Here is a 164,216-nt window from a genome sequence, read left to right on the forward strand (position 1 = left end):
ACGACGGCCGGCCTGGCCGCCGAGTACCGGCGGGGCCGCCGCTCTCCCGTAACGCTCCCGGTCAGTCCGCCCCGGCGGCGGCCGGCGCCGGCCGGAGCACCGCGAACCGGGCCCCGTACGGATCGGCCAGCCGGGCCAGACGGCCCGCGCCCCCGACGTCCGTGGCGGGCAGGCGGACCTCGCCGCCCAGCTCCCGGGCCCGGGCGACCGCCTCGTCCGTGTCGGCCACCGCGATGTACGGCAGCCAGTGCGCCTCCGTCTCCACCGGATCGTCGGCCAGCGGGACCACGCCCCCGAACATGCCCTCCTCGCCCTCACCCGGGGGATTGACGCAGGTGTAGGTACCCCCGGGGAAGGTCAGGGCGGAGGTCTCCAGGCCGAGCACCGCGTGGTAGTGCGCCGCGGCCGCCGCGATGTCCGGGGTGTACAGCTCGGCCCAGCACAGCGCGCCCGTGTCGCCCACCAGGTCCAGCCCTTTGCGCCGGCCCGGCTGCCAGACGCCGTACGGCGCCCCCGCCCGGTCGGCGAGGACGGCTGTGACGCCCTCCTCCAGGGCGGGCGTCGGCGGCACCAGCACCCGGCCGCGCGCCCGCTCGGCGGACCGGGCGGCGGCCTCGGCGTCCGGTGTCCGGAAGTACACCGTCCAGGACGGCGGGCCCTGCCGCGGGGAGATTCCCAGGCAGCCGGCCACCGTGGCGCCGTCCCGCTCGAAGCAGCCGTGGTCCCCGGCGGGCGCCGGCCGCAGCCGCCAGCCGAAGAGGCCGCCGTAGAAGGCGGCGGCGCCGGCGACGTCGGGCGTGGCGACGTCGATCCAGTTCGGAGCGCCGGTGACGTAGCGGTCGGTGAGCATCCTCGCCCTCCTCGGAAGGGTCCCGTGGCCTGCTCCGCCGAGTCTCGCACCGCCCACTGACAATTGCCGCCGCCGTCCCGCGCGCCGCCGTGCCTCCCGGCGCCGTACGGGTGATCATCGGAGGGCCGGAGGCCGGCGGCCCGGGCGTTGATCCCGCGTTGATCGAACGTTTTGCGCCGCCCGGCACGCTGCTGCCCATGCTCAACGACACGATCACGGCGCCCGACCTCGCCTGGCAGCAGGAGGCGTTGTGCGCGCAGACCGGGGCGGACTTCTTCTTCCCCGAGCCCGGCAGCTCCGTACGCGAGGCGAAGCGGATCTGCGGCCTGTGCCCGACCCGCTCGGCCTGTCTGGAGTTCGCCCTCAGCAACGACGAGCGCTTCGGCGTCTGGGGCGGCCTCTCGGAGAAGGAACGGCTGGCCCTGCGGCGCGCCGCGCCCTGACGGGAGCGGGCCGTACCTCCTCGGCCGCCTGAACCGGAACGCCCGGCCCGTGCGGCCGGACCGCCTCGCCGGACTGTGCGGCACGCAGGCGCCGGAGAGACCGAAGACACCGCGGGTTCGGAAGACACCGCGGGTGCGGAAGACACCGCAGGTACCGCGGGCGCCCGAACGCCCCGTCCCCGCCGCCCGGGTGGCCGGCGGGGGGGCCGACCGCGGTCAGCCGGCCGCGCGGGCCGCCATCCGTGCCTTGCGCGCCGCCAGCTTCTCGTCGAACTTGGACGCCTCGGAGTCCAGCCCGCCCATGTACAGGCCCAGTTCCTCCTGCGCCTTCATGCCCTCCGGGCCCAGCCCGTCGATCTCCATGATCTTCAGGAAGCGCAGCACGGGCTGGAGCACGTCGTCGTGGTGGATGCGCAGGTTGTAGACCTCGCCGATCGCCATCTGCGCCGCCGCCCGCTCGAACCCCGGCATGCCGTGTCCGGGCATCCGGAAGTTGACCACGACGTCCCGCACCGCCTGCATCGTCAGGTCGGGCGCCAGCTCGAACGCCGCCTTCAGCAGGTTCCGGTAGAAGACCATGTGCAGGTTCTCGTCGGTGGCGATGCGGGCCAGCATCCGGTCGCAGACCGGGTCGCCGGACTGGTGGCCGGTGTTGCGGTGCGAGATGCGGGTGGCCAGTTCCTGGAAGGCGACGTAGGCGACCGAGTGCAGCATCGAGTGCCGGTTGTCCGACTCGAAGCCCTCACTCATGTGGGCCATCCGGAACTGTTCCAGCTTGTCCGGGTCGACCGCGCGGGAGGCGAGCAGGTAGTCCCGCATCACGATGCCGTGCCGGCCCTCCTCCGCCGTCCAGCGGTGCACCCAGGTGCCCCAGGCGCCGTCGCGGCCGAAGAGGGAGGCGATCTCGTGGTGGTAGCTGGGGAGGTTGTCCTCGGTGAGCAGGTTCACCACCAGCGCGATCCGGCCGATCTCGGTGACCTTGGACTGCCCCTTCTCCCAGGCCTCGCCGTCCTCGAACAGGCCGGGGAAGTTACGGCCGTCGCTCCACGGCACGTACTCGTGCGGCATCCAGTCCTTGGCGACCTTCAGATGCCGGTTCAGCTCTGCCTCGACCACTTCTTCCAGCGCGTACAGCAGCCGGGCGTCGGTCCAGGCGGAGGGGCTGCCGAGATGGGGGGAAGTGAGCGTCACGAAAACTCCAGGGGGACGGATGACCGTTCGACAGGTCCGGCGAGCGGTGCCAGAACCTACGGCATCGTAGGCTACGACACCGTAGGTTACGTGACCGTAGGTTAAGTGTGGTGTAAAGGCCCTGCTCAGGTACCTCATACGCAGGAGGAAAACCCGGGACGGGACGGAGCCCGCAGCGCCGCACTCCGTCCCCGGAACCCCGGTCAGGCGGTCTCCGCCACCTCCTCCGCCGTCGTCTCCCTCAGTTCTCCCTCCTCCAGCAGCAGCCAGCGCGTGATGCCGAGCGACTCCAGGAACGGCAGGTCGTGACTGGCCACGATCAGCGCTCCCTCGTACGACTCCAGGGCCGTGGTGAGCTGCCGGACGCTCGCCATGTCCAGGTTGTTGGTCGGCTCGTCCAGCATCAGCAGCTGCGGCGCGGGCTCCGCCAGCATCAGCGCGGCCAGCGCCGCCCGGAACCGCTCACCGCCGGAGAGGGTGCCCGCCCGCTGGTCGGCGCGGGCGCCCCGGAACAGGAAGCGGGCCAGCCGCGCCCGGATCCGGTTGCCGGTGGCGTCCGGCGCGAACCGGGCCACGTTCTCGGCGACGGACAGCGCGTCGTCGAGCACGTCGAGCCGCTGCGGCAGGAACCGCAGCGGCACATGCGCCGTCGCCTCGCCCGCGACCGGGGCCAGCTCCCCGGCGACGGTGCGCAGCAGCGTGGTCTTGCCCGCGCCGTTGCGTCCGACCAGCGCGATCCGCTCGGGCCCGTGCAGGTCGAGACCGCCCGTCACCCGGGCGCCGTAGCGCAGTTCCAGCTCCCGCAGGGTGAGCACCGTACGGCCCGGCGGGACGGCCGTGTACGGCAGGTCGACGCGGATCTCGGCGTCGTCCCGTACGGCCTCCGCCGCGTCGTCGAGCCGTTCCCGGGCCTCGGCGAGCTTCTCCTCGTGCATGATGCGGTGCTTGCCCGCGGACTCCTGCGCCGCGCGCTTGCGCGCCCCCATGACGATCTTGGGTTCGCGTTTCTGCTCGTACATCTTCTGGCCGTACCGCTTGCGGCGGGCCAGTTTGACCTGGGCGTCGGCCAGTTCGCGCTGCTGCTTGCGCAGGTCCGACTCGGCGGCCCGCACCATGCGCTCGGCCGCCTCCTGCTCGACGGCGAGGGCCTCCTCGTAGGCGGAGTAGTTGCCGCCGTACCAGACGATCTCGCCGCCGCCCGGGTCGCCGCGCCCGGCGGCACCGGTCCGGCGCAGGTCGGCGATCTGGTCGACCAGGTCGAGGAGTTCGCGGTCGTGGCTGACCACGACCAGCACCCCGGACCAGGAGGCGACGGCGGCGTACAGCCGTCTGCGGGCGTACAGGTCGAGGTTGTTGGTCGGCTCGTCCAGCAGCAGGACGTCGGGCCGGCGCAGCAGCAGCGCGGCGAGCCGCAGCAGCACCGACTCGCCGCCGGAGACCTCGCCGACGGTGCGGTCCAGGTCCACGTGGCCGAGGCCGAGTTCGCCGAGGGTGGCGCGGGCGCGCTCCTCGACGTCCCAGTCGTCGCCGAGGGCCTCGAAGTGCTCCTCGGCCGCGTCGCCCGCCTCGATGGCGTGCAGCGCGGCCCGCCGCGCGGTGATGCCGAGCACCTCGTCCACGCGCAGCGCGGTGTCGAGAGTGACGTTCTGCGGGAGGTAGCCGACCTCGCCGGCGACCCGGACGGTGCCGCCGGTGGGGGTGAGCCGTCCGGCGACGAGTTTCAGCAGGGTCGACTTGCCCGCCCCGTTGACGCCGACGAGTCCGGTGCGTCCGGGGCCGAAGGCGACGTCGAGGTCCTGGAAGACGGGGGTGCCGTCCGGCCAGGCGAAGGAGAGGGCCGTACAGCTGATGGAAGTGTGCATGAGGCGTGCCTCCGCGGTTGCGTGGTGCGGTCAGGGGCAAACGCGTATCGAGACACCGCGGGACGCGGACCGTCGTCGACCGGCCGGGCCGAGGGGCCGGGCGGGGGAGAGGAGGGCCCTGGAGGTGGGAGAAGCCCTGCTCGTCGGGGACGGCTCGAACGCCGAGGTCGCACGCGGCGCACACACCTGAGCGGTGTGACGCGGTGTCTCAGGACCTCAGACGAGCAACGTCCTACTCCGATCGACGACAACAGGACCCGCAAACCGTAAGAACAGGCCGGGTGGGGTGTCAACCGGATTCCCGCCGAGGTCGCACCGCCCGCCCCGAAGGAGACACCCCGTGCCCCACGGCTCGCTCTCGCTGCCCGCCCGCCTGTGCCTGCTGGCGGGGGCCACCGCGCCACCGCACCGCCTGGTGCGGGCCGGCGCCCTCGCCGAACTCGCCCGGCGCGGCCTGCTCGTCGACGACGACGGCATCGCCACCCCCGTCGACCTTGACTCCCGCACCGGGGACCCCGTCCTGGACGGGCTCCTCGACCTCGTCCGCGAGTCCCTGCCGCACGACTGGCGGACCTGGGTGCGGCTGCGGGCCCGTATTACCTACGACGCCGTACGGGAGCAACTGGTCGCCGAGCGGTGCCTGCGCGCCGAGAAGCGGCGGGTGCTCGGCGTCTTCCCGTCCGTGTCGTACGCCCTGGCCAGTCCCGCCCTCGTGGACGCGCTCCGGGAGCGGACCCGGCACGTCCTGCGCGGCCCGGTGCCGGTCGCCGCGGTCCCGGTCCAGGACGCTGCCGTCGCCGTGCTGGCCGCCGCGGCGCGGGTCCGCGGGGTGGGCCGGCCCGCGGACGGCGCCCGCGGCGCGGCGCTGGCCGCCCGGGGCGCGGGGGCGCCCGGTGTTCCGTGGATCATGCGGGAGCTGTGCGCGGCGGTGGGCGCGGCCCCCGCCGGGGCCCCGGCGGTGACGGCCCCCCGCTGAGGCCGTCCCGCCGCGAGCCCGTCAGCGGGTGCCGCGCATCAGCTCCGCCAGGTCGTGGTCCAGGTCGAGCTGGAGGTGCTCCAGACCGAGGGGCACCAGCTCGCTCGTCGCCGCCAGGAAGCGGCGCAGTTCGCCCGAGCGGACGTGGACCACGGCGGTGCCCTCGGGGGCGTGGAACTCCAGGACGGTGCGGTCGTAGCCGTACGGCCGCACCCGGACGTCGCCGTGGCCCTCGGGCTCCCGCATGCCCGCCAGGAGCAGCTCACGGGAGAAGGTCCAGCAGACGTCCACGCCCTCCAGCGTGGCCGGGGCGGGGAAGGTCATGCGGACGGCGAACGGGTCTCGACGGTCGTAGCGGAGCCTCGCGGGAATGCTCGGCATACGGGGCGCGGCGGCGACGAGGCGCGCCTCGACGGGCTGCTCGATGACGATGGACAACGCCTTGCTCCCTCGGGACGGCTGGACGGACGGGCGGGCGGGCTCGTGGATGGGCGGGCACTGAATGAGACGACGGAACCCGCCGCTCCGTGCACTGGGAGAGAGTGACCTCTGTCACCGCCTTCATTCACAGGAGCGATGACGAGTGACGAGGCTCTCCTCGAGTGACCGAACGGCACCGTCCTCACCCGCCGTTGCCCCCGTCTGCCGTACCGGGCCGGTGGACGCCGCGCGGGGCGCCTGCTTTGTCCGTAACGTGAGTATCCGTTCGCCGAAGTGAAAGGAAGTGACCGGACATGCCACGCGGATCGAGCCCCAAACGGGAGCGGCAGTACGAGCACATCAAGGAGAGCGCCGAGCAGCGCGGCGCGGGCGAGGGCCGGGCCAAGGAGATGGCGTCCCGGACGGTGAACAAGGAACGCGCCCGCTCCGGCGAGTCGAAGACCACGAGCCGTACGCCGGCCAGGAGCGCCTCCTCGGCCAAGGGCACGTCCTCGGGCAAGCGCGGCGGGCAGCGGTCCGGGCAGGGCTCCCAGGAGCCCACCTACGACCAGCTGTACCAGGAGGCCAAGCGCCGCGACGTGCACGGACGTTCGAACATGAACAAGGGCGAACTGCGGCGCGCGCTGGGCAAGTGACCCGGCGGCCCGGTGCGAGGCGGGTGTCCCGCTCCTCGTAGGCTCGTGGCCACCATGACGACCGTACCGATTCCCGAGGGCTGGCCCGCGACCGAGGAACAGGCCCGCGCGGTCCAGGAGCGGCTGCGCGCCCGCCTGGTGCTCGACGAGCCCGGCCCGCCGCCCGGCACGGGCCGGGTCGCCGGGGTCGACGTGGCCTACGACGACGCCCGCGACCTCGTCGCGGCGGCGGCCGTCGTGCTGGACGCGGCGACCCTCACCGTCGTCGCCGAGGCCACGGCCGTCGGGCGGATCTCCTTCCCGTACGTGCCCGGTCTGCTCGCCTTCCGCGAACTCCCCGCCGTCCTCGCCGCGCTCGACGCCCTGCCCGGCCGGCCCGGCCTGGTGGTCTGCGACGGGTACGGCCTCGCCCACCCGCGCCGCTTCGGCCTCGCCTGCCACCTGGGCGTCCTCACCGGCCTGCCCGCGATCGGCGTCGCCAAGAACCCGTTCGCCTTCACCCACGACGATCCCGACGCGCCGCGCGGCAGTACGTCCCCGCTGCTCGCGGACGGCGAAGAGGTCGGCCGCGCCCTGCGCACCCGGGACGGTGTGAAACCGGTGTACGTCTCCGTCGGGCACCGGGTCGGCCTGGACAACGCCTGCGCGCACACGCTGGCGCTCACCCCGGCCTACCGCCTCCCGGAGACCACTCGCAGGGCGGACGCCCTGTGCCGGCGGGCGCTGCGGGAGGCCGGCTGCCCGGTCTGAGCGCGGGGTGCGCAGCTGAGTATCCGTACGGATGCGCCGGCCGGGTGCGCCCCGGCAGGCTGGGGCGCATGACGAACCCGCAGCGAGCCCAGAAGTCCCATGCCCGGCCCGGCCGGTACGTCGAGCGATCCGAGGGCCGACGCGACGGCCGGTTCGACGACCGGATCGACGACCGGTTCGACGACCGAATCGACGGCCGATTCGTCGGCGGGTTCGACGGCCGGCCCGTCGGGCGGCCCGTCGGGCGGTCGGTGAAGGCCGGGATGGCGCTCGCGGTGGTGGCGGGGCTGGCCTGGACGAGCGGGATGGTGTGGACCATCGGCGGGTGGGTCCTGTGACGGGGCTGTGCGTGCGGGGTCTACGGCTCTCCTGACGACGACCTTTCGTAGCGCAGGCTCCCCCGTCACCCGGTCGGCGCCCCGCGGCCGTGCCCCGTCGGTCGCGCAGCGCGCGCCGCTGTCGGTGGCCGGGGCTAGCGTGGGAGGCGTGGACGGGCGAAGCTTGGCCAAGCGCTTGCTCATATCTGGCGCGCAGGGCCCTTGTGCGGGCCGGGGCCCGTTCCTAGCATCGATGGTGTTACACCGTTGCTGTCACAGAGTGGGGACCCGATGACCACGGCGACGACGCCCCCGCACGGTCCGCTCACCGGCGTGCGCGTGGTCGAGCTGGCCGGGATCGGCCCCGGCCCGTTCGCCGGGATGCTCCTGGCCGACCTCGGCGCCGACGTCGTACAGGTCGACCGCCCGGGCGGCCCCGGTCTCGCGATCGACCCGGCGTACGACGTGACCCGGCGCAACAAGCGGTCGGTCGTCGTCGACCTGAAGGACCCCGAGGGCCCCGCCCGTGTCCTCGCCCTCGCCGCCCGCGCCGACATACTGATCGAGGGCTACCGCCCCGGTGTCGCCGAGCGCCTCGGAGTCGGCCCCGAGCCCTGCCACGCCCGCAACCCGCGCCTGGTCTACGGCCGGATGACCGGCTGGGGCCAGGACGGTCCCCTCGCCCGGCGGGCCGGCCACGACATCGGGTACATCGCCCTCACCGGAGCCCTCGGCCTGACCGGCGCGCCGGACGCCCCGCCGGCCGCCCCCGCCAACCTGCTCGGCGACTACGCGGGCGGCGCCCTCTACCTGGTCGTCGGCGTCCTGGCCGCCCTGCACCACGCCCGCGCCACCGGCACCGGCCAGGTGGTGGACGCGGCCATCGTGGACGGTACCGCCCACCTGACCGCGATGATCCACGGCATGCTCGCCGCCGGCACCTGGCAGGACCGGCGCGGCGCCAACCTCCTCGACGGCGGCTGCCCCTTCTACGGCACCTACGAGACGTCCGACGGCCGGTACATGGCGGTCGGTGCCCTGGAACAGCGGTTCTACGACGAGTTCATGACGCTCCTCGGCATCCCCGAGCGAGCACCGGCCCGCGACGACCCCGCCCGCTGGGACGAACTGCGCGCGGCGATCGCCGCCCGCTTCCGCACCCGTACCCAGGGCGAGTGGACGGCCGTCTTCGCGGACTCCGACGCCTGCGTGGCCCCGGTGCTCTCGCTGCGCGAGGCCCCGCACCACCCGCACCTCGCCGCCCGCGCCACCTTCACCGACCACGGCGGCCTCACCCAGCCCGCCCCGGCGCCCCGCTTCTCCGCGACCCCCGCCGCCGTCCGCACCGGCCCCGCCCGGCCGGGCGCCGACACCGAGGCCGTGGCCCGCGACTGGGACCTGCCCGGACCGCGCCCCGAGCCACCTCACCGTCCTCACCGAAAGGCCGACCAGTGACCACCGAAGCGTATGTGTACGACGCGATCCGCACCCCGCGCGGGCGCGGCAAGGCAGGCGGCGCCCTGCACGGCACCAAGCCCGTCGACCTGGTCGTCGGGCTCATCCACGAGATCCGCTCCCGCTTCCCCGGCCTCGACCCGGCCGCCGTCGACGACATCGTGCTCGGCGTGGTCGGCCCGGTCGGTGACCAGGGCTCCGACATCGCGCGGATCGCCGCCGTCGCCGCCGGGCTGCCGGACACGGTGGCCGGCGTGCAGGAGAACCGCTTCTGTGCCTCGGGTCTGGAGGCCGTCAACATGGCCGCCGCCAAGGTGCGCTCGGGCTGGGAGGACCTGGTCCTGGCGGGCGGTGTCGAGTCGATGTCCCGGGTGCCGATGGCCTCGGACGGCGGCGCCTGGTTCAACGACCCGATGACCAACCTCGCCACCGGCTTCGTGCCGCAGGGCATCGGCGCCGACCTGATCGCCACCATCGAGGGCTTCTCCCGGCGGGACGTCGACGAGTACGCGGCGCTCTCCCAGGAGCGCGCGGCCACGGCGTGGAAGGAGGGCCGCTTCGAGCGGTCGGTCGTGCCGGTGCGGGACCGCAGCGGCCTGACCGTCCTCGACCACGACGAGCACCTGCGGCCCGGCACCACCGCCGACTCCCTCGCGAAGCTCAAGCCGTCCTTCGCGGACATCGGCGACCTGGGCGGTTTCGACGCCGTCGCGCTCCAGAAGTACCACTGGGTGGAGAAGATCGACCACGTCCACCACGCGGGCAACTCCTCCGGCATCGTCGACGGCGCCTCGCTGGTCGCCATCGGCTCCCGGGAGGTCGGCGACCGCTACGGGCTCACCCCCCGCGCGCGGATCGTCTCCGCAGCCGTCTCCGGCTCCGAACCCACGATCATGCTCACCGGGCCCGCCCCCGCCACCCGCAAGGCGCTCGCCAAGGCCGGGCTGACCATCGACGACATCGACCTGGTCGAGATCAACGAGGCGTTCGCGGCGGTCGTGCTGCGGTTCGTGAAGGACATGGGCCTGTCCCTGGACAAGGTCAACGTCAACGGCGGCGCGATCGCGCTCGGCCACCCGCTGGGCGCCACCGGCGCGATCATCCTGGGCACCCTCGTCGACGAACTGGAGCGCCAGGACAAGCGGTACGGCCTGGCCACCCTGTGCGTGGGCGGCGGCATGGGCATCGCCACCGTCGTCGAGCGCGTCTGACCCCTTCCCGACGGAGCAACGACGCGTCAACGGCGCAGCCACGACGTATCAACGGCGCAGCCACGACGCGTCAACGGCGCATCAACGACGCACCAACGGCGCATCAACGACGGATCACCAGGAGCACCCCCGCATGAGCACCGAATCCACCATCCGCTGGGAACAGGACCGCACCGGCGTCGTCACCCTCGTCCTGGACGACCCCAACCAGTCCGCGAACACCATGAACCAGGCGTTCCGCGCCTCCCTCGCCACGGTCGCGGACCGCCTGGAGGCCGAGAAGGACACCGTCCGCGGCGTCATCGTCACCTCCGCGAAGAAGACCTTCTTCGCCGGCGGCGACCTGCGCGACCTGATCCGGGTCACCCCGGACAACGCCCAGGAGTCGTTCGAGGCGGGTCTCGCCATCAAGCGGGACCTGCGGCGCATCGAGACCCTCGGCAAGCCCGTCGTCGCCGCCATCAACGGCGCCGCCCTCGGCGGCGGCTACGAGATCGCCCTCGCCTGCCACCACCGCGTCGCCCTGGACGCCCCCGGCTCCAAGATCGGCTTGCCCGAGGTCACCCTCGGACTGCTCCCGGGGGGCGGCGGCGTCGTCCGTACCGTCCGCCTCCTCGGCATCACCGACGCGCTGCTGAAGGTGCTGCTCCAGGGCACCCAGTACGACCCGCGCCGCGCGGCGGACAACGGCCTGGTCCACGAGGTCGCCGACACCCCGGACGACCTGCTCGCCAAGGCCCGCGCCTTCATCGACGCCCACCCCGAGTCCGCCCAGCCCTGGGACAGGCCCGGCTACCGCATCCCGGGCGGCACCCCCAGCAACCCCAAGTTCGCCGCCAACCTGCCCGCCTTCCCGGCCAACCTGCGCAAGCAGACGAACGGCGCCCCCTACCCGGCGCCGCGCAACATCATGGCCGCCGCCGTCGAGGGGGCCCAGGTCGACTTCGAAACCGCCCAGGTCATCGAGGCCCGCTACTTCGTGGAGCTGGCCGCCGGGCAGACCTCGAAGAACATGATCCAGGCGTTCTTCTTCGACCTCCAGGCCGTCAACTCCGGTGCCAACCGCCCGCGCGGCATCGAGCCCCGCCAGGTCCGCAGGGCCGCCGTCCTCGGCGCCGGGATGATGGGCGCGGGCATCGCCTACGCGTGCGCCCGCGCCGGCATCGAGGTCGTCCTGAAGGACGTGTCCCTGGAAGCCGCCCTCAAGGGCAAGGGCTACTCCGAGAAACTGTGCGCCAAGGCGGTCGCCAAGGGCCGCACCAGCCAGGAGAAGGCCGACGCGCTGCTGGCCCGCATCACCCCCACCGCCGAGGCCGCCGACCTCGCCGGCTGCGACGCGGTGATCGAGGCGGTCTTCGAGGACACGTCACTGAAGCACAAGGTCTTCCAGGAGATCGAGAACGTCGTCGCGCCGGACGCCCTGCTCTGCTCCAACACCTCCACGCTCCCCATCACCGCCCTCGCCGAGGGCGTCGAGCGCCAGGCCGACTTCATCGGGCTGCACTTCTTCTCGCCCGTCGACAAGATGCCGCTGGTGGAGATCATCAAGGGCGAGCGGACCGGCGACGAGGCCCTGGCCCGCGCCTTCGACCTGGTCCGGCAGATCAAGAAGACGCCGATCGTCGTCAACGACAGCCGCGGCTTCTTCACCTCCCGCGTCATCGGCCACTTCATCGACGAGGGCGTCGCCATGGTCGGCGAGGGCATCGAGCCCGCCTCCGTCGAGCAGGCCGCCGCCCAGGCCGGCTACCCCGCCAAGGTGCTCTCCCTGATGGACGAGCTGACGCTCACCCTGCCCCGCAGGATCCGCCAGGAGACGAAGCGGGCCGTGGAGGAGGCCGGCGGCACCTGGACGCCGCACCCCGCCGAGGCGGTCGTCGACCGGATGGTGGACGAGTTCGGCCGGACCGGCCGCAGCGGCGGCGCCGGCTTCTACGAGTACGGCGAGGACGGCCGGCGCGGCAGGCTGTGGCCGGGCCTGCGGGAACACTTCACCCAGCCGGGGCATGAGATCCCCTTCCGGGACATGCGGGAACGCATGCTCTTCTCCGAGGCGCTGGACACCGTCCGGCTCCTGGAGGAAGGCGTACTGACCTCCGTCGCCGACGCCAACATCGGCTCGATCTTCGGCATCGGCTTCCCCGGCTGGACCGGCGGCGTCCTCCAGTACATCAACGGCTACGACGGCGGACTGCCCGGCTTCGTGGCCCGCGCCCGTGAGCTGGCCGACCGCTACGGCGACCGCTTCACGCCGCCCGCGCTGCTGCTGGAGAAGGCGGAGAGGGGCGAGGTCTTCACCGACGAGCGCTGACACACGACCACGACCGACGACCACGGTCCGGGCAGCGGGGCGCCCCGCCGCCCGGACCGTGGTCGTCGGTCGTGCGGCGCTCCTCTACCCTTCACCGTCCGGCGAACCCCGGTCGAGCCACACGCCCAGCTCCTCCTTCAGCGACCGCTGGAAGGCCGTCAGCAGCGCCTGTACCACCAGGGGCTGCATGTCCGCGGAGAGCGACCGCACGTCCCGCGCGTCCCGCCGTGCCGTCTCCCCGCGCAGCAGCTCCGACAGCTCACGGGCCGCCTGCCGGGAGTGACCGAGGAGCACCTCGCGCGCGGCGGCGAGGGACTCCCGCGACAGCGGCATGTCCAGCAGGCGCACCCCGAGCCGGAACAGCGCGAGGTCGACGTGATAGCCGTCACCGTCGGCGGGCCGGATCACGCCCATCGCCGCCAGCCGCTCGACGGCGTCGTCCGCCGGCGCCCGCCCGGCCCGCCGCACCAGTTCCTCCCGGCTGACCGTCTCCACCGCGTCCGGCGCCCAGGCGGACACCACCGCCCGGTGGACGGCAAGGTCCCGGGCGCTCACGTCCGGCGGCAGCCGCTCCAGATAGCGCTCGATGGCCGCCAGCGTCATGCCCTGCCGTTGCAGTTCCTCGATCAGCTCCAGCCGTGCCAGGTGCTCCCGGCCGTAGCGTCCCACCCGCCGGGGACCGATCACCGGTGGCGGCAGCAGGCCCCGGGTGCCGTAGAACCGGACCGTGCGCACCGTGACCCCCGCCCGCGCGGCCAGCTCGTCGACCGTGAGGACCGGCTCCCCGTCCGCCTCGTCGCCCGCCGCGCGTCCCCGCGGCTCCCCGGTGTCGGTCGTCATGTGCAGCAGTATCGCTGTCTCACCAGTACTGTGAAACCTCCCGCGCACCCTCCGCCGGGGCCCGTCCGGAGGTGTGGACGCCCGGAGCGGATCATGTGAGAAGTCACGCGCTGTGACAAGAGCCACCGCATGAGACCCCCGTGACGTGGGAAAGTGCTGTTCTGGCCTGTACCCCGACGAGGGCGTGCGGGCCGTGTCACGTACGGACGTCCCGGGCGCACCACACCCGGGCGCACCAGAGAGTGGAACCACCCGTGAGCAAGGACGCCGTGGACACGGCACAGGTCGCTGACGATCCCCAGGTGGCCCAGGCACCCGCGGACGCGGGCGACGCCGGTTACAGCAAGGACCTCAAGGCCCGCCACATCAACATGATCGCCATCGGGGGCGCGATCGGCACCGGTCTCTTCCTCGGCGCCGGCGGGCGCCTGCACGACGCCGGGCCGGCACTCGCCGTGGCCTACCTGGTCTGCGGAGTCTTCGCCTTCTTCGTCGTCCGGGCCCTCGGGGAGCTGGTGCTGCACCGGCCCTCGTCCGGTTCCTTCGTGTCGTACGCGCGCGAGTTCCTCGGCGAGAAGGGCGCCTACGTCGCCGGCTGGATGTACTTCCTGAACTGGTCGACGACCGGGATCGCCGACATCACGGCGATCGCCCTGTACACGCACTACTGGAGCGCCTTCACCAGCATCCCGCAGTGGGTGCTCGCGCTGATCGCCCTCGCGGTGGTGCTCGCCGTGAACCTGATCTCGGTGAAGATCTTCGGCGAGATGGAGTTCTGGTTCGCGATCGTCAAGGTCGCCACCCTCGTCGCCTTCATGCTGATCGGCATCTTCCTGCTGGCCACCCAGCACGAGGTGGGCGGCTACACCCCGGGCACCGGAGTCATCACCGACCACGGCGGTTTCCTCCCGCACGGCGTGATGCCGGTGATCCTGGTCATGCAGGGCGTGATCTTCGCGTACGCCGCCCTGGAACTGGTCGGCGTCGCCGCCGGCGAGACCGCCGAACCGCACAAGGTCGTCCCGCGCGCGGTGAACTCGATCATGTGGCGGGTCGCCCTGTTCTACGTCGGTTCCGTCGTCCTGCTGGCCCTGCTGCTGCCCGGCTCGCTCTACTCCGGCGCCGAGAGCCCCTTCGTGACCGTGCTGTCCAAGGTCGGCGTCCCGGCCGCGGGCGACGTGATGAACCTGGTCGTCCTCACCGCCGCGATGTCGTCGCTGAACTCCGGCCTGTACTCCACCGGCCGCATCCTGCGCTCCATGGCGATGTCCGGCTCCGCCCCGAAGTTCACCGGCGTGATGAGCCGCACCCAGGTGCCCTACGGCGGCATCCTGCTGACCTGCGCGGTCTGCGTGCTCGGCGTCGGCCTGAACTACCTGGTGCCGTCCCAGGCCTTCGAGATCGTGCTGAACGTGGCCTCGCTGGGCATCATCAGCACCTGGGTGATCATCATGCTCTGCCACCTGGTCTTCGTCCGGCGGGCCAAGGAAGGCCGCGTCACCCGGCCGCACTTCCGGCTGCCCGGCAGCCCCGTCACGGAGATCGCCACGATCGTCTTCCTGCTGGCGTGCCTGGGGATGATGTGGAACGACGAGGAGGTCGGCCGCAGGACCCTCCTCCTCGTCCCCGTCATCGCGGTGATGCTGGTGGCCGGCTGGTTCGGCGTCCGCCGCCGGGTCGGCGAGACCGCACAGCAGTCACAGCAGTCATAGCAGTAACAGCAGCAACGCGGTCGTGAGCCGCCGCACGGCTCACGGCTCACGGCTCACGGCTCACGGCTCACGCCGCGCCGACTCCCCGAGGCGACGCGCGAGGTCCTCGACCAGGCCGCGCAGCGCGTCCGGGCGTTCGACGACGAACGGCAGGTCCAGACCGGCCAGCACGCCGGGCAGCCAGTCGAGCCGCTCCACGCGCAGCTCCGCCCGGCACCAGCCCTCGGCCGCCGCATCCGCGCCGTCCCCGAGCGGCAGTTCCGTCACCACCGCCACACCGGGCGGCAGCCGGGTGCGGATCCGCTCCGCCGTGCCCTGGATCCGCAAGGACACCTCGTGCCGGTACGGCGCCGTGGCGAACCCGGTGAGCAGGCGCTGCGCGGGACCGGGCGGCCCGGCGGGCGGCGTGAACGATCCTTGCAGCACCCGCGCACCGCTCATCCGGTCCAGCCGGAACGTCCGCTCCTCGCCGGTCGCGGGCTCCGTGGCCGTCACGTACAGCTTCCCCGAGTGGACGACCAGCCCGTGCGGATGCAGCGTGCGCTCGCTGCTCCGCCCGGCACCGGAGGTGTAGCGGACCGCGACCGGCCGGTGGTGGCCGACCGCGTCGGCGACCGAGAGCAGCACCGTGGCGTCCGGGGCCGCCGCCTCGCCGGCCGGTGCGGTGAAGGCGAGGGAGCCGAGCAGCGAGTCGAGCCGCAGCCGCGTCCGCTCCGGCAGCACGCGCCGGATCTTCGCCGCCGCCGTCTCGCTCGCCGCGGCCGTGGCCGTGGCCAGGCCGGTCCGCCGGCCCGCGACCAGCCCGAGCAGTACGGCGAGCGCCTCCTCCTCGGTCAGCATCAGCGGCGGCATCCGGTACCCGGGGGCGAGCCGGTAGCCGCCGTAGCGGCCCCGCACCGACTCCACCGGCACGTCGAGGTCGAGGAGGTGGCCGACGTAGCGCCGCACGGTGCGCTCGTCGACCTCCAGCCGGCCGGCGAGTTCGCCGACGGTGCGGACACCGCCCGACTGCAACAGTTCCAGGAGGGCGAGCACACGGGCGAGCGGGCGGGGCATACCGGAAAGTCTCCCGCACATACCGGGCGGGTTCCGCCCGGTATCACTCCTAGCGTGGGACGCGGACACACCGCACGGCCAGACATCCAGGAGAGAGACCCCCATGAACTTCGTCTCCGTCCGCGTCATCACGGACGACGTCGCCCGCCTCGTCGCCTTCTACGAGAAGGCCACCGGCACCACCGCCGACTGGGCGAACGACGACTTCGCCGAAGTGCGCACCGCCTCCGGCACCCTCGCGATCGGCAGCACCCGCACGGTCCCGTTGTTCGCCCCCGGTTCCGCCGACCCGGCCGCCAACCGCAGCGTGATCCTCGAATTCCTCGTCGACGACGTGGACGCCGTGTACGAGAACCTCGCCGGCACCGTGGAGGACTTCGTCAACGAGCCGACCACGATGCCCTGGGGCAACCGCGCGCTGCTGTTCCGCGACCCCGACGGCAACCTGGTCAACTTCTTCACCCCCGTCACCCCGGCCGCCAAGGAGCGGTTCGGCCGCTGACACCGGCCCGGCCCGGCACGGCCCGCCGAGCGGATGAGAGCCACGTCGAGTGTGGTGGCCCCGGACTCGGGGAACATCCCTTTCCCCATCCGCTCGGCGAAAGGTGCCGCTTGTGACGCATGACCCACACGGCCACGATCCGCACCAGGACCCGCCCCACGACAGGGACCTGCACCCGAAGGGCTCGCTGCCGGGGTCGGAAGCGGGCCTGCCCGGCCAGGCCAGGCCCCGTACCGACCGGGTCGTGTTCGGCGTCACGGCCGTCCTTACCCTCGCCTTCGTGGTGTGGGGCGCCGTCGCCACCGACTCGCTGGAGGACGCCTCCAGCGCGATGCTCGGCGGGCTGATGCACAACGGCGGCTGGGCGTTCGTGCTGGCGGCCTCGGGCTTCGTCGTCTTCGCCCTCTGGCTCGCCATCAGCCGCTACGGACGCATCCACCTCGGCGTCGAGGGCGAGCGACCCGAGTTCCGCACGGTGTCCTGGGTGGCGATGATGTTCAGCGCCGGCATGGGCATCGGCCTGATGTTCTACGGCGTCAGCGAACCGCTCTCGCACTACACGACGTCCCCGCCGGGCACCGACCCGGCCGACTCCGGCGAACGCATGGAGACGGCCATGGCGACCACCCTCTTCCACTGGACGCTCCACCCGTGGGCGATCTACGCGGTGGTCGGGCTCGGCATCGCGTACAGCACCTTCCGCAGGCGCCGTCGGCAGACCATCAGCGCCGTGTTCACCCCGCTCATCGGCGAGAAGAACGCCAACGGCGGCCTGGGCCGGGTCATCGACGTCCTCGCGATCGTCGCGACCGTCTTCGGCTCCGCGGCCTCGCTGGGGCTCGGCGCGCTGCAGATCGGCTCCGGTGTGCGGGAGCTGGACTGGCTGGACGAGGTGAGCACGGCGCTGCTGGTCACCATCATCGGGGTGCTGACGGTGGCGTTCGTGGCGTCCGCCGTCTCGGGTGTGGAGAAGGGCATCCAGTGGCTGTCCAACATCAACATGGTGCTGGCGCTGGTCCTCGCCCTGTTCGTGTTCGTCGCGGGCCCCACCGTGATAGTGCTGGACCTGCTGCCCACCTCGGTCTTCTCCTACCTCGGCGACCTGCCCGAACTCGCCGCCCGCACCGAGGCCTCCGGCGGCGAGGGCGTCGCCGACTGGCTGGCGAGCTGGACCGTCTTCTACTGGGCGTGGTGGATCTCCTGGACGCCGTTCGTCGGCATGTTCATCGCCCGGATCAGCCGGGGCCGGACGATCCGGCAGTTCGTCGGCGGCGTCATCCTCGTGCCCAGCACGGTCAGCCTGGTCTGGTTCGCGATCTTCGGCGGTTCGTCGATGAAGCTCCGGGAGCAGGGCCGGCTGGGGGAGGAGGCCACGCCCGAGGGCCAGCTCTTCGCCGTGCTCCAGGAGTACCCCGTCGCCACGGTCACCAGCCTGCTGGTGATGGTCCTGGTCGGCATCTTCTTCGTCTCGGGCGCCGACGCGGCGTCGGTCGTGATGGGCACGCTGTCGCAGCGGGGCGCGCTGGAACCGAGCCGCCTGGTGGTCATCTTCTGGGGCGTGGTCACGGGAGCCGTGGCCGCCATCATGCTCCTGGTCGGCAGCGGGCAGGGCGACGCGCTGACCGGCCTGCAGAACCTCACGATCCTCGCGGCGGCCCCGTTCGTCATCGTGATGATCTTCATGTGCGTGGCCCTCATGCGCGACCTGCGCCGGGACCCGCTCATCGTGCGCGGTGAGATGGGCTCGGAGGCCGTGGAGATGGCCGTCGTCGAGGGCCACCGCAGGTACGACGGCGACTTCGAGATCAGGGTGGGCCCGGGCCGCGGCCCGGAGACCGAGGGCGATCCCATCGGCCGGCACCACTGACGCCGGGCGGGCCGGCGGCCCTGCGCACCCGCGCCGACGGCACGCCGGGCCTCGGCCGTACGCCGGTACCGCGCCGCCTGCCGTGCCGGGCCCGGTCTCCGGCGACGACGGGCGGATGGCCGCCGCGGGTAGGGCCGCGCCGGCCCGGCGGCACCACCGCCCGCCCGGTCCCCGGCCCCGCCCGACCCGTGTTCCGACCGTCGCTGTCCGGTGCCGGGGGCCCGCCTGTCCTGTGTTCCGGCTGGCGCCGTCCCGTCCCCCGGCCCCCGTAATCCGGCCTCCGCCGTCCCATCCTCCGCACCCGCCCGTCTCGTAATCCGGCCTCCGCCGTCCCATCCTCCGCACCCACCCGTCCCGTAATCCGGCCTCCGCCGTCCCATCCTCCGCACCCGCCCGCCCCGCAATCCGGCCCCGCCCGTCCCGTCCCCGGCGCCCGGCAGTCAGGCCACCGGCCACCGGCGTCCAAGATCCAGGGCGCGCACTACGTCGGCCGCACGTGCTGACGACCGGCCCGCGGTGCGCGCCTCCGGGCACGGGCGGGCGACTCCGCCCGTGCCCGGTACGCGACGGAACCACGCCACCCCGGCAGGACGACCGGCCCCGCGGACGCGCCACCGGCAACGGCGCCCCCGATCAGCGGCCCGCCAGCCCCGCCGCCTCCCGTGCGCACCCCCAGGCCACGGTGACGCCCGCGCCGCCGTGGCCGTAGTTGTGCACCAGGAGCCGCACGTCCGGCAGGACCTCGCGCTCCAGCCGTACCGCGTCCCGGGCGGGCCGCAGCCCCACCCGGTGTTCCAGGACCCGGGCGCCGGCGATCTCCGGCCGCAGTGCCGCGCACCGCCGGACGATCGCGGCCGCCACCGCCGGGTCCGGCTCCGCCGACCAGACGTCCTCCTCCGCCGTACCGCCCAGCACCAGCCGGCCCGCGTGCGGAAAGAAGTACGCCATCTCCCCGGACTCCGGATCGGTGGACACCGCCCAGGTGCGGATGCCCGGGTTCTCGACGACGACCAACTGCCCGCGCACCGGCCGCACCGACGGGTCCGGCACCAGCGTCCGGGCCCCGAGACCCGTGCAGTTGACCACCACCCGCGCCCCGGTCTCCCGCAGACCGGTCACCGCCCGCGTCTCGACCGAACCGCCCGCCGCCCGCAACCGCTCGCGCAGCCAGGGCAGATGCACCGACATGTCGATGAGCGGCAGCCGGGCCCACAGCCCGGAGCCCCGGTACTCCGCCGCCGTCGCCGCCCGCAGCCCCGGCAGCCGCTCGGCCGCCCACCCGTCGACCTCGTGCCGCTCCGTCTCGCCCAGGACGCCCTCGGCCATACGTACGCCGGTCCGCTCGGGGCGGGCCGCCAACTCCTCGTACACGTCCAGGGAGCGCAGCGCCCACGCGCGCGCCGCCGCGGCCGGCGCGATCCGGTACGGCCACCACAGGGCCCCCGCCACCGCCGAGGTGGTCCGCTCCAGGGGCTCCCGGGTCCACACCCGTACCCGGCTGCCGCGCTCGGCCAGGACGACGGCGGTCGTCAGCCCGATCACGCCGCCGCCCACCACGAGGACTTCGCCCCCCAGTTCGGTTTCCACAGGCGGACGGTAGCGGAACCCGCCCGGCCATGCGCACAACGCCGCGACTGCGGGAATACTCACCGCATGTCTGCCGAGTACACGACCTTCGGCCTGGCCCCCGCCACCCGGACCGGGGGAGTCCTCGCCGGGGGTGCGTACCAGGTCCACCGCGACTTCCTCGACTTCATCGTCGACGGCCGGCCGCTGCTGTTCCGCCTCAGCGACCTCGACGCCGTCTCCCCGCTCGCCTCCGACGTCCCGCCCGCCATCTTCACCGCACAGGTCCGCGGCCTGTTGCTGGAGGCCGAACCGCCGCTGCCCGGCGGCCGGTACATCATCTACGGCTGCCCCGAGTGCGAGGACCTGGCGTGCGGCGCGGTGACCGCCGTGATCCGGCGGGACGGCGACGACTACGTCTGGCAGGACTTCGCCTGGCAGACCGATCCGCACGCCGACCTCCGGCTCAACGGCTATCAGGGCATCGGCCCGTTCCGCTTCTCCGGCGCCGAGTACCGCGCGGCACTCTCCGCCCTGCTCCGGCAAGGCCCCGGCACGCCCCGCCGGCGCGTCCTGCTGATCGGTGCCCGGGTCGCCTTACTGGCCAAGCTCGCCGCCGCCCTGCGCACCATCGACATCGGCGCCGACATCACCCCCGACCTCACCGGCGCCTCCGCCGAGGAACTGCGCGAGTACGGCGCCGTCGCCTTCGGCGCCGCGGTGCCCGAGCAGGACCGCGCCGCCGTCCGCGCGGCGTTCACCGAGGCCGGCGCCGACGTCGTCTACGTCGACGGCCTCGCCCCGATCGTCCCCGTCCTGGTCGCCCAGCTCGAACACGCCCTCGACCGCACCCCTGCCGGACGACGCCGGCTGACCCGCCTGACCGCGACCGGCGAGGCGGCGGACATCGAGGTCACCTCGCCCTGCCGGGTACGGCTCACCGCGTACCGTCTGGACCGGCTGCACCGCACCCACACCCGCGAGGTCTTCGACGGCGTCCTGGAGCCCGGCGCCCACCGCGTCGCCCTGGACGCCGCGGCGGTCAAGGGCCGCTCCTGCCTCGTGGCCCGGGCATCGGAAAGCGTGCTGGTGGCAGCGGTGACGCACGGGAAACCCGGCTGAGTCCGCCCCGTACCGGCCGCTAAAATCGGCGCCCTGATGACTGCCACCCTCGTCGCCAAGAACCTCGCCGCCGGCCACGGCGACCGCTCCCTGTTCACCGGGCTCGACCTCGTCGTCGCCCCCGGCGACGTGATCGGCCTCGTCGGGCCCAACGGCGCCGGCAAGTCCACGCTGCTGCGGATGCTCGCCGGCCTCACCGCCCCCGAACAGGGCGAGCTGCGCCTGTCCCCGCCCAGCGCCACCGTCGGCCACCTCCCGCAGGAACCCGAGCGCAGGCCCGGGGAGACGGTACGCGCCTTCCTGGCCCGGCGCACCGGCGTCACCGAGGCCCAGCGGACCATGGACGAGGCCACCCAGGGCCTGGTCGACGGCGTGCCCGGCGCCGACGACGCCTACGCCACCAGCCTGGAGCGCTGGCTGGCCCTCGGCGGCGCCGACCTCGACGACCGCGCCGAGGAGGTGGCCGCCACCCTGGGCCTGGCCGTGGACCTCGACCAGCCGATGACCTCCCTCTCCGGCGGCCAGGCCGCCCGCGCCGGCCTCGCCTCCCTCCTGCTGTCCCGCTACGACCTCTTCCTCCTCGACGAGCCGACCAACGACCTCGACCTGGACGGCCTGGAACGCCTCGAACGCTTCGTCACCGGCCTGCGCGCCGGCACCGTCGTCGTCAGCCACGACCGCGAGTTCCTCGCCCGCACCGTCACCAAGGTCCTCGAACTCGACCTCGCCCAGCAGCGGATCAACCTCTACGGCGGCGGCTACGACGCCTACCTGGAGGAGCGCGAGGTGGCCCGCCGGCACGCCCGCGACGAGTACGAGGAGTACGCCGACAAGCGGGCCGCCCTCCAGGACCGGGCCCAGACGCAGCGCTCCTGGATGGACAAGGGCGTCAGGAACGCCCGGCGCAAGGCGGGCAGCGACAACGACAAGATCGGCCGCAAGTTCCGCAGCGAGGCCAGCGAGAAGCAGGCCGCCAAGGCCCGCCAGACCCAGCGCATGATCGAACGTTTGGAGGTCGTCGAGGAGCCCCGCAAGGAGTGGGAGCTGCGCATGGAGATCGCGTCAGCCCCGCGCTCCGGCGCTGTCGTCGCCTCTCTGCGCGACGCCGAGGTGCGGCGCGGCCCCTTCACCCTGGGCCCGGTCACCCTCCAGATCGACTGGGCCGACCGGGTCGCGGTGACCGGCGCCAACGGCGCGGGCAAGTCCACGCTGCTCGGCGCCCTGCTGGGCCGGGTCCCGCTGGACGCCGGGCACGCGGCCCTCGGCTCGGGCGTCCTGCTCGGCGAGGTCGACCAGGCCCGCAAGCTCTTCCACGGCACCGAGCCGCTGCTCGACGCCTTCCAGACGGCCGTCCCCGACACGGAACCGGCCGAGGTCCGCACCCTGCTGGCCAAGTTCGGCCTCAAGGCGGACCACGTGCTGCGTCCGGCGGCCACCCTCTCCCCGGGCGAGCGCACCCGGGCCGCCCTCGCCCTGCTCCAGGGCCGGGGCGTCAACCTCCTGGTCCTGGACGAGCCCACGAACCACCTCGACCTGCCGGCCATCGAACAGCTGGAGTCGGCCCTCGACTCCTACGAGGGCACCCTGCTCCTGGTCACCCACGACCGCCGCATGCTGGACGCCCTGCGGGTGACCCGCCGCCTGGAGGTCGCGGACGGCAAGGTGACGGAACGCTAGCCGCGCCCCGTCACCCGCCGCCCCGCCCGCTTACGCCAGCCCCGCCCGCTTCAGGGCGTCGGCCATCGCGCTGTTGGCGGGCGGCGGCGCCGGCCGCCCCTTGCCCTTGCCGCCGGCCTTCCCGCCGGAGGGCTGCTGCCGCTGCTTCGGCGGCCGTCCGCCGCCCCCGCCCCGCTGCTGGCGCGGCTGCTGCTCGCCCTTGGGCGCCGCCTCGTCGTCCAGCCGCAGCGTCAGCGAGATCCGCTTGCGCGGGATGTCGACGTCCAGCACCTTCACCTTGACGATGTCCCCCGGCTTGACCACGTCACGCGGGTCCTTCACGAACGTCTTCGACAGCGCGGAGACGTGCGCCAGCCCGTCCTGGTGCACACCGACGTCGATGAACGCCCCGAAGGCCGCCACATTGGTCACGACACCCTCCAGGACCATCCCGGGGGACAGGTCGGAGATCTTCTCGACGCCCTCCTTGAAGGTGGCCGTCCTGAAGGCGGGACGCGGGTCACGGCCCGGCTTCTCCAGCTCCTTCAGGATGTCCGACACGGTCGGCAGACCGAACGTCTCGTCCACGAAGTCGGCCGCCCGCAGGGACCGCAGCACCGAGGTGTTCCCGATCAGCGAGGCCACCTCCTGCCCGGCGGTCTTCACCATCCGGCGCACCACCGGGTACGCCTCCGGGTGCACGCTGGACGCGTCCAGCGGGTCGTCGCCGCCGCGGATCCGCAGGAAGCCCGCGCACTGCTCGTACGCCTTCGGGCCCAGCCGCGCGACCTTCTTCAGCTCGCCCCGCGCCTTGAACGGCCCGTTGGCGTCACGGTGCGCCACGATGTTCTCCGCGAGGCCCGACGTGATGCCGGAGACGCGGGCGAGCAGCGGCGCGGAGGCGGTGTTGACGTCCACCCCGACACCGTTCACACAGTCCTCGACCACCGCGTCCAGGGAGCGCGACAGCTTCACCTCGGACAGGTCGTGCTGGTACTGGCCGACGCCGATCGACTTCGGGTCGATCTTCACCAGCTCGGCCAGCGGGTCCTGGAGCCGGCGGGCGATGGAGACCGCGCCGCGCAGCGAGACGTCCATGTCCGGCAGCTCCTGCGAGGCGAACGCGGAGGCCGAGTACACCGAGGCGCCCGCCTCGGACACCATCACCTTGGTGAGCTTCAGCTCGGGGTGCTTGGTGATCAGTTCCCCGGCGAGCTTGTCGGTCTCGCGCGACGCCGTGCCGTTGCCGATCGCGATCAGCTCGACCGCGTGCTCCTTCGCCAGCCGCGCCAGCTTCGCGATCGCCTCGTCCCACTTGTTGGCCGGGACGTGCGGGTGGATGACGTCGGTCGCCACGACCTTGCCCGTGGCGTCGACCACGGCGACCTTCACGCCCGTACGGAACCCGGGGTCCAGGCCGAGCGTCGCCCGCGTCCCCGCCGGAGCGGCCAGCAGCAGGTCGCGCAGGTTGGCCGCGAACACGTTCACCGCCTCGTCCTCGGCGGCCGTGCGCAGCCGCAGCCTGAGGTCGATGCCCAGGTGGACGAGGATGCGGGTGCGCCAGGCCCAGCGGACCGTGTCCGTCAGCCACTTGTCTCCGGGGCGCCCCCGGTCGGCGATCCCGAACCGCGACGCGACGATCCCCTCGTACGACGACGGCCCGTCCGTCGGCTCCTCGGGCTCCAGCACCAGGTCGAGGACGTCCTCCTTCTCGCCGCGCAGCATCGCCAGGATCCGGTGCGAGGGCAGCTCGGTGAACGGCTCGGCGAAGTCGAAGTAGTCGGCGAACTTGGCGCCCGCCTCCTCCTTGCCGTCCTTCACCTTGGCGGCCAGCCGTCCGCGCGTCCACATCCGCTCGCGCAGCTCGCCGATCAGGTCGGCGTCCTCGGAGAACTTCTCGGTGAGGATGGCCCGCGCCCCGTCCAGGGCGGCCTGCGGGTCGGCCACGCCCTTGTCCGCGTCGACGAACGCGGCGGCGGCCGCGAGGGGCTCGACACCCGGGTCGGCCAGCAGGCCCTCGGCCAGCGGCTCCAGACCGGCCTCGCGGGCGATCTGCGCCTTGGTGCGCCGCTTGGGCTTGTACGGCAGGTAGACGTCCTCCAGACGCGCCTTGGTCTCGGCACCCCGGATGCGCGCCTCCAGCTCCTCGGTGAGCTTGCCCTGCTCACGCACCGAGTCGAGGATCGCGGCCCGCCGCTCCTCCAGCTCCCGCAGATAGCGCAGCCGCTCCTCGAGCGTGCGCAGCTGCGCGTCGTCGAGCATCTCGGTCGCTTCCTTGCGGTAGCGGGCGATGAAGGGCACGGTCGAACCGCCGTCGAGCAGTTCCACCGCGGCCTTCACCTGCCGCTCCCGTACGCCGAGCTCCTCGGCGATCCTGCCTTCGATGGACCCAACGTCGATCGACTCGGGTGTCGTCACGATCCCGTACCGCCTTCTCACTGAGGTTGCGCGGCAATTGTGGCAGGCCGCGCCGACACTCGGGGATCAGGGCGGGTGTCCGGGCAGGTCGGAGGCGGCGCGCTCAGGCCCGGCGGCTGCGGGTCGAGCTCGACGCCCCGCCGAAGAGCCGGGCCAGGGCCCGGAAGGGCAGCGTGACGACGGTCGCGATGGCGCCGCCGATCTGGCGCAGCACGTCTGCGATGGCACGGAACACAAGAGCCTCCCTCTGTCCACCCGGCCGGTCCGGCCGGGTGAAGAACGGGTACCTCGCAGCGGCCCCGCTATGCCCACCGAGCCGATCAGCCCACCGTGCCGACCTTTCTACCCCCGCCCACCGCCTCCGCCGGCCCCCGCCCACTGCCTCCGCCGGCCCCCGCCCACTGCCTCCGCCGGCCCCCGCCCACTGCCTCCGCCGGCCCCCGCCCACTGCCTCCGCCGACGGCCGCCCACCACCCCCGCCGACGGCCGGCGCGGTGGGCCGGGGCTCGTACAGAGCGGCCCGCACGCCCGCACGCTGCCCCTTTCTGCCGGTCCTCCTGCCGGTCCTCCTGCGGGTCCTCCTCCCGCCGCCCCTCCCGCCGTCTCTCCCGCCGCTCCTCCCGCCGCCCCTCACGCCTTCCCGAGCAGGTCCGCCGGAAAGGCGCCCGCGCCCAGCGCGGTGCGGGCGAAGGCCGCCCCCAGCTCGGTCAGCCGCGCGACGCCCGCCGCGCCGAGGTGCTCGTACGGGCCGGCGTCCAGCCGGTCCGTCTCCCGCTCGATCTCCGCGCGCAGTGCCGCGCCCTCCTCGGTCAGCTCCCCGGCGGCGTCGAGCAGCCCGCGGTCCCGCAGCCGGGCGACGGCCGCGTCCCACTCCTCCTGGGACCAGCCGCGCGTGCCGAACACCCACTTCGGCGCCAGCCCCTTGCCGGTCGCGGTGTGCGTCACCAGCGCCTCCAGGCCGTCCAGACCCGCGGCCATGAGCACGGCCAGGTGCCCGTCGCCGCGGTGCTCGCGCAGCAGGGTCGCGGCGTGCCAGTACGCCAGGTGCGGCGCGTCGGGAACCGGCAGGTCGGCGTGGGCCGAGTACAGCGGCCGGGCGGCGCGCGAACACCCCTCGGCGGCGCGCAGCGCCAGTCCGGCGGCCTCCGTCATCTCGGCCGACACCAGGGCGTCCTCGCCCAGCAGCCGGCGCAGGGTGGCGTCGACGGCACGCGCGCGTGCCGCGAGGGCCTGCTCCGGGGTCACCGTCGTCCAGACGGCCGGGACGTGCCGGGCGACCAGCTCGTGCTTGTAGTTGTAGAAGGCGGCGGTGACCGCGCCCGCGCCGACCGGTCCCAGCGCGGCGGCCCGTACGGCGAAGTTGACGGCCCGGGGGTCGGTGACCCCGAGGGCGCCCAGTTCCCGGCCCAGGTCGGGCGAGAAGTAGTGCGTCGAGTGCAGCGAGTTGAGCACGTTGTGGCAGCGGCGGCCGGGGCGCCGGTCGATGGCGGCAGTCGTCATACCGGGCAGGTTACCAACCGGTCAGTATGCGGGGGAACGGCCGTGCGGCGGGATCAATCCGGCGCGGGTGCGTGCCAGGTGAACCGGGGCGGACGGCGCTCCAGGAACGCGGCGACGCCCTCCGCCGTGTCGCCGCTGCCGTCCGCCTGCGCCGCCCAGTACGCCTCCCGGCCGGCACGCCCGTCCACGAACTCCTTCGCCGCCGCCTGGGTCAGCCCCGACCTGGCCGTCAGGACCCGGGTGAACTCCGCGACCCGCCCGTCCAGCCCGCCGGCCGGCAGCACCTCGTCGACGAGGCCCGTGCGCAGCGCCCGCCCGGTCCCGATCAGCTCGCCCGAGAACAGCAGGTACTTCGCGCCGGCCGGGCCCACCAGCGACACCAGCCGCCGGGTGGCGGAGGCCGGGTAGACCACCCCCAGCCGGGCCGGGGTCACCCCGAACAGCGCCCCCTCCTCGGCGAACCGCAGGTCGCAGGCGGCGGCCAGCTGCACCCCGCCGCCCACGCAGTGCCCGCGGACCGCCGCCAGCGTCGGCTTCGGGAAGGCCGCCAGGGCCTCCTCGGCCTCCCCGGCCGGCCGCTGCGCCGCGCGCGGCCCGTCGGCCAGCGTGGAGATGTCGGCCCCGGCGCAGAAGGTGCCGTCCGCGCCGGTGAGCACCAGCGCCCGCACCGCCCGGTCCGCGGCGAGGGCGTCGAGCAGCGGGGGCAGTGAGCGCCACATCGCGGCCGTCATGGCGTTGCGCTTGGCCGGGTGGTGGATCACGACGGTGGCCACCGCGTCCGTGACGCGATGCAGCAACTGGGGCTCCATGCGCCGGATGTTACCGGCCGGTTCGAACCGTCGGTCCGAGTCTCCCGTTGTCCTGTCCGTCCGACGGTCAAACCAGTACAACCGGAATAGTTCGCCGAGACGGTGCAACCGGGACAGGATCAGTCCCACAACTGACTGTGTCATACGCCAACGGTCAGAACCGTTCGATACGCGCTGACTTCCATTCAGTACCTCGGGGCGGAGCGACTCGTTACCAACACTCAGGGTGTGGTGACAATCGAGCGCAAGGGCGGCGACCCGACGATGGACGACCACGAGCGGGAGGACGGCGCGGTTCCGGTTCCGGGGCCCCAGCCGCATCCGGAGGCGGGAAGACCCGCGGGCCGCGCGGACCCCTTGCCGTACGAAGGCGTCTGGCGGTTCACCGCCCCCTCCGTCGAGGCGTCGGTCCCGCAGGCGCGGCACGCCGTCCGCGACCTCCTGGCCCACCAGGGCGTACCGGTCGCGCGGGACGTGGCGGACGGGCTGCTGCTGATCGTCTCCGAACTGGTCACCAACGCCGTCCGGCACGCGGCGGTGCTCTCGCCGACGCTCTCCGTGGAGGTCGCCGTCGGCTCCGGCTGGCTCCGCCTCTCCGTCGAGGACAACCACCCCTACCGCCCGACCGCCCTGGAGACCGACCACGGCCGGACCGGTGGCCGGGGCCTGCTGCTGGTCCGGGAGATCACCCGGGAGGCCGGCGGGGCGTGCGACGTCGCCCACACGGCGAACGGCGGCAAGGTGGTCTGGGTGGCCCTGCCGCTCGGACCCGCCCTCCCGTAGGGCGTCCGCACGGGGCCCCGGGGGCCGGGCTCACCAGCCGGCGGACGGACCCGTCAGCTCGCGGACGGCCGGACGCGCCGCGTCCAGCACCGTCATGAACCACGCCGAGAAGGTGTCCCGCGCGTGCCGCTCGGCCAGCTCGGCCGGGGAGACGAAGACCGTCTCGGCGACCTCCGCCGGATCGGGCCGCGGCACCGCCTGCACCAGACCCACGAAGAGGTGGTTGTACTCCTGCTCCACCAGGCCCGAGGCCGGGTCCGGGTGGTTGTAGCGCACCGTGCCCGCCTCGGCGAGCAGCGACGGGGAGATCCCCAGCTCCTCGAAGGTCCGCCGGGCCGCCGCCGCGAACGGCGACTCGCCGGGGTAGGGATGGCCGCAGCAGGTGTTGGACCACACCCCGGGGGAGTGGTACTTGCCGAGCGCCCGCTGCTGGAGCAGCAGCCGGCCGCGCTCGTCGAAGAGGAACACCGAGAAGGCGCGGTGCAGCCGCCCGGGCGGCTGGTGCGCGGCGAGCTTCTCCGCGGTGCCGATCGTGACGCCGTCCTCGTCGACGAGTTCCAGCAGAATCGCGTCCGCGGTGCCGCTCGACGAACTGTTCGCCGCGGTGGCAGGAGTGATCGGCATACCCATCCTTCGCATCGGTCCTCGCGCCCCCAGTGTGCCGTACGCGGCCGGCGCTCCCCGCACTTCCCCGCCCGCATGTCCCGCACCGCCGCGCGGGAGGCCGCCAGGTACGGCCGGGCGCCGGGGCGGGCCCGGCAGGTGATCGTGCCCGGTCGCCGGAGGGGGAACCGCCCCGCCGGGCCCGCCAGGGATCAGAACGCGCGCGGACCGGCGGACGGCTGCGTTCCCGGGCGCCTTCCCCCGAAGACGCGCCCCGCTCCGATACCTGTGCGCCCCCGTCGCCTCAGTGGCACAGCCGCGCCTCGTGCGCCGCGTGCCCGCCCGGCTCCAGCTGGAAGGTGCAGTGCTCCACGTCGAAGTGGTCGCCCAGGCAGCCCTGGAGTTCGTGGAGCATCTTCTCGTGGCCGGTCGCGCTCAGCGCCTCCGCACCGACCACCACGTGCGCGGAGAGCACCGGCATGCCGGACGTGATCGTCCACGCGTGCAGGTCGTGGATGTCCTCCACTCCGTCGAGGGCCAGTATGTGGGCCCGTACCTCGGCGATGTCGACGTCCTTGGGTGCCGCCTCCAGCAGGACGTCCAGCGTCTCGCGCAACAGCTTCACCGTCCGCGGCACGATCATCACGCCGATGACGAGCGAGGCGATCGGGTCGGCGGCCTGCCAGCCGGTGGTGACGATCACCAGGGCGGACACGATCACCGCGACCGACCCCAGCGCGTCCGCCGCCACCTCCAGGAACGCGCCGCGCACGTTCAGGCTCTCCGCCTGGCCCCGCATCAGCAGCGCCAGCGACACCGAGTTCGCCACCAGGCCGATCACACCGAAGACGACGGTCAGTCCGCCCGAGGTCCCGGCCGGCGAGACGAACCGCTCGACCGCCTCGTACAGGACGTATCCGCCCACCCCGAGCAGCAGCAGACAGTTGGCCAGCGCGGCCAGGATCTCGGCCCGGGCCAGTCCGAAGGTGCGCCGGTCGCTGGGCGGCCGGCCGGCGAAGTGGACCGCCAGCAGGGCCATGCCCAGCCCCACCGCGTCCGTCGCCATGTGCGCCGCGTCGGCGACCAGCGCGAGCGAGTCGGCCAGCACCCCGCCGACGATCTCCACGACCATGACGGTGAGCGTGATCGCCAGCGCCACCCGCAGCCTGCCCCGGTACGCCGCGGTCGCCGTACCGCCGGCGGGCGCGCCGTGCCCGTGGCCGTGCCCGTGATCGTGCCCAGCCCCCATGGAAGCCGCCTCCCTGTCGTCCGCCGGGAGCACAGTGAACTACGGGCCGGCCCCCTCCGGCAACGCGGCACTGAACACCGTTGTCATCTGCTCTGACCTGCGTAAACGTTCCGCAGGTCAGGGTGCGCGAACGGGCGGTGCGCCGGTCCGGCCCGCCTCCTCGCGTACCCCTCGCCCGCACCCTCCACCCGGTGCGGGCGGGGGCGCGGTTTGTGGGCCGGGCCCCGCATCCCCGATGATGATCGCGGCAAAGGCGTGGGCACGTCGTGTCGACCGTCCGTGAAACGGCCGGTGAACACGGCGTTCCGGTCATCCGATAACCTCTGCCGACATGCCGCCCGGGGGCTGTGGACACAGGCGCCCCCACCATGCACAGGCCCGGCGCACGGCGTCGGCATCCAGGGAGTGAGTTCGGTTGTCGACCGCCATCCTCACCGGTCAGCCGGTTCCCGGTTCGTCGATCGAGGCGGATCTGCGGGAGCTGGGCTTCGAGGTCCGCCTCGCGGCCGACGCCGCCGACGCCGAGACCCAGCTGGCCCGGGTGCCCGGCGCGGAACGGGTCGCCGTGGTGGACGCCCGCTTCGTCGGTCACCTGCACACGCTGCGCCTCGGCCTCACCGACCCGCGCTTCCCGCTCGCCGCCGTTCCGGGCGCCGTGACGGCCCAGCCGGCCGGGCGCCAGGCCCTGACCCGCGCGATGGCCCGCCAGACCTCCACCGCCGGTGGCACCACCCTCGTCGACAGCCTCGCCGACCGCATCGTCACCGCCCTCGACGACGAGGACGGCACCGAGGTGCACCGGCCCGAGCTGGGCAGCCTGGTCGCCGCCGTCCCCGCCGACCCGCAGGCCCGCAACGAGGCCCGGCAGGCGGTCGCCGCCGTCGACGACGAGGCGGTCCGCCTGAAGTCGGCGGTCAAGGCCCGCGACGGCTTCTTCACCACCTTCTGCGTCAGCCCCTACTCCCGCTACCTCGCCCGCTGGTGCGCCCGCCGCGGCCTGACCCCCAACCAGGTCACCACCGCCTCCCTGCTCACCGCACTCATAGCGGCGGCCTGCGCGGCCACCGGCACCCGCGGCGGCTTCGTCGCCGCCGGCCTCCTGCTCCTCTTCTCCTTCGTGCTGGACTGCACCGACGGCCAGCTCGCCCGCTACTCCCTCCAGTACTCCACCCTCGGCGCCTGGCTCGACGCCACCTTCGACCGGGCCAAGGAGTACGCCTACTACGCCGGCCTCGCCCTCGGTGCCGCCCGCGGCGGCGACGACGTATGGGCCTTGGCCCTCGGCGCGATGGTCCTCCAGACCTGCCGGCACGTGGTCGACTTCTCCTTCAACGAGGCACACGTCGTAGGCACTGACGCCACCGGCAACACCAGCCCCACCGCCGCCCTCTCCGGCAAGCTCGACAGCGTCGGCTGGACGGTCTGGGTCCGCCGCATGATCGTGCTGCCGATCGGCGAGCGCTGGGCGATGATCGCCGTCCTCACGGCCGCCACCACCCCCCGGATCACCTTCTGCGTCCTGCTGATCGGCTGCGCCTTCGCCGCGACGTACACCACGGCCGGCCGCGTCCTGCGCTCGCTGACCCGCAAGGCCCGCCGGACCGACCGCGCCGCGACGGCACTGGCCGACCTCGCGGACAGCGGCCCCGTCGCCGAGGCGCTGACCCGGGTGGTGCGCGGGCTGCCCGGCGGCCTCGCCCCGGTCGCCGCCCTGACCGGCGGCGCCGCCGTCGCCGTAACGGCCGGACTGACCGGGTTCGGCACCCCCTGGCCCCTGGTCGCCGCCGTCGTGTACGCCCTGACCTCGGCCCTCGCCGTCGCGCGCCCTCTCAAGGGCGCCCTCGACTGGCTCGTCCCCCCCTTCTTCCGCGCCGCCGAGTACGGCACCGTCCTGCTGCTGGCGGCCCGAGCGGACGTGAACGGGGCCCTACCGGCGGCTTTCGGACTGGTGGCGGCGGTCGCCTACCATCACTACGACACGGTCTACCGCATCCGCGGCGGCGCGGGCGCGCCCCCGAACTGGCTGCGGCGGGCCGTCGGGGGACACGAGGGCCGCACGCTGCTGGTCGCCCTGCTGGCCGCGCTGCTCACCGCCGCACAGTTCACCGTCGCGCTCACGGTCCTCGCCGTGGCCGTGGCCCTGCTGGTGCTCGTCGAGAGCATCCGCTACTGGGTGTCCGCCCACCGGGCCGGCTCACCCGCCGTACACGACGAAGGAGAAACCGCATGATCGGCCTCGTGCTCGCGGCCGGCGCCGGACGGCGTCTGCGCCCCTACACCGACAGCCTGCCGAAGGCGCTGGTGCCGGTGGGGCCCGCGGGCATAGAAGGCGAACCCACGGTTCTCGACCTCACCCTCGGCAACTTCGCCGAGATCGGCCTGACCGAGGTCGCGGTCATCGTCGGCTACCGCAAGGAGGCCGTCTACGAGCGCAAGGCGGCCCTGGAGGCCAAGTACGGCCTCCAGCTGACCCTCATCGACAACGACAAGGCCGAGGAGTGGAACAACGCCTACTCCCTGTGGTGCGGCCGTGACGCCCTCAAGGACGGCGTGATCCTCGCCAACGGGGACACCGTGCACCCGGTCTCCGTGGAGAAGACGCTGCTCGCCGCGCGGGGTGACGGCAAGAAGATCATCCTCGCCCTCGACACGGTGAAGTCGCTGGCCGACGAGGAGATGAAGGTCGTCGTCGACCCCGCCGAGGGGACGATGACGAAGATCACCAAGCTGATGGACCCGGCCGAGGCGACCGGCGAGTACATCGGCGTCACCCTCATCGAGGGCGACGCCGCGCCCGACCTGGCCGACGCGCTGAAGACGGTCTGGGAGACCGACCCCCAGCAGTTCTACGAGCACGGCTACCAGGAGCTGGTCGACCGCGGCTTCCGGATCGACGTGGCTCCCATCGGCGACGTCAGCTGGGTCGAGATCGACAACCACGACGATCTCGCCCGTGGACGGGAGATCGCATGCCAGTACTGACCCGGCTGATCCCCTCGCCGCTGGTCGTCGACATCCGCCCGGGTGCCCTCGACGACCTCGGCTGTGTCCTCGCCGACGAGCGCATCTCGCACTCCGGCCGTCTCGCCGTCGCCGTCAGCGGCGGCTCCGGCGCCCGGCTGCGCGAGCGCGTCGCCCCGTCCCTGCCCGGCGCCACCTGGTACGAGGTCGGCGGCGGCACCCTGGACGACGCGGTCCGGCTGGCCGGCGACATAAAGGCCGGCCACTACGACGCCGTCGTCGGACTGGGCGGCGGCAAGATCATCGACTGCGCCAAGTTCGCCGCCGCCCGCGTCGGCCTGCCGCTGGTCGCCGTACCGACCAACCTCGCGCACGACGGCCTGTGCTCGCCCGTGGCCACCCTCGACAACGACGCGGGCCGCGGCTCCTACGGCGTGCCGAACCCGATCGCCGTCGTCATCGACCTCGACGTCATCCGCGAGGCCCCGGTGCGCTACGTACGGGCCGGCATCGGCGACGCCGTCTCCAACATCTCCGCGATCGCCGACTGGGAGCTGGCCAACCGGATCAAGGGCGAGCGGATCGACGGCCTGGCCGCCGCCATGGCCCGCCAGGCCGGCGAGGCCGTACTGCGCCACCCCGGCGGCATCGGCGACAACGACTTCCTCCAGGTGCTAAGCGAGGCGCTGGTGCTCAGCGGCATCGCCATGTCCGTCTCCGGCGACTCACGGCCGTCCTCCGGGGCCTGCCACGAGATCAACCACGCCTTCGACCTGCTCTTCCCCAAGCGCGCCGCCGCCCACGGCGAGCAGTGCGGCCTGGGCGCGGCCTTCGCGATGTATCTGCGCGGGGCGCACGAGGAGTCGGTGTACATGGCCGAGGTGCTGCGCCGGCACGGACTGCCGGTGCTGCCGGAGGAGATCGGCTTCACCCCCGAGGAGTTCGTCCGCGCCGTGGAGTTCGCTCCCGAGACCCGGCCCGGCCGATTCACGATCCTCGAACACCTCGACCTGAAAACCGACCAGATCAAGGACGTCTACACCGACTATGTCAAGGCCATCGGTAGCTGAACTACGTCCGGTCGTGCACCCCGCGGGGGTCAAGGACCGGCGCAGCGGTGAGCACTGGATGGGACGCCTCTACATGCGCGAGGTGTCCCTGCGGGTCGACCGCTACCTGGTGAACACCAGGGTCACGCCCAACCAGCTCACGTACCTGATGACCGTCTGCGGCGTGCTCGCCGCCCCGGCGCTGCTCGTGCCGGGGATCTGGGGCGCCGTGCTCGGCGTCGTCGCGGTCCAGCTGTACCTGCTGCTGGACTGCGTCGACGGCGAGATCGCCCGCTGGCGCAAGCAGTACTCGCTCGGCGGCGTGTACCTGGACCGCGTCGGCGCCTACCTCACCGACGCCGCCGTCCTGGTCGGCCTCGGCCTGCGCGCCGCCGACCTGTTCGGCACCGGGCGGATCGACTGGCTGTGGGCCTTCCTCGGCACCCTGGCCGCGCTCGGCGCCATCCTGATCAAGGCCGAGACCGACCTGGTCGGCGTCGCCCGCCACCAGAACGGGCTGCCCCCGGTCAAGGAGGCCGCCGCCGAGATGCGCTCCTCCGGCATGGCCCTGGCCCGCCGGGCCGCCGCCATGCTCAAGTTCCACCGCCTCATCCTCGGCATCGAGGCGTCCCTGCTGATCCTGGTCCTCGCCATCGTGGACAACGTCCGCGGCGACCTGTTCTTCACCCGCCTCGGCACCGCCGTCCTGGCCGGCATCGCCCTCCTCCAGACCCTGCTGCACCTGGTGTCCGTCCTGGCCTCCAGCAGGCTGAAGTGAGCAGCCCCATGAAGGTCGGCGCCGTCATCATCACCATGGGCAACCGCCCCGACGAACTGCGTGCCCTGATCGACTCGGTCGCCAAGCAGGACGGCGACCCGGTCCAGGTCGTGGTCGTCGGCAACGGCTCGCCCGTGCCGGACGTCCCCGACGGTGTGCGCACCGTCGAACTGCCGGAGAACCTCGGCATCCCCGGCGGCCGCAACGTCGGCATCGAGGCGTTCGGCCCCGGCGGCAGCGAGGTCGACATCCTGCTGTTCCTCGACGACGACGGCCTGCTGGCCCGTACCGACACCGCCGAACTGTGCCGGAAGGCGTTCGCCGCCGACCCGAAGCTCGGCATCGTCAGCTTCCGCATCGCCGACCCGGAGACCGGCGAGACCCAGCGCCGGCACGTCCCCCGGCTGCGCGCCGCCGACCCGATGCGCTCCTCCCGGGTCACCACCTTCCTCGGCGGCGCCAACGCCGTACGCACCGCCGTCCTCAAGGAGGTCGGCGGCCTGCCGGACGCGTTCTTCTACGCCCACGAGGAGACCGACCTGGCCTGGCGGGCCCTGGACGCGGGCTGGATGATCGACTACCGGTCCGACATGGTGCTGTACCACCCCACGACCGCGCCCTCGCGGCACGCGGTCTACCACCGCATGGTCGCCCGCAACCGGGTCTGGCTGGCCCGCCGCAACCTGCCCGCCCCCCTGGTCCCGGTCTACCTCGGCGTCTGGATGCTGCTCACGCTCGCCCGCCGCCCCTCGCGCCCCGCGCTGAAGGCGTGGTTCGGCGGCTTCCGGGAAGGCTGGGCCACTCCCTGCGGTCCCCGCCGGCCCATGAAGTGGCGTACGGTGTGGCGGCTGACCCGGCTGGGCCGGCCCCCCGTGATCTGAGAAGCTCGTACCCCGGGGCATCCCGCGGTCCGAGGACCGCGGGATGCGTCAGGCCGGTACCGGCCGCGCATCTTCGAAGACGAAAGTTTCCACTAGTGAGTGAGACAACGCACGACGGCACGGTCGCGACGACCAAGCCCGTGCCATCCGACGAGGGCCTCACGGCGGCACAGCTCGCCGAGAAGTACGGCCTGTCCGTGAGCGGCGCCCGGCCCTCCCTCGTCGAGTACGTCCGCCAGCTCTGGGACCGGCGGCACTTCATCCTCGCCTTCTCACGGGCGAAGCTGACCGCCCAGTACAGCCAGGCCAGACTCGGCCAGCTCTGGCAGGTGGCCACCCCGCTGCTGAACGCCGCCGTCTACTTCTTCATCTTCGGCCTGCTGCTCGGCGCCCGCCGGGGCATCCCGCACGACATCTACGTGCCGTTCCTGGTCACCGGCGTGTTCGTCTTCACCTTCACGCAGTCCTCGGTGCTCGCGGGCGTCCGCGCCATCTCCGGCAATCTGGGCCTGGTCCGCGCGCTGCACTTCCCCCGGGCCTCGCTGCCCGTCTCCTTCGCGTTCCAGCAGCTGCAGCAACTGCTGTACTCGATGATCGTGCTGGTCATCGTCATGATCGGCTTCGGCAGCTACCCGAGCCTCGGCTGGCTGCTGGTGGTGCCCGCGCTGGCGCTCCAGTTCGTCTTCAACACCGGCCTCGCGCTGATCTTCGCCCGGATGGGCAGCAAGACCCCCGACCTGGCCCAGCTGATGCCGTTCGTGATGCGCACCTGGATGTACGCGTCCGGCGTGATGTTCTCCATCCCGGCGATGCTCGCCGACAAGGACGTGCCGGGCTGGCTCAGCGACGTCCTCCAGTGGAACCCGGCCGCCGTCTACATGGACCTGATCCGCTTCGCGCTGATCGACGGCTACGGCTCCTCCTACCTGCCGCCGCACGTGTGGGCCTTCGCCCTGGGCTGGGCGGTGCTGGCCGGTGCCGTCGGCTTCGTCTACTTCTGGAAGGCCGAGGAGAGGTACGGCCGTGGCTGAGCCGCACGAGGGCGCACGGATCCCCACCGTCATCGCCGACGACCTGCACATCGTCTACCGCGTCAACGGCGCCCGCGGCGGCAGGGGCAGCGCCACCGCCGCCCTGAGCCGGATACTCAAGCGCGGCGAGGAACGCGGCGTGCGCAAGGTGCACGCCGTACGGGGCGTCTCCTTCGTCGCCTACCGGGGCGAGGCCATCGGCCTGATCGGCTCCAACGGCTCCGGCAAGTCCACCCTGCTGCGCGCCATCGCCGGCCTGCTCCCCGCCGAGCGGGGCAAGGTCTACACCGACGGCCAGCCGTCCCTGCTCGGCGTCAACGCGGCCCTGATGAACGACCTGACCGGCGAGCGCAACGTCATCCTCGGCGGCCTCGCCATGGGCATGTCCCGGGAGCAGATCAGGGAGCGCTACCAGGAGATCGTCGACTTCTCCGGCATCAACGAGAAGGGCGACTTCATCACCCTGCCCATGCGCACGTACTCCTCCGGCATGGCCGCGCGCCTGCGCTTCTCCATCGCCGCCGCCAAGGACCACGACGTCCTGATGATCGACGAGGCCCTGGCCACCGGTGACCGCAAGTTCCAGAAGCGCTCCGAGGCCCGCATCCGCGAGCTGCGCAAGGAAGCCGGCACGGTGTTCCTGGTCAGCCACAACAACAAGTCCATCCGCGACACCTGCGACCGCGTCCTGTGGCTGGAGCGCGGCGAGTTGCGCATGGACGGCCCCACGGACGAGGTGCTCAAGGAGTACGAGAAGTTCGTCGGCAAGTGACCGTACGGCCCCCGGACCCCGCCGGAACTGTTCCGACGGGGTCTCGCGTCCGCAAAGGAAACGTCAACTCCGGTCGCGCTTAGGAATCTTGGAGCCAATCGGTGTGTTGTTGTGATGTGCGGACGGCCCCCGCGCAGCTCGATGAGTTGTACAACGTAAGCTGTACCGGTCCCGAAACGCGGCACATGGGGCGATAATGCCCGGCACCCTCTGTCGGGCTGCCGCACGGGCAGCCAGGCGGCGTGTCCGAAATAGTGTGTATTGCGTAGGCAGTGTAGAACGGGAGATGTGACGGCAATGGCTACGGAGACTCCCCATCGCCGCGAGGCGTGCGCCGTCCCCGCTCCCGGCGGCCGGCGATGACGGCCACCGGGACGGCACCAGCCGTGGATCCGGAGCGCGGCACGCTCGACAAGGCCGCGGGGGAGAACTTCCCCGTGGCCCCCTTTTTCCTGCCCCGCGAGTGGCGCGCCGACCTCATGGCCGTCTACGGCTTCGCCCGCCTGGTCGACGACATCGGCGACGGCGACCTGGCCCCCGGCGGCGCCGACGCCCGCCTCCTCGGCGTCCCGCCGGAGCGGGCCGGCGACCGGACCGCCATGCTCGACGCCTACGAGACCGACCTGCGCCGGGTCTTCGACGCCACCCCGCACCACCCCATCCTGCGCCGCCTCCAGCCGACCGTGCGCCGCCGCGCGCTGACGCCTGAACCTTTCCTCGGCCTGATCGCCGCCAACCGCCAGGACCAGCTGGTCTCCCGCTACGAGACCTACGACGACCTCCTCGCCTACTGCGAGCTGTCGGCCAACCCGGTCGGCCGCCTGGTCCTCGCCGTCACCGGCACCTCCACACCCGAGCGCGTCCGCCGCTCCGACGCCATCTGCACGGCCCTGCAGATCGTCGAGCACCTCCAGGACGTCGCCGAGGACCTCGCCCGGGACCGGATCTACCTGCCCGCCGAGGACATGAAACGCTTCCACGTCCGGGAAGCCGACCTCGCCGCGGAAACCGCTGGCGCATCGGTGCGCGCGCTGATCGCCTACGAAGCACAACGCGCCCGTGACCTCCTGGATGAAGGCGCCCCACTGGTGGGTAGCGTCCACGGCAGGCTCAGACTGCTGCTGGCGGGCTTCGTGGCGGGAGGAAGGGCGGCGCTCCGGGCGATCGCCGCCGCCGAATTCGACGTACTTCCCGGCCCGCCCAAGCCCGGCAAGGTGCAGTTGCTGCGCGAGGCGGGCGCGACTCTGCGAGGAGAGGGGTGATCCGGACGGTGGAGTCAGCACCCGTGTCCGCACCGGTACTCGCCGCGTACAGCTACTGCGAGGCCGTCACCGGACAGCAGGCCCGCAACTTCGCGTACGGCATCCGACTGCTGCCCACGCCCCAGCGGCGGGCGATGTCGGCGCTGTACGCGTTCTCGCGGCGCGTCGACGACATCGGCGACGGCGTGCTCGCCCCCGACGTCAAGGTGGCCAGGCTCGACGACACCCGGGCACTGCTCGCCCGGATCCGCGAGGGCGCCGTCGACGAGGACGACACCGACCCGGTCGCGGTCGCCCTCGCGCACGCCGCGCGGCGTTTCCCGATCCCGCTCGGCGGGCTCGACGAGCTGATCGACGGCGTCCGGATGGACCTGCGCGGCGAGACCTACGAGACCTGGGACGACCTGAAGGTCTACTGCCGGTGCGTGGCCGGCGCCATCGGCCGGCTCTCGCTCGGCGTCTTCGGCACCGAGCCGGGCGCGCGCGGAGCCGAGCGGGCATCCGAGTACGCCGACACCCTCGGGCTCGCCCTCCAGCTCACCAACATCCTCAGGGACGTCCGCGAGGACGCCGAGGACGGGCGGACCTATCTGCCCGCCGACGACCTCGCCAAGTTCGGCTGCTCGGCCGGGTTCAAGGGGCCGAAACCACCGGAGGGCTCCGACTTCGCGGGCCTCGTGCACTTCGAAGTGCGTCGGGCCCGCGCCCTTTTCGCCGAGGGCTACCGGCTGCTCCCCATGCTCGACCGGCGCAGCGGCGCCTGCGTCGCCGCCATGGCCGGCATCTACCGCCGCCTGCTCGACCGCATCGAGCGCGACCCCGAGGCCGTGCTGCGCGGCCGGGTGTCGCTGCCCGGACGCGAGAAGGCGTACGTCGCCGTGCGCGGCCTGTCCGGTCTGGACGCCCGGCACGTCACGCGCCGGACCGTCAGGAGGCGCGTCTGATGGACACCACGGTCCAGGGCGAGGAGTCCGGGGAGAAACGGCGGGCAACCCTCCGCCGTCGCGCCGCGTCCCTGACGGCGACGGCAGGCCCGACGGGGGAGGGCGCACGATGACCCACGGCGACGACGCACCGCACACCCCCACGGGGCACACCGTCGTGGTCGGCGGCGGGCTCGCCGGCGTGACCGCCGCGCTCGCGCTCGCCGACGCCGGTGTCCGCGTCACCCTCCTGGAGGGCAGGCCGCGGCTGGGCGGGCTCGCGTTCTCCTTCCAGCGCGGCGGCCTCACCGTCGACAACGGCCAGCACGTCTACCTGCGCTGCTGCACGGCCTACCGCTGGTTCCTCGACCGCATCGAGGGCACCGCGCTGGCACCGCTGCAGGAACGCCTCGACGTGCCCGTCGTCGACGTGGCCAGACCCGAGGGACGGCGGCTCGGCAGGATCCGGCGCGACGCGCTGCCGGTGCCCCTGCACCTGGCGCGCAGCCTCGCCACGTATCCGCACCTCCCGCTCGCCGACCGGGCCGGGGCGGTCCGCGCCGCGCTCGCGCTGGGCCGGCTCGACCTCGCCGATCCGGCCCTGGACACCCAGGACTTCGGCAGCTGGCTGGCCGCGCACGGCCAGTCACCGCGTGCCGTCGAGGCCCTGTGGGACCTGGTCGGGGTCGCCACCCTCAACGCGGTCGCGGGCGACTGCTCCCTGGGGCTCGCCGCGATGGTGTTCAAGACCGGTCTGCTGTCCGACCCGGGCGCGGCCGACATCGGGTGGGCCCGTGTCCCGCTGGGAGAACTGCACGACCGGCTGGCCCGCAAGGCGCTCGACTCCGCGGGCGTCCGTACCGAGGTCCGTACACGCGTCACCTCCGTCTCCACGGACGAGAACGGACGGTGGAGGGTTCAGGTTCCCGGCGAGACCATCGACGCCGACGCGGTCGTCCTCGCCGTACCGCAGCGCGAGGCGCACGGCCTGCTGCCCGCCGGCGCGCTCGACGCCCCCGAACGGCTCCTGGAGATCGGCACCGCGCCGATCCTCAACGTCCACGTCGTCTACGACCGCAAGGTGCTGAACACCCCGTTCCTCACGGCCCTCGGCTCCCCGCTGCAGTGGGTGTTCGACCGCACCGACGCCTCCGGCCTGACCGAGGGCCAGTACCTGGCGGTGTCGCAGTCGGCCGCCCAGGACGAGATCGACGCCCCCGTGGCCGTGCTGCGGGAGCGGTACCTGCCCGAACTGGAGCGGCTGCTGCCCCGGGCCCGGGGCGCCGAGGTGAAGGACTTCTTCGTGACCCGGGAGCGCACCGCGACGTTCGCCCCCGCCCCCGGCGTCGGGCGGCTCAGGCCCGGCGCCCGCACCAAGGCACCCGGCCTGTATCTGGCCGGAGCGTGGACCGCCACCGGGTGGCCCGCGACCATGGAGAGTGCGGTCCGCAGCGGTGTCGGCGCGGCGGGCGCCGCGCTCGGCGCCCTGGGCCGGTCCCGCGACGTCCTCCCCGACTTCTTCGGAGACTCCTTCGAGGAGGCGGCATGAGGACCGATCCGCGTGGCACCGACCGCACCCCCGGTACCGCAACTGGAGGAGAGACTGTGCCCACTGTGCCCCCGGCCCCGGCGGCCGACCGACGGACCACGGTGGACGTGACCGCGCTCCTTGAGCGCGGCCGGACCCTGGCCACGCCGGTGCTGCGGGCGTCCGTAGACCGTCTGGCGCCTCCCATGGACACCGTCGCCGCCTACCACTTCGGCTGGATCGACGCTCAGGGCAGGCCGGCCGACGGCGACGGCGGCAAGGCCGTCCGGCCCGCGCTGGCGATGCTCTCCGCCGAGGTCACCGGGGCGGACCCGCGCACCGGCGTCCCCGGCGCGGTCGCCGTCGAACTGGTCCACAACTTCTCCCTGCTCCACGACGACCTGATGGACGGCGACGAACAGCGCCGCCACCGCGACACGGTGTGGAAGGTGCACGGTCCCGCCCAGGCCATCCTGGTCGGCGACGCCCTGTTCGCCCTGGCCAACGAGGTGCTCCTGGAGATCGGCACGGTCGAGGCGGGCCGGGCCACGCGCCGGCTGACCGCCGCCTCCCGCGCCCTGATCGACGGTCAGGCCCAGGACATCTCCTACGAGCACCGCGACCGCGTCAGCGTCGAGGAGTGCCTGGAGATGGAGGGCAACAAGACCGGCGCCCTGCTCGCCTGTGCCTCCTCCATCGGCGCGGTCCTCGGCGGCGCCGACGAGCAGACCGCCGACACTCTGGAGAAGTACGGCTACCACCTCGGCCTCGCCTTCCAGGCCGTCGACGACCTCCTCGGCATCTGGGGCGACCCGGACGCCACCGGCAAGCAGACCTGGAGCGACCTGCGCCAGCGCAAGAAGTCCCTCCCGGTCGTCGCCGCCCTCGCGGCCGGTGGCCCCGCCTCCGAGCGGCTCGGCGAGATCCTCGCCGCCGACGCCAAGACCAGTGACTTCGCGAACTTCTCCGAGGAGGAGTTCGCGGCCCGCGCCGCCCTCATCGAGGAGGCGGGCGGGCGCGAGTGGTGCGCCGAGGAGGCGCGCCGCCAGCACACCATCGCCATCGAAGCGCTCGACGCCGTCGACATGCCCGTGGAGGTACGGGACCGGTTCGCGGCGCTCGCCGACTTCGTCGTCGTACGAAAGAGATGATCAGTATCGGTCGAATAGTCCTCGCCTAGTCGCCGGCCGGTGCCCGCGCACCGGCCGACGGCGGACCCGCAGCAGACAGCACACGCACACTGCACGAAGGGGAAGCCATGACAGCGACGACCGACGGAAGCACCGGGGCCACCCTGCCGCCCCGCGCAGCCGCGGCCAGCCACACCGACAACTCCCTCCCCGAGGCGGCCGGGGTACAAGAAGCCGCCGCCCGCGCCACCCGGCGCGCCACCGACTTCCTGCTCGCGCAGCAGGACGCGGAGGGCTGGTGGAAGGGCGACCTGGAGACCAACGTCACCATGGACGCCGAAGACCTGCTGCTCCGCCAGTTCCTCGGCATCCTCGACGAGGACACCACCCGCGCCGCCGCCCTGTTCATCCGCGGCGAGCAGCGCGAGGACGGCACCTGGGCCTCCTTCTACGGCGGCCCCGGCGAACTGTCCACCACCATCGAGGCGTACGTCGCCCTCCGCCTGGCCGGCGACGCGCCCGACGCCCCGCACATGGCGAAGGCCGCCGAGTGGATCCGCGGCCGGGGCGGCATCGCCGCCGCCCGGGTCTTCACCCGGATCTGGCTGGCCCTGTTCGGCTGGTGGAAGTGGGAGGACCTGCCCGAACTCCCGCCGGAACTCATCTGGTTCCCGGCCTGGATGCCGCTCAACATCTACGACTTCGGCTGCTGGGCCCGGCAGACGATCGTGCCGCTGACCATCGTGTCGGCCAAGCGTCCGGTCAGGCCCGCCCCCTTTCCGCTGGACGAACTGCACACCGACCCGGCCGACCCCGTCCCGCACCGGTCCCTCGCGCCGGCCGTCACCTGGGACGGCGCCTTCCAGCGCGCCGACCGGGCGCTGCACGCCTTCCGCAAGGTCGCCCCGCGCCGCATGCGCCGCGCCGCGATGAACGCCGCCGCCCGCTGGATCATCGAGCGCCAGGAGAACGACGGCTGCTGGGGCGGCATCCAGCCGCCGGCCGTGTACTCGATCATCGCCCTGTACCTGCTGGGCTACGACCTCGAACACCCCGTCATGCGGGCCGGGCTGGAGTCCCTGGACCGGTTCGCCGTGTGGCGCGAGGACGGGGCCCGGATGATCGAGGCCTGCCAGTCCCCGGTGTGGGACACCTGCCTGGCCACCATCGCGCTGGCCGACGCGGGCGTGCCCGCCGACCACCCGCAGCTCGTCAAGGCCGCCGACTGGATGCTCGGCGAGCAGATCGTCCGCCCCGGCGACTGGTCGGTGAAGCGGCCCGGACTGCCGCCCGGTGGCTGGGCGTTCGAGTTCCACAACGACAACTACCCCGACATCGACGACACCGCCGAGGTCGTCCTCGCGCTGCGCCGGGTCAAGCACCACGACCCCGAGCGGGTGGAGAAGGCCATCGGCCGCGGGGTGCGCTGGAACCTCGGCATGCAGTCGAAGAACGGCGCCTGGGGCGCCTTCGACGTCGACAACACCAGCCCCTTCCCCAACCGGCTGCCGTTCTGCGACTTCGGCGAGGTCATCGACCCGCCGTCGGCCGACGTCACCGCGCACGTCGTCGAGATGCTCGCCGCCGAGGGCCTCGCCCACGACCCGCGCACCCGGCGCGGCATCGAGTGGCTGCTGGCCGAACAGGAGGCGGACGGCTCCTGGTTCGGCCGCTGGGGCGTCAACTACATCTACGGCACCGGCTCCGTCGTGCCCGCCCTGGTCGCGGCCGGACTGCCCGCCGCCCACCCGGCGATCCGCCGCGCGGTGGCCTGGCTGGAGTCCGTGCAGAACGACGACGGCGGCTGGGGCGAGGACCTGCGCTCCTACCGGTACGTGCGGGAGTGGAGCGGCCGGGGCGCCTCGACCGCCTCGCAGACCGGCTGGGCGCTGATGGCCCTGCTGGCGGCGGGGGAGAAGGAGTCCAAGGCCGTCGAGCGGGGCGTGCGGTGGCTCGCCGAGACCCAGCGGGAGGACGGCTCCTGGGACGAGCCGTACTTCACCGGCACCGGCTTCCCGTGGGACTTCTCCATCAACTACCACCTCTACCGACAGGTCTTCCCGCTCACCGCGCTCGGCCGGTACGTGCACGGCGAACCCGCCGTCACCCGGCCGAAGACCGGCGGCGGCGCGCGCCTCGCCGAGGCGAAGGCGGGCTGATGAGCCGCCCGCCCGTTCCGGCGCCGCTGCTGATCGCCTGTGCGCTCGGCATCGAGCACCTCGCCCTGCGCTCGGGCGGCCGGGGCGGCGCGGACGGGCCGGTCACCGTCCTGCGGACGGGCATGGGCCCCAAGGCGGCCGAGCGGTCGGTCACCCGGGTCCTGGCCGACCCGGCGCTGGCCGGCGCCGCCGTGCTGGCCACCGGCTTCTGTGCGGGACTCGCCCCGGGGATGCACCCCGGTGACCTGGTCGTCGCCGAGGAGACCCGGGCTCCGCGCGGCACCGTCGGCTGCGTGGGGACCGAGCTGCTGGTCAAGGCGCTGACCCGGGCCGTGCCCGGCCGCACCGTGCACACCGGGCCGCTGACCGGTTCCGACCACGTGGTCCGGGGCTCCGAGCGCGCCGAGCTGGGGGCGACCGGCGCGATCGCGGTGGACATGGAGTCCGCCGCCACGCTTCTGAGCGCCGTCCGTACGGCCGCGCGCCCGGTTGCGGCCGTGCGGGTGGTCGTGGACGCTCCAGAACATGAACTTGTCCGGATCGGCACGGTGCGCGGTGGAATATCGGCTTTCCGTGTCCTTCGTTCCGTTCTTCCTGCTTTCTATGAATGGCACCGTTCTTTGTTGCTCCCCCGGAGGTGAGCCAGATGGCAATGCCGCTTCGTCAGTCCATCAAGGTCGCTACATATCTGGCAGAACAGAAGCTTCGCAGGCGGAGCAAGTTTCCGCTCATCGTCGAATTGGAACCGCTTTTCGCCTGCAACCTGAAATGTGAGGGATGCGGCAAGATCCAGCACCCGGCGGGCGTGCTCAAGCAGCGCATGCCGGTCGCCCAGGCCGTGGGCGCGGTGCTGGAGTCCGGTGCGCCGATGGTCTCCATCGCCGGCGGCGAGCCGTTGATGCATCCGCAGATCGACGAGATCGTGCGGCAGTTGGTGGCCAAGAAGAAGTACGTCTTCCTGTGCACCAACGCGATGCTGCTGCGCAAGAAGATGGACAAGTTCACGCCCTCGCCCTACTTCGCCTTCGCCGTGCACATCGACGGGCTGCGCGAGCGGCACGACGAGTCGGTGGCCAAGGAGGGCGTCTTCGACGAGGCGGTGGCCGCGATCAAGGAGGCCAAGCGGCGCGGCTTCCGGGTCACCACCAACTCGACCTTCTTCAACACCGACACCCCGCAGACCATCATCGAGGTCCTCGACTACCTCAACGACGAGCTGAAGGTGGACGAGATGATGATCTCGCCCGCCTACGCCTACGAGAAGGCCCCGGACCAGGACCACTTCCTCGGCGTCACCCAGACCCGGGAACTGTTCAGGAAGGCGTTCGCGGGCGGCAACCGGCTGCGCTGGCGGCTCAACCACTCCCCGCTCTTCCTGGACTTCCTGGAGGGCAAGGTCGACTTCCCGTGCACCGCCTGGGCGATCCCCAACTACTCGCTCTTCGGCTGGCAGCGCCCCTGCTACCTGATGAGCGACGGGTACGTGCCGACGTACCGGGAGCTGATCGAGGAGACCGACTGGGACAAATACGGCCGGGGCAAGGACCCGCGCTGCGACAACTGCATGGCGCACTGCGGCTACGAGCCCACCGCCGTGCTGGCCACCATGGGGTCGCTGAAGGAGTCGCTGCGCGCCATGCGCGAGACGGTCTCCGGAAACCGGTCGTGACGTCGTGACCGCCGTTTCCCTGGGGCTTCCCGAGGTACCGGTCCGGCCGGTCGCCGTGCGACGCCCGTCGCGGCGCATCCAGGTCGGGCCGGTGGCGGTCGGGGGCGGCGCCCCGGTGTCGGTGCAGTCGATGACCACGACGCGCACCTCGGACATCGGCGCCACCCTCCAGCAGATCGCCGAGCTGACCGCGTCCGGCTGCCAGATCGTGCGGGTGGCCTGCCCGACGCAGGACGACGCCGACGCGCTGCCCGTCATCGCGCGCAAGTCGCAGATCCCGGTGATCGCGGACATCCACTTCCAGCCCAAGTACGTCTTCGCCGCCATCGAGGCCGGGTGTGCGGCGGTCCGGGTCAACCCCGGCAACATCAAGCAGTTCGACGACAAGGTCAAGGAGATCGCCCGGGCGGCCCGGGACCACGGGACCCCGATCCGGATCGGGGTCAACGCCGGGTCGCTGGACAAGCGGCTGCTCCAGAAGCACGGGAAGGCGACGCCCGAGGCGCTGGTCGAGAGCGCGCTGTGGGAGGCGTCCCTCTTCGAGGAGCACGGCTTCCGGGACATCAAGATCTCGGTCAAGCACAACGACCCCGTGGTGATGATCGAGGCCTACCGGCAGCTCGCCGCGCAGTGCGACTACCCGCTGCACCTCGGGGTGACGGAGGCCGGCCCCGCCTTCCAGGGCACGGTCAAGTCGGCCGTCGCCTTCGGGGCGCTGCTGTCGCAGGGCATCGGCGACACCATCCGGGTGTCGCTCAGCGCCCCGCCCGCCGAGGAGGTCAAGGTCGGCATCCAGATCCTCCAGTCGCTGGGGCTCAAGGAGCGCCGCCTGGAGATCGTCTCCTGCCCGTCCTGCGGACGCGCCCAGGTCGACGTCTACAAGCTGGCCGAGGAGGTCACCGCCGGCCTGGAGGGCATGGAGGTCCCGCTGCGCGTCGCCGTCATGGGCTGCGTCGTCAACGGCCCCGGCGAGGCCCGCGAGGCCGACCTCGGCGTCGCCTCCGGCAACGGCAAGGGGCAGATCTTCGTCAAGGGCGAGGTCGTCAAGACCGTCCCCGAGTCCAGGATCGTCGAGACGCTGATCGAGGAGGCGATGAAGATCGCCGAACAGATGGAGAAGGACGGCGCGTCGGGGGAGCCCGCCGTCACCGTGAGCTGAACAGCACGGACCGAAGGGGGCCCGAGCGTGACGATTCTGGAGAACATCCGGTCACCACGCGACCTGAAGGCGCTGTCCGAGGCCGAACTCGGCCGACTGTCCGAGGAGATACGCGAGTTCCTGGTGCACGCGGTGGCCAGGACCGGCGGTCACCTCGGGCCCAATCTGGGGGTGGTCGAACTCACCGTCGCCCTGCACCGGGTCTTCGAGTCACCGGTCGACCGCATCCTGTGGGACACCGGTCATCAGAGCTACGTGCACAAGCTGCTGACCGGGCGTCAGGACTTCTCCAAACTGCGCGGCAAGGGCGGCCTGTCCGGCTATCCCTCGCGGGAGGAGTCCGAGCACGACGTCATCGAGAACAGCCACGCCTCCACCGCGCTCGGCTGGGCCGACGGACTCGCCAAGGCCCGTGACGTCCAGGGGGAACGCGGGCACGTGGTCGCCGTCATCGGCGACGGCGCGCTCACCGGCGGCATGGCCTGGGAGGCGCTGAACAACATCGCCGCCGCCAAGGACCGGCCGCTGATCATCGTGGTCAACGACAACGAGCGCTCCTACGCGCCCACCATCGGCGGCCTCGCCAACCACCTCGCCGCCCTGCGCACCACCGACGGCTACGAGAAGATGCTGGCCTGGGGCAAGGACGTGCTCCAGCGCACCCCCGTGGTCGGCAACACCGTCTACGAGGCGCTGCACGGCGCGAAGAAGGGGTTCAAGGACGCGTTCGCCCCGCAGGGACTCTTCGAGGACCTCGGGCTGAAGTACGTAGGCCCGATCGACGGGCACGACATCGGGGCCGTCGAGTCGGCGCTCAGGCGCGCCAAACGCTTCCACGGGCCCGTGCTGGTGCACTGCCTCACCGAGAAGGGCCGCGGCTACGAACCGGCCCTCGCCCACGAGGAGGACCACTTCCACGCCGTCGGCGCGATGGACCCGCTCACCTGCGAACCGCTGCGCCCCGCGGGCGGACCGTCGTGGACGTCCGTGTTCGGCGACGAGATCGTGCGGATCGGGGAGGAGCGCGAGGACGTCGTCGCCATCACGGCGGCCATGCTGCACCCGGTGGGCCTCGGCACGTTCGCCGAGCGGTTCCCCGACCGGGTCTGGGACGTCGGTATCGCCGAGCAGCACGCCGCCGTCTGTGCGGCGGGCCTCGCCACCGGCGGCCTCCACCCCGTCGTCGCCGTCTACGCCACCTTCCTCAACCGCGCCTTCGACCAGGTGCTGATGGACGTCGCCCTGCACAAGTGCGGCGTGACGTTCGTCCTGGACCGGGCCGGCGTAACCGGCGCCGACGGCGCCTCCCACAACGGCATGTGGGACATGTCGGTCCTCCAAGTCGTCCCCGGCCTGCGCATCGCCGCCCCGCGCGACGCCGACCAGCTCCGCGCCCAGCTGCGCGAGGCGGTCGCCGTCGACGACGCGCCGACGGTGCTGCGCTTCCCCAAGGAATCCGTGGGCCCCGTCGTACCGGCGGTGGACCGCATCGGCGGCCTCGACGTGCTGCACGCCGCGGACGAGCCCGAGGTGCTGCTCGTGTCCGTCGGCGTGCTGGCGCCCGTCTGCCTCCAGGCGGCCGAGCTGCTCGAAGCCCGGGGCATCGCCTGCACCGTCGTGGACCCCCGCTGGGTCAAGCCCGTCGACCCCGCCCTGGCGCCGCTGGCCGCGCGGCACCGCCTGGTCGCCGTCGTCGAGGACAACAGCCGCGCCGCCGGGGTCGGCTCGGCGGTCGCGCTGGCCCTGTCGGACGCCGAAGTCGACGTACCGGTACGGCGGTTCGGCATCCCGGAGCAGTTCCTCGCGCACGCCAAACGCGCCGAGGTGCTCGCCGACATCGGGCTCACCCCGGTCGAGATCGCCGGCCGGATCAGCGCGAGCCTGGCCCTCGCGGCAGGACCTCTCGCGTCGGGACAAGGAGAGAACTGAATGACCAAGGAGTTCGACCTCGGCGCGCTCCTGGCCGAGCGCGGGGCCGAGCGGTACGAGCTGCACACCAGGCACCTCAACCACCAGCTCCCGCGCATGCTGCGCACCATCGGCTTCGACAAGGTCTACGAGCGCGCCGAGGGCGCGTACTTCTTCGACGCGGACGGCAACGACTACCTCGACATGCTCGCCGGGTTCGGGGTGATGGGCCTCGGCCGCCATCACCCCGTCGTCCGCCGGGCGCTGCACGACGTCCTCGACGCCTCCCTCGCCGACCTGACCCGCTTCGACTGCCAGCCGCTGCCGGGCCTGCTCGCCGAGAAGCTGCTGACGTACAGCCCGCACCTGGACCGGGTGTTCTTCGGCAACAGCGGCACGGAAGCGGTCGAGACCGCGCTGAAGTTCGCCCGGTTCGCCACCGGCAGACCCCGCGTCCTCTACTGCGACCACGCCTTCCACGGGCTGACCACCGGCTCCCTGTCGGTCAACGGCGAGGGCGGCTTCCGGGACGGCTTCGCGCCGCTGCTGCCGGACACGCCGGTCCCGCTCGGCGACCTGGACGCGCTCGCCCGCGAGCTGAAGAAGGGGGACGTCGCCGCCCTGATCGTCGAGCCGATCCAGGGCAAGGGCGTGCACGAGGCGCCGCCCGGCTACCTGCGGGCCGCGCAGGAACTGCTGCACCGGCACAAGGCCCTGCTCATCGCCGACGAGGTGCAGACCGGCCTCGGCCGCACCGGCACCTTCTACGCCTACCAGCACGAGGCCGGCGTCGAGCCCGACCTGGTGTGCGTGGCCAAGGCGCTGTCCGGCGGGTACGTGCCCGTCGGCGCCACCCTCGGCAAGGACTGGATCTTCAGGAAGGTCTACTCGTCGATGGACCGGGTGCTGGTGCACTCGGCCAGCTTCGGGGCCAACGCACAGGCCATGGCGGCCGGGCTCGCCGTCCTGCACGTCATGGACGACGAGCGGATCGTCGAGAACGCCCGGGCCACCGGAGACCTGCTCCGCTCCCGGCTCGCGGCGCTCGTCGACAAGTACGAGCTGCTCGCCGACGTACGCGGCCGGGGGCTGATGGTCGGCATCGAGTTCGGCCGGCCGAAGTCGCTGAAGCTGCGCAGCCGCTGGACCATGCTCCAGGCCGCCCGCAAGGGCCTGTTCGCCCAGATGGTCGTGGTGCCGCTGCTCCAGCGCCACCGCGTCCTGACCCAGGTCTCGGGCGACCACCTGGAGGTCATCAAGCTCATCCCGCCGCTGATCGTGGGGGAGCGGGAGGTGGACCGGTTCGTGGACGCCTTCACCGAGGTCATGGACGACGCGCACAGCGGCGGCGGTCTGATGTGGGACTTCGGCAAGACGCTGGTGAAGCAGGCGGTGGCGCATCGCTGAGGAGACCCCCGCCGGGATTCACCGAGATTTTGCCTGTGGGGCAAAAAATTTGCCCCACAGGCAAAGCTGCGGCTGAATGGAGGCATGAGCCCCTCGGAAGCCTCCGGAGCCCCGGAAGCCGGGCCGGCGGCGGAGCTGCCCGCCGTGGCGCCCCAGCTCCGCGAGCTGCGCCGCCGCGCCTCCCTCACCCTGGAGGCCGCGGCCCGCGCCGCCGGGCTCTCCCCGGCCCACCTCTCCCGGCTGGAGACCGGGCAGCGCCAGCCCTCGCTGCCCATGCTGCTGGCGCTGGCCCGTATCTACGGTACGACCGTCTCGGACCTGCTCGGCGAGACCGCCGCCGAGCGGGACGCCGTCGTGCGCGCCGCCGACGTGGAACCGACCGCCGCGGGCGGCTGGACGTACTGGCCGGCCGGCGCCCCCGGCCGCGGCATGCAGGCCCTCAGGGTCCAGGTGCCGTACGGCTCGCAGGGCGACATCGTGCGGGTGCACCCCGGCGAGGAGTGGCTGTACGTGCTCGGCGGGCGGCTGCGGCTGCGCCTGGGCGACGCCACACACCTGCTCACCAGCGGGGACAGCGCGCACTTCGACTCGCTGACCCCGCACCGCATCGCGGCGGCTGACCCCGACGGGGTCGAGCTGCTGTTCGTCCACACCCTGCTGCAGAGCCCCACGGCCACGCTGTGCCTGGGGCCGCCCACCGGAGGCACGCCATGAGTGACATCGAGGAGAAGTTCCCCCGCGCCCTGTGGGTGCGGCTCATCGTCTACATCGCCGTCGGCCACGTCTTCGCGGCCTTCGTGTACCTGCTCTTCGAGGTGGGCGCGAAGTGACGGCCCGGGCGTTGCGAGGACGTCCTAGTCGAGGAACCGGTCGCGCAGCCGGTCCCGGGTCCGCGGAGTGATCCGCAGGCCGCGCTCCAGATAGGTGTCGACGTCGCCCCAGGTCCGCTCGATCGTCTCGAAGGCCGCCGTCAGGTATTCGGCGCGCGCGTCGAACAGAGGGCTGAGCAGTTCCATGACCTCGGGGGAGTAGGCCGAGTCCGCGGAGCCGCTGCGCTTGACCTGGTAACGGCGGTGCTTCTCGTTGGACTTCAGGTAGTCCTCGACGATCGCCTCCCGCTCGACGCCCAGTGCGAGCAGCGTCACCGCGATGGACAGGCCCGCGCGGTCCTTGCCGGCCGCGCAGTGCATCAGGGCCGGGACGCTGTCCTCGGCGAGCGCGTGCAGTACCCGGGAGTGCTCGGCGGTGCGGTCCGTGATGATCGAGCGGTACGAGGCGATCATCCGCTCCGCGCCCTTGCCGTCCGCGAGGATCTCCCGCAGCTGGTCCAGGTCGCCGTCGCGGACCATCTTCCAGAACTCGGCGCCGTCGGCGGGGTCGGACAGCGGCAGGTTCACATTGCGCACGCCCGGCAGGGTCACGTCGGGGCCTTCGAGCTTCTGGTCGGCCGCGTTGCGGAAGTCGAAGACGGTGTGCAGGCCCAGACCCGCGAGGAACGCCGCGTCCTCGGCGGTCGCGTGGGCGAGGTGGCCGCTGCGGAACAGCACGCCGAACCGCACCCGCCGTCCGTCCGTGGCCGGCAGGCCGCCCACGTCACGGAAATTGCGTACCCCGGCCAGCTCCGGCTCGGTCGACGGGACCTGTTGCGTCACGAGGACTCCTCCCATTCGGCTCCGCTGCCGCTGCTCGACGGCGGGTGCGCCCGACGATACGGCATTCCGACCCCCGAAAGAGTCCTGGTTGTCCCTCTGCGTGACTTCTGATGCGTCTGTCCGAATTGGAGCTTTCTCCCCAACTCGCTCTGGAATAAAAGTCGCTGGCGCGGGCCCGCGTGAGCAGCGTCATATCCGTGACCGTACGTCGTGCCTCATGTTCACGTAATACAGGCGCTTTTCAAGGGTGTTCGACTTCGGCGCAATTCCCGCCATCGACGGAGGGTGACGGATCTTTCCTCCAAAGGATCATGTGAAACACCTTCACCGGGAATCCCTCGCTTGTCCCTGTGCGTCCTGGTCCCTTACGTTCACCACCGATCCGGACGGACGCCTAATCCTGCCGCCGCCCGGAGACCACACCCACTCACCACCCGTACGCGGCAGGAGCGGGGGACCCACAGGTACGACCGCCTGTTCCGGTTCCCGGGACGGCTAGGGGTAAAGCCGCGCCCTTCCGGCGCGGCCGGGCAGCTCCAGCCCGCACCCGACAGCTCACCTCGCAGGCGCCGGAGAGGAATTCGTCATGCCCGCGAAGGGTAAGCACCGCCGTACCAAGACCCAGCGCCTGACCCGCACCCTCGCCGTCGCCGGAACCGGCGGCGCCGCACTCGCCCTGCCGCTGCTGGGGGCCGCCGGCGCCCACGCCGCTCCCGCGCAGTCCGCCTCGGCACAGTCCGCCGCCGTGAAGGACGCGCGGACGTACACCGTCCGCTCCGGTGACTCGCTGGCGAAGATCGCCGATGCCGAGAACGTCAGCGGCGGCTGGAAGAAGCTCTACGAGGACAACCGCGACGCCGTCGGCGCCGACCCGTCGCTGATCCGTCCCGGCCTGAAGCTCACCCTCGGCGGCAAGACCGCGGCGAGTGCCGACACCGCCGCCGACACCAAGGGCACCAAGGACACCACGGACGCCGCGGAGAAGAAGACGGCGCAGCCCGCGTCGGACACCTCGGACACCTCCGACACCTCGGCCACCGCGGACAGCTCCGCCGGGTTCGTGGCCCCCGTCGACGGCGGCACCGTCGGCACCCCGTACCACCAGTCGGGCAGCATGTGGTCCAGCGGCTACCACACCGGCACCGACTTCGTCGTCCCGACCGGCACCTCGCTGAAGGCCGTCGGCGCGGGCACGGTCGTCACCGCCGGCTGGGGAGGCGCGTACGGCAACCAGGTCGTCATCAAGCTCGCCGACGGCACCTATGCCCAGTACGCCCACCTGTCCTCGCTCTCCGTCTCCAGCGGCGACTCCGTGACGGCGGGACAGCAGATCGGTCTCTCCGGCGCCACCGGCAACGTGACCGGCCCGCACCTGCACTTCGAGATCCGCACCACGCCGGACTACGGCTCGGACATCGACCCGCTCGCCTACCTCCGGTCGAAGGGCGTCTCCGTCTGACGCCGCCCGCCGCGCGCCCACCGAAGGCCGGACCCCGATCCCCGGGTCCGGCCTTCGGTGTTGTCCCAGGGAGCGGGGCCCACTTATTCCGGAATTGGCCAACACTTTAGGAGTGGCCTTTCTCACCGCCCGTCAACCCCTTCCTACGGTCGCGTAGGTCACAATCCAAGGTGAATCATGGGCCGACGTGGCAGACGATTCGAAGAGTGACAAGAGAGCAGTGATCGGGTCGTACGTGGCGGTGGGGGACAGCTTCACCGAAGGTGTCGGTGATCGCGGCCCCGACGGGGCGTTCGTCGGCTGGGCCGACCGCTTCGCCGTTCTGCTCGCGGACCGGCGGCCCGAGGGCGACTTCACGTACACCAACCTCGCCGTACGCGGAAAGCTGCTCGACCAGATCGTGGCGGACCAGGTGCCCCAGGCGGTCGATCTCGCACCGGACCTGGTCTCCTTCTGCGCGGGCGGCAACGACATCCTCCGGCCCGGCACCGACCCCGACGAGGTGGCCGAGCGGTTCGAGCGGGCGGTGGCCGCGCTCACCGCGACGGCCGGCACGGTACTGGTGACGACCGGCTTCGACACCCGCCGGATGCCCGTCCTCAAGCACCTGCGGGGCAAGATCGCCACGTACAACGGACATGTACGGGCCGTCGCCGACCGCTACGGATGCCCGGTGCTGGACCTGTGGTCGCTGCGCAGCATCCAGGACCGCCGTGCCTGGGACACCGACCGGCTGCACCTCTCGCCCGAGGGGCACACGCGCGTGGCGCTGCGCGCCGGCCAGGTCCTCGGCCTGCCGGTGCCGGCCGACCCGGAGCAGCCCTGGCCGGCGCTTCCGCCGCGCGGCACCCTCGACATCCGTCGGGACGACGTGCAGTGGGCGCGCGAGTACCTGGTGCCGTGGATCGGACGCCGGCTGCGCGGTGAGTCCTCCGGCGACCATGTGACGGCCAAGGGGACGCTGTCGGCGGACGACATCAGGACGCGGATCGCGGCGGTCGCCTGAGCGGCTGCGGGCCGACGACGGGCGGGCGGCGCTCGCCCGAGCCGACGGCGGGCGGACGACGAGCGGGCGACCGGCGGGCGGACGACGCCGGACGACGAGCGGGCGGCGGGAACCGCTGTCACACCGGACGACCATAATGGAGGCCTGTCCTACTCCACCTGGAGGTACCGTGGCCGGTTTCCGTTCCCCCAGCTCCGGGCTCCGCGCGCCGCGGCCCGAGGCCTTCGGCGCGGACCCGAGCGGCGAGCGCATGGCGCGCATCCGCAGATCACCGCACTTCGCGAACGGCGTCTTCCAGAACCCGGGAGGCGCCGCCCGCACCCGGCCCTCCGGCTCGACGGGGCTGGCCAAGTCCTACCTCGACCGTGAGGCGCGGGCCCGCCGGGCTCCCGCCGGGACCATCCCCGTGCACCCCACCACCGTCGCCGACCTGGCCCGTCCCCCGGCCACCGGTCTGCGGCTGACGTGGGCCGGGCACTCCAGTGTGCTGGCCGAGATAGACGGGCAGCGGGTGCTGTTCGACCCGGTGTGGGGCGAGCGCTGCTCCCCGTTCTCCTTCGCCGGCCCCAAGCGGCTGCACCCGGTGCCGCTGCCGCTGGCCGCCCTCGGCCCGGTCGACGTCGTCGTCATCTCGCACGACCACTACGACCACCTCGACCTGCCCACCATCAAGGCGCTGGCGCGAACGGACACCCTGTTCGCCGTTCCCCTCGGTGTCGGTGCCCACCTGGAGCACTGGGGCGTCCCGGCGGACCGGCTGCGTGAGCTCGACTGGCACGAGGAGACGAAGGTCGGCGGCCTCACCCTGACCGCCACCCCGGCCCGCCACTTCTGCGGCCGGGCCCTGCGCAACACCCAGCACACCCTCTGGGCCTCCTGGGTGGTCGCCGGGCCGGAACACCGCGTCTACCACAGCGGCGACACCGGTTACTTCGACGGATTCCAGGACATCGGCGCCGCGCACGGCCCGTTCGACGCCACGATGATCCAGGTCGGCGCGTACGCGGAGTTCTGGCCGGACATCCACATGACCCCGGAGGAGGGTGTCCGGACCCACCTCGATCTGCAGGGCGGAGACCCGGGCGGGGTGCTGCTGCCGATCCACTGGGGCACGTTCAACCTGGCGCCGCACCCGTGGGCGGAGCCGGGGGAGTGGATGAAGGACGCGGCGCAGGAGGCGGGGCAGGCGGTGGCGTTCCCCCGGCCCGGTGAGCCGTTCGAGCCCGCGGGAGCGCTCCCCACGGAGCCGTGGTGGCGGCCCGTGTCCCGGCCGATCGCGCACCCGTGGCGTCGTCCCCGGCAGGCGGAGGTCGCGGACGAGCCCCGCAGCGGCGATCTGGACCTCGCCGGCTGAGCGGTGACGTCCGGCACCGAGGGCCTGGGACGATCGCCGAGCCGACGGTGGGCTTCGGCCGTTGCCGGTGGCGCGTCCGCGGGGCCGGTCGTCCCGCCAGGGCGGCGTGGTTCCGTCGCGTACCGGGCACGGGCGGAGTCGCCCGTGCCCGGGGACGTTCACCGCGGGCCGGTCGTCAGCACGTGCGGCCGACGTAGTGCGCGCCCTGGATCTTGGACGCCGATCCGAGCCACGTCCGGCCGGGGGCGACACAGCGCTCGTAGTCGGCCGCGTGCGCGACGGCCACCTTGATGACGACGTGGGAGCCGTCCGAGGTGCAGTGCTGGTAGAAGGCGTCGGCGCTCGTCTCGTAGAAGCCGCACGGGGCGGCGGCCGAAGGGGCCGCGGTGAACGCCACGGCGCCGAGGGCGGTGAGCGCGAGGGCGGCGGCGGAGGCGAGGGTGCTGGTCACCCGGTGTCGGACAGTCACAAGGGCTCCTGGGACGGATCGATCGGATCAGGTACGGGTGACGCCGAGGCAGTGGGCGCGGAGCGGCCCCGTGCCGGACGTCGGTCCTGAGGGTCGCAGTCCGGGACGGGACGACCGGGGCCAACGGGAGGCGTTCACCCGGAAGGGGCGTCAACACACCGCACGACCCCTGTGCCGCCGTTCGGAGGAATGCGGAACCCGGCGTGGGTGTTGCAGCTCCTGTATGACATGCCCGAGTCAATCGGCTCGGGTGGTGGAGCAAGGAGCACCTCATGGCACGCAGCACCACGCGTCCGGTGGTCAGGCTGACTTCCGCGGCCGGCACCGGCGTCACCTACGTGACCCGCAAGAACCGTCTGAACGACCCCGACCGGCTGGTCCTGCGCAAGTACGACCCGGTCGTCGGCGGGCACGTCCTCTTCCGCGAGACACGCTGAGGCGACGTCGGCCCACGCCCTGCGGAAAGGAGACCGCGATGAAGGTACGCAAGTCCCTGCGCTCGGTGAAGGCCAGGCCGGGCGCCCAGGTGGTGCGCCGGCGCGGTGTCACCTATGTGATCAACAAGAAGGAGCCGCGTTTCAAGGCCCGTCAGGGCTGACATGACAGGCCGCGGCGGCCCGGCACCGCACGGTGCCGGGCCGCCGCGGCGTGCGGGGAGGACGGCCGCGCGGAGGGTCCGTCTCGCATAGTGGTCGTTCCTGGACCCCGACGCTGGTCAAGATGTTTACATGCGCGTAACACTTACGTGTCCCGCGCACGGCAATGGAGCCGAGCGCCCCCGTCGGCGCGCACCGCCTCCCGGTGCCGGCCGTGCCAGAAAGGGCTCCTGTGACCACGCGATCCGAGACGAAGACCACCCTCGCGCACCTGCTCACCGAGATCGAGCGCCGCAACCCGGCGCAGCCCGAGTTCCACCAGGCCGTACACGAAGTCCTGGAGACGCTGGCACCGGTCGTCGCCGCCCGGCCCGAGTACGCCGAACCCGGGCTGATCGAGCGGCTGTGCGAGCCGGAGCGCCAGGTCATCTTCCGGGTGCCGTGGCAGGACGACCAGGGGCGGGTGCACGTCAACCGTGGTTTCCGGGTGGAGTTCAACAGCGCGCTCGGCCCGTACAAGGGCGGCCTCCGGTTCCACCCCTCCGTCAACCTGGGCGTCGTCAAGTTCCTCGGGTTCGAGCAGATCTTCAAGAACGCGCTGACCGGCCTCGGCATCGGCGGCGGCAAGGGCGGCAGCGACTTCGACCCGCACGGCCGCAGCGACGCGGAGGTCATGCGGTTCTGCCAGTCGTTCATGACGGAGCTGTACCGGCACATCGGCGAGCACACGGACGTGCCCGCGGGGGACATCGGCGTCGGGGGCCGGGAGATCGGCTACCTGTTCGGCCAGTACCGGCGCATCACCAACCGCTGGGAGGCCGGCGTCCTCACCGGCAAGGGCCCGGGCTGGGGCGGCTCGCTGATCCGCCCCGAGGCCACCGGGTACGGCAACGTCCTCTTCGCGGCGGCCATGCTGCGGGAGCGCGGTGAGGACCTGGAGGGCCGGACGGCGGTCGTCTCCGGCTCCGGCAACGTCGCCATCCACACCGTCGAGAAGCTGACCGCCCTCGGCGCCAACGCCGTGACCTGCTCGGACTCGTCCGGTTACGTCGTCGACGAGAAGGGCATCGACCTCGACCTCCTCCGGCAGATCAAGGAGGTGGAGCGCGGCCGGGTGGACGCGTACGCCGAGCGCCGGGGGGCTTCGGCCCGCTTCGTGCCCGGCGGACGGGTCTGGGAGGTGCCGGCCGACCTCGCGCTGCCGTCGGCCACGCAGAACGAACTGAACGAGCAGGACGCCGCCGCCCTGATCCGCAACGGCGTGAAGGCGGTCTCGGAGGGCGCCAACATGCCGACGACGCCGGCTGCCGTGCACCTGTTCCAGCAGGCCGGTGTCGCGTTCGGACCCGGCAAGGCCGCGAACGCGGGCGGTGTCGCGGTCAGCGCCCTGGAGATGGCGCAGAACCACGCCCGTACGTCGTGGACGGCGGCGCGGGTCGAGGAGGAGCTGACCCGCATCATGAACGACATCCACACCACCTGCCACGAGACGGCCGAGCGTTACGGGGCTCCCGGTGACTATGTGACGGGAGCGAACATCGCGGGCTTCGAGCGGGTGGCGGACGCGATGCTGGCGCAGGGCGTCATCTGACCGGACCGACGAGCACGGGGGTGCCGGGACGCGGCCGGTCGACCGGCCCGTCGACGCGGTGGCGGGCCGACCGGAGACGGGCCCGCCGCGACGCACCCACCCGGACCCGCGTCGACGGAGTCCGCGGCACCCACGACCGGGCCGGGACCAGTACGCCCCCGCCCCTCCCCGGCCGACCGGGGAGGGGCGGGAACATGATCTGTAGTAACCAAGAGTGACTCGATCTGATCGCTTCCGATCGTTCATTCATCCCTCCATGGCGATGTCCGGGGGATTTCGGCAAACCGCCCCTCGCACGTGAGACGCACGCGACTACTGTGAGTGTCCGTCGGGCGACACGGGCCGGGTTCGCGGTCCGCGCGGCCGACACCGCGATGGCGCATGCCCGCGTGGCGCACCACGCGCGAGCACCCAGCCCCGACGGACCCGCACCCGAGGACACCGATGTCTCACCTCCGCGCCCCGGCATCGCGTGCCGACCGCCGTGAAGGCGGCCGGCACGGCCGGCCGGCCGCCCGTACCGAGCCCGCGCTGCCCGAGGCCCCCCTGCGGTCCCAGTTGCTCCGTCTCGCCGTGCTGCCGCCCGTCGCGGTCGCCCTCAGCGCCTCGGCGGCCGTCCTGTTCACCGTCCGGTCCACCGGCGTCCGCCCGGCCCCCGTGCTGTGGGCCGTGCTGGCCGGCGCGGTCTCCGTCACCGTGGCCGCCGTCGTCATCGCCGCCGTCGCCGCCGACCGCGCCGCCCGCTCCGTACGGGAACGCCTCGGCGCGCTGCGTCGCGGCACCGCCCGCGGCGAGGCCGAACTGCGCGCCCTGGTCGAAACGTTGCGTCGCGGCGAGGGCCCGCCCCAGCGCACCCCACGCGGCGGACCACCGGACGACGCCGACCCGTTCGAACTGCTCGCCGCCGACCTGTCCCGTGCCCATGACGCTGCCGTCAGCGCCGTCGTGCAGGCGGCCCAGCTCTCCAGCCAGACGGGCAGCGAACAGAAACTGGAGGTCTTCGTCAACCTGGCCCGGCGCCTGCAGTCACTGGTGCACCGGGAGATCTCCATCCTCGACGAGCTGGAGAACGAACAGGAGGACCCCGACCTGCTCAAGGGCCTCTTCCACGTCGACCACCTCGCCACCCGCATCCGCCGCCACGCCGAGAACCTCGCCGTGCTCGGCGGCGCCGTCTCCCGCCGCCAGTGGAGCCACCCCGTCTCCATGACGGAGGTGATGCGCTCCGCCATCGCCGAGGTCGAGCAGTACTCACGGGTCCGCTTGGTCCCGCCCGTCGACGGCACCCTGCGCGGCCACGCCGCCGCCGACGTGATCCACCTGCTCGCCGAACTCGTGGAGAACGCCACCGTGTTCTCCGCCCCCGACACCCAGGTGCTGCTGCGCGCCAGCCTGGTCACCGCCGGGCTCGCCGTCGAGGTCGAGGACCGCGGCCTCGGCATGCCGGTGGCCGAACAGCAGCGGATGAACGCCCTGCTCGCCGACCCCGACCAGGTCAACGTCGCCCGGCTGCTGGCGGACGGCCGCATCGGCCTGTACGTCGTCTCCCAGCTCGCCAAGCGGCACGGCATCGGCGTCCGCCTCCAGACCAACATCTACGGCGGTGTCCAGGCCGTCCTCATCGTGCCGCAGGCCCTGCTGGGCACGGCACCGGACACCGTCGCGGCCCCGGGGACACCGGCGCCCGCGCCCCAGGCCACCGGCGGTGAGCTGACCGCCGTACCCCCGAGGCTGCCCGCGCCCGCCGGCGGACCGGTGCCGGGGCCGCCGCCCGCGCCCGTCCCCGGACCGCTGCCCGCACCCCCGCTCCCCCCGGCCGCCCCCCAGGGCGTACCCGCGCCGCTGCCCGTGCGCGGCGCCCACGGGACGGCGCGGCCCACCCCGGCCGAGGCCGTGCCCGGCGTCCGGCCCGGCGACCGGCACCTGGTCGCCGAGCACACCGCCGCACCGCCCGTACCGCGCCACACCGCCGTGCGCGGCACCATGGACAAGCCCCGGCTGCCCCACCGCCGCGCCCAGGAGCACCTCGTGCCCCAACTGCGCGAGGCTCCCGCACCCCGCCAGGACACCGACCAGCACGCCGGGCACGACCCCGGCCTGATGGCCGCCTTCCAGCGCGGCATCGGCCTCGCCGAGGCCCAGCAACGCCTGGAACCGGGTCCGCCGGAGCACCTCCCGGCCGACACCGGGAACGTCACCCGCACAACCGGCACCCGGTCCGCACCCCCGTGGCGGCCCACCACGCCCGAACCCCGCACCGACCACACCACCCGGCCCGACATCCGGTCCGACGGCAGCACACCCCCCTGACGACCGTCCCTCTGTCCGCCCCCGCCCCTACCCCCAGCGCTTGCGCAGATCTTCGTACCCCAAGGAGTCGATCCACCATGGCGAGCGATGCGCCCACCGGCCATGTATCCGATCTCGACTGGCTGATGAGCGGCCTCGTGCAGCGGGTGCCGCACACCTCCAGCGCGGTGCTGCTGTCCTGCGACGGGCTGGTGAAGTCCGTCCACGGCCTCGACGCCGACAGCGCCGACCACATGGCCGCGCTGGCCTCCGGCCTCTACTCCCTCGGCCGCAGCGCCGGAATCCGCTTCGGCGACAGCGGCGACGTACGGCAGGTCGTGGTCGAACTCGACTCGACCCTGCTGTTCGTCACCACCGCCGGCTCCGGCACCTGTCTGGCCGTACTGGCGGGCCGCGAGGCCGACGCCGCGGTGCTCGGCTACGAGATGGCGATGCTCGTCAAGAGCGTCCGCCCCTATCTGGTGACCGCGCCCCGCCAGCACACCCCCGGGTCCCCGGCCGGCCTGTCGTCCCCGTCGTCCCCGTCGGCTGCGCCGGCCCCGGCTTCCCCGGCGATGAGGCCTTGAGCGTGGCGACGGCCGGCGACGGGCCGTGGCTGGACGAAGCGGCCGGGCGCCTGGTGCGCCCCTTCACGGTCAGCAACGGCCGCACCCGGCCCACCGTCGCCCTCGACCTGATGTCGCAGGTGATGGCCACCGGGGCCACCCCCCTCGGCTACCTCGGCCCGGAGCACACACAGGCCCTCGACCTGTGCCGCGCTCCCGTCCCGGTCGCCGAGGTGGCCGCCCAACTGAGGCTGCCGGTGGCGGTCACCAAGGTGCTGCTGTCGGACCTCGTCGACTGCGGCGCGCTGACCACCAAGCCACCCGCCGCGTTCCACCACGACCCCACGGACCGGGCCCTTCTGGAGGCAGTGCTCGATGGACTACGACGACAGCTCTGACTACGACGAGAGCGCCGACGGCGGCGACCCGTTCCCCACGGCGCTGAAGATCCTGGTGGCGGGCGGGTTCGGCGTGGGCAAGACCACCTTCGTCGGCGCGGTCAGCGAGATCGCGCCGCTGAGCACCGAGGAACTGCTCACCACCGTCAGCGCCGCGACCGACAACCTCGACGGGATCGAGAACAAACTAGAGACCACCGTGGCCATGGACTTCGGCCGCATCACCCTCGACGCGCAGCACGTGCTGTACCTGTTCGGCACCCCCGGCCAGGAACGGTTCTGGTTCATGTGGGACGAACTGTGCGAGGGCGCGCTCGGCGCGGTCGTCCTCGCCGACACCCGGCGCCTGGAGGAGTCCTTCGCCGCCATCGACTTCTTCGAACAGCGCGGACTGTCCTTCATCGTCGCCGTCAACGAGTTCGACGGCGCCCACCGCTACGACACCGAGGAGGTGCGCACCGCCATCGACCTGCCCGAGGAGGTCCCGATCGTCCGCTGCGACGCCCGGATCTCCAGCTCCGGCGTACAGACCCTGCTCACCCTCGTACGCCATCTCATCGCCCACACGCCGGAGCCCGCCGCGGGGCACGGTGCCGGAGCCCGCCCATGAGCTACGACCCGCCGCGCCCGGCCGGACGGCTGCTGCTCACGCCCGAGGACCGGGAGGCCCCCGCGCGGGTACGGCGGCTGCGGCAGCTCGGCCTCGGGGAGCGCTGGGACCCCGCCCTCGACGCCTTCGCGGACCGGCTCGCCGAGATGGCCCAGGCGCCGTACGCGATGGTCAACTTCCTGGTGGAGAACGGGCAGTTCTTCGCCGGACTGCACGTCCCCCCGGTCCCGCCCGCGGGCGACGGCACCGTGCCCGAGTTCGCCCGGGTCCAGCCCCGCGACCACGGGTTCTGCCCCCATGTGGCCGCCCGGCGGCGGGCGTTGGTCCTGGAGGACGTCCGCGACTATCCACGGTTCGCGGGCAACCCGGTCGTCGACACCTTCGGCATCCGCTCCTACCTGGGCGCCCCGCTCATCGACAGCACCGGGACGGTGCTGGGCGCGGTGAGCGCCGCCGACGTGCGGCCCAGACCGTGGGGGAGGGCCGGGCTGGAGACCATCAAGGCGACGGCCGTGGACCTGATGGGCCGGATCGAGCGGAGCGCGGCCGACGGCCTGCCGCTGTGAGGCGCCCCCGCGCCGGGGTGTGAAGGAAAGCTGCGGAGGCGGTTAAGAAAACCTCGATGGACGGGCGACGCGCGGTGGGGCAGATTGCTGGGCGATCACCTCGTTCCCCCGGACGCGGGCCGCTTCGGCGTGCCCGGCGCCGGGACCCACCCGTCAGGAGCCGTGGCGTTGAAAGCGCTGGTCAAGGAGAAGGCGGAGCCCGGTCTGTGGCTCACGGACGTCCCCGAACCCGCCGTCGGACCCGGTGACGTCCTCATCAAGGTGCTGCGCACCGGGATCTGCGGCACCGACCTGCACATCCGCGCCTGGGACGGCTGGGCGCGCGGGGCCGTGAGCGCCCCGCTGGTCCTCGGCCACGAGTTCGCCGGCGAGGTCGTGGCCACCGGCCGGGACGTCACCGACATCGCGGCCGGCGACCTGGTCAGCGGCGAGGGCCACCTCGTGTGCGGGAAGTGCCGCAACTGCCTGGCCGGACGGCGCCACCTGTGCCGGTCCACCGTCGGGCTCGGCGTCGGCCGGGACGGGGCGTTCGCGGAGTACGTCGCGCTGCCCGCGGCCAACGTGTGGGTGCACCGCGCCCCCGTCGACCTCGACGTGGCCGCCATCTTCGACCCGTTCGGCAACGCCGTGCACACCGCCCTGTCCTTCCCGCTGGTCGGCGAGGACGTCCTGATCACCGGCGCCGGGCCGATCGGCCTGATGGCCGCCGCCGTGGCCCGGCACGCAGGCGCCCGCCACGTGATGGTCACCGACGTCAGCGAGGAACGGCTGGAGCTGGCCCGCGAGGTCGGCGCGAGCCTCGCCCTGAACGTCACCGGGGCGGCCATCGCGGACGGGCAGCGGGAACTGGGCCTGCGCGAGGGCTTCGACATCGGCCTGGAGATGTCCGGCCGCCCCGAGGCGCTGCGCGACATGCTCGCCAACATGACCCACGGCGGCCGGATCGCGATGCTGGGCCTGCCGTCCGAGGAGTTCGCGGTCGACTGGGCCCGCGTCGTCACCTCGATGATCACCATCAAGGGCATCTACGGCCGGGAGATGTTCGAGACCTGGTACGCGATGTCGGTGCTGCTGGAGGGCGGCCTCGACCTCGCCCCCGTGATCACCGGCCGGTACTCCCACCGCGACCACGAGGCCGCGTTCGCCGACGCAGCGAGCGGACGCGGCGGCAAGGTCGTCCTCGACTGGACCGTCTGACACCCCCGATCCTTCCCTGGAGCCCTCGATGTTCGACTCCGTACGCGACGACCTGCGCGCCACCCTCGACGAGATCCGCGCCGCCGGACTGCACAAGCCCGAGCGCGTCATCGGCACCCCGCAGTCGGCCACCGTCGCCGTCACCGCCGGCGGCCGCCCCGGCGAGGTCCTCAACTTCTGCGCCAACAACTACCTCGGCCTCGCCGACCACCCCGAGGTGACCGCCGCCGCCCACCGGGCCCTGGACCGCTGGGGCTACGGCATGGCCTCCGTCCGCTTCATCTGCGGCACCCAGGAGGTGCACAAGGAACTGGAGGCCCGGCTCTCCGCCTTCCTCGGGCAGGAGGACACGATCCTCTACTCCTCCTGCTTCGACGCCAACGGTGGTGTCTTCGAGACGCTGCTCGGCCCCGAGGACGCGGTCGTCTCCGACGCCCTCAACCACGCCTCCATCATCGACGGCATCCGCCTGTCCAAGGCCCGCCGCCTCCGCTACGCCAACCGCGATCTCGCCGACCTGGAACGGCGGTTGAAGGACGCCTCCGACGCGCGACGGCGCCTGATCGTCACCGACGGCGTGTTCTCGATGGACGGGTACGTGGCACCGCTCGCCGACATCTGCGACCTGGCCGACCGCTACGACGCCATGGTCATGGTCGACGACTCGCACGCCGTCGGCTTCGTCGGCCCCGGCGGGCGCGGCACCCCCGAGCTGCACGGCGTCATGGACCGCGTCGACATCCTCACCGGCACCCTCGGCAAGGCCCTCGGCGGCGCCTCCGGCGGGTACGTCGCCGCCCGCGCCGAGATCGTCGCGCTGCTGCGCCAGCGGTCCCGGCCGTACCTCTTCTCCAACACCCTCGCCCCGGTGATCGCCGCCGCGTCCCTCAAGGTCCTCGACCTCCTGGAGTCCGCCGACGACCTGCGGGTCCGGCTCGCCGAGAACACCGCGCTGTTCCGCCGCCGGATGACCGAGGAGGGCTTCGAGGTCCTCCCCGGCGACCACGCCATCGCGCCGGTGATGATCGGGGACGCGGCGCGGGCCGGCCGGCTGGCCGAGCTGCTGCTGGAGCGCGGCGTGTACGTGATCGGCTTCTCCTACCCGGTCGTCCCGCAGGGGCAGGCCCGTATCCGGGTGCAGCTGTCGGCCGCGCACTCCACCGAGGACGTGCACCGCGCGGTGGACGCCTTCGTGGGGGCACGGGCGGAACTCGATGCCTGAGCTGGGAGAATCGACGGCATGATCGAAGCGCGGCGGCTGCACATCCTGCGGGCCCTGGCCGACCACCGCACGGTGACCGCGGCCGCCGCCGCGCTCTACCTCACCCCCTCGGCGGTCTCCCAGCAGCTCGCCGCCCTGGAGCAGGAGACCGGCCACCGCCTGGTCGAGCGCGGCGCCAAGGGCGTACGGCTCACCCCGGCCGGCGAGATCCTGCTCGGCCACACCAACGCCGTCCTCGCCCAGCTGGAGCGGGCCGAGGCCGAGCTGGCCGCGTACGCCTCGGGCGAGGCCGGCACGGTCACCGTCGCCTCGTTCGCGACCGGCATCGCCCAGGTCGTCGCGCCGGCGCTGACCGGCCTCGCCCGCAGCGCGCCCGGCATCCGGCTGCGGGTCCAGGACGCCGAGGGCGACGCCAGCGTGCCGATGGTGCTGGACCGGCAGGTCGACGTGGCCGTCGCCGTCGAGTACCGCGGGGCGCCGTCGGCCGACGACCCGCGGCTGACCCACGTCCCGCTGTACGCCGAGCCGTTCGACGCGGTCGTGCCGGTCACCCACCGGCTCGGTGACGCCGCCGAGGTGCCGCTCGCGGAGCTGGCCAAGGACCCGTGGATCGGGCCGTACCCCGGCAACCCCTGTCACGACGTGGTGATGCTGGCCTGCGAGAGCGCCGGGTTCCAGCCCCGCCCCGAGCACTCCTCGGACGACTTCCGCGCGGTGGTCGCCCTCGCCTCGGCCGGGGCGGGCGTGGCCCTCGTCCCGCGCTCGGCGCTGCGCGGCATGGACCTCACCGGCGTGGTCGTCCGCCCGGTCGACGGGGTCGCGCCCACCCGCCGGGTCTTCGCGGCCGTACGCCGGGGCGCCGAGGAGCACCCGTTGATCCGCCCGGTACTGGACGCGCTGGAGACGGCGGCGCGGGAGTGAGCGTCCCGTAACATGTCTGTCTCATATCCGGGATAGTGTCCCGGATATGAGACAGCGTACTGACGGGACGGCCCCGGACCCGGTGGACGTCCGGCTCGGCACCCGCCTGGCCGAACTGCGTGCCGAACGCGGCTGGTCCCTGGACGAACTGGCGGAACGCACCGGCGTGAGCCGCTCCACCCTCTCCCGTGCCGAGCGGGCCGAGATCAGCCCCACCGCCGCCCTCCTGAACCGCCTGTGCGCGGTCCACGGACGGACCATGTCCCAGTTGCTCGGCGAGGTCGAGGCCCGGCCCGCTCCCGTGGTCCGGGCCGCCGACCAGCAGGTCTGGACGGACCGCGCCGCCGGTTTCGTACGCCGGTCGGTGTCCCCGCCGCACGCCGGGCTGCGCGGCGAACTCGTGGAGGGCCGGCTCGCGGCCGGCGCCGACCTGGCGTACGACCGGCCGCCCGTGCCCGGTCTGGAGCAGCACATCTGGGTGCTGGAGGGGGAGCTGGAGGTGACGGCGCAGGACACCGCGCACCGCCTGGACGCCGGTGACTGTCTGCGGCTGCGGGTCTGGGGGCCGACCCGGTTCCGCTGCCCCGGGCCGGGCGACGCGCGGTACGTGCTGGCGGTGGTGCTGCCGTGACGGCGACCCGCCTGGACGCGCCCCGACTCGCCGACGCCGCGGGGGAGTTGGCCGACCTGCTGACCGACACCGTGCGCGGCGGCGCCTCGGTCGGCTTCCTCGCCCCGCTCGACCGGGCCGAGGCCCTCGCCTGGTGGCGGTCGCGGGCCGACGCGGTGGCCGCCGGCGGCCTCGCCGTGTGGGTGACGCGCGAGGACGGACGGGTGACCGGCACCGTCGGCCTCGTCCTGCCCGACAAGCCCAACAGCCGCCACCGCGCCGAACTCGTCAAGCTGATGGTGCACCCCCGCGCCCGCGGCCGGGGCCTCGGCCGCACCCTCCTGGACACCGCCGAACGGGCCGCCGCCGAGGCCGGCATCACCCTGCTCCACCTGGACACCGAGACCGACAGCCCCGCCGAACACCTCTACCGCTCGGCGGGCTGGACCCGGGCCGGAGTGATCCCCGACTACGCCGCGAACCCGCACGGTGTCCTGCGGCCCACGACGCTGTACTTCAAGCACGTCGGACCGCCCGGCTGAGCCGGGCTCAGGACGCGCGCCGCGCGGCCCGCACCATGCGCTCGGTCCGCACCGTCAGGTCGTCGCGGCGCGGGAGGCGGTGCGGATCGTCGGTGTCGAGCAGCCGGTCGAGGGCGGTGAGCACCTCGGCGTCCAGGTCGAGGATCTCCGCTTGGGCGTCGGAGTCGTGGTGCGCGGGCGGGCAGATGTGTGTCATACCGGCCACGCCAGGAGAACCGTCGGCGGACCGCGCGGTCGCTTCCCGGAGGGCAGGACGATGGCCGCCCGGCGTGCCGGGCACGCAAGAAGCCCTGGTCCGCGGCCCCGCCCTCACGCAGACGGGCGTCCGGTGTCCTCCTCCGTCTCGGCGCGCTGGTGGCCGCGGCGGGCGTCACGGTCGAAGATGCCCAGGACGTCGCACGGCCCGCCCTCGGCGCCGAGGGCGTGCGGGAGCATCGTCGGGAACTCGGCGGCCTGGTGGGTCTCCACCCGGATGCGCCGGTCGCCCAGGAGCAGGACGGCGGTGCCGGAGAGCACGACGAGCCACTCCCGGCCGGGATGGGCGCGCATGCGCGCGGGACTGTCGGGCGGCGGGTCCGTCAGGCGCTGGCGTACGACGCTCAGCCCCGGGTCGGCGCGGACGGCCCACCGCATCCGGTGGTGGGCCGCGTCGATCGTCGGGCTGGAGATCACGTCGTCGGCGGCGGTCTCGACCAACTGGTCGAGGGAGGTGTCCAGGGCGCGGGCGAGGGTGACGAGCTGGTCCAGCGCGAGGCGGCGCCGGCCGTTCTCGATGCGGCTGAGCGTGGAGGGGCTGAGCCGGGCGCGGCCGGCCAGCTCGTCGAGGGACCAGCCCTGCGCCACGCGCAGGGCGCGGATCCGGGCGCGTACGAGACCGTCGAGGTCATCGGAGAATTGCGTCACGAGCACAAGGATATGCGCCCTGCGCAAAACCGTCGGTGGCGCGGGACCAGGACCGGCGGGCAGCCGTCCCCGGCCGACTGTCAGTGGCACGGGCTACGGTGCCTGACATGCCGGACGCCGAAGACGTACGCCGTATCGCCCTGTCCCTGCCGGACACCACGGAGAAGATCGCCTGGAGCATGCCGACCTTCCGGGTCGCGGGCAAGATGTTCGCCACGCTGCCCGAGGACGAGACGTCCATCGCCGTGCGCTGCCCCAAGGAGGAGCGGGACGAACTGGTCCTCGCCGAGCCGGACAAGTTCTGGATCGCCGGGCACGAGGCCCAGTTCGCCTGGGTGCGGGCCCGGCTGGCCGCGCTGGACGGCGAGGACGAGCTGCGGGACATCCTCGCCGACTCCTGGCGCCAGGCCGCCCCGTCCGCCCTGCTGGAGAGCCACCCCCGGCTGGGCCTGCCGCCCACCGGCTGACGTCCCCCGGGGTCAGCTCCCCGCCGCCGCCCCGAGGAAGCCGCCGATCCGCTCCCGCAGCGACCGGGCGTCCAGTCCGTGCGCGGCGGCGTGCTCCTCGACGAGCCCGTACCGCCGCAGTTCGCGCCGGCCGACCCCCAGGCCCAGCACCCGGTGCGGTACGTCGGACAGCGCCTCGTTCACGGCCGCCGCCGACGTACCCGCGAGGTACGGCTCGACCAGGACCACGTCCGCCCGCGCCGCCCGCACGGCCCGGCGCAGCGCCCCGGCGTCGAAGGGGCGGACCGTGGTGGCGTACAGCACGGTGACGTCCAGTCCCTGCGTGGCGGCGAGCACGCCGTCCAGCACCGGCCCGACGGCGACGACCACGCCCGAGCCGCCCTCGCGCAGGACACGGAACCGCTCCCCGTCGACCGGCAGCCCGTCGGCGTTCGACTGCACCGACAGCCGTACGTACACCTTGTCGTCCCCGGCGGCGACCGCGTGCCGCAGCAGGGTCTCGGCCTCGTCCGGATGCCCGGGCACGTGCACCGTCCAGCCGTCCAGGGTGTCGAGCAGCGCCACGTCACCGGGCGCCATGTGGGTGTATCCGCCGGCCGGCCAGTCGAAGGACGCGGCGGCGCTGACCAGCACCGCGCCCGCGTCCTGATGGCCGAGGTCCAGCTTGACCTGCTCGAAGGGCCGCTCCACGAGGAAGCTGGCGAAGGTGTGCACGACGGGCCGCAGCCCGGTCAGCGCCAGCCCCGCGGCGGCACCGACGAGCAGCTGCTCGCGGATGCCGACGTTGATCACCCGGTCGGGGTGGCGGCGTCCGGCCTCCGCGAAGCCGTCCGCGCCGATCTCGGCGAGGACCACGGCGACGCGCGGATCCTCGTCGAGCAGCCCGGAGACGACAGGGGCGAAACGGTCACGCATGGTGTCCATGGGAGTTCCTTCCGAAGGGGAGTTCAGGCGGACTTCGGCTCCACCCGGGCCACCACCACGTGCGGGCGGCCCGGATGCGGCGCGGTGAACGCCGCGTACAGCTGCTCGTGGTCCCGGCCGTCGGCGGTCACCGTCGACCAGCCCGCGGCCTCGAAGCGGGCCGCGATGCCGCCGGGCCGCGCGTGCCGGGCGGAGGCGTTGTCGACGACGACGGTGTGCAGCCGCTCCAGGCCGGCGGCCCCGGCGAAGGCGATCGCCTCGTGATTGCTGCCCTCGTCCAGCTCCGCGTCCCCGGTCAGCACCCACACCCGGGGCTCACCGCGCCCCTGGGCGCGCAGTCCCAGTGCCACGCCGACCGCGATCGGCAGCCCGTGCCCCCAGCGAACCGCTGCCGATCTCCACCCCCGGCACCAGGGTCCGGTCGGGGTGGTGTCCGAGCGGCGAGTCGTAGGAGCCGAAGCCGTCCAGCCAGTCCACGGGCACGAAGCCCTTGGCGGCGAGCACGGCGTAGTACGCCATCGGCCCGTGCCCTTTCGACAGCAGGAACCGGTCCCGCGCCGGGTCGTCCCCGCGCTCCGGGCCGACCCGCAGTACCCGGTCGTACAGCACCCACAGCACGTCCAGGGTGGACGTCGCGGCGGGCCCGTGCTTCTCGTCCCCTGTCATCCGCGCCATCAGGCCCGGCAGGTCGGCGTACCCATGAGTACGCCCGCGTTCCTCGGTCGTCTTCGTCATACGGACGAGCGTGCGACCTCGACCTAACTTGAGGTCAAGTGGTGCCGGGTGCGGTACGGGAAAGGGATGCGCGACCACCGGCCCGAGTGCGGTATGGTTTTCCTGCACGCCCGCCCGGGGAAACCCCAGGTCAGGCGGGCAACGGGACGTGGCGCAGCTTGGTAGCGCACTTGACTGGGGGTCAAGGGGTCGCAGGTTCAAATCCTGTCGTCCCGACTGGAGACAGTCGCGGAGCAGAGGGCCCGCCGGAGCAATCCGGCGGGCCCTCTGCCGCATGCCCCGGGGACCATGGGGGGACCAGGCGGTCTGGCGGGCGCGGCGGGGACCTGCCGGCAAGGTCGGCAGGGTCGGCAGGGTTTTCGGGGCGCGGACCACGGTCAGGTGGGCGGTGAGCGCGGCGCCGGCGTCGGCGAACCAGGTGAGTCCGGTGTGGCGCGGGTCGTGGCGGCGCCACGCCCGCGCCGATCGAGATGACCGTGGCCCCGCACACCGTCAGCGCCCCGGCCTTGCCGGCGCGCTCGGCGCCGGCTACCCGTGGCGGTATGACGGCGGCCCGGAGGAGATCGTCCCCACCGCTTTGAGGGTCCGCAGGACAGGGGCCGTCTCCAGGGTGCGGATCGCCTTCACCGTGCCCAGACCGTGGGTGAGGTAGCGGTACAAAGCCGCGGTGTCCTCGCACAGTGCGTGAGCCACGAGGTTGGTAGGGCCGGTCGTATGGGCCACGAAGGCGAGTTCGTCATGCCGGGCCAATGTCGTGGCCACCTCGTCGAGATGCGCCGGAGCGACCGCCATCCACAGCAGGACCTTGGTGCTGCCTCCCAGAAGCACTGGGTCGAGTTCCACGTCGAAGAAGACGGCTCCGCATGCGCGGAGGTCGTCCAGCCGGCGCGACACCGTCGCCGGCGACAGGCCCGTGGTGGCCGCGAGGTCACCGACACTGGTGCGGCCGTCCCGTCTCAGGGCGTGCATGAGGGCGTGGTCCGCGGGTGAGAGCTGCACTCGCCGGTGCTTCCCTGGTGGCGCGGACTCGATGCACCCCATCGGTCTCGTGCCTCTCAGCAGGCGTTGCTGTCGCAGGGTGAGGGCGTTGGCGCTCATGCGCCACGGAGTGCGCCAGCCGATGTAGGCGTGCAGCAGGTGATGCGCGGAGACGGCGGTGAGCCCGACGCTGGGTGGGAGCTCGTGCAGGAGCAGGGTATGGCCGTGTGCCGTGCCCAGGGGTGTTTCGAGTACGGCGACGATCTCGGTACCGCCACCGGTCAGGTAGACCCACGACGTGTCCTCGCGTCGGACCAGGGCGCGGGCGAGATCGAGTGCCGTCTCGGGGGCCGAGGTCAGGCGGAGCAGCCACTGTTCGTGGCCGGTCAGCTGGGGGTCGGGCAGTCCGACGACGCGGAGCGCGGCGTGTTCGCGCAGTCTTTCGTAGCGGCGGGAGATCGTCTGCGGGGACACGCTCAGCACGTTCGCCATGTGCGTGAAAGAGGCACGTCCGTCGATGTGCAGCGCATGGATCAAGGCGCGATCGAGGTCGTCGAGCATGCGCACACCATCCTTCACGCACCACGTGGCAGGGCGTGGCAAGTCGCCGGTGGCGACGCCCGCACACGTCGGTGCTCCGCTCGGTCGTGATCCGGGCCCGGCCGCCCGGAACGCCGAGGGGGGAGTCCACCCCCCTCGGCGGTGGCGGCGAGCCTTTCGCCGCCACGGGGAACGGGTCAGTCCCTGATCACCGACTTGCAGCGCATCAGGAACTCGGCGAGATAGCCGTCGTGCGGCATGCCGGACTCCATCCAGTACGTTCGGTGGTCTCCCACGTACACGTTACTGATCGAGGGTTCTTCCAGCAGTCCGTCGACGAGCCGGTCGTCGTGTGTCATCGCCGTCAGGACGAGGCTGTTCCGCAGGGGCGCGAGGCCCGCCTCCCGCGTCCACGGAGCGACCCACACGCAAGGGAACGGCAGCTCGACGGAGGCCTGCGGCGCATCGGGCCGGTCGAGTTGGTGGACCGCGGGCCGGAGGACGGCGCTGCCGTCCCCCAGTTCGTCGGCGATGCCGTCGCCGCCCAGCCATGCCCTGGCGCCTGCCGCCTTGTGCGACAGGTGAGCCTCGAACGCCTTCGCCGTGGCGAGCGGCTGCACCGGGCAGACCGCCCCGGGATCCTCCGGCGGCAGACTGGGCACCGAGGACAGACGTTCGGCCAGCGCCTCGCAGAGCGGGGCCGGATCGCCCTCTACGAACACGGCGGTGGTGTTGACGCAACCGGTGCCGCCATGGCCGCTCACGGAGTCGACGATGGTGTCGAGGCGGTCCCGCCAGTCCACCTCCTCGGTCAGCAGGATCTTCGAACGGCCCGGGCCCTGCGGGAGGATCGACGCGTCCGTGGCGTAGCTGCGCACCACGTCCTCGCCTCCGTAGACCATCCCCAGATCGGCGCCGCGCAGCACGGCGTCCGCGGTGGCGTGGTCGGTCGGCAGCAGCACCACGTGGTCGTCGCCGAAGCCGGCGCCGCGCAGCGCCGTGATCAGCCGGTGCGGGGTGAAGGGCTCGCGCCGGGAGGGGCGGACCGCGACGCGGTAGCCCAGCGCGAGCGCCTCCGGCCAGAGGCTGTGCGGTCCGGGGTGGTTGCCGGCCGCGTGCACGGCGAAGACGCTGCCGCGCCGGGCCCACACCGCACGGCCCGTGCGGGTCAGCGGGTCGTCCCACCGCGTCACTGATCCGGCCGGCCTGGCGTGCTCCACGCTGTGGTGGACCTTCCTCAGCCGGGCCGCGATCGCCCGGGTGGTGGCCCGCACCTCGGAGATCGGGATCCCGCCGACCCGGCTGACCCGGTACTCGTACTCCTCGACCGACTGGCCGTCCAGGACGGCGGTCGAGAAGAGCTGGGCGGCACGGCCGATCATGCCGATCCGGTCGTCCAGCGCGAGAGGGGAGGCACGGTGCAGGGACTTCATCGCGCGCTCGACGAACAGCGAGGGAACCAGGCTCAGTTCGGCGACCTCCCGGCCCGCGACGTCGTGCACGGTCCTGCGGTTCCGGGCCCTGTACGCGCCCTGCGCCCCCAGGGCGTCGAGCTGCAGGAGATGGGTGCGGGGCTCCGCCATCAGTAGACCCCCTCGATCACGGCCTCGTCCTCGAAGGTCTCGACCGGGGCGATGTCCGCCACCGCGTCGCCGATGTGACCGGCGAGGGGCTCGATCCGGATCGCGGTGTCCCGCTCCAGGTTGTTGGGCAGGAAGAACGACTTGCTGACGTGGTGGACCAGGACGCGGCCGCGATCGCCGTACGCGACGGTCCCGAGCGTCTCCGGATCGACGACGGAGAACGTCACGTACGGGCTGTAGGCGTCGAAGACGCAGCCGGAGTCCTCCGGGAGGTCCGGGCGCTCGCCGGCGAAGCCGAGGATCATGGTGCTGCCGTAGTTGCCGCACAGGACCGTCTTGGGGAAGACCTCGGTCTTGTAGAGGTAGCGCGAATCGGGATCCAGCTGGGTGCCGCCCCAGCGGATGGCCCGGACCTTCTCGTTGACCAGCTCGGCCAGGTCGTCCCGGCGGGCGAGGCGCTCAAGGAGCGGGGGCGTGATGGTCAGGACGCCGATGTCCTGGGTACGGAGTACGAGCCCGGCCTGGTCGATGAGGTGTTCGGCGTAGGCGCCGGCGTCGGCGCCCCGTCCGCCGGCGATCAGTTTCTTCACCCAGCGGGGGTCGAGGTCGACCGTGAAGCCGTGGCTCCCGTGGCTGCTCGCGGACCTGCGGAAGTACTCGCCCACGATGTGCGGGCCGGTCGGGACGAGTCCGAGCCAGTTCACCCCGCCGGGGAAACCGTGGGCGTCGAGATTGGCGTTGCTCCAGTGGAGCATGCGCTCCAGCCAGTCGCGGAGCAGGACGACCCGCTTGGGGACTCCCGTGGTCCCGCCGCTCTCGAAGACGCCGACGACGTCGGGGTGCTTGCCGTAGCCCTGGGGGATCAGGTCCTCGGCACGGACGTCGCGCAGTTCGGCCGCCACGTCGGGGAAGAGCCTGAGGTCTTCGTGGGTGCGGACGTCGCTGCGGGGATCGAAGGGGAGAGTCCTGGCCCGTTCCAGCCAGAACCGGGAACCCGTGCCGGGATGGAAGTGCCACTCCATGGCGGCCCGGATCAGCTCGTCCGGCTCGGGACGGACGGCGACGGGGAGGTCGAGGACTTCTGTGCTGGCGCGAGGCACGGGTACTCCTTCTCGGCGTATGAGATGAGGGCGGGGCTGCCGGGCGGGGGTGCGGAACCTGTGCCGGCCCGCCGTTGCGTACGAAGCGCGGCGCTGGGGACGGAGTCACAGCTCGACGATGACGGCACCGACGTGCCGCCCTTCGATCACCTCCAGCAGGGCCTGCGGTGCGTGTTCGATGCCCTTGATCCGTACGTGGGGGAAGACCATCTCCCCGGCGCGGAGCCACGCAGTGAACCGCTCGGTCCACTCCGTACGGTCGTCGAAGTCGTCCGAGCTGAAGCCGCGCATCACGATCCGCTTGTGGATGAGCGGCAGGGAGTCCAGCTCGACGGGCGCCGACGTGCCCGTGCCGTCCTCGGAGAGCTGTCCGGACAGGGCGCCGACCAGGACGAACCGGGCGCCCGGACGCGCCGCATCCACAGCGGCCCGCAGCTGTTCGCCGCCGACGTTGTCGAAGAAGACGTCGATGCCGTCCGGTGCGGCCTTCGCCAGCTGTGCGGCGAGCGGCTCCGCGCCGCGGACGACGGCCTCGTCGTAGCCGAGTTCGGTCACCAGACGGTGGGCCTTCTGGCGGGAGCTGGTGCTGGCGATGACGCGGCCGGCGCCCAGCCGCTTGGCGATCTGCCCGGCCATCGATCCGATTCCGCTACCGCCGGAGGAGACGAACACCGTGTCTCCGGGGCGGAGCCGGACCCCTCGGGTCAGCGCCGCGTAGGCCGTCCAGCCCTGCTCCAGATGGGCGATCGGATCGGGCAGCGCCTCGCCGTCAAGACGCGTGCACTCGGCCGCGGGCACGATGGCGTACTCGCGCCAGCCCAGCCAGTGCGACACCAGATCGCCCGGCCGCACCGTGCCGCCCTCCGGCGCTCGGACGACCTCGCCGATCGCCGCCCCGACCAGGGTGTCGCCGGTGTTGAGCACGGGGAACGGCGTGTCCTGCGTCGCGCCCGCGATGAGGATGCGCAGCGTGGCGAAGACGTGGAAGAAACGGTTCCGGACCAGCACCTCGCCTCCCCCCGGCGGAAGCAGGGGCGTCTCGACGACACGGAGGTCCTCCAGCCGCGGCAGACCGTCAGGCTCGGCGACAAGGCGGACTTCTCTCTGGGTAGCGGGCAGGGCTGCCATTCACGCTCCTGAGCAGGAAGAACGTAGGGAAGTAAAGCCCTGGTGCACAGGAAGTGACCAAGGGATCCCCAGCGTGGAGGCGGCACGCGCGCCGCCTCCAGTCACGGCCTCGAACTGGAGCATTTTTTCCATCCCAGGCGGCTGCCTGAAGGAAGCGCACACCGTACGTCAGCCTGATCACCGCCGTCGCGCCGGTGGGGACAGCGGGTGCGTGCGCGGGACGGCGCGTGGGATTTCGTCACCGGATGCGTCCCCGACAGAAGAAATCCTCCATCCTCGCGCTCTGGCTGGAGCCGCCGGATCCGCGCCTCCACTGTGGCTCGTGGTCGAACTCGATGCCCTGCCCCCGGGGAGTCGGGTCGATGTATCGACGAGGATGGAGAGGAACTCCGATGACTGCTGAGCGTGTGCTCGCGCCGACTCCCACGGCGGCGTACCGATGGCGATGGCTGGCGCTCACCGCCCTGCTGCTCGGTGAGGCCATGAACCTGCTGGACGCGACCATCGTTCAGGTCGCCGCGCCCGCGATCCACACCGACCTGGGAGGGTCGGTGTCCGATGTCCAGTGGTTCACGACGGCCTACACCCTCCCGTTCGCGGTGCTGCTGATCACCGGTGGCCGGCTGGGTGACATCGCCGGCCGACGGCGCATGTTCGTCGTCGGCATCACCGGATTCATGCTGGCATCCGCCGCCTGCGCCCTGGCGCCGACGGTGGGCCTGCTGATCGCCTTCCGCGTGGTGCAGGGCGCGGCGGCGGCCGTGATCATTCCCCAGACCATCGGCCTGATCAAGACCATGTTCTCCGGCGGCGAGATGGCCAAGGCGCTGGGCAGCATCGGCCCCGTGATGGGCTTGGCCGCTGTCTGCGGCCCGGTGCTCGGCGGCGTTCTGACCCATGCCGACCTGTTCGGCTCGTCGTGGCGCGCGGTCTTCCTGGTCAACGTCCCGCTCTCCGTGGTCGTACTGGCCATCGCCCCCAAGATGCTGGAGGACCGCGCGCCCAACCGCCCCACCCTCGACCTGACCGGCACGGTCCTGGCCGTGATCGGTATCGGGTCCGTCGTCTACCCGCTCATCGACGGCGACATCTCCGCGCTGTCCGGGTGGCACTGGGCGGCCATCGTCGCCGGTCTGGTCGTGATGGTCGTGTTCGCGCTGCACCAGCGTGGGGTGGCCGCGAGCGGCCGTAGCCCGCTGGTGGAGCCGAGCCTGTTCACGCGCCGCAGCTTCCCGGCCGCCCTGGTGACCTCGACCTGCTTCTTCGCGGTGACGAACGGCCTGATGATGGTCATCGTGCTGCAGCTTCAGCTGGGGCTCGGCATCGACGTGCTCGACGCGGGTCTCACGCTCGCACCGTGGTCCGTCGGTCTGGCCGTCGCCTCGTGGGTGGCCGGCGCCCATCTGATCCCGCGCCTCGGCCACCGCACGATGTACCTCGGTCTCGCCGTGTTCCTGGCCGGAGCGCTGGCCGCCATCGCCGTGTACCGCTCGGCCGACCCCTCGGCGTACCCCACGCCGCTGCTGGTCGCACTGGGCGTCATCGGCGTCGGCGCCGGCCTCTTCAGCCCCGCGTTCTTCAGCATCTCCCTGCACCCGCTGAAGCCTCAGGAGATCGGGACGGCCGCCGGGCTGCTGAACGCGGTCCAGCAGCTGGGCGCCACCCTCGGCGTCGCCGTCCTGGGCAGCGTCTACCTCAACAGTGCGGCGTCCGGCGGGGCGTCGGCCTCGCTGCACGCGATCGAGGTCGCCTTCTGGGTCGCCGTGGCGCTGGTGGTGGTCAGCTTCCTCACCAGCCGGAAGATGGTCGAGAAGGGAGCTCCGGACAGCGCCGGGGCGCAGCACTGACCGGCCCACCGGCCGGAGCGGTCCATGCGGCGGCCTCGCGGCCGCCGCATCGGTATGTCCGGCCGCGCCGGCCCGTAACGGGGCGAGGGACGTCACGACCGCGTGCGCGTGGCCGGGGCGGACCGCCGGTTGCGGGCGAGATCCGTGATGATCGGACTCGCCGCCTTGACGTTCTGCAGTACCGGGCTGGTCTCGAGGGTGTGGATCGCATCGAGGGAGCCGAGCCGACGGGCGAGGTAGTGGTGCAGGTCGGCCGGGTCCTTGCACAGCGCCTGGGCCACCAGGTTGGTGGGGCCGGTGGTCGCGGCGACGAAGGCCAGTTCGTCGTGGCCCGCCAGGGTCGTCGCCACGTTCTCCAGCTGCGCGGGGCTCACCGACATCCAGAGCAGTGCCCGGGTGTTGGCGCCGAACAGCCCGGTATCGACCTCCACGTCGAAGAAGATGGCTCCGCCCGCATGCAGGTCGGCCAGGCGGCGTGCGACGGTGACGGGGGACCAGCCGGTCGCCTGGGCGAGTTCGGCGTGGCTGGCGCGCCCGTCCTTCTGCAGGGCGACCAGCAGATCCGCGTCCGAGTCGCTCAGTTGGCGGGGCACGGCGACGTACGCCGTGTCGGCGACCTCGTGCGAGCTGAGGAGGCGCTGCTGCTCCTCGGTCAGGGTGTCGGCGCTCCGGCGCCAGGTGGTGGGGCCCCCGAGGTACATGTGCAGCAGACAGTGGGCCGACACGGCGGTGATGTTGTTCGTGCGCGGGATGTCACGCAGCAGCAGGGAGTTGCCGACGGCGGCGTCAGTAGGCGTGTGGATGACCGCCACGATCTCGGTGCCGCCGGAGGTGAGTTTGACCCACGACGTGTCCGGCCGCCGGGCCAGGGCCTGGGCCAGGTCCTGTGCGGAGCTCGCCGCGGCGGTGAGTCTGACGAGCCACTGGGTCTGGCCGGCTCGGTGGGGGTCGGCGAGTCCGACGACCCGTAACGACGCCTCGTCGCGCAGTCGTCGGTAGCGGCGGGCGATGGTCTGGGGGGAGACGTCGAGGGCGGCGGCGATCTGGCTGAACGGCGCGCGGCCGTCTATGTGCAGCGCGTGGATCAGGGCACGGTCCAGAGTGTCGAGCATGCACTCATCCTTCAGTCGGGGCCTGCTCCGTGGAATAAAGCTGAAGATACGGCAGATCACGCTACCATCGCAGCCGGAGAGGCCCGCAGAATTCCATCAGTTCACCGCTCAACGGGGAGAGTCGTGCATCATTGACACGTTCCGAGGACGGCCACAAGTTCCTGCCTCGCTCTCTTTCAGGCTCCATCCGCCAAGGAAACGTGCAAGCCACTCCGACAGGCGATTCAGGCGCTCGGACGCCGACGCGGAGTCGCCTCTTTGAGTCAATTTTAGTTCGTCTTGGGGAGGATTTGGTGGTCGAATTGCAAACGCCCTCGATAGGGGTCGGACAGACCGCACTGTTCGTCGCATGGATGCGACAACTGGAAAGCGACCGTCCGGATGCACTGTTCCGGGATCCGCTCGCCGCCGCGATGCTCTCGGCCCTGGCGGAGGACCCGGTGCTGGCGGACGTGGCCGAGGTGATCAAGCAGACCCACGACAGCGCGGCCGGCTTCCCCACGTACTTCGCGGTGCGCACCCGGTTCTTCGACGACGAGGTGATCTCCGCGACCCGGCGCGGTGTCCGGCAGGTCGTCACGCTGGCCGCGGGCGTGGACGGGCGCACCGTCCGGCTGGATCTACCGGCCGGGACGCGCTGGTTCGAGGTGGACCTGCCGGAGATGACGCCGTTCAAGAACGCGCTGATCGAGCGGTCCGGCCTGCCCCTCGCGTGCGAGCGCCACGGGGTGGCCGCGGACCTCCGGGAGGATTGGCGGACTCCGCTGCGAGCTGCGGGTTTCGATCCGTCGCAGCCCACGGTGTGGCTGATCGAAGGGCTCTTGATGTACCTGACGGACGCCGCCGGGGACGCGATCCTCACCGGTGTCAGCGAGCTGTCCGCTCCGGGCAGCCGGCTCATGCTGGAGCACCTCAAGGCGGCCATGCTCGAAGAGGAGGGCAGGCCGGTACGTGAGCGGGTCGAGGAGCAGGGCGCCTCCTGGCTCTCCGCCCGCGACGACCTCACGTCCTGGATGGGCGGCCACGGGTGGAGCGCCCGGGTGTACGCGGGCGACGATCCGCGGATCGGATACGGGCGCGCGGTGGCGCCGCTCCCGGCGTGCTGGCTGGCGACGGGCACCTTCACTCGGCCCGCCGACGCTCCGGTGAACTGACGACAGAACGCCAGCTCCGGCGGAGGGGCGCCTGGAATGCAGAATTCCACAGTGGAACGGAATCCCCGACGCCGCACGGATTCTTTGCCGAAAAAATACCGGGTGTCGTCCACGAGTTTGTCAGATTGCCGTAGGGCGGTCCGCCACCGGACGTAGCGGAGTGACAACCCCGTTTTGTTGAACATGTTCGCAGCAGCGCCAAGTGACCGACTCGTCGCGCCGCCACGGCGCCATTACCGCATCCCCCCCACCACAGCGGAGGAATCGCATGCCAGAGGAGACCGCACGCCCACGTCATCCGGAAGAGCCCGGTTTAGCGAGAAGCCACTGCGTGGTGTTGGGAGCGAGTATCGGTGGCCTTTTCGCCGCGCGGGTGCTGTCCGACACGTTCGAGCGGGTGACGCTGATCGACCGGGACACGCTGCCGGAGACGGACGAGAACCGGAAGGGCGTTCCGCAGGGCCGCCACGCGCACGCCATCCTGCCCGCCGGCACCAAGTGGCTCCAGGAGACGTTCCCCGGGCTGCTGGAGCAGTTCGAGGCGGACGGGGTGTCCGTGGTCCGGGAACCCGACGAGATGCACTTCGCGCCGGGAGGTCACCTCCTCAGCCAGAAGGGCCGCCGCAGGGACCCCGTCCCCACCTACCAGCCGAACCGCCCCCAGCTGGAAGGCGGGGTACGCGCGAGGCTGAGGGCACTGCCGAACATCGAGATCGTCGACCGGTGCGAGGCGACCGGGCTCATCGGTTCCCCGGACGGACGACGGGTCGTCGGCGCCCGTGTCGTGGACCGGGACGGCGGAGACGAGCGGGAGCTCGCCGCGGACCTCGTCGTCGACGCGACGGGTCGCGGCGGACGCACGACGCGCTGGCTCGCGGACCTGGGCTACGGCCAGCCGCTGGAAGACCGCCTCGCCATCGACATCAAGTACGTCAGCCAGAACCTGAAGGTGGAACCGGGCGCCCTCGGCAGCAAGAAGGTCGTCATCGTCGGCGCATCCCCCGGACGGCCGACCGGCGCGACCTTCCTCCAGCACGGCGACGACCACTGGATGCTCACGCTCATCGGCTACGGCGGTCACCACCCGCCCACCGACCCGGGCGAGTTCCTGGAGTTCGCCAAGCCGATCCTGCCGTCGGACGTCTTCGAGGTCCTCTGCGCCGCCGAACCCCTCGACGACCCGGTTGCCCACCGCTATCCGGCGAGCGTGCGCCGACGCTACGAGCGGCTGGAACGTTTCCCCGACGGACTGCTCGTCTTCGGTGACGCCCTCTGCAGCTTCAACCCCGTCTACGGCCAGGGGATGTCCTCGGCCGCACTGCAGGCCGAGGCGCTGCGGGACGCCCTGGCCGCCCAGGGCAGGGACCCTCTGCCCAGGCGCTTCTTCAAGACGGCCGCCCGCCGCATCGAGGTCGCCTGGCAGATGGCCCTCGGCAGCGACCTCTCGCTGCCCGAGGTGGCGGGCCCGCGGCCGCTGCCCGTGCGCGTCCTCAACGCGTACTTCGGCTGGCTGATGACCGCCGCGGAACACGACTCGGCGCTGACCCAGGAGTTCGTCAAAGTCAGTTCCCTCCTCTCGCCCCCGACGATTCTGCTCAACCCCGCCACGATCGGGCGGGTCGTCGTCGGGAACCTGCGCCGGCGTCTTTCCGCACGCTGAACATCTGAATATCGAACGCGGCATGAAAAGCCGCCGCGCAGGTCAGCCATGCCATTTTTCGGCGCATATGAAATCTCTGTACGCCGAGGAAACTTCCTTGACTCCGTCGTTTTCGGTGTCCTAGCGTTCCAGGGCCGAGAAATCCGAAGGGAATGATTCGGAATGTCAAACCCGGTGACCGTTTCCGCCGTAGAGACTCCCGACCGCGCCGAACTCGTGAAGCGGGCCGAAGGCCTGCGGGCCCTGCTGTGGGAAGACGCCGTCGACTGCGAACGCGAGCGGCGCGTACCCGAACGGGTCGTCTCGTCCATGACCGAGGCGGGTCTGCTGCGGCTGATGACACCGCGGCGGCTCGGGGGCTACGAGACGGACATGCGCACCCTCCTCGAGGTCGCCACCGCGCTCGGCCGCGGCTGCTGCTCCGCCGCCTGGACAGCCGGTGTCCTGAACGCCGGGAACTTCGTGGCATCGCTGTTCCCGCCGGCCGCCGGCGACGAGGTGTGGGGCGAGAACCCCGACGCCCGGTGCGCCCTGGTCCTGGGGCTGCCCGCGCAGAACGTCGAGCGGGCCGACGGCGGCGTCGTCGTCAGCGGCGAGTGGGCCTACGTCTCCGGCTGCCTGCACGCCCAGTGGGTCAGCGCCCTGATCGCCGCCCCCACCGCCGAGGGCCGGCCCGACATCCAGTTCGCCCTGATGCCGGCCGGCGAGGTCGCCATCAAGGACACCTGGCACTTCGCCGGCATGCGCGGCACCGGCAGCAACACGGTCGTCGCCGACCGGCTCTTCGTACCGAGCCACCGTCTGGTGCCCTACGTTCCCATCCTCAACGGCGAGACCGACGGTGTCGTCGACGCCGATCTGCCCTACCGCAACAGCCTGACCGGCCTGTTCGCCATCGGCCTGATCGGTGCGCTGATCGGCGGTGCCGAGGCCGCCCTCGCCCACGTCCGCGACAAGGGCCCGACCCGTCCCGTCGCCGGCTCCACCTACCGCGACCAGACCCAGTCGCCGACCTTCCAACTCGACCTGGCCGACGCCACGTCGAAGATCGACACGGCCAAGCTGATCGCCCTGCGCATCGCCGACACCGTCGACGAGTACGCCCGGGCCGGCAAGAACATCGATCTGACCGTCCGGGCCCGCAACCGGCTGGAGTCCGCCCAGGTCGGCCGGCTGTGCCGGGAAGCCGTCGACACCCTGCTGACCGCGCACGGTTCCTCCGCCTTCAACGAGGCCAACCCGCTCCAGCGGCTCTGGCGCGACATCAACGTCGGCAGCCGCCACGCCGGCTTCGGCATGGGCATCCCCGAGCAGGTCTACGGCCGCGCCCTCGTCGGCCAGGACCCCCGCGACATCAGCTTCATCGTCTGAGCCGACGCCCCGACGGGAGGCACGGCTGCCCCCGTCCCTTCCCCATCCCACAGCTGAGGACACCCATGGCAGAGCCCCGCACACCCAGTGACGAGATCGGGCTGCGCGCCCACAACCGCGCCGTCGTCGAGCAGTACATGAACACCCGAGGTGAGGACCGGCTCCGGCGGCACCTCCTCTTCACGGAGGACGGTATCGGCGGGCTGTGGACCACGGAGAGCGGCGAGCCGATCGTCATCCGGGGCCGCGACCGGCTGGGCGAGCACGCCGTCTGGTCGCTCAAGTGCTTCCCCGACTGGGCCTGGACCAACATCGAGATCTTCGCCACCCAGGACCCCAACCGTTTCTGGGTCGAATGCGACGGCGAGGGAAAGATTCTCTTCCCCGGATATCCCGAAGGCCTCTACCGCAACCACTTCATCCACTCCTTCCTGTTCGAGAACGGGAAGATAAAGCAGCAGCGCGAGTTCATGAACCCGTGCCAGCAGTTCCGGTCCCTGGGAATCCCCGTCCCACGCGTCGAGCGCGAGGGAATTCCGACCTGACAGGGTACCGGCACGAGCACGGGGACCGACATGATCCGGCCGTTCATTCTCGTCGCCTCACGGGGGGCAGAGTCGTGGGACAAGCAGTAACCGAAATGCAGAGAGCCAAAGCCCTGCAACAACCCGAATGGAACGATCTCTCACAGGTCCAGCGCGTGCGGGAGATCCTCGGTTCCCGCCCGCCGCTGGTCCGCGTGGACGACGTCCACACGCTCCGGTCGCTGCTCGCGTCCGTCGCCGCCGGCGAAGCACACGTCGTGCAGGCGGGCGACTGCGCGGAGGACCCGGAGGAGTGCACCGCAGAGCATGTACGGCGGAAGTCCGCCGTGCTCGACCTGCTGGCCACCACGCTGAAGATGGTCACCGGCAAGCCCGTCGTCCGAGTCGGGCGCATCGCGGGGCAGTTCGCCAAGCCGCGGTCCAACTCCTTCGAGCAGGCCGGCGACCTCGTCCTGCCCGTGTACCGCGGGCACATGGTCAACAGCCCGGAACCCGAACCGGAGAAGCGGCAGCCGGACCCGCTGCGCATCCTCACCGGCTACATGGCGGCGGGCGACATCATGGAGCACCTGGGCTGGCGCGCACCGGCCCTGCGCGCGTGGCCGGGCATCGAACCCCTGGTGTGGACGAGCCACGAGGCACTCCTCCTGGACTACGAGGTTCCCATGATCCGCCAGATCGGAGACGGTCGGCGCTGGCTCGGTTCCACGCACTGGCCATGGATCGGCGAACGGACCCGGCAGTTGGACGGCGCCCATGTCGAGATGCTCGCCGACGTCGTGAACCCCGTGGCCTGCAAGGTGGGCCCGTCCATGACCGCCGGAGAGATCACCGCCCTGTGCGAGCGACTCGACCCGCTCCGGGAGCCCGGCCGCCTCACCCTCATCTCGCGCATGGGCGCCGACGCCGTCGAGGAGCGCCTGCCGTCCCTGGTGGCGGCGGTCCGCGCCGCGGGGCATCCCGTCATCTGGCTGTGCGACCCCATGCACGGCAACACCGTCACCGCACCGGGCGGGAAGAAGACCCGCCTGCTGAACACCCTCGCACGGGAGATCGCCGGATTCCGGCGCGCGGTGGCGGCCGCGGGCGGTGTGGCCGGCGGACTGCACCTGGAGACCACCCCTGACGACGTGACCGAGTGCGCCGCCGACACCACCTCGCTCGGATCGGTCAGCGACCGGCACACGACGTTCTGCGACCCCCGCCTCAACTCACGACAGGCCGTCTCCCTGGTCAACGCCTGGTCCGACGCTCTGTGAGCACCGCTGTTTCGGCCACATCACTGGAAAGGAGCCGTTCGATGGCCGGCTTACCGCCCATCGCGCCCTACCCGCTGCCCACCGCCGAGAGCCTGCCCGAGAACCTGGCGCAGTGGACCCCACGTCCGGAGCGCGCCGTCCTGCTCGTCCACGACATGCAGCGCTACTTCCTGAACGCCCTGCCGGAGCCGCTGCGCACGGAGCTCGTCCACAACACCGCCCAGCTGCGCAAGCGGTGTGCCGCCGCCGGCGTCCCGGTGGCGTACACCGCGCAGCCCGGCCGGATGACCGACGAGGAGCGCGGACTGCTCAAGGACTTCTGGGGGCCGGGCATGCGCACCGACCCCGCCGACCGCGCGGTGACGCCCGAGCTGGCGCCCGCCGAGGGCGACTGGACGTTCACGAAATGGCGTTACAGCGCCTTCTTCCGCTCCGAGCTGCTGCGGCGCATGCGGGCCGAGGGCCGCGACCAGCTCGTCCTCTGCGGTGTCTACGCACACGTCGGCGTCCTGGCGACGGCGCTGGACGCCTTCACCCACGACATCCAGCCCTTCCTGGCCGCCGACGCCCTGGGCGACTTCTCGGCGGAACACCACCGACTTGCCCTGGACTACGCGGCCCGGCGGTGCGCGATGGTCGTTCTGTCCGCGGAGGTGTTCGCGTGAGCGGCCGGGAGCAGGGCGACCTGCTCGGCGCCGTCCTGGAGCTGGAGCCGGCCGCCTTCGCTCTGCTGCACCGGCCGGAGTCCGGCCTCCCGGACACCGTCGACGTCCTGACCGGGGACGTCACCCTGTACGGGACACTGGCGGACATCCCCTTCCGGGGGCCGGACGCCGGCGCGCCCCGGACAGAGCACGACGTCCTGGTCGTGGTGCCGTACCGGCAGATCACCGAGCGGGGGTTCACGGCGCCCGACGACGGCGCACCGGTCGTCGCGCTGTCGATCGGCGAGCAGGCCAGGGTGCCCCTGGCCGAGCTCCTCGCACGGCTTCCGGACACGCCGACCCCCGTGACGGCCCACGGATTCGACGTCGACGACGAGCAGTACGCCGCGACCGTACGGCGCGTGGTCGACGACGAGATCGGCACAGGCGAGGGTGCCAACTTCGTCATCAAGCGCTCCTTCGTCGCGGACATCAGCGACTACTCGCCCCGCAGCGCGCTGGCGTTCTTCCGCCGCCTGCTGGAACGCGAGCAGGGAGCGTACTGGACCTTCCTCATCCACACCGGCCGACAGACCCTCGTCGGCGCCACGCCCGAGCGTCACATCTCCGTGAGCGGCGGGACGGCCGTGATGAACCCGATCAGCGGCACGTACCGGTATCCCCCCGCCGGCCCCACGCTGCAGGGTGTCACCGAGTTCCTCGCGGACCGCAAGGAGACCGACGAGCTGTACATGGTCGTCGACGAGGAACTGAAGATGATGGCCCGCATCTGCCCGGACGGCGGCCGGGTCCTGGGGCCGTACCTCAAGGAGATGGCCCGGCTGGCCCACACCGAGTACTTCATCGAGGGGCAGACCGACCGCGACGTGCGCGAGATCCTGCGCGAGACGATGTTCGCCCCCACGGTGACGGGCAGCCCGCTGGAGAGCGCGGCACGCGTCATCCGGAAGTACGAACCCGAGGGGCGCGGCTACTACAGCGGTGCGGCCGCGCTGATCGGCCGGGACGTGGACGGCGAGCGCTCGCTCGACTCGGCCATCCTCATCCGCACCGCCGACATCGACGCACACGGCCGCGTCCGCATCGGGGTGGGCGCCACCCTGGTGCGCCATTCCGATCCGGTCTCGGAGGTCGCGGAGACCCGTGCCAAGGCCGCCGGGCTGCTCGCCGCCCTGGAGACCGGACCCGTGCGCCGCTTCGGGGCGCATCCGGACGTCCGCGCCGCCCTCAGCCGCCGTAACAGCGGCATCTCCCGGTTCTGGCTGGAGGACGCCGCCGGGCGCCGGCCCTCGGTCACCGGGCTGGAGGGACTGAACGCGCTGGTCATCGACGCGGAGGACACCTTCACGGCGATGATCGGACACCAGCTCCGCGCCCAGGGCCTGCGGGTGCGGGTCAGCCGCTTCGACGAGCCGTACCGGTTCGACGGCCACGACCTCGTGGTGATGGGGCCCGGCCCCGGCGACCCCAGGGCCGCCGGGGCGCCCAAGATCCGTCGTCTCCGTGCCGCGATCGACGGGCTCCTGGAGCAGCGCCGGCCCTTCATCGCCGTGTGCCTGAGCCACCAGGTGCTCAGCCTGTCCCTCGGCCTCGACCTCGTGCGCCGGGAGGTCCCGAACCAGGGCGTGCAGCGGGAGATCGACCTGTTCGGCTCCCGGGAACGCGTGGGCTTCTACAACACGTTCGCCGCCCGCAGCACCGAGGACAAGCTCGACATCGAGGGGATCGGGCCGGTGGAGGTGAGCCGTGACCAGGGCACCGGCCATGTGCACGCGCTCCGCGGCCCGGGTTTCGCCTCGATGCAGTTCCACGCGGAGTCGGTGCTGACCGTCGACGGGCCGCGCATCGTCGGGCAGACCATCCGGGAGGTGTGCGACCGTGCGGGTTGACATCGCCTGGTGGGACCTCGACGGCTCCCCGCAGACCATCGACTCCCTGCGCGAGCACCTGCGGGACGGCACCGTCGACGCGTGGCGTGAAGTCCCGGGCCTGCGGTTGAAGCTCTGGATGGCCGACCGGCCGCGGAACCGCTGGGGCGCGGTCATGCTCTGGGAGTCGGACCGTCCGGCGGGCCTCCCGGCGAACCGCGCCGCCGAACTGATCGGCCGTCCGCCCACCCACCGGACCGGATTCGACGTCGAGGCCACGGTCGAAGGCGTGTACGCACTCCGCGAACTGCAGGGCCTCGGCCCCGTGTTCGCGCCATCGGCTGCACCGGCCGCCTCCATACCCGGGGAAGGGACACCGTGCACGAATACATAGTGGTGGATGCCTTCGCGCGCCGGCCGCTCCAGGGCAATCCCGTGGCGGTCTTCTTCGACGCCGCGGACCTGAGCGGCGAGACGATGCAGCGCATCGCCCGGGAGATGAACCTCTCCGAGGTCACCTTCGTCCTGCCGCCGGAGCAGGGCGGTGACGCGCGGATCCGCATCTTCACCCCCGTCAACGAGCTGCCGTTCGCGGGTCACCCCATGCTCGGTACGGCGGTGGCCCTCGCCCACACCATGAAGAAGGAGCGGCTGCTCCTGGAGACCGGCATGGGCCTCGTCCCGTTCCGGCTGCGCGACGACGACGGCGTGCCGGCGGTGCGGATGGAACAGCCCGTACCCACGTGGCAGCCGTACGAGTACAGCGCCGAGCTCCTGGAGGCGTTAGGGGTCGCGGAGTCCACGGCACCGGTCGAGGTCTACCGCAACGGCCCCCGGCACGTCTTCGTGGGGCTCGAGAGCGTGGCCGCGCTGTCGGCGCTCCGCCCGGACCACCGGGCCCTGGGCCGGTTCCCCGACATGGCGGCCAACTGCTTCGCCGGCGAGGGCACCCGGTGGCGGACCCGTATGTTCTCCCCCGCCTACGGGGTGGTGGAGGACGCTGCGACGGGATCGGCCGCCGGCCCGCTCGCCGTCCACCTGGCCCGGCACGGGCTCAGTACGTACGGGGAAGGGCTCCGCATCCTCCAGGGGGTCGAGATGGGCCGTCCCTCGCTCATGCTGGCGACCGCGGAAGGCACCGGTGAGCACGTCCGGAGCGTGCATGTCGGCGGCCACGGCGCCATCGCAGCCCGCGGCACCATCTACGTCTAGCGAGGACCACGTGAACACCAGCCAGTTCGAAAGCCTCACCGGCGAGGTCGGCATCCCCTTCCCCGAGTACGACGACCCACCGCCCGACCCCATGCCTCTGATCCACCAGTGGATCACCGAGGCGACCGCGTACGGCGTGCGGGAACCCCGCTCGCTCGCCCTGGCCACCGCCGACAGCCGGGGACGGGCCTCCAACCGCATCGTCGCCGTCACCGAGGCCGACGACCGCGGACTGGCGTTCGCCAGCCACACCACCAGCCAGAAGGGCCGCGAACTGGCCGCCACTGGATGGGCCTCCGGCCTGCTCTACTGGCGCGAGACCGGTCAGCAGCTCATCGTCTCCGGCCCGGTGGCACAGCTGAGCGACGCCGCGTCCGACGCCTTCTGGTCCGGCCGCCCGGTCCCCCTGCACCCCATGTCCTCCCTCTCCCGGCAGAGCGAACCGCTCGACGGCACGGCGGCAGCGGCCGCCCTGCGCGCCGAAGCGGCCCGCCTGGAGGCCGCTGGCACCCCGCTGCCCCGCCCGGACCGCTTCGTCGTGTACCGGCTGGCGCCGGCCACCGTGGAGTTCTGGTGCGCCGACTCCGAGCGACTGCACCGCCGGCTGCGCTACGACCGCCAGGACCACGGGTGGCGCGTGAGCCGGCTCCAGCCCTGACCACCTTGAACCGGAGCTGACACCATGGAACGCACCGCCCTGACCCAGGCCATGGCCCGGGTCCCCGGACCGGTGACCGTCGTGACCACAATCGATGGCACGGGCACGCGCTGGGGATTCACCGCCAATTCGTTCACATCCGTCTCCCTGGACCCGCCCCTCGTCCTGGTCTGCCTGAACAAGTCCGCCAGCACGCACGAGGCGTTCACCGCGGCCGACCGCTTCCTGATCAACGTACTCGCGCACGGCGAGGACGAGGTCGCGCTGCGCTTCGCCCGGTCCGGGGTCGACCGGTTCGCCGGCGACGACATGGAGCCCTGCGAACTGGGGCTGCCCGGAGCGCACGGCGCCTGCGTCCGCGTCGCCTGCTCGATGCACGCCGTCCTCGACGCGGGCGACCACAGCATCCTCGTCGGCCGTGTGGTGGATACCTACACGAACGACCGGACACCGCTCGTGTACTACAACCGGGCCTTCGCCCACCCGGCCGCCGACGCCGACACGGGCACCGAGGAGCCGGTGAAGATCCTGCACCTGGCGGACTGGTGACCGCCGCCATGAAGGATGCGGACCAGGACGCGGTGAAGGTCGCCGTCATCTACTACTCCTCCACGGGCCATGTCGCCGACATCGCCCACGAGATCGCGGAGACGGCGGAGAAGGCGGGCGCCGAGGTCCGCTTGCGCAAGGTGCGGGAGCTGGCACCTCGGGACGCGATCGAATCCAATCCGGCCTGGGCCGCCCACGCGGCGGCATCGGCGGGGATCCCGGAGGCCCAGGTCGACGACATCGTGTGGGCCGACGCCGTCCTCATGGGGTCGCCGACACGGTTCGGCAACGTGTCCGCCCAGCTCAAGCAGTTCCTCGACACCCTGGGCGGCGCGTGGCGAAAGGGCGAACTCGCTGACAAGGTCTACAGCGGCTTCACCTCCACGGGCAGCCCGCACGGAGGCAACGAGTCCACTCTGCTGGCCTTGATGCACTCCTTCCACCACTTCGGCGGAATCGTCGTCGCCCCCGGTTTCACCCACCCGGACAAGTTCGTCGACGGGAACCCCTACGGAACCGCGCACCACGACGCCGGCGGCACCGCACCGGTCGGCGACGTCACCCGCAACGCGGCCCGCGTCCAGGCCGAGCGCGTGGTGACCCTCGCCCGGGCGGTCGCCGCCCTGCCTGGCGGAAGCCGATAGCGGCCCCGCCCCCTGTACGGAACGCGGAGGGCAGTCCCCGCCGATGCCCCTGCCCGTCGGCGGCAGAGGCCGGACTTCGGCCCCGTCGGCCCGGTCCGCGTTCCCACCGGCCGGAGAGCTCCCACATCCCCCGGGGGAGCTCTCCGGCCCGGCCCCAGCCACCACAAGCACGTCCGACCACCCGTCAGCAGCCGCTGCGACCCAGGGAGAGCCATGCCCCGCCGCCTGTTCACGTCGGAGTCCGTGACCGAGGGACACCCCGACAAGATCGCCGACCGGATCAGCGACACGATCCTCGATGCCCTCCTCAAGGAGGACCCGCGGTCGAGGGTTGCCGTGGAGACCCTGATCACGACCGGCCAGGTCCATGTCGCCGGGGAAGTCACCACCACCGCGTACGCGGACATCCCCGGCCTGGTCCGCGAGGCCGTCCTCGACATCGGCTACGACTCGTCCAGGAAAGGCTTCGACGGCCGGTCGTGCGGCGTCTCCGTGTCGATAGGCGCGCAGTCCCCCGACATCGCGCTCGGCGTGGACCCGTCCGGCGAGGACGGCGACGCTCTGGCGACGCAAGGCGCCGGCGACCAGGGGCTGATGTTCGGCTACGCCTGCGACGAGACTCCCGAACTGATGCCCCTGCCCATCCAGTTGGCGCACCGGCTCTCGTACCGGCTCTCCCAGGTCCGCAGGGACGGCATCGCACCGTATCTGCGTCCGGACGGCAAGACCCAGGTGACTGTCGAGTACCTGGGCAGCCGTGCCGCCCGCCTGGACACCGTGGTCGTCTCCGCGCAGCACGCCGCCGATGTCGACCTGAACGACCTGCTGGCTCCCGACATCCGTGCGCACGTCGTCGAGCACGAACTCGCGCGGCTGGCGGACGACGGGATCAAGCTGGACACCGAGGGCTACCGGCTGCTTGTCAATCCGACCGGGCGCTTCGAGGTCGGTGGTCCGATGGGCGATGCCGGACTCACCGGCCGGAAGATCATCATCGACACGTACGGCGGCATGGCCCGCCACGGCGGCGGCGCCTTTTCCGGCAAGGACCCGTCGAAGGTGGACCGCTCCGCCGCCTACGCGATGCGCTGGGTCGCCAAGAACATCGTCGCCGCCGGCCTCGCCCGCCGCTGCGAGGTCCAGGTCGCCTACGCCATCGGCAAGGCCGAGCCGGTCGGTCTGTTCGTGGAGACCTTCGGCACGGCCACCGTGCCGCACGAAGCCATCGAGACGGCGATCAGGGAGGTCTTCGACCTGCGCCCGGCCGCCATCGTCCGCGACCTGGACCTGCTCCGCCCGGTCTACGCCCAGACCGCCGCCTACGGCCACTTCGGGCGCGAACTGCCGGACTTCACCTGGGAACGCACCGACCGGGCGGACGCCTTGCGCCGCGTGGCGGGGTGCTGACATGAGGATCGCCGTCACCGGCTCCATCGCCACCGATCACCTGATGACGTTCCCCGGCCGCATCACCGGCCAACTCCTTGCCGACCGCCTGGACCACGTCTCGCTCTCGTTCCTGGTCGACTCCCTGGAGGTCCGGGACGGCGGCGTCGCCGCCAATATCGCGTACGGGCTGGCCGCCCTGGGCCACCGTCCCCTCCTGGTGGGCGCGGTGGGCACGGACTTCGACCGGTACGGCCGGCGACTGGCCGACCAGGGAGTGGACATCTCGGCGGTCCACGTCTCGGCCACCCGGCACACCGCTCGCTTCCTGTGCACTACCGATCAGGACGGCAACCAGATCGCCTCCTTCTACCCGGGCGCGATGTCCGAGGCGGCGGCGATCGAACTGGCTGACGTCGTCAGCGACCACGGCGGCATCGACCTCGTCCACGTCGGCGCGGACGAGCCTGCCGCGATGCTCCGCCACACCCGCGCCTGCCGCGCCCTCGCCCTCCGTTTCATCGCCGACCCCTCCCAGCAGCTCGCCCGCCTGGACGGAGAGCAGATCCGTGAACTGGTGGCCGGAGCCGACCACCTGTTCACCAACGCATACGAGCGGGGACTGCTGCTCGCCAAGTCGGGCTGGACGCGCGCCGACGTCCTGGGGCAGGTCGGCACTTGGGTGACCACCCTCGGCGACAAGGGAAGCCGCATCGAACGCGCCGGCGAGCCCGTGCTCGACGTCCCCGCGGTCGCTGGGGCGACGATCGCCGACCCGACCGGTGTCGGGGACGCGTTCCGGGCCGGATACCTGGCCTCCTTCGCGAAGAACGAGAACCCTGTGGCCTGCGCGCAGGCGGGTTCAGCCCTGGCCGCACTCGCCCTCTCCTCCGTCGGCACCCAGACCTACACCGCTTCCCCCGCCCTCCTGCGCGACCTCCTGACAACGGCGTACGTGGCAGCCGACCGCTCGATGGCGAACCTGCCGCCGGGGGGAGCCCGGCCATGACCGCAACCGCCCTGGGCCCCGTGCCCGTCCCGACGGTGCGGCAGAGTCCCGCCGAACTGATCGCGTCCGGCCACCGGTCGTACTCCTTCGAGTTCTTCCCGCCGAAGTCCGCGAAGGGCGAGCGGACCCTGTGGCGTGCGCTGCGCCGCGTCGAGCCCCTCCGGCCCGCGTTCGTCTCGGTGACGTACGGTGCGGGCGGCTCCTCCCGGGAACGCACCGCCTCCCTCACGGAACGCATCGCCGAGGACACGACACTGCGCCCGGTCGCACACCTCACGGCGGTCGGCCACTCCACAGCCGAACTGCGCGCCGTCATCGGCCGTTACGCCGACGCCGACATCCGTGACGTCCTCGCGCTGCGGGGAGATCCGCCCGGAGATCCGAACGGGCCGTGGATCCCTCACCCCGACGGGCTGAACCACGCCGCCGAACTCGTGGAACTCATCCGTGACTGCGGCAACTTCAGCATCGGCGTGGCGGCCTTCCCCGAGCGGCACCCGCGCTCGCCCGACTGGGAGGGCGACATCCGCCATTTCGTGACCAAGTGCCGGGCGGGCGCGGACTACGCCATCACCCAGATGTTCTTCCGGGCCGAGGACTATCTGCGCTTGCGCGACCGGCTCGCCGCCGCCGGGTGCGACACCCCGGTCATCCCCGAGATCATGCCCGCCACCCGCTACGAACAGATCAGCCGATTTGCCCGGCTCAGCAACGCCGCGTTTCCCGACGACCTCGCGATGCGGCTGCGGACCGCGCAGTACGACCCCCGCACGTCCCACCGCATCGGCGTGGACCACGCCACCGGACTCGCCCAGCGCCTGCTCGACGAGGGCGCACCCGGCCTGCACTACATCACGCTCAACGACTCGTCCGCCGCCATGGACATCCACCGAGGTCTGCGGCTGCCCGCACCAGCCGGTCACCGGCCGGCGGAATCCCCGGCGGCCGTCGTCCCGTCCGGTCCGGGCGAGTCCGGTGAGGAGAGCGACTGCTGAGCAGGTCGCGCTGGCTGACCGCGGGAGAGTCCCACGGCCTCGCACTCGTCGCCACGCTGGAGGGTCTGCCCGCCGGCGTGCCGGTCACTACGCGGATGGTGGCGGACCAGCTTGCCCGGCGGCGGCTCGGCCACGGACGCGGTGCGCGCATGACGTTCGAGCGAGACGAGGTCACTTCGGGGGCCTGAGCACCGGCGAGCCGGCGCGGGCCCACCACCAGCGTTCGGACGGGTGCGCGGTGCCGGCGGCCGGTATCGTCGCCGAGGCGATGGCCGCCCTCGTGCCGGCGGACACGGTAGCCGAGAAGTCCGGCGGCGACAGCGTGCCCGAGACGCGCCGCGCCGTCCGGTCGTACCCCGACCACACCTGACGATCCGGTGAGCGCGGCGACGTCCGCGAGTGAATCCGGCACGGTCGGCACAACCGGTGGAAGGAATCCGCGAGTTGTCGCCTCTTGCTGGAGCCCCGCTGCCGTGCACCGTCACGCTGGTCGAGTTGAGCCTCGGGCTTGCCGGCTCACCGTGACGACGACGGATCACTGCGGTACGAGGAGAGAACGATGAAGATCACTCGCCACCTTCCGGGCGCACCGTGCTGGGCGGATCTCGACACTCCCGATGTCGCCTCCGCGCGCACCTTCTACACCTCCCTGTTCGGCTGGCAGGCCATCGAACTGCCCGGCGGCTACGTGAACTTCGCGCTGCGCTCGGAGAAGATCGTGGGCGCGATCAAGCTCAAGGAGGGCGAAGAGCACTCCGCGGGCTGGAGCGTCTACTTCATGACGGACGACCTGGTCGAGACGACGAAGGCGGTGGAGGCGGCCCGCGGCCGTGTGGTCAGTCCCCCGCGGAAGGTGTCGGCCGCCGGCAGTGCCGCCGTGTACAAGGCCCCCGACGGGGCCCTCTTCGGCGCCTGGGAGCCCGACAAGCACCCCGGGTCAGGTCTGGTGCGCGAACCCGGTACGCCGTCCTGGTTCGGGCTGAGCACCCCGGACGTCAACGGCTCCGCGGCCTTCTACGAGCAGGTCTTCGGCTGGACGGCCCTGCCGCCGACGGCAGGTGACGCCACGCGCGTCACGGCAGCCGGTGACGCGGAGGAGTTCGGCGGGATCACCGAGGGGCCCGCGGACTCGGCAGGCTGGGCCCTGCACTTCGGCGTCGGGGACGTCGACGCGGCAACGGTGACGGCCACCTCGCTGGGCGGCACGGTCGTCTCCGCTCCCACCGACGTGACCGGTGTGGGACGTGTCGCCGCCCTGAAGGACCCGTCCGGCGTGGGCTTCGCGCTGGTCGCCCGAGCCTGACATCAGCCGCACCGCACCGGTGGGTCGGCTCCGCGCAGAGCCTTCCCGCCGGGGCGGTGCCTCGCTCACGTGCCCGCATGCGAGGGAAGGAGGCGGTTCGCCGTGCAGAGCGAGCCTCCCAGTCGGACCTCGCGTACCGCCTCACGGCCGGGGCGTGCTGTGCGTCGGCACAGCTGATCTCCACCACGCGGGGGCCGGCGTCGGTACGCGTCCCGAGCAGTAGAGCATCGCGTCCCACTGCCTGCCGAGGTGACTCTTGCCATGACGCATGTCCGACTCTCCGACGACGAGCTGCCCACCGAACTCCAGGACGCTCTCGAACGCCACAACCTCCGGGACGCCCAGTTCCTGCTGGGCCAGCGCCCGCCTCATGTCATCGCCGACGAGCTGGCGCGGATGAACGCCGTCGACGCGGTCGTCGCCTTCCGGCTCCTGGGCAAGAACGAGGCCATCAAGGTCTTCGAGGAACTGGAGCCGGTCGACCAGCAGGCCATCCTGATGGGGCTGCGGGACACGGCCTTCCGCGAGCTGGTCGAGGAGCTGGATCCGGACGACCGCGTACGCATGCTCCACGAGGCCCCGGCCAAGGTGGTCCAGCGGGTCCTGGCGGGGCTGAGCGCGCACGAGCGCCGGATGACCGCCGCCCTGCTGGGGTATCCGGAGGGCTCCGTGGGGCGCTACATGACACCGGAGGTGGTCGCGGTGGACCGGCACCTGACCGTCCGGCAGGCGCTGGACCACGTCCGGACCAAGGGCGCGGACGCCGAGACCATCTACACGCTGCCCGTGGTGGACGCCGGACGCCGCCTGATCGGCGTCGTCGAGCTGCGCGAGCTCGTACTCAGCCCGTCGGGAAGGGACATCATCGACCTCGTCGCCGCCGACGCCCCCCGCGTGTACGCCTCGGATCCCGCCGAGGACGCGGCGCGCCTGATGCGCGAGACCAACACCCTGGACCTGCCGGTCGTCGACAGCGAGGAGCGGCTCGTCGGGCTGCTCACCATCGACGACGCGGTTGAGGTGATCGAGGGGGCGGACACGGAGGACGTCGTACGTCAGTCCGGGTCGGCTCCGTGGAGCGGACACTACATGGCGACGACCGTGTGGCAGTTGGCCCGCTACCGGGTCGTATGGCTCCTGCTCCTGCTGCTGGCCGCGACGCTCACCGTGGCGGTGACCGATGCCTTCGAAAAGACCCTGGAGCAGGTCACTCAGCTCGCCCTGTTCGTCCCGCTGCTGATCGGTACGGGAGGCAACACCGGAGCCCAGGCGGCCACCGCCGCCGTTCGCGCGCTGGCTGTGGGCGAGGTCCGCGGCTCCGACCTGCCCGCGATCATCTGGCGCGAATGCCGGGTGGGGCTCCTGCTCGGTGCCATGCTGGCAAGCCTCGCGATGGTGCTCGGTACGGCGTTCGTAGGCGCGCACATCGCTCTGGTGGTAGGCGTCGCCCTGGTGATCATCTGCGGGTGGGCCGCGACGGTCGGCGGCACCATGCCGCTCCTGGCCAAGCGTCTTCACATCGACCCGGCGGTGGTCTCCGCCCCGATGGTGACGACCCTGGTGGACGCCACCGGACTCGTGATCTACTTCCTCACCGCCCGGGCCGTCCTGGGCATGTGACGCAGACCGGGTGCGACGACAGGGCCTCCTGGTGCCCGAGTGGCACAGCCACCCGGGCCGCCAGGAGGCCCTGTCCGCTGTCCGCTGTCCGCTCAGTCAGCGACGGCGACGATGACGCTCGACGGCGCCGAAAGGGCCACCGTCTCCGCGTGGCGCAGACCGGCCGCCTTGAACAGCGCGGCGAACTCGGCCTCCGTGCGCTCCCGTCCCGGAGTGAGCGCCATCATCACGATGTCCAGGAACTTCCCGGGGTGCGGGACATCGCCCTCGGGAATCACCGGGTCGAGAATGACGACCCGGCCGGCGGGGTCCATGACCTCGCGGATGTTCTTCAGAACGGTGATCGCCTCGTCGTCGCTCAGCTGGTGCACCACGTGGGAGATCACGTAGGCGTCGGCGTCGGCGGGAACAGCGGCCAGGTAGTCACCGGACGCCGTCTCGCCGCGGTCGATGACACCGGCCTCGGTGAGCACCTCGACGGCCCCGGGTACGACCTCGGGCAGGTCGAACACCACACCGCGCATCTCCGGGTAGCGCTGCAGGATCCGCGCCACGAGATACCCGTGACCGCCGCCGATGTCCACGATCTTCCGGATTCCGGTCAGGTCGTAGGAAGCGACCGCGACACTCTGGAGATGGCTGACGATCTCGCCCATCGCGTTGTTGAATATCCGCCCCATCTCCGGGCGGGCGGTCAGGTAGGAGAACAGGTCGGTGCCGTGTACGTGCTCGAACGCGGACTCTCCGGTGCGGATGCTGTGCCCGAGCGCCGCGTACGCCTGCTGCAGCGCCGGCTGCCCCTCGTACCGGAAATGGTCCCGCAGCGAACCCCGGACGTCCGAGCGCAGCGTCTCGGCCATGGTGTTGAGCGCGAAGGTGCTCGGAGCCACCTCGGTGAACACCCCCTTGCTGGCGATGGCCCGCAGCGCGCGGTACAGGGTCCCCGGGTGCGCGTCGACGCGCTTGGCGATCTCATCCACGGGCAGCGGACCGGCGGCGAGCTGATCGGCCACTCCCAGTTCGGCCACCACGTACAGCAGATGCGCCAGCCTCAGGCCGTTCTGGAAGTCCAGCATGCGCCCCTTCGCGGCATCCGGACTCAGCTCGTTGCCGGCTGCGATATCGGCGGTCACCCTCGATCACTTCCGTTCGTAGTCGTCGCGGTCGTCGTCGTACCCGCCGTGGCGCTCCTCCCCTTCGAACGACGTGCGGAAGGGAGCCGTTCGGATGAGCGCCTGCGGCCGAGCGGTGAACTGAGAGAAGTGTGTTGACCCGTTCGGGCGCGCCGGTAGCGCGCTCTGCCCGATCTGCAACTTTGTTCCAGGAGCAGGCCCTCGATGAAGGATGCGTGCACGCTTGGCTTCCCGGCCCCGTGCCGTGATCCACGCGTTGCACGTCGATGGCCCCGCACTCAGTCGGACCATCGCCCCCTCGATGTTCCGCCGCAGGCCGTCACCGGCGCTGCGACGCCGCCCTGCAAGCTCGGCAACACCGGGATTGCCGTCCGCGCCGGGCTCGGTCACGGCGGTCGAGCGGCAGCCCCGCCTGCCTCTGGGCCAAGAGCGGCGGACTGCACGGGGCTGTGGTCACCGCTCAGGCACTCAGGGCAGTACCGGCTGCCGGCATCGAAGGCCCAGGCGTGGAAGGGGACCCGGCCCAGCTTCGCCGCGTGGTCCAGGACGTACGTGTGCGCGGCGTGGCGGGCCGTCAGCTCCTTGAGCCGGGCCTGCCCCAGGTCGGCCTTGGGCATTCCACGTGCGTGGTCTCGGCGTCCGCGAGTTCGCGCAGGGCCGTCAGAACGGCGGTAGCGACAGTCAGGTCCTTGGCGGTACGCAGTGCGGGCCTGCCCCGACCGTCGACCCGGCGTGCCGGGTGACGTCGACCTGCCGGTGGGTGCCCCTGGGGACCACCGCGGGACACCGCAGGCACCCCTGGCGGCCGGAACTCACTTCGGATCCCGCGCGGCCTCCGTGATCGCCTGCTGAAAGAGCGGGCCAACGCGATGCGCGGCTCGCTCGAACTCCTGCGGACACCGCTTCGAGTACTCACGGCCCACCTGGCACTACTTCCTCTGGAACCTCAGATCCCAGTCTCCGGTCGTCCCGGCCCTGAGCGCTGCCCGGGACCGGGCGGGGGGTCGACGTCGAGCGCCCGGGAAGGTAAAAACAAAGCGCGATTGTTCCAATCATGTGAAGTTTCTTACGCATTTCGGGGATGCTGCTGTCGTCGGACGACAGTAGGCGGGGGCCAATGAACGGTGTACACGTGGTGGGGGAAGCCGGCGGGAACGGGGACGCCGCGACCGGCTGTCTGTCCGACAGGAGCGAAGCGGGGCCGCGCCACGGCGGGCCGGCGCCCCACGCGATAGCGCTGGTCGAGCCGAACGAGGTGATCCGTTTCGGACTGCTGGCGATGCTCTGGGCGATGTCCGTCTCGCAGGTCATCACCGTGACGCAGGTGGGCGACCCCTGTGACACCCTGGCGGCCGGCCACGCCGACACCGTGCTGGTCTCCAGCGACCTGCCGGAGGACGACCTGGAGCGGATCCAGGCGTGGGCGGCCGGCGCGAGAAGCAGGGTGCTCCTGCTGCTGCACGACACCCTCGATCCGCGGCTGGGTCGGCTCGTCCAGCGCTTTCCCGAGGGCATCGTGCCGCTGCAGGGGCTGACGTCCGAACGGCTCGGCAGCGTCCTGCGCCTCCACCGGGGGGCCGAGGCAGCGACTCCTCCGCCGGCGGGGGCAGCGGTCCCCGCGGCCAGACGTCCCACCCGGCGCGCGCACCGCTCCGCAGAGGGGCGCCTGTCCTCCCTGTGGCACCGCAACCCGCTGACCCAGCGGGAGATCGACGTCCTGGGACTGCTGTCGCAGGGGCTGAGCAACAAGCAGATCGCACCCCGGTTAGGCATCTCCGAACACGGGGTGAAGCGCCACATCAGCAACATCCTCGCGAAGCTGAACTGCTCGAACCGGACCGAGGCCGTGTCGTACGCGCTCCAGCAGAACTTCCTCGGCGCGAGCCGGGTCATGGACTGAGCGGGGGTTGCGATGCCGGGACGGACGGGCCTGACCGCCGAGGGCGTCGGGGACGCCGAGGGGCAGCGAACGGGGCGGCGGGACTTCCGGTGGTACTGGGCCGGGCAGAGCGTGAGCGTCGTCGGCGACCAGGTCGCCGCCTTCGTTCTGCCCACCATCGCGATCACCGCGTTCGGCGCCTCGTCGCTGGAGGTCGGTGTCCTCAACATGCTCAACACCGGCGCCTACAGCCTGCTCGGGCTGTTCGTCGGGGTGCTCATGGACCGCAGGCGCAGGCGGCCCGTGCTGGTCGCCTCCGACGTGGTGCGCGGGCTCGCTTTCGGTGCCGTGCCCCTGCTCACCCTTGGCGGTGACAGCCACCTGGGCATGCTCTACGCGGTCGCCGTGGTCGCCGGGGTCTGTGCCGTCTTCTTCAACGTGGCGAGCCAGTCACACCTGCCGACGCTCGTGGGACCGGGCTTCCTCGGTACCGCCAACGCGCGCATGGAGATCTCCAACACCCTGGCCCTGGTACTCGGGCCCGCCCTCGGAGGCTGGCTGGTGCAGTGGTGGGGTGGCCCGACCGCGCTGGCCGTGAACGCGCTCTCCTTCTGCTTCTCGGTGGCCGGGATCCTCCTGATCAGGACACCGGAGCCGCCGCCGGACGCCAAGAGCCGGAACTCGCTCTGGCAGGACCTCCGAGAGGGCGTACGGGTGCTGTGGCACCACGAGGTGCTCCGCCGCACGACCCTGGCGTCGGCGGCGCGGAACTTCGGCAACACGGCCGTCAACACCGTCCTGCTGCTCTTCGCCTACCGGGCCCTGGGACTGTCCGCGGGCGTCGCCGGGATCCTGTTCGCGTCCGGCACCGTCGCGGCCGTGCTCGGGGCATGGCTGACGGTGCCGATGCGGCGGCGGGCCGGAACCGGGTGGGCACTGCTGGGGGCCAACGCTGCTGCCGCGGTCTGGGTGTTCGCCCCGATGGCCCTGGTGCTGCCCCCGCTGCCGACACTGCTCGTGATGCGGATCGTGTCGTCGTTCTCCCTCCCGCTGTGGAACTCGACCGTCGTGACCCTCCGTCAGGAAGCGGTCCCGGCGGGGCTGCTCGGCCGGGTGAGCGCGACAGCGGGAACGCTCAACTTCTCGGCCATCCCGTTCGGCGCGCTGCTCGGCGGTCTGGCCGCCGAGGGCCTGTCGGCCGCGTTCGGTACCAGAGACGGGCTCGCGCTCACGCTCGCGGTGTCCGGGCTGGCGGCCGGCAGCGGCACCCTGGCCCTGCTGCGCCGGACCGTCAGGTCCCTGCCCTGAACAGCGCCGCGATCGCGCCATCGAGGTCCGGGTGGCGGAAGGCGAACCCCGCGGCGGTGAGGACCGACGGAACCGCGCGCCGGCCGGTGAAGAAGCTGTCCGCGTACTCACCGAGCACGGCCCTCAGCACCGGGCGCGGCAGGCTCCAGGGCACCGGGCGGCGCAGGGCCCGGCCCAGCGCGGCGGCGAACTCGCGCTGAACGGCGGCCCCGGGCGCCGTGACGTTGACCGGCCCCGCGACCGACTCGTTCTCCAGGACGAACCGCACCGCGGCGACCGCGTCGTCCTCGGCCACCCACGACAGCCAGTGGTCGCCCCGCCCGAAGCGGAAGCCGAGGAACGCCCGGAACGCCGGTGTCATGACCTTGATGATGCCGCTGTCCGCCGCGAGCACCGTACCCAGACGCAGCAGCACGACGCGGGTGCCGGAGCCCTCGGCCTTGCTCGCGGCGGCCTCCCAGTCGCGGCACAGCTCCGCGTGGAAACCGGTTCCGCTCCCGGCGCTCTCGTCGACCTCGACGGTTCCGGTGTCCCCGTAGTAGGCGGTCTCCGATCCGCTCAGCAACACCGGCACACCCGATTCGACGACGGCCGAGGCCAGGGTGCGAGCGGCCACCACACGGCTGTCGTGGATCTTCCGCTTCCGCGCCTCGTTCCAGCGTTCGCCGGCCAGCCCGGTGCTGTAGAGATTCACGACCGCGTCGAAGCCGTCGAGGGTCCCGGGGGCGATGCGGCCGTAGGAAGGGTCCCAGCCGATCTCGTCCGCGGCGTGGGCCCGGCCCCGTACCAGCCGGGACACGTCGTGGCCGGCCGTCCTCAGGTCCCCGACGACGGCTGAACCGAGCGCGCCGGAGGCTCCGGCAACAGCGATTCTCACAGTTCCTCCTGAGGGGTCGCGTCACACCAGGAACGCGTCGGCGACGCTCTTCGCCGCGATCTCGAGCAGGGCCGGGTCGCGGGTCTCGACGACGTCGACCGAGACGTCCGGCCGCACCGGCACCGTCCCGGCCCCGGCGCACAGGCGGCGCCGGCCGCCACCGGTGACGTTGAGCAGCACCATGTCGTCCGTGCCGATGCGCCCGGCGCGGACGGCCTCGGCCAGACCCGCCAGCGCCACCCCGGCCGCGGGCTCGATGTCGACGCCCTCGGTCCGCTCGAACAGGGCCATGGCGTGCCGGGCCTCGTCGCCCCCCGCGACGACCACCGTCCCGCCGCTTTCGACCAGCGCCTCCCGTACGCCGCCGCGCACGGCGAAAGGAGGCCGGCCGTTCGTCAGTTCCGGGGCGACGACGGGTCCGGCGGGCGCCGGGGTCCGCCAGCCGTGCCAGGCGTCGTGCAGAGGTGCGTAAGGGGCGTTCTGGCACAGGAGGAGCCGGGGCAGCGGGTCGGGGCAGCCGTGCTCCCGCAGGCGTCCTGCCGCCTCGTGCGCGGCCACCGCTCCCGCGCCGCTGCCCACCGCCTGGACGTAGTGGCGGGGCAGCCGTCCCGACGCCTCGAAGACCGTCAACAGGCAGGTCGCCAGGCCGTCACGCCGCCCGACGTTGCGTATCCCGCCCTCCGGCCGGAAACCGTCCAGGGCACCCACCGCCTCGGCCAGGGCGATCGCGTCGTCGTACGTTCCGCCCTCGACCACGACCAGCCCCACGCCGGCGGCCCGTCCGGCCGCGGCGGACACCGCCCCCACGGCGTACGAGGGAACGACGATCAGGCACCTCGCCCCCTCCCGGACGCACGCGGCGGCGAAGGCGGCGGCGGTGTTGCCCGCGGAGGCGAGCACCAGCACCGGCGGATCGTCCGGGAGGCGGCCCAGGACCACGCCGGCCTCCAGGTCCTTGAACGTGCCGGTCGGCAGCAGCGCGCCGCGCTCGGGCCAGTGGCCGCTGAAGGAGATCCACAGGTCCGACAGCCCGAGAGCACGGCCGAGTTCCTCGGCCCGGCAGGCGACCGGCCCCGGCGAGCCGGGTATCGCGCGGACCACCGGCAGCCAGGCGAAGCGGAAGACGCTGCCGGCCGGAGCCGGGTGCTTCGCGTGCAGACCCGACGCCTGGTACACGGTGCGCAGCAGCGAGGGCTCATGGGGCGCATCGCACGCGAGCCGCAGCCCGTCGTCGTCGTACTCGGTGCCGCACGCGCAACACACCAGGCGATACGCCCTCATGTTTCCCCTCAGTCCCCTCGGGTGGCGATGTACTGCGTCAATGCCGTGGCCGCGGCCAGTACGGCCAGGCCGGCCAGGCCGTAGCCGGCGAACGGCAGCACCAGGCCGGCCGGGCTGCGGTCGCCGGACATGGAGCGCAGCATCGGATAGACCGGCGGCACCGGCTTGGCGAGGATCACCGCGAGCACCAGCGCGAGCCCGGCCACCACCGAGAAGCCCGGCCGGCCGATCACCAGCCGTGAGCACAGCAGTCCCAGCCCGATGCCGACGCAGGCACAGATCAGCTGGGCGGCGGCGCCGAGCGCCACCGCCTGCCAGGTGACGGTGTGCGAGCCGGAGACGACCGGATAGACCAGGCCGATCAAGGTCATGCCGACGCAGAAGGTGGCCGAGGCGGCGACGGCGGCGACGAGCACGTCGCGCGAACGGCGCGCGTTCACCACGACCATGGCCCGTCCGACGGGCTCCTCCACGTTGACCACCGCGGCGGCGATCCAGGTCGAGCAGGCCAGCACGGAGCCGGCGGAGGCCTGGTACACCTCCAGCAGCGGGCCGTTGTCGCTGCTGGTGAGAATGGCGAGCAGGCCGAGGAAGAACACCAGGGGCGGCACATAACGCTGGGAGTGCAGCACGGTGGCCATGTTGTAGCGGTACAGGGCGGTCATCGGGTCACCCGCCCGTCCGCCGGGGCGGGGACGACGACGTCGTGCCGGAGCGCGTCGACGGACCAGCCGGCGTGGAGCGCCGTGAGCAGCAGCGTGTCGCAGTGGCCGCGCGGCACCCGGACCCGGACACCGTGCTCCCCTTCGGGGGTCACCGACCGCACCCCCTCCGCCCTCGTCAGGGCGTCGACGAGCGCGGCCGGCCAGGGGCCCGGCGCGCGCAGTACGACCTCCGACACCGAGGCCCGAGGATCCGCCGTGTCCGGTGCCACGGCCGACGCCTCGCCGAGCCGTCCCGCCTCGATGCGGTAGACCTCGGTCGCCACGGACCGGGTCACGGCCTCCCGGTGGTCGGTGAAGACCACGGTCCCGCCGCCGGAGGCGACCTCCGTGATGACCGATGCCAGCACGCCGTGCGTCGAGGCGTCCAGGCCCGACCACGGCTCGTCGAGGATCAGCAACCGCGGCGGCACCAGCAGGGCCTGCGCCACGGCGACCTTCTGCGCGTTGCCCTTGGACAGGTCACGGATCGGCGTCTCGAATCCGCCCACCAGATCGAAGCGGGAGAGCAGTTCGGTACCCCGGGCCTCGGCACGCCTGCTCGGCAGCCCTTTGACGCGCCCCATGTGCGCGAGGTAGGAGCGGGCCGACAGCCGGGTGCCCGCCGGAAAGCGGTCCGGCACGTAGCCGATGACCCCCGGATCACCGGAGCGGGTGCCGGAGGTCGGCCGTGAGACGCCCGCCAGGATCCGCAGCAGCGTCGACTTGCCCGAGCCGTTGCCGCCGGTGACGGCCTGGACGGCACCCGGCGACGTCCGGAAGTCGACGTCGACGAGCACCGGACGGCCGCGCCGGTAGCGTTTGCTCACTGCCCTCAGAGTCAACACCTGCTTGATTCCTCCCTCTTCGCCTGCGACACGCGTCGCATGTCGAGCCATTGTCCGGCTCACCGAAGGGGAGTGTCCGTGTCGCGAGGTCGTGCGTCACCTCTTCGGGTGGTCGAGGCCGCCAGGGCGGCGAAGCGGTCCAGTCCCTCGTCGATCTGTTCGGGGGTGAGGACGCTGAACGACAGGCGGATCGCACACCGGGCGGCCGCGCCCGTGGTGAAGTGCCGCATGGGCGTCCACAGGACACCGAACTCACGGGCGGACCGCTCCAGCAGGGAGTCGTCCGCCTCGAACGGCACCGACAGCACGAGGAAGAAGCCGCCGCGCGGGCGGTTCCAGCCGATGCCCGAGGAGCCGTCGGCCGGGAACCGGCGGGCCAGGCCTTCCAGAAGACACGTCAGGTTGCGCCGGTAGACGGCGATCTCCGGCTGGTTGGCCTTCACCAGACTGCAGCCGTGGGCCAGGAGCTTGCCCGCGATCACCGCCTGGGCGATCGGAGAGGTGTTGACGGTCAGCATGCTCTTGAGCTTGGCGAGCTGGTCGGCGAGCAGGCCGCCACCGGCCACCGGCTGATCGGCGACCACGTAGCCCACGCGGGCCCCGGGCAGGCCGGTCTTGGCGAAGGAACCGAGGTAGACGACGCGCCGCCCCGAGTCGATGGCCTTGAGCGTCGGCGGCCGCTCGTCGTCGGCCGAGAAGAGCCCGTACGGATTGTCTTCCAGGATGAGGAAGTCCTCGGCGGCGGCCAGGTCGAGCAGCGCCCGGCGGTCGGCGGGGGAGAGGCTGACACCGGAGGGGTTGGAGTGGTCGGCCACGACGTAGCAGGCGCGCGGACGGCGGCCCTCGGCCCTCAGCCGCCGTACCGTCCCGGCCAGCGCGGGCAGGTCGATCCCGGCCGGCCCGCCGTCCACGCCGACCACCGGCATGTCGGCCAGCCGCGCGGCGCCGACGATGCCCACGTAGGCCGGGGTCACCGTGAGCAGGACGTCCCGGTCGTCGGCCCGCAGCGCCCGCAGGACGAGGAACATCGCCTCCTGGCACCCCACGGTGACGACGACGGACTCCGGCTCGGCATGGATCCCCTCGTCGATCTCCAGGTGCCTGGTGACCAGGTCGTCGATGACGCCCTTGGTACGCCCGTACTGGAACAGGACCTGGCACACCCGCTCGGGGGCGAACCCCCGCTCCACGAGCAGGTACTGCTCGAAACGGTGCAGGTAGTCGTGGATGAGCGCGGTGTCGAAGAACCCCTCGTAGGGCCGGCCCGGGGCGAACGAGACGGCGTCCGGGTAGTCGTTCGCAATCTCGTTCAGGAAGTTCATCGAGTCCAGGGCCGGGTCGGCCAAGGACGCGTGCAGGTCCGCCAGGGCGACTGTCGCCATCACGCCGGTCGCCTCCATATCGCCAGTTCCCGGGCCGCGGCCGGGTCGGGACATCCCGCGAGGCCCAGGGCGTCGCTGAACTCCCGCCGCAGCAACGTCAGTACGCGGTGCACACCGGCCTCGCCCCCGACGGCCAGGCCCCACAGCACCGGGCGGCCGACCAGTACGGCGTCGGCGCCGCAGGCCAGGGCCCGCAGGACGTCGGTCCCGGAACGCACTCCGCTGTCGAACAGGACCGTCCCGCGCCCGCCGACGGCCTCGCACACCGCGCCCAGCGCGTCGGCGGTGGGGATGGCGCCGTCGAGCTGGCGGCCACCGTGGTTGGAGACGACGACGCCGTCCGCGCCGGCCTCGACGGCCCGCACGGCGTCGTCGGGCGCGAGAACCCCCTTCACGATCAACGGGAGCGATGTCGCCCGGCGCAGCTCGGCCAGGTCGGCCCAGGTGAACGGGGCGAAGGACGCCCGGGTGTGCTCGGCCACCGCCGAGGCGTGCGGAACCCTGCTGCGGGCGTCCGGCGCCCCGTCCTCGTCCCCCAGCAGCGGGGCCCTGACATGGGGCGGGAGGCTGAAGCTGTTGCGGATGTCCCGGGGCCGCCGCGCCATCCACGGCACGTCGACCGTGACCATCAGCGCCGCGCACCGGGCGTCCTCCGCCCGGCGGACGAGCGCGCGGGTCCGCTGCCGGTCCCGCAGCGGGTAGAGCTGGAACCAGACCGTTCCCCCGGCGTCGGTGACCTGCTCCAGCGACGTGCTGCTCATGGTGGACACGGTCAGGGGGACACCGGCGCGCCTGGCGGCACGGGCGGTGGCCGCCTCACCGTCCGGGTGGACGAGCCGGTGGTAGGCGAGGGGTGCGACGGCGGCCGGTACCGACGCGCGGAACCCGAACAGCTCGCACCGCGTATGACGCTCCGACAGGTCGCGCAGCACACGCGGGACGAGGGTGATGCGGTCCAGCGCGGCGCGGTTCGCGGCCAGGGTGGTCTCGTCGCCGCTGCCGCCGGCGATGAAGTCCCAGATGTCCCCGGCCAGCCGCTCCCGGGCCGCGGGTTCGAGGTCCGCGACGCTGCCCGCGTCCGTCGTCGGTGCCATCGGCGCTAGTTCCCCGAGCGCCCGAGTTCGACCGCCTCGTACAGGGCCTTGATGTTGTTGGAGCCGAAGAGCCGGGCGCCGGCCCGCTCGATCACCTCGTAGAACAGGGTGCGGCGGGGATGGCTCGAGCGGGTGAAGATCTGGAACAGTTCCCCGCCCTGGTCCTCGTCGACCAGGATGTTCAGCTTCCGCAGCTCGTCGACGCCGTGGGTGCCGGGCAGGATCCGGTCCGGCAGCAGGTCGTAGTACGCGCCCGGGGTCGAGAGGAACTCGACGCCGCGGCGCTGCATCGAGGCGACGGTCCGGGCTATGTCGTCGGTGGCGAAGGCCACGTGCTGGATGCCCGCGCCGCCGTGGTTCTTCAGGAACTCGTCGATCTGCCCGGCCTCCAGCTCCGGGTCCGGTTCGAGGATGGTGAAGGTCACGGTGCCCGAGGCGCTCTGCACCACCTTGGACTCCATCGCCTGGGCACCGACGGTGATCCGTTCCTCGAAGGTCTGCCGGAAGCCGAGGGCGGACTCGTACAGGGAGATCGTCCGGTCCAGGGTCCCGGCCGGCACGCAGACCGCGAAGTGGTCCACCACGTCGAGGTGCAGAGCGTCCTCGGGGCGCCGAGGCGTCCGTGCCTGTGCCTGTCCCTGTGCGGCGGGCGTCGGCGCGGGGGTGAACCCCGGCGGCGGACCGCCCGGCCCGGTGGGGGACGTCTGCACCAGGGTGTGGGTGATGTCACCGAGCATCCGGATCGTCGCGGTGAACAGGCCGTCCGCGCCGGCACGCGGCTCCGCCACCGGCGTCGCGCCCGCCGCCACCGCGGCCGCGAAGACGCTGGGCACGTCGGCGGTGCGCATCGCGATGCCGGCCACGCCGTCATCGTGGGAGAGGACGTACGAGGAGGCGGGGTGCTCGTCGGCCAGCCCCTGGGTGAGCACGAGCATGGAGCTGCCCTGCGTCAGTGCCACGCTCCAGAACCCCTGTGCGGACGAGCCGGCCGTGCCGACGACCTCGAAGTCGTACAGCTCCACGAAGACGTCGCGCTCGGCGTCCAGGTCGGCCACGTACAACTCGACATACGCGAGATCCAGGTCCTCGCCCGCGGTCACGTGAGTGCTCATTGCTCCCCGTCTCTACGCCAGAACGATCACTCGACTATCCCAAGCGGGGGCGGCCGGGCACTGCGCCGAGCGGGGTGCCCGATCGGTGTACCTGATCGGTGCTGCCCGCGGTGATCCACCGCCCGTAGCGTGCCCAGGCGATCCAGACCAACTCACGGGGGAGGCCGTCCGGATGGCTACGACGCCAGTCGCCTTCAGGGACATGCTGAAGTCCAAGATCCACCGAGCCACGGTCACGCAGTCGGACCTGCACTACGTCGGCTCGATCACGATCGACGCCGCGCTGATGGAGGCGGCGGACCTGCTGCCCGGGGAGAAGGTCGACGTCGTCGACATCGACAACGGCAACCGGTTCTCCACCTACGTCATCACCGGGGAACGGGACAGCGGCGTGATCGGGGTCAACGGCGCGGCGGCCCGCCTCGTGGCCCCCGGGGACCTCGTGATCGTCATCTCCTACTCGGCCGTGGCCGAGGAGATGGCGCGCTCGTTCCAGCCGCGCATCGTCTTCGTCGACGCCGGCAACCGGATCGACGCCGTGGGAGCCGATCCGGCCGGGGCCCCGGCCGGATCGGGCCTGGTACGCGGCGACAGGGTCGTCGCCCGGTCCGCGGAGAGCGGTCCCGCCGCGCGCAGCTGAACGTCATTCATCGACCGGACGCGTCCGCGCGTCGCCGGGGAGGAACCCGCCATGGACTTCGAAGCCCTGACCAAGCTGCCCGCCGACGCACGGATCAAGGGGCTGTTCGCCTACTTCGAGGACCACCGTGCCCACGAGGCGGCCGGAGCGAGCAGCCAGCCCGGCGTCTGGGAGGTTTTCCGCTACGACGAGGCGATGGCGGTCCTCTCCGACCACGAGACCTACAGCAGCGACAAGACGGCGCTGATCCCGGAGGACCAGAAGAGGCTGGCACAGGCCGCCCGCGGCAACTTCATCGGGGTCGACCCGCCGCTGCACACCAGGATGCGGAGCCTGGTCAACAAGGCCTTCACCCCGGGCGTCATCACCCGCCTCGAACCGCGTATCCGCGTACTCTCCGACAACCTGCTGGACACGGTCATCGGCGAGGCCGGCCCCGGTGACGAGGTCCGGTTCGACCTCGCCCAGGACTTCGCCAGCCAGCTGAGCGCCGCGGTGATCGCCGAGCTGTTCGGCATCCCCGAGGCCGACCACAAGGTGTTCTGGACCTGGTCCGACGGCCTGATCGGCTCCCGGCCGTTCGGTGAGCTGGGCACGGTCGACGAGGCCGCGATGCGCAGGATCGGCGAGCTGCTCACCGAGGCCAGCGACTACCTGATGGCACACATCGCCGACCGGCGCACCGACCCCCGCGACGACCTGACCTCGACGCTGGCCCGGGTCGAGGTCGAGGGCAGGCGACTGGCCGACGACGAGATCTTCGGGGTCATCGCCATGTTCCTGATCGCGGGTCACATGTCGACCTCCCTGATGGTCGGCAACACCGTGACGTGCCTGCTGGAACACCCCGGGGCGTTGGCGGAGGTGCGCGCGGACCCCGGTCTGCTGCCGCCGGCCATCGAGGAGGTGCTGCGCTGGCGTCCGGCGCTGGTCCGCGACCAGCGGGTGGCCACCGTGGACACCGTGCTGGGCGGTACGGAGATCCCGGCCGGCGGGAACGTCTGCGTCTGGCTGGCCTCCGCCAACCGTGACGAGCGGGTCTTTGGCGACGGGGCCCGGTTCGACATCCACCGCGACCCCAATCCGCACCGCGCGTTCGGCAAGGGCATCCACTTCTGCCTCGGCGCGCCGCTGGCCCGGCTGGAGAGCCGGATCGCGGTCGAGGGCGTCCTCAGCCGCACCCGGGACATCACGGTTCTCGACGGCACCGTCCTGCACCCCTCGGTCGGCCTCATCGGTCCGGTCCAGCTCCCGGTCACCTGCCGCGTGGCGGACCGCTGATGCGCGTCCTGTCGACGGCCGCGCCCGGAGCCGGGCTGTTCCTGCCCACCGTGCCCCTGGCCTGGGCCCTGCGGGCCGCGGGACACGAGGTCCTCGTGATGAACACCGGCGGCACGTCACGGTCGGTGGCCGCCGGCGGTTTCTGGACCGTGGACGCGGCCCCGGGCACCGATGTGCACGCCGACTTCCTGGCGGCGAGCCGGGCCGTCCAGGCCGCCCCCGACGGGCAGCGGCCCCGGCGCAGCGGCATGGGCATGTTCGGCGAGGCGATGGCCGACGGCCTGCTGCGGGCCGCCGAGGCCTTCCGGCCGGACCTGGTGGTGTCCACCCTCGAACAGGGAGCCGGTGAACTGGTCGCGACCCGGCTGGGCATCCCGTACGTCGAGCAGAGCGTCCGGCTCGCCTGGGCCGGCCCCGACGAGCAGGCGGTGACGTACCGGAGAGCCGTCGCGGAGTACCTGCTGCCCACCCGTGAACGCCTGGGCATCGGCGAGCCCTGGCGGGAGCCGGCCGCCGTGCTGGACATCAGGCCCGCCGGCCTGGGCGGAGGGGACACCCGTACCGAGTGGCCGCTGCGCTACGTGCCCTACAACGAGGGCCGTGTCCTCCCGGACTGGGTGCTGGCCGCCCCCGGCAGGCCGCGGGTCTGCGTCACGATGGGCAGCGTTCTCGGCAACCTCCCGGCCGGTTCGGAGCTCAAGCAGCTCTATGTCGCGGTGGTCAGGGAGATCCTCGTCGAACTCGCCGGTCTGGGCGTCGAGGTCGTCGTGGCGATGGGGGAGAGCGACCTGGAGGGGATCGGCGAGCTGCCGGAGGCCGTGCGCGTCGTCGGCTGGATGCCGCTCGGTGCGCTGCTGCCGACCTGCTCGGCCGTCGTCCACCACGCCGGGGCCGGCACCTCCATGACGAGCCTCGCCCTCGGCGTGCCGCAGGTCGTCCTGCCGCAGACCGCCGACCAGCCCGCCAACGCCCGGGTGCTGGCCGCCCGTGGGGTCGCGGCCCTGGTGCCCCCGGACCGGATCAGCGCGGCCGAGGTACGGGAGAACCTGGCCCGGGTGCTCGACGAGCCGGCCTTCCGGACCGCGGCCCACGAGGTCCGGGAAGAGATACGGGCCATGCCCAGCCCCGCCGAGGTCGTCGACCGCCTGGCCTCCCTCGTCGCCTGACCGGCCGTTTCCGTCGTACCTGATCCGCTCAGCGTCCACCGAAGGTGAGATGAGATGACCCGCACGACGACTCCGCTTCCCCTGTCAGGGGCTCAGGCCGGCATGTGGTTCGCCCAGCGGCTGGACCGGGCGAACCCGATCTTCTCCGGCTGCCAGTACCTCGACATCACCGGCCCGCTCGACCCGGACCTGCTGCGGGCGGCCGTGGCGCGGGCGGTCGAGGAGAGCGAGGCCGTCCACGTCCGCTTCGTGGAGACGGCGGACGGCCCGACGCAGGTCCCGGCGGAGCGCGAGTGGTCGATGCCTCTGGTGGATGTCAGTGGCGAGACCGATCCGCGGGCCGCGGCCGAGGCCGTGATGCGGGAGGAGATGGCCCGGCCCGTCGACCTGGAGCAGGACCCCCTCTACTCCTGCCTGCTGTTCCGCGCCGCGGAGGACCGCTGGTTCTGGTTCAACCGCGCCCACCACATCGTCTGCGACGGCTACTCCTCCTCGCTGGTCGCCGGCCGGGTCGCGGACATCTACAACGCCATGGCCGCCGGGGAGCCGGTCCAGGACACCGCCCTCGGCCCGGCCGCGAGCCTGCTGGACGCGGACGCCGAATACCGCGCCTCGGACCGGTTCGCGGCCGACCGCGCCTTCTGGACGGAGCGGATGGCCGGAGCCGGCGAGGTGCAGGGACTCGCGGACACCACGGCGCTGCCCGCGCACACCTTCCTGCGCGTGACCGCGGAGATCGGTGCCGAGGTCCTGGACAGGCTGCAGAAGCTGACGCGCGGCGTGCGCACCACCCACTCGGTGGCGATCTGCGCGGCGATGGCGGTGTACCTGGGCCGGATGCGCGGGACCCGGGAGGTCGTCATCGGCCTGCCGGTCGCCGCCCGTTTCGGGGCCGTCCAGAAGCGCACGGTCGGCATGGCGGCGAACGTGGTGCCGCTGCGGCTGGACGTCGACCCGGACCTGGGCGTGGGTGCCTTCCTGCGACGCACCGCCGACGAGATCAAACAGGCGCTGGCGCACCAGCGCTACCGCTTCGAGGACCTGCGGCGCGACCTGAAGCTGGCCGGCGGACAGCGGCTGTACGGGCCTTCGGTCGACGTCCTGCGCTTCCAGGACGACCTGACGTTCGGGCAGGCCCGCTCGAGCGTCAACATCCTGTCGAACGGTCCCGTCGAGGACTTCAACCTCGCGGTCTACAGCGGTGCCAGCGTCCCGGGGCTGCGCGTGTGCCTCGACGCGAACCCGCGGCTGTACGACACGCCGGTGCTCGAAGCCCACCGCGACCGCCTGGCGGTGCTGCTGACGGAACTCTCCGAGGCCGACCCCGACACACCGGTCGGCGCACTGGACTTCCTGCTGCCGGACGAGCGTACGAACCTGCTCGGCGGCTGGTACGGGCCCGAGCGGGCGATCCCGGAAGCCGACATCTCGGAACTCGTCGAGGCACAGGCCGACCGCGCTCCGGGGGCCGTCGCGGTGCTCCACGACGGCGAGTCACTCGGCTACGCCGACCTCGACGCCCGCGCGAACCGGCTGGCCCGGAGGCTCGTCGAGGCGGGGGCGGGCCCCGAGCGGTTCGTGGCCCTGGCCCTGCCGCGCAGCCCCGACATGCTCGTCACCCTGCTCGCCGTCCTCAAGAGCGGCGCGGCGTACGTACCGCTGGACGTGACCTATCCGGCCGAGCGGATCGCGTACATGCTCGAACTGTCGGACCCCGTGCTGACCATCGCCACCCGCGACACCGAGTCCGTGCTGGGGGCGGCGCCGAAGACCACTCGGCTGCTCCTGGACGACCCCGAGGTGGCGCGGGACCTCGCGGCCCGCCCCGCCGGACGCCTCACCGACGCCGACCGGACCACGCCCCTGCGTCCGGACAACCCGGCCTACGCCATCTTCACCTCGGGCTCCACCGGACGCCCCAAGGGCGTCGTCGTCTCGCGGCGCAGCATGGTGAACTTCATCGGCTGGGCCGTCGAGGCCCTCGGCGCCGACACCCTGGCACACACGCTCGCGGCGACCTCGCTCAGCTTCGACCCATCGACGCTGGAGATCTTCGCGCCGCTGGTGGCCGGCGGCTGCGTCGAACTGCTGTCGGGACCGCTGGCCCTCGGCGGGCGGGTGCTGTCCGGCGGATACGCCGGCTCGGTGCCGTCCGTGATGTCGACCCTGCTGAGCGGGCCCGGTGTCGGCCTCGACGCCAAGACGATCGGCTTCACCGGTGAGGCGCTGACCGAGTCCCTGGTGGCCCGGGTCCGGCAGGCCGTGCCGGGCTGCCGGATCGCGAACCTCTACGGTCCGACCGAGGTCACCGTCTACGCGACCGCGTGGTTCTCCGACGGCGGCGCCGGCGGCGGGGAGCCGGGCGCGCCACCGGTCGGCAGGCCCCTGCCGAACACCAGGGTCCACCTTCTCGACGACCGGCTGCGGCCGGTGCCGGTCGGCGCGGCCGGCGAGATCTATGTCGAGGGCGTCGGCCTGGCCCGCGGCTACCTGGGACGCCCGGACCTGACCGCCGACCGCTTCGTCGCCAGCCCCTTCGGCGGCCCCGGCGCCAGGATGTACCGCACCGGCGACCTGGGCCGGTGGACCCGCGACGGTGTGGTGGAACACCTCGGGCGGGCCGACGACCAGGTCAAGGTCAGGGGCCTGAGAGTGGAGCCCGGCGAGGTGCAGACCGTGCTCGGCCGGCTGCCCGGTGTCCGCCACGCGGTCGTCCTGGCCCGCGGCGAATCCGCCGACGTCAAGCAGCTGGTCGCCTACGTGGTCCCCGACGAGGGGGCCGCCCCGCAGTGGCCCGGACTCGCGGCCCGCCTCGGCGCCGAACTCCCGCCCTACATGGTCCCCTCGGCGGGCGTCGTCCTCGACCGGCTGCCGCTCAACCCCAACGGCAAGCTCGACCGCCGCGCCCTGCCGGACCCCGGTCCCGCCCCCGAGGCGGCCGGCCGCGGCCCGCGGACCGAGGCCGAGGCGGCCTTCTGCACCATCGCGGCCGACCTGCTGGGCTTGCCGGAGGTCGGCATCGACGACGACTTCTTCGCCCTCGGCGCCAACTCGCTGACCGCGGTCAAGCTGATCAGCCGCGTGCGTTCCGCGCTCGGCATCGACCTCGACCTGCGCGCGCTGTTCGACGCCCAGACGATCGCACGGCTGTTTGACGAGCATGTGGCCGCCGGGCTCGAGGCGGCCGCCGCCGAACCGCCCCGCCCCGCCCTGGTGCCCCGCGCCCGACGAGTCTCCTAGGAGCACAGCATGATCCCGCTCTCGTTCGCGCAGCGCCGGCTGTGGTTCCTGGAACAGATGGGGGAGGGCGGCATCGCCTACCACCTCCCGCTCCAGGTGCGGCTGAGCGGTGAGCTGGACCGCGCCGCGCTGCGGGCGGCCCTGACCGACCTGGTCGAGAGGCACGAGGCGCTGCGCACGGTCTTCCACGACCACGACGGCGAGCCGGAGCAGGTGATCCTGGAACCGGCGCAGGACGTCGGACTGCCGGTCGTGCCGGCCGGCGCCGGGGAACTGGAACGGTTCCTCGACGAGGCCGCGGCGCGGCCCTTCGACCTCGCGCGGGAGATCCCCCTGCGAGCCACCCTGTTCGCACTCGGCCCCGCCGAGCACGTGCTGCTGCTGGTCGTCCATCACATCGCGGGCGACGGCTGGTCGATGGCCCCCCTGGCCCGCGACATCGCCACCGCCTACACCGCCCGCAGGAACGGATCGGCGCCTGACTGGGAGCCGCTGCCGGTGCAGTACGCCGACTACGCGCTCTGGCAACGGGATCTCCTCAGCGACGAGGACGTCCCGTCGAGCCGCCTGTCCCGGCAGCTCACCCACTGGCGGACCGCGCTGGCCGGCCTGCCGGACCAACTGGCGCTGCCGTTCGACCGTCCGCGCGGTACCCGGTCGGCGCGCGAGGGCGGCTCCGTGCCGTTCGACGTCGACGCGGACACCCACCGCGGTCTTGCCACGCTGGCCCGCGAGCGCGGCGCCAGCATGTTCATGGTGCTCCACGCGGGCCTCAGCGCTCTGCTGACCCGGCTCGGCGCCGGAGACGACATCCCGATCGGTGTCCCGGTCGCCGGACGCACCGAGGAAGCGCTGGAAGACCTGGTCGGGTTCTTCGTGAACACCCTGGTGGTGCGCGCCGACACCTCCGGCGACCCGGCCTTCGCCGACCTCGTCGGCCGGGTCCGCCGGTTCGCCCTGGGGGCCCTGAGCCACCAGGACGTGCCGTTCGAGCGGCTGGTGGAGGCGATCAACCCGCGGCGTTCGACGTCCCGTCACCCGCTGTTCCAGGTGCTGCTGGCCGTGCAGAACAACACGGCGGTGGCGCCGAAGCTGCCGGGCCTGGCGGTCACGGCCGAGCAGCGTCAGCTCCCGGTGGCACGCTTCGATCTGGCGGTGCACATCCACGAGCGGTTCACCGACGCGGGCGAGCCCGCCGGACTGCGCTGCCGTCTGGACTTCCGGTCGGACCTGTTCGACCGTGCCACGGCCGAGGCGATCGCGACCCGGTTCACCCGGCTCCTCACCGCGTTCGCGCTCCGCCCGGACCTGGCCCTCTCCAGGCCCGAGCTGACCGACGCCGCCGAACGCGACCTGGTGCTGCGCCAGTGGAACGGCGCCCCGCGCGACGTCCCCTTCGAAGGCGTCGTCGACCGCTTCCGCGCCCAGGCGGCGGCCACCCCCGACGCCGCGGCGGTGATCTGCGGCCCCGAGACGCTGACGTACGCCCGACTGGACGCCCGGACCGACCGGCTCGCCGCGCTCCTGGCGGAGCGGGGTGCCGGACCGGAGCGGCTCGTGGCGGTGATGCTGCCCAGGACGGCCGACCTGGTCGCGGCCCCGCTGGCAGCCCTGAAGTCCGGCGCGGCCTACGTCCCGGTCGACGCCGACTACCCCACCGAGCGCATCGCCTACCTGCTCGACGACGCCCGCCCGGCCGTCGTGGTCACCGTCGCCTCCCTGGCCGGCCGGCTGCCGCGGTCCTGCCCGCCGGTGCTGCTGCTCGACGACCCCGGCACCGCCCGCCGGCTCGCCGCCGACGAGCCGACGCCACCGCCCGCGTCGCCGCGACCGCAGCAACTGGCCTACGTCATCTACACCTCGGGGTCGACCGGGCGCCCCAAGGGCGTCGGCGTCCCGCACGCGGCGCTGGCCGCCTACGCCTCCTGGGCCGGCGCGGCCTACCCGGCCGCGGGCCGGCCCAGCGAGACCGGCAGCACCCTGCTGCACGCGTCGATCTCCTTCGACGCCACCGTCACATCGATCTACCCGCCGCTGGTGGGCGGCGGCAGCGTCCGCGTCGGGGTGCTCGACCTCGCCGGGACACAGCCCCAGCAGGTTCCCTCCCCACCGCGCTTCCTGAAGGCGACCCCCAGCCATCTGCCGGTCCTCGACGAACTCCCGGCCGGCTTCTCGCCCTCGGACACCCTCATGCTCGGCGGCGAGGCGCTGTACGGCGAGGCCGTCAGCGCGTGGCGCTCGGCCCACCCCGAGGTGGAGGTGATCAACGCCTACGGTCCCACCGAGGTCACGGTCAACTGCGCGGAACACCGGATCCCCGCGGGCACCGAGCTTCCCGGCGGCCCCGTCCCGATCGGCCGGCCGTACTGGAACACCGGCATCCACGTCCTCGACGCACGGCTGCGCCCGGCACCCGTCGGCGTCCCCGGCGAGATGTACGTGTCGGGCCCCCTCCTCGCCCGCGGCTACCTGGGACGCGCCGGGCTGACCTCGGAGCGCTTCGTCGCCGACCCGTTCGGCCCGCCCGGAGAGCGGATGTACCGGACAGGAGACGTGGCGTACTGGCGGCCGGACGGGCAGCTCCAGTACGTCGGACGTGCCGACGCCCAGGTGAAGCTGCGCGGGTTCCGGATCGAACTCGGCGAGATCCAGGCGGTCCTGGCCGACCAGCCCGGGGTACTGGCGGCCGTCGCGGTGCTGCGCGACGACCTGCCGGGCGGACCCGGCATCGTCGGGTACGTCGTGCCCGCGGCCGGCGCGGCACCGGACCCCGCCGGCATCCGGCGCGGGGCGGCCGAGGTGCTGCCCGAGTACATGGTCCCCACGGCCGTGGTGAGCCTGGACGCGATCCCGCTGACCTTCAGCGGGAAGCTGGACCGCGCGGCACTGCCGGCACCGGACCTGGCCGGCGGGCGCGCCGGACGTGCCCCCCGCACGCCGCAGGAGGAGATCCTGTGCGCGATCTTCGCGGAGCTGCTCGGCCTCGAACGGGTCGGCGCCGACGACGACTTCTTCCGCCTCGGCGGGCACTCCCTGCTGGCCACCCGCCTGGTCGGCCGGGTCCGCGTGGCCTTCGGCGCCGAGCTGCCGATCCGTGCCGTCTTCGAGACGGCCACGCCCGAGGGACTGGCCGCTCGGCTGGCCGGCGCCGGCCGCGCACGCACGGCCCCGCGCCGCGCCCAGGACCGTCCCGCAGCCGTCCCGCTGTCCTACGCGCAGCAGCGCATGTGGTTCCTGCAGAAGATGGACCCCGGCGCCTCCGCCTACAACGTCTCCCGGGTGATCCGGGTCCGCGGCGACCTCGACCGTGACGCGCTGACCGCCGCGGTCCACGACCTCGTGGCGCGTCACGAGTCGCTGCGCACCCTGTTCGTCGAGGCCGACGGGATCCCGGCGCAGCGGATCGTCGAAGCGGCGGACGCCCGGCCGCTGGTCGAGTTCCTCCCCCTTGGCGAGGAGGCGTCGCGCACCGCTGCGGCCGAGATCGCCGGACGCGGCTTCGACCTGGCCGCCGACCTGCCGATCCGGGTCCACGTCTTCGAAGCCGCCCCGGCCGAGCACCTGCTGCTGCTGGTCATGCACCACATCGCGGGCGACGGCTGGTCGATGCTCCCCCTGTCGCGTGACCTCGCGACGGCGTACGCGGCGCGCGTCGACGGACGGGCGCCCGACTGGCGTCCGCTGCCCGTGCAGTACAGCGACTACACACTGTGGCAGCGGGACCTGCTCGGGGCGGAGGACGACCCCGACAGCCCCATAGCCCGGCAGACCGAGTTCTGGAAGCGGGCACTGGCCGGTGTGCCGCTGGACCTGGACCTGCCGGCCGACCGCACCCGGCCGGCCGTGCTGGGCTCCACGGCCGGCACGGTCGAGGTACGGGTCCCGGCTCAGCTGCACGGGCGCCTGCTCCACCTCGCCAGGGAACACGGGGTCAGCCTGTTCATGGTCCTCCAGGCCGCCGTCGCCTCCCTGATCACCCGGCTGGGCGGCGGCTGCGACATCCCGCTGGGCACACCGGTCGCCGGGCGCACCGACGCCGCTCTGGACGACCTCATCGGCTTCTTCGTCAACACCCTCGTGCTGCGGACGGACACCTCCGGCGACCCGACCGTCGCCGAACTGCTGGCCCGCGTCCGGGAGACGGACCTGGCCGCCTACGCGAACCAGGACGTGCCGTTCGAGCGGCTGGTGGAGGTGCTCAACCCGGTACGCTCGCTGGCCCGGCACCCGCTCTTCCAGGTCTTCCTGGCCCTGCAGAACAACGCGGCGGCCACGCTCGACTTCCCCGGCCTGGACACCACGGTCGAGCCGGACGCCACGGTGTCCGCCAAGTTCGACCTCGCGTTCAACCTGCGCGAGCGGTTCGGCGAGGACGGCCGGCCGCTGGGCATCGGGGGAGCGGTCGAGTTCGCCGTCGACCTGTTCGAGACCGGGACCGTCGCGGAGATCGCGGACCGGCTCGTGGCCGTGCTGGAAGCGTTCGCCGCCGACCCGCAGGCCAGGATCGGCGCCCTCGACGTCCTGTCGGACTCCGAACGCGAGTGGCTGGCCGCCCGCGGCGCCTTCCCCGCTCCGCCGCGGCGCACCGTACTGGACCTCATCCGCGACCAGGTGCGGTCCCGGCCGCGGGCCGTCGCCGTCAAGGCGGGGCCACGCGCCCTCACGTACCAGGAGCTCGACGTGCGGTCCGACGCGGTCGCGGAGCGTCTCGCCGCTGCCGGGGCGGGGCCCGAGACCCCGGTCGGGGTGTTCCTGGAACGCTCGCCGGAACTCGTCGTCGCCGTCCTCGGCGTGCTCAAGGCGGGATGCGTCCACGTCCCGCTGCACGAGGCCTACCCGGCGGAGAGGCTCCGGTGGATCCTGGACGACGCGGGCGTCGGCCTGGTGCTGGCCGACGGTACCGGCGACGTCCACGACGTGGCCGGGGACCGGCAGGTCCTGCTCGTCACGCCGTCGGACCCGCCGGCCGGTCCGGCGGCCGTCCCGCCGCCCGGCGTCACGGACCCGGGGCAGCTGGCCTACGTGATGTACACCTCGGGATCGACGGGCACGCCGAAGGGCGTCGCGGTCCCGCACTCCGGGCTGCTCGCCCTCGTCGAGGACCCCGGCTGGCACAGCGGCCGGCACGAGCGGGTGCTGATGCACGCTCCCCACGCGTTCGACATCTCCGACTACGAACTGTGGGTCCCGCTCACCCAGGGCGGCTGCGTGGTCCTCGCACCCGGCGGCAGGCTCGGCACCGACGAGCTGGCGCGGCTGATCGAAACCGAGCGGATCACCTCCGTCCACTTCACCGCCGGTCTGTTCCGGGTGGTCGCCGAGGAGGCGCCGGACTGCCTGGCCGGGGTGTCCGAGGTCCTGGCCGGCGGCGACGTGGTCCCGCCGTCCGCCGTCGAGAACCTGCTGCGCGCCTGCCCCGGTGTGGTCTTCCGGCAGCTCTACGGACCGACCGAGACCACCCTGTGCGCCGCACAGTTCGAGGTCGGCGCGCCGTACACCGCCGGCAGCCGGCTGCCCCTCGGCCACGCACTCGCGGGCGCCCGGATCCATGTGCTCGACGAGCGGCTGAGCCCGGTCCCGCCGGGAGTGGTCGGCGAGATCTACATCGAGGGCACGGGCCTGGCGCGAGGCTACCTGTCCCGCCCCGGCGCGACCGCGGAACGGTTCGTCGCCTCGCCGTACGGCCCCGCCGGCACCCGGATGTACCGTACCGGCGACCTCGGCCGCTGGAACCACGCGCGGCAGCTGGAGTTCGCCGGCCGCGCCGACGACCAGGTCAAGGTGCGCGGCTTCCGGGTCGAACCGGGCGAGGTGGCCGCCGAACTGAGCCGTCACCCGGCGGTCGCCCAGGTCGAGGTGCTGGCCCGCGAGGACCACACCGGGCAGACCCGGCTCGTCGGATACGTGGTGCCGGACTGGGCCGCGCAGGAGGACCGGCTCGAGGAGGGCAAGCGCGCGCAGGTCGCCGAGTGGCGGCAGATCTACGACACGATGTACGGCGCCGCGCCGCAGGCCGCGTTCGGCAAGGACTTCTCCGGCTGGAACAGCAGCTACGACGGCGAGCCGATCCCCCTGGAGCAGATGACGGAGTGGCAGGCCGCCACGGTCGGGCGCATCAGGTCCCTGACGCCCCGGCGGGTGCTGGAGATCGGCGTCGGCAGCGGTCTGATCCTGTCGCAGCTCGCCGCCGGCTGCGAGGCGTACTGGGGCACCGACTTCTCCGCCGAGGCGATCGGGACACTGCGCCGCGAGGTCGCGGCCCGGCCGGAGCTGGCGGACGTGGTGCGGCTGCGGCAGCAGGGCGCCGACGACCTGTCCGGCCTGCCCGCGGGGTACTTCGACACGGTGATCGTCAACTCCGTCGTCCAGTACTTCCCGAACGCCGAGTACCTGGAATCGGTCCTGCGCCAGGTGGTGGAACTGCTCGTTCCCGGGGGTGCGGTCTTCCTCGGCGACATCCGCCACCTGGGCCTGCTGAGGCCGTTCCACACCGCCGTGGAGGCCGCGGGCGCGACGGCCGGCGACGCCGCGGCACTGCGGCGTGCCGTCGACCGCCGGATGGTGCGCGAGAAGGAACTCCTGGCCACTCCCGAGTACTTCCACACCCTCGGCGACGTCTTCCCGGACGTCGGCTGCGTGGACGTCCGCGTCAAGCGCGCGGAGTTCCACAACGAGCTGACCCGGTACCGCTACGACGTCGTGCTGCACAAGAGGACCGTCACCCCGGTCGACGCCCGCCTGGTGCCATGGACCGAGGCGGGCGGTCTCGAAGGGACCGCCGCCCTGCTGGAGCGCGAACGGCCCACCGCGCTGCGCCTGGTCGGGGTGCCGAACCGCAGGGTCGCCCACGAGGCCGCCGCCGCACGTGTGCTGTGTGCCGGTGACAGCCTCGACGACGTCCGCGCGGCACTCGCGCGGCCGACGGGCGTCGACCCCGCCGACGTCGAGAGGTTCGCCGCCGGACACGGCTACCGTACGGTCACCACCTGGTCCGCGACGGACGCCGACCACGGCGCCCTCGACCATCTCCTGCTGGACACCGGGGCGTTCCCCGATGACATGCCGGTCCCGACCCGGCCGCCCCAGGCCCCTTCGAGGACCCGGACCGGCCCGCTGATCAACAGCCCGGTGACGTTCCGCGAGTCCGGCGGACTCGGCCTGCTGCTCCGCGGCCACCTCTCCGGGCGGCTCCCCGACTACATGGTGCCGTCCATGTTCGTGGTCCTGGACGCCCTCCCGGTCACCGCGAACGGCAAACTCGACCGGGCCGCGCTGCCCACGCCCGATTTCGCCGGCGAGGCCTCGGGCCGGGCTCCGGGCGACGCGTACGAGGAACAGCTGTGCACGCTGTTCGGGCAGGTCCTCGGGCTGCCGCGGGTCGGTGCCGACGACGACTTCTTCGCCCTCGGCGGCCACTCGCTGCTCGCCATCCGCCTGGTCAACTCCGTCCGGTCGGTCTTCGGCGCCGAACTCTCGGTGCGGGCTGTCTTCGAGACGCCCCGCGTCAGTGACCTGGCCCGGGTGATCGCGTCCGCGGAGCGGGCCGGCCGGCCGCTGCTGACGGCGGCCGAGCGCCCCGCGGTCGTCCCGCTGTCCCCGGCCCAGCGCCGCCTGTGGTTCCTGCACCGTCTCGAAGGACCGACCGGCGTCTACAACATCCCCATGGCGCTGCGCCTGACCGGATCGCTGGACCGGCCCGCTCTCGAGGCCGCGCTCCAGGACGTCGTCGCACGGCACGAGAGCCTGCGCACCGTCTTCCACGACAGCGACGGGGAACCGTGCCAGGTCGTCCTGGACGACGTGGCCGTCGAACTGCCGCCGGCCCGGGCCGCCGGAACGGACTTCACCCGGGTGCTCGCCGAGGCCGCCGCCGAGGACTTCGACCTCGCACACCAGGTGCCCATCCGGGCCACCCTGTTCGAGACCGGTGCGGACGAGCACGTACTGCTCGTCGTGGTGCACCACATCGCGGCGGACGGCTGGTCGATGGCTCCGCTGGCCCGCGACCTGGTCACCGCGTACACGGCGCGGCTCGCCGGACGCGCCCCGGACTTCACCCCGCTGCCGGTGCAGTACGCCGACTACACCCTCTGGCAGCGGTCGCTGCTGGGTGCCGACGACGACCCGGCCGGCGAGCTCGCCCGGCAGACCGCCTACTGGGCCGAGACGCTGGCCGGGCTCCCCGCCGAACTGGCGCTTCCGGTGGACCGCCCCCGGTCGGCGGCCGCCGGCCACGCCGGCGCGGTGACCACGTTCACCGTCCCCCGGGACCTGCACGCCGGACTCAGGGAACTCGCGGGCCGCCACAACGTCAGCCTCTACATGGTGGTCCAGGCCGCACTGGCCGCGGTGCTGACCCGGCTCGGTGCCGGAACCGACATCCCCCTCGGCGGCCCGATCGCCGGGCGCGGCGACGCGGCCCTGAACGACCTGGTCGGCTTCTTCGTCAACACCCTGGTCCACCGCGTCGACACCGGCGGCGACCCGGCCTTCGCCGACCTCCTGGAGCGGGTCCGTCGCAACAGCCTGGCCGCTTACGCGAACCAGGACGTGCCGTTCGAGTGGCTCGTGGAGGTGTTGAACCCGCCGCGGTCGATGGGGCGTCACCCGCTGTTCCAGGTGATGCTCACCCTGCAGAACAACGTCGAGCCGGACCTCGCACTGCCCGGCCTGGCCGCCGAGGCCCTCGAGGTCCGCCCGGACCGGGCCAAGGTCGACCTCGACATCGAGCTGCGCGAACGGCTGACGCCGGACAGGGCGCCCGACGGGATGCAGGGCAGGGTGGTCTTCCGCACCCATCTGTTCGACCCGGAGAGCGTCGGGCGCCTGACCGGCCGGCTGGTGCGTTTCCTGACGGCCGTGGCACGGGACCAGCAGGTCCGCATCGGGGCCGTCGACATCCTGGAACCGGGGGAGCGGGAGAGGCTCCTGCACCACGGGAACGCCCTGCCGGTCCCGCCGGCCGGCCCCGCCACCGCTCCCGGCGGGGACCCGGTCGCCCTGTTCGAGGCCCGCGTCGCCGAGCGGCCCGAGGCCGTGGCGGTGGTGTGCCGGGGAGCCGAGTGGAGTTACGCCCGGCTGGACGCCGAGGCGAACCGGCTGGCACGCAGGCTCGTGCGCCTCGGCGCGGGACCGGAGCGGTTCGTGGCGGTCGCCGTGCCTCGCTCCGCGGAGACGATCGCCGTGCTGCTCGCGGTGCTGAAGACCGGAGCGGCCTACCTGCCCGTCGACCCGGGCTACCCGGCGGCGCGCAACGCGTACGTGCTCGCGGACGTGTCACCGGTCCTGCTCGTGACGACGTCCGACGCCGCCGCACTCCTGCCGGAGGCCCCCGGCGTGCCCAGGCTCGTACTGGACGACCCCGAGGAACGCGGCACGGCCGACGCCCTCTCCCCGGACCGCCTCGGCGACGCCGGGCAGCACCCGGACCGAGCCGCCTACGTCATCCACACCTCGGGCTCCACGGGCCGGCCCAAGGGCGTCGTGGTCTCCCGGCGCAGCATGGCCGCCCTGGTCGCCTGGGCGGTGGCCGCCTTCGGGCGCGACGGCCTGGCCCGGGTGCTCGCCGCGACCTCGCTCAGCTTCGACGTCTCGGTCTTCGAGATCTTCGCCCCGCTCGCCGCGGGCGGCAGCGTCGAGGTGGCGCGGGACCTGCTGGCGGTCGCGGACCGGCCCTTCACCGGAACCCTGGCGAGCGGTGTGCCGTCGGTCGTCTCGGTACTGCTGCGGGAGGCCGCGGCGGAACCGGTGCCGGGCACGGACGAGCCGGTGCCGGCGGTGGACGAGCCGGTGCTGGCGGTGGACGAGCCGGTGCTGGCGGTGGACCGTATGGTGCTGGCGGGCGAGGCGCTGACCGAGGAGGTCGTGGAGCAGATCCGGCGCTCCGTCCCGGGCTGCGCCGTGGCGAACATCTACGGCCCCACCGAGGCCACGGTCTACTCGACCGCCTGGTACGCGGACGGCGCCGCCGGCCGGCCGCTGATCGGCCGCCCGCTGACCCACACCCGGGCGTACGTCCTCGACGACCGTCTGCAGCCGGTGCCGGCCGGGGTCCCCGGAGAGCTGTACATCGCCGGCTCCGGCGTGGCCCGCGGCTACCTCGGCCGGCCCGCGCTGAGCGCCGAGCGCTTCGTCGCCGACCCGTTCGGCGAGCCGGGGACCCGCATGTACCGCACCGCCGATCTGGTCCGGTGGACCACCGACGGGCAGATCGACTACCTGGGGCGCGTGGACGACCAGGTGAAGATCCGCGGGTTCCGCGTCGAACCGGGCGAGGTCGAGACCGCGCTGCGCCGCATGCCGGGCGTGGCCGAGGCGGCCGTCGCGGTGCGTGGCACGGCCGGCGGCGACCAGCGGCTGGTCGGTTACGTGGTCCCCGCCCCGGACGCCTCGGTGGACACCGCGCGGCTGCGCCGCGAACTGGCCTCGGTGCTGCCCGACCACATGGTGCCGGGCGTGCTCGTGACCATGGGGTCGCTGCCGCTGACGGCCAGCGGCAAACTCGACCGCAAGGCGCTGCCCGCACCCGACCCCGGGTCCGGCGAGCGCTCCCGTCGCGAGCCCCGCACCCCGCTGGAGGAGCAACTGTGCGCGGTCTTCGCCGAGCTCGCCGGCGCCGGCGCGGTCGGCGTGGACGAGAGCTTCTTCGACATCGGCGGCCACTCGCTGATGGCGGTGAAGCTCACCAACCGGATCAGGGCCCGGTACGGTGTCGACCTGCCGCTGCGGACCGTCTTCGAAGCACCGACCGTCGAGGAACTGGCCGTCCGCATCGGCGAGTCGGACCACACGAGCGTGCCGCTGGCGCCGATGCCGCGCCCGCGGACCGTCCCGCTGTCGTTCGCCCAGCGCCGCCTGTGGTTCCTGAACCGTCTGGAGGGGCCGTCCGCCACCTACAACGTGCCGGTCGCCGTCCGGCTGTCGGGTGCCCTCGACCGTACGGCGCTCGCGGCCGCGGTCCGCGACGTGATCCGGCGGCACGAGAGCCTGCGGACGGTCTTCCCGGAGAGCGAGGGCGAGCCGCGGCAGGTCGTGGCCGAGACCTGGCCGGACCTGGACGTCGTGGACCACGGCGGTGCCGACGACGCCACGCTGGAGAGGGAGTTGACCGCCCTTGCCGCCCGCGGCTTCGACCTGGCCCGGGAGATCCCGGTCCGCGTGACCCTGATCGTCCGGGAGCCCGACGAGCACGTGCTGCTGTTCGTGTTCCACCACATCGCGACGGACGGCGGGTCCACCGAGGTGCTGCTGCGCGATCTGTCGACCGCCTACCGGGCCAGGGCGAACGGCGGTGAACCCCCGTTCCCGCCGTTGCCGGTGCAGTACGCCGACTTCGCGATCTGGCAGCGCGACCGCCTCGGCACCGAGACCGACGAGAACAGCCCCCTGACGCGCCAACTGGCCTTCTGGCGCGACGAACTGGCCGGGCTGCCCGCCGAGCTCACGCTCCCGGCGGACCGCCCCCGGCCGGCGGTGCCCAGCCACCGGGGCGGCGCGGTCCGCTTCGACGTGGACGCCACGACGCACCGGCGGCTCACGGAGCTGGCGGGCACCTTCGGTGCCAGCACGTTCATGGTGATGAACGCGGCGGTCGCGGCGTTGCTCGTCCGCCTCGGCGCGGGCGCCGACATCCCCCTGGGGACGCCGGTCTCCGGGCGGACCGACGAGGCGCTGGACGACCTGGTGGGCTTCTTCGCCGGCACGCTGGTGCTGCGCCTCGACGCGCACGGCGATCCCGGCTTCGGCGAGCTGGTCGAGCGGGTGCGCAAGACCGCGCTGACCGCCTACGCCCACCAGGACGTGCCCTTCGAGACGCTGGTCGAGGCGCTCAACCCCGAGCGGGCCCCGGCCCGTCACCCGCTCTTCCAGGTCATGATCGCGCTGCGCAACGGCTCGGCGGCGCCCCCCGCACTGGCCGGTATCCGGGCCGAGGCCTACGAGGTCGAGGTGCCCGCCGCCAAGTTCGACCTCGAGTTCGATCTGGTCGAGGAGCGCGACGCCACCGGGGCCCGGGGGATGCGCGGTGTGCTCCGGTACAGCAGCGACCTGTTCGACCGCTCCACGGCCGAGGGCATGGCCGCGCGGTTCGCCGGACTGCTGCGGTACGTCGCCGTCCGGCCCGAGGCGCCGATCAGCTCGGCCGACATCCTGCTGCCGGGCGAGGACGCGCTGCTGGAGACCCTGCGGTCCGGGACGGCCGGCCCCCGGCCGGCGGTGTTCCCCGACCTGTTCGAGGCACAGGTGCGGCGCACTCCGCACCGTACCGCGCTGGTCTGCGGCGACGACGAGATCAGTTACACCGAGCTGAACCGGCGTGCGAACCGGCTGGCCCGCTACCTCGTCGCGGCCGGCGCCGGACCCGAGGGCCTGGTGGCGCTGCGCCTGCCACGGTCCGTGGAGCAGGTCGTGGCGACACTGGCGGTGCTGAAGTCCGGTGCCGCCTTCCTCCCGGTCGATCCGGCATACCCCGCCGAGCGCGTCCGGCTCGTGCTCGACGACGCCCGGCCGGGCCTGGTCGTGGACCCGGACCTGCTCGGTGACCCGGAGACGGCCGCCCGGATCGCCCGGGAGTCCGGCACCGACCTGGCCCCCGGCGACCGGCTCGCGGCCCTGGCACCCGGTCACCCGGCCTATGTCATCCACACCTCCGGCTCGACGGGCCGCCCCAACGGCGTCGTCGTGACGCACGCGGGCATCGCCGGACTCGCCGGGAGCCAGATCGCCAGGTTCGTGGTGGACGAACGCAGCAGGGTCCTGCAGTTCGCGTCACCGAGCTTCGACGCCGCCTTCTCCGAACTGTGCATGGCCCTGCTCGCCGGCGCCGCGCTCGTGGTGGCCCCGCAGGAGGAACTGATGCCGGGCGCCCCGCTGGCACAACTGCTCGCGGCGCGTTCCGTCAGCCATCTGACCCTCCCCCCGGCCGCCCTGCCGCTGATGTCCGACGACAGCCTGGCGGCCCTGACCACCCTGGCCGTCGCGGGTGACGCGCTTCCTCGCGACGCCGTTCGCCGGCTGGCCGGCCGGGTCCGCCTGCTCAACGCGTACGGACCCACCGAGACCACGGTCTGCGCCACCATGAGCGAGCCGCTGGACCCGGACGGACCTCCCACGATCGGCACGGGCGTCGACGGGGTGGGGCTGCGTGTCCTCGACCCCTCGCTGCGCCCGGTCCCGACCGGTGTTCCGGGAGAGCTGTACGTCAGCGGCCCGGCGCTCGCCCGCGGTTACCTGGGCCGGCCGGCCCTGACCGCGTCGCGGTTCGTCGCCGACCCGTACGGCCCGGCGGGGACGCGGATGTACCGCACCGGAGACCTCGTACGCCATGACGGCGACGGCCGGCTGCACTTCCTCGGGCGGGCCGACGACCAGGCCAAGGTGCGGGGGTTCCGGGTCGAGCCCGGCCACGTGGAGGCCGAACTGGCCGCGCTGCCCGGCGTCGCCCAGGCGGCCGCCGTCGTCCGGGACGACCGGCTGCTGGCCTACGTGGTGCCCGAGCCCGGCGCCGTTCCCGACCCGTCGGCACTGAGGCGGCAGCTCGCCTCGACGCTGCCGGCCTATCTCGTGCCCACCGCGATCGTCGTCCTGGAGACCCTTCCGCTGTCCCCGAACGGCAAACTCGACCGCACGGCCCTGCCGGCGCCCGACCTCGGCACGGCCGGCGGGCGCGAGCCGCGGGACGAGCGGGAGAAGGCGCTGTGCGGGGTGTTCGCCGAGGTGCTGGGGGTGCCGGAGGTCTCGGTCGAGGACGACTTCTTCGAACTCGGCGGCCATTCCCTGCTCGCGGCCAAGCTGCTCAGCCGGCTGCGTTCGGTCCTCGGCGTCGAGGTGGGCCTGCGGCAGCTGTTCGAGGCGCCCACGCCGGCCCGGCTCGCCGCGACGACCGACCAGGTGCGCGGTGCCGGTGGAGACTTCGAGGCGCTGCATCCCCTCCGGTCGGGCGGCGGCCTGCCGCCGCTGTTCTGCGTGCATCCGGCGGGCGGCCTGGCCTGGTCGTTCTCCGGACTCACGGCGCACATCCCGGCCGACCGTCCGGTCATCGGCCTGCAATCGCGGGCCGTCGCCGACCCTCCGGCCCACGGTCCGGAGAGCATCGGTGAGATGGCGGAGGACCACCTCGCCCGGATGCTGGAGGTGTGCCCCGACGGTCCGTACCACCTCGTCGGCTGGTCGGTCGGGGGACTGATCGCCCATGAGATCGCCGTGCGGCTGGAGCGCCGGGGCAAGCGGGTCGGCCTGCTCGCCGTCCTGGACGCCTACCCGCTTCACGACGTCGGGGAACCGCCGTCGGGGTCGCCCGGCGAGGCGGTGCGCAGGGAGACGGCGGGCTCCTCGGCCGCCGAGTGGCCGGCCGACCTCGCGGAGCGCCTGACACGGGCCTACGAACGCAACACCAGGGCGGCCGCACACTTCACTCCCGGCGTCTTCCACGGAACGCTGCTGCTCTTCCGTGCCACCCGGAAGCCGGAGGGCCACGGCCTGACGGCGCGGCTGTGGCATCCGCACGTGGTGGGAAGCGTCGAGGAGCACCTCGTCCCCTGCGGCCACGAGGACATGACCCGGCCCGAGTCCCTGGCCGCCATCGGTCCGGTCCTGGCCGCCCGCCTCGCCGAACTCGGATGAACATCGATGATGAGGAGCGGAAGATGAGCAACATGAGCAACCCCTTCGAGGACGAGAACGCCCAGTACCTGGCCCTTGTCAACGACGAGAACCAGTACTCGCTGTGGCCGGTGTCGATCGACGTCCCGCAGGGCTGGAGCACGGCGCACGGCCCGGCCGGCCGCCAGGAATGCCTGGAGCACATCGAGCGGAACTGGACCGACATGCGCCCCGCCGGCCTGGTCGCGGCCATGAGGGAGGCGTAGCCGACGGGCCCCAGGGGGCCGGTCCCGGAGCCGTCCGGGACCGGCCCCCTGACCGTGTTTCCCCACCGTGGGGCGACCGGAGACCCTGTATCGGGACGGTGCGGGCCCGTGCGGCACAGCGGTCAGGTCCGTGCCGCACGGGCGGTCAGGTGGCCCGGCCGCCGGGGGTGGCGGGGGCGGCGGGGGCGGCGCCCGGTGTACCCGGTGTACCCGGTGTGCCGGGCGTGGTGATACGGGTGACGGCTTCCAGGGTCAGGGCCCGGTCGTGGGGGTGCTGGGCGAGCGCACGGTGGAGGGTCAGGCCCTCGATGAGCGCGTCCAGTTGCCGGGCGGTGTCCGGGTCGAAGTGCTTCTCCAGGTGGACGCGGCTGCGGGCCATCCACGTGTGGGTGAGTTCCCGGTAGGCGGGGCGCCGGGCGGCGAGGGTGTACAGCTCCTGGGTGAGGACGAGGTCGCGTCGGCTGCCCTCCGACAGGACGTGGATCAGGTCGGTCACCGCCGCCCTGGCCTGGTCGCGGTCGGCCGGGGCGCCGAGATGGGCGTCGAAGAGTTCGACGATGTGGTCGGTGAACCGGCGGAACGCCTCACTCAGCAGGCGGTCCATGCCGTCGAAGTGGTAGGTCATCGACCCCAGGGGCACGCCGGCGCGCGCGGCGATCTTCCGGTGGGAGACGCCGGCGACCCCCTCGTCGGCGATGAGGTCGAGGGTCGCGGCGAGGATGCGTTCGCGGCGCTGGGGGTCGGTGTGTCCGGTGGCCATGGCGGCAGACTCACAGACTCCGGACCACGCGGGCGGGATTGCCGACGGCGACGACGTCCGCGGGGACGTCCTCGGTGACGACGGCGCCGGCGCCGATGACGGAGTTGTCCCCGATGGTCACGCCGGGCAGCACGATCGCGCCGCCGCCGAGCCACACGTTGTCGCCGATGGTGATCGGCCGGGCGGCCTCCAGCTTGTCGCGGCGGGGCCCCGGCTCCAGCGGGTGGGTCGGGGTGAGCAACTGGACGTTCGGCCCGATCTGGCAGTCGGCGCCGATGGTGACGGCGGCGACGTCCAGGGCGGTGAGGTGGTAGTTGACGAAGGTACGGGCACCGATCGTGATGTTGCTGCCGTAGTCGACGTACAGGGGCGGCCGTACGTGTGCCTCCTCGCCGAGTGCGCCGAGCAGTTCGGCGAGGAGCGGACGGGCCGCGTCGGCGTCCTCGGCATAGGCGGCCTGGTAACGGGCGGCCAGGTGTACGGCCCGCTGCTGACGGCGGGCGATCTCCGGGTCGTCGGCGATGTAGAGGTCGCCCGCCCGCATGCGTTCCAGGTTGCTGCGCGGGTCGCCCGCGAAGTGGTCCGTCGTCGGCATGGGTGCGAGCGTACACCGTGAGAGCGTACGAACGTACCTTCCGGTACGAGGTGTACCGGAGCGCGCTCAGCGCTCGCGTGGCCGCAGCACCCCGGCGAACAGCACCACGAGGACCCCGGCCAGCGGGACCACCAGCAGATCCAGCCGCAGGCCGACGACGGGAAGGGAGAGCAGGAAGCCCAGGCGCATGAGCCAGGAGACGACCGTCAGCCCCGAGCCGGGTCTGAGGCCGGGCGGCGCGTCGGCCTCGTGCATCGAGGCGGGTACGAGGGTGGCGACACCGAACCCGGCGGCGGCGAAGCCGGCGGCCCAGGAGTTCCCGGCGTCCTCGACGAGGGTGCCGGCGGTGGCGATCAGGACGAGGGCGGTCAGCACGTAGGCGGTACGGCGGGCGGTGCCCGGCTGCCCTGGGTCACCTGCCTGCGCACCTACGACGCCCCGGCCGTACGCCGGCTCGGCATGCTCGGCATCGAGCCGCACGCCGAAGTCTCCGTCGACAGCTTTCAGTTGCTGCCCTTGATGGTGGCCGGCACCCGCCGTATCGCCCTGGTCCAGGCCAGGCCGGCCCGGCTGCTGACCCCGCTGGCCGCCGTACGGACCGTGGAGCCGCCGTGCGGGTCGGTGCCGTTGCGGGAGGCGCTGTGGTGGCACCCGGTGCAGACCCATGACGCGGTCCACGTCCGGCTGTGCGAGACGGCCGCCCGGGTCGGACGGCTGCCGGCCGACGTGCCCCAGGGATGATCACGCGCCCTCGCCCCGGGCCGATCTTGCTGCGAGGATCGGGCAGATGACGACCCGACAGCCCTGGCCCCTCGACGTCCCCGGCATCGCCTACGGCGGTGACTACAACCCCGAGCAATGGCCCCTGGACATCCAACTGGAGGACATCGAGCTGATGCGCGAGGCGGGCGTCAGCCTGCTCAGCGTCGGCATCTTCTCCTGGGCCCTGCTCGAACCGCGCGAGGGCGTCCACGACTTCGCCTGGCTCGACCAGGTCCTGGACCGGCTGCACGCGGCCGGCATCCGCGTCGCCCTCGCCACCGCCACGGCCTCACCGCCGCCCTGGCTGACCCGCGCGCACCCGGAGATCCTGCCCCGCACCGCCGAGGGCACCGTGCTGCACCAGGGCGCCCGCCAGTCGTACGCCATCGCCTCACCGGTCTTCCGCGCGTACGCGCTGCGCATGACCCGCACCATGGCCGAGCGCTACGGCGACCACCCCGCCCTCGCGCTGTGGCACGTGGACAACGAACTGGGCTGCCACGTCCCGCACGACTACTCCGACGCCTCGGCCACCGCGTTCCGCGCCTGGCTGGAGAAGCGCTACGGCACCGTCGACGCCCTCAACACGGCCTGGGGAACCGCCTTCTGGTCCCAGCGCTACGACACCTTCGACGAGGTCCTGCCGCCGCTGGCCGCGCCGACCTTCGTCAACCCCACCCAGCGGCTCGACTTCGCGCGCTTCTCCTCCGACGAGCACCTGGCCCACTACCGGGCGCTGCGCGACGTACTGCGCCAGGTCACCCCGCACGTGCCCACGACCACCAACTTCATGATGAACACCCGCAACAAGTGGGTGGACTACTTCTCCTGGACCGCCGACATGGACGTGGTGGCCAACGACCACTACCTGATCGCCGCGGACCCCGAGGCGCACATCGAACTCGCCCTCTCCGCCGACCTCAGCCGCGGCGTCGCGGGCGGCGCCCCCTGGATGCTCATGGAACACTCCACGTCCGCGGTCAACTGGCAGCCCCGCAACCGGCCGAAGGGCCCCGGCGAGATGTTCCGCAACTCCCTCGCCCATGTGGCGCGCGGCGCCGACGCGGTGATGTTCTTCCAGTGGCGGCAGTCCCTGGCCGGCGCGGAGAAGTACCACTCGGCGATGGTCCCGCACGCCGGCCGGGACACCGACGTGTTCCGCGACACCGTCGAACTCGGCCGGCGCCTGAAGGCCCTGGCCGAGGTGCGCGGCAGCCGGGTGCACGCCGACGTCGCCCTGGTCTTCGACTATCCGTCCTGGTGGGCCGCCGAACAGGACGGCCGGCCCACCGAGGCCCTCGACTACCAGAGCGAGCTGCTGCGCTGGTACCGGGCGCTGTGGGAGCTGGGCGTGACGGCCGACGTGGTCTCCGCCGACACCGCCCTCGACGGCTACCGCGCCGTGATCGCGCCGACCCTCTACAGCGTCACGGACGCGGTCGCCGAACGGATCACCGCCGCCGCCGAAGCGGGCACCTCGGTGCTGCTCACCTTCCTCAGCGGCATCGTCGACGAGCACGACCACGTACGGCCGGGCGGCTACCCGGGTGCGTTCCGGGAGCTGCTGGGCGTGCGCACCGAGGAGTTCTGGCCGCTCCAGGACGGCGAGACCCACGCCCTCGACGACGGCTCCACCGCCGACCTGTGGAGCGAGAAGACCCACCTGACGGGCGCCACCGCCGTGCGCACCTGGGCGGACGGACCGCTCGCCGGCCGTCCGGCGGTGACCCGCAGGGCGGTGGGGCGGGGCGCGGCGTGGTACGTCGCCGCGCGGCCGGACGGGGAAGGCGTGCGGCGGCTGGTCCGCTCGCTGCTGGACGAGGCGGGCGTGGCTCCGGAACTGCCGGGGCTGCCCGCCGGCGTCGAGGCGGTACGCCGCCACCGGCCGGACGGCACCCGCTTCCTCTTCCTCATCAACCACACCGGACTGGACGTCGAGGTCCCGGTCCGCGGCCGGGAACTGATCCGGGACCGGGACCTGACCGGCCACCTCGCCCTGCCGGGAGGCGAGGTCGCCGTCGTGCGGGAGGACTGAGCGTCGCCGTCGTGCGGGTGGACCGGGGGTGACTGTCGTGCGGGTGGACCGGCGGTAGCCGGCGCGCGGGAGGACCGGGGTCACCGTCGGGGCGGCTGCGGCGTGCCTGGGCGTCCGGGCGACATATCCGATATATCACTGTCGGGTGTCCTGTCCTCGCGCCGTCGCCGTTCCCGTCCCCGCGGGCGGACCCGTATGACCGCGCTGGTCCTGTGCCACTTCGCGCTCGCGCTGTGCGCCGCGCCGCTCGTGCGGTGGTGCGGGGCCCGTGCCTTCCTGGTACTGGCCCTGCCGCCCGCCGCCGCCACCGTCTGGGCGGCCCTCCGGTGGAGCACGGTGACCGAGGGCGGCGCCGACACCACCGCAGCGACCTGGCTGCCCGACTACCGCGTGGACTGGGCGCTGCGCCTGGACGCCCTCGCCGCACTCATGGTGCTGCTCGCCGCCGGCGTCGGCACCCTGGTCCTCGTCTACTGCGCCTCCTACTTCGAGGACCGCGCGCCCCAGCTCGGCCGCTTCGCGGGCAGCCTGCTCGCCTTCGCCGGGGCGATGCTCGGACTGGTCCTCGCCGACGACCTGATCCTGCTCTACGTCTTCTGGGAACTGACGACCGTCTTCTCGTACCTGCTGATCGGCCAGACCAGCGACCGCAAACGCAACCGGCGCAGCGCCCTGCAAGCCCTCACGGTCACCACCCTCGGCGGACTGACCATGCTGGTCGGGTTCCTGCTGCTGGGGCAGGAGGCGGGCACCTTCCGGATCTCCGCGATCCTCGCCGACCCGCCGCCCGCCTCCGGCGCGCTGTCCACGGCCGTCGTGCTGATCCTCGTCGGCGCCCTCACCAAGTCGGCGGTCTGGCCGTTCAGCCTGTGGCTGCCCAACGCGATGGCCGCGCCCACCCCGGTCAGCGCCTATCTGCACGCCGCCGCGATGGTCAAGGCCGGCGTCTACCTCATCGCCCGGCTCGCCCCCGCCTTCGCGGAGGTCACGCCCTGGCGCCCGCTGCTGCTGGTCCTCGGCAGCGCCACGATGCTGCTCGGCGGCTGGCGGGCGCTGCGCCTGCACGACCTCAAACTGGTCCTCGCCCACGGCACCGTCAGCCAGCTCGGCTTCCTCACCGTCCTCACCGGCGCGGGCCGCCACGACACCGGCCTCGCCGCCACCGCCATGATCCTCGGCCACGCCCTGTTCAAGGCACCGCTGTTCCTGGTCACCGGCATCGTCGACCACGCCACCGGCACCCGTGACCTGCGGCGCCTGTCCGGGCTGGGGCGGCGGCTGCCCGGGGTGTGCGCGGTCGCCGTCCTCGCCGGGCTGTCCATGGCCGCCGTACCGCCGCTGCTCGGCTTCGCCGCGAAGGAGGCCGCCTTCCAGAGCTTGCTGGACGGGGACACCGCCGACCGGTGGGCGCTGGCCGCGATCGTCGCCGGCTCGGCGCTGACCACCGCCTACACCCTGCGCTACCTGTGGGGCGCCTTCGCCCGCAAGCCCGGCCTCCCCGACACCCGCGCCCACGCCGTCGCGCCGGCCTTCCTCGCGCCGCCCGCCGTGCTCGCCCTCGCCGGACTGCTCCTCGGCCCCGAAGCGGGGTGGCTGCAAGGGCTCTCCGGTGCGTACGCCGGGCAGTTCCCCGCGCCCGCGCACCCGTACCACCTCGCGCTCTGGCACGGCGCGGGGCTCGCCTTCCTGCTCTCCTGCGCCGCCTGGGCCGGCGGGGTCCTGCTGTTCCTCGCCGCCGCCCCCGTCGTGCGCGTCGGGGAGAGACTGGCCTGGCGCTCCGCCGACCGGAACTTCGGCAGGCTGCTGCTCGCCCTGGAACGGACCGCCCTGCAGTGCACCGGCTTCGTCCAGCGCGGCTCGCTGTCGGTGTACCTGGTCACGACCCTGAGCGTGGTGCTGGCCGGGCAGATCGCCGTCCTCGTCGTCGACGCGCCCTGGGACGCGACCCCCGCCCCGCGCCCGTGGGACACCCCCGCGCAGGCCGCGGCCGGGCTCATGACCTGCGCCGTCGCCCTGCTCTGCCTGGGGGTGCGGCGCCGGATGAAGGCGGTCGTGCTCGCCGGGCTGACCGGTTACGGCACCGCACTGCTCTTCGTCCTCCAGGGCGCCCCCGACCTCGCCCTCACCCAGTTCTGCGTCGAGACCGTCTCGATGATCGTCTTCGTGCTGGTGCTGCGCCGGATGCCCGTGCTCTTCGAGGAGAACTTCGTCCCGCTGCGGCGTCTGCTGCGGATGCCGGTGGCGCTGGCGGGCGGCGCCGCCGTCGCCTTCGTCGTCTGGATCATGGCCGGGCACCGCCGGGGCGGCGACTCCGCCGGGGACGCCATGGTCGAGGAGGTCGCCCACCACGGCCTCAAGGACGTCGTCGCCACCATTCTCGTGGACCTGCGGGCCTGGGACACCATGGGAGAGTCCGCCGTACTGGCCGTCGCCGCCGTCGGCGTGACCAGCCTGATCTACCTGCACCGCCGCACCGACGGCGGCGACCAGCCCGTGCTGCCACTGCCCGGCGACCACCCGGAGGCCGCCCTGCGCACCGACGGCAGCGTGGCCTCGGGCGCCCTCGTGGGCCTGCCCAGCGGTGACGAGAGCGCGCCGGAACGGACCTGGCTCGCGGCCGGCGACACCCTCGCCCCCGAGCGCCGCTCCATCGTGCTCGAAGTGGTCGCCCGCCTCATCTACCACCCCATCCTCGTCCTCTCCGTCTACCTGCTGATGTGCGCGGAGAACCTGCCGGGCGGCGGCTTCGTCGCCGGTCTGGTCGCCGGGGTCGCCTTCATCACCCGCTACCTCGCGGGCGGACGGCACGAACTCGCCGACGCCGCGCCCTTCGCGCCCGGCCTGTTCACCGGCCTCGGCCTGTTCCTCTCCGCGGGCGTGGCACTCGGCGGCCTCGCCGAGGGCACCGTGCTGCACGGCTGGACCTGGCACGGCCGGCTGCCGGTGTGGGGCGACGCCCACCTGTCCACCGCCGTCCTCTTCGACTGCGGCGTCTACCTGCTGGTCCTCGGCGTCGTCCTGGACATCGTGCGCGCCCTCGGCGCCCGCATCGACCGGCACATCGAACGGGCCGCCGCCCAGCGCGCCGCACGGCGAGGGGCGGACCCGGCATGACCGTCAGCCTCTCCCTGCTGGTGACCGCCGCGGTCCTCAGCGCCGCCGGCGGCGTCCTGCTGCTGACCCGGTCGCTGACCCGCATCCTGCTCGGCGCCGTCGTCCTCGGCAACGGCGTCAACCTGCTGGTGCTCGCCTCGACCGGCAGCGCCGGCGAGGCCCCGCTGCTCTACCCGAACGTCATCCGCAACCGCGTCACCGACCCGCTGCCCCAGGCCATCGCGCTCACCGCCATCGTCATCACCCTCGCCACCACCGCGTTCCTGCTCTCCATGGCCTACCGCAGTCACCAGGTCACCGGCTCCGACGAGATCAGCGACGACACCGAGGACCGGCTGGTCGCGCTGCGCGCCGAGTTCCTGGACCGGCGCGGCGAACTGCGGGCGAGCTACCGCCGGGCCCGTGCCGAGCGCGGCACCACCCGCGAGCAGCGCGAGCGCTACCGGGCCGCGCGCAGGCGGCTGCGGGAGCGGATGCGGGAGGAGCGGGCCTACCAGGCACGCGCCAACGACGTCTCCGGGAACCTGTGGAACGACATCCTCGGCGCCGACCCGGAGGACTACCGCGCGGGCGCGGAACAGGGCGCCACCGACGCGGTCGGCCGCCCCGGCCCCGCCCCCGCCCGCGACGCCGGCCCCTGCAACGACCCCGGTGAGACCGGCCACGAACCCGACGAGGAGTCCGGGGAGTCCGGGGAGTCCGGGGACCCGGCGCAGGGTCCCGACCAGCCCGACGACCCCGAGGGCGCGGGCGAGGAAGGATCGCCGTGAACGCTCTGGTCCCCCTCCCCGTGCTGCTGCCCCTGTTCGTCACCGGCCTGAAGCTGGCCATCGGCCCGCGGCTCCAGCGCTTCCAGCGCCTGATCAGCCTCGCCGTGCTCGGCGTGGTCTTCGTGCTCTCCGTAACCCTGATGATCGCCGCAGACCGGCAGGGCCCGCTCCACGTCGACCTCGGCGACTTCCCCCCGCCGCTCGGCATCACCCTCGTGGCCGACCGCCTCGCCGGCCTGATGCTCACCGTCTCCAGCGCCGTCACCCTGCTCGTCCACCTGTACTCGCTGGGCCAGGGCATGGCCGACCGCGACGACCAGACCCCGTTCGGTGTCTTCCACCCCGCCTACCTGATCCTGGTCGCCGGCGTCTCGTGCACGTTCCTCGCGGGCGACCTCGTCAACCTCTACGTCGGCTTCGAGATCATGCTCGTGGCCAGCTTCGTGCTGCTCACCATCGGCGGCACCGCCACCCGCATCCGGGCCGGCTCCACGTACGTGATCATCTCCCTCTTCTCCTCCCTGCTGTTCCTCGTCGGCATCGCCATGACCTACGCGGTCGCCGGCACCGTCAACTTCGCGCAGCTCGCCGGACGCCTCCAGGAGGTGCCGATCGGGGTCCGCACCCTGCTGGAGGCCATGCTGCTGACCGTGTTCGCCATCAAGGCGGCCGTCTTCCCGCTCGCCGCCTGGCTGCCCGACTCCTACCCGACCGCGCCCGCCCCGGTCACCGCCGTCTTCGCCGGCCTGCTCACCAAGGTCGGCGTCTACTCGATGCTGCGCACCCAGACCCTGCTCTTCCCCGGGCACCGCCTCGGCGACCTGCTGATGCTGGCGGCGCTCGCCTCGATGGCCGTCGGCATCCTCGGCGCGGTCGCCCAGACCGACCTCAAACGCGTCCTGTCCTTCACCCTCATCAGCCACATCGGCTACATGGTCTTCGGCATCGGCCTCGCCGGGCGCGATTCGCTCAGCGGTGCCATCGTCTACGTCGCCCACCACATCACCGTGCAGACCACCCTGTTCCTCGTCGCCGGGCTCGTCGAGCGGCGGGCCGGCAGCACCGAACTCACCCGCCTCGGCGGCCTCGCCAAGTCGGCGCCGCTGCTGGCCGTGCTGTTCTTCGTGCCGGCCATGAACCTCGCGGGCATCCCGCCGCTGTCCGGGTTCATCGGCAAGGTCGGCCTGATGCGGGCGGGTGTCGCGGACGGCGGCGGCTGGGCCTGGCTGCTGGTCGCCTCCTCCGCAGCCACCAGCCTGCTCACCCTCTACGTGATGGCCAAGGTGTGGAATCTGGCCTTCTGGCGGGACGCCCCGCCCGGCTTCGCGCAGGAGGGCGTCGTCCTGGAGTCGGCGGAGGACGACGAGGACACGGACGACGACGAGGAGAGGCCCCGGCGCGGACGGGGGAGGGGCAGGGCCGGAGCGGGAGCCGGAGCCAGAGCCGGTTCCGGGGCCCGGCGGCACGTCCCCGCCGGGGCCGTGGTCCCCGCGAGCTTCCTGGGACAGTCCATCACCACCACCAAGCACCTGCCGTGGCCCATGGTCGTCGCCACCTGCGCCGCCGTCACCCTCGGTCTGCTCTACACCGTGCTCGGCGGCCCCCTGACCACCTTCACCGACCACGCCGCCGCCGAACTCCTCGCCCGCACCCCCTACATCGAGGCGGTGCTCGGCCGATGAGCGACCTCTTCCGCCACCGCTCCCCGTACAGCTGGTCCCTGCGCGTCGGCACCGGCCGGCGCGTGCTCGACCTGCCGCTCATCGCCTGGCTCACCGTCATCTGGACGCTGCTGTGGGGCACCCTGTCCTGGGCCAACCTCGTCAACGGCGTCCTCGTCGCGGTCGCCGTCTGCCTCGCCTTCCCGCTGCCCGCCGTCGACCTGGGGCTGCGCCTGCGCCCGCTGGGCATCCTCCGGCTCGGCGCCTTCCTGCTCCACGACATGTTCTCCTCCAGCCTCCGGGTCACCCGCCAGATCTTCGCCGAGGACCCGTACCACGCGGCGGTCGTCGCCGTCCCGCTGCGCGGCCGCAGCGACCTGATGCTCACCGCCACCGCCGTCGCCGTCTCCAACGTCCCCGGCGGCTCGATCATCGAGCTGCGGCGCGCGACCGCCACCCTGTTCGTCCACGTCCTGGACGCCGACGACCCCGGCGCGATCGAGAGCGCCAGGCGGCAGGTGTGGCGCGTGGAGGAACTCGTCGCCCGCGCCTTCGGCACCGCCGGGGACATCGCCCTCGTCGCCCGGCCCGTACCGGCACCGGAAGGGGACCAGTCGCCGTGAACACCCTGCACGCCGTCGAGGAGGGCATGCTCGTCGCCTCGGTCGTGATGATCCTGATCGCGGGCGCCCTGCTGCTGTTCCGCATCTGGCGGGGGCCCTCGATGCTGGACCGGGCGGTCGCCCTGGACGTGGCCGCCGCGCTGATCATCGCCGGCATCGGCGCCAAGGCCGCCCACGACGGCGACGCGTTCTACTTCCCCGTCATGCTGGTCCTGGCCTTCCTCGGCTTCACCGGCTCGGTGGGCATCGCCCGGTTCATCGCCGTACGCGACCGGCCCACCGTCCGGCCGGACGGCACGGAGGACCACCGGTGAACGCCGTACACGCCGCGGGCGCCGTGCATCCCTGGGCCGAGGCCGCCGACCTCGTCGGCGCGTTCCTGCTGCTGCTCGGCTGCTTCCAGAGCCTGCTCGGCGTGATCGGCATGCTCCGCTTCCCCGACGTGCTCTCCCGCAGCCACGCCGCGACCAAGCCGCAGACCCTCGGCCTGCTGCTGGTCCTGGCCGGTGTGGCGCTGCGGCTGCGCAACGGCATCGACCTGGGCACCCTGGCGCTGATCGCGTTCTTCCAGTTCCTGACCGGCCCGGTCGCCTCGCACCTGGTGGCCCGCTCCGCCTACCGCACCGGGCAGACCGGCAGCCGGGGCCTGCTCCGCGACGACCTGGACCCCCAGCTCAGTCACGAGGACGGCGACTGACTCACGACCGGCGGCGGTTGCCCTCCATGACCTCCACCAGCCGCCGCAGCGCCCCGAGGACCCACTCCCGGTCCGCCCCGAGCCCCGCCAGCAGCTCCCCCTCGGTGGCCAGTTGCCGGGGAAAGAGGTCGTCCACCGTCCGCGCGCCCTCCTCGGTGATGGTCACCAGCACCGAACGCCGGTCGGCCGGGTTCGGCGTACGCGCGATCAGGCCCCGCTTCTCCAGCTTGGCCAGCGTCTTGCTGACCCCCGCCGGCGACAGGCCCAGGCGTTCGGCGAGCCGGCGGGCGATGACCGGCCGGGTGGCGTGCCGCAGCGGCACCAGGGTGCCGATCTCGGCCGGGGTGAGACCGGCACCCTCGTAGAGCGGGTCGAGGGTCTGGTCGAGCAGCCCGACCGCGTGCTTGAGCGCGGCCACGACCTCCATCGGCGAGGTGTCGACTCCCGGGAGCCGGGCCGCCCACTGGGCCCGGGTCTCAGCGGGGGAGGGGAACATGGGACCGCCTCTCACGGGGCAGGAGTATTATGTTAACCGGTGAACTATTGGTTACCGTTGTGCCCATGGTATCGCCGTCCCCCTCACGAACCACCGCGTCCGCCGTCCCGGCCGCCGCCCCCGCCGTGCGCCCCGTCCTGCTGGTCACGGTCCTGGCCGCGCTGACCGCCGTGGCCCCGCTCGCCACCGACATGTACGTGCCGGGCTTCCCCGCCATGGGGGAGGCGCTCGGCACGAGCAGCTCGGCCGTACAGCTGACCATGACGGCGTTCCTCGCCGGCCTGGTCGCCGGGCAGTTGCTGATCGGACCGGTCAGCGACAGCGTCGGCCGCCGCCGGCTGCTCGTCGCGGGCACCGCCGGCTTCGTCGTCTTCTCCGTGCTCTGCGCCGTCGCCCCCGACGTCACCCTGCTGACCGTCGCCCGCTTCCTCCAGGGCGTGGCCGCGGCGGCGGGCATGGTGCTGGCCCGGGCCGTCCTCACCGACCGCTTCCAGGGCGCCGACCTGCCCCGCTACTTCGCGGTCCTCTCCCAGATCATGGGCGTCGCCCCGGTCGCCGCGCCGGTGCTCGGCGGGGCCGTCCTGTCGGTCTCCACCTGGCGCGCGGTCTTCGCCGTCCTCACCGTCATGGGCGTCCTGCTGCTGCTCGCGGTGGTGCGGACCGTCCCCGAGACCCTGCCGCGCGAGCGGCGGCACGGCGGCGGCCTCTCCAGCACCTTCCGCGCCATGGGAGCCCTCCTCGGCGAACGGACCTTCATGGGGTACGTGCTCGTCCTCGCCTGCGTCTCGGCCGCGCTGTTCTCCTACATCAGCGGTTCGAGCTTCGTCTTCGAGGAGATACACGGCGTCTCCTCGACCCTGTACTCCCTGATCTTCGCCACCAACGCCATCGGCATCCTGCTCGCCGGCTTCGTCTTCTCCCGGCTGGCCGGACGGCTGCGGCTGAACACCCTGCTCTCCGCGGGCGTCGGCGTCGTGGTGCTCGGCGCGCTGGCGCAGCTGCTGCTGGTCGTCACCGCGGGGGAGACCCTCGCCGGTACCTGGGCAACGCTGTTCGTGACCTGCTTCGGCATGGGCATGGTCTTCCCCGGCACCATGAGCGTCGGCCAGGCGCTGGCCCGGCACGCCCCGGGAGCGGCCTCCGCGCTGCTCGGCGGGTTCCAGTTCCTCTTCGGTGCCGTCGCCTCGCCGCTGGTCGGGCTCTTCGGGGAGGACAGCTCGCGGCCGATGGCGACGATCATGCTGATCAGCGCCGCCGCGGCGGCCCTCGCCCTCGTGGGACTCGCCCGCCCCTGGCAGGGGCACGGCGAACCGGAGGGCGGCCGGGCCGCCCACTGAGCGTCAGGCCACGCAGCCCACGTGCGCCAGCGCCTGCTTCAGCAGGACGCCGTGACCGCCGGGCATCTCGCTCTGCACCGCCGGTGACAGCGCCTCCTGGGGGCTGAACCAGACCAGGTCCAGCGCGTCCTGCCGGGGCCGGCAGTCGCCGGTCACCGGCACGACGTAGGCGAGGGACACCGCGTGCTGCCGCGGGTCGTGGTACGGGGTGACGCCCTGGGTCGGGAAGTACTCGGCCACCGTGAACGGCTGGAGCGAGGCCGGGACCCGGGGCAGCGCCACCGGGCCGAGGTCCTTCTCCAGGTGGCGCAGCAGGGCGTCGCGGACCCGCTCGTGGTGCAGTACCCGGCCCGAGACCAGGGTCCGGCTGACCGTTCCGTCGGGGCCGATGCGCAACAGCAGGCCGACGCTGGTGACTTCGCCGCTGTCGTCGACCCGCACGGGCACGGCCTCGACGTACAGGATGGGCATGCGGGCGCGCGCGGATTCGAGCTCGTCGGTCGTCAGCCAGCCCGGCGTGGTTTCGGTCATGTCAGACATCGCTTGATCATACTTTCAGCGCCCGCCGCCGGGGAGTACGTCACGCCGAGAGCTTGCCCGGCGTACATCACCCGGCCCGCTGCCGGACGTCCTCCGCCACCTTCTCGTCCACCGACGCCCGGACCAGCGCGGCGGCGAGCACCGCCGGGTCCGTCGTCCCGGCGGCGGCCAGCAGGCGGCCGGGGTCCGTGGGCAGCCCCAGGCGTTCCGCGCCCTGCGACGCCTTGCGGTCCAGATACGGCGCGGCCTCCGGCCAGACCCGCTGGACCTCGCGCAGGAAGATGTCGGCGCCGGTCGGCCCGACCCCGGTGAACTCCTGGAGCAGCCGGCGCAGCACGGACACGTCGCCGTCCGCCTCTTCCCGGAGCCGGCGCAGATCCCCGCCCCAGCGGTCGTTGAGCAGCTCGGCCTCCTCGCCGAGCTGGGTGGCGGTGCGTTCGTCGTAGCGCCGGTAGCCGCCCCGGCCCAGCGCGTCCACCCGTTGCCGCCAGGTGGCCTCCGCCATCCGGCGGGCATCCCGCAGCCCCGCCTCGCGCAGGGCGCGGGCGGTGGCCACGGCGACCGAGCCGCGGATGCGGGCGCTGAGCAGATGGGCCAGCACCAGCAGCTGGTAGAGCGGCTGCGGGGTGTCCTTCAGCCGGATGCCCGCCTCCTCGGCGTACGTCCGCCCGTGCGCGCCGACGAGTTCGCGTACGACGCGCGCGTCGCGGTCCACGGCTATCCCTTGAGCGGGTCGTGGCCCAGGGTCATCAGCCGGTGCCGGCGCTCGGTGTCCTCGGCCGCGGGCTCGTTCTCCACGTCCGTCTGCTCGGTGACCGTGTCCACCACCGCCCGCATCACGCCCAGGTCGTCCTCGGTGAGGTCGGTACGGCGTTTCTGGAGGATGGCGAGGACGTGCTGCCCGGTGGGCGATCCCGCCTGGTCCGGCAGCGGCTCGGTCGCCTCGCCGGCGTCGCTGACCCGCAGCCAGGCGGACAGCTCGGCGGAGGTCATGTTCACCACGCGGTGGAAGTCCTCCCACAGCGCGTCGAGTTCCAGGGCGTCGGCCATGAGGTGCCCCTTTTCCGTGGTGCGTGCGTAGGTGCGGGTGTGCGGCGAGGTGGCCGGTCAGTCCTCCTTCGGCCAGTTCTCGGCGTCGAACATCCAGCGCTGCTTCTCCAGTTCGGCGGTGATGGAGATCAGCAGGTCCTGGGTGACCGGGTCGGGCTCGTCGGTGGCCTTGATCCGCTCGCGGAGCCGGGCGATGGCCGCCTCCAGGGTCTCGGTCATCAGCGCGACGGCGTCCTCGTCCCGCACCCAGCCGTCCTTCGGGGACGGCAGCGTGAACGCGGACGCGATCGTCTCCGGGCGGCCGTCGGCCGGCATCCCGAGGGCCGCCGAGCGCTCGGCCACGGTGTCCGCGAACTCCCGGGCCGTCGAGACGACCTCGTCGAGCTGGAGGTGGATCGAGCGGAACCGGGGTCCCACGATGTTCCAGTGCACCTGCTTCCCGATCAGGGAGAGCCCGAGAAGATCCACGAGCGTGCTCTGCAACGCCTCCCAGGTGACCTGGCGGGCCGACTCCGGAATCGTGCTCTTCACGACAGTCATACGGTGCTGCTCCTCGCGGCGTCGATGGTGTGGTCGGGAGCGTGCCGGGCGCCGGACGGCGGCGGTCGCCGGGTCCGGGCGCGGCCCCGCTCGGGGGGACGTGGGGTGCGATGTCCTCCCCGGCGGGGCCTGCGGCCCGACCGCTCCATGGACACCCGTGTGCCCCGGCGGTACCTGCGCAAACAACCGGACGGGTCAGCGGGCGAGCACGCCGTCCAGGAAGGCGGTCAGGTCCGCGAACACCTCGGCGCGGTGCGTCTCCAGGAACACCTCGTGCCGGGCGCCCGGATAGATCCGCTCCGTCAGCTCCCCGCCGGACAGCCGCTCGACGCCGGGGCGGCTGCCGGACAGCGGCACCAGCCGGTCGTCGTCGCCGTGCAGCCACAGCAGCGGGAGCCGCCCGGCGGTGCCGCTGTCGGCCACGGTGTCCAGCGTCCGTACGAACGCCTCCACCGTCGGCCGCTTCATCGGGCCGTGCCACACCAGCGGGTCCGCCGCGTACGCCGCCCCGACCGCCGGGTCCCGGGAGAGCGCGGCCGGGCTGATCGGGGTGTCGGGGATCTCGTCCAGGGCGAGCAGCCGGCGGGGCAGCTCCCAGTCGCCGATCACCGGGCCGGACAGCACCAGCGCGGTGAGGTCCTCGGGATGGCGCTGGGCGTAGCGGGCGGCGATCAGGCCGCCCATGGAGTGTCCGACCAGCACGGCCGGCAGACCCGGGTGGGCGGTCCGGGCCAGTTCCGCCACGGCGCGCACATCGGTGACGACGTCCTCGAAGTCCTCGATCAGCACCCGCTCGCCGTCGGACTTCCCGTGCCCGAGGTGGTCGGGCCCGTACACGGCCGCGCCGTGCGCGCTCAGCACGCCGGCGACCTCCTCGTGGCGGCCGAGGTGCTCGCCGTACCCGTGCGCCAGCAGCGCCACGTACCGGGGGCGCGCGGCGGGCCACTCGTGGACGGCGATCCGCCCCCGGGTTCCGGTCAGGGTGTGCTCACGGGCCTGGGACATCGGTCCTCCGGCTGCGTCGGTGAAGGGTCCTGGAGGGATCTTCCCAGGGAGCGGCCGGGCGGTCTATAGTCCAAAACTAGCAGTGCTAATTAACGGTCGCCGTGGACCGGACCCGACCCGACCCCGCTCGTACGGCCCGTTCCCGACCCTGCAGAGCCGCAAGGAAACGGAGCAACATCCCATGGCAACCCTCTCCGTCGCCGCGATCCTCGCCGAGAACGCCCGGCGCCGCCCGCACAAGGAGGCCCTGGTCGAAGGCGGCCTGCGGCTCACCTTCACCGAGCTGTGGCAGCGCGCCCTCGCCCGCGCCGGGGCACTCGTGGGGCTCGGCGTCCGCCCGGGGGACCGCGTCGCGCTGATGGCGCCCAACACCGCCGAGTTCCCGCAGGCGTACTACGCGATCGCCGCGGCCGGTGGTGTGGTGGTCCCGGTCCACCTGCTGCTGTCGGCCGAGGAGGTCGAGCACGTCCTCAGCGACAGCGGCGCCACCCTGCTGCTGTGCCACCCGGCGCAGGCGGAGACGGGCACCGCGGCGGCCCGCGCGGCCGGGGTGCGGGTCGTCACCCTCGGCCAGGAGTTCGCGGAGCTGGCCGCCGGGGCCGAGCCGCTCACCTCGTACGTCACCCGCGAGGCCGACGACCCCGCCGTCGTCTTCTACACCAGCGGCACCACCGGCGTCCCCAAGGGCGCCGTGCTCAGCCACTTCAACCTGGTGATGAACGCCACCGTCAACGCCTTCGACGCCAACGACATCCGGCCCGACGACATCGCGCTCGGCGCGCTGCCGCTCTTCCACGCCTTCGGGCAGACCGTCTCCATGAACTCCGTCTGGCGGGCCGGGGCCACCCTCGTGCTGCTGCCGAGGTTCGACGCGGCGCGGGCGATCGAGCTGATGGTGCGGGAGAAGGTCGACACCTTCCACGGGGTGCCCACCATGTTCGTCGCCCTCGCCGCCGCGGCGGCCGGGGCCGAGGCGCTGCCCGCCCTGCGGGTGTGCGTCTCGGGCGGCGCCTCGCTGCCGGTCGCCGTGCTGGAGCGGTTCGAAGCGGCGTTCGGCGCCAGGACCTACGAGGGATACGGGCTGTCGGAGACCTCGCCGGCGGCGGCCGTCAACCAGCCGGTGTTCGGCGCCCGGCCCGGCACCATCGGCCACCCCCTGTGGGGCGTCGACGTGGAGATCGCCCGCGCCGAGGTGGAGGGCCGCATCGAACTGCTGCCGACCGGCGAACTCGGCGAGGTCGTCATCCGCGGCCACAACGTCTTCTCCGGCTACCTCGGCCGCCCCGAGGCCACCGCCGAGGCGCTGGTCGACGGCTGGTTCCGCACCGGCGACCTCGGCACCAAGGACGACGAGGGCTTCCTGCGCATCGTCGACCGCAAGAAGGACGTCATCATCCGCGGCGGCTACAACGTCTACCCGCGCGAGGTCGAGGAGGTCCTCGTCCGCCACCCCGGCGTCGCGCAGGTCGCCGTCATCGGACTCCCGGACGACCTGCACGGCGAGGAGGTGTGCGCCGTGGTCGTGCCCGTGCCCGGCGCGAGCCCGGACGCCGCCGGCCTCACCGAGTGGTCCAAGGAGCACCTCGGCCGGCACAAGTACCCGCGCCGCGTGGAGTTCACGGACACGCTGCCGCTCGGCCCCAGCATGAAGGTGCTCAAGCGGGAACTGCGGGTGCGGTACGCCGCCGGTTAGCTGCGCGTGCCACCTTTCCCGGCGGCTGCGCATACCATCTGTCCTCGTAATGGACATGATGACGCACTGGCACCTCACCGGCTGGGAGTTCGCGGCGCTCGCCCTCGCGGCCCTGCTCGTCGGCTTCTCCAAGACGGCCGTGAGCGGCGCCAACACCGTCAGCCTCGCGATCTTCGCGGCGCTGCTGCCCGCCCGCGCCTCCACCGGCGTCCTGCTGCCGGTGCTGATCGCCGGGGACGTGCTGGCCGTGCTCACCTACCGGCGGCACGCGCACTGGCCCACGCTGTGGCGGCTGTTCCCGGCGGTCGGGGCCGGGGTGGTCGCCGGCACCCTCTTCCTGATGTGGGCGGGCGACGGCGCGGTACGGACCTCGATCGGCGTCATCCTGCTGGTGATGGCCGCGGTGACGGTGTGGCGGCGGCGGACGGCCGGGGAGGAGCGGGAGCGGCCGGAGGAAGGGAGCGCCACCCGGACCGGCCGGCTCAAGGCCCGCTCGTACGGCGTCCTGGGCGGCTTCACCACCATGGTCGCCAACGCGGGCGGCCCGGTGATGTCGATGTACCTGCTCTCCGCGGGCTTCCGGAAGCTGGGCTTCCTCGGCACCTCCGCCTTCTTCTTCCTGATCGTCAACGTCTCCAAGCTGCCGTTCAGCGTGGGACTCGGCCTGATCGACGGGTACTCGCTGCTGCTCGACGCCGCGCTCGTCGTGTTCGTGGTGCCCGGCGCGCTGCTCGGCAAGTGGGCGGTGACCCGGATCAACCAGAGGCTCTTCGAGCGGCTCGTCATCGCGGCAACGGTCCTCGGCGGCCTGCAACTGCTGCTGCGGTAGAGCCGGAGGTCAACGGCCCGCCGTCGCGCCGGCCGGCCGCCGTGTCCGCTGCGGCAGCCCGCTGCTCAGGTCCTCCACCAGCAGCCGCTTGGCGATCGCGTCGACCGCCGCCCGGATCTCCGCGTCACCGGGACGGCCGATGTCCCCCGCCACCCGGTCCTCCAGCCACGTCGTCCAGGCCCGCGCGATCACCGCGGCCTCACGGGCGCCCGCCCCGGTGTGCGAGAGCAGCGAACCGTCCCGGGTCAGATACCCCTCCTCCACCATCCGGTCGAACACCGGCAGCAGCACCTCCGGCGGCACCCGGTGACGCGTGGCGATCAGACCGAGACTGGCGTGCCCGACCAGCCGCGTGAACAGCTCGACCTGCATCACCGCCCACGCCCCCGCGACGTCCAGCCGGGTGTCGCTGTCCGCGATGATCCGGCGCGCGGTCTCCAGCCGCGTACCGCCGATGATCTTCCCCACGGACGCTTCGAGCACCCGCCGGGAGTCGGTGTCGTTCGGTGAGGCGAAGCCCTCGCCCAGGTCGGTGGACCCGGCCCGCGCGCTGTCGCGCAACCGCACCTGTCGGAGGAACAGGGCGACGACGAAGCCGAGCCCCGCCACCGGCACCGTCCACAGGAAGACGGTCTGGATGGTGTCCGCGTAGGCACCGATGATCGGCGCGGCCGCCTCGGACGGCAGCCCGTGCACGCCCTCCGGGCTGGTCGCCGCCCGGCCGATGGCGGCCGGATCGGCGGCGCCGGTCGCCGCGGCGGAGGCGATCCCGTCCCGCAGGTTGGGGGTGAGGGAGTTGGCGTAGATCGTGCCGAAGACGGCGGTGCCGAAGGAGGAGCCGAGCGTACGGAAGAAGGTCACGCCCGAGGTGGCGGTGCCCAGCTCGGCGTACTCGACGGTGTTCTGCACGGCGATGACCAGCACCTGCATGCACAGTCCGATGCCGGCGCCGAGCACGAACATGTACAGCGACTCCAGCGCCGCGCCGGTGTCCGGGCCCATCAGGGACATCAGGTACAGGCCGAGCGCCATCACCAGGGCACCGGTGATCGGGAACAGCCGGTACCGTCCCGTCCGGCTGACCACGGTGCCGCTGAGGACGGAGAAGGCGAGCAGCCCGATCACCATCGGCAGCGTCCGCACCCCCGAGACCGTGGCCGAGTCGCCGTCGACGTACTGGAGGTAGCTCGGCAGGTACGTCATCGCCCCGAGCATGGCGAAGCCGACGATGAAGCTGAGGACCGAGCAGACCGTGAACACCGGGTTGGCGAACAGCCGCATCGGCAGCATCGGCTCGGCCGCCCGGCTCTCCGCCCAGCAGAACAGCGCGAGCGCGGCCACCCCGCCGGCGAACAGCCCGATGATCACCGGTGAGCCCCAGGCGTACTGGTTGCCGCCCCAGCTGGTGGCCAGGATCAGCGCGCTGGCGCCGATCGCGACCAGCGCGATGCCCAGATAGTCGATGACCGGCCGGAGCGCCGACCTCACCACCGGAATGGTGCGGGCGGCGGCGAGCACGACCACGACCGCGATGGGGACGTTGACGTAGAACGCCCACCGCCAGGACAGATGGTCGGTGAACAGCCCGCCGAGCAGCGGCCCGACGACCGTGGCCACGCCGAACACGGCCCCGATCGCGCCCTGGTACTTGCCGCGCTCGCGCAGCGGGATCACGTCGGCGATCAGCGCCATCGCGGTCACCATCAGCCCGCCCGCGCCCACCCCCTGCATCGCCCGCCAGACGATCAGCAGGGTCATGTTCGTGGCCAGCCCGCACAGGAACGAACCCACGATGAACACGATCGCCGAGACCTGGAAGACGATCTTGCGTCCGAACAGGTCGCCGAACTTGCCGACCAGCACCGTCGCCACGGTCTCGGCGAGCAGATAGGACGTGACCACCCAGGACATGTGCTCGGCCCCGCCGAGGTCCGAGACGATCGTCGGCAGGGCGGTGCCGACGATCGTCTGGTCCAGGGCGGCGAGCAGCATGCCCAGCACGATCGTGACGAAGACGACGTTGCGCCGCCGCGGGTCCAGTACCGGCGGCTGGGCGGCGGCGGTCCGTGGGCTCTCCTCGGCGACGGTCACACGGACACGATCACACCGCCGGCCGGGTCACGCATGCGGGCCCGGTCCGGCCGGGTGCCCCTGCCCGCTGCCCGGGGCGCGGCGCAGCAGATACGTGTCCATGATCCAGCCCTTGCGCTCCCGGGCCTCGGCGCGCAGCCGCTCGATCCGCGGCGCCGCCTCGGCGACCGGACCGGAGTCGAGGATCTCGTCGGGCGTGCCGAGATAGGCACCCCAGTAGATGTGGACGTCCTGATCGGCGTACTTCCGGAACGCCTGCCGGGCGTCCAGCATCACCACCACGTCGTCCACCCCGTCGGGGAAGCCCTCCTCGGCCAGCCGCCGCCCGGTGGTGATCTGCACCGGCCGGGCGACCCGGTTCAACCCGGTGCGGTGCCGGGCGGCCAGCGCCGAGACACTGCTGATCCCCGGGACGACCTCGTAGCCGAACTCCACCGACCCCCGCTCCAGCACCTCCTCCAGGATGCCCAGCGTGCTGTCGTACAGCGCCGGGTCACCCCACACCAGGAAGGCGCCGGTCTCGTCCTCGCCCAGTTCCTCGGCGATCAGCCGCTCGTAGACGTCGGCGCGGGCGGTGCGCCAGTCCTCGACGGCGGGGGAGTAGGCGCTGCCGCCCGCCGCCCGGTCCCGCTCCGGGTCACGCGCCTCGACGACGCGGTACGTCCCCTGCGGCACGTGTGCCTGGAGCATGTCGTGGCGCAGCCGCGTGAGGTCGGCCTTCACCTCGCCCTTGTCCAGGACGAAGAACACGTCGGTGCCCCGCATCGCCCGCACCGCCTGGAGGGTGAGCTGCTCGGGGTCGCCCGCGCCGATACCGATGACATGGATCTTCCGCACGCCCCGAGTCTGCCGTACGCCCGTTCAGCCGCGCAGCCGGGGTGCGCGTGCCGCCGCGTCCACGGGTATGCCGCCGCGCTCCACGTCCCCGGCCAGCTCCCGCGCCCACCCGGCGACCGAGGCGACGTCGATCCCGTACGGCCGCCGCCGCGCGGCCCCGGCCGCCCACGCCTCGACGGCACCGGCGCCGCGCCGCAGCAGCCGGGGCCCGCCCGTGACGTTGCCGCGGGCCGCGTGCGTCAGCCCCACCGCGAGCTGCGCCAGGCCCCGCCACAGCTCCCGGTCCTCCTTGGGTCCCGACTTCCAGGCGTCCTCGAACACCTCGTGCGCGTGGAACGGCTTCCCCTCGTCCAGCAGCCGCTGCGCCTCCACGACCGTCTCCTCGGGCGCCCGCACCACGCCCTCGGGCTGCCGGGGCACCCCGTCCGCGCCGTACGGCAGGGGCCTGCCCAGCCCGTCCCTCGGCCGGGCGTTGCGCGCCCGGCCCTCGTCGTCGCGGTCCCGGTCCCGGTCGGCGGATGCGCTGTCCATGCGCCGATTGTGCCGCGCCGGCGCCGTTTTCGGGGCACCCCGGGACGTGCGGTAAGGTATTGACCGCGTGATCGCACGGAACGCCGTGCACGACCGCATCGGGACGTGGCGCAGCTTGGTAGCGCACTTGACTGGGGGTCAAGGGGTCGCAGGTTCAAATCCTGTCGTCCCGACTTGAGAGAGTCGCGGGTCAGAGGGCCCGCTGGAGCGATCCGGCGGGCCCTCTGACGCATGTCCCGGGGACCATGTGGGGACCAGGCGCCGGCGACGCCGCGGAAGACCAGGTTGCCACCGCTCCCGTCGTCGTACCGGCCTGGTCAGCGTCGTGCCGCCCCGCGGCGGGCGCCGGTCAGCCGGTGGGTGCGAGCCTGGCGGTGGTCCCTGCCAGTGCCGCGGAGAACTGGTCTGTGACCTGTGCCAGGGCCTCGGCGGCGCCCGGCGCGACGACCGTCGCCCCGTTGCCGTCGACGGTGATGTCCCGGTCGAGGGTGAACCAGCCGGGGACGATGTGCAGCGCGCCCATGGAGTTGAGCACGGGACGCAGCGCGTAGTCGATGGCCAGGACATGGGCCGTACTGCCCCCGGTGGCCAGGGGGAGCACCGTCTTGCCCGTCAGGGCGTACTGCGGGAGCAGGTCCAGCAGGGACTTCAGCAGGCCCGAGTAGGCGGCCTTGTACACCGGAGTGCCGATCACCACACCGTCCGCCTGTTCGAACAGGGCCGTGGCGGCGGTGATCGCCGGGTGCCGGAAGTCGGCGCCGAGGAGTGCCTCCGCCGGGAGGGCGCGTACGTCGAGCGGCGTCACGTCGTGCCCGTGCAGCCGCAGCCGGTCGTCGAGGTGGCGCAGCAGTCGCGCGGTGCGCGAGCTGGGGGAGGGGCTTCCGGAGACGGACAGGACGGAGGCCATGGGCGGACCTTTCGTGATCGGGATTCGGGCGGGGGCGCGGGGCCGGGGGTACGCCGGTGGCGGCCCGGTGTTCACCAGGAGCTCGACTCCACCGAGACCACCGGTACCAGCCCGTTGCGCAACGTCTCCAGGAAGGCGACGGTCTCCGCGGCCACCGAGCGGTGGTTCACGTCGTTGAGGACGTCGTGGTGGGCGCCGTGGACCACCGAGAGGCGGGCCCGGGCCTGGGACTTGGCCGTCCGGGTGAGGGCGTCGTGGTCCGCGAGCCGGTCCGCGTCGCCGACGAGGAACAGGGCCGGGACGGGCAGGTCGGCGTTGTAGGCGGCGGAGAGCAGGGCGTCGGGGACCGCGTCGCCGAGCGAACCCCGCCGGACCCGGGAGTCGTCGCTCAGTGTGCCCCTGTGCGCGGGGCAGGAGGTGCGTATGTCGAGTTCCTCGTCCCACGAGCCGACCGTGGAGGACGCGGACCCCGGAAGGCCGGCGAGAACGACGGCGTCCGCCGCCCATCCGGATCCGCCCCGTCCGAGGAGCGCGGCCAGCGCGACGGCGCCCGCGTCCGCTCCGACGAGCACCACGGGCCCGACGACACCGCCGTCGGCCGCCGTGCCGTCGACGGCGCCGGCCAGCGCGGCCCCGAAACGGCTGAGTGCCGCGTCGGTGCCGGACGTGTCGAAGTCCGGGGCGTCGATCACCCGGACCCGGTACGCGTCGGCGGCGAGCCGCCTGGCGAACCGTCCGTAGGTCGCGCGGGTCTCACCCCGCCCCGGCACCACGACGATCGTTCCGCGGGTGCGCAGGCCCTCGGGGGCGTGGTGGTCGGTGTACTCGGTCATCAGGGGCTCCTGGGCGTGTCGGCGATGGTGATGTCCCCGGCGTGGTCGGCCGGCCGGGGTTCCTCGGCGGTCGGGGCGGACCGGTTCAGCCGGCCACCGGACGGCGCTCGAGGGTGTGGCGGTTGACCGGGACCGGCAGGCCCAGGTTGCCGCGCAGGGTGTCGGCCTCGTACTCGGTGCGGAACAGGCCCCGCTTCTGCAGGATCGGCACCACGCCGTCGACGAAGAGGTCGAGTTCGTCCTGGGTGCGGAAGGCGAGGTTGATGCCGTCGAAGGTGCCGGCGTCGAACCACCGCTCGATCGTGTCGGCCACGGTCTCCGGCGCTCCGACGAAGGGGGAACGGCGGAACTCGGCCATGGACTGGGCGACCTGACGGAGCGTGAGCTGTTCGGTCCGGGCCCGTTCGATGATCTTCGCGGCGCCCGTGCGGCCCCCCTTCTCGGCGAGGTGGGCGACGTCCGGGAACGGGGCGTCGAGATCGTGCACGCTGAAGTCGTAGGCGCCGAAGGAACGGCCGAGCAGCGCGAGGTGACGGTCGAAGTCGTTGTCCTCCTCGAAGATCTCCCGCTCACGCCGCCGGGCCGCCTCGTCGGTGGTGGCGACGACGGGGCCCCCGTGGATGAAGATCTTGACGTGGTCGGGGTCCCGGCCGTACGCGGCGGTCCGCTTCTTGATGTCGGCGTAGTACTCCTGGGCCTGCTCCAGCGATCCGCCCGGCGCGTAGATGCCTTCGGCGACGCGCGCCGCGAGATCGCGTCCCTCCTCGGACACACCGGCCTGGAAGATGACCGGCTGGCCCTGCGGGGAACGCGAGATGTTCAGCGGACCCGCGACCTTGAAGTGCTCGCCCTCGTGGTTCAGTTCGTGCAGCCTGGACGGGTCCAGGAAGACGTTGCGGGCCACGTCCGCGGGGAAGGCGTCGTCCTCGTAGGAGTCCCACAGCCCGCGGGCGACCTCCACGAACTCCAGGGCCCGCCCGTACCGCGTGGCGTAGTCGAGGTGTTCGTCAAGGCCGAAGTTGCGCGAGGTGCCGGTGTCGAAGCTGGTGACGACGTTCCAGCCGGCCCGGCCACCGCTGATGAGGTCCAGCGAGGCGAAGCGGCGGGCGAGGTTGAAGGGCGAGTTGTACGTCGAACTCGCCGTGCCCACCAGGCCGATGTGCCGGGTGTGGGTGGCCACGGCCGACAGCAGGGTCAGCGGCTCCAGCCGGTTGAGGTAGTGCGACGGGTAGGTGGCGTTGATGAACTGGCTGTCGACGATGAACAGGGCGTCGAAGAGCGCGTGTTCGGCGGCCTGAGCCTGCCGGATGTAGTAATTGATGTCGATGCTGGCGTTCTTCGCGACGCGGGGGTCCTTCCACAGGCCGTGCTGACCGGGGCCGCCGACGCCGTAGGGATGCAGGGCGAGATGGATCTTGCGGGGCATGGTTCTTCCTGTCCGTGCTGAGGAGGGAGGGGGAGGAGGGGTGGGCGAGACGGGGGTTCAGGCGTGCAGCAGGGCGCGCAGCGCCGCGCGCTCGGACCGGTCGGCGGGGGTGCCGCGCAGGGTCGGGGCGGAACCGACGAGCAGCCGTGTGTAGGGGTGCTGGGGCCGGCCGACGATGTCGCGGGCGGCGCCGGTCTCGACCAGTTCGCCCCGGTACAGCACGGCGATGCGGTCGGCGGTCCCCGCGACGGACCCGAGGTCGTGGGAGATGAACACGAGGGCCACGCCGGTGGCGCGCAGTTCCTTGAGGATGTCCAGGACCTGGACGCGGTTGGCCGAGTCCAGGGCGCTCACCGGCTCGTCGAGGATGACCAGCCGCGGTTCGGTGACCAGGGCGCGGGCCACCGCGATCCGCTGGCGCTGCCCGCCGGAGAGCTCGCCCGGCAGCCGGCCGAGCAACTCCTCGGACAACCGCACGCGGGGCAGGAACGCGCGCACCCGCGCCACCGCCTCGTCGCGGGGCACACCACGCACGAGCAGCGGCTCGGTCAGCGACGCCTCGACGGTGAGGTCCGGGTCGAGGCTGCGCAGCGGGTCCTGGAAGACGTACTGGACCACTCCGCGGCGGCGCAGGTCGCGCCACTGGCGGGGGCCGTGGGCGGTGACGTCCGTACCGTCGATGAACACCGACCCGGCGGAGGGACGCACCAGTCCGAGTACGGTGCGGGCGAGGGTGGACTTGCCCGATCCCGTCTCGCCGATGAGACCGACGGTCTCGCCGGGGGCGACGCTCAGCGAGACGCCGTGCAGGGCCCGGCGGCGCCGGCGGCGCGCGCCGTGGTGGACCTCCAGGCCGGTGACTTCGAGGACGGGGCGGGTGTCGGCGTGCGGCGTCCCGGCGGTCACGCTTCCTCCTTCGGTGTCAGGAATCGTTCGAGTCCGTACTGCTCGTGCTCGCTGATCAGCAGCCGGGTGTAGTCGTGCCGCGGGGAGTTCAGCACCGTGCGGGTCGGTCCCTGCTCGATCACCTCGCCCTGGCGCATCACCAGGACCTCGTCGCACAGCTGGGCCACGACGGCGAGGTCGTGGGAGACGACGACGAGGGCGAGCCCGGCCCGTTCGCGCAGGTCGGCCAGGAGGTCGAGGATCTCCGCCTGCACGGTGACGTCCAGCGCGGTGGTGGCCTCGTCGGCGACGAGGATCCGCGGGTCCGCGGCGATCGCGGCCGCGATCAGCACGCGCTGGAGCATGCCGCCGGACAGCTCGAAGGGGTACTGGTCGTGCACCAGTTCCGGATCCCGCAGGTGCACCGCGCGCAGCAGGCCGAGGACCCGCTCCCGTGCCTCGCGGCGTCCGAGTCCCTTCTTGACCCGCAGGACCTCCGCGATCTGTCTGCCGATCCGCAGCGACGGGTTGAGGTAGGACGCCGGGTCCTGGAACACGGCGCTGATCGTCGCTCCGCGGAGCTCGGTCCACCGCGCGGGCGTGAGGGTGGCGATGTCGGTGCCGTCGATCTCGATCGAACCGCCGGTGACCTCGAAGCGGGCCGGCAGGATGCCCAGGGCGGCGCGGCAGGTGAGGGTCTTCCCGCTGCCGGACTCGCCGACGATGCCGACCACCCTGCCGGGGGTGAGGTCGAAGCTCACGCCGTGCACGATGTCCCGGCCGTCGGCGCGGTCACCGATGCGCACGTCGCGCAGGGAGAGCAACGGCGGGGACGGGTCCTGCGAGGGCCCGGACGCGCCGGACTCCTCGGCCCGGATGAGGAGCTTCTCGGAAACCGTCGTCATCACGCACCTCCTGCGGGGGCGGGGTCGGTTCGGTCGGCGCGGGCTCCCCGGCCCCTGACCAGCGCACGCCCCGTCTCGCCGGACACGTCGCGGATCGCGTCCGCGAGCAGGTTGCCGGCCCAGACGGTGACCGTGATCAGCAGCGCGGGGGTCAGCGGGGCCCACGGCCGGTGGCTGAGATAGCCGAGGTCGGAGGCGAGGAGGCCGCCCCAGGTCGGTTCCGGGGGCTGCACGCCGATGCCCAGGAACGTCAGGCTGGAGACGATGACGAAGCCGACGCCGACGGTCTGTGCGAGGGCCACCGCGATCGGCGGGAGTACCTTGACCCACACATGGCGGCGCACCACCCAGCCGACGGACGCGCCGGAGATCAGCGCGGCCTCGACGTACTGCGAGCGGGCCACCGCCAGCGTGGCGGCCCGGGACACCCGGTAGAACAGGGGCGACACCAGCACGCCCGTCACCAGCATCGCCTGCGTCAGCCCGTTGCCGAGCAGGGCGATCACCGCGACGGCGAACAGCAGGAACGGCAGGGCCACCAGGGTGTCGGCCAGGCGCAGGGTGATCCACTCGAAGACCCGGCCCAGGTACACCGACAGGATGCCGGGTGTCGCACCGACGACCAGCGCCGTGAGCGCGACTTCGAGCGCTCCCAGCACGCTGACCCGGGAGCCGTCGAGCAGCCGGCTCAGGACGTCCCGGCCGAGATGGTCGGTGCCCAGCCAGTGGCTGCCGGACGCGGCGGCGAGGGCGTTGTCGCTGGTGGCCAGCGGATCCTGCGGGGCGAGCAGCGGCCCGAGGACCGCCAGCAGCGCGACCACCGTGAGGATCGCGACGGCGATGCGGCCGGAGGTGAGGGAGAGGACTCGGCGGACCATGGTTCACACTCCCCGCTGCGCGGCCGGCGTGACGCGCGCCAGCACCAGGTTGACGACGAGATTGAAGGCGACGACCAGGGCGATCGACACCACGAGCACCCCTTGCACGGCCGGTACGTCACCGGCCTGTGCGGAGTCGTTGGCGAACCGGCCGAAGCCCTGCAGGCCGAAGATCCACTCGGTGACCACGGAGGCGCCGACCAGGGCCGGGAACTTCAGGCCCAGGGTCGCCAGCGTCGGGCCGAGGCCGTTGCGCAGGACGTGGACGAAGAAGATCCGGCGGGGGCTCAGCCCCCGTACGACCGCGCCCGTCACGTAGTTCTCCTGGTAGGCGGCGACCAGACTGGAGCGGAGCTGACGGGCCACGTCGGCGATGACGTCGAAGCTCAGCGCCAGCGCCGGAAGCGTGATGTGCGCGAGCCACGGCCCGAGCCCCTGCTCCGCCGGGACGTATCCGGCGGAGGGGAACCAGCCCAGCTGGACGGCGAGGACGGCGACCAGCACGATGCCGACCACGAAGGCGGGCAGCACCGAGATCACCGTGACGAACCCGGTGACCGCGCGGTCGACCCACGTGGTGCGGCGCAGCGCCGCCAGCGTGCCGAGCGCGAAGCCCACGACCACGCCGATGACCAGCGCGAACGTCGCGACGGACAGACTCACTCCCAGCCCCAGGCCGATGAGGGTGGAGATGTCGGCGCCGTTGGTCCAGCTGGTGCCGAGTTCCCCGTGCAGGACACCGCCGATCCAGTCCCCGTACTGGACCAGGAAGGGCCGGTCCAGGCCCCACTGCGCCTCGACCCGGGCGACGGCCTCGGGAGTCGCCTGCTCGCCGAGCTGGATACGGGCCGGGCTGAGGCCGCTCAGCGACCGCAGCGCGAACGTCACGAACGTCGCCACGAGGAAGACGGGCACGAAGATCGCGACCGACCGGGCGAGGGTGACCAGGGCGCGGCCCAGCGTGTGCCGCACCCTGGTCGCGGCGAGCCCGCCGCGCAGGCCGGCCTCCGCCGGAGCCTCGGCCGCCGTCACGACGTCGCCCCCTCGCCGCCGATGGTCACGCCGGTCCAGTCGATGTGGGCGGGGATCTCCGGCAGGCCGGAGACCGACTTGCTCTTGGCGATCAGGTTGGGCGAGGAGTACGTGAACACCAGCGCGTCACTCTTCAGGCCGGCCCGCGTCGCCGCCTGGAGCACCTCCGGGTACTCGGGCGCGTCCAGCGGGGTCCGGCGCACCTTGGCGATGGCCTCCTCGAAGCCGTCCGGCTGGTAGGGGGAGCTGAGGTTGAGCGGGCCGTCGGGGCCGAAGTGGGCGGTGAGGGTCTGGGCCGCGGAGTCCCGGCCGGTGGTGCTGTAGAGCGAGAACGTGAGGTCCTTGGCGAAGAAGGGCGTGGCCCAGTTCTTGTCTATCGTGATGTCGACGGTGATGCCCACCTCGGCCAGCTGTGACTGGACGATCTCCGCCTGGGGGTCCTCCGCCGGGACGACCAGGTCCAGCTTGATGTCACCGGCCCCGTAACCCGCCTCGGCGAGGAGCTTCTTCGACTTCTGCGGGTCGTAGGGGTAGGCGTCCTCGGACCGCGGGTCGTAGGCCACATAGCCCTTCGGGAAGGGCTGGTCGGTCACCTCGCCGTAGCCGAAGGTCAGTTTGTCGACGAACTCCTGCCGGTTGATCGCGTGCCGTACGGCGTCGACGACCTTGTCGTTGTCGAAGGGTGCCTTGTTGACGTTCAGGCTGATGTTGGAGGCGTTGAACCCGGGCTGGACGAAGACGTCGAGGCCCGCCTTCTCGGCCGCGTCCGCCTGACTGGGGTCGATGTCCGCGAAGTTGTACACACCGGTCTGCAGACCGGAGACGACCGTGGAGGCGTCGGGCGCCGAGGTCAGCTCGACCTGGTCGATGTGGATGTTCTCCGCGTCCCAGTAGTCGGGGTTCTTCTTCAGGACCGCCTTGGTCCCCGGGACGAGCTGCGTCACGGTGAACGGGCCGGCGCCGACCGGGTTCTGGTCCAGCTTCCCGGGCGAGGCGGCCGCCTTGGGGCTGGCGATCTGCAGGACCCTCTGACCGAGCAACTGGGGTATCTGGTAATCGACTTGATTGAGGTGGACGACCGCGTCCAGGCCCTTGGCCTCCACCGACTCGATCGACGTCAGATCGCCGAAGAGCGCCGAGTTCTTCTGCTTCTGCGCCCGCTCGACGGCGGCCTTCACGGCGGCGGCGTTCACCGGCTCTCCGTCGCTGAACTTCAGTCCGGGGCGCAGATGGAAGGTGATCCGGTCACCTCTGTCGTTGTACTCCCAGCTCTCGGCCAGATCAGGGACGGCCTTGCCGGTGGTGTCGGTGCGGGTCAACGAGGCGTACACAAGCGAGAGTTCGCGGAACTGGGCGCCGCTGCCCGAGACGACCGGGTCCCAGTGGGCGGGGAAGTAGGTCGAGGTCCACTTCAGGGTGGCGGCGCCGTTCGCGGAGGCCGCGTCACCGCCGCACGCGCTGAGGGCGGGGACGAGCACGGTGGCGAGGGCGGCGCCGAGTGCGGTGGCACGCAGTCGGCCGGATCGGCGGTGCGGTCCGGGGCGTCGGGGCGTGAGTCGTCCGGGCATCTCGTTCTTTCTGTGACGGTGCCGGCTCCGCGTGGCCGGACGGCCGCGGGCGGGAGCGGGGCAGGGAGGATCGCGCCACCGCGCCCGACGCCGGCACGGACGTACCGGGGCACGTCGAGGCGGACTCGGTGCCCATGGCGTCGGCGGGTGCGCGGAGGCGGACCGGACTGAGCGGCGTGGATGGCGGGGAACGCGCGGGAAGGGGACGGCGCGGACGGCGGGCGCGGCTCGACTGAGCGGCGGACGGCCGGAACTGACGGAGACCGTCAGGCGCAGGGGGGCCGCGGAGGGCGGTCGGTCAGCGACAGAGGGCGCTGCAGGTGCGCCGCAGGTCCACGTAGCGGCACACCACGCCGGGGTGCGTCGTGAGCATGTGCCACATCCTGGGGGCAGCCACGAGCGTCTGTCAATGGACACCTATTGGTGTCTCATTCGGCGGGACAGGTCCCGACCGCAGATCAGCGACCTTGTCGCGGGGCGGCCGGAGCGCCCGGGCGGGTCGCCGGGTGCGTCGCGGCCTCCCGCGGGTGCAGCCACAGCGGGCCGTTCCCGGTCCCGACCCGGACCGCTCCGGGCGGCGGCCACGGACCGTCCGTCAGCAGCCGTGCTTCCGGTCCGGTCAGGCTTCCGTAGCGCCGCAGTGCCTCGTTCGGGGCGAGAGGGGCCTTTTCCGGATCCCACGCCAACCGCGGACACAGCTCCCGTACGGCGTCGGCGTACGCCTCGTAGGGGCGCCACCCCGGAACCACGCGGTGGCTGCCCGGCGCCCGGACGAGCACGGTCGGCAACGCGTACCGGTGGCCGCCGTCGGGAGTCTCCTTCGCGGCACCCGGATGCGGCGAACCACCCGGCGCGTGAAGGGATTCGAGGACCGGACGACGCGCCTCGCGGTGGTCGGCGCGCACCCGGTCCAGTACGGCGTCGGACGAGGCGTCGACGGACAGCCGCGCCAGGTCCAGTCCCGGTGTGCCCCGTACCGCGGACAGGGCCAGCGCGGGAGTGTCGGCCGGTTCGCCGAGGACGAAGACGGTCTCCCGCAGTCTGCGCAGCACCCGCTCGGCCACTTCGGAGCCCTGCAGTTCCGCCGCCTTGGCGACGAGCGAGGCCGGCCAGGAACTCGCCGCCACCCGGCTCAGCCGAACCGCCCGCGGAGCGCCGGTGTGCCGGCAGACCTCGTCGACGTAACCCTCGTACCAGGCGGTCTCCGCCGCCGGGTCGGGCGGCGGGTCGTCGTCCTCGTCGAAGAGAACGCAGAAGACGCGACGCAGCCGCACCCGCTCGGGCAGGGCCGCGCGCAGCCGGCGGAACGCGGGCTCCGAGCCCCACGCCCAGGGGCACAGCGGATCGGTGTACTCCACCACCTCCACCAGGGACTCGCCCGACTCCGCCGTCACGCGGCTCCCTTCCCGGACAGCCCTGCGCCGGCCGGCACGGGCAGCAGCGAGGCCACGGTCACCCCGCCCAGCACGGCCGCGGCGTCCGCCTCGATCCGGCGCCACACATCCGGCAGCCCGGCCGCGGCGCCGGGATAGTCCAGCGCGTCCAGGGGATCGCCGCGCAGGGTGAGCAACTCCCCGTCGACCGCACGGGAGATGTCCAGCAGTGTGATGTCCTCGGCGGGCCGGCCCAGCCAGTAGCCGCCCTCGCAACCGCGCTGGCTGCGGACCAGTCCGCCCTTGCGCAGCTCGCCCACGACGGACTTCAGGAAGCGGAACGGGATCTGCTGGGAGGAGGCGATGGCCTCGCACGTCAGCGGGCGGGCGGGTTCACGGGCGAGCTCCAGAAGGGCCCGCGTGGCGTAGTCCGCCTTCGCGGAGATATGCATGGCGTCCATGATGCCGGAACTCATCCTCCCGGCGGGTGTTTCCACCCGCTTCCGTCGTCTGTTGCGGGAACATTGCCGCAGGTGAACGGCAATGGACACCTCTTGACATCTTTTTCGGCGCCCTTCTAGCGTCCCCGGCATGAGCGAGTCGTTGACAGCCCCGGGTGAGGGCTTCCATCCCCATCTCCACGACGCCCCCGGGCGGTCGGCCGCCCCGCTGCGGACCCGCCTGCACCATGTGCGCGCCGGCTCCCTCGACGGTGACACGGCGCAGACCGGTGGTATGCGCAGGTTCGCCGCCGTGAGTGGGCGGACGGTGGGCTCCGAGAAACTGTGGATGGGCCAGACCCACGTCGCGCCGGCGACCTCTTCGTCCGACCACCACCACGGAGAGTCGGAGACCGCGATCCATGTGGTCAGCGGCCACCCCGAGTTCGTCTTCCTGGACGATTCGGGTGAGCACGCCGAGGAGGTGCGGCTGCGCACGTCACCGGGTGACTACATCTTCGTCCCCCCGTTCGTTCCGCACCGTGAGGAGAACCCGGATCCGGCCGAGGAAGCGGTGGTGGTCATCGCCCGCAGCACGCAGGAGGCGATCGTGGTGAACCTGCCCCGGCTGTACGCGCTGCCGGCCGACGAGGACTGACCGGTTGAAGGCAGACAGTTGCGCCCCCGTGGCTTCTGGGCCTGCTGGGCGAGACGGGGCGCAGAGACCGCAGCGGGGTGCGGGCCGCCTCGTCGTTCCGCCGAAAGGCGGGGGCGTCGGTGCGGGGCCGGGCGCACGCGACCTGAACGCGGCTGTCGGTCGGTGCGCCGAGGCGCGATGAGGCGGGGGTGGGGCCGCGCAGACCCGCGTCGATGACGCGGCCGCCTGCCGGGGAGGCCGAGTCCGCACCCGGGCAGGACGACGTGCTCGCCCGGCCGCAGTGCGGTCAGGTCGGCGTCGTCGGAGATGCCTGGTGGCAGGTGCGAGGCGGCCCGCTCGGCCAAGGACGGGCAGGGCACGGCCCCTCGATGGTGGACGTCTCGTCGGTGCACGTGTGACGTCCTCGGCCGCGGAGTTCATGTGCGGCAGCGGCGACTGCCCGTGCCGGCAGATCCGGCCCGGTCCCGGCGGGTGAGGATCCACCAGAGGGATGATCGGCTTCCTGCCGTTGTCCCACAGTTCCATAGGGTGAGGTCTGGGGACCATTTGGGGACCACACGGTGCTCGCGTGCCTGCACGGCACGCTTGCTACCGCACGGCGTGCGCCCTGGTTCCAGGTTGTACGTGGCGACAGAAAAGATCAGCCGTACTCCTGGGGCCCTGACCATGCTTGGGGAACGGAGGGCTGCTGCTCCTCGTCCTCTTCCGTGTCCTCCTGAGGGTGCCACGGCATCCATGTGAAAGGGTCGTCGGTGGCGAGCGGCCCCATGGGGCCGAACTCGGACTTCTCGCGACGAGAAAAAATGACCGTTCGCGCCACCCCGAGGGCGGCGGGCCGTAATGCGCCGCGCGACCCGTTCAGGTCTCGCGAAAAAAGAAGGACGCTACCCATTTCTGCCTCTCATCGGGTGCCCGGACGCAGGGATGTGCCGCGCATCGCAATGGGCGATTTACCCCCATCCCGCCATGGCACATACGACGCGATGGTCCATTCGAAACAGTAAGCAACAGGCTAAGGCAGCTTCAAGAGCGATACAAGTGATAGCGGCCGGAAGGAATGAATGACTGGAATCGGTCGGGCTCGGCTGTCCGCGACCGGGCATGTTTCCCGGACGCCTTCCCCGCGTGAAAAAGCAGGTAAATCGGCTCTTCGCGGCCCTGTCCGTCCGGAGGACCGTCCCGCAGGGATTCACTCATGTCCGTTCGGGGTGGTACGGCGGACCGGCTCCTGCCCGCTTCGGCCTTCCAGCCGGCCGCCGGCGGCGATATCCGCTCCGCCGGCGGAGCGGGCGGGTGGGCAGGGTCCGTGGACGGCGACGCCGTGGGCACCGGAGTCCGGTGACGGACGGTCAGGGAGCCACCCGGGACGGCACCCGGCCCCGCTCGCCGGCGTGAGCAGTCACCGCCGATGCCCTGCGACCTGATCCGAACGACAGGCCCTAGGTGTATTGATCACGAGCGTTGTTAACGCCGACGGGGCTTGATCATGGCGAAGACCTCCGGTGTGGTGGAGCTGTCTAGGACTGCACCGCAC

Annotated in this window: 140 protein-coding genes, 2 tRNA genes, 7 pseudogenes and 1 riboswitch; of the genes and pseudogenes, 94 read left to right on the forward strand and 55 right to left on the reverse strand. The window is 72.6% G+C overall.

The annotated features are described in order from the left end of the window. Positions 1-61: 61 nt before the first annotated feature. Positions 62-850, reverse strand: coding sequence for a VOC family protein (locus tag ACIQR3_RS27950; RefSeq protein ID WP_403543411.1), 789 nt, complete (start codon positions 848-850; stop codon positions 62-64). A 197-nt stretch (positions 851-1,047) separates the two neighbouring features. Between ACIQR3_RS27950 and ACIQR3_RS27955 the strand changes: the two genes are divergently transcribed. Then, positions 1,048-1,293 carry a WhiB family transcriptional regulator gene (locus tag ACIQR3_RS27955; RefSeq protein WP_215174338.1) on the forward strand — a complete coding sequence of 82 codons (246 nt, stop codon included), beginning with the start codon at positions 1,048-1,050 and terminating at the stop codon, positions 1,291-1,293. A gap of 216 nt (positions 1,294-1,509) precedes the next feature. On the opposite strand, the gene ACIQR3_RS27960 is transcribed toward ACIQR3_RS27955, so the two are convergent. Beyond that, entirely contained in the window at positions 1,510-2,484 is a 975-nt protein-coding gene (locus ACIQR3_RS27960; RefSeq protein WP_403543412.1) for an acyl-ACP desaturase, read from the reverse strand. Positions 2,485-2,687: 203 nt separating this feature from the next. Continuing rightward, positions 2,688-4,346, reverse strand: coding sequence for an ABC-F family ATP-binding cassette domain-containing protein (locus tag ACIQR3_RS27965; protein WP_403543413.1), 1,659 nt, complete (start codon positions 4,344-4,346; stop codon positions 2,688-2,690). 340 nt (positions 4,347-4,686) lie between these two features. Between ACIQR3_RS27965 and ACIQR3_RS27970 the strand changes: the two genes are divergently transcribed. After that, complete coding sequence (locus ACIQR3_RS27970) at positions 4,687-5,322, forward strand: GPP34 family phosphoprotein (RefSeq protein ID WP_403543414.1); 636 nt, start codon at positions 4,687-4,689, stop codon at positions 5,320-5,322. 21 nt (positions 5,323-5,343) lie between these two features. Here the strand turns inward: ACIQR3_RS27970 and ACIQR3_RS27975 are convergent, their stop codons facing one another. Beyond that, entirely contained in the window at positions 5,344-5,760 is a 417-nt protein-coding gene (locus ACIQR3_RS27975; protein ID WP_403543415.1) for an SsgA family sporulation/cell division regulator, read from the reverse strand. Between the two features lie 296 nt (positions 5,761-6,056). On the opposite strand from ACIQR3_RS27975, the gene ACIQR3_RS27980 reads away from it, so the two are divergent. From ACIQR3_RS27980 to ACIQR3_RS28005, 6 genes are all read left to right on the forward strand, one after another. Then, complete coding sequence (locus ACIQR3_RS27980) at positions 6,057-6,398, forward strand: plasmid stabilization protein (RefSeq protein ID WP_403543416.1); 342 nt, start codon at positions 6,057-6,059, stop codon at positions 6,396-6,398. A 54-nt stretch (positions 6,399-6,452) separates the two neighbouring features. Then, positions 6,453-7,148 (forward strand): endonuclease V, encoded by a 696-nt coding sequence (locus tag ACIQR3_RS27985; protein ID WP_403543417.1) that lies wholly within the window; start codon positions 6,453-6,455, stop codon positions 7,146-7,148. A 68-nt stretch (positions 7,149-7,216) separates the two neighbouring features. Next, entirely contained in the window at positions 7,217-7,486 is a 270-nt protein-coding gene (gene mmpA / locus ACIQR3_RS27990; protein ID WP_403543418.1) for a morphogenic membrane protein MmpA, read from the forward strand. A 270-nt stretch (positions 7,487-7,756) separates the two neighbouring features. Beyond that, positions 7,757-8,920, forward strand: a complete 1,164-nt coding sequence (locus ACIQR3_RS27995; protein ID WP_403543419.1) for a CaiB/BaiF CoA transferase family protein — start codon at positions 7,757-7,759, stop codon at positions 8,918-8,920. Further along, positions 8,917-10,131, forward strand: a complete 1,215-nt coding sequence (locus tag ACIQR3_RS28000; RefSeq protein ID WP_403543420.1) for an acetyl-CoA C-acetyltransferase — start codon at positions 8,917-8,919, stop codon at positions 10,129-10,131. Before ACIQR3_RS27995 ends, ACIQR3_RS28000 begins: the two co-directional genes overlap by 4 nt. 133 nt (positions 10,132-10,264) lie before the next feature. Then, positions 10,265-12,442 carry a 3-hydroxyacyl-CoA dehydrogenase NAD-binding domain-containing protein gene (locus ACIQR3_RS28005; protein ID WP_403543421.1) on the forward strand — a complete coding sequence of 726 codons (2,178 nt, stop codon included), beginning with the start codon at positions 10,265-10,267 and terminating at the stop codon, positions 12,440-12,442. 84 nt (positions 12,443-12,526) lie between these two features. Here the strand turns inward: ACIQR3_RS28005 and ACIQR3_RS28010 are convergent, their stop codons facing one another. Further along, positions 12,527-13,282: a MerR family transcriptional regulator gene (locus ACIQR3_RS28010; protein ID WP_403543422.1), complete on the reverse strand. Its 756-nt coding sequence runs from the start codon at positions 13,280-13,282 to the stop codon at positions 12,527-12,529. A gap of 254 nt (positions 13,283-13,536) precedes the next feature. Here ACIQR3_RS28010 and ACIQR3_RS28015 point away from each other — a divergent pair, with 254 nt between their 5' ends. Next, entirely contained in the window at positions 13,537-14,994 is a 1,458-nt protein-coding gene (locus ACIQR3_RS28015) for an amino acid permease (RefSeq protein WP_403543423.1), read from the forward strand. Positions 14,995-15,054: 60 nt separating this feature from the next. Here the strand turns inward: ACIQR3_RS28015 and ACIQR3_RS28020 are convergent, their stop codons facing one another. After that, entirely contained in the window at positions 15,055-16,050 is a 996-nt protein-coding gene (locus ACIQR3_RS28020) for a helix-turn-helix transcriptional regulator (RefSeq protein WP_403543424.1), read from the reverse strand. A gap of 103 nt (positions 16,051-16,153) precedes the next feature. On the opposite strand from ACIQR3_RS28020, the gene ACIQR3_RS28025 reads away from it, so the two are divergent. Together ACIQR3_RS28025 and ACIQR3_RS28030 are read left to right on the forward strand one after the other, a co-directional pair. Then, positions 16,154-16,552, forward strand: a complete 399-nt coding sequence (locus ACIQR3_RS28025; protein WP_403543425.1) for a VOC family protein — start codon at positions 16,154-16,156, stop codon at positions 16,550-16,552. A gap of 169 nt (positions 16,553-16,721) precedes the next feature. Beyond that, positions 16,722-18,419 carry a BCCT family transporter gene (locus ACIQR3_RS28030; RefSeq protein ID WP_403543531.1) on the forward strand — a complete coding sequence of 566 codons (1,698 nt, stop codon included), beginning with the start codon at positions 16,722-16,724 and terminating at the stop codon, positions 18,417-18,419. Between the two features lie 633 nt (positions 18,420-19,052). On the opposite strand, the gene ACIQR3_RS28035 is transcribed toward ACIQR3_RS28030, so the two are convergent. Next, the gene (locus ACIQR3_RS28035) at positions 19,053-20,006 is read right to left on the reverse strand and encodes an FAD-dependent oxidoreductase (protein WP_403543426.1); all 954 of its coding nucleotides are present in this window, start codon (positions 20,004-20,006) and stop codon (positions 19,053-19,055) included. Between the two features lie 66 nt (positions 20,007-20,072). Between ACIQR3_RS28035 and ACIQR3_RS28040 the strand changes: the two genes are divergently transcribed. Beyond that, on the forward strand, positions 20,073-21,107 hold the full coding sequence (locus ACIQR3_RS28040; protein ID WP_403543427.1) for an oxidoreductase: 1,035 nt from the start codon (positions 20,073-20,075) through the stop codon (positions 21,105-21,107). Between the two features lie 36 nt (positions 21,108-21,143). Next, on the forward strand, positions 21,144-22,784 hold the full coding sequence (locus tag ACIQR3_RS28045) for an ABC-F family ATP-binding cassette domain-containing protein (RefSeq protein ID WP_403543428.1): 1,641 nt from the start codon (positions 21,144-21,146) through the stop codon (positions 22,782-22,784). Positions 22,785-22,814: 30 nt separating this feature from the next. Here the strand turns inward: ACIQR3_RS28045 and ACIQR3_RS28050 are convergent, their stop codons facing one another. The 4 genes from ACIQR3_RS28050 to ACIQR3_RS28065 form a co-directional block, all read right to left on the reverse strand. Further along, entirely contained in the window at positions 22,815-25,181 is a 2,367-nt protein-coding gene (locus tag ACIQR3_RS28050) for a Tex family protein (RefSeq protein WP_403543429.1), read from the reverse strand. Positions 25,182-25,284: 103 nt separating this feature from the next. Further along, complete coding sequence (locus tag ACIQR3_RS28055) at positions 25,285-25,416, reverse strand: LPFR motif small protein (RefSeq protein WP_252100478.1); 132 nt, start codon at positions 25,414-25,416, stop codon at positions 25,285-25,287. A 395-nt stretch (positions 25,417-25,811) separates the two neighbouring features. Further along, entirely contained in the window at positions 25,812-26,681 is an 870-nt protein-coding gene (locus tag ACIQR3_RS28060; RefSeq protein ID WP_403543430.1) for a hypothetical protein, read from the reverse strand. A 53-nt stretch (positions 26,682-26,734) separates the two neighbouring features. Further along, a complete protein-coding gene (locus tag ACIQR3_RS28065; RefSeq protein WP_403543431.1) occupies positions 26,735-27,490 on the reverse strand; it encodes an enoyl-CoA hydratase/isomerase family protein in 756 nt (251 codons plus the stop codon). A 264-nt stretch (positions 27,491-27,754) separates the two neighbouring features. Between ACIQR3_RS28065 and ACIQR3_RS28070 the strand changes: the two genes are divergently transcribed. Continuing rightward, positions 27,755-28,273, forward strand: a complete 519-nt coding sequence (locus ACIQR3_RS28070) for an ATP-binding protein (RefSeq protein ID WP_403543532.1) — start codon at positions 27,755-27,757, stop codon at positions 28,271-28,273. Positions 28,274-28,303: 30 nt separating this feature from the next. On the opposite strand, the gene idi is transcribed toward ACIQR3_RS28070, so the two are convergent. Further along, positions 28,304-28,897 (reverse strand): isopentenyl-diphosphate Delta-isomerase, encoded by a 594-nt coding sequence (gene idi, locus ACIQR3_RS28075; RefSeq protein ID WP_403543432.1) that lies wholly within the window; start codon positions 28,895-28,897, stop codon positions 28,304-28,306. A gap of 283 nt (positions 28,898-29,180) precedes the next feature. Beyond that, positions 29,181-30,125 (reverse strand): cation diffusion facilitator family transporter, encoded by a 945-nt coding sequence (locus tag ACIQR3_RS28080; protein ID WP_403543433.1) that lies wholly within the window; start codon positions 30,123-30,125, stop codon positions 29,181-29,183. Positions 30,126-30,540: 415 nt separating this feature from the next. On the opposite strand from ACIQR3_RS28080, the gene ACIQR3_RS28085 reads away from it, so the two are divergent. From ACIQR3_RS28085 to ACIQR3_RS28180, 20 genes are all read left to right on the forward strand, one after another. Next, positions 30,541-32,355, forward strand: coding sequence for a DUF5941 domain-containing protein (locus ACIQR3_RS28085; protein ID WP_403543434.1), 1,815 nt, complete (start codon positions 30,541-30,543; stop codon positions 32,353-32,355). Continuing rightward, complete coding sequence (locus ACIQR3_RS28090) at positions 32,352-33,107, forward strand: sugar phosphate nucleotidyltransferase (protein ID WP_403543435.1); 756 nt, start codon at positions 32,352-32,354, stop codon at positions 33,105-33,107. The genes ACIQR3_RS28085 and ACIQR3_RS28090 overlap by 4 nt, the downstream gene beginning before the upstream one ends. Further along, positions 33,095-34,156: an iron-containing alcohol dehydrogenase family protein gene (locus ACIQR3_RS28095; protein ID WP_403543436.1), complete on the forward strand. Its 1,062-nt coding sequence runs from the start codon at positions 33,095-33,097 to the stop codon at positions 34,154-34,156. Before ACIQR3_RS28090 ends, ACIQR3_RS28095 begins: the two co-directional genes overlap by 13 nt. 13 nt (positions 34,157-34,169) lie before the next feature. Beyond that, positions 34,170-34,913: a CDP-alcohol phosphatidyltransferase family protein gene (locus ACIQR3_RS28100; protein ID WP_403543437.1), complete on the forward strand. Its 744-nt coding sequence runs from the start codon at positions 34,170-34,172 to the stop codon at positions 34,911-34,913. Between the two features lie 8 nt (positions 34,914-34,921). Next, positions 34,922-35,794, forward strand: a complete 873-nt coding sequence (locus ACIQR3_RS28105) for a glycosyltransferase family 2 protein (RefSeq protein ID WP_403543533.1) — start codon at positions 34,922-34,924, stop codon at positions 35,792-35,794. A gap of 95 nt (positions 35,795-35,889) precedes the next feature. Further along, the gene (locus ACIQR3_RS28110) at positions 35,890-36,825 is read left to right on the forward strand and encodes an ABC transporter permease (protein WP_215172988.1); all 936 of its coding nucleotides are present in this window, start codon (positions 35,890-35,892) and stop codon (positions 36,823-36,825) included. Further along, positions 36,818-37,597 carry an ABC transporter ATP-binding protein gene (locus ACIQR3_RS28115; RefSeq protein WP_403543438.1) on the forward strand — a complete coding sequence of 260 codons (780 nt, stop codon included), beginning with the start codon at positions 36,818-36,820 and terminating at the stop codon, positions 37,595-37,597. The genes ACIQR3_RS28110 and ACIQR3_RS28115 overlap by 8 nt, the downstream gene beginning before the upstream one ends. A 359-nt stretch (positions 37,598-37,956) precedes the next feature. After that, the gene (gene hpnC / locus ACIQR3_RS28120; RefSeq protein WP_403543439.1) at positions 37,957-38,859 is read left to right on the forward strand and encodes a squalene synthase HpnC; all 903 of its coding nucleotides are present in this window, start codon (positions 37,957-37,959) and stop codon (positions 38,857-38,859) included. Beyond that, entirely contained in the window at positions 38,856-39,803 is a 948-nt protein-coding gene (gene hpnD / locus ACIQR3_RS28125; protein ID WP_403543440.1) for a presqualene diphosphate synthase HpnD, read from the forward strand. The genes hpnC and hpnD overlap by 4 nt, the downstream gene beginning before the upstream one ends. Next, positions 39,803-39,916 (forward strand): DUF6380 family protein, encoded by a 114-nt coding sequence (locus ACIQR3_RS28130; protein WP_403543441.1) that lies wholly within the window; start codon positions 39,803-39,805, stop codon positions 39,914-39,916. The genes hpnD and ACIQR3_RS28130 overlap by 1 nt, the downstream gene beginning before the upstream one ends. Then, the gene (hpnE, locus tag ACIQR3_RS28135; RefSeq protein ID WP_403543442.1) at positions 39,913-41,331 is read left to right on the forward strand and encodes a hydroxysqualene dehydroxylase HpnE; all 1,419 of its coding nucleotides are present in this window, start codon (positions 39,913-39,915) and stop codon (positions 41,329-41,331) included. The genes ACIQR3_RS28130 and hpnE overlap by 4 nt, the downstream gene beginning before the upstream one ends. A 65-nt stretch (positions 41,332-41,396) precedes the next feature. After that, positions 41,397-42,461 carry a polyprenyl synthetase family protein gene (locus ACIQR3_RS28140; RefSeq protein WP_403543534.1) on the forward strand — a complete coding sequence of 355 codons (1,065 nt, stop codon included), beginning with the start codon at positions 41,397-41,399 and terminating at the stop codon, positions 42,459-42,461. Positions 42,462-42,568: 107 nt separating this feature from the next. Next, positions 42,569-44,599, forward strand: coding sequence for a squalene--hopene cyclase (gene shc, locus ACIQR3_RS28145; protein WP_403543443.1), 2,031 nt, complete (start codon positions 42,569-42,571; stop codon positions 44,597-44,599). Beyond that, positions 44,599-45,240 (forward strand): 1-hydroxy-2-methyl-2-butenyl 4-diphosphate reductase, encoded by a 642-nt coding sequence (locus ACIQR3_RS28150; RefSeq protein WP_215172975.1) that lies wholly within the window; start codon positions 44,599-44,601, stop codon positions 45,238-45,240. The genes shc and ACIQR3_RS28150 overlap by 1 nt, the downstream gene beginning before the upstream one ends. Positions 45,241-45,245: 5 nt before the next feature. Then, complete coding sequence (gene hpnH / locus ACIQR3_RS28155) at positions 45,246-46,268, forward strand: adenosyl-hopene transferase HpnH (protein WP_403543444.1); 1,023 nt, start codon at positions 45,246-45,248, stop codon at positions 46,266-46,268. A gap of 4 nt (positions 46,269-46,272) precedes the next feature. Continuing rightward, entirely contained in the window at positions 46,273-47,427 is a 1,155-nt protein-coding gene (gene ispG / locus ACIQR3_RS28160; protein ID WP_403543445.1) for a flavodoxin-dependent (E)-4-hydroxy-3-methylbut-2-enyl-diphosphate synthase, read from the forward strand. Positions 47,428-47,454: 27 nt separating this feature from the next. Then, positions 47,455-49,356, forward strand: coding sequence for a 1-deoxy-D-xylulose-5-phosphate synthase (dxs, locus tag ACIQR3_RS28165; protein ID WP_403543446.1), 1,902 nt, complete (start codon positions 47,455-47,457; stop codon positions 49,354-49,356). Further along, on the forward strand, positions 49,357-50,742 hold the full coding sequence (locus ACIQR3_RS28170) for an aspartate aminotransferase family protein (RefSeq protein WP_403543447.1): 1,386 nt from the start codon (positions 49,357-49,359) through the stop codon (positions 50,740-50,742). Positions 50,743-50,826: 84 nt separating this feature from the next. Further along, positions 50,827-51,456: a helix-turn-helix domain-containing protein gene (locus tag ACIQR3_RS28175; protein ID WP_403543448.1), complete on the forward strand. Its 630-nt coding sequence runs from the start codon at positions 50,827-50,829 to the stop codon at positions 51,454-51,456. After that, complete coding sequence (locus tag ACIQR3_RS28180; protein WP_189415745.1) at positions 51,453-51,572, forward strand: DUF6126 family protein; 120 nt, start codon at positions 51,453-51,455, stop codon at positions 51,570-51,572. Before ACIQR3_RS28175 ends, ACIQR3_RS28180 begins: the two co-directional genes overlap by 4 nt. A 24-nt stretch (positions 51,573-51,596) precedes the next feature. Here ACIQR3_RS28180 and ACIQR3_RS28185 read toward each other — a convergent pair whose 3' ends face one another. Further along, the gene (locus ACIQR3_RS28185) at positions 51,597-52,394 is read right to left on the reverse strand and encodes a tyrosine-protein phosphatase (RefSeq protein WP_403543449.1); all 798 of its coding nucleotides are present in this window, start codon (positions 52,392-52,394) and stop codon (positions 51,597-51,599) included. Between the two features lie 421 nt (positions 52,395-52,815). Beyond that, positions 52,816-52,976, forward strand: a riboswitch (cyclic di-AMP (ydaO/yuaA leader). Between the two features lie 4 nt (positions 52,977-52,980). Between ACIQR3_RS28185 and ACIQR3_RS28190 the strand changes: the two genes are divergently transcribed. The 3 genes from ACIQR3_RS28190 to ACIQR3_RS28200 all read left to right on the forward strand — a co-directional run bounded on the left by ACIQR3_RS28190 (position 52,981) and on the right by ACIQR3_RS28200 (position 56,213). After that, positions 52,981-53,853: a LysM peptidoglycan-binding domain-containing M23 family metallopeptidase gene (locus ACIQR3_RS28190; protein WP_403543450.1), complete on the forward strand. Its 873-nt coding sequence runs from the start codon at positions 52,981-52,983 to the stop codon at positions 53,851-53,853. 220 nt (positions 53,854-54,073) lie between these two features. Continuing rightward, positions 54,074-54,859, forward strand: coding sequence for an SGNH/GDSL hydrolase family protein (locus tag ACIQR3_RS28195; RefSeq protein ID WP_403543535.1), 786 nt, complete (start codon positions 54,074-54,076; stop codon positions 54,857-54,859). A 169-nt stretch (positions 54,860-55,028) separates the two neighbouring features. Beyond that, positions 55,029-56,213, forward strand: coding sequence for an MBL fold metallo-hydrolase (locus tag ACIQR3_RS28200; protein WP_403543451.1), 1,185 nt, complete (start codon positions 55,029-55,031; stop codon positions 56,211-56,213). Positions 56,214-56,388: 175 nt separating this feature from the next. Here the strand turns inward: ACIQR3_RS28200 and ACIQR3_RS28205 are convergent, their stop codons facing one another. Continuing rightward, positions 56,389-56,664, reverse strand: a complete 276-nt coding sequence (locus ACIQR3_RS28205; protein ID WP_215171464.1) for a DUF6355 family natural product biosynthesis protein — start codon at positions 56,662-56,664, stop codon at positions 56,389-56,391. 290 nt (positions 56,665-56,954) lie between these two features. On the opposite strand from ACIQR3_RS28205, the gene rpmG reads away from it, so the two are divergent. From rpmG to ACIQR3_RS28270, 13 genes are all read left to right on the forward strand, one after another. Further along, the gene (gene rpmG, locus ACIQR3_RS28210) at positions 56,955-57,119 is read left to right on the forward strand and encodes a 50S ribosomal protein L33 (protein ID WP_403543452.1); all 165 of its coding nucleotides are present in this window, start codon (positions 56,955-56,957) and stop codon (positions 57,117-57,119) included. A gap of 38 nt (positions 57,120-57,157) precedes the next feature. Then, a complete protein-coding gene (ykgO, locus tag ACIQR3_RS28215) occupies positions 57,158-57,280 on the forward strand; it encodes a type B 50S ribosomal protein L36 (protein ID WP_403543453.1) in 123 nt (40 codons plus the stop codon). Positions 57,281-57,510: 230 nt separating this feature from the next. Beyond that, positions 57,511-58,869, forward strand: coding sequence for an NADP-specific glutamate dehydrogenase (gdhA, locus tag ACIQR3_RS28220; RefSeq protein ID WP_403543454.1), 1,359 nt, complete (start codon positions 57,511-57,513; stop codon positions 58,867-58,869). Positions 58,870-59,313: 444 nt separating this feature from the next. Next, positions 59,314-61,179: a sensor histidine kinase gene (locus tag ACIQR3_RS28225; RefSeq protein ID WP_403543455.1), complete on the forward strand. Its 1,866-nt coding sequence runs from the start codon at positions 59,314-59,316 to the stop codon at positions 61,177-61,179. A 77-nt stretch (positions 61,180-61,256) separates the two neighbouring features. Next, positions 61,257-61,745, forward strand: a complete 489-nt coding sequence (locus tag ACIQR3_RS28230) for a roadblock/LC7 domain-containing protein (protein WP_403543456.1) — start codon at positions 61,257-61,259, stop codon at positions 61,743-61,745. A gap of 2 nt (positions 61,746-61,747) precedes the next feature. After that, complete coding sequence (locus tag ACIQR3_RS28235) at positions 61,748-62,122, forward strand: DUF742 domain-containing protein (protein ID WP_215171462.1); 375 nt, start codon at positions 61,748-61,750, stop codon at positions 62,120-62,122. Beyond that, positions 62,100-62,732, forward strand: a complete 633-nt coding sequence (locus tag ACIQR3_RS28240) for an ATP/GTP-binding protein (protein ID WP_215171420.1) — start codon at positions 62,100-62,102, stop codon at positions 62,730-62,732. The genes ACIQR3_RS28235 and ACIQR3_RS28240 overlap by 23 nt, the downstream gene beginning before the upstream one ends. Further along, positions 62,729-63,298, forward strand: coding sequence for a GAF domain-containing protein (locus ACIQR3_RS28245; protein WP_403543457.1), 570 nt, complete (start codon positions 62,729-62,731; stop codon positions 63,296-63,298). Before ACIQR3_RS28240 ends, ACIQR3_RS28245 begins: the two co-directional genes overlap by 4 nt. A 168-nt stretch (positions 63,299-63,466) precedes the next feature. Next, complete coding sequence (tdh, locus tag ACIQR3_RS28250; RefSeq protein ID WP_403543536.1) at positions 63,467-64,495, forward strand: L-threonine 3-dehydrogenase; 1,029 nt, start codon at positions 63,467-63,469, stop codon at positions 64,493-64,495. Between the two features lie 28 nt (positions 64,496-64,523). Further along, complete coding sequence (locus tag ACIQR3_RS28255; protein ID WP_403543458.1) at positions 64,524-65,717, forward strand: glycine C-acetyltransferase; 1,194 nt, start codon at positions 64,524-64,526, stop codon at positions 65,715-65,717. 18 nt (positions 65,718-65,735) lie between these two features. Next, positions 65,736-66,638 carry a LysR family transcriptional regulator gene (locus ACIQR3_RS28260; RefSeq protein WP_403543459.1) on the forward strand — a complete coding sequence of 301 codons (903 nt, stop codon included), beginning with the start codon at positions 65,736-65,738 and terminating at the stop codon, positions 66,636-66,638. Between the two features lie 46 nt (positions 66,639-66,684). After that, complete coding sequence (locus ACIQR3_RS28265) at positions 66,685-67,269, forward strand: helix-turn-helix domain-containing protein (protein WP_403543460.1); 585 nt, start codon at positions 66,685-66,687, stop codon at positions 67,267-67,269. Beyond that, complete coding sequence (locus ACIQR3_RS28270) at positions 67,266-67,790, forward strand: GNAT family N-acetyltransferase (RefSeq protein WP_403543461.1); 525 nt, start codon at positions 67,266-67,268, stop codon at positions 67,788-67,790. Before ACIQR3_RS28265 ends, ACIQR3_RS28270 begins: the two co-directional genes overlap by 4 nt. Before the next feature lie 7 nt (positions 67,791-67,797). Here the strand turns inward: ACIQR3_RS28270 and ACIQR3_RS28275 are convergent. Both ACIQR3_RS28275 and ACIQR3_RS28280 read right to left on the reverse strand, forming a co-directional pair. Then, positions 67,798-67,926: pseudogene (locus ACIQR3_RS28275) on the reverse strand (SAM-dependent methyltransferase); the annotation flags it as partial. Between the two features lie 173 nt (positions 67,927-68,099). After that, positions 68,100-68,693, reverse strand: coding sequence for a helix-turn-helix domain-containing protein (locus ACIQR3_RS28280; protein WP_403543462.1), 594 nt, complete (start codon positions 68,691-68,693; stop codon positions 68,100-68,102). 107 nt (positions 68,694-68,800) lie between these two features. Here ACIQR3_RS28280 and ACIQR3_RS28285 point away from each other — a divergent pair, with 107 nt between their 5' ends. Then, a complete protein-coding gene (locus ACIQR3_RS28285; protein WP_403543463.1) occupies positions 68,801-69,160 on the forward strand; it encodes an MmcQ/YjbR family DNA-binding protein in 360 nt (119 codons plus the stop codon). 12 nt (positions 69,161-69,172) lie between these two features. Here ACIQR3_RS28285 and ACIQR3_RS28290 read toward each other — a convergent pair whose 3' ends face one another. Both ACIQR3_RS28290 and ACIQR3_RS28295 read right to left on the reverse strand, forming a co-directional pair. After that, entirely contained in the window at positions 69,173-70,084 is a 912-nt protein-coding gene (locus ACIQR3_RS28290; RefSeq protein WP_403543464.1) for a transketolase family protein, read from the reverse strand. 23 nt (positions 70,085-70,107) lie between these two features. Beyond that, positions 70,108-70,819, reverse strand: a pseudogene (locus ACIQR3_RS28295) (transketolase). A 142-nt stretch (positions 70,820-70,961) separates the two neighbouring features. On the opposite strand from ACIQR3_RS28295, the gene ACIQR3_RS28300 reads away from it, so the two are divergent. Then, a tRNA-Pro gene (locus ACIQR3_RS28300) sits at positions 70,962-71,035 on the forward strand. A 312-nt stretch (positions 71,036-71,347) separates the two neighbouring features. Here ACIQR3_RS28300 and ACIQR3_RS28305 read toward each other — a convergent pair. The 4 genes from ACIQR3_RS28305 to ACIQR3_RS28320 form a co-directional block, all read right to left on the reverse strand. Further along, complete coding sequence (locus tag ACIQR3_RS28305; protein WP_403543465.1) at positions 71,348-72,358, reverse strand: Lrp/AsnC family transcriptional regulator; 1,011 nt, start codon at positions 72,356-72,358, stop codon at positions 71,348-71,350. Positions 72,359-72,534: 176 nt separating this feature from the next. Next, a complete protein-coding gene (locus ACIQR3_RS28310; RefSeq protein ID WP_403543466.1) occupies positions 72,535-73,920 on the reverse strand; it encodes an aldehyde dehydrogenase family protein in 1,386 nt (461 codons plus the stop codon). Beyond that, complete coding sequence (locus ACIQR3_RS28315; protein ID WP_403543467.1) at positions 73,920-75,020, reverse strand: phenazine antibiotic biosynthesis protein; 1,101 nt, start codon at positions 75,018-75,020, stop codon at positions 73,920-73,922. Before ACIQR3_RS28315 ends, ACIQR3_RS28310 begins: the two co-directional genes overlap by 1 nt. A gap of 105 nt (positions 75,021-75,125) precedes the next feature. Next, positions 75,126-76,148, reverse strand: a complete 1,023-nt coding sequence (locus tag ACIQR3_RS28320) for an MDR family NADP-dependent oxidoreductase (protein WP_403543468.1) — start codon at positions 76,146-76,148, stop codon at positions 75,126-75,128. Between the two features lie 392 nt (positions 76,149-76,540). Here ACIQR3_RS28320 and ACIQR3_RS28325 point away from each other — a divergent pair, with 392 nt between their 5' ends. Then, positions 76,541-77,995: an MFS transporter gene (locus ACIQR3_RS28325; RefSeq protein ID WP_403543469.1), complete on the forward strand. Its 1,455-nt coding sequence runs from the start codon at positions 76,541-76,543 to the stop codon at positions 77,993-77,995. A 92-nt stretch (positions 77,996-78,087) separates the two neighbouring features. Here ACIQR3_RS28325 and ACIQR3_RS28330 read toward each other — a convergent pair whose 3' ends face one another. Continuing rightward, on the reverse strand, positions 78,088-79,107 hold the full coding sequence (locus tag ACIQR3_RS28330) for an Lrp/AsnC family transcriptional regulator (protein ID WP_403543470.1): 1,020 nt from the start codon (positions 79,105-79,107) through the stop codon (positions 78,088-78,090). A 293-nt stretch (positions 79,108-79,400) separates the two neighbouring features. On the opposite strand from ACIQR3_RS28330, the gene ACIQR3_RS28335 reads away from it, so the two are divergent. From ACIQR3_RS28335 to mgtE, 19 genes and pseudogenes are all read left to right on the forward strand, one after another. Next, positions 79,401-80,261, forward strand: a complete 861-nt coding sequence (locus ACIQR3_RS28335) for an SAM-dependent methyltransferase (RefSeq protein ID WP_403543471.1) — start codon at positions 79,401-79,403, stop codon at positions 80,259-80,261. Between the two features lie 373 nt (positions 80,262-80,634). After that, the gene (locus ACIQR3_RS28340) at positions 80,635-81,921 is read left to right on the forward strand and encodes an FAD-dependent oxidoreductase (protein ID WP_403543472.1); all 1,287 of its coding nucleotides are present in this window, start codon (positions 80,635-80,637) and stop codon (positions 81,919-81,921) included. A 162-nt stretch (positions 81,922-82,083) separates the two neighbouring features. Continuing rightward, positions 82,084-83,292 carry an acyl-CoA dehydrogenase family protein gene (locus tag ACIQR3_RS28345; protein WP_403543473.1) on the forward strand — a complete coding sequence of 403 codons (1,209 nt, stop codon included), beginning with the start codon at positions 82,084-82,086 and terminating at the stop codon, positions 83,290-83,292. 65 nt (positions 83,293-83,357) lie between these two features. After that, the gene (locus ACIQR3_RS28350) at positions 83,358-83,837 is read left to right on the forward strand and encodes a PhzA/PhzB family protein (RefSeq protein ID WP_403543474.1); all 480 of its coding nucleotides are present in this window, start codon (positions 83,358-83,360) and stop codon (positions 83,835-83,837) included. A 74-nt stretch (positions 83,838-83,911) separates the two neighbouring features. After that, entirely contained in the window at positions 83,912-85,096 is a 1,185-nt protein-coding gene (locus ACIQR3_RS28355; protein ID WP_403543475.1) for a 3-deoxy-7-phosphoheptulonate synthase, read from the forward strand. Positions 85,097-85,137: 41 nt separating this feature from the next. Next, positions 85,138-85,761 carry an isochorismatase family protein gene (locus ACIQR3_RS28360; RefSeq protein WP_403543476.1) on the forward strand — a complete coding sequence of 208 codons (624 nt, stop codon included), beginning with the start codon at positions 85,138-85,140 and terminating at the stop codon, positions 85,759-85,761. Continuing rightward, positions 85,758-87,650 carry an anthranilate synthase family protein gene (locus ACIQR3_RS28365; protein ID WP_403543477.1) on the forward strand — a complete coding sequence of 631 codons (1,893 nt, stop codon included), beginning with the start codon at positions 85,758-85,760 and terminating at the stop codon, positions 87,648-87,650. Before ACIQR3_RS28360 ends, ACIQR3_RS28365 begins: the two co-directional genes overlap by 4 nt. After that, positions 87,640-88,023, forward strand: coding sequence for a hypothetical protein (locus ACIQR3_RS28370; RefSeq protein WP_403543478.1), 384 nt, complete (start codon positions 87,640-87,642; stop codon positions 88,021-88,023). The genes ACIQR3_RS28365 and ACIQR3_RS28370 overlap by 11 nt, the downstream gene beginning before the upstream one ends. Continuing rightward, positions 88,008-88,841 (forward strand): PhzF family phenazine biosynthesis protein, encoded by an 834-nt coding sequence (locus ACIQR3_RS28375; RefSeq protein WP_403543479.1) that lies wholly within the window; start codon positions 88,008-88,010, stop codon positions 88,839-88,841. Before ACIQR3_RS28370 ends, ACIQR3_RS28375 begins: the two co-directional genes overlap by 16 nt. 10 nt (positions 88,842-88,851) lie before the next feature. Further along, entirely contained in the window at positions 88,852-89,499 is a 648-nt protein-coding gene (gene phzG / locus ACIQR3_RS28380) for a phenazine biosynthesis FMN-dependent oxidase PhzG (protein WP_403543480.1), read from the forward strand. Between the two features lie 24 nt (positions 89,500-89,523). After that, positions 89,524-90,048 carry a flavin reductase family protein gene (locus ACIQR3_RS28385; RefSeq protein WP_403543481.1) on the forward strand — a complete coding sequence of 175 codons (525 nt, stop codon included), beginning with the start codon at positions 89,524-89,526 and terminating at the stop codon, positions 90,046-90,048. 8 nt (positions 90,049-90,056) lie between these two features. Then, positions 90,057-90,692 (forward strand): NAD(P)H:quinone oxidoreductase, encoded by a 636-nt coding sequence (gene wrbA, locus ACIQR3_RS28390; RefSeq protein WP_403543482.1) that lies wholly within the window; start codon positions 90,057-90,059, stop codon positions 90,690-90,692. Between the two features lie 213 nt (positions 90,693-90,905). Continuing rightward, positions 90,906-92,099: a methionine adenosyltransferase gene (metK, locus tag ACIQR3_RS28395; RefSeq protein ID WP_403543483.1), complete on the forward strand. Its 1,194-nt coding sequence runs from the start codon at positions 90,906-90,908 to the stop codon at positions 92,097-92,099. A gap of 1 nt (position 92,100) precedes the next feature. Next, positions 92,101-93,087, forward strand: a complete 987-nt coding sequence (locus ACIQR3_RS28400; protein ID WP_403543484.1) for a carbohydrate kinase family protein — start codon at positions 92,101-92,103, stop codon at positions 93,085-93,087. Then, positions 93,084-94,082: a methylenetetrahydrofolate reductase [NAD(P)H] gene (metF, locus tag ACIQR3_RS28405; protein WP_403543485.1), complete on the forward strand. Its 999-nt coding sequence runs from the start codon at positions 93,084-93,086 to the stop codon at positions 94,080-94,082. The genes ACIQR3_RS28400 and metF overlap by 4 nt, the downstream gene beginning before the upstream one ends. Then, positions 94,079-94,258, forward strand: a pseudogene (locus ACIQR3_RS28410) (chorismate synthase); the annotation flags it as partial. The gene metF and the pseudogene ACIQR3_RS28410, both read left to right, overlap by 4 nt. A gap of 8 nt (positions 94,259-94,266) precedes the next feature. Further along, positions 94,267-94,452, forward strand: a pseudogene (locus ACIQR3_RS28415) (chorismate synthase); the annotation flags it as partial. A gap of 189 nt (positions 94,453-94,641) precedes the next feature. After that, positions 94,642-95,385 carry a VOC family protein gene (locus tag ACIQR3_RS28420; protein WP_403543486.1) on the forward strand — a complete coding sequence of 248 codons (744 nt, stop codon included), beginning with the start codon at positions 94,642-94,644 and terminating at the stop codon, positions 95,383-95,385. Positions 95,386-95,646: 261 nt separating this feature from the next. Next, positions 95,647-97,005, forward strand: coding sequence for a magnesium transporter (gene mgtE / locus ACIQR3_RS28425; RefSeq protein WP_403543487.1), 1,359 nt, complete (start codon positions 95,647-95,649; stop codon positions 97,003-97,005). 92 nt (positions 97,006-97,097) lie between these two features. Here mgtE and ACIQR3_RS28430 read toward each other — a convergent pair whose 3' ends face one another. Both ACIQR3_RS28430 and ACIQR3_RS28435 read right to left on the reverse strand, forming a co-directional pair. After that, on the reverse strand, positions 97,098-98,138 hold the full coding sequence (locus ACIQR3_RS28430; RefSeq protein WP_403543488.1) for a methyltransferase: 1,041 nt from the start codon (positions 98,136-98,138) through the stop codon (positions 97,098-97,100). A gap of 500 nt (positions 98,139-98,638) precedes the next feature. After that, positions 98,639-98,841: pseudogene (locus ACIQR3_RS28435) on the reverse strand (DeoR/GlpR transcriptional regulator); the annotation flags it as partial. A gap of 414 nt (positions 98,842-99,255) precedes the next feature. Between ACIQR3_RS28435 and ACIQR3_RS28440 the strand changes: the two are divergent. Beyond that, positions 99,256-100,038 carry a response regulator transcription factor gene (locus ACIQR3_RS28440; RefSeq protein WP_403543489.1) on the forward strand — a complete coding sequence of 261 codons (783 nt, stop codon included), beginning with the start codon at positions 99,256-99,258 and terminating at the stop codon, positions 100,036-100,038. Between the two features lie 12 nt (positions 100,039-100,050). Next, positions 100,051-101,325: an MFS transporter gene (locus ACIQR3_RS28445; RefSeq protein WP_403543490.1), complete on the forward strand. Its 1,275-nt coding sequence runs from the start codon at positions 100,051-100,053 to the stop codon at positions 101,323-101,325. Here the strand turns inward: ACIQR3_RS28445 and ACIQR3_RS28450 are convergent. The 7 genes from ACIQR3_RS28450 to hppD form a co-directional block, all read right to left on the reverse strand. After that, positions 101,309-102,202, reverse strand: a complete 894-nt coding sequence (locus tag ACIQR3_RS28450; RefSeq protein WP_403543491.1) for a TIGR01777 family oxidoreductase — start codon at positions 102,200-102,202, stop codon at positions 101,309-101,311. The genes ACIQR3_RS28445 and ACIQR3_RS28450 overlap by 17 nt on opposite strands. A gap of 21 nt (positions 102,203-102,223) precedes the next feature. Further along, positions 102,224-103,483 (reverse strand): cysteate synthase, encoded by a 1,260-nt coding sequence (locus tag ACIQR3_RS28455; RefSeq protein ID WP_403543492.1) that lies wholly within the window; start codon positions 103,481-103,483, stop codon positions 102,224-102,226. 8 nt (positions 103,484-103,491) lie between these two features. Next, the gene (locus tag ACIQR3_RS28460; RefSeq protein ID WP_403543493.1) at positions 103,492-104,148 is read right to left on the reverse strand and encodes a hypothetical protein; all 657 of its coding nucleotides are present in this window, start codon (positions 104,146-104,148) and stop codon (positions 103,492-103,494) included. Further along, entirely contained in the window at positions 104,145-105,014 is an 870-nt protein-coding gene (locus tag ACIQR3_RS28465) for an ATP-binding cassette domain-containing protein (protein ID WP_403543494.1), read from the reverse strand. Before ACIQR3_RS28465 ends, ACIQR3_RS28460 begins: the two co-directional genes overlap by 4 nt. A gap of 77 nt (positions 105,015-105,091) precedes the next feature. After that, complete coding sequence (locus ACIQR3_RS28470) at positions 105,092-106,414, reverse strand: PLP-dependent aminotransferase family protein (RefSeq protein ID WP_403543495.1); 1,323 nt, start codon at positions 106,412-106,414, stop codon at positions 105,092-105,094. Then, a complete protein-coding gene (locus tag ACIQR3_RS28475; RefSeq protein WP_403543496.1) occupies positions 106,414-107,508 on the reverse strand; it encodes an alpha-hydroxy acid oxidase in 1,095 nt (364 codons plus the stop codon). The genes ACIQR3_RS28470 and ACIQR3_RS28475 overlap by 1 nt, the downstream gene beginning before the upstream one ends. Before the next feature lie 5 nt (positions 107,509-107,513). Then, positions 107,514-108,620, reverse strand: a complete 1,107-nt coding sequence (gene hppD / locus ACIQR3_RS28480) for a 4-hydroxyphenylpyruvate dioxygenase (protein WP_403543497.1) — start codon at positions 108,618-108,620, stop codon at positions 107,514-107,516. 172 nt (positions 108,621-108,792) lie between these two features. Here hppD and panD point away from each other — a divergent pair, with 172 nt between their 5' ends. Genes panD through ACIQR3_RS28510 form a run of 6 tightly spaced genes read left to right on the forward strand, consistent with a single transcriptional unit; the run spans position 108,793 to position 129,811 of the window. Beyond that, positions 108,793-109,260, forward strand: coding sequence for an aspartate 1-decarboxylase (gene panD, locus ACIQR3_RS28485; protein WP_403543498.1), 468 nt, complete (start codon positions 108,793-108,795; stop codon positions 109,258-109,260). Positions 109,261-109,311: 51 nt separating this feature from the next. Beyond that, positions 109,312-110,541: a cytochrome P450 gene (locus ACIQR3_RS28490; RefSeq protein ID WP_403543499.1), complete on the forward strand. Its 1,230-nt coding sequence runs from the start codon at positions 109,312-109,314 to the stop codon at positions 110,539-110,541. Then, positions 110,541-111,707, forward strand: a complete 1,167-nt coding sequence (locus ACIQR3_RS28495) for a nucleotide disphospho-sugar-binding domain-containing protein (protein WP_403543500.1) — start codon at positions 110,541-110,543, stop codon at positions 111,705-111,707. The genes ACIQR3_RS28490 and ACIQR3_RS28495 overlap by 1 nt, the downstream gene beginning before the upstream one ends. 54 nt (positions 111,708-111,761) lie before the next feature. Continuing rightward, positions 111,762-114,947 (forward strand): amino acid adenylation domain-containing protein, encoded by a 3,186-nt coding sequence (locus ACIQR3_RS28500; RefSeq protein WP_403543501.1) that lies wholly within the window; start codon positions 111,762-111,764, stop codon positions 114,945-114,947. Positions 114,948-114,956: 9 nt separating this feature from the next. Beyond that, positions 114,957-129,566, forward strand: coding sequence for an amino acid adenylation domain-containing protein (locus ACIQR3_RS28505; RefSeq protein ID WP_403543502.1), 14,610 nt, complete (start codon positions 114,957-114,959; stop codon positions 129,564-129,566). 32 nt (positions 129,567-129,598) lie between these two features. After that, positions 129,599-129,811 carry an MbtH family protein gene (locus tag ACIQR3_RS28510; RefSeq protein ID WP_403543537.1) on the forward strand — a complete coding sequence of 71 codons (213 nt, stop codon included), beginning with the start codon at positions 129,599-129,601 and terminating at the stop codon, positions 129,809-129,811. Positions 129,812-129,956: 145 nt separating this feature from the next. On the opposite strand, the gene ACIQR3_RS28515 is transcribed toward ACIQR3_RS28510, so the two are convergent. The 3 genes and pseudogenes from ACIQR3_RS28515 to ACIQR3_RS28525 all read right to left on the reverse strand — a co-directional run. Further along, positions 129,957-130,571, reverse strand: coding sequence for a TetR/AcrR family transcriptional regulator (locus tag ACIQR3_RS28515; RefSeq protein WP_403543503.1), 615 nt, complete (start codon positions 130,569-130,571; stop codon positions 129,957-129,959). A gap of 10 nt (positions 130,572-130,581) precedes the next feature. Beyond that, positions 130,582-131,166, reverse strand: coding sequence for a sugar O-acetyltransferase (locus ACIQR3_RS28520; protein ID WP_403543504.1), 585 nt, complete (start codon positions 131,164-131,166; stop codon positions 130,582-130,584). Positions 131,167-131,232: 66 nt separating this feature from the next. Then, a pseudogene (locus ACIQR3_RS28525) lies at positions 131,233-131,601 on the reverse strand (MFS transporter); the annotation flags it as partial. Here ACIQR3_RS28525 and ACIQR3_RS28530 point away from each other — a divergent pair. From ACIQR3_RS28530 to mnhG, 8 genes and pseudogenes are all read left to right on the forward strand, one after another. Further along, positions 131,563-131,907: pseudogene (locus ACIQR3_RS28530) on the forward strand (LysR family transcriptional regulator); the annotation flags it as partial. The pseudogenes ACIQR3_RS28525 and ACIQR3_RS28530 overlap by 39 nt on opposite strands. 46 nt (positions 131,908-131,953) lie before the next feature. Next, complete coding sequence (locus ACIQR3_RS28535) at positions 131,954-133,963, forward strand: beta-galactosidase (RefSeq protein WP_403543505.1); 2,010 nt, start codon at positions 131,954-131,956, stop codon at positions 133,961-133,963. A 195-nt stretch (positions 133,964-134,158) separates the two neighbouring features. Then, positions 134,159-137,077 (forward strand): Na+/H+ antiporter subunit A, encoded by a 2,919-nt coding sequence (locus tag ACIQR3_RS28540; protein WP_403543506.1) that lies wholly within the window; start codon positions 134,159-134,161, stop codon positions 137,075-137,077. After that, positions 137,074-137,847 (forward strand): Na(+)/H(+) antiporter subunit C, encoded by a 774-nt coding sequence (locus ACIQR3_RS28545; RefSeq protein ID WP_403543507.1) that lies wholly within the window; start codon positions 137,074-137,076, stop codon positions 137,845-137,847. Before ACIQR3_RS28540 ends, ACIQR3_RS28545 begins: the two co-directional genes overlap by 4 nt. Continuing rightward, positions 137,844-139,529, forward strand: coding sequence for a Na+/H+ antiporter subunit D (locus tag ACIQR3_RS28550; RefSeq protein WP_403543508.1), 1,686 nt, complete (start codon positions 137,844-137,846; stop codon positions 139,527-139,529). The genes ACIQR3_RS28545 and ACIQR3_RS28550 overlap by 4 nt, the downstream gene beginning before the upstream one ends. Continuing rightward, on the forward strand, positions 139,526-140,131 hold the full coding sequence (locus ACIQR3_RS28555) for a Na+/H+ antiporter subunit E (protein ID WP_403543509.1): 606 nt from the start codon (positions 139,526-139,528) through the stop codon (positions 140,129-140,131). The genes ACIQR3_RS28550 and ACIQR3_RS28555 overlap by 4 nt, the downstream gene beginning before the upstream one ends. A gap of 26 nt (positions 140,132-140,157) precedes the next feature. Further along, positions 140,158-140,445, forward strand: coding sequence for a monovalent cation/H+ antiporter complex subunit F (locus tag ACIQR3_RS28560; RefSeq protein ID WP_403543538.1), 288 nt, complete (start codon positions 140,158-140,160; stop codon positions 140,443-140,445). Positions 140,446-140,468: 23 nt separating this feature from the next. After that, the gene (gene mnhG, locus ACIQR3_RS28565; protein WP_215171456.1) at positions 140,469-140,828 is read left to right on the forward strand and encodes a monovalent cation/H(+) antiporter subunit G; all 360 of its coding nucleotides are present in this window, start codon (positions 140,469-140,471) and stop codon (positions 140,826-140,828) included. Between the two features lies 1 nt (position 140,829). Here the strand turns inward: mnhG and ACIQR3_RS28570 are convergent, their stop codons facing one another. Next, positions 140,830-141,324 carry a MarR family winged helix-turn-helix transcriptional regulator gene (locus ACIQR3_RS28570; protein ID WP_403543510.1) on the reverse strand — a complete coding sequence of 165 codons (495 nt, stop codon included), beginning with the start codon at positions 141,322-141,324 and terminating at the stop codon, positions 140,830-140,832. A gap of 65 nt (positions 141,325-141,389) precedes the next feature. On the opposite strand from ACIQR3_RS28570, the gene ACIQR3_RS28575 reads away from it, so the two are divergent. Then, positions 141,390-142,661, forward strand: coding sequence for a multidrug effflux MFS transporter (locus ACIQR3_RS28575; RefSeq protein WP_403543511.1), 1,272 nt, complete (start codon positions 141,390-141,392; stop codon positions 142,659-142,661). 3 nt (positions 142,662-142,664) lie between these two features. Here ACIQR3_RS28575 and ACIQR3_RS28580 read toward each other — a convergent pair whose 3' ends face one another. From ACIQR3_RS28580 to ACIQR3_RS28600, 5 genes are all read right to left on the reverse strand, one after another. Next, positions 142,665-143,192 (reverse strand): NUDIX hydrolase family protein, encoded by a 528-nt coding sequence (locus ACIQR3_RS28580; protein ID WP_215171454.1) that lies wholly within the window; start codon positions 143,190-143,192, stop codon positions 142,665-142,667. Between the two features lie 76 nt (positions 143,193-143,268). Further along, positions 143,269-143,916, reverse strand: coding sequence for an endonuclease (locus tag ACIQR3_RS28585; protein WP_403543512.1), 648 nt, complete (start codon positions 143,914-143,916; stop codon positions 143,269-143,271). Between the two features lie 2 nt (positions 143,917-143,918). Continuing rightward, positions 143,919-144,251: a DUF3140 domain-containing protein gene (locus tag ACIQR3_RS28590; protein ID WP_403543513.1), complete on the reverse strand. Its 333-nt coding sequence runs from the start codon at positions 144,249-144,251 to the stop codon at positions 143,919-143,921. A gap of 57 nt (positions 144,252-144,308) precedes the next feature. Further along, positions 144,309-144,791, reverse strand: coding sequence for a Dps family protein (locus ACIQR3_RS28595; protein ID WP_403543514.1), 483 nt, complete (start codon positions 144,789-144,791; stop codon positions 144,309-144,311). A gap of 195 nt (positions 144,792-144,986) precedes the next feature. Next, positions 144,987-145,796, reverse strand: coding sequence for a lysophospholipase (locus ACIQR3_RS28600; protein ID WP_403543515.1), 810 nt, complete (start codon positions 145,794-145,796; stop codon positions 144,987-144,989). Positions 145,797-145,977: 181 nt separating this feature from the next. On the opposite strand from ACIQR3_RS28600, the gene ACIQR3_RS28605 reads away from it, so the two are divergent. Then, on the forward strand, positions 145,978-147,489 hold the full coding sequence (locus ACIQR3_RS28605; protein ID WP_403543516.1) for a long-chain fatty acid--CoA ligase: 1,512 nt from the start codon (positions 145,978-145,980) through the stop codon (positions 147,487-147,489). Positions 147,490-147,538: 49 nt separating this feature from the next. After that, positions 147,539-148,318 carry a sulfite exporter TauE/SafE family protein gene (locus tag ACIQR3_RS28610; RefSeq protein ID WP_403543517.1) on the forward strand — a complete coding sequence of 260 codons (780 nt, stop codon included), beginning with the start codon at positions 147,539-147,541 and terminating at the stop codon, positions 148,316-148,318. Positions 148,319-148,327: 9 nt separating this feature from the next. Here the strand turns inward: ACIQR3_RS28610 and ACIQR3_RS28615 are convergent, their stop codons facing one another. From ACIQR3_RS28615 to ACIQR3_RS28625, 3 genes are read right to left on the reverse strand one after another with little or no spacing between them, the layout of a single operon-like run. After that, the gene (locus ACIQR3_RS28615) at positions 148,328-150,409 is read right to left on the reverse strand and encodes an MDR family MFS transporter (protein WP_403543518.1); all 2,082 of its coding nucleotides are present in this window, start codon (positions 150,407-150,409) and stop codon (positions 148,328-148,330) included. 27 nt (positions 150,410-150,436) lie between these two features. After that, positions 150,437-151,246 carry a precorrin-6A synthase (deacetylating) gene (gene cobF, locus ACIQR3_RS28620; RefSeq protein WP_403543519.1) on the reverse strand — a complete coding sequence of 270 codons (810 nt, stop codon included), beginning with the start codon at positions 151,244-151,246 and terminating at the stop codon, positions 150,437-150,439. A gap of 24 nt (positions 151,247-151,270) precedes the next feature. Next, on the reverse strand, positions 151,271-151,777 hold the full coding sequence (locus ACIQR3_RS28625) for a DUF309 domain-containing protein (RefSeq protein WP_403543520.1): 507 nt from the start codon (positions 151,775-151,777) through the stop codon (positions 151,271-151,273). 99 nt (positions 151,778-151,876) lie between these two features. On the opposite strand from ACIQR3_RS28625, the gene ACIQR3_RS28630 reads away from it, so the two are divergent. Further along, a tRNA-Pro gene (locus tag ACIQR3_RS28630) sits at positions 151,877-151,950 on the forward strand. Positions 151,951-152,126: 176 nt separating this feature from the next. Here the strand turns inward: ACIQR3_RS28630 and ssuE are convergent. The 10 genes from ssuE to ACIQR3_RS28680 form a co-directional block, all read right to left on the reverse strand. After that, positions 152,127-152,684 (reverse strand): NADPH-dependent FMN reductase, encoded by a 558-nt coding sequence (gene ssuE, locus ACIQR3_RS28635; RefSeq protein ID WP_403543521.1) that lies wholly within the window; start codon positions 152,682-152,684, stop codon positions 152,127-152,129. 71 nt (positions 152,685-152,755) lie between these two features. Continuing rightward, complete coding sequence (locus ACIQR3_RS28640) at positions 152,756-153,517, reverse strand: alpha/beta hydrolase (protein ID WP_403543522.1); 762 nt, start codon at positions 153,515-153,517, stop codon at positions 152,756-152,758. Positions 153,518-153,602: 85 nt separating this feature from the next. Beyond that, the gene (locus tag ACIQR3_RS28645) at positions 153,603-154,943 is read right to left on the reverse strand and encodes an LLM class flavin-dependent oxidoreductase (RefSeq protein WP_403543523.1); all 1,341 of its coding nucleotides are present in this window, start codon (positions 154,941-154,943) and stop codon (positions 153,603-153,605) included. A gap of 57 nt (positions 154,944-155,000) precedes the next feature. Then, on the reverse strand, positions 155,001-155,849 hold the full coding sequence (locus ACIQR3_RS28650; RefSeq protein WP_403543524.1) for an ABC transporter ATP-binding protein: 849 nt from the start codon (positions 155,847-155,849) through the stop codon (positions 155,001-155,003). Then, positions 155,846-156,733, reverse strand: a complete 888-nt coding sequence (locus tag ACIQR3_RS28655; protein WP_403543525.1) for an ABC transporter ATP-binding protein — start codon at positions 156,731-156,733, stop codon at positions 155,846-155,848. Before ACIQR3_RS28655 ends, ACIQR3_RS28650 begins: the two co-directional genes overlap by 4 nt. Continuing rightward, complete coding sequence (locus ACIQR3_RS28660; protein WP_403543526.1) at positions 156,733-157,611, reverse strand: ABC transporter permease; 879 nt, start codon at positions 157,609-157,611, stop codon at positions 156,733-156,735. The genes ACIQR3_RS28655 and ACIQR3_RS28660 overlap by 1 nt, the downstream gene beginning before the upstream one ends. Positions 157,612-157,614: 3 nt before the next feature. Then, entirely contained in the window at positions 157,615-158,610 is a 996-nt protein-coding gene (locus ACIQR3_RS28665) for an ABC transporter permease (protein ID WP_403543539.1), read from the reverse strand. Positions 158,611-158,639: 29 nt separating this feature from the next. Beyond that, on the reverse strand, positions 158,640-160,211 hold the full coding sequence (locus tag ACIQR3_RS28670) for an ABC transporter substrate-binding protein (RefSeq protein WP_403543527.1): 1,572 nt from the start codon (positions 160,209-160,211) through the stop codon (positions 158,640-158,642). 458 nt (positions 160,212-160,669) lie between these two features. Continuing rightward, complete coding sequence (locus ACIQR3_RS28675) at positions 160,670-161,605, reverse strand: DsbA family protein (RefSeq protein WP_403543528.1); 936 nt, start codon at positions 161,603-161,605, stop codon at positions 160,670-160,672. Then, positions 161,602-162,036 carry an RrF2 family transcriptional regulator gene (locus ACIQR3_RS28680; protein WP_403543540.1) on the reverse strand — a complete coding sequence of 145 codons (435 nt, stop codon included), beginning with the start codon at positions 162,034-162,036 and terminating at the stop codon, positions 161,602-161,604. Before ACIQR3_RS28680 ends, ACIQR3_RS28675 begins: the two co-directional genes overlap by 4 nt. Before the next feature lie 139 nt (positions 162,037-162,175). On the opposite strand from ACIQR3_RS28680, the gene ACIQR3_RS28685 reads away from it, so the two are divergent. Both ACIQR3_RS28685 and ACIQR3_RS28690 read left to right on the forward strand, forming a co-directional pair. Further along, complete coding sequence (locus ACIQR3_RS28685; protein ID WP_403543529.1) at positions 162,176-162,682, forward strand: cupin domain-containing protein; 507 nt, start codon at positions 162,176-162,178, stop codon at positions 162,680-162,682. A gap of 212 nt (positions 162,683-162,894) precedes the next feature. Then, positions 162,895-163,080, forward strand: coding sequence for a hypothetical protein (locus ACIQR3_RS28690; protein WP_403543530.1), 186 nt, complete (start codon positions 162,895-162,897; stop codon positions 163,078-163,080). The last annotated feature ends 1,136 nt before the right edge of the window (positions 163,081-164,216 follow it).

It is taken from the genome of Streptomyces sp. NPDC090994 (assembly GCF_044768905.1).
Lineage (GTDB): Bacteria > Actinomycetota > Actinomycetes > Streptomycetales > Streptomycetaceae > Streptomyces.

Excerpts from the sequence above, each read along its gene's own strand:
- ACIQR3_RS27950 (WP_403543411.1), bottom strand. The coding sequence starts at position 850 with ATGCTCACCGACCGCTACGTCACCGGCGCTCCGAACTGGATCGACGTC.
- ACIQR3_RS27955 (WP_215174338.1), top strand. The coding sequence starts at position 1,048 with ATGCTCAACGACACGATCACGGCGCCCGACCTCGCCTGGCAGCAGGAG.
- ACIQR3_RS27965 (WP_403543413.1), bottom strand. The coding sequence starts at position 4,346 with ATGCACACTTCCATCAGCTGTACGGCCCTCTCCTTCGCCTGGCCGGAC.
- ACIQR3_RS27980 (WP_403543416.1), top strand. The coding sequence starts at position 6,057 with ATGCCACGCGGATCGAGCCCCAAACGGGAGCGGCAGTACGAGCACATC.
- ACIQR3_RS27985 (WP_403543417.1), top strand. The coding sequence starts at position 6,453 with ATGACGACCGTACCGATTCCCGAGGGCTGGCCCGCGACCGAGGAACAG.
- mmpA (WP_403543418.1), top strand. The coding sequence starts at position 7,217 with ATGACGAACCCGCAGCGAGCCCAGAAGTCCCATGCCCGGCCCGGCCGG.
- ACIQR3_RS27995 (WP_403543419.1), top strand. The coding sequence starts at position 7,757 with ATGACCACGGCGACGACGCCCCCGCACGGTCCGCTCACCGGCGTGCGC.
- ACIQR3_RS28005 (WP_403543421.1), top strand. The coding sequence starts at position 10,265 with ATGAGCACCGAATCCACCATCCGCTGGGAACAGGACCGCACCGGCGTC.
- ACIQR3_RS28010 (WP_403543422.1), bottom strand. The coding sequence starts at position 13,282 with ATGACGACCGACACCGGGGAGCCGCGGGGACGCGCGGCGGGCGACGAG.
- ACIQR3_RS28020 (WP_403543424.1), bottom strand. The coding sequence starts at position 16,050 with ATGCCCCGCCCGCTCGCCCGTGTGCTCGCCCTCCTGGAACTGTTGCAG.
- ACIQR3_RS28025 (WP_403543425.1), top strand. The coding sequence starts at position 16,154 with ATGAACTTCGTCTCCGTCCGCGTCATCACGGACGACGTCGCCCGCCTC.
- ACIQR3_RS28040 (WP_403543427.1), top strand. The coding sequence starts at position 20,073 with ATGTCTGCCGAGTACACGACCTTCGGCCTGGCCCCCGCCACCCGGACC.
- ACIQR3_RS28045 (WP_403543428.1), top strand. The coding sequence starts at position 21,144 with ATGACTGCCACCCTCGTCGCCAAGAACCTCGCCGCCGGCCACGGCGAC.
- ACIQR3_RS28060 (WP_403543430.1), bottom strand. The coding sequence starts at position 26,681 with ATGACGACTGCCGCCATCGACCGGCGCCCCGGCCGCCGCTGCCACAAC.
- ACIQR3_RS28065 (WP_403543431.1), bottom strand. The coding sequence starts at position 27,490 with ATGGAGCCCCAGTTGCTGCATCGCGTCACGGACGCGGTGGCCACCGTC.
- ACIQR3_RS28070 (WP_403543532.1), top strand. The coding sequence starts at position 27,755 with ATGGACGACCACGAGCGGGAGGACGGCGCGGTTCCGGTTCCGGGGCCC.
- idi (WP_403543432.1), bottom strand. The coding sequence starts at position 28,897 with ATGCCGATCACTCCTGCCACCGCGGCGAACAGTTCGTCGAGCGGCACC.
- ACIQR3_RS28080 (WP_403543433.1), bottom strand. The coding sequence starts at position 30,125 with ATGGGGGCTGGGCACGATCACGGGCACGGCCACGGGCACGGCGCGCCC.
- ACIQR3_RS28090 (WP_403543435.1), top strand. The coding sequence starts at position 32,352 with ATGATCGGCCTCGTGCTCGCGGCCGGCGCCGGACGGCGTCTGCGCCCC.
- ACIQR3_RS28095 (WP_403543436.1), top strand. The coding sequence starts at position 33,095 with ATGCCAGTACTGACCCGGCTGATCCCCTCGCCGCTGGTCGTCGACATC.
- ACIQR3_RS28105 (WP_403543533.1), top strand. The coding sequence starts at position 34,922 with ATGAAGGTCGGCGCCGTCATCATCACCATGGGCAACCGCCCCGACGAA.
- hpnC (WP_403543439.1), top strand. The coding sequence starts at position 37,957 with ATGACGGCCACCGGGACGGCACCAGCCGTGGATCCGGAGCGCGGCACG.
- ACIQR3_RS28130 (WP_403543441.1), top strand. The coding sequence starts at position 39,803 with ATGGACACCACGGTCCAGGGCGAGGAGTCCGGGGAGAAACGGCGGGCA.
- hpnE (WP_403543442.1), top strand. The coding sequence starts at position 39,913 with ATGACCCACGGCGACGACGCACCGCACACCCCCACGGGGCACACCGTC.
- shc (WP_403543443.1), top strand. The coding sequence starts at position 42,569 with ATGACAGCGACGACCGACGGAAGCACCGGGGCCACCCTGCCGCCCCGC.
- ACIQR3_RS28150 (WP_215172975.1), top strand. The coding sequence starts at position 44,599 with ATGAGCCGCCCGCCCGTTCCGGCGCCGCTGCTGATCGCCTGTGCGCTC.
- hpnH (WP_403543444.1), top strand. The coding sequence starts at position 45,246 with ATGGCAATGCCGCTTCGTCAGTCCATCAAGGTCGCTACATATCTGGCA.
- ACIQR3_RS28170 (WP_403543447.1), top strand. The coding sequence starts at position 49,357 with ATGACCAAGGAGTTCGACCTCGGCGCGCTCCTGGCCGAGCGCGGGGCC.
- ACIQR3_RS28175 (WP_403543448.1), top strand. The coding sequence starts at position 50,827 with ATGAGCCCCTCGGAAGCCTCCGGAGCCCCGGAAGCCGGGCCGGCGGCG.
- ACIQR3_RS28180 (WP_189415745.1), top strand. The coding sequence starts at position 51,453 with ATGAGTGACATCGAGGAGAAGTTCCCCCGCGCCCTGTGGGTGCGGCTC.
- ACIQR3_RS28190 (WP_403543450.1), top strand. The coding sequence starts at position 52,981 with ATGCCCGCGAAGGGTAAGCACCGCCGTACCAAGACCCAGCGCCTGACC.
- rpmG (WP_403543452.1), top strand. The coding sequence starts at position 56,955 with ATGGCACGCAGCACCACGCGTCCGGTGGTCAGGCTGACTTCCGCGGCC.
- ykgO (WP_403543453.1), top strand. The coding sequence starts at position 57,158 with ATGAAGGTACGCAAGTCCCTGCGCTCGGTGAAGGCCAGGCCGGGCGCC.
- ACIQR3_RS28225 (WP_403543455.1), top strand. The coding sequence starts at position 59,314 with ATGTCTCACCTCCGCGCCCCGGCATCGCGTGCCGACCGCCGTGAAGGC.
- ACIQR3_RS28230 (WP_403543456.1), top strand. The coding sequence starts at position 61,257 with ATGGCGAGCGATGCGCCCACCGGCCATGTATCCGATCTCGACTGGCTG.
- ACIQR3_RS28240 (WP_215171420.1), top strand. The coding sequence starts at position 62,100 with ATGGACTACGACGACAGCTCTGACTACGACGAGAGCGCCGACGGCGGC.
- ACIQR3_RS28245 (WP_403543457.1), top strand. The coding sequence starts at position 62,729 with ATGAGCTACGACCCGCCGCGCCCGGCCGGACGGCTGCTGCTCACGCCC.
- ACIQR3_RS28255 (WP_403543458.1), top strand. The coding sequence starts at position 64,524 with ATGTTCGACTCCGTACGCGACGACCTGCGCGCCACCCTCGACGAGATC.
- ACIQR3_RS28260 (WP_403543459.1), top strand. The coding sequence starts at position 65,736 with ATGATCGAAGCGCGGCGGCTGCACATCCTGCGGGCCCTGGCCGACCAC.
- ACIQR3_RS28265 (WP_403543460.1), top strand. The coding sequence starts at position 66,685 with ATGAGACAGCGTACTGACGGGACGGCCCCGGACCCGGTGGACGTCCGG.
- ACIQR3_RS28285 (WP_403543463.1), top strand. The coding sequence starts at position 68,801 with ATGCCGGACGCCGAAGACGTACGCCGTATCGCCCTGTCCCTGCCGGAC.
- ACIQR3_RS28290 (WP_403543464.1), bottom strand. The coding sequence starts at position 70,084 with ATGGACACCATGCGTGACCGTTTCGCCCCTGTCGTCTCCGGGCTGCTC.
- ACIQR3_RS28305 (WP_403543465.1), bottom strand. The coding sequence starts at position 72,358 with ATGCTCGACGACCTCGATCGCGCCTTGATCCATGCGCTGCACATCGAC.
- ACIQR3_RS28310 (WP_403543466.1), bottom strand. The coding sequence starts at position 73,920 with ATGGCGGAGCCCCGCACCCATCTCCTGCAGCTCGACGCCCTGGGGGCG.
- ACIQR3_RS28320 (WP_403543468.1), bottom strand. The coding sequence starts at position 76,148 with ATGGCAGCCCTGCCCGCTACCCAGAGAGAAGTCCGCCTTGTCGCCGAG.
- ACIQR3_RS28325 (WP_403543469.1), top strand. The coding sequence starts at position 76,541 with ATGACTGCTGAGCGTGTGCTCGCGCCGACTCCCACGGCGGCGTACCGA.
- ACIQR3_RS28330 (WP_403543470.1), bottom strand. The coding sequence starts at position 79,107 with ATGCTCGACACTCTGGACCGTGCCCTGATCCACGCGCTGCACATAGAC.
- ACIQR3_RS28345 (WP_403543473.1), top strand. The coding sequence starts at position 82,084 with ATGTCAAACCCGGTGACCGTTTCCGCCGTAGAGACTCCCGACCGCGCC.
- ACIQR3_RS28350 (WP_403543474.1), top strand. The coding sequence starts at position 83,358 with ATGGCAGAGCCCCGCACACCCAGTGACGAGATCGGGCTGCGCGCCCAC.
- ACIQR3_RS28360 (WP_403543476.1), top strand. The coding sequence starts at position 85,138 with ATGGCCGGCTTACCGCCCATCGCGCCCTACCCGCTGCCCACCGCCGAG.
- ACIQR3_RS28385 (WP_403543481.1), top strand. The coding sequence starts at position 89,524 with ATGGAACGCACCGCCCTGACCCAGGCCATGGCCCGGGTCCCCGGACCG.
- wrbA (WP_403543482.1), top strand. The coding sequence starts at position 90,057 with ATGAAGGATGCGGACCAGGACGCGGTGAAGGTCGCCGTCATCTACTAC.
- metK (WP_403543483.1), top strand. The coding sequence starts at position 90,906 with ATGCCCCGCCGCCTGTTCACGTCGGAGTCCGTGACCGAGGGACACCCC.
- ACIQR3_RS28400 (WP_403543484.1), top strand. The coding sequence starts at position 92,101 with ATGAGGATCGCCGTCACCGGCTCCATCGCCACCGATCACCTGATGACG.
- metF (WP_403543485.1), top strand. The coding sequence starts at position 93,084 with ATGACCGCAACCGCCCTGGGCCCCGTGCCCGTCCCGACGGTGCGGCAG.
- ACIQR3_RS28420 (WP_403543486.1), top strand. The coding sequence starts at position 94,642 with ATGAAGATCACTCGCCACCTTCCGGGCGCACCGTGCTGGGCGGATCTC.
- mgtE (WP_403543487.1), top strand. The coding sequence starts at position 95,647 with ATGACGCATGTCCGACTCTCCGACGACGAGCTGCCCACCGAACTCCAG.
- ACIQR3_RS28440 (WP_403543489.1), top strand. The coding sequence starts at position 99,256 with ATGAACGGTGTACACGTGGTGGGGGAAGCCGGCGGGAACGGGGACGCC.
- ACIQR3_RS28445 (WP_403543490.1), top strand. The coding sequence starts at position 100,051 with ATGCCGGGACGGACGGGCCTGACCGCCGAGGGCGTCGGGGACGCCGAG.
- ACIQR3_RS28455 (WP_403543492.1), bottom strand. The coding sequence starts at position 103,483 with ATGAGGGCGTATCGCCTGGTGTGTTGCGCGTGCGGCACCGAGTACGAC.
- ACIQR3_RS28460 (WP_403543493.1), bottom strand. The coding sequence starts at position 104,148 with ATGACCGCCCTGTACCGCTACAACATGGCCACCGTGCTGCACTCCCAG.
- ACIQR3_RS28470 (WP_403543495.1), bottom strand. The coding sequence starts at position 106,414 with ATGGCGACAGTCGCCCTGGCGGACCTGCACGCGTCCTTGGCCGACCCG.
- ACIQR3_RS28475 (WP_403543496.1), bottom strand. The coding sequence starts at position 107,508 with ATGGCACCGACGACGGACGCGGGCAGCGTCGCGGACCTCGAACCCGCG.
- hppD (WP_403543497.1), bottom strand. The coding sequence starts at position 108,620 with ATGAGCACTCACGTGACCGCGGGCGAGGACCTGGATCTCGCGTATGTC.
- panD (WP_403543498.1), top strand. The coding sequence starts at position 108,793 with ATGGCTACGACGCCAGTCGCCTTCAGGGACATGCTGAAGTCCAAGATC.
- ACIQR3_RS28490 (WP_403543499.1), top strand. The coding sequence starts at position 109,312 with ATGGACTTCGAAGCCCTGACCAAGCTGCCCGCCGACGCACGGATCAAG.
- ACIQR3_RS28495 (WP_403543500.1), top strand. The coding sequence starts at position 110,541 with ATGCGCGTCCTGTCGACGGCCGCGCCCGGAGCCGGGCTGTTCCTGCCC.
- ACIQR3_RS28500 (WP_403543501.1), top strand. The coding sequence starts at position 111,762 with ATGACCCGCACGACGACTCCGCTTCCCCTGTCAGGGGCTCAGGCCGGC.
- ACIQR3_RS28505 (WP_403543502.1), top strand. The coding sequence starts at position 114,957 with ATGATCCCGCTCTCGTTCGCGCAGCGCCGGCTGTGGTTCCTGGAACAG.
- ACIQR3_RS28510 (WP_403543537.1), top strand. The coding sequence starts at position 129,599 with ATGAGCAACCCCTTCGAGGACGAGAACGCCCAGTACCTGGCCCTTGTC.
- ACIQR3_RS28515 (WP_403543503.1), bottom strand. The coding sequence starts at position 130,571 with ATGGCCACCGGACACACCGACCCCCAGCGCCGCGAACGCATCCTCGCC.
- ACIQR3_RS28520 (WP_403543504.1), bottom strand. The coding sequence starts at position 131,166 with ATGCCGACGACGGACCACTTCGCGGGCGACCCGCGCAGCAACCTGGAA.
- ACIQR3_RS28535 (WP_403543505.1), top strand. The coding sequence starts at position 131,954 with ATGACGACCCGACAGCCCTGGCCCCTCGACGTCCCCGGCATCGCCTAC.
- ACIQR3_RS28540 (WP_403543506.1), top strand. The coding sequence starts at position 134,159 with ATGACCGCGCTGGTCCTGTGCCACTTCGCGCTCGCGCTGTGCGCCGCG.
- ACIQR3_RS28545 (WP_403543507.1), top strand. The coding sequence starts at position 137,074 with ATGACCGTCAGCCTCTCCCTGCTGGTGACCGCCGCGGTCCTCAGCGCC.
- ACIQR3_RS28555 (WP_403543509.1), top strand. The coding sequence starts at position 139,526 with ATGAGCGACCTCTTCCGCCACCGCTCCCCGTACAGCTGGTCCCTGCGC.
- ACIQR3_RS28560 (WP_403543538.1), top strand. The coding sequence starts at position 140,158 with ATGCTCGTCGCCTCGGTCGTGATGATCCTGATCGCGGGCGCCCTGCTG.
- ACIQR3_RS28570 (WP_403543510.1), bottom strand. The coding sequence starts at position 141,324 with ATGTTCCCCTCCCCCGCTGAGACCCGGGCCCAGTGGGCGGCCCGGCTC.
- ACIQR3_RS28575 (WP_403543511.1), top strand. The coding sequence starts at position 141,390 with ATGGTATCGCCGTCCCCCTCACGAACCACCGCGTCCGCCGTCCCGGCC.
- ACIQR3_RS28580 (WP_215171454.1), bottom strand. The coding sequence starts at position 143,192 with ATGACCGAAACCACGCCGGGCTGGCTGACGACCGACGAGCTCGAATCC.
- ACIQR3_RS28590 (WP_403543513.1), bottom strand. The coding sequence starts at position 144,251 with ATGGCCGACGCCCTGGAACTCGACGCGCTGTGGGAGGACTTCCACCGC.
- ACIQR3_RS28595 (WP_403543514.1), bottom strand. The coding sequence starts at position 144,791 with ATGACTGTCGTGAAGAGCACGATTCCGGAGTCGGCCCGCCAGGTCACC.
- ACIQR3_RS28600 (WP_403543515.1), bottom strand. The coding sequence starts at position 145,796 with ATGTCCCAGGCCCGTGAGCACACCCTGACCGGAACCCGGGGGCGGATC.
- ACIQR3_RS28605 (WP_403543516.1), top strand. The coding sequence starts at position 145,978 with ATGGCAACCCTCTCCGTCGCCGCGATCCTCGCCGAGAACGCCCGGCGC.
- ACIQR3_RS28610 (WP_403543517.1), top strand. The coding sequence starts at position 147,539 with ATGGACATGATGACGCACTGGCACCTCACCGGCTGGGAGTTCGCGGCG.
- ACIQR3_RS28625 (WP_403543520.1), bottom strand. The coding sequence starts at position 151,777 with ATGGACAGCGCATCCGCCGACCGGGACCGGGACCGCGACGACGAGGGC.
- ssuE (WP_403543521.1), bottom strand. The coding sequence starts at position 152,684 with ATGGCCTCCGTCCTGTCCGTCTCCGGAAGCCCCTCCCCCAGCTCGCGC.
- ACIQR3_RS28640 (WP_403543522.1), bottom strand. The coding sequence starts at position 153,517 with ATGACCGAGTACACCGACCACCACGCCCCCGAGGGCCTGCGCACCCGC.
- ACIQR3_RS28645 (WP_403543523.1), bottom strand. The coding sequence starts at position 154,943 with ATGCCCCGCAAGATCCATCTCGCCCTGCATCCCTACGGCGTCGGCGGC.
- ACIQR3_RS28655 (WP_403543525.1), bottom strand. The coding sequence starts at position 156,733 with ATGACGACGGTTTCCGAGAAGCTCCTCATCCGGGCCGAGGAGTCCGGC.
- ACIQR3_RS28660 (WP_403543526.1), bottom strand. The coding sequence starts at position 157,611 with ATGGTCCGCCGAGTCCTCTCCCTCACCTCCGGCCGCATCGCCGTCGCG.
- ACIQR3_RS28670 (WP_403543527.1), bottom strand. The coding sequence starts at position 160,211 with ATGCCCGGACGACTCACGCCCCGACGCCCCGGACCGCACCGCCGATCC.
- ACIQR3_RS28680 (WP_403543540.1), bottom strand. The coding sequence starts at position 162,036 with ATGCATATCTCCGCGAAGGCGGACTACGCCACGCGGGCCCTTCTGGAG.
- ACIQR3_RS28685 (WP_403543529.1), top strand. The coding sequence starts at position 162,176 with ATGAGCGAGTCGTTGACAGCCCCGGGTGAGGGCTTCCATCCCCATCTC.
- ACIQR3_RS28690 (WP_403543530.1), top strand. The coding sequence starts at position 162,895 with ATGACGCGGCCGCCTGCCGGGGAGGCCGAGTCCGCACCCGGGCAGGAC.